169 protein-coding genes and 1 riboswitch (1 of these 170 only partly in view) are annotated in these 201,038 nt (G+C 68.2%); of the genes, 60 read left to right on the top strand and 109 right to left on the bottom strand.

Going from position 1 to position 201,038, the window contains the following annotated elements; translation table 11 throughout:
* A partial coding sequence (locus ON34_RS04785) for a YbaB/EbfC family nucleoid-associated protein (protein WP_245547883.1) occupies window positions 1–344 on the top strand: 344 nt, incomplete at its 5' end.
* 26 nt (window positions 345–370) lie between these two features.
* A complete protein-coding gene (locus ON34_RS04780; RefSeq protein WP_040774680.1) occupies window positions 371–1,621 on the top strand; it encodes a SatS C-terminal domain-containing protein in 1,251 nt (416 codons plus the stop codon).
* Here ON34_RS04780 and ON34_RS04775 read toward each other — a convergent pair whose 3' ends face one another.
* The 4 genes from ON34_RS04775 to ON34_RS04760 all read right to left on the bottom strand — a co-directional run bounded on the left by ON34_RS04775 (window position 1,622) and on the right by ON34_RS04760 (window position 5,915).
* A complete protein-coding gene (locus ON34_RS04775) occupies window positions 1,622–2,569 on the bottom strand; it encodes a hypothetical protein (RefSeq protein ID WP_245547886.1) in 948 nt (315 codons plus the stop codon).
* A gap of 108 nt (window positions 2,570–2,677) precedes the next feature.
* The gene (locus ON34_RS04770) at window positions 2,678–3,775 is read right to left on the bottom strand and encodes an adenosine deaminase (RefSeq protein ID WP_040774678.1); all 1,098 of its coding nucleotides are present in this window, start codon (window positions 3,773–3,775) and stop codon (window positions 2,678–2,680) included.
* Between the two features lie 364 nt (window positions 3,776–4,139).
* Window positions 4,140–5,429, bottom strand: coding sequence for a thymidine phosphorylase (locus tag ON34_RS04765; RefSeq protein WP_051022149.1), 1,290 nt, complete (start codon window positions 5,427–5,429; stop codon window positions 4,140–4,142).
* A gap of 66 nt (window positions 5,430–5,495) precedes the next feature.
* A complete protein-coding gene (locus ON34_RS04760; RefSeq protein ID WP_040774676.1) occupies window positions 5,496–5,915 on the bottom strand; it encodes a cytidine deaminase in 420 nt (139 codons plus the stop codon).
* A 276-nt stretch (window positions 5,916–6,191) separates the two neighbouring features.
* Here ON34_RS04760 and sdhC point away from each other — a divergent pair, with 276 nt between their 5' ends.
* Genes sdhC through ON34_RS04740 form a run of 4 tightly spaced genes read left to right on the top strand, consistent with a single transcriptional unit; the run spans window position 6,192 to window position 9,582 of the window.
* Entirely contained in the window at window positions 6,192–6,590 is a 399-nt protein-coding gene (gene sdhC, locus ON34_RS04755; RefSeq protein ID WP_083889142.1) for a succinate dehydrogenase, cytochrome b556 subunit, read from the top strand.
* A gap of 2 nt (window positions 6,591–6,592) precedes the next feature.
* Window positions 6,593–7,024, top strand: coding sequence for a succinate dehydrogenase hydrophobic membrane anchor subunit (locus tag ON34_RS04750; RefSeq protein WP_040774674.1), 432 nt, complete (start codon window positions 6,593–6,595; stop codon window positions 7,022–7,024).
* Between the two features lie 15 nt (window positions 7,025–7,039).
* A complete protein-coding gene (gene sdhA / locus ON34_RS04745) occupies window positions 7,040–8,809 on the top strand; it encodes a succinate dehydrogenase flavoprotein subunit (RefSeq protein WP_040774673.1) in 1,770 nt (589 codons plus the stop codon).
* Window positions 8,809–9,582, top strand: coding sequence for a succinate dehydrogenase iron-sulfur subunit (locus ON34_RS04740; RefSeq protein WP_040774671.1), 774 nt, complete (start codon window positions 8,809–8,811; stop codon window positions 9,580–9,582). Before sdhA ends, ON34_RS04740 begins: the two co-directional genes overlap by 1 nt.
* Before the next feature lie 62 nt (window positions 9,583–9,644).
* Here ON34_RS04740 and radC read toward each other — a convergent pair whose 3' ends face one another.
* Window positions 9,645–10,322, bottom strand: a complete 678-nt coding sequence (gene radC, locus ON34_RS04735) for a RadC family protein (RefSeq protein ID WP_040774670.1) — start codon at window positions 10,320–10,322, stop codon at window positions 9,645–9,647.
* A 164-nt stretch (window positions 10,323–10,486) separates the two neighbouring features.
* Between radC and ON34_RS04730 the strand changes: the two genes are divergently transcribed.
* Window positions 10,487–10,783 carry a DUF6881 domain-containing protein gene (locus tag ON34_RS04730; protein ID WP_040774669.1) on the top strand — a complete coding sequence of 99 codons (297 nt, stop codon included), beginning with the start codon at window positions 10,487–10,489 and terminating at the stop codon, window positions 10,781–10,783.
* A 35-nt stretch (window positions 10,784–10,818) separates the two neighbouring features.
* Here ON34_RS04730 and ON34_RS04725 read toward each other — a convergent pair whose 3' ends face one another.
* On the bottom strand, window positions 10,819–11,022 hold the full coding sequence (locus tag ON34_RS04725; protein ID WP_040774668.1) for a type II toxin-antitoxin system VapB family antitoxin: 204 nt from the start codon (window positions 11,020–11,022) through the stop codon (window positions 10,819–10,821).
* 107 nt (window positions 11,023–11,129) lie between these two features.
* Between ON34_RS04725 and ON34_RS04720 the strand changes: the two genes are divergently transcribed.
* Both ON34_RS04720 and ON34_RS04715 read left to right on the top strand, forming a co-directional pair.
* Window positions 11,130–11,660, top strand: coding sequence for a DUF4396 domain-containing protein (locus tag ON34_RS04720; RefSeq protein WP_040774666.1), 531 nt, complete (start codon window positions 11,130–11,132; stop codon window positions 11,658–11,660).
* A 121-nt stretch (window positions 11,661–11,781) separates the two neighbouring features.
* Window positions 11,782–12,675: a phenylalanine 4-monooxygenase gene (locus ON34_RS04715; protein ID WP_040774664.1), complete on the top strand. Its 894-nt coding sequence runs from the start codon at window positions 11,782–11,784 to the stop codon at window positions 12,673–12,675.
* A gap of 36 nt (window positions 12,676–12,711) precedes the next feature.
* On the opposite strand, the gene ON34_RS04710 is transcribed toward ON34_RS04715, so the two are convergent.
* Window positions 12,712–13,317, bottom strand: coding sequence for a TetR family transcriptional regulator (locus ON34_RS04710; protein ID WP_040774662.1), 606 nt, complete (start codon window positions 13,315–13,317; stop codon window positions 12,712–12,714).
* Window positions 13,307–14,821 (bottom strand): MFS transporter, encoded by a 1,515-nt coding sequence (locus ON34_RS04705; RefSeq protein ID WP_040774661.1) that lies wholly within the window; start codon window positions 14,819–14,821, stop codon window positions 13,307–13,309. The genes ON34_RS04710 and ON34_RS04705 overlap by 11 nt, the downstream gene beginning before the upstream one ends.
* 130 nt (window positions 14,822–14,951) lie before the next feature.
* Between ON34_RS04705 and ON34_RS04700 the strand changes: the two genes are divergently transcribed.
* The gene (locus ON34_RS04700; protein ID WP_040774659.1) at window positions 14,952–16,247 is read left to right on the top strand and encodes a D-alanyl-D-alanine carboxypeptidase family protein; all 1,296 of its coding nucleotides are present in this window, start codon (window positions 14,952–14,954) and stop codon (window positions 16,245–16,247) included.
* A 38-nt stretch (window positions 16,248–16,285) separates the two neighbouring features.
* On the opposite strand, the gene yhjD is transcribed toward ON34_RS04700, so the two are convergent.
* The 3 genes from yhjD to ON34_RS04685 form a co-directional block, all read right to left on the bottom strand.
* Window positions 16,286–17,317: an inner membrane protein YhjD gene (gene yhjD / locus ON34_RS04695; RefSeq protein WP_040774657.1), complete on the bottom strand. Its 1,032-nt coding sequence runs from the start codon at window positions 17,315–17,317 to the stop codon at window positions 16,286–16,288.
* A gap of 76 nt (window positions 17,318–17,393) precedes the next feature.
* Window positions 17,394–18,425, bottom strand: a complete 1,032-nt coding sequence (gene trpS, locus ON34_RS04690; protein ID WP_040774655.1) for a tryptophan--tRNA ligase — start codon at window positions 18,423–18,425, stop codon at window positions 17,394–17,396.
* Between the two features lie 22 nt (window positions 18,426–18,447).
* A complete protein-coding gene (locus tag ON34_RS04685; RefSeq protein ID WP_040774653.1) occupies window positions 18,448–19,380 on the bottom strand; it encodes an oxygenase MpaB family protein in 933 nt (310 codons plus the stop codon).
* Window positions 19,381–19,524: 144 nt separating this feature from the next.
* Here ON34_RS04685 and ON34_RS04680 point away from each other — a divergent pair, with 144 nt between their 5' ends.
* Window positions 19,525–20,178: a TetR/AcrR family transcriptional regulator gene (locus ON34_RS04680; RefSeq protein ID WP_040774651.1), complete on the top strand. Its 654-nt coding sequence runs from the start codon at window positions 19,525–19,527 to the stop codon at window positions 20,176–20,178.
* A gap of 10 nt (window positions 20,179–20,188) precedes the next feature.
* Here the strand turns inward: ON34_RS04680 and ON34_RS04675 are convergent, their stop codons facing one another.
* The 3 genes from ON34_RS04675 to ON34_RS04665 are packed head-to-tail and all read right to left on the bottom strand — an operon-like array spanning window position 20,189 to window position 21,938.
* A complete protein-coding gene (locus ON34_RS04675; RefSeq protein WP_040774649.1) occupies window positions 20,189–20,683 on the bottom strand; it encodes a barstar family protein in 495 nt (164 codons plus the stop codon).
* Entirely contained in the window at window positions 20,683–21,165 is a 483-nt protein-coding gene (locus tag ON34_RS04670) for a guanyl-specific ribonuclease (protein ID WP_040774647.1), read from the bottom strand. The genes ON34_RS04675 and ON34_RS04670 overlap by 1 nt, the downstream gene beginning before the upstream one ends.
* Window positions 21,162–21,938 carry an exodeoxyribonuclease III gene (locus tag ON34_RS04665; RefSeq protein ID WP_083889141.1) on the bottom strand — a complete coding sequence of 259 codons (777 nt, stop codon included), beginning with the start codon at window positions 21,936–21,938 and terminating at the stop codon, window positions 21,162–21,164. The genes ON34_RS04670 and ON34_RS04665 overlap by 4 nt, the downstream gene beginning before the upstream one ends.
* Before the next feature lie 25 nt (window positions 21,939–21,963).
* On the opposite strand from ON34_RS04665, the gene ephH reads away from it, so the two are divergent.
* Complete coding sequence (gene ephH / locus ON34_RS04660; protein ID WP_083889140.1) at window positions 21,964–22,923, top strand: epoxide hydrolase EphH; 960 nt, start codon at window positions 21,964–21,966, stop codon at window positions 22,921–22,923.
* 34 nt (window positions 22,924–22,957) lie between these two features.
* On the opposite strand, the gene ON34_RS04655 is transcribed toward ephH, so the two are convergent.
* The 5 genes from ON34_RS04655 to ON34_RS04635 all read right to left on the bottom strand — a co-directional run bounded on the left by ON34_RS04655 (window position 22,958) and on the right by ON34_RS04635 (window position 27,809).
* Window positions 22,958–24,211, bottom strand: coding sequence for an acyl-CoA dehydrogenase family protein (locus tag ON34_RS04655; protein WP_040774645.1), 1,254 nt, complete (start codon window positions 24,209–24,211; stop codon window positions 22,958–22,960).
* Between the two features lie 27 nt (window positions 24,212–24,238).
* Window positions 24,239–25,114 carry an SDR family oxidoreductase gene (locus ON34_RS04650; protein ID WP_040774643.1) on the bottom strand — a complete coding sequence of 292 codons (876 nt, stop codon included), beginning with the start codon at window positions 25,112–25,114 and terminating at the stop codon, window positions 24,239–24,241.
* Window positions 25,115–25,169: 55 nt separating this feature from the next.
* Window positions 25,170–26,048: a MaoC/PaaZ C-terminal domain-containing protein gene (locus ON34_RS04645; RefSeq protein WP_040774642.1), complete on the bottom strand. Its 879-nt coding sequence runs from the start codon at window positions 26,046–26,048 to the stop codon at window positions 25,170–25,172.
* 70 nt (window positions 26,049–26,118) lie between these two features.
* A complete protein-coding gene (locus ON34_RS04640) occupies window positions 26,119–26,553 on the bottom strand; it encodes a type II toxin-antitoxin system Rv0910 family toxin (RefSeq protein ID WP_040774640.1) in 435 nt (144 codons plus the stop codon).
* Window positions 26,554–26,591: 38 nt separating this feature from the next.
* The gene (locus ON34_RS04635) at window positions 26,592–27,809 is read right to left on the bottom strand and encodes a lipid-transfer protein (RefSeq protein ID WP_040774638.1); all 1,218 of its coding nucleotides are present in this window, start codon (window positions 27,807–27,809) and stop codon (window positions 26,592–26,594) included.
* A gap of 506 nt (window positions 27,810–28,315) precedes the next feature.
* On the opposite strand from ON34_RS04635, the gene ON34_RS04630 reads away from it, so the two are divergent.
* On the top strand, window positions 28,316–28,897 hold the full coding sequence (locus tag ON34_RS04630) for a TetR/AcrR family transcriptional regulator (protein WP_169333846.1): 582 nt from the start codon (window positions 28,316–28,318) through the stop codon (window positions 28,895–28,897).
* Window positions 28,898–29,129: 232 nt separating this feature from the next.
* Window positions 29,130–30,092 (top strand): serine/threonine-protein kinase, encoded by a 963-nt coding sequence (locus ON34_RS04625; RefSeq protein ID WP_157172173.1) that lies wholly within the window; start codon window positions 29,130–29,132, stop codon window positions 30,090–30,092.
* Between the two features lie 56 nt (window positions 30,093–30,148).
* Here ON34_RS04625 and ON34_RS38015 read toward each other — a convergent pair whose 3' ends face one another.
* Window positions 30,149–30,469 carry a hypothetical protein gene (locus ON34_RS38015; protein ID WP_281032434.1) on the bottom strand — a complete coding sequence of 107 codons (321 nt, stop codon included), beginning with the start codon at window positions 30,467–30,469 and terminating at the stop codon, window positions 30,149–30,151.
* Between the two features lie 174 nt (window positions 30,470–30,643).
* Entirely contained in the window at window positions 30,644–31,660 is a 1,017-nt protein-coding gene (locus ON34_RS04620) for a GlxA family transcriptional regulator (RefSeq protein WP_051022147.1), read from the bottom strand.
* Window positions 31,661–31,785: 125 nt separating this feature from the next.
* Between ON34_RS04620 and ON34_RS04615 the strand changes: the two genes are divergently transcribed.
* A complete protein-coding gene (locus ON34_RS04615; protein ID WP_040774634.1) occupies window positions 31,786–32,679 on the top strand; it encodes an NAD(P)-dependent oxidoreductase in 894 nt (297 codons plus the stop codon).
* 275 nt (window positions 32,680–32,954) lie between these two features.
* Here the strand turns inward: ON34_RS04615 and ON34_RS04610 are convergent, their stop codons facing one another.
* Entirely contained in the window at window positions 32,955–34,172 is a 1,218-nt protein-coding gene (locus tag ON34_RS04610) for an NADP-dependent isocitrate dehydrogenase (protein WP_040774632.1), read from the bottom strand.
* A gap of 350 nt (window positions 34,173–34,522) precedes the next feature.
* Window positions 34,523–36,022, bottom strand: coding sequence for an MFS transporter (locus tag ON34_RS04605; protein ID WP_040774630.1), 1,500 nt, complete (start codon window positions 36,020–36,022; stop codon window positions 34,523–34,525).
* Window positions 36,023–36,149: 127 nt separating this feature from the next.
* On the opposite strand from ON34_RS04605, the gene ON34_RS04600 reads away from it, so the two are divergent.
* From ON34_RS04600 to metX, 3 genes are all read left to right on the top strand, one after another.
* Complete coding sequence (locus ON34_RS04600; protein WP_051022146.1) at window positions 36,150–36,854, top strand: TetR family transcriptional regulator; 705 nt, start codon at window positions 36,150–36,152, stop codon at window positions 36,852–36,854.
* A gap of 52 nt (window positions 36,855–36,906) precedes the next feature.
* Window positions 36,907–37,017: riboswitch (SAM riboswitch) on the top strand.
* A 77-nt stretch (window positions 37,018–37,094) separates the two neighbouring features.
* Window positions 37,095–37,421 (top strand): hypothetical protein, encoded by a 327-nt coding sequence (locus ON34_RS38280; RefSeq protein WP_040774629.1) that lies wholly within the window; start codon window positions 37,095–37,097, stop codon window positions 37,419–37,421.
* Entirely contained in the window at window positions 37,418–38,575 is a 1,158-nt protein-coding gene (gene metX, locus ON34_RS04590; RefSeq protein WP_040774730.1) for a homoserine O-acetyltransferase MetX, read from the top strand. The genes ON34_RS38280 and metX overlap by 4 nt, the downstream gene beginning before the upstream one ends.
* A 35-nt stretch (window positions 38,576–38,610) precedes the next feature.
* Here the strand turns inward: metX and ON34_RS04585 are convergent, their stop codons facing one another.
* Complete coding sequence (locus ON34_RS04585) at window positions 38,611–38,847, bottom strand: DUF3017 domain-containing protein (RefSeq protein WP_083889149.1); 237 nt, start codon at window positions 38,845–38,847, stop codon at window positions 38,611–38,613.
* A 266-nt stretch (window positions 38,848–39,113) separates the two neighbouring features.
* Here ON34_RS04585 and ON34_RS04580 point away from each other — a divergent pair, with 266 nt between their 5' ends.
* Window positions 39,114–39,578, top strand: a complete 465-nt coding sequence (locus ON34_RS04580) for a tRNA (cytidine(34)-2'-O)-methyltransferase (protein WP_040774628.1) — start codon at window positions 39,114–39,116, stop codon at window positions 39,576–39,578.
* 19 nt (window positions 39,579–39,597) lie between these two features.
* On the opposite strand, the gene ON34_RS04575 is transcribed toward ON34_RS04580, so the two are convergent.
* Genes ON34_RS04575 through ON34_RS04560 form a run of 4 tightly spaced genes read right to left on the bottom strand, consistent with a single transcriptional unit; the run spans window position 39,598 to window position 44,678 of the window.
* Window positions 39,598–39,828, bottom strand: a complete 231-nt coding sequence (locus ON34_RS04575; RefSeq protein ID WP_040774726.1) for a DUF167 domain-containing protein — start codon at window positions 39,826–39,828, stop codon at window positions 39,598–39,600.
* On the bottom strand, window positions 39,785–40,783 hold the full coding sequence (locus ON34_RS04570; protein ID WP_051022145.1) for a DUF4349 domain-containing protein: 999 nt from the start codon (window positions 40,781–40,783) through the stop codon (window positions 39,785–39,787). Before ON34_RS04570 ends, ON34_RS04575 begins: the two co-directional genes overlap by 44 nt.
* Window positions 40,784–40,813: 30 nt before the next feature.
* Entirely contained in the window at window positions 40,814–44,167 is a 3,354-nt protein-coding gene (locus tag ON34_RS04565; protein ID WP_040774627.1) for an error-prone DNA polymerase, read from the bottom strand.
* 55 nt (window positions 44,168–44,222) lie between these two features.
* Window positions 44,223–44,678 (bottom strand): hypothetical protein, encoded by a 456-nt coding sequence (locus ON34_RS04560; RefSeq protein WP_040774625.1) that lies wholly within the window; start codon window positions 44,676–44,678, stop codon window positions 44,223–44,225.
* A 200-nt stretch (window positions 44,679–44,878) separates the two neighbouring features.
* Here ON34_RS04560 and ON34_RS04555 point away from each other — a divergent pair, with 200 nt between their 5' ends.
* Window positions 44,879–45,850: an SDR family NAD(P)-dependent oxidoreductase gene (locus ON34_RS04555; protein ID WP_040774623.1), complete on the top strand. Its 972-nt coding sequence runs from the start codon at window positions 44,879–44,881 to the stop codon at window positions 45,848–45,850.
* Between the two features lie 40 nt (window positions 45,851–45,890).
* Here ON34_RS04555 and ON34_RS04550 read toward each other — a convergent pair whose 3' ends face one another.
* The 3 genes from ON34_RS04550 to ON34_RS04545 are packed head-to-tail and all read right to left on the bottom strand — an operon-like array spanning window position 45,891 to window position 47,768.
* Entirely contained in the window at window positions 45,891–46,796 is a 906-nt protein-coding gene (locus ON34_RS04550; RefSeq protein ID WP_040774621.1) for a ferredoxin family protein, read from the bottom strand.
* Complete coding sequence (locus ON34_RS35780; RefSeq protein WP_157172172.1) at window positions 46,793–46,957, bottom strand: hypothetical protein; 165 nt, start codon at window positions 46,955–46,957, stop codon at window positions 46,793–46,795. The genes ON34_RS04550 and ON34_RS35780 overlap by 4 nt, the downstream gene beginning before the upstream one ends.
* A 55-nt stretch (window positions 46,958–47,012) precedes the next feature.
* Window positions 47,013–47,768 (bottom strand): alpha/beta fold hydrolase, encoded by a 756-nt coding sequence (locus tag ON34_RS04545; RefSeq protein ID WP_051022144.1) that lies wholly within the window; start codon window positions 47,766–47,768, stop codon window positions 47,013–47,015.
* Window positions 47,769–47,923: 155 nt separating this feature from the next.
* Between ON34_RS04545 and ON34_RS04540 the strand changes: the two genes are divergently transcribed.
* Window positions 47,924–48,622 (top strand): class I SAM-dependent DNA methyltransferase, encoded by a 699-nt coding sequence (locus ON34_RS04540; RefSeq protein WP_040774619.1) that lies wholly within the window; start codon window positions 47,924–47,926, stop codon window positions 48,620–48,622.
* A 72-nt stretch (window positions 48,623–48,694) separates the two neighbouring features.
* Window positions 48,695–49,567: an LLM class F420-dependent oxidoreductase gene (locus tag ON34_RS04535; protein ID WP_040774617.1), complete on the top strand. Its 873-nt coding sequence runs from the start codon at window positions 48,695–48,697 to the stop codon at window positions 49,565–49,567.
* A gap of 5 nt (window positions 49,568–49,572) precedes the next feature.
* On the opposite strand, the gene ON34_RS04530 is transcribed toward ON34_RS04535, so the two are convergent.
* The 4 genes from ON34_RS04530 to sigJ all read right to left on the bottom strand — a co-directional run bounded on the left by ON34_RS04530 (window position 49,573) and on the right by sigJ (window position 54,740).
* Window positions 49,573–51,183, bottom strand: a complete 1,611-nt coding sequence (locus ON34_RS04530; protein WP_051022143.1) for a DNA polymerase Y family protein — start codon at window positions 51,181–51,183, stop codon at window positions 49,573–49,575.
* Window positions 51,184–51,322: 139 nt separating this feature from the next.
* Window positions 51,323–52,105 carry a DnaE2-dependent mutagenesis accessory factor ImuA' gene (gene imuA' / locus ON34_RS04525; RefSeq protein ID WP_040774613.1) on the bottom strand — a complete coding sequence of 261 codons (783 nt, stop codon included), beginning with the start codon at window positions 52,103–52,105 and terminating at the stop codon, window positions 51,323–51,325.
* Window positions 52,106–52,528: 423 nt separating this feature from the next.
* The gene (locus ON34_RS04520) at window positions 52,529–53,713 is read right to left on the bottom strand and encodes an NAD(P)/FAD-dependent oxidoreductase (RefSeq protein ID WP_040774611.1); all 1,185 of its coding nucleotides are present in this window, start codon (window positions 53,711–53,713) and stop codon (window positions 52,529–52,531) included.
* A gap of 82 nt (window positions 53,714–53,795) precedes the next feature.
* The gene (sigJ, locus tag ON34_RS04515; protein WP_040774610.1) at window positions 53,796–54,740 is read right to left on the bottom strand and encodes an RNA polymerase sigma factor SigJ; all 945 of its coding nucleotides are present in this window, start codon (window positions 54,738–54,740) and stop codon (window positions 53,796–53,798) included.
* A 96-nt stretch (window positions 54,741–54,836) separates the two neighbouring features.
* Here sigJ and ON34_RS04510 point away from each other — a divergent pair, with 96 nt between their 5' ends.
* Window positions 54,837–55,958: a serine/threonine-protein kinase gene (locus ON34_RS04510; protein ID WP_040774609.1), complete on the top strand. Its 1,122-nt coding sequence runs from the start codon at window positions 54,837–54,839 to the stop codon at window positions 55,956–55,958.
* Window positions 55,959–56,168: 210 nt separating this feature from the next.
* Here the strand turns inward: ON34_RS04510 and ON34_RS04505 are convergent, their stop codons facing one another.
* A complete protein-coding gene (locus tag ON34_RS04505) occupies window positions 56,169–56,813 on the bottom strand; it encodes a response regulator (RefSeq protein ID WP_040774607.1) in 645 nt (214 codons plus the stop codon).
* Window positions 56,814–56,896: 83 nt separating this feature from the next.
* Window positions 56,897–58,279 carry an ATP-binding protein gene (locus tag ON34_RS04500; RefSeq protein WP_083889146.1) on the bottom strand — a complete coding sequence of 461 codons (1,383 nt, stop codon included), beginning with the start codon at window positions 58,277–58,279 and terminating at the stop codon, window positions 56,897–56,899.
* A 489-nt stretch (window positions 58,280–58,768) separates the two neighbouring features.
* Between ON34_RS04500 and ON34_RS04495 the strand changes: the two genes are divergently transcribed.
* From ON34_RS04495 to ON34_RS35775, 3 genes are read left to right on the top strand one after another with little or no spacing between them, the layout of a single operon-like run.
* Window positions 58,769–60,511 (top strand): PspC domain-containing protein, encoded by a 1,743-nt coding sequence (locus ON34_RS04495; protein ID WP_373291857.1) that lies wholly within the window; start codon window positions 58,769–58,771, stop codon window positions 60,509–60,511.
* Complete coding sequence (locus tag ON34_RS04490) at window positions 60,504–60,719, top strand: hypothetical protein (RefSeq protein ID WP_051022142.1); 216 nt, start codon at window positions 60,504–60,506, stop codon at window positions 60,717–60,719. Before ON34_RS04495 ends, ON34_RS04490 begins: the two co-directional genes overlap by 8 nt.
* 48 nt (window positions 60,720–60,767) lie before the next feature.
* Window positions 60,768–60,917: a hypothetical protein gene (locus ON34_RS35775; protein ID WP_157172171.1), complete on the top strand. Its 150-nt coding sequence runs from the start codon at window positions 60,768–60,770 to the stop codon at window positions 60,915–60,917.
* A 15-nt stretch (window positions 60,918–60,932) separates the two neighbouring features.
* Here ON34_RS35775 and guaA read toward each other — a convergent pair whose 3' ends face one another.
* On the bottom strand, window positions 60,933–62,507 hold the full coding sequence (gene guaA / locus ON34_RS04485) for a glutamine-hydrolyzing GMP synthase (RefSeq protein ID WP_040774601.1): 1,575 nt from the start codon (window positions 62,505–62,507) through the stop codon (window positions 60,933–60,935).
* Window positions 62,508–62,626: 119 nt separating this feature from the next.
* Here guaA and ON34_RS04480 point away from each other — a divergent pair, with 119 nt between their 5' ends.
* A complete protein-coding gene (locus ON34_RS04480; RefSeq protein ID WP_040774599.1) occupies window positions 62,627–63,445 on the top strand; it encodes an alpha/beta fold hydrolase in 819 nt (272 codons plus the stop codon).
* Between the two features lie 80 nt (window positions 63,446–63,525).
* Here ON34_RS04480 and ON34_RS04475 read toward each other — a convergent pair whose 3' ends face one another.
* Together ON34_RS04475 and guaB are read right to left on the bottom strand one after the other, a co-directional pair.
* Window positions 63,526–64,689, bottom strand: a complete 1,164-nt coding sequence (locus ON34_RS04475; RefSeq protein ID WP_040774597.1) for a GuaB3 family IMP dehydrogenase-related protein — start codon at window positions 64,687–64,689, stop codon at window positions 63,526–63,528.
* A gap of 390 nt (window positions 64,690–65,079) precedes the next feature.
* A complete protein-coding gene (gene guaB / locus ON34_RS04470; RefSeq protein ID WP_174371999.1) occupies window positions 65,080–66,624 on the bottom strand; it encodes an IMP dehydrogenase in 1,545 nt (514 codons plus the stop codon).
* 223 nt (window positions 66,625–66,847) lie between these two features.
* Between guaB and ON34_RS04465 the strand changes: the two genes are divergently transcribed.
* Complete coding sequence (locus tag ON34_RS04465) at window positions 66,848–67,261, top strand: DUF5319 domain-containing protein (RefSeq protein WP_011207424.1); 414 nt, start codon at window positions 66,848–66,850, stop codon at window positions 67,259–67,261.
* A gap of 197 nt (window positions 67,262–67,458) precedes the next feature.
* On the opposite strand, the gene ON34_RS04460 is transcribed toward ON34_RS04465, so the two are convergent.
* The 3 genes from ON34_RS04460 to ON34_RS04450 all read right to left on the bottom strand — a co-directional run bounded on the left by ON34_RS04460 (window position 67,459) and on the right by ON34_RS04450 (window position 70,181).
* Window positions 67,459–68,607 (bottom strand): anti-sigma-D factor RsdA, encoded by a 1,149-nt coding sequence (locus ON34_RS04460; RefSeq protein WP_051022141.1) that lies wholly within the window; start codon window positions 68,605–68,607, stop codon window positions 67,459–67,461.
* Window positions 68,600–69,178, bottom strand: a complete 579-nt coding sequence (locus tag ON34_RS04455) for a sigma-70 family RNA polymerase sigma factor (protein WP_040774594.1) — start codon at window positions 69,176–69,178, stop codon at window positions 68,600–68,602. Before ON34_RS04455 ends, ON34_RS04460 begins: the two co-directional genes overlap by 8 nt.
* A gap of 133 nt (window positions 69,179–69,311) precedes the next feature.
* The gene (locus tag ON34_RS04450) at window positions 69,312–70,181 is read right to left on the bottom strand and encodes a hypothetical protein (protein ID WP_051022140.1); all 870 of its coding nucleotides are present in this window, start codon (window positions 70,179–70,181) and stop codon (window positions 69,312–69,314) included.
* Between the two features lie 629 nt (window positions 70,182–70,810).
* On the opposite strand from ON34_RS04450, the gene ON34_RS04445 reads away from it, so the two are divergent.
* The 3 genes from ON34_RS04445 to ON34_RS04435 all read left to right on the top strand — a co-directional run bounded on the left by ON34_RS04445 (window position 70,811) and on the right by ON34_RS04435 (window position 72,356).
* Window positions 70,811–71,104 carry a WhiB family transcriptional regulator gene (locus ON34_RS04445; RefSeq protein ID WP_039796164.1) on the top strand — a complete coding sequence of 98 codons (294 nt, stop codon included), beginning with the start codon at window positions 70,811–70,813 and terminating at the stop codon, window positions 71,102–71,104.
* A 423-nt stretch (window positions 71,105–71,527) separates the two neighbouring features.
* Window positions 71,528–72,103 carry a sigma-70 family RNA polymerase sigma factor gene (locus ON34_RS04440; protein ID WP_040774592.1) on the top strand — a complete coding sequence of 192 codons (576 nt, stop codon included), beginning with the start codon at window positions 71,528–71,530 and terminating at the stop codon, window positions 72,101–72,103.
* Window position 72,104: 1 nt separating this feature from the next.
* Entirely contained in the window at window positions 72,105–72,356 is a 252-nt protein-coding gene (locus ON34_RS04435) for an RskA family anti-sigma factor (RefSeq protein WP_040774590.1), read from the top strand.
* Between the two features lie 227 nt (window positions 72,357–72,583).
* On the opposite strand, the gene groL is transcribed toward ON34_RS04435, so the two are convergent.
* Both groL and groES read right to left on the bottom strand, forming a co-directional pair.
* Entirely contained in the window at window positions 72,584–74,194 is a 1,611-nt protein-coding gene (groL, locus tag ON34_RS04430) for a chaperonin GroEL (protein ID WP_040774588.1), read from the bottom strand.
* Window positions 74,195–74,331: 137 nt separating this feature from the next.
* Window positions 74,332–74,631, bottom strand: a complete 300-nt coding sequence (groES, locus tag ON34_RS04425) for a co-chaperone GroES (RefSeq protein ID WP_014981824.1) — start codon at window positions 74,629–74,631, stop codon at window positions 74,332–74,334.
* Window positions 74,632–75,216: 585 nt separating this feature from the next.
* Here groES and ON34_RS04420 point away from each other — a divergent pair.
* Window positions 75,217–76,758 (top strand): DUF7159 family protein, encoded by a 1,542-nt coding sequence (locus tag ON34_RS04420; RefSeq protein WP_040774585.1) that lies wholly within the window; start codon window positions 75,217–75,219, stop codon window positions 76,756–76,758.
* A gap of 238 nt (window positions 76,759–76,996) precedes the next feature.
* Here the strand turns inward: ON34_RS04420 and tsaD are convergent, their stop codons facing one another.
* The 7 genes from tsaD to ON34_RS04385 form a co-directional block, all read right to left on the bottom strand.
* Entirely contained in the window at window positions 76,997–78,058 is a 1,062-nt protein-coding gene (tsaD, locus tag ON34_RS04415) for a tRNA (adenosine(37)-N6)-threonylcarbamoyltransferase complex transferase subunit TsaD (RefSeq protein WP_040774583.1), read from the bottom strand.
* Window positions 78,055–78,561, bottom strand: a complete 507-nt coding sequence (gene rimI, locus ON34_RS04410) for a ribosomal protein S18-alanine N-acetyltransferase (RefSeq protein WP_040774582.1) — start codon at window positions 78,559–78,561, stop codon at window positions 78,055–78,057. Before rimI ends, tsaD begins: the two co-directional genes overlap by 4 nt.
* Before the next feature lie 2 nt (window positions 78,562–78,563).
* The gene (tsaB, locus tag ON34_RS04405; protein ID WP_040774580.1) at window positions 78,564–79,256 is read right to left on the bottom strand and encodes a tRNA (adenosine(37)-N6)-threonylcarbamoyltransferase complex dimerization subunit type 1 TsaB; all 693 of its coding nucleotides are present in this window, start codon (window positions 79,254–79,256) and stop codon (window positions 78,564–78,566) included.
* Between the two features lie 54 nt (window positions 79,257–79,310).
* Window positions 79,311–79,763: a tRNA (adenosine(37)-N6)-threonylcarbamoyltransferase complex ATPase subunit type 1 TsaE gene (tsaE, locus tag ON34_RS04400; RefSeq protein WP_040774578.1), complete on the bottom strand. Its 453-nt coding sequence runs from the start codon at window positions 79,761–79,763 to the stop codon at window positions 79,311–79,313.
* The gene (locus ON34_RS04395; protein ID WP_051022152.1) at window positions 79,756–80,844 is read right to left on the bottom strand and encodes an alpha/beta fold hydrolase; all 1,089 of its coding nucleotides are present in this window, start codon (window positions 80,842–80,844) and stop codon (window positions 79,756–79,758) included. The genes tsaE and ON34_RS04395 overlap by 8 nt, the downstream gene beginning before the upstream one ends.
* Window positions 80,841–82,076, bottom strand: a complete 1,236-nt coding sequence (gene alr, locus ON34_RS04390; protein WP_083889138.1) for an alanine racemase — start codon at window positions 82,074–82,076, stop codon at window positions 80,841–80,843. The genes ON34_RS04395 and alr overlap by 4 nt, the downstream gene beginning before the upstream one ends.
* A gap of 379 nt (window positions 82,077–82,455) precedes the next feature.
* Window positions 82,456–83,901 carry an NAD(P)H-hydrate dehydratase gene (locus tag ON34_RS04385; protein ID WP_040774576.1) on the bottom strand — a complete coding sequence of 482 codons (1,446 nt, stop codon included), beginning with the start codon at window positions 83,899–83,901 and terminating at the stop codon, window positions 82,456–82,458.
* A 42-nt stretch (window positions 83,902–83,943) separates the two neighbouring features.
* Between ON34_RS04385 and ON34_RS04380 the strand changes: the two genes are divergently transcribed.
* Window positions 83,944–84,369: a cupredoxin domain-containing protein gene (locus ON34_RS04380; RefSeq protein WP_040774574.1), complete on the top strand. Its 426-nt coding sequence runs from the start codon at window positions 83,944–83,946 to the stop codon at window positions 84,367–84,369.
* Between the two features lie 66 nt (window positions 84,370–84,435).
* Here ON34_RS04380 and ON34_RS04375 read toward each other — a convergent pair whose 3' ends face one another.
* Window positions 84,436–84,918: a MarR family winged helix-turn-helix transcriptional regulator gene (locus ON34_RS04375; RefSeq protein WP_040774571.1), complete on the bottom strand. Its 483-nt coding sequence runs from the start codon at window positions 84,916–84,918 to the stop codon at window positions 84,436–84,438.
* Between the two features lie 136 nt (window positions 84,919–85,054).
* On the opposite strand from ON34_RS04375, the gene ON34_RS04370 reads away from it, so the two are divergent.
* A complete protein-coding gene (locus tag ON34_RS04370) occupies window positions 85,055–86,239 on the top strand; it encodes an MFS transporter (protein WP_051022151.1) in 1,185 nt (394 codons plus the stop codon).
* A gap of 99 nt (window positions 86,240–86,338) precedes the next feature.
* On the opposite strand, the gene glmS is transcribed toward ON34_RS04370, so the two are convergent.
* Window positions 86,339–88,222: a glutamine--fructose-6-phosphate transaminase (isomerizing) gene (gene glmS / locus ON34_RS04365; protein WP_040774569.1), complete on the bottom strand. Its 1,884-nt coding sequence runs from the start codon at window positions 88,220–88,222 to the stop codon at window positions 86,339–86,341.
* A gap of 36 nt (window positions 88,223–88,258) precedes the next feature.
* On the opposite strand from glmS, the gene ON34_RS04360 reads away from it, so the two are divergent.
* On the top strand, window positions 88,259–89,116 hold the full coding sequence (locus tag ON34_RS04360; RefSeq protein ID WP_040774566.1) for a poly(ethylene terephthalate) hydrolase family protein: 858 nt from the start codon (window positions 88,259–88,261) through the stop codon (window positions 89,114–89,116).
* 10 nt (window positions 89,117–89,126) lie between these two features.
* Here ON34_RS04360 and ON34_RS04355 read toward each other — a convergent pair whose 3' ends face one another.
* The 5 genes from ON34_RS04355 to ON34_RS04335 all read right to left on the bottom strand — a co-directional run bounded on the left by ON34_RS04355 (window position 89,127) and on the right by ON34_RS04335 (window position 92,606).
* Window positions 89,127–89,477, bottom strand: a complete 351-nt coding sequence (locus tag ON34_RS04355; protein ID WP_040774564.1) for a hypothetical protein — start codon at window positions 89,475–89,477, stop codon at window positions 89,127–89,129.
* A 49-nt stretch (window positions 89,478–89,526) separates the two neighbouring features.
* The gene (locus ON34_RS04350) at window positions 89,527–91,155 is read right to left on the bottom strand and encodes a hypothetical protein (protein ID WP_040774562.1); all 1,629 of its coding nucleotides are present in this window, start codon (window positions 91,153–91,155) and stop codon (window positions 89,527–89,529) included.
* A 57-nt stretch (window positions 91,156–91,212) separates the two neighbouring features.
* On the bottom strand, window positions 91,213–91,524 hold the full coding sequence (locus ON34_RS04345; RefSeq protein WP_157172170.1) for a hypothetical protein: 312 nt from the start codon (window positions 91,522–91,524) through the stop codon (window positions 91,213–91,215).
* A 429-nt stretch (window positions 91,525–91,953) separates the two neighbouring features.
* Window positions 91,954–92,256: a DUF6802 family protein gene (locus ON34_RS04340; protein ID WP_040774558.1), complete on the bottom strand. Its 303-nt coding sequence runs from the start codon at window positions 92,254–92,256 to the stop codon at window positions 91,954–91,956.
* A gap of 158 nt (window positions 92,257–92,414) precedes the next feature.
* A complete protein-coding gene (locus tag ON34_RS04335) occupies window positions 92,415–92,606 on the bottom strand; it encodes a PspC domain-containing protein (protein WP_040774556.1) in 192 nt (63 codons plus the stop codon).
* A 146-nt stretch (window positions 92,607–92,752) separates the two neighbouring features.
* On the opposite strand from ON34_RS04335, the gene ON34_RS04330 reads away from it, so the two are divergent.
* Window positions 92,753–94,408 carry an ABC-F family ATP-binding cassette domain-containing protein gene (locus tag ON34_RS04330; protein WP_040774709.1) on the top strand — a complete coding sequence of 552 codons (1,656 nt, stop codon included), beginning with the start codon at window positions 92,753–92,755 and terminating at the stop codon, window positions 94,406–94,408.
* Between the two features lie 296 nt (window positions 94,409–94,704).
* On the opposite strand, the gene glmM is transcribed toward ON34_RS04330, so the two are convergent.
* From glmM to ON34_RS04305, 5 genes are all read right to left on the bottom strand, one after another.
* Entirely contained in the window at window positions 94,705–96,081 is a 1,377-nt protein-coding gene (gene glmM / locus ON34_RS04325) for a phosphoglucosamine mutase (RefSeq protein ID WP_040774553.1), read from the bottom strand.
* A 285-nt stretch (window positions 96,082–96,366) separates the two neighbouring features.
* Window positions 96,367–96,873 carry a 30S ribosomal protein S9 gene (gene rpsI, locus ON34_RS04320; protein ID WP_040774550.1) on the bottom strand — a complete coding sequence of 169 codons (507 nt, stop codon included), beginning with the start codon at window positions 96,871–96,873 and terminating at the stop codon, window positions 96,367–96,369.
* Entirely contained in the window at window positions 96,870–97,313 is a 444-nt protein-coding gene (gene rplM / locus ON34_RS04315) for a 50S ribosomal protein L13 (RefSeq protein ID WP_040774548.1), read from the bottom strand. Before rplM ends, rpsI begins: the two co-directional genes overlap by 4 nt.
* A gap of 178 nt (window positions 97,314–97,491) precedes the next feature.
* Window positions 97,492–99,228, bottom strand: coding sequence for a hypothetical protein (locus ON34_RS33315; RefSeq protein ID WP_051022138.1), 1,737 nt, complete (start codon window positions 99,226–99,228; stop codon window positions 97,492–97,494).
* A gap of 100 nt (window positions 99,229–99,328) precedes the next feature.
* Window positions 99,329–101,812: an FHA domain-containing protein gene (locus ON34_RS04305; protein ID WP_040774546.1), complete on the bottom strand. Its 2,484-nt coding sequence runs from the start codon at window positions 101,810–101,812 to the stop codon at window positions 99,329–99,331.
* Window positions 101,813–101,918: 106 nt separating this feature from the next.
* On the opposite strand from ON34_RS04305, the gene ON34_RS04300 reads away from it, so the two are divergent.
* Window positions 101,919–103,364 carry a neutral zinc metallopeptidase gene (locus ON34_RS04300; RefSeq protein ID WP_051022137.1) on the top strand — a complete coding sequence of 482 codons (1,446 nt, stop codon included), beginning with the start codon at window positions 101,919–101,921 and terminating at the stop codon, window positions 103,362–103,364.
* A gap of 55 nt (window positions 103,365–103,419) precedes the next feature.
* Here the strand turns inward: ON34_RS04300 and ON34_RS04295 are convergent, their stop codons facing one another.
* Entirely contained in the window at window positions 103,420–104,742 is a 1,323-nt protein-coding gene (locus tag ON34_RS04295; protein ID WP_040774543.1) for an FHA domain-containing protein, read from the bottom strand.
* Between the two features lie 146 nt (window positions 104,743–104,888).
* Here ON34_RS04295 and ON34_RS04290 point away from each other — a divergent pair, with 146 nt between their 5' ends.
* From ON34_RS04290 to ON34_RS04265, 7 genes are all read left to right on the top strand, one after another.
* On the top strand, window positions 104,889–106,094 hold the full coding sequence (locus ON34_RS04290; RefSeq protein ID WP_040774540.1) for a DUF7373 family lipoprotein: 1,206 nt from the start codon (window positions 104,889–104,891) through the stop codon (window positions 106,092–106,094).
* A 151-nt stretch (window positions 106,095–106,245) separates the two neighbouring features.
* The gene (locus tag ON34_RS04285; protein ID WP_245547881.1) at window positions 106,246–107,409 is read left to right on the top strand and encodes a DUF7373 family lipoprotein; all 1,164 of its coding nucleotides are present in this window, start codon (window positions 106,246–106,248) and stop codon (window positions 107,407–107,409) included.
* Window positions 107,406–108,635, top strand: coding sequence for a DUF7373 family lipoprotein (locus tag ON34_RS04280; protein ID WP_040774534.1), 1,230 nt, complete (start codon window positions 107,406–107,408; stop codon window positions 108,633–108,635). Before ON34_RS04285 ends, ON34_RS04280 begins: the two co-directional genes overlap by 4 nt.
* A gap of 86 nt (window positions 108,636–108,721) precedes the next feature.
* On the top strand, window positions 108,722–110,263 hold the full coding sequence (locus tag ON34_RS04275; RefSeq protein WP_040774531.1) for a serine/threonine-protein kinase: 1,542 nt from the start codon (window positions 108,722–108,724) through the stop codon (window positions 110,261–110,263).
* Between the two features lie 83 nt (window positions 110,264–110,346).
* Window positions 110,347–111,000, top strand: coding sequence for a DUF7373 family lipoprotein (locus ON34_RS38755; protein ID WP_444543826.1), 654 nt, complete (start codon window positions 110,347–110,349; stop codon window positions 110,998–111,000).
* Entirely contained in the window at window positions 110,901–111,218 is a 318-nt protein-coding gene (locus tag ON34_RS04270) for a WXG100 family type VII secretion target (RefSeq protein ID WP_040774529.1), read from the top strand. Before ON34_RS38755 ends, ON34_RS04270 begins: the two co-directional genes overlap by 100 nt.
* A 36-nt stretch (window positions 111,219–111,254) precedes the next feature.
* Window positions 111,255–111,557 (top strand): WXG100 family type VII secretion target, encoded by a 303-nt coding sequence (locus ON34_RS04265; protein ID WP_040774528.1) that lies wholly within the window; start codon window positions 111,255–111,257, stop codon window positions 111,555–111,557.
* A 92-nt stretch (window positions 111,558–111,649) separates the two neighbouring features.
* On the opposite strand, the gene ON34_RS04260 is transcribed toward ON34_RS04265, so the two are convergent.
* Complete coding sequence (locus tag ON34_RS04260) at window positions 111,650–113,092, bottom strand: type VII secretion-associated protein (RefSeq protein ID WP_157172169.1); 1,443 nt, start codon at window positions 113,090–113,092, stop codon at window positions 111,650–111,652.
* On the bottom strand, window positions 113,092–117,126 hold the full coding sequence (locus ON34_RS04255; protein ID WP_040774705.1) for a type VII secretion protein EccC: 4,035 nt from the start codon (window positions 117,124–117,126) through the stop codon (window positions 113,092–113,094). Before ON34_RS04255 ends, ON34_RS04260 begins: the two co-directional genes overlap by 1 nt.
* A gap of 171 nt (window positions 117,127–117,297) precedes the next feature.
* Here ON34_RS04255 and eccD (ON34_RS04250) point away from each other — a divergent pair, with 171 nt between their 5' ends.
* From eccD (ON34_RS04250) to ON34_RS04240, 3 genes are all read left to right on the top strand, one after another.
* A complete protein-coding gene (gene eccD, locus ON34_RS04250) occupies window positions 117,298–118,764 on the top strand; it encodes a type VII secretion integral membrane protein EccD (RefSeq protein ID WP_040774526.1) in 1,467 nt (488 codons plus the stop codon).
* Window positions 118,761–120,170 (top strand): type VII secretion-associated serine protease mycosin, encoded by a 1,410-nt coding sequence (gene mycP / locus ON34_RS04245; RefSeq protein ID WP_169333845.1) that lies wholly within the window; start codon window positions 118,761–118,763, stop codon window positions 120,168–120,170. The genes eccD (ON34_RS04250) and mycP (ON34_RS04245) overlap by 4 nt, the downstream gene beginning before the upstream one ends.
* A gap of 222 nt (window positions 120,171–120,392) precedes the next feature.
* Window positions 120,393–121,229, top strand: coding sequence for a potassium channel family protein (locus ON34_RS04240; RefSeq protein WP_083889137.1), 837 nt, complete (start codon window positions 120,393–120,395; stop codon window positions 121,227–121,229).
* 58 nt (window positions 121,230–121,287) lie between these two features.
* Here the strand turns inward: ON34_RS04240 and ON34_RS04235 are convergent, their stop codons facing one another.
* The 9 genes from ON34_RS04235 to ON34_RS04200 form a co-directional block, all read right to left on the bottom strand.
* A complete protein-coding gene (locus ON34_RS04235) occupies window positions 121,288–121,578 on the bottom strand; it encodes a hypothetical protein (protein WP_157172168.1) in 291 nt (96 codons plus the stop codon).
* Window positions 121,579–121,839: 261 nt separating this feature from the next.
* Window positions 121,840–122,661, bottom strand: coding sequence for an ESX secretion-associated protein EspG (locus tag ON34_RS04230; RefSeq protein WP_083889136.1), 822 nt, complete (start codon window positions 122,659–122,661; stop codon window positions 121,840–121,842).
* Window positions 122,658–123,941 carry a hypothetical protein gene (locus ON34_RS38010; RefSeq protein ID WP_051022134.1) on the bottom strand — a complete coding sequence of 428 codons (1,284 nt, stop codon included), beginning with the start codon at window positions 123,939–123,941 and terminating at the stop codon, window positions 122,658–122,660. The genes ON34_RS04230 and ON34_RS38010 overlap by 4 nt, the downstream gene beginning before the upstream one ends.
* 15 nt (window positions 123,942–123,956) lie before the next feature.
* Window positions 123,957–124,334, bottom strand: a complete 378-nt coding sequence (locus ON34_RS04220) for a hypothetical protein (protein ID WP_040774524.1) — start codon at window positions 124,332–124,334, stop codon at window positions 123,957–123,959.
* An 18-nt stretch (window positions 124,335–124,352) separates the two neighbouring features.
* Entirely contained in the window at window positions 124,353–124,868 is a 516-nt protein-coding gene (locus tag ON34_RS38435; protein WP_373291858.1) for a DUF3558 domain-containing protein, read from the bottom strand.
* A 222-nt stretch (window positions 124,869–125,090) separates the two neighbouring features.
* Entirely contained in the window at window positions 125,091–126,497 is a 1,407-nt protein-coding gene (locus tag ON34_RS04215; protein WP_083889134.1) for a helix-turn-helix domain-containing protein, read from the bottom strand.
* A gap of 758 nt (window positions 126,498–127,255) precedes the next feature.
* Window positions 127,256–128,575, bottom strand: coding sequence for a hypothetical protein (locus ON34_RS04210; RefSeq protein ID WP_051022133.1), 1,320 nt, complete (start codon window positions 128,573–128,575; stop codon window positions 127,256–127,258).
* 5 nt (window positions 128,576–128,580) lie between these two features.
* On the bottom strand, window positions 128,581–128,880 hold the full coding sequence (locus ON34_RS04205; protein WP_040774521.1) for a WXG100 family type VII secretion target: 300 nt from the start codon (window positions 128,878–128,880) through the stop codon (window positions 128,581–128,583).
* Window positions 128,877–129,215, bottom strand: a complete 339-nt coding sequence (locus ON34_RS04200) for an ESX-1 secretion-associated protein (RefSeq protein ID WP_040774520.1) — start codon at window positions 129,213–129,215, stop codon at window positions 128,877–128,879. The genes ON34_RS04205 and ON34_RS04200 overlap by 4 nt, the downstream gene beginning before the upstream one ends.
* Before the next feature lie 351 nt (window positions 129,216–129,566).
* On the opposite strand from ON34_RS04200, the gene ON34_RS04195 reads away from it, so the two are divergent.
* Window positions 129,567–129,929, top strand: a complete 363-nt coding sequence (locus ON34_RS04195; RefSeq protein WP_051022132.1) for a hypothetical protein — start codon at window positions 129,567–129,569, stop codon at window positions 129,927–129,929.
* Window positions 129,929–130,231 (top strand): hypothetical protein, encoded by a 303-nt coding sequence (locus tag ON34_RS04190; RefSeq protein WP_040774519.1) that lies wholly within the window; start codon window positions 129,929–129,931, stop codon window positions 130,229–130,231. Before ON34_RS04195 ends, ON34_RS04190 begins: the two co-directional genes overlap by 1 nt.
* Window positions 130,232–130,311: 80 nt before the next feature.
* Here ON34_RS04190 and eccB (ON34_RS04185) read toward each other — a convergent pair whose 3' ends face one another.
* Window positions 130,312–131,802, bottom strand: a complete 1,491-nt coding sequence (gene eccB, locus ON34_RS04185; protein ID WP_040774695.1) for a type VII secretion protein EccB — start codon at window positions 131,800–131,802, stop codon at window positions 130,312–130,314.
* A gap of 112 nt (window positions 131,803–131,914) precedes the next feature.
* Here eccB (ON34_RS04185) and eccE (ON34_RS04180) point away from each other — a divergent pair, with 112 nt between their 5' ends.
* The gene (eccE, locus tag ON34_RS04180; protein ID WP_051022131.1) at window positions 131,915–133,558 is read left to right on the top strand and encodes a type VII secretion protein EccE; all 1,644 of its coding nucleotides are present in this window, start codon (window positions 131,915–131,917) and stop codon (window positions 133,556–133,558) included.
* 4 nt (window positions 133,559–133,562) lie between these two features.
* Here eccE (ON34_RS04180) and ON34_RS04175 read toward each other — a convergent pair whose 3' ends face one another.
* Entirely contained in the window at window positions 133,563–134,123 is a 561-nt protein-coding gene (locus tag ON34_RS04175) for an NADPH-dependent FMN reductase (RefSeq protein ID WP_040774518.1), read from the bottom strand.
* Between the two features lie 137 nt (window positions 134,124–134,260).
* Between ON34_RS04175 and ON34_RS04170 the strand changes: the two genes are divergently transcribed.
* A complete protein-coding gene (locus ON34_RS04170) occupies window positions 134,261–135,283 on the top strand; it encodes a GAF domain-containing protein (protein ID WP_051022130.1) in 1,023 nt (340 codons plus the stop codon).
* Between the two features lie 400 nt (window positions 135,284–135,683).
* Here ON34_RS04170 and ON34_RS04165 read toward each other — a convergent pair whose 3' ends face one another.
* The gene (locus ON34_RS04165) at window positions 135,684–136,679 is read right to left on the bottom strand and encodes an NAD-dependent epimerase/dehydratase family protein (RefSeq protein ID WP_040774517.1); all 996 of its coding nucleotides are present in this window, start codon (window positions 136,677–136,679) and stop codon (window positions 135,684–135,686) included.
* A 5-nt stretch (window positions 136,680–136,684) separates the two neighbouring features.
* Window positions 136,685–137,494: an S-methyl-5'-thioadenosine phosphorylase gene (locus ON34_RS04160; protein ID WP_040774515.1), complete on the bottom strand. Its 810-nt coding sequence runs from the start codon at window positions 137,492–137,494 to the stop codon at window positions 136,685–136,687.
* Between the two features lie 197 nt (window positions 137,495–137,691).
* On the opposite strand from ON34_RS04160, the gene ON34_RS04155 reads away from it, so the two are divergent.
* On the top strand, window positions 137,692–138,015 hold the full coding sequence (locus ON34_RS04155) for a metal-sensitive transcriptional regulator (protein ID WP_040774513.1): 324 nt from the start codon (window positions 137,692–137,694) through the stop codon (window positions 138,013–138,015).
* Window positions 138,016–138,021: 6 nt separating this feature from the next.
* Here the strand turns inward: ON34_RS04155 and ON34_RS04150 are convergent, their stop codons facing one another.
* The 5 genes from ON34_RS04150 to ON34_RS04130 form a co-directional block, all read right to left on the bottom strand.
* A complete protein-coding gene (locus tag ON34_RS04150; RefSeq protein ID WP_040774512.1) occupies window positions 138,022–139,056 on the bottom strand; it encodes a TAXI family TRAP transporter solute-binding subunit in 1,035 nt (344 codons plus the stop codon).
* Window positions 139,053–140,474, bottom strand: a complete 1,422-nt coding sequence (locus ON34_RS04145) for a sensor histidine kinase (protein ID WP_040774510.1) — start codon at window positions 140,472–140,474, stop codon at window positions 139,053–139,055. Before ON34_RS04145 ends, ON34_RS04150 begins: the two co-directional genes overlap by 4 nt.
* 29 nt (window positions 140,475–140,503) lie before the next feature.
* Entirely contained in the window at window positions 140,504–141,163 is a 660-nt protein-coding gene (locus ON34_RS04140) for a response regulator transcription factor (RefSeq protein ID WP_040774690.1), read from the bottom strand.
* Between the two features lie 46 nt (window positions 141,164–141,209).
* Window positions 141,210–142,610 (bottom strand): MFS transporter, encoded by a 1,401-nt coding sequence (locus tag ON34_RS04135; RefSeq protein WP_040774508.1) that lies wholly within the window; start codon window positions 142,608–142,610, stop codon window positions 141,210–141,212.
* 178 nt (window positions 142,611–142,788) lie between these two features.
* Window positions 142,789–143,622 (bottom strand): LLM class F420-dependent oxidoreductase, encoded by an 834-nt coding sequence (locus ON34_RS04130; RefSeq protein ID WP_040774689.1) that lies wholly within the window; start codon window positions 143,620–143,622, stop codon window positions 142,789–142,791.
* A gap of 173 nt (window positions 143,623–143,795) precedes the next feature.
* Between ON34_RS04130 and ON34_RS04125 the strand changes: the two genes are divergently transcribed.
* A complete protein-coding gene (locus tag ON34_RS04125; protein ID WP_083889144.1) occupies window positions 143,796–144,275 on the top strand; it encodes an Hsp20/alpha crystallin family protein in 480 nt (159 codons plus the stop codon).
* A 45-nt stretch (window positions 144,276–144,320) separates the two neighbouring features.
* Here ON34_RS04125 and truA read toward each other — a convergent pair whose 3' ends face one another.
* From truA to infA, 8 genes are all read right to left on the bottom strand, one after another.
* The gene (truA, locus tag ON34_RS04120) at window positions 144,321–145,151 is read right to left on the bottom strand and encodes a tRNA pseudouridine(38-40) synthase TruA (protein WP_040774688.1); all 831 of its coding nucleotides are present in this window, start codon (window positions 145,149–145,151) and stop codon (window positions 144,321–144,323) included.
* Window positions 145,152–145,457: 306 nt separating this feature from the next.
* Complete coding sequence (gene rplQ, locus ON34_RS04115) at window positions 145,458–145,964, bottom strand: 50S ribosomal protein L17 (RefSeq protein WP_040774503.1); 507 nt, start codon at window positions 145,962–145,964, stop codon at window positions 145,458–145,460.
* A 50-nt stretch (window positions 145,965–146,014) separates the two neighbouring features.
* Window positions 146,015–147,073 (bottom strand): DNA-directed RNA polymerase subunit alpha, encoded by a 1,059-nt coding sequence (locus tag ON34_RS04110; RefSeq protein ID WP_039796155.1) that lies wholly within the window; start codon window positions 147,071–147,073, stop codon window positions 146,015–146,017.
* 149 nt (window positions 147,074–147,222) lie between these two features.
* Complete coding sequence (rpsD, locus tag ON34_RS04105; protein ID WP_040774500.1) at window positions 147,223–147,828, bottom strand: 30S ribosomal protein S4; 606 nt, start codon at window positions 147,826–147,828, stop codon at window positions 147,223–147,225.
* Between the two features lie 20 nt (window positions 147,829–147,848).
* Window positions 147,849–148,262, bottom strand: coding sequence for a 30S ribosomal protein S11 (gene rpsK / locus ON34_RS04100; protein ID WP_039795647.1), 414 nt, complete (start codon window positions 148,260–148,262; stop codon window positions 147,849–147,851).
* Between the two features lie 9 nt (window positions 148,263–148,271).
* Window positions 148,272–148,643 carry a 30S ribosomal protein S13 gene (gene rpsM, locus ON34_RS04095; RefSeq protein WP_039795645.1) on the bottom strand — a complete coding sequence of 124 codons (372 nt, stop codon included), beginning with the start codon at window positions 148,641–148,643 and terminating at the stop codon, window positions 148,272–148,274.
* 247 nt (window positions 148,644–148,890) lie between these two features.
* Window positions 148,891–149,004: a 50S ribosomal protein L36 gene (gene rpmJ, locus ON34_RS04090; protein WP_011207363.1), complete on the bottom strand. Its 114-nt coding sequence runs from the start codon at window positions 149,002–149,004 to the stop codon at window positions 148,891–148,893.
* A gap of 112 nt (window positions 149,005–149,116) precedes the next feature.
* The gene (gene infA / locus ON34_RS04085) at window positions 149,117–149,338 is read right to left on the bottom strand and encodes a translation initiation factor IF-1 (RefSeq protein ID WP_003418601.1); all 222 of its coding nucleotides are present in this window, start codon (window positions 149,336–149,338) and stop codon (window positions 149,117–149,119) included.
* Window positions 149,339–150,021: 683 nt separating this feature from the next.
* Here infA and ON34_RS37370 point away from each other — a divergent pair.
* The gene (locus tag ON34_RS37370) at window positions 150,022–153,804 is read left to right on the top strand and encodes a MinD/ParA family ATP-binding protein (protein WP_245547878.1); all 3,783 of its coding nucleotides are present in this window, start codon (window positions 150,022–150,024) and stop codon (window positions 153,802–153,804) included.
* Window positions 153,805–153,841: 37 nt separating this feature from the next.
* Here the strand turns inward: ON34_RS37370 and ON34_RS04075 are convergent, their stop codons facing one another.
* The gene (locus tag ON34_RS04075; RefSeq protein WP_245547877.1) at window positions 153,842–154,273 is read right to left on the bottom strand and encodes a DUF4254 domain-containing protein; all 432 of its coding nucleotides are present in this window, start codon (window positions 154,271–154,273) and stop codon (window positions 153,842–153,844) included.
* Between the two features lie 239 nt (window positions 154,274–154,512).
* Between ON34_RS04075 and ON34_RS04070 the strand changes: the two genes are divergently transcribed.
* Window positions 154,513–155,316 (top strand): GntR family transcriptional regulator, encoded by an 804-nt coding sequence (locus ON34_RS04070; RefSeq protein WP_040774484.1) that lies wholly within the window; start codon window positions 154,513–154,515, stop codon window positions 155,314–155,316.
* Window positions 155,317–155,319: 3 nt separating this feature from the next.
* Window positions 155,320–155,925, top strand: coding sequence for a GNAT family N-acetyltransferase (locus tag ON34_RS04065; protein WP_083889133.1), 606 nt, complete (start codon window positions 155,320–155,322; stop codon window positions 155,923–155,925).
* Between the two features lie 12 nt (window positions 155,926–155,937).
* On the opposite strand, the gene ON34_RS04060 is transcribed toward ON34_RS04065, so the two are convergent.
* Genes ON34_RS04060 through eccD (ON34_RS04050) form a run of 3 tightly spaced genes read right to left on the bottom strand, consistent with a single transcriptional unit; the run spans window position 155,938 to window position 162,936 of the window.
* The gene (locus ON34_RS04060) at window positions 155,938–160,038 is read right to left on the bottom strand and encodes a type VII secretion protein EccC (RefSeq protein WP_040774481.1); all 4,101 of its coding nucleotides are present in this window, start codon (window positions 160,036–160,038) and stop codon (window positions 155,938–155,940) included.
* A 2-nt stretch (window positions 160,039–160,040) separates the two neighbouring features.
* Window positions 160,041–161,444, bottom strand: coding sequence for a type VII secretion-associated serine protease mycosin (mycP, locus tag ON34_RS04055; protein WP_040774479.1), 1,404 nt, complete (start codon window positions 161,442–161,444; stop codon window positions 160,041–160,043).
* Window positions 161,445–161,463: 19 nt separating this feature from the next.
* Window positions 161,464–162,936, bottom strand: coding sequence for a type VII secretion integral membrane protein EccD (gene eccD, locus ON34_RS04050; RefSeq protein ID WP_040774477.1), 1,473 nt, complete (start codon window positions 162,934–162,936; stop codon window positions 161,464–161,466).
* A gap of 121 nt (window positions 162,937–163,057) precedes the next feature.
* Between eccD (ON34_RS04050) and eccA the strand changes: the two genes are divergently transcribed.
* The gene (gene eccA, locus ON34_RS04045) at window positions 163,058–164,878 is read left to right on the top strand and encodes a type VII secretion AAA-ATPase EccA (RefSeq protein ID WP_040774475.1); all 1,821 of its coding nucleotides are present in this window, start codon (window positions 163,058–163,060) and stop codon (window positions 164,876–164,878) included.
* Window positions 164,879–164,915: 37 nt separating this feature from the next.
* On the opposite strand, the gene eccB (ON34_RS04040) is transcribed toward eccA, so the two are convergent.
* Window positions 164,916–166,367, bottom strand: coding sequence for a type VII secretion protein EccB (eccB, locus tag ON34_RS04040; protein ID WP_040774474.1), 1,452 nt, complete (start codon window positions 166,365–166,367; stop codon window positions 164,916–164,918).
* A 96-nt stretch (window positions 166,368–166,463) separates the two neighbouring features.
* On the opposite strand from eccB (ON34_RS04040), the gene eccE (ON34_RS04035) reads away from it, so the two are divergent.
* A complete protein-coding gene (eccE, locus tag ON34_RS04035; protein WP_040774473.1) occupies window positions 166,464–168,188 on the top strand; it encodes a type VII secretion protein EccE in 1,725 nt (574 codons plus the stop codon).
* 81 nt (window positions 168,189–168,269) lie between these two features.
* On the opposite strand, the gene ON34_RS04030 is transcribed toward eccE (ON34_RS04035), so the two are convergent.
* From ON34_RS04030 to ON34_RS03985, 10 genes are all read right to left on the bottom strand, one after another.
* Entirely contained in the window at window positions 168,270–168,554 is a 285-nt protein-coding gene (locus ON34_RS04030; RefSeq protein ID WP_040774472.1) for a hypothetical protein, read from the bottom strand.
* A gap of 35 nt (window positions 168,555–168,589) precedes the next feature.
* Window positions 168,590–168,886: a WXG100 family type VII secretion target gene (locus ON34_RS04025; protein ID WP_040774471.1), complete on the bottom strand. Its 297-nt coding sequence runs from the start codon at window positions 168,884–168,886 to the stop codon at window positions 168,590–168,592.
* Between the two features lie 82 nt (window positions 168,887–168,968).
* Window positions 168,969–169,760 carry an ESX secretion-associated protein EspG gene (locus ON34_RS04020; RefSeq protein WP_040774470.1) on the bottom strand — a complete coding sequence of 264 codons (792 nt, stop codon included), beginning with the start codon at window positions 169,758–169,760 and terminating at the stop codon, window positions 168,969–168,971.
* A 25-nt stretch (window positions 169,761–169,785) separates the two neighbouring features.
* Window positions 169,786–170,760 (bottom strand): PPE domain-containing protein, encoded by a 975-nt coding sequence (locus ON34_RS04015; protein ID WP_040774468.1) that lies wholly within the window; start codon window positions 170,758–170,760, stop codon window positions 169,786–169,788.
* A 15-nt stretch (window positions 170,761–170,775) separates the two neighbouring features.
* Window positions 170,776–171,069 (bottom strand): PE family protein, encoded by a 294-nt coding sequence (locus ON34_RS04010; protein ID WP_040774466.1) that lies wholly within the window; start codon window positions 171,067–171,069, stop codon window positions 170,776–170,778.
* Window positions 171,070–171,081: 12 nt separating this feature from the next.
* Window positions 171,082–171,285, bottom strand: a complete 204-nt coding sequence (locus tag ON34_RS37365; protein WP_245547876.1) for a hypothetical protein — start codon at window positions 171,283–171,285, stop codon at window positions 171,082–171,084.
* Window positions 171,286–171,416: 131 nt separating this feature from the next.
* Window positions 171,417–172,352 carry a hypothetical protein gene (locus tag ON34_RS04000; protein ID WP_040774462.1) on the bottom strand — a complete coding sequence of 312 codons (936 nt, stop codon included), beginning with the start codon at window positions 172,350–172,352 and terminating at the stop codon, window positions 171,417–171,419.
* Entirely contained in the window at window positions 172,349–172,666 is a 318-nt protein-coding gene (locus tag ON34_RS03995) for a type VII secretion target (protein WP_040774460.1), read from the bottom strand. Before ON34_RS03995 ends, ON34_RS04000 begins: the two co-directional genes overlap by 4 nt.
* A gap of 125 nt (window positions 172,667–172,791) precedes the next feature.
* Window positions 172,792–173,097: a YbaB/EbfC family nucleoid-associated protein gene (locus ON34_RS03990; protein ID WP_040774458.1), complete on the bottom strand. Its 306-nt coding sequence runs from the start codon at window positions 173,095–173,097 to the stop codon at window positions 172,792–172,794.
* A 13-nt stretch (window positions 173,098–173,110) separates the two neighbouring features.
* Window positions 173,111–173,437 (bottom strand): hypothetical protein, encoded by a 327-nt coding sequence (locus ON34_RS03985; RefSeq protein ID WP_245547875.1) that lies wholly within the window; start codon window positions 173,435–173,437, stop codon window positions 173,111–173,113.
* 225 nt (window positions 173,438–173,662) lie between these two features.
* On the opposite strand from ON34_RS03985, the gene ON34_RS03980 reads away from it, so the two are divergent.
* Window positions 173,663–175,567, top strand: a complete 1,905-nt coding sequence (locus tag ON34_RS03980) for a hypothetical protein (protein ID WP_157172166.1) — start codon at window positions 173,663–173,665, stop codon at window positions 175,565–175,567.
* Window positions 175,564–176,349: an ESX secretion-associated protein EspG gene (locus ON34_RS03975; protein WP_040774452.1), complete on the top strand. Its 786-nt coding sequence runs from the start codon at window positions 175,564–175,566 to the stop codon at window positions 176,347–176,349. The genes ON34_RS03980 and ON34_RS03975 overlap by 4 nt, the downstream gene beginning before the upstream one ends.
* 213 nt (window positions 176,350–176,562) lie before the next feature.
* Here ON34_RS03975 and ON34_RS03970 read toward each other — a convergent pair whose 3' ends face one another.
* A protein-coding gene (locus ON34_RS03970) for an MFS transporter (protein WP_040774450.1) crosses the window boundary here: on the bottom strand, window positions 176,563–201,038 show its 3' end. It continues 57,085 nt past the right edge of the window; the window shows 24,476 of its 81,561 coding nt (coding positions 57,086–81,561); the start codon falls outside the window, past its right edge — the gene reads right to left on this strand; the stop codon is at window positions 176,563–176,565.

The raw sequence follows: 201,038 nt of genomic DNA, 5'->3' as shown, positions 1-201,038 counted from the left end.
GCGCTGAGATGGACGCCCTGGTCGCGTCGGCGACCCAGAAGCTGGAGGCGCTGGAGGCGGCGCTGTACGGGCTTAAGCAGGTGCGTGGTCGGTTCACCAGCGAAGACGGTGCGGTGAGCGTCGAGGTGAACAGCGATGGCGCGCTAGTGGGTCTGACGCTGGCGGAATCGGTCACGTCGCTGCCGCCCGCCGAGGTCGGACAGTTGATCGTCTGGGCGTGCCGGCAGGCCGCCGAGGACGCCGGCGCACAGCGGTCCAAGGTCGTTGCGACACTGAACGAGTCGTTCGTACCGGCCGGGCAGCCGCCCGGAGCGGCGAATGGGGGCGGGCCGGATAGTGCCTGACGCGGAAGGTCGATAGGCTTCCGCACATGGCTTCTGGAGACATCGTCCCGATCGAGCTCGGCCTGACCGACGGCGATCTCGTCACCCTGTGGGCACCGCGCTGGCGAGACGGTGACGACGAGTGGGAGGCGTTCCTCGGGCACGAGGACGCCCTCTACGGTTTCGAGTCCGTTGCGGAGCTGGCCGCGTTCATCCGCACCAACTCCGACAACGACCTCGTCGACCATCCGGCATGGAAGGTCGTCGCGGGTCTGTCGGCCGTCGAACTGGAGCCGGAGGAGAACTTCACCTTCGATCTGGTCGCGGTGCCCGAGCTGGCCGCGGGCGAGCCCGACGTGGACACCGTCGCCGAGTTGGAGGACACCCTCGGCATGGTGCGCAACATCGGCGAGGTCTGCGAACTGGAGACGGTGACCAAGTTCTTCGGATCGCATCCGGTGCTCGGCGCGCTGCCCGGTGGGGTGAGCGCGTTCGTCGGCCGCGACGGCGAGGAGCTGTGGGACCAGATCGGCGCGGCCATCGCCAAGGGCTGGGACGACGTCTTGGACGCCATCGACTCCGTCGTGCAGACCCCCGAGGTCGACGCCGAGGCGGTCGCGGTGGCCGAGGCCGAGCTGCTGGCCGCCGAGGAGAACGTGGTCGACGCCGACGACGCGGCCGACAGCGACGAGGAGGAGTTCGAGCCCGTCGACCTCGACGACGAGGAAGAGGACGACGAGGAGGAGGACGAGTCGTTCTGGCACGAGGTCGGCATCGACCCGATCAAGATTGTCACCTCCGAGGGCAGCTTCTTCACGCTGCGCTGCTACCTGGACGACGAACCGATCTTCCTCGGCGCCAAGGGCGCGATCACGGTGTTCGGCTCCGAGCGCGCGCTGGCCCGGTACCTCGCCGACGACCACGAGCACGACCTGGCCCGGGTGAGCACCTTCGCCGACGTGCAGACCGCGGCGGTGGACGGCTCGCTGGAGGTCGAGGTCACCGACGAGAACGTGTACGTGCTGCCCGGCCTGTCCGAAGACTTGGCGGAGGGTCCGGAGGCGGTCGACATCGAACAGCTCGACTTGGCGGTCGAGCTGTTCACCGACGCCGCCGACTACGCCGACGACGACACCGTCGAGCGGGCGCTCGCGCAATCGACCCCGCTCGGCTGGTACGTCTCCTACCTGCTGAATCCCGATCCGACCCGGTTGGCGCCCAACCCGCCGTTCACCGCCGAGGCGCAGGCGTGGCGGGAGCTGGAACGCAACCTGGAGTCCCGGCTCGACAAGCAGTAACTAGGTCAACCGGATCCAGACCTGCTCGGCCTGGCCGAGCAGGCGTCGGTCGCCGCCGTAGACGGCGGTCGAGGCGAAGCATTTGCGGCCCTGCGCGCCGTGGTACTGGCCCACGACGACGCAGTGCTCACCGACCTCGGGCAGGTCGTGCACGGTGGCGGTCATCGAGCCGAGCAGGGCGGGACGGTCGAGCATGCCGGGCAGCGACCAGCCGCCGGGGCAGTCCAGCGCGGCCCAGATCAGCGGCGGCTCCAGCGGCACGGTGTCGTCGGGTACCCACGACGCGGCTACCCGGTCCTCATCCACCCGGCCGGGTTCGATGCGCAGCCCATCCGCGCGACCGCGGCCGCAGACGAAGCAGGACGCGAACATCTCGATGCTCGTATAGGTGTCCGAGGCCGCGACCGCTTCGGCGAACGGAACCGGACGCGGCGCGTCCCGCTCGAGTTCGCCGCTGATCGACTCCGCGATGAGCGTGTCACCGTCGAAGAGCCGTCCGCCGCGCACGTCGAGCGGCGTCTCCAGCGGTGGCGGGCTGCGCAGGATCACGGTCACGGTCGCCTCGTCGCGCTGCCCGGCGAGCAAACCGGCCACGTAGCCACCGTTGCCGGAGTCGGGCGGACCGTTGAACCGGCGGGGGATGCGCAATGTCGCCACGGTTCCCACGCTAGCGAACCGGTCGTCGACCTCCCGGAGGAGCTCCGCATCGATTCGATCGCATTCGTGTGCGACGGAGCCCGGCGCGTCGGCATCCCCGCCGAGAACCACGAGTCTTCGCTGCCCTGCTACCTCCATCGCCTCGACGTCACCGTGCAGCGCGGCGCGCTCGGCGTCGGCCTCGGCGATCGCGGCGGCCCTGGCCTCGCGGCGCCGCCGTTGTGCGCCTCGCGGGAGCGGGCCGCCCCCGAACGGCGGAACCGGCGCTGTTCGGGGGCGACGATCAGCCACGAAGCCGGTGCAACACCTGGCCGTGGAGCAAGCCGTTGGGCGTTTGCGGACCATGGAGGAACCCGCCGCGATCCGCAACCTGGAGACCGAGCTCGTTGGGGCGGCGGCCTAGCCGATCAGCACCGCGTATCCGGGCTTGATGATGTCGTCTATGATCCGCAGCCGCTCGGGGAACGGGATGAACGCCGATTTCATGGCGTTGATGGTGAACCGTTCCAGATCGCTCCAGCCGTAACCGAAGGTCTCGACCAGCTTGAGCATCTCCTCGCTCATGCTGGTGTCGCTCATCAGCCGGTTGTCGGTGTTGACCGTGACGCGGAAGCGCAGCCGGGCCAGCAGGTCGAAGGGGTGCTTGTCCAGCGAGGGCACGGCGCCGGTCTGCACGTTCGACGAGGGACACAGCTCCAGCGGAATGCGCATGTCCCGGACGTAGTTGGCGACCGGCCCGAGCCGCGCGTCCTCGATCGCGCCGGGCACGCTGATGTCGTCGGTGATCCGGACGCCGTGACCGAGCCGGTCGCAGCCGCAGAACGCCAGCGCCTCGTGGATGGACGGCAGACCGAACGCCTCCCCCGCGTGGATGGTGAAATGCGCGCTGTTGGCGCGCATGTATTCGAACGCGTCGAGATGCCTGCTCGGCGGGAAGCCCGCCTCCGCGCCCGCGATGTCGAAACCGCCGACGCCGCGATCGCGGAAGCGCACCGCGAGCTCGGCGATCTCCCGCGAGCGCGCGGCATGCCGCATCGCGGTGAGCAGGCAGGTCACCACGATGGTGTGGCCCTGCTCGGCGGCGGCCGCCTCGCCCTCCCGGAAACCGGCGAGGGTGTGTTCGACCACCTCGTCCAGGGTGAGCCCGCGCTCCAAGTGCTGTTCGGGGGCGAAGCGCACCTCCGCGTACACCACGCCGTCGGCGGCCAGGTCCTCGGCGCATTCGCGGGCGACCCGGCGCAGGCCCTCGGGGGTCTGCATCACGGCGACCGTGTGGTCGAAGGTCTCCAGGTAACGTTCCAGCGACCCGCTGTCGGCCGCGTCCCGGAACCAGGCCGCGAGCGACGCCTCATCGGTGGCCGGTAGGTCGTCGTAACCGCTGTGCGCGGCCAGCTCGAGCACCGTGGCGGGCCGTAGACCACCGTCGAGGTGATCGTGCAGCAGCGCTTTCGGCGCCTGGCGGATCGAGGCAAGGGTCAGAGGCATCGGTCCAGTCATGTATCGACGGTAGCCGCAGCACGCCGAAACGGCAGCCGACTTCGGCCGTGGCAACCATCTCGTTGCGCACCGGATGCGGGCCGGTCCACAACGCGACACCAGCCGGACCGACACCGCGCCCGTGCCCCTGCGGGATGGCACCCACTCCCGACGCCATCGGCTCGGCAGTTGCCACCCCGCAAATGGGGTCCTGCGCCTTCCGCGATCAGCCGGATCGAACCACGCACGGCGGCTGCGGCGGCATCAACGCGAACGGGCGCACGTCCGTGCGCCGACGGACCCGAGCGGTTGCTTACTCGGCGTCCCATCGTGCAACGAAGCTGGGCGTCGGCGCGGCTGAGGCAGCCACAGACCCCTCAGTACCTCAGGCAACGATGCGATCGAAGATCAATTTCGCGGGTGTGAACACGGGCGCGGTGTCGATGGTGACGGACTCGCGCAGGGCCGCAGCGGCACCCGCGAAGGCCTCCGGCGTGTCGGTGTGCATCGTGAGCAGCGGCTGTCCCGCGGTGACCGTGTCGCCCGGTTTGGCGTGCATTTCGACCCCGGCGCCGAACTGCACCGGATCGCCCTGACGAGCGCGGCCCGCGCCCAACCGCCAGGCGGCGATGCCGACGCCCATCGCGTCGAGCCTGGTCAGCACGCCGTCGGCGTCGGCGCGGATGGTCTCGGTGTGCGCGGCGACGGGCAGCGGCGCGTCCGGGTCGCCACCCTGGGCGCGGATCATCGCGCGCCACTGGTCCATCGCCCGGCCGTCGGCCAGCACGTCGGCGGGGTCGACGTCGAGCCCGGCCAGCGCGACCATCTCGCGGGCCAGCGTGAGGGTCAGTTCCACCACGTCGGCGGGTCCGCCGCCCGCGAGCACCTCCACCGATTCCGCGACCTCCATGGCATTGCCCGCGGTGCGGCCGAGCGGGGTGTCCATGGCGGTGAGCAGCGCCACCGTCCGCACGCCCGCGTCGGCGCCCAGCGCGACCATGGCGCTGGCCAGTTCGCGCGCCCCCTCGAGTGTCTTCAGGAAGGCGCCGGAGCCGACCTTGACGTCCAGCACCAGCGCCGCGGTGCCCTCGGCGATCTTCTTGCTCATGATCGAGCTGGCGATCAGCGGGATCGATTCGACGGTGCCGGTGACGTCGCGCAGCGCGTAGAGCCGTTTGTCCGCGGGCGCGAGGTCCGCGCCCGCCGCGCACACCACCGCGCCGACGCCGGGATCGGCCAGAAGCTCGCGCATGCGCGACACCGGCACGTCCGCCCGCCAGCCGGGGATGGATTCCAGCTTGTCCAGGGTGCCTCCGGTGTGGCCGAGCCCGCGCCCGGACAGCTGCGGCACCGCCGCGCCGCACGCGGCCACCAGCGGCGCCAACGGCAGCGTGATCTTGTCGCCGACCCCGCCGGTCGAGTGCTTGTCCACGGTCGGTCGCGGCAGGTCGGTGAGGTCCATGCGCTGTCCGGAGGCGATCATCGCGGCGGTCCACCTGGCCGTCTCGCGCCGCGTCATCCCGCGCCAGACAATCGCCATGGCCAGCGCCGACATCTGCTCGTCGGCCACCGCGCCGCGGGTGAACCCGTCGATCACCCAGTCGATCTGCGCGTCGGACAGTTCCCCGCCGTCGCGCTTGGTCCTGATGATCGAAACCGCGTCCAGTGCCGTCACATCGTCAGTCTGGCATGCGCGGCTCGCACCGCTGTTCCTGTCGGTGGCATGCGCCGGTCTCGCGCATCATGCGTTCGAGGTGGGGTGGACCTGACCGGCGTCCAGGTCGTCGGGGCCGAAGGCATCCGGGAGGAGCCTGCGCAGCGGAACCGCTCCCGCCTTGTGATCGACCAACAGGTCGGCTCCGCCGTGCTCGTAGAGCAATTGGCGGCAGCGCCCGCAGGGCATCAGGATTTCGCCGCGAGAATCGGTCACCGAGACCGCCAGAAGCCGACCCCCGCCCCCCGAAATCAAGTTACCGATGAGTACACATTCGGCGCACAGGGCCAAACCATATGAGACATTCTCCACATTGCAACCGCTCACAATTCGGCCATCGGAACTGAGAGCCGCCGCGCCGACCGGAAACCGCGAGTAGGGTGCATAGGCATTCCGCATAACTTGAATCGCATTGTCGCGCAACAGATTCCAGTCGATTTCCGACATGGCGAACCCCTCTCGAACCGAGCCGAAGATGGCCGCGCGAGGGCCAGGACAGAACCCCGCGCATGTCGAGAAAGGTAAACCTAACCCGATCGTTTGTCGCGCAACGCACGGCACGCCGAATTAGTTCCGGGATTGCCGGGGGATTAGAGTCCAGAACAGATCGGTTCAGGTTCCCCGCGACGGGCCGGAGTACAGCCACCTGGGCATTCGCCCCCAACGCCGCCGGCGTCGGACCTGCAACCGGGTCCATCAACGACGTTGGAGGCACCGCACTCTATGACCACGATTGAAGCTCCGGCCCAGCCGAAGCGGAAGACGCTGTACCGAGGCGACCCCGGAATGTGGTCGTGGGCGCTGCACCGGATCACCGGCGTCACCATCTTCTTCTTCCTCTTCGTCCACGTGCTGGACACCGCCCTGGTGCGCGTCAGCCCGGAGACCTACAACGAGGCGATCGAGACCTACAAGACGCCCATCGTCGCGTTGATGGAGATGGGCCTGGTCGCGGTCGTGCTGTTCCACGCGCTCAACGGCGTCCGCGTGATCCTGGTCGACTTCTGGTCCAAGGGCCCGAAGTACCAGCGCCTGATGCTCTGGATCGTCCTCGCGGCGTGGTTCCTGCTGGCGGTTCCCGCGATCGGGCGCCAGTTCTTCTACCTGTTCACGGAGCACTGACAATGACCGCACCCGTTCTCGGCAAGTCGTACGACCGCCCGGCCAGCCTGGATCTGCCCCGCTCGCCGCGTGCCCGCTCGACGAACAACTTCGAGAAGTACGCCTGGCTGTTCATGCGCTTCTCCGGCCTGCTGCTGATCGTGCTGGTGCTCGGGCACATGGCGATCATGCTGCTGCTCGACGGCGGCGTGAAGCGGCTCAACTTCGCCTTCGTCGCCGGTCGCTGGTCCAGCCCGTTCTGGCAGTTCTGGGACCTGACCATGCTGTGGCTGGCCCAGCTGCACGGCGGCAACGGTCTGCGCACCGTCATCGACGACTACTCCCGCAAGGACTCGACCCGGTTCTGGCTCAAGACCCTGCTGGCCATCTCGATGATCCTGATCATGGGCGTGGGCACCTACGTCATCTTCACCTTCGACCCCAACATCAGTTAGGAACAGGCCCCCTCGATGAGTGAATCTCGACCGATTCAGGAGCACCGCTACGACGTCGTGATCGTCGGCGCGGGTGGCGCGGGTATGCGCGCCGCGATCGAGGCCGGCCCGCGTGTTCGGACGGCGGTGCTGACCAAGCTGTACCCGACCCGCAGCCACACCGGCGCGGCGCAGGGCGGCATGTGCGCCGCGCTGGCCAACGTCGAAGAGGACAACTGGGAGTGGCACACCTTCGACACCGTCAAGGGTGGTGACTACCTGGTCGACCAGGACGCCGCGGAGATCATGGCCAAGGAGGCCATCGACGCGGTGCTCGACCTGGAGAAGATGGGCCTGCCGTTCAACCGCACGCCCGAAGGCAAGATCGACCAGCGGCGCTTCGGCGGCCACACCCGCGATCACGGCAAGGCTCCGGTCCGCCGCGCGTGCTACGCCGCCGACCGCACCGGCCACATGATCCTGCAGACGCTGTACCAGAACTGCGTCAAGCACGACGTGGAGTTCTTCAACGAGTTCTACGTGCTGGACCTGGTGCTCACCGAGACCGATCGCGGTCCGGTCGCCACCGGCGTGGTCGCCTACGAGCTGGCCACCGGCGACCTGCACGTCTTCCACGCGAAGTCGATCGTGTTCGCCACCGGCGGCTCCGGCCGGATGTACAAGACCACCTCGAACGCGCACACGCTGACCGGCGACGGCATGGCGATCGTGTTCCGCAAGGGTCTGCCGCTGGAGGACATGGAGTTCCACCAGTTCCACCCGACAGGTCTGGCCGGGCTCGGCATCCTGATCTCCGAGGCCGTCCGCGGTGAAGGCGGCATCCTGCGCAACGCCGACGGCGAACGCTTCATGGAGCGCTACGCGCCCACCATCAAGGACCTCGCGCCGCGCGACATCGTCGCCCGCTCGATGGTGCTCGAGGTGCTGGAGGGCCGCGGCGCCGGACCGAACAAGGACTACGTCTACATCGACGTGACCCACCTCGGCGAGGACGTGCTCGAGGAGAAGCTGCCCGACATCACCGAGTTCTCCCGCACCTACCTCGGCGTTGACCCGGTGAAGGAACTGGTGCCGGTGTTCCCGACCTGTCACTACGTGATGGGCGGCATCCCGACCCGCATCCGCGGTGAGGTGCTGCGGAACAACACCGACGTGGTCCCGGGCCTGTACGCCGCGGGCGAGTGCGCGTGCGTCTCGGTGCACGGCGCCAACCGGCTCGGCACCAACTCGCTGCTGGACATCAACGTGTTCGGCCGCCGCGCCGGTATCGCCGCCGCGGAGTACGCGCAGCGCAGCGAGTTCGTCGAGATGCCGGAGAACCCGGCGCAGATGGTGCAGGACTGGCTGGCCCAGCTGCTGAGCGAGCACGGCGACGAGCGGGTGGCCGACATCCGCACCGAGCTGCAGCGGTCGATGGACAACAACGCCTCGGTGTTCCGCACCGAGGACACGCTCAAGCAGGCGCTCACCGATATCCACGCGCTCAAGGAGCGGTACGCGCGGATCAGCGTGCAGGACAAGGGCAAGCGCTACAACAGCGACCTGCTCGAGGCCGTGGAGCTCGGCTTCCTGCTCGAGCTCGCCGAGGTCACCGTGGTCGGCGCGCTCAACCGCAAGGAATCGCGCGGCGGCCACGCCCGCGAGGACTACCCGGACCGCGACGACGTGAACTTCATGCGGCACACGATGGCCTACAAGGAAGGCTCGGATCTCCTCTCGGACATCCGCCTGGACTTCAAGCCGGTGGTGCAGACCCGTTACGAGCCGATGGAGCGTAAGTACTGATGACTGCTGTTGCCGAAGCACCCTCTTCGCAGAAGCCCGCTCCGGTCCCGGAGGGCTCGGTGATGATCACCGTCAAGGTGGCCCGGTTCAACCCGGAGGACGACAAGGGCGCGCACTGGGAGTCCTTCCAGGTGCCGGTCCTGCCGACCGACCGCTTCCTGAACGTGCTGATCTACATCAAGTCCTACCTGGACGGCACACTCACCTTCCGCCGCTCCTGCGCGCACGGCGTCTGCGGTTCGGACGCCATGCGGATCAACGGTGTCAACCGGCTGGCCTGCAAGGTGCTGATGAAGGACATGCTGCCCAAGGGCGGCAAGTCGATCACCGTCACCGTCGAGCCGATCCGCGGCCTGCCCGTGGAGAAGGACCTCGTGGTGGACATGGAGCCGTTCTTCGACGCGTTCCGCGCGGTGAAGCCCTACCTGATCACCACAGGTAACGAGCCCACCCGCGAGCGCATCCAGAGCCAGGCCGACCGCGCCCGGTTCGACGACACCACCAAGTGCATCCTGTGCGCCTGCTGCACCACCTCCTGCCCCGTGTACTGGAGCGACGGCAGCTACTTCGGCCCGGCCGCGATCGTGAACGCCCACCGCTTCATCTTCGACAGCCGCGACGAAGGCGCCCGCGAACGCCTCGACATCCTCAACGACGTCGAAGGCGTCTGGCGCTGCCGCACCACCTTCAACTGCACCGACGCCTGCCCCCGCGGCATCGAAGTCACCAAGGCCATCCAAGAAGTCAAACGAGCCCTGCTCTTCACCCGCTGACCCAGGCACCGAACGACGAAGGCCGCCCGATCTTTTCGATCGAGGCGGCCTTCGCCATTCCGTCACCGCATCGGATACCCCGGGGCGCTGGCCCATTTCTCGCCTGCGATCACGACGTGGTCGAGGAAGCGGAGGCCTACGGTGTGGGCGGCTTCGGTGAGGATGGTGGTGGCGTGGCGGTCGTCGGGGCTGGGCGTGGGGTCGCCGGAGGGGTGGTTGTGGACAACGGCGAAGGCGCGGCCGTCGTGGCGCAGGACGGTGTTCAGGATTTCCCGGACCGGGACTGCGACCTGGTCGACGGCGCCTTCGGCGACGAACACCTTGTGGCGCAAACGGTTCCGCGTGTCGCATACCAGCACGAGCAGGCGCTCCACGCGGATGCCGGTGAACTGCGGACGGGCCGCTGCGGCCACGTCTGCGGCGCTGGTCAGCCGGAACGAGGAGTCCGTGCCGCCGCGTGCGCGGGCCCCGAGGTGGAACGCGGCGATGATCGCGGCCGCCTTCGCCACACCGATCCCGGCCCGCCGCGACAACTCCTCCGGACGCGCGGACGCCAACCCGGGCAGCCCGTCGTGCTCGACCAGCAATTCCGCGGCCAGATCCAGCGCGCTCGCGCCGCGCCTGCCGTGCCGCAGCAGCAGCGCGAGCAATTCCGCGTCGCTGAGCGCCTGCGGTCCGAGCGCCAGCAACCGCTCGCGCGGCCGCTGCGCGACGGGCACATCGACAAGAGAGACCGCCATGACTCTACCTCTCGGTCCGGCCAACAGTGCCCGGGATTCTGCCAGCCACCACCGACACCTCGCGCGGAACCGATGTCCAGCGGCATGCGCCAGAGCAGGACAACCCATATGCTGGGAGGCGGTTCGGTAGCCAAGTCGGTCCGTGAGCTGGGAGTTGATGGGCGATGTGGTACCTGAAGGCGCAATGGCATCACGACTTCGACGACGAGCCGGTGGAGATGTTGAGCGAGATCGCCGACGACGGCTTCGAGGTGCGCAAGGTCGAGATCTTCTCCGACGGCCACATGGATTGGGCCGATGCCGGTCGCGGCACCGGCACGACCGCGATCAGCCAGATGCCGATTCCCACGGTGGACGAGATCGACGCCCAGGTGGAATATTCCGCCGTCGAGGTCGATTCTCGCGAGTTCGAGACCGTCTGGCTGCGCGCCCTCGAGGAGACCGGTCCCGGCAAGCGTTAGAGTGCTCCGGACCGGCGCGCGCTCAGGCCGGGCCCCTAGCGCTCGGCAGCCGCGGCCTCTGGCTCGGGCAGGGCGAAGAGTGCCTTCGCGGCGAGCTTCTCCAGGTGATGCAACTGCCGCTCGTGCACGACGATTCGGCGCAGGGCCTCGTTGATGGTGGCATCACTCGTCGCCGTGCCCATGATGGCGGCGGCCGCGGCGAGTAAATTCTGGTCGAGATCGATCCGCACGGATTTCATGCGTCCTCCTTCGTACATTCGCCATCTTGCGGCATGACGCCCGCTCATGTCTGGCAAATCGCCAACTCGGGGTTTCCGTAGTACCCTACGGGGGTACAGTGCCAGTCATGGAACACAGGCACGACCCCTCCTCCGACCACGCCTCGCACGCACACGCGACGCACACCGCCGAGCAGCACACCACGGAACACCTCTCGGCTACCTGGCGCATGGCGGTCATGGCGACATTGCACTGCCTCACCGGCTGTGCTATCGGCGAGATACTCGGCATGGTGATCGGCACCGCGCTGGGCTGGAACAACGCCGCGACCGTGGTCCTGGCGATCGTGCTGGCGTTCCTGTTCGGTTACGCCTTCACCATGCGCGGCGTGCTGCGCGCCGGACTGCCACTGGCCGCGGCCGTGAGCACCGCCCTCGCCGCCGACACCGTGTCGATCACCGTCATGGAGATCGTGGACAACGCGGTGATCCTCGCCGTCCCCGGCGCGATGGACGCCCACCTGGACAGCGCGCTGTTCTGGGTCACCCTGGCCTTCTCCTTCGCGGTGGCGTTCGCGGTGACCACCCCGGTGAACAAATGGATGATCGGACGCGGCAGGGGCCACGCGGTGGTGCATTCGCTGCACGGAGGGCACTGATCAGCACGCGGCGCAGCGTTTACTGCCGACATCGCCAGGAAGAATCCCGTCCAACTGGACAATTTGCCCAGCTGGACGGGCTTTTGTTGTCGACTGCGGCCAGCGGTGCTTGCATCGAAGTATGTTCAACGAGGCTCAGCTGTACTCGCCGGTCACCCGCACCGGCGACGACGTGACAGTGCACCTGAGCGACGAGCACCCCGGCGTGCACGATCCCGAGTACCGGGCCCGGCGCAACGCCATCGCCGCGCTGGCACTGGACTACGCGCCGGGAAAGCCGCTCCCCCACATCGACTACACCGACGAGGAACAGCAGGTCTGGCGGATCGTGTCGGCCGAACTAGCCCGCAAACATCGCACCTACGCCAGCGCGGAGGTGCTCGCGGCGGCCGAGGCGCTCGCCCTGCCGACCGATCACATCCCGCAGCTGGACGAGGTGTCCGCGGCACTCGCACCGCTGACCGGGTTCCGCTACGTCCCGGCCGCGGGCCTGGTGCCGCTGCGCGAGTTCTTCGGCTCCTTCGCCGACCGGATCTTCCATTCCACCCAGTACATCCGGCATCACTCCGCGCCGCTGTACACGCCGGAGCCGGACGCCATCCACGAGATCATCGGGCACGCCAACCAGATCGCCAGCCCGCGCTTCGCGGCTATCTACGCCGAGGTCGGCGCGGCGGTCGCCAGGCTGAGCACCGAGCACGCGTTGAAGTTCCTCGCCGACGTCTTCTGGTTCTCGATGGAATTCGGCGTCGTCCGGGAACAGGGTGAGGTCCGGTGCTATGGCGCGGGCCTGCTGTCGTCCTACGGCGAGATCGAGGAGTTCCGGCACGCCGAGCTGCGCCCGCTCGACATCGCTCAGATGGGTACCGCGGTCTACGACATCACCCACTACCAGCCGATTCTCTACTGCGCGGAATCGATCGCCGAGATCGAGGACGTGATCGGCGGCTTCTTCGCGACCATGGACGACGACACACCCGATCGATTGCGACACGCCAGCCCCGCCGGGGCGTAGAACCTGCGGCACACGAGCCGGGCCGGGTCGAAGCCGTCAGGCCTGCGGCCCGAGCGGCATGCCCGCGTCCAGGAAGTCCAATGTGCGGGTGATGTTCTCGATGTTCAACGGCGTGACCGTCGCCATGGCCAGGGCCGCGCCCGCCATCGCGCCGGCCGCCACCCGCACCTCGAAATCGTCGGCGGGCCTGCCGACGTGATCGGCCAGCAAGCTCGCGAGGAGATCGATGCTGCGGATGATCTCCCAGCCGATGGCCGACCGCAGCTCCGGCACGTGATAGAGCAGCGCTTGCCGTTCCTGCTCGAACGCCAGATCGGCGGCGGGCAGACCGGCGAAGACCTCGAGCACCGCGTTGCGCAAGGCGGTGAACGGCGAGATGTCGCGCGGCTGCCGTCGCAGCGACTCGATCATCAGCGGATCGAGGTCGTCGGCGAGCACCAGCTGTTCCTTGGTCGGGAAGTAGCGGAAGAAGGTGCTCGGCGAGACGTCGGCGGCCGCGGCGATCTGCTCGATCGTCGTCTCGTTGTAGCCCTGCTCGCGGAACAGCCGGAACGCCTCCATGCGAATCGTCCGGCGGGTCCGTTCCTTCTTCCGCTCGCGCAGACCCTGCGCCGTCCCGTTCGCGGGTAGCTCAACCGACATGAATCGATTCTGCCGCACCCGGCTCCGGCGCCTGACCGGCTTGCCGAGTGCGCACGAACGCCACGGCCAGCGCCCCCGCCAGCAGGCACAATGCGGCGCAAGCCCACAGCATCGCGCTCATGCCGCCGACGAACGCGCTCTGCACGTGGTGCAGCATCGCCGGATCGCCCGACTTATGCGCTACCGCGACTCCCGCGTTGACACCGTCGGAAATCGGGTCGCGATTCAGTGCGCCGAGTTCCGAACGGTAGCGAGTGGACAGCACCGTACCCAGCACCGCGACGCCGATGGTGCCCGCGGCTTGGCGCAGCGCCTGCAGCAGCGCGGAGCCCGACCCGGAGCGCTCCGCGGTCAGCTCGCCCATCGCCACGCCCATGGCCGCGGGCATCACCAGGCCCATGCCGGCGCCGAGCAGCGTCAGCCACACCGCGGTGAAGCCGTAGCCGCTGTCCACGGTGGTCAGCGCGCCGAGCGCCAGCGAGCCGCCGAGCAACGCGAAACCGGCGGAGATCACCACGCGGATGCCCAGTTTCGGCAGGACCCGGTCGACCAGCCTGCTGCCGACCAGCAACCCGCCGATCAGCGGAAGCAACCGCAGCCCGCTGCCGAGCGCATCCACGCCGAGCACCGCCTGGAAGTACTGCGGCACGGTGAAGAACATGCCGAACATGGCGAAGTTCACCACGATGGAAAACGCCGTGCCCCAGCGGAATCCGTCGGCGGCGAACAAGCCGAGATCGACCAGCGGATAGACGGTTCTGCGCTGCCAGGCCAGGAAAGCGCCGAGCAGCAGCACACCGCCCGCGACGATCGCCCAGGCGGGGCCGTCGCCCCAGCCCTCCTCGCCGATCCGGATGAAGCCGTAGGTGAGCCCCAGCATGCCAGCGGCCGACAGCACGATGCCGGGCAGATCCATGCGGAAGCTGTGCGGACTGCGCGATTCCGGCACCAGCGCCGCGACGGCGAGCGCGCCGATCACCACCATCGGCACATTGATCAGGAACACCGAACCCCACCAGAAGTTGCGCAGCAACCATCCGCCCACGATCGGGCCGAGCGGAAGCCCGATCGCCGTCGAGGTGATCCAGATGGTCAGCGCACGCTGCCGTTCCGCTTGGTCGGGAAACATGTCGGGCAACACCGACATCGACAGCGGAATCATCGCCGCCGCCGCGATCCCGAGCACGACGCGCGCCGCGATGAGCTGCCCGGGCGAGGTGGCCACGGCGCACGCGATCGACGCGATCCCGAACAGCACCAGCGCGGCCAGCAGGAACTTCTTGCGACCGTAGCGGTCGCCGAGCGCGCCCGCGGGCAGCATCACCGCGGCCAGCGCCAGCGTGTACGCACTGCTGAACCATTGCAGCGCGGCGGTATTCGCGTTCAGGTCGACGGCCAGCGTGGGCAGGGCCACGGTCAGCACGGTGACGTCGAGCCCGATGGTCAGCATCGCGACCGCCAGCGCGCCGAGTGCGAGCCAGCGGCGGCTCGAGTCGATCTTCATAACACCTCCAGAAAAGAAAGCTACATCTTTTTGATAGTAACTCTCAGTTGGGAGCAGGTGTCAATAATTGTCGGTCAGCGGGCGCCATATGTGCGGCTGACCGGCGGAACCCTCGCTAGGCTCACTGCCGATGAAGATCACGGAGTTCCGTCGCCGCGCCGGGTTCTACGCGGGCGCCGTGCTGGCCGTCGTGGCGATCGGGGCGACGGCCGTGCCCTCGCTCGCCGCGCCGACCACCAGCACGCCGTTCACCACGCCGAATACCGACGGCTGCCCACAGAAGACGCTGCCGCCCCCGCCGATCGATGCGTCCGAGGTGCCCGAGCCAGGGCAGCCGACACCGGCTCCCCTGCCGATCCCGTCGCCTCCGATCGGCGGCGCCCGGCTCGGCGAGTGCGGAGTCGTGTTACCGAGATCCGGCCCGTCCGCGCCGCAGGACATTTCGGCGACGGCCTGGCTGGTGGCGGATCTGGACACCGGCGAGGTGATCGCGGCGAAGGACCCGCACGGGCGGTATCGGCCCGCCAGCACGATCAAGGTGCTGCTCGCCACGCTGGCGCTGCGGACACTGGATCTGAACAAGGTGGTGGTCGGGACCCGCGCCGACGCCGATGTGGACGGCACCAGGGTCGGCATCGGTCCCGGCGGTCGCTACACCAACCGCCAGCTCATGCAGGCGCTGATCATGGCCTCCGGCAACGACGCGGCGCACGCCATCGCCGCGCAACTGGGCGGCAACGAGGCCACCGTCGCGAAGATGAACGAGCTGGCGAAATCGTTGCGCGCCATGGACACTCGCGCCGCCACACCGTCCGGCCTGGACGGCCCCGGCATGAGCATCTCGGCTTACGACCTGGCCGTGCTGTTCCGCGAAGCCATGACCATCCCGCTGTTCGCCGAGCTGATCCACACCGAGCAGGCCGATTTCCCCGGTTACCCGGCCGACCCCCAGGTTCCCGGCGATACCGACCGACCCGGGTATCCGATCGGCAACGACAACCAGCTGCTCTACAACTACGAGGGCGCCCTCGGCGGCAAGACCGGCTTCACCGACGACGCGCGCCAGACGTTCGTCGCCGCCGCCCAGCGCGACGGCCGCAGACTCGTCGTCACCCTGCTGCAGGCCGAGGTGCGGCCGTTGCGCCCGTGGGAGCAGGCGGCCAGGCTGCTCGACTACGGCTTCGCGCTGCCCAGCGGGGCGTCGGTCGGCAACCTGCCCGGCGCGGTGGTACCCCAGAGAAACGCGGTACCCCAGCGTGAACAGAGCGAAGTCGCCCTTGCCGCGCCACCCGCGTCGGGAACCCCTTCCGCCATGCCTCTTGCCGAAGAGCGCCGCGTCGATACCAGGACCGTACTCATCGCGGGCGGAGTCGTTCTGATGCTCGCCCTACTGGCCGGGGCACGCCGAGCCAATCGACGACGCTGATCAGCCCGGCGCGCAAGACAACTCGGCCCGCCTACCGGTCACCGACGGCCGGGAAACCGGCGCAATCCCGAAAGAGCAAGGGCCGCAAGGGCACCCGCGCCGAAGAAAGCGGCGCCCACCCCCACCGAGACATCGCGCGCGCTGGTTCGTGGCGCGATCACCGCGGGTGGAGGCGGGGGGATCTCGGCTTCCGGCTCGTTCTCGGCGGCGGTGGCGGCCCAGGCGGTGGCGAACAGGACGATGCGGTAGGTGACGTAGGTAAACACCATCAGACCGATGATCGAGCCGAACGTGGCGCCCGCCGGGCTGCTCAGCACCGATCGCAGGTAGATCGAGGCGACGATCTTGAACACCTCGAACGCCAGCGCGGCCAGCGCCGCCGCCTTGGCCGCGCTGGCCAGCGTGACGGGTTCGCGCGGCAGCCTGGCGATGACCCAGGCGAACACCGCCCAGGAGGCCAGGAACCCGAGCAGCGTCGACAGCAGCGTCAGCACCACCCCGGCGCCGGGGAGATCGGCGAGACCGAGGTTGGTGAGCAGCCGCCTACCGAGGGCGCTGGACGCGAGCGCCGACAACCCCAGGGAGACCACGAAGGCGAGACCGAGACCGACCAGCGCGCCGAGATCGGAGAGCTTGGTCACCAGCCAGTTGCCGTCCGGGCTTTTCTGATCCCACTGCTCGGTGAGCGCGGCCCGCAGGTTCGCCATCCAGCCGAGGCCGGTGTAGACGCCGACGAGCAGACCGAGCGCGCCGACCGTGCGCCGCGACTCGACCGCCTTGTCGACCAGGTCGTTGACCTGATCGCCGAACGAGCCCGGGATGTTCTCGACGATGTTGGCTCGCAACTCGCCGAGCAGCTCCGGATTGCTGGACAGGACAACGCCCGCGACCGAGAACGCGATCATCAGCAGCGGAAACAGCGACAGCACAGTGAAGTACGTGATACCGGCCGCGTAATAGTCGCCCCGTTGTCGCTGATAGCGCCCCGCCGCGCGAACCAGATGATCCAGCCACGGCCTCGTCTGAATCCGCTGTTCGATCCCGGCTTTGATGTTGTCGATCACCTGCACACTGCGCCCCTTCGAACGAGAGACAGACCTCACACGAAGCCTAATGGGCGCAGCCGAGCGCAGGCCGAGGAAGCGCCTACCGACCCACCAAGCCGACCCGGTCGTATACCTGCGCGAGGGTGTTTCCGGCGATCTCCCGGGCACGCTCGGCTCCGGCGGCCAGGATGCGGTCGAGTTCGCCCTGGTCCGACAGGTACTCCTGCACCTTCGCCCGCAATGGCGTGACGAATTCCACCAGCGCGTCGGCGACCTCGGACTTGAGCTCGCCGTAGCCCTTGCCCTCGAAGTCCTTCTCCAGCGTGACGATCGGCGTCGCGGTCAGCGAACTCAGGATCACGAGCAGGTTGCTCACCCCCGGCTTGCGTTCGGGGTCGTAGCGGATCTCGCGTTCGGTGTCGGTGACCGCCGATTTCACCTTCTTCGCGGTGATCTTCGGGTCATCGAGCAGGTTGATCAGGCCCGCGTCGGTGGAAGCCGACTTGCTCATCTTCGCGGTCGGGTCCTGCAGGTCGTAGATCTTCGCCGTGCCCTTGACGATGTGCGCCTCCGGCACCACGAACGTCTTCTTGAACCGAGTGTTGAAGCGCTGGGCCAGGTTCCGGGTCAGCTCCAGATGCTGGCGCTGATCCTCGCCGACCGGAACCTGATGGGCGCGATAGAGCAGGATGTCGGCGGCCATCAGCACCGGGTAGGTGAACAGGCCGACGGTCGCGTTCTCCGCGCCCTGCTTCACCGACTTGTCCTTGAACTGGGTCATCCGGCTGGCCTCGCCGAAGCCGGTGATACAGCTGAGCACCCAGGCCAGCTCGGCGTGCTCGGGGACCTGGCTCTGCACGAACAGGGTGGACTTCTTCGGGTCGATGCCGAGCGCGAGCAGCTGCGCGGCGGCTGCCTTGGTGCGCGCCTTCAGCTCCTTGGGATCCTGCGGCACCGTGATCGCGTGCATGTTCGGGATGAAATACAGCGCGTCGTAGTCGTCCTGCATGGTCACCCAGTACTGCAGCGCGCCAAGATAGTTCCCGAGATGGAACGAGGAGCTGGTCGGCTGGATCCCGGACAGAACCCGCTGCTTGCGTTCGGCGGCCGGGGTGGGCGCAGGACTGGACATACCCCCGATCTTCGCATGCGGCTCAAGCCGAATTTCGCTGCACCCAGTTGCGCGGATCGATCCCGGGCATGCTCGGCCGCCCACTGCTGACCAGTTCGCGCTCCCGTTTGGAGAGCAACTTGTAGACCGGCGCGCTCGGCCCCGCCAGCGTGCCGCGCAGCACCGGCGGCACCAGCGGAACCGAGACGTGCGCGGTGCGGACCCCCCGCGACAGCGCCTGGTAGGCGACCTCCTCGGCCACACCCCAGCGCATCCCGTACATCCGCCGGATCCGCGGCGGCAGACTGCCCTGGACCAGCAGGTAGAACGCGGAGGTGACCTGGTGCAACGGCACACCCTGCGCGTAGGGCACCCGCTGACCGGCCAGGTAGGAGCCGACCAGCCGCGCCTCGTCGGTGAGGAACAGCTCGTCGGAGGCGAGGTAGCCGTCGAAGTAGGCGCGGAACTCCTGGTAGCTGCCCGGCGCCGCGTCCGCGGGCATGCCGAACAGCTCGGCCCAGCGCACGTAGTCCTGGTAGAGGCCCTCGCGCTCGCCGTCGGTCATGGTGCGCACCAGCAGGTCGTACATCACCTCGGCCGAGTCGACGGTGAACGCCATGGTCATGAACATCAGGTGTGGGTCGAGCGCGGAATACCGGGTGCCCGCCGGGTGCCGGGCGCCCGCGTCCTCCGGCAGCGCGCCGCGCACCTCGAGGTGCTTCTTCCTGGTGAACGCCAGCGCGCGGTCGGCCTCGGCCTTGCTGCCGAGGAACACCGCCTCGAACAGGTGCCCGGTCAGCGCGAGCCGGGTGTAGGGCGTCATCCGATGCTCGGTGTTCTCCGCGGTGCCGACGTAGAGCAGCGGATGCACCGCGCCGACGACCAGGGCGCGCAAGCCGTAGGTGAGCCCCACCGCGCGCTTGCTCATCACCCGCCGAATCATCGAGTGATCGCTGAAGTAGCCGGGCTCGGACATCGCCGCCTCCTCGTCGAGAGCATCTGGCAATAGCATCCACCAGAATTACAATTCTGGCAAGAGACTCTGCCAGAATTGGCCGGACGCGAACACAAGGCGGCGGCGAACCCGCGGCGCCGCAGGCGCTGCAAATAGACTCAGCTTGTGACTGCGCAACGAACGTACGGGGGGATTTCCGCACAGGAGCGCCGGGCGCAGCGGCGTGCGGCGTTGCTGGAGGCGGCGCTGGAGATCATCGGCACCGAGGGCCTGGAGAAACTGACCGTCTCGGGGCTGTGCGCGCGGGCCGGGTTGAACGAGCGGTACTACTACGAGAACTTCGACAGCCGCGATGCCGTACTCGCCGCCCTGATCGACACGATCGCCGAGGAACTGGCCGACGCCATCCTCGCGGCCGTGCGCGCCGCCCCGGACGGACCCGTCCGCCCGCCGGACACCCGCGCGACCGCGCACGCCGCGATCACCGCGGGCGTGCACCTGCTCACCGACGACCCACGCAAGGCGAAGGTCGCCCTGATCGCGGGCATGGCGACGCCGGAGCTGCGCGCCCGCACCACCGAAACAGTGCGCGTGTTCGCGCGGATGGTAGCCGCGGAGGGCATCGACTTCTACCGAATCAGCGCCGCCGCCCCGGACCCGGCGATCGACTTCCGCGCCATGTATCTGGTCGGGGGGCTGGTGCAGACGCTGACCGCCTGGCTCCACGGCGATCTGGACCTGACCCGCGACGAACTGATCGAGCACACCGTCGACGTGTTCGTCCTGCTCGGGGAGGATCTGGCCAGCAAGCTGCGGTGAGCGCCGGGCGTCACATGCGCAGCGCCACGTCCTGGAGGTCCGGCGCGTCACCTTGCAGGACGACCCGGAAGAGCACGTCGCGCCGCGACCAGTAGGCCGCGCAGTCGCGCATCGCCTCGGCGAACCAGTCGCGTTCGACCAGCTCGTCGGCGAGCAGCCCCGCCGAGTCGCGCACCACGGCAACGTATCCGGCCGCTTCGCCGATGAAGTCGTCCAGGTCGCGCAGGCATTCGTCGAACGCGTCCTTGTTCTCGCCGAAGTAGTACGGGAACTGGAACGCGGCGGCGAACTCGTCGAAAACCCGCGCCGTGGTCGGCATCTTCATGCCGCGTACCTCGCGCACCAGATACCCGGACGGCGCCCGGTCGCGCACCGCGCTGAACTCGGCGGCGTCGAGCGCGAGGGTTCCGAATGTGACGCCGGGCGGGGCGAGCGCGGGGCTGGGCGGTGCTTCGTCCGCGTCGGGACGGGCAAGGAACTGCGACAGCGTGACGGACTTTGTCATCAGCGCATCCTCGTGAAGGTCTTGTAGTGGTCGCCGGTGTACCAGGCCGAGCCGTCGCTGCCGGTGACGATGCGTTCGGCGTCGCGGGATCGGCCGGGCTGCTTCGGGTTGACGTCCCATTCCCGGTAGGTGATCGGCTTGCCCGCGGCGTCGGTGGCGGGCAGATCGCCGCCGCGGTTCATCCAGCGTTCGCCGCCCTTGGTGCCGGGGGCGTTCGCCGAGTCGGGCCAGCGGCCCGCGTCGATCTCCCGCAGCGTGGCGTAGGCGCGCTCCGGTACCCCGGCCGCCTGGGTGACCGGTGACGCGCTGTCCGCGCCGCGCGGTGCGGTGGCGGGCGCGGCCACGGTGGTGGTCGCACGGCCGACCGGGGTGGAGCTGGTGACTTCGGTGCCGCCGCGCAGGGCGAGCGCCGCGACGATCAGCGCGAGCGCGACCGCCCCGATGACACCGAGCCCGCGAATCACCTTCGGCGAGAGGTTCATCGATACTGCACCGTGACGGGCGCGTGGTCGGACCAGCGCTGATCGTAGGTGGCCGCGCGTTCCACGACCGCCGCTTTGGCGCGGGTGGCCAGGTCCCCTCGGGCCAAGTGGTAATCGATGCGCCACCCGCTGTCGTTGTCGAACGCGCGACCGCGGTAGGACCACCAGCTGTACGGGCCGTCCACGCCGGGATGCAGGCCGCGCACCACGTCGACGTAACCCGCGGCCAGCAGCTCATCGATCCAGGCGCGCTCCCGCGGCAGGAACCCGGCCGACTTCAGGTTGCCCTTCCAGTTCTTCAGATCGCGCTCGGTGTGCGCGATGTTCCAGTCTCCCGCCACCACGAAATCTCCGGTCCGCGCGGTCAGGTAGGCGCCGAGCTCGGCCATGAAGCGGTACTTCTCGTCCTGCCGCACGGTGCCCGCGTCGCCGGAGTGCACGTACACACTCGCCACCGTGATGTCGTCGAACTCGGCCTCCAGGTAGCGGCCCGCGGCCCCGAACTCACCGCTGCCGAAGCCGATTCGCACGGCACGCGGTGCGCGCCGGGACAGGATGCCGACACCCGCCCGCCCCTTGGCCTGCGGCTCGGCGTGCGACAGCTGCCATCCCGCGTCGAGCGCGGGCGCGAGCGCGGCCCTGACCTGCTCGTCGGTGGCGCGCGTTTCCTGCACGCAGACGACGTCGGCCTCGGTGGCCGCGAGCCAGGCGAGCAGGCCCTTGCCCGCGGCCGCGCGGACACCGTTCACGTTCACTGTCGAGATGTAGGGCACTCCTCGACCGTACAATGCTGGTCTGATGAAGTCCCCGGACACCGCCGTCCAGGAAGGGGTGAAGACGATGTCGTCCGACGCCTCCAAGTCCTCCTCCGCCGCCGATCGCCCCGGCACCCCCGCGCGAAACGCCGCCACGCGCGGCTCCGCGAAGGCGAACCCGCTCCAGCCGATCAAGGCGCTGCACGTCGGTTCCGGCGACCCGCTGCTGTTGCTGCACGGATTCATGATGTCGCCGCACTGCTGGGAGCAGACCGCGGCCCGGCTGGCAACGCACTGCGAGGTGTTCGCGCCCGCGTTCGCGGGTCACTGGGGCGGCGCGCCCCTGGACGGACGGTCCGTCGACGTGCGGTCCCTCGCCGACCAGGTCTGCGATCAGCTCGACGAATTGGGCTGGCGCACCTGCCATATCGCGGGCAACTCGCTCGGCGGCTGGGTCGGCGTCGAACTCGCCCGCCGCGGACGCGCCCGCACGCTCACACTGATCGCGCCAGCGGGCGGCTGGCACGGGCCTTCGCTGACCCAGCTGCGGATCAGCCTGAAATTCCTCTCCATGGTTCCGCTCATCGAAATCGGCAAGCTACTGGGCGGATTCGCGGCCGGTAATCCACTCGCCCAGCGCATCGCCCTGCTCGCGCTGAGCAAGCACGCGTCCGCGGTGTCGCGGCGCGATGCCGCCGCGGCGATCACGGCCGCGCTGAACTGCCCGGTCATGCTTCCGATGATCATCAGCGCGCTGCGTGCGCCGGGCCAGGACGACCTGTCCACGCTGCGCACGCCGGTCCGGCTGCTGCTGTCGGAGTACGACCGGGTCATCCCCAACCGCGTCTACGCCCGCCGCTACCTGAAGGAACTGCCCGAATCGGCCGACCGCATCCTGGTCAACGGCGTCGGCCACGTGCCCATGCTGGAAGCTCCCGACCGCATCGCCACCCTCATCGCCGAGCACGTCTACGCCAGCCGCAACCGCCTGCGCGCGGTGTGAGTTGTGTTCGCGGTGACCCGCACCCGTCCGGAGATCACTGAGCGAGCAGGCCCTTGGCGATGTGGGTCACCTGGATCTCGTTGCTGCCCGCGTAGATCATCAGCGACTTGGCGTCGCGGGCGAGCTGCTCCACACGGTATTCGGTCATGTAGCCGTTGCCGCCGAACAGCTGCACCGCCTCCATGGCGACCTCGGTGGCCGCCTCGGAGGCGTACAGCTTCATCGCGGACGCTTCGGCGAGCGTCGGCGGCTTGCCCGCCCGGCCGCGCTCGAGCGTGTTGAACACCATGTTCTGCACGTTGATCCGCGCGACCTCCATTTTCGCCAGCTTCAGTTGGACCAGCTGGAACCGCCCGATCTCCTGACCCCAGAGCTTGCGGCTCTTGGCGTACTCCACGCACAGCCGGTGGCATTCGTTGATGATGCCCAGCGCCATGAACGCGACGCCGATGCGCTCGGCGGTGAAACTGGAGCGGGCGCTCTCCCTGCCGTCGCCGCCCTTGTGCTCCTCGGTCTCGCCGAGCAGCCGGTCCCGGCCGACGCGCACGTTGTCGAAAAACAGTTCACCGGTCGGTGAAGCGTGCAACCCCATCTTCTTGAACGGCTTGCCTTGGGTGAGGCCGGGCATGCCCTTGTCGAGTACGAAGGTGAGCACCTTGCGTTCGCGCCTGTCCCCGCCCGCCCCGTCGTCGAGCTTCGCGTAGACGATCATCACGTCGGCGTAGGGGCCGTTGGTAATGAAGGTCTTCTGACCGTTGAGCAGGTAGTCCTCGCCGTCGCGCTTGACGTAGGTCTTCATCCCGCCGAACGCGTCCGAGCCGGAATCCGGCTCGGTGATCGCCCACGCGGCCACCTTCCGCATGGTGACGACGTCCTCCAGCCAGCGCTGCTTCTGCGCCAGCGTGCCGCGCGACATGATGGTGGTCGCGCCGAGACCGATGCTCACCCCCAGCGCGGTCACCAGGCCCATGCACACCCCGGACAGCTCGCTGATCAGCACCGCCATCAGCGATTCCTGTCCGGCGAACGGGCTGGTCTTCGCCTTCTTCTCCGGCTTCGGCTCCCCCGCGGCGGCCGCCGCCTCTCGTTCCCGCTGCTTGGCCAGCATCTTCTGCACGGCCTCGCCACCCATGACGTCGATGCCGAACTCACTGAACAGCTTGCGGATGATCGGGTAGGGCGGCACTTCACCGCTGTCGAGCGCGTCCAGGTTGGGGCGGATCTCCTTGTCGATGAACGCCCGCACGGCATCGCGGATCAGCAGATCGGTTTCGGACCATTCGAACATCGTCGTTCTCCTCACGTTCCGCCGAGGTCAGGGCAGCCGGGCGGCGATGTCGTCGATCAGCCACGGGCCCTCGGTCTCGATGGTCTTTACATCGTGCCAACCGGCCAGCTCGGAGATCGCACCGCCCTGCACCGCGAACACCTTGCCGGTGATCGGGCAGGATTCCGCGGCCAGGTAGGCGACCAGCGGGGCGATATTGGCCGGGCTGAAGGCGTCGAAGCCGTCGGCGGCGGCCTCCGCTTCGGCCGCCATCATCTCGCCCATGCCGGGGGTGGCCAGGGTGAGCCGGGTGCGGGCGATCGGCGCGATCGCGTTGACCCGCACGCCGTAGCGCGCCAGCTCGTCGGCGGCGACCAGGGTCAGCGCGGCGATCCCCGCCTTGGCCGCGCCGTAGTTCGCCTGGCCCGGGTTCGGGATGGTCGTGCCGGAGGCGGAAGCGGTGTTGATCACGGCGGCCGTGGGCTGGTTGCCCGCCTTGGACTGCTGCTTCCAGTAGGCGGCGGCATGGTGCAGCACGGCGGCGTGGCCCTTGAGATGCACGGCGATCACGGCGTCCCACTGCGCCTCGGTCATGCCCGCGATGAAGGCGTCACGCAGGATGCCCGCGTTGTTCACGACCACGTCGAGCCCGCCGAACTCCGAAACAGCTTGGGCGACAAGCTTTTGCGCGCCATCCCAGGTGGCTATGTCGTCGGTGTTGGCCACCGCTGTGCCACCCTCCGCGACGATCTCGCGCACCACCTCCTGAGCGGGCCCGGAGTCGACGCCCTCGCCCGAATTGCTGCCGCCGAGATCGTTGACGACCACCGCGGCGCCTTCCTTCGCGAACAGCAGCGCGTGCTCGCGGCCGATGCCGCGGCCCGCTCCGGTGATGACGGCGACCCGTCCGGCCAGTGCGCCCATGTGTTGTCTCCTGAAGTCGTGGTGAATCCGGCGATGGGATAGGTGCGGCGGCGGGTCAGTCGGCGATCTCGGCCAGACCGTCGCTGAGCACGACATCGCCGCCGCGCACCGTCTCGAACGCGTAGCTGGTCACGCCGTCGGCCGAACCGGCCGTCCAGATGCGGGTCTCCAGGTCGTCGCCGGGAAAGACCAGCTTGGCGAAGCGCACCGCGAACCGCTTCAGCCGGTGCACGTCCGATCCCGCGGCCTCGGTGAGCACCGCCCACGACGCGAACGCCATGGTGCACAGCCCGTGCGCGATGATGCCGGGCAGCCCGGCGTCCTTGGCGACCTGCTCGTCCAGATGCAGCGGCACCGGATCGCCGGACGCCGGTGCGTAACGGAAGGTCTGGTCATGGTCGACGTGCTGCGCCACGACGGCGATCGGCTCCTGACCGCGCAACCGTTCGTCGAACTTGTGGGACGGAGCGGCTTCGCCGACCGTCTTGCCCGCGTCGATATTGCGGAAGAACGCGGTCAGGTACTGATCGTTGACCGGTTCGCCGGTGTCGGTGCGGCATTCGATGCGAATGGTGATGGTCGTGCCGTTGGAGCGGCTGGTGTAGCCGACCGCCTTGGCGCGCGACACCAGCCGGTCACCCGGCCGGATCGCGCGATGGAAGCGAAAGTCCTGCTCCCCGTGCACGACCCGGCCGAAGATGTCCATCGGCGCGACGTCGATCACCGGCATCATCATGGCCTCGAAGACCGGGACGATGGCGAAGACCGGTGGGGCGACCGCACCCGCGAGATGCGCCGCGATCGGATCGTTCGTCGCCGCGGCGTACTGCGCGACGCGCTCGGCGGTGACCTCGAACCGCTCGTCGTCGCACCAGGTTTCCAAGCCCGTGTCGTCGAACTCGACCACGCGTGCGGCTGTGGAGTCGGCGGTCACGCCCTCTCCTTTCCGGCATGCGCGTGGCCCTCCATGGTCACGCTCCGCCGCCGTCTTCGGGCCTGACCACTCACGCCGACGCCAAGGCGTCGAGTTGTTCCAGCGATCGGTCGAGCTGTTTGATGCCGTCCTTCTCCACCGCCTTGCCCAGCGCGCCCTTGATCAGCGCGCCCTCGAAATCGCCGGACACCAGGATCGTGCTGCCGTCGCCGTTGGGCTGGATGTCGAAGGTGAACTCGGTCTTCACGCCCGCCATGCCGGTGCCGCCCAGGGTCAGCCTGTGCGGCGCGGCCACCGAGACGATGGTCCACTCCAGCTTGTTCGCCATGCCCAGCATGACGATCTTGGCGACCAGTTTCGCGCCCTCGGTCAGCACGGCGGGCGGCTCCTCCATGAACCGCTCATGGATGGTGAACCACTTGTCCCAGGTCTGCGGGTCGGAGACGACCGCCCACAGCGCCTCGGGTGTGGCGTTGACGTCCTTGGTGGCTTCGATGTGTCCCATGGTTCTGTTCCTCGAATTCGTCTGCGGCCGATCCGCATTCAGCGCACGGCGCGCTGGTAGGCGGTGACGACGGCGGCGCCGCCGAGGCCGATGTTGTGTTGCAGGGCGGCGGTGACGTCGTCCACCTGGCGCTTGCCCGCGGCGCCCCGTAGCTGCCAGGTCAACTCGGCGCACTGCGCCAGACCGGTCGCGCCGAGCGGATGGCCCTTGGAGATCAAGCCGCCGGACGGGTTCACCACCCATTTGCCGCCGTATGTCGTCTGGTTGTCGTCGATCAACTGCCCGGCCTCGCCCTCGCCGCACAGGCCGAGCGCTTCGTAGAGCAGCAGTTCGTTGGCGGAGAAGCAGTCGTGCAGCTCGATGACCTGGAAGTCCTCCGGGCCGAGCCCCGACTGCCGGTAGACCTTCCGCGCCGCCTGGACGTTCATGTCGTAGCCGATGATGTTCTTGGCGGTGTCGTCGAAGGTCGAGGCGAAATCGGTGGTCATCGCCTGGCCGACGATCTCCACCGCCTGCCCGGCGAGGTCCTGGGCGTCCACGAAATCCTCGCTCGCCAGGATCACGGCGCCGGACCCGTCGGAGGTCGGCGAGCATTGCAGTTTGGTGAGCGGGTCGTAGATCATCCGGGACGCGAGGATGTCCTCGAGCGTGTACTCGTCCTGGAACTGCGAGTACGGGTTGTTCACCGAGTGCTTGTGGTTCTTGTAGCCGATCTTCGCGAAGTGCTCGGCAGTGGTGCCGTACTGCTTCATGTGCTCGCGGCCCGCCGCGCCGAACATCCACGGCGCCACCGGGAACAGCACCTCGGAGATCTCCGCGAGCGCCATGATGTGCTTGGCCATCGGTTGCTCGCGATCGTCCCAGGTGGACCCGAGCGAACCGGGTTGCATCTTCTCGAAGCCCAGCGCCAGCGTGCATTCGGCCAGGCCACCCCGGATCGCCTGCGCCGCGAGGTACAGCGCCGTGGAGCCGGTGGAGCAGTTGTTGTTGACGTTGACCACCGGAATGCCGGTCATGCCGAGTTCGTAGACGGCGCGCTGCCCGGAGGTGGATTCGCCGTAGACGTACCCGACGTAGGCCTGTTCCACCAGGTCGTAGGCGATGCCCGCGTCCGCGAGCGCCTTGGTGCCCGATTCCCTGGCCATGTCCGGGTAGTCCCAGGCCCGCGTGGTGCCGTCGGCTTCCTCCACTTGGCGGCGGCCCGGCTTCTCGAACTTCGTCATGCCGACGCCGACGACGTAGACCTTGTTCGTCATCGAACTCCTCAGGTTGTGCGTGCACCGCTGGGCGGGAACGAGCAGGAAACAAACATACATAACTGTATGTAACTGAGCAAGAGTTGGCTGCATGGTTACCGATAGAACGCAGATAACCAGCGGATTGCATTTCTTTCCGGACATACAGTTGGATGCGTATGTGCCGCCACCACCCCCGGCTGAGTTGAACTAGGCCGCCAGGGCTGCACGCTGGCAAGTTGCACGCGCGATCGACCGCCAGGGACCACTCGAACGCGCACAGACGGGGCCGCGGAGGACGGATCGCACTTCGGCCGCGCAACCATCAGATGTCCGGTCCCGCAGCGGACCGCCCCCGCAGCCGCCCTCCGATGATCGGCTTCGGTGAGCCTGTGGGACCACCACCGTCCGTCGTCATCCCGCGCGACCGGAACATACAACACTGTATGTAAGTGTAAGATCGGCGGGTGGCCAGGAGCGTAGTCGTGAAGCAGCAGCGCCGAACGCAGGAGCAGCGCAGCACCGAGATGCGCACCCGGTTGCTGGACGCGACCGTGGACTGCCTGGTCGAGTACGGCTACGCGGGGACAACGACGCCGCGGGTAGCCGAACGAGCCGGGGTGACCCGCGGGGCCCAAGTGCATCACTTCGGCTCCAAAACCGATCTGGTAGTGGCCGCGATCAGTCATCTCGCGCAGCTGCGCGCCGAGACGGCCATGCGGGAGATGTCCCGGGTGGAAACCGGCGACGATCCGGTGGCGGCAGCGCTGGAGTTCCTGTGGGACCTGCACCAAGGGCCGCTGTTCATCGCGACCGTCGAACTGTGGGTTGCCGGGCGAACCGATCCGGTGCTGGCCGCGGCGATGGAGAAGGTGGAGCCGTTCGTCAACAACGCCGTCCTGATGGCGGTCGCCCGTTTCGTGCCGGACGACGTGCGCCGCAAGGAGGCGCGCGACTTCATCTACACGGCCATGGACGCACTGCGCGGCATCCTGATCTCCAATTTCATCGACCCGGATACCGAACGCGCCCTTCGCCGTTGGCGCCGCGCCTCGGCGCACCTGCAGGAGATCGCCAGCCGCGCGCTCGCCGTCCGTCGCGCCGAATAGGCCGCTCGTCCTGCGCCGGACATCGGGAACACCACGTAGTGTCCCCGTCAAGGATCCAGTGCCGCACCGGCAGTGGGACGCCCGTTCTCGGCATCCTCCGCGGTGCCGAGCAAACGCACCCGTGCAGCATGCGAGCCGAGCGTTGTGCCGGTAGCGGCCGGTTCTCGGGCACTCCCACGCCAGGGAGGGCGGGTAACCCGCCATGGCGGACCGCGCTGACTATGGTGAGGCGGTGGCACTCGAGCCAGGTGAGCAGTTCGCGGGATTCGTTGTGCAGGCCCGGCTCGGCCATGGCGGCAGCAGCGAGGTGTATCTGGCCGAGGATCCGGAACGGTCGCGGCCTGTCTCGCTGAAGATTCTGGGGCCGGACGACAGCCGGTCACCGGAGGCGCGTGCGCGATTTCTGCACGAGTTCGACATCCTGTCCGCGCTGCGGCATCCGAACATCGTGCGGATGTACGCACATGGGGAAACCGACGGCAGGCTGTGGTCGGCGCGCGAGTATGTGGCGGGCACGACGGGGGCGAGGTTGGTGCGAATGCCGCACCAGCACCCCGATCTGCGGCGAGTGCTGCACGTGCTGACCCGTATCGCGGCCGGACTGGATTTCGCACACGCAAACGACGTGGTCCATCTCGACGTCAAACCGGCGAACGTGCTGGTCGGCGCGGATGAGCCCGCCACGGTGAAGATCTCGGACTTCGATCAGGGCCGCTGGCTGCATCGGCCCGAACCACCCCTGGCCACCAACGGTTTCGTCGTCGTATCGGTGCCGTATGCCGCGCCGGAACTGCTGCGGGCGGGCACGGTGTCCCCGGCGACGGACCAGTACGCGCTGGCCTGCTCGGCCATCGAGCTGCTCACCGGCCGCCCGCCGTTCCCCCGCGCGAACCTCATGGCCACCGCGGAGGCCCACCTACACGACCCACCGCCCGAAATCTCCGAACGCCAGCATTGGATCCCACCCGAGGTCGACGTGATCCTGCACCGTTCGCTCGCGAAAGACCCCGCTGCCCGCTACGACTCGTGCACCGAACCCATCCGCCTGCTCACCGAGGCTCTCCACGACATCGATCCCCGCCCCTTCGCCCCCTTGCTGAACCGCCTGAAAGTGGCATCGCATCGGTTGAACGCCACCTTCAGACGAAAGGAAGGCGAGACGGAGAAGACGCAGGCGAAGTCCGGCACGCAATAGATCGAACTCGACGCCTACAACAGTTGCCGCCGTACTTCGTCGGGCTATGCGTCGCCTCAGCGCGCGGCCCAGACCGTCGCGGTGAGCAGCAGCACGCCCTTCGCGGCCAGGACGGCGCCGACCAGGGAAAGGGCGGTGTAGCCGAAGCCCGCGGCGATCACCAGGCCGCCGAGCCAGGCACCCGCGGCGTTGGCGATGTTCAGGGCGGCGTGGTCGAGGGCGTCGGCGACGGCCGTTCGGCCGGGTTTGCAGGCCAGGGGTAAACGTGGAGCCGACCAGGAATGCGCCGATGACCCCGGTGCAGGGCTTATGCGCGGCGCACGGTCGCCACACCGATCACCGCGACCACCATGAGCGCCAGCCGAGACGCCGCCCAAGCCAGGCAGCTGCGGGAACGCCGACAACGTTGGCGGCGCTCAACCCCAGCATAACCGCAGCAACCGCCTCAGCTCGCTGCCCCACCGGCGCCAGCGTCGCGGCGGCCAGCGAGGCGAGTGGCACACGACGGAGAGGTCTTCTCGGTCGACGCCGCAGCCATGTGCCACTCGTGGTCACGTGCCTGGGGGCTGTGCCGAGCCGAGGGCTGGTTCGCGCTGTTGGAAGGTGCGGCGGTATTGCGCTGGTGTCACGCCGATTATGGCCGCGAAGTGGCGGCGGAGGTTGGCAGCGGTGCCGAGGCCGGACATTCGGCTGATCCGCTCGATGCCGTAATCGGTGGATTCCAACAGGGATTGGGCGTGGGCGAGGCGCCGGCCGAGGAGCCACTGCATCGGGGTCACGCCGGTGGCGCGTTGCAGGCGGCGGTGGAACGTGCGCTGGCTCATGTTCGCCTTCGCGGCGAGGGTTTCGACGGTGAGGGGTTCGTCGAGGTGGGCGACGGCCCATTGCAGTACGGGGCCGAGGTCGTCCTCGGCACGTGCGGGCACGGTGAGGTCGACGAATTGCGCTTGTCCGCCGGAGCGGTGCGGCGGGATCACCATGCGGCGTGCCAACCGGTTGGCCACGGCGGCGCCGAGATCGCGGCGGACCAGGTGCAGGCAGAGGTCGAGTGCGGCGGTCATGCCCGCGCTGGTGAGGATGTCCTCGTCGTCGACGTAGAGCACCGAGCCGTCCACCTCGATGTCCGGATAGCGCTTGGCCAGCAGCGGCGCATGCTCCCAATGCGCGGTGACGCGGCGGCCGTTCAGTATTCCGGCCGCGGCGAGCGCGAAGGTTCCGTCGCAGAGGGCCACCATGCGGGCTCCCCGACGATGGGCTTCGACCAAGGCGTCCAACAGTTCCCGTGGCAGTTCACGTTCGGCGGTGACGCAGTCGTGCGCGACGGACGGGACGATCACCGTGTCGGCCTCCAGCAGTTCGGTCAGCCCGTATTCCGGGCGGAGGAACGCTCCGAAGCCCATCGGTTGCGTCTCCGGTTCCGGTGTCACCGAGCACACCCGCAGGTCGTACCACGGGTCGGCCAGATCGGGCTGCGGCGTGCCGAAGATCGAGACCACCACGCCCAGCTCGTAGAGATCCCAAGGATGCAGGGCCCCAGGGGCAATCGCCATCGCGACTCGACCGGTCATCGCCCGAGTATGGCAGGAATCGTTCGGTTATGGGCAGTCCTGCCACTCACCGTGTCCGCTCTTCGGCACTGAGACTGGTCTGCGGGCGCCCCACACCCGAACTTCACGTATCGACGGAGGAATCCATGAACGACAACCGGACACCGGTGACCGTGCTCGGCCTGGGGCGCATCGGCGCGGCGATCGCCCAGATCTTCCTGCGCAACGGCCACCCGACGACCGTGTGGAACCGGTCCGCGGACAAGGGAGTCGGACTCGAAGAGCTCGGCGCCACACGAGCGGCATCTCCCGCCGAGGCGATCGCGGCGGGAAGGCTCGTCGTGGTGGCGTTGGCCGACACCGAAGCGACGGCCACCCTGCTCGGGTCGGTACCCGGTGAACTGGACGGGCGCACTGTCTTGAATGTCGCGACCGGCCGCCCGGACCAGGCGCGCGACCTGGTCAGCGCGATCGAGGCGCGGGACGGCCGCTTTCTCGACGGCGCCATCCTCGGGGTTCCGCAGACTCTCGGCACATCCGGCACTCTGCTGATATACAGCGGCTCCCCCACCGCGCACGCCGAGCACGCCACCACCATCGCCGAGCTCGGGAACGCGAAGTACCTCGGAGCGGACGCGGGCCTGGCGGGTTTGCACGACATGGCGGTGCTCGCGGGCATGTACGGCATGTTCGCCGGGTTCTTCCAGGCCGTCGCGATGGTCGGCAGCGAGGATTTCGCGGCGGGCGAGTTCACCGACGGCTTCCTGGTTCCGTGGTTCCGCTCTCTGCTGGACATGCTGCCGGTGCTCGCCGCGGAGATCGACTCCCGCCAGTTCCCGGTCAACTTCTCCGACCTGGCGGTCAACCGCGCGGGTCTGGCCAACATCCTGACCGCCAGCCGCAAGCAAGGCGTGGCGACCGATCTGCTCGATCCCCTGCTCCGGCTGTTCGAGGCGGAGGTCGAACGCGGCAACGGAACGGCCAGCTTCACGCGTGCCGTCGCGGGCCTGCTCGATGAGACGGCGGTCCCCGCGAGCTGATCGGCGAACCAGTGAGCCACTCGCGGGCGAAAACAGTCCGGGCACCCGTTCCACCAGAAGGTGGGGCGGGTGCCCGGATCAACACCGATGCTCCGCATCACACATGGAGCCGCGGCGTTCGCATCAGTCTGCCCAAGCGACAGTTGATTTCGCTCGAACATGGGTAACTCGTCGGGCACGCCCAGACCTCAGCCGCGCAGTCACCGGCGGCCCGGAGCGAACACCTCGCGGCACCGACGACCGGCAGAAGACGCGGAGAGGCGGGGGAGCGGAGCTCAGCGCAACGCGCGAGCCAGGTTGGCGTCCAGTGCGCTGAGGAATTCCTCGGTGGTCAGGTAGCCCTGGTCCCCGCCGACGAGCAGGGCGAGGTCCTTGGTCATCTGGCCGCCCTCGACGGTCTTGATGACGACGTCCTCCAGGGTCTGCGCGAAGCCGATGACCTCCGGGGTGTTGTCCAGCTTGCCGCGGTGCTCGAGGCCACGGGTCCAGGCGAAGATCGACGCGATCGGGTTGGTCGAGGTGGGCTTGCCCTGCTGGTGCTGGCGGTAGTGCCGGGTGACCGTGCCGTGCGCGGCCTCGGCCTCACAGGTCTTGCCGTCCGGGGTGAGCAGCACCGAGGTCATCAGGCCGAGCGAACCGAAGCCCTGGGCCACGGTGTCGGACTGCACGTCGCCGTCGTAGTTCTTGCAGGCCCAGACGTAGCCGCCCTCCCACTTCATGGAGGAGGCGACCATGTCGTCGATGAGGCGGTGCTCGTAGGTCAGGCCCGCGGCGTCGAACTGGCTCTTGAACTCGGCGTCGAAGATGTCCTGGAAGGTGTCCTTGAACATGCCGTCGTAGGCCTTCAGGATGGTGTTCTTCGTCGACATGTACACCGGGTAGTTCTGCTGCAGGCCGTAGTTGAACGACGCCCGCGCGAAATCCTCGATGGACTTGCGGAAGTTGTACATGCCCATGACCACGCCGCCGTCCTCGGGCATCTTCACGACCTCGTGCACGATCGGCTCGCTGCCGTCGTCCGGGGTGAAGGTGAGGGTGACGGTGCCGCCCTGGAAGACCTTGAAGTCGGTGGCGCGGTACTGGTCGCCGAAGGCGTGACGGCCGATGATGATCGGCTTGGTCCAGCCGGGCACCAGCCGCGGGACGTTCGAGATGATGATCGGGGCACGGAAGATGGTGCCACCCAGGATGTTACGGATGGTTCCGTTGGGCGAGCGCCACATCTTCTTCAGGCCGAATTCCTTGACCCGCGCCTCGTCCGGCGTGATGGTGGCGCACTTCACGCCGACGCCGTGCTGCTTGATGGCGTTCGCGGCGTCGATGGTGACCTGGTCGTCTGTCTTGTCCCGGTACTCGATGCCGAGGTCGTAGTACTCCAGGTTCACATCGAGATAGGGGTGGATCAGCTTGTCCTTGATGAACTGCCAGATGATCCGGGTCATCTCGTCGCCGTCGAGTTCTACGACGGTGCCTTCAACCTTGATCTTGGACATGGATCTTCGTGTCCTCCTAGGATGGTGCCCTCATTGCACGGCCAGGCGAACACGCTTGTGAGCGGACCCCAGCTGTTCCAACAGACAACGTATATGGTCCCGCGTTGTCCGCGAGACATGTGGTGCAAACAAGACAAGCGTACTGCTGCCGAAGTCCTCACCGCACGGGCAGCCCCCTGAGTGAGACGCACCACGTCAGCTACCGATCGGTAGCTCGGCGCCTCCGCAGAGCCACGGAACCGCCGTGCCCCATGATCCGCCTTCCGTTCCGGCGCGGCAACCGGCCCCGGCCGGAAAACGGCGAGGTCCGCGCACCGCTGAAGCGATGCGCGGACCTTTCCCGCGGAGGATCAGACCGCGACCGGAATCCGGGCGCCGTCCTCGGAGCCTTCGATCAGGTTCTCCGGCCGGTCCCGGATCATCAGCGCGATGATCGGAACCGCCGCGAGGAAGAACCCGGCGCCGACGTAGAAGGCCACGTCGTAGCTGTGGATCGCGGCGCGGGCGGCCAGGTGGTCGATGCCCGGGTTGTCCTGCGCGAAGGTCTTGGCGACCTGCACCGAGATGGTGGTCAGCAGCGCCGTGCCGACCGCGCCGCCGACCTGCTGCGCGGCGTTCAGCAGCGCGGAGGCCACGCCCGAGTCCTCTTCCTCCACCTGGTGCAGCGCGACGGTCTGCATGCCGACGAACAGCGGGCCCATGCCGAGCGCGATGAGCACCTGCGCGGGCAGCACGCCGGCGACGTAGCTGTCACCGAAGCTCAGCTGGGCCAGCAGCAGCAAGCCGATGACACCAAGCACCGCACCGGCCACCATCAGCGGACGCGGGCCGAGCTTGGGCAGCAGAGCGCTGGTGACGCCCGCGGAGATCGCGATGCCCGCCGGGAAGGGCAGGAACGCGAAGCCCGCCTTCAGGGCGGAGTAGCCCAGCGTGATCTGGAAGTAGTAGCTCAGGAACAGGAACATCGCGAACATGGCGATCGGGATGAGCAGCGCGGCCAGGAACGCGCCACCGCGGTTGATCTCTCCGGGGATGTGCAGCGGCAGCAGCGGGTTCGCCGAGCGCCGTTCGATCGCGACGAAGGCCACGAGCAGGGCCAAGCCCGCGATCAGCAGCGCCAGGGTGCTGCCCGCCAGCCAGCCGTCGTCGGCGGCGCGGCTGAATCCGTACACGATGGCGATCAGGCCGAGCGTCACCGTGACGGCACCGGGCACGTCATAGCCTCCGGTGCGCGGCGCAGGCACGTCCTTCACCACCCAGGCCAGTGCCCCGACCAACGCGAGCAGCGCGATCGGCGTATTGACCAGCAGGCACCACCGCCACGACGCGTACTCGGTGAGCGCGCCGCCCGCGATCAGGCCGAGCGCCGCGCCGCCCGCGGAAATGCCCGCGAACACGCCGAAGGCGGTGGCCCGCTCACCCGGCTCGGTGAACGTCACCGACAGCAGGGAGAGCGCGGCGGGCGCGAGCAGCGCCGCGAACGCGCCCTGCAGCGCGCGCCCAGCGAACAGCTCCGCGCCGTTCTGGGCGAGACCGGCCAGGGCCGAGGCTCCCGCGAAGCCGATCAGGCCGATGATGAAGATCCGGCGTCGCCCGAGGTAGTCGGCCAGTCGGCCGCCCAGCAGCAGCAGGCCGCCGAAGATCAGCGTGTAGGCGGTGAGCATCCATTGCCGGTTGCCGTCGCTGATCTCGAGATCACGCTGCGCGAACGGCAGCGAAATGGTCACGATGGTGGCGTCCAGTACCACCATGAGCTGGGCCAACGCGATTACCGCCAGCGCGAGCCAGCGCGCTGAACCGCCCTGTCTTCCCGGCGCGTCCACCGCCGTCGCAGTTTCCGTCACTGTCATCTCCTCGTCCTTCGATGTGCCGGATCATCCTGTCATCGAGCGACATTTGTCGTCAAGAGAAAAATGTCGTATCACGACATTTGACTGTTCCGGACAGGAAATCGGCGGGTTGCGTTAGCATGAGGAAATGCTCGAGTCATCAGCGCCGATGGGCGTGAGCGCAGCCGAGGGCAGCCCACCCCCAACCCCAGGGCTGCGCGAACGCAAGAAGCAGCAGACCAGGTTGCGCATCATCGAAGTCGCGCTCGACCTGTGCGACGCGCAGGGCTTCGACGCGACCACGATCGAGCAGATCGCCAACGCCGCGGACGTCTCGCCGCGCACCATCAATCGCTATTTCGACAGCAAAGAGGCCATCGTGCTCGGCCCCGTGCAGGACTTCGGGATCGCCGTGGCCGAGACGCTGCGCGGGCTGCCCCGCACCGGCAACGAACTGGCCGCGTTGCGCGAGGCATTCCTGCAGGTCGTCGACCAGGCCACCGAAGCGGGCGACACCAGCCCGATCTCGTTCCGGCGATACCAGCAAATGCGGCGGATCCTCCGTGGCAGCCCTTCGGTCAGCGCACGGAGCCTCGAGCACGCCGACGACAAGAACGCCGCGATCGCGGCCGTGCTCGCCGAGCGCCTCGGCACCGAGCCGGACGCCCGCGCCGTGCGCCTCATCCTGGGTACCTGGCAGCTGATCGGCACCGTCGGCATGGAGTGCACCGGTGAGCTGTTCGACGACGAGGACGTGGCGACCGCGTCCAGGGCGGGACGCGACGCGCTCACCGAGACCTTCGACGAGTTCGTTCGCGTCTGCTGCGTGGCGCCCAACGGCGCCGACCAGTGAGTTCGACGAGGGATTTCGACCGCTGAGCGCGCGCCGGTTATGATGCCCGGCAGGTCATGAGCACCAGCGCCAAGCCCCGGCTCGCTGGTCGGCAACCCTCCAGCAGCGGTGGGGTGCTCCGGGTGATGACCTGGCTCCCGAGAGCCGGGAGCAAGCGCGCATCAGGAGGTCGCCGGTATGTGTTATTGGTCACACCGTTAACCCCTGCTGTACCGGCGAACACCTCTTTTGGAGCAAACCATGAGTGAATCGACCGCGTCCGTGGCCGAGACCACACCGGCGGAGTGGTCCTCGGTGACCGCCCAGGTCCACGGGGGCTTCGAGAGCGGCACCGGCGCACCGATGACCGCGGGCCCGTCCTCCGCGCCCTGGTCCCTGAGCGGGACGAAGTCGGTGCGCAGGACGTTCGCCGCCGGATCGGACCGGTACGCCCGCGTGGCTACCATCGGCGATGTGCGTTCTCTCGTGATTCATCCCGCGTCGATGACGCATCCCCTCCGCCTCGCGGCGGGCGCCGAGCACATGCGCGCCGATCTGTGCGCCCGTTTCGCGGCGGCTGCGACGTGACCGTGGGTACCGAATCGAGCGCCCGCCCGTCCACCGCCACCCTGCCGTCCCCGGACGGCGAGCTCGGCATCATCCCCATCGGGGACGTCCAGTTGGAGAGTGGCGCGGTCATTCCGGACGTGCGCCTCGCGGTGCAGCGCTGGGGTGAGCTCTCCCCGCAACTGGACAATGTCGTGCTGGTCGAACACGCGCTCACCGGCGACTCGCACGTCGTCGGCAGGCCGGACGCCCTCCATCCGCTGCCCGGCTGGTGGGACGGCATGGTCGGGCCTGGCGCGCCGCTGGATACCGACGAATGGTGTGTGATCGCGACCAACGTGCTCGGGGGCTGTAAGGGCAGCACCGGGCCGTCCAGCTCGGCTCCGGACGGAAAGCCTTGGGGCGCCCGGTTTCCGGAGATCTCGATCCGTGATCAGGTGACCGCGGAAGCGGCGCTGTTCGACCTGCTCGGCATCGACCGGCTCGCCGCCGTCGTCGGCGGGTCGATGGGCGGCATGCGTGTGCTGGAGTGGATGGTGGGCGCGCCCGAGCGGGTCGCCGCCGCATTGGTGCTCGCCGTCGGCGCACGCGCCACCGCCGACCAGATCGGCACCCAGACCACGCAGATCGCGGCGATCAAGGCCGACCCCGACTGGCAGGGCGGCGACTACCACGACACCGGCCGCGCCCCGATGACGGGCATGGCCATCGCCCGGCGGATCGCGCACCTGACCTACCGCACCGAGTTCGAGCTCGACCACCGGTTCGAGAACAAGCCGCAGGGCGATGAGGACCCGTGGCACGGCGGCCGCTACGCGGTGCAGAGCTACCTGGACCATCAAGCCGAGAAGCTGTGCAAACGCTTCGATCCGGCCACCTACGTGCTGCTGACCGAGGCGATGAACCGCCACGACGTCGGCCGCGGCCGCGGCGGCGTCGAGGCCGCGCTCGCCGCGACGCCGGTGCCGTGCGTGGTCGGCGGCGTCGACTCCGACCGACTGTATCCGCTGCGGACCCAGCAGGAGCTCGCCGATCTGCTGCCGGGCTGCGACGGGCTGGAGGTCGTGCACTCCCGCGACGGGCACGACGGGTTCCTCACCGAGGCGCCGGCGGTGTCGAAGCTGCTGACCGAGACCATGCGGCTCGCCCGCGCGGGTATCCGACCAGAACGCTGAACAAGCCTCTGCCGCAGCGGGTTTCGCGCTGACCGCTAGCCGAGATTGATGGTGGCCGCGAGGAACACGATGCTCGAGCCGAGCAGTGCCAGCGCGCCCACGTCGAAAGGCTTGCCGCGCACCGCGAGCAGACCCACCCGCTCGGTCGGCAGGCACAGCCGGAACGCCGCGGCCAGCAACGTCGCCCCACCGAAGAAGAAAGCCCCGCGCCGCCACCGATCGGACGCGACGAAGACCACCGCCACCGCGATCACCAGCGTGACGACCACCATCGGCAGATGGCAGCGCAAGAACTCCGCACCCACACTGCGGCGCCCGGCCCGCACCTGCGCGGAAGGCGTATCGGCATCGGTCACGCCCCGATTCTTGCAGACGACAGTGCGTAGCCCTACGCGATGGTGGCGTCACTCCCCCTAGATGCCATGACGGACGTCGTCACCGTCGACGTGCTCGGTAAGCCGAGCACGGGCAGTTTCGGCTGAGCCAGCGCCGGTAGACCCGGCGACCCAGCGGCGGGGGCGCCTGATTGACTGGGGCGGTGTTCCATCTGATGTTCCACGAGCCGTGCATTCCGCCGAATACCGGCAACGCGATCCGGTTGGCCGCGGGGACCGGGTGTCATCTGCATCTGATCGAGCCGTTGGGGTTCGATTTGTCCGAGCCGAAGTTGCGCAGGGCCGGGTTGGACTACCACGATCTGGCGTCGGTGACGGTGCACGCGAATCTGGCGGCGGCGTGGGAGGCGCTGCGCCCGGAGCGGGTCTACGCGTTCACCACGCACGCCACCACCCGGTTCACCGACGTGGCGTACCGCGAGAACGACGTGTTGCTGTTCGGAACCGAACCGACCGGGCTGCCGGAGGCGGTGCTGTCGGATCCGCACATCACCGACCGGCTGCGTATCCCGATGCTGCCCGGCCGCCGCTCGATGAACCTCTCCAACGCGGCGGCGGTCACGGTGTACGAAGCCTGGCGTCAACTCGGGTTTCCCGGCGGGGTCTAGGGGCGGCACGCCGACTCGGTCAGTTGTCGATCTCGAACCGTTTGAAGCGGGAGGTCGCGCCCGCCGCGAGACGGACGGCGGACTTGGGCACGCCGTAGTGCTCGGCGAGGAGTTCGATGGCCGCTTTGTTGGCTTTGCCCTCGACGGCGGGGGCCCGCACGTACAGGTGCAGGCTGCCGTCGTCGAGGGTTTCCACCAGCGGACCCTTACGGCTGTTCGGCTTGATCGTCGCCCGTACTACTGTCGGCACCCTTGCCTCCCGCGCTGGTTTCCACGCCTGGCGCGGCAGCGGCGCCGGTCGAGGGCTCCTCGGGAGCCGGTGCCGATTCTTCCCCACTCGGCGCGGCCTTCCCGCGCCGCACCAGTCGCACGACCGCCCACAGCACGGCGGCCAGCACCGCGAGGAAGCCGAGCCACGGAATCGCCTTGCCGCTGAACACGACCGCGTCCTGCAACCAGTCCACCAGCGACTTCCAGCCGGAGACGATGCCGTCCCAGAAGCTGTCGGCGTCGTCGTCGGACTTCTTCTCGTCGGTGGTGATGTCGATGGTCAGCGTGGACAACGCGACCTGGTCGTCCAAGCGCCGTTTCTGCGCGGTGAGACTGTCCAGCTCACCCTGGCGGCCCGACAGCGCCTGCTCGGCGGCGATCAGGTCGGACGTGGTGGTCGCGCCCGCGATGAGCGCGCGCAGCCGGTCGACCGAAGCCTGCAACGCCTTGATCCTGGCGTCCAGGTCCTCCCACTGCATGGTGACGTCGTCACGGTTGGTGCTGACCCGAGTGACCCGGCCGACGCCGCCGAGTCCGGCGATGAACGCGTCGGTCTTGTCGGCGGGCAGCCGGACGACGAGCGTGGCGCTCGGCTCGGAGTCGTCGGTGCCGGGCTGTTCGGTGCGGCTGTCGACCCGCCCGCCCGCCTCGCGCACCCGATCGGTGATCGCGCCCGCCGCGGCGATCGGTGCGTCGGCGGTGATCTCGACACTCCCGGTGACGACTTCTTTGCGCGCGGTCAGCGGTTCGCCGCCGGAGTTCTCCCGCTTCGGCGGCGCCTGCTCCCGGAACCCGGGAGGCACGATCGCGGGGGCGGGACCGGTGGCGATCGATGACGATCGGTCCAGGCCGGGTGCCGCTTCGTCGTCGTCGCCGCAGCCGACGAGCAAAGTCAACCCCAGCACGCCGACGCACAGCACAGCAAGCTTCCTCATGCCTGGCACAGTAGCCGTTTGCGCTAGCGCTCAACGGAAGTCGCGCGACTTGGATCCCATCCGCAGATCCAGGTGTTGCAGGTGTTCGGCGACGACGCTCACCGCGCCCTCGGCATTCTGCACCCGGCCACGGATGAGCAGGGCCGTCGCGCCCTGGGCGAGGCGGCGGTAACGGCTCCACAGGCCTACCGAGCAGACCACGTTCACCATGCCGGTCTCGTCCTCCAGGTTGAGGAACGTGACGCCCTCCGCGGTGGCTGGACGCTGCCGGTGCGTCACCGCGCCGCCCACCAGAACGCGCGAGCCGTCGGGCACGTCGAGCAGACCGGAAGCCGGGATCACACCGAGGGCGTCCAGCCGCGGGCGCAGGAACCGGGTCGGATAGCTGCTCGGGGACACGCCCGTGGCCCACACGTCGGCGGCGGCCATTTCCAGATCGCTCATCCCGGGCAGGGCGGGCGCGGTGGTGGCCGCGCCGGTTCCGGGCAGACGGTCCGGACGCTCGCCCGCGGCGGCGCCCGCCGCCCACAACGCTTCGCGACGGGTGACGCCGAGACTGCCGAGCGCCCCCGCGGTGGCGAGCGATTCCGCTTGGGCGACAGTGAGTTCCACCCGCCCGGCCAGATCGAGGAAAGAAGTGTAAGGTCGCTCGCCCCTGGCGGCGACGATGCGTTCGGCGAGGTCGTCGCCGATCTGGCGGACCGCCGCCAGACCGAGACGCACCTCGGTGCCCTCCGCCTCGAGCGTGGGTTCGGCGCGGCTGGCGTTGACGTCGGGACCGTGCACCGCGACGCCGTGCCTGCGCGCGTCGGCGACCAGCGACTGCGGGGAGTAGAAGCCCATCGGCTGGGCGCGCAGCAAGCCCGCCAGGAACGCGGCGGGATGGTGCAGTTTGAACCAGGCCGAATAGAACACGATCGAGGCGAAGCTCTGCGAATGACTTTCCGGGAACCCGAAATTCGCGAAAGCGTAGAGCTTCTCGTAGATCCGGTCGGCGACCTCGCCGGTGATGCCGTGCCGCTCGCGCATGCCCCGGTAGAGCCGTTCCCTGAGCCGCTCCATCCGTTCCGGGGAGCGTTTGGACCCCATGGCGCGGCGCAGCTGATCGGCCTCGACGGCGGTGAATCCGGCGACGTCGACGGCCACCTGCATGAGCTGCTCCTGGAACAGCGGCACCCCGAGCGTGCGTTCCAGCGCATTCTTCAGTGCCGGATGGTCGTAGACGACGTCTTCCGCCCCGTTGCGCCTGCGGATATAGGGATGCACCGAACCGCCCTGGATGGGACCGGGACGGATCAGTGCCACCTCGACCACGAGGTCATAGAAGCTGCGAGGTCTCAGCCGGGGCAGCGTGGCCATCTGCGCCCGCGACTCGACCTGGAAGACGCCCACCGAATCCGCGCGCGAGAGCATCTCGTAGACCGCGGGCTCGGCCAGATCGAGTTCGTGCAACTGGACGGTCTCGCCTTTGTGCTCGCGCACCAGGTCGATCATGTAGTGCAGCGCGGAGAGCATGCCGAGGCCGAGCAGGTCGAACTTCACCAGGTCGATGGCGGCGCAATCGTCCTTGTCCCACTGCAGGACGCTGCGGCCGGGCATGCGCGCCCACTCCACCGGGCAGACGTCGGCGATCGGCCGGTCGCAGATCACCATGCCGCCGGAATGGATGCCGAGATGCCGCGGCAACCCCTCGATGTCGTCGGCCAGCTCGAGCACTTCGGCGGGGATGTCGGTGTTCGTCTCCGCGCCGACGCCGGTCCAGCGGCTCACCTGCTTGCTCCACGCGTCCTGCTGGCCCGGCGAGAACCCCAGCGCCCGTGCGGCGTCGCGCACCGCGGACTTGCCGCGATAGGTGATCACGTTGGCCACCTGCGCGGCGTACTCGCGGCCGTACTTGCGGTAGACGTGCTGGATTGCCTCTTCGCGGCGATCGGATTCGATGTCGACGTCGATATCCGGCGGGCCGTCGCGCTCCGGGGAGAGAAAACGCTCGAACAGCAGCTGATTGCGCACTGGGTCGACATTGGTGATGCCGATCGCGTAGCAGACCGCGGAGTTGGCCGCCGAACCGCGGCCCTGGCAGAGGATGCCGTTGTCCTTGCAGAAGCTGACGATGTCGTGCACCACCAGGAAGTAGCCGGGGAACCGCAAGGCGTTGATCACCGCGAGTTCATGCTCGATCTGCCGGTACGCCTGTGGGCTCTGCTCCGGAGTCCCATAACGCTCCGCCGCGCCGGTCATGGTGAGTTCGCGCAGCCAGGACTGCTCGTCGTGGCCGGCGGGCACGTCGAACGGCGGCAGTTTCGGGGCGATCAGCTTCAGGTCGAAAGCGCATTCCCTGGCCAACGCCGCCGCGTTCGCCACCGCCTGCGGACAGTCGGCGAACAATCGCGCCATCTCCGCCCCGGACCGCAGATGCGCGCCGCCCGCGGGGGCCAGCCAGCCCGCGATCTCGTCCAGGCTCTGCCTGGCTCGGATCGCCGCGAGCGCCATGGCGCGGCGGCGCTGGCTCGGCGCGGCGAAATGCGCGCCCGTGGTGGCGAGCACGGGCAGGTCCAGACGCTCGGCGAGGGCGATAAGGCGGGCGTTGCGCTCGTCGTCCTCGGGGACGCCGTGGTGGGTGAGTTCCACGCTCACCCGATCGGCGCCGAAGCGGTCGGTCAGCTCGCGCAATGCGGCCTCCGCGTGCTCGAGACGCGTGTTGCCCATGCGCAAGTCGAGTTCCAGAGCCTGGCGGAGGTGTCCCTTTCGGCAGCCGGTGAGGATGTGCCAGTGCCCATCCGACGCGGCGGTGAGCGTGTCCAAGTCGTAGCGCAGGATGCCCTTCTCCCCCGCGGCCAGGTGCGCGGCGGCGATCTCCCGGGAGAGCCTGCGGTAACCCTCCTGGCCACGGGCCAGGACCAGCAGGTGCGGCCCGGCCGGGTCCGGCGCACCCGTGCGCGGCGCCGAATCGGGGGCGGCGGCGTGCCCGCGTTCGGCGCCGGGGACGCGCGCGTCGGCTGGCACACCGAGCGACAGTTCGGCACCGAAGACCGTGGGCATACCCCATTCCTTGGCGGCCTCGGCGAAGCGGACGGTGCCGTAGAAGCCGTCGTGGTCGGTGAGCGCGATCGCCTCCAAGCCGAGCCGCACCGCCTCCTCCACCAGCTCCTCCGGATGACTCGCCCCGTCCAGGAAGCTGTAGGCCGAATGCGCGTGCAGCTCCGCGTACGGCACCGACGGTGCGCCGTCGCGCCGCACCGGCTCGGGCCGGTACTCCGCGCGTTTGCGCGACCACGCCGGGCTGTCGCCGCCGTCGCCCGGGTACACCGCGTCCGGACTCGGCCGTCCGGACAGCACCCGCTCCATCTCCGCCCAGCTCGGCGGACCGTTGCCCCACCCCACGACACCACCTCCTTTTCTCGAACATACATTCGAAGAATGAAGATGTACAGCCTGGTCAGGGACTTGCGAGACGTGCGACGGAACCGGCGGCCAAAGCGTCCTCGATCCGACGCAGACGCCCACGGATGAGCGCGCCGTAGGCGTCGGAGGCGAGGACGTCGAGATGCCCGCGGGCGATGGCCAGCTGCATCCTCGCCACGTCGAACTCGCCGACTCGGCGATGACTGTCGGCCAGATTCAGATACAGCGAAGGAAGGAAGCCGCGCAGGCCTTCGTCGAGCGGCACGCCCGGCGCGAACACCGCGGCCAGCGCGCGCTGATCCCAGCGCAGCGCCTCGGCGGCCTCCTCGTGGAGGTCGGCGAGATGATGGGCGATCACGCAGCGGTGCAACGCCTCCGCGTGTTCACCGAGTTCGTTCCAGAGCTTTTCCAACGCCTGCCGCCCCGCCGCCGGGTCCACGCCCCCGAGCCGCACCGCGGCGAACACCTCCGCCATCCGATCGTCCGACATGCGCCGAGTATCGCACATATGTTCGAACGTTTCGAGCGTTGTTCGAACCGTTTCGCACACCCGAATCCCCCGTGACCGAACGGCCGATCGACCTGCCGCGCGGCGCGAGTAGACGATGCGAAACGTGACCGCGATCACTTGGCAGGGAACTTACTTCAGAGTAAGTTCAACCCCATCACGACCCTGCAAAGGAGCAGTGCATGACCGACGCAGAGACCGCCGACCTGCGCGGACAGGTCCGCCACCGGCGCCGCAATCGCGATCTCACCGGACGGCATGTCCTCATCACCGGCGCGTCGTCCGGAATCGGACGGGCGGCGGCCCTGGCCGTCGCGGACAAGGGCGCGACGGTGCTGTTGCTCGCGCGCCGCGGCGACGAACTCGCCGCCGTGGTCGACGAGATCCGAGCCGTCGGCGGCTCGGCCTACGGATATCCCTGCGATGTGACCGATGCCGACTCCGTGGACCAGGTGGTCGAAACCGTGCTGGACGAGCACGGCCACGTCGACATGCTGGTGAACAACGCCGGACGCTCCATCCGCCGCGCCATCCACCGCTCCACCGACCGGCTGCACGACTTCGAACGCACCATGGCGGTCAACTACTTCGGCGCGCTGCGGTTGACGCTGGCGCTGCTGCCGCAGATGCGGGAACGCAAGTTCGGGCACATCGTCAATATCAGCAGCGCGGGCGTGCAGGTGGCCACGCCGCGGTTCTCGGCGTATCTGGCCAGCAAGGCGGCGCTGGACAAGTTCACCGAGGTGGCCGCGATCGAGACGATGGCCGACGGCGTCACGTTCACCACCATCCACATGCCGCTGGTACGCACGCCGATGATCGCTCCGAGCGGCGACCAGGGTCCGGCCGAGTCTCCGGAGTGGGCGGCCGCCACCATCGTGCGCGCGCTGACCGAACGCCCCAAGCGCATCGACGTGCCGCTGGGCACCATCGCCGAGTACGGCGCCCTGCTCACCCCGAAGCTCCGCGACCGCATCCTGCATCGCTACTACCGCGCCCTGCCCGATTCTCCCGCCGCCAAGGGCGAGCAGACCGAACCCGAGCAGCAGCAGGCGGAACCCGCCCCTGCGCCGCGGCCCCGGTCAGCCGCACGCCGCGTCACCGGCACCGCCTTGCGGCGCGCTGCCCGCTGGGTACCCGGCACGTATTGGTGACATGGCGCCGCGGGGAACGATCGCGCCGCCACGGTGAAGGTCAGGGGGTAAGCGGTTGGATGTCGTCCGCGATCAGCGCCGTCACCGCTTTCGGGGCGGCGTTGCAGCTGGCCTGCCGGGGAGCAAGAGCCCGAGTGCGGACGGTGACGCGCCAGCGACGGCCGTCGCGATGGGTGACGACCGCGGCACCCGCGACAGTGGCTTCGGCCGAGCCCGGCTCGGGCTCGACGGTGAGATCGTCCACGCGAGCGGAAACGCGTTCGCGCACGGCGATTTCGGCGACCTGCTCGACCGGCCGATAGCAGCTGCGGCCGCGCAGGCCGGTCATCGAGACCGCGCCACGACGGGCCGCCTCCACCACCTCCGCGGCCCCCTCGGCGTCGAGGCGACCATAGGTCAGGCCATGGGGTAGGAGCACCAACGCAGGCGCGAACCGGTGCCCGCCGGTATGCGAACACTCCCACGCCTGGCCCGGATATCGCTTGGCCAGGTCCGCGGCGATGGGGCGGCCGAGGAGCGCGCAGCACTGGTCGCGCTTGCCGTGGGCGCACACCAGGACGACCGGACCGCGCACGGGCACACCCATTCCCGGCGCCGGACCGTTCAGCAGCTGGAGGTCGAGGTCGAGCAGCTGGGTCAGGTCGGTGATCTCGAGCCGCTCGCACCATGGCTCCGCTCGGTGCGAGCCAGCCAGCAGAACCGTTCGGGTGCCGCTGAATTCCCTGCGTCCGGGGCGCCGGATCAGCGTCGGCCGGACGTGCGCCGCCGCGGTGCGAGCCGCCAGCTCCGCGGTGATCTCCGGCCCGAGCACTTCGTCGCCGAGCACGTCCCGGCCCCACGGGCCCGGGTGCTCCACACACAGCCAACCGGTGACGTGGGTCGCGGTACCCGGCAACGGAACATCGACCGCCGCGGCCGAGCAGGCCATGCCCTCGAAGTCGCTCATCGGCATCCGGCGCGGCCCGCGAACATCTGGCGTGGCGCGAGGTCGAGGGACGTTACGCCCGTCGTTTCCGACGCGAATCCGCGGCTGAGCAGCGAGCCGACGCTCAGCCGGGCACGGAAGGGCTGTTCACCGGAGAACAGCGGACGGTCGTACGCGAACATTCCCTCACTCTAGGATCCGGACGCCGCGCACCCCCGGGTAGGGCACGGAGAACGCTCAGCCCGCCAGGAACGGCCGGACGGCCGCCGCGAACTCCCGGTAACGATCCCGGTGGATGCTGTGGCCGCAGGTGAACGTGGTCACCGTGCAGTCCGGGATGCTGGTCCGCAGAACCTCCAGCTTCGCCGGATCGACCATGCCGCCGGGACCGCCGCACAGCACCAGCGTTGGCGCGGTGATGTCGGAGAGCCGGTCCCACCACTCCGGGTTGGGCTTGCGGAACTGTTCCAGCGCGGTCTTCGTCATCGACCGGTCGAACGCGAGCACCGCGCGCGGGTGCCGGACCAGACTGGAGGTGGCGTGCCACAACTCGGGCACGGTGGGAAAGCGCCGGGTCAGGCGCAGTTCCTCGGCGCCGGACTGCAACGGAAGCGGGCATTCCTCGATGACCAGCCTGCGCGCCAGCTCCGGCCGCTCCTGCGCGACGCACGACACCGCGTAGCCGCCGAGCGAATGCCCGACCAAATCCACCGCGGGCAGCGCCAATTCGTCGCAGAGCCGCAGCAGATCGGCGCCGAAGTCGTCGAACCGGTAGGAATCGGTATGCGAGCTACGGCCGTGTCCACGGAGATCGGGGATGATCACGCGCCGCCCGGATTGCACCAGAAGCCGCGCGAACCGGTCCCAGGTGTGTCCGTCACCGCCCATGCCGTGCACCAGCAGCACGGGAATGTCGCTCACCGCGCCGATGCCCGAATCCCGATAGGCGATCCGCACGTCTCCGAATGCCACTTGGCCTACCGTCAGATCCACGACCAACGAGAATACTGGCCGTCATGCGGCGGCCCGCCCGGTGTCGCGTGGATCACTCGAAGTGACCACAGTGCAGCGCTGACCGGGGGACCGCCTGTTCGAAGCGGCGCGCAAATGCCTGGCGCGGCGGGCGAACTCGGGGGAATACTCGCCGCATGCCCTCCTTCGCCGATTTCGACCGCCGTAACTATCGCACCGTCGACGTGACCACCGGCTACGACGGATGGGCCCCGACCTACGAGCAAACGGTGCTCGACGAGATGGATCTCGCCCTATTGGGCCGACTGCGACTGGATTTCAGCGGCGTGCGGCGCGCGGCCGACCTGGGTTGCGGCTCCGGGCGAACCGGAAGCTGGCTGCGGGAACGTGGGATCACGCATATCGACGGAGTCGATGTGAGCCAGGGAATGCTGACATTGGCCGCCGAACGCGGAGCGCACACCACGCTGACCCGAGCGGACGTGCGGGCCACCGGACTACCGGATGGCGCCTACGACCTGGTGATCGCCTCGTTGGTCGACGAGCACCTGCCGGAATTGGCGCCGTTCTACGCCGAAGCCCGACGGCTCGCCGCACCTGGCGCCCGATTCGTATCGGTCAGCTACCACCCGCAATTCATCATGGTGACCGGAATGCCGACCCACTACACCGGCGTCTCCGGTGAGCCGGTCGCGATCGACACGCACCTGCACCTGATCAGCGAGCACCTATCCGCGGGTCTGGCCGCGGGTTGGGTCCTGAGCGAGGTCGCCGAAGCGCTGGTCGACGACGCGTGGCTGGCCCGCAAGCCGAAATGGGCGCATCTGCGCGGACATCCGTTCACGATGGCGACGGTCTGGTCGCGCCCGAAGTGAGCTTGACCTGGAGCGCACTCCAGCACTTAGTGTTCGCTGGCACAGGGTTGTCCAGTACAAGGGAATCGCTTCATGGAGCTCGGTTTTCATCTACCCGTGTTCGACATCGACGGCGGGACCACCGCCATCGCCGGTGAGCTGGCCAGGGTAGGCGCGGCGGCGGAGGAGTCCGGCGCCACCTGGTTGTCGTTCATGGACCACTACTTCCAAATTCCACCGACCGGCCTGCCGGCCGAGGCCAACATGCTGGAGGGCTACACCACGCTCGGCTACATGGCCGCGCATACCTCCCGCATAAACCTCGGCCTGCTCGTCACCGGCGTGACCTACCGGCACCCCGGCCTGCTCGCCAAGATCGTCACCACACTCGACGTCCTCTCGGGCGGCCGGGCGGTGCTCGGCATCGGCGCCGCGTGGTTCGAACGGGAGCACCGCGGACTCGGCGTGCCGTTCCCGCCGGTCGCCGAGCGGTTCGAGCGGCTGGAGGAGACGCTGCGCATCTGCCGCCAGATGTGGGACCCGCACGACAACGGAGCGTTCGACGGCAGGTACTACCAGCTGGCCGAGACGCTCTGCTCGCCGCAGCCGATCAATCGGCCCAAGGTACTCATCGGCGGTGGCGGGGAGCGCAAGACGCTGCGGCTGGTGGCGCAGTATGCCGATGCCTGCAACCTCTTCGGTTCACCCGCGGAGGTCGAGCACAAGCTCGACGTATTGCGACGGCATTGCGACGACGTGGGCCGGGACTACGACCAGATCCGTAAGACGATTCTCGCGAACGACCCGCGGCCGAGCCCGGACACCCGCGACGAGTTCGTCCGGCGGATGGCGGACTACGCGAAGCTCGGCGTGCACACCGTGATCGTCATGCCGACCACCGGCTCGCCGGCCGCTTGGATCGACGGCATGGCACCGGCTGTCCGGCAGCTCGCGGAGCTCGGCTAGCACGCTCAGTCGTAAAGTCCTTCCACGCGCCAGGTTTCGGCGTGGTAGACCAGCAGGAGCACGCGGCTGTCCGCCGGGGCGCCGTCGAGTTGGACCTGGGCGCGGGCGGTGCATCCGGCGTCGTCGGAATCCGGCGCCCACCACCGTTCGTCCACCGGCCACGGCCCCGCCCAGCCGGTCAGCCGCCACTGTTTACTGCCCCAGCGCAGCAGTGCGGGGTCGGCGTCGAACATGGCGCGGTCGGTGACCTTGACGAGAGCGCCGTCGGCGGCCTCCAATCGCACCGGCGGACGATTCAGCAGGATCACGGCGGGGGCGGGCTCGGGCAGTCGACCCGGCCAGGGCTGTGCGGGGTCGGTCGCGGGGAGGAGTTCGTCACCCAGCGCGACCATGGTGATGCGCTCGGCGGGTCCGCGTCCGCCGCTGAGCACGCCCACCCGCACCGCTTCCCCGCCGAGCAGGCCCTGCACCCGCACCAGCGCGCGGCGGGCGCGCTCGTCCTCCTCGCCGACCCCGCCCCACAGCCCGAGTTGCAGCGCGCCCGCCGCGACCACCTCGACGGGTTCCAGCCGCAACACGATGATCGGCGCGGTGGGCCGCGCGCCGTCGCGCCGGGTGAGCCAACCGTCCAGCTGCCAGCGCACCCGGTCCGCCGTGCCCTCCGGTGTCAACGGCTCGGCGCACCGCCAGATCCGCGAAAGCCGCTCTCCCGCCTCGGTTTCGGCGAACACCGAGAGCCTGGTGCAGGCCAGCCCGGCGTCCGCGAGCGCGGTGTGCAGCCGGGTGGCGAGCAGACGACCGGCGAAAGCGGCGGCGTCGACCCGCTCGATCGGCGGGTCGCAGCGGTACTCCACCACCAGATCCGGTGGTGGCCGCCGCGCGGACGGTGGACGCTCGGGTTCGGCCCTGGCACAGCGATGCGCGAGCACGGCGTCGGCGCCGAACCGGGAGGCGACGTCCGAGGCGGAGAGCGCGGCGAAGTCACCGATTCGCCGTAAACCCAAGCGGTGCAACAGGTCGACCAGGTCGGCGCGCTCGGGTGCGGCCAGGCTCGGCTCGATCGCGAGCTCGCCCACCGGCAGCGGCGCGAGGAACCGCGCGCCCGCGCCCGCGGGCACGATCGCGGCACGGCGGGCGGCGATCACCGCCGTTGACAGCTCATCGGCGATCCCGACCTGCGCCTCCGGCCCGGCCACGGCCACCGCGTCGACCAGACGCTCGGCCGCGGTCTCCTCGGAGCCGAAGAACCGTGCCGCGCCGCGTGCGGCGAGCACGAGCAATCCGGGTCGCAGCACCTCCACGCCGGGCATCGTCGCGGCCACCGCGGCGACCACCGGCTCGAACAATCGCGCGTCCCGATCCGGATCATCCTGCGCGAGAAAGAGCTCGGGACACCGCGCCTGCGCCTCCCTGCGCCGCAGCCCGCGGCGCACCCCCTCGGTTCGCGCGATCGCCGAACACGCCACCACCCGGTTGGCGAACAGCACCGCCACCGGCCGCGTCGCCGGAAGTCCCGCCATCGCCGCCGCGGCGACCGCGGGCCAATCCGGACACCACAGGGCGAGCACCCGCTTCGACCCCCGCCGAGTCACGGTGCGGCACCGCCTTCGTCCCATGGAGCACTGTGGGTGGGCGCCGCGGCGGCATCTCCCCACGACTTCCGACGACTACCGAGCCCTCGAAGCCGCGCGGACCCGGCCAAGCTCGGAGGAGCATCCCGCGGTGATGCGGCAATCCGATCGGTCACTCGCTCGGTCACGACACGGCTTCCTGCGTGTCGATGGCTTCGACTGTCTGCGTGGCCTTGTCGCGCAGCACCCATTCGACGCGTCCCGCGTTCGGGCACAGATCCAGCCGTCCACGCCGGGGCGATCCTGTCTTGCCGCGCACCTCGACCGTCAAGCCGAGCGACCGCAGTCGTCCGCGCCCGCGGCCGAGACCGGCGTAACCCGCGATGCGGGCGTCGAGGTGGAGGGACGCGCCCGGCCAGCGGCCGTCGGCCACCACGAGGGTGGCGCCTTTGGCGCGGGCGCGGGCCGCGATCACCCTGCCGCGGGCGGGCGGAACGGCGCCGCCGCCGAGCCCGAGCACGACCAGGTCCAGCCCGTCGAGCAGGACTGCGGCGACCTCCACCGGGTCGGGGCCGGGATCGGCGATCACGGCGAGCCGCCGCAGCTGCGCCCCCATCTCCACCGCGGCGAGCAACCCGAGCCGGGGCATTCCGACCACCGCGGCATGCCCGCCGTCCTCGGTCACCGCGGCGAGCAACCCGGCCAGCAGCGAACTCGCTCCCGAGTACGCCACCACAGATCCCTTGACCAAGCCACCATCGGGCAACAATGGCGCGAGCGCGGCGGGCACCGGCAACGCCTCGGTGCGCCGCCCGGCGTCCGACCGGCCGTGCGCGGCCGCGACCGATTCACCGTGCCCAGGTACCGCTGCTATGCGTCTGCGCAGTTCAGCCAGTGAAGGAGGGCTCTCCCACCCACGGCCGCGCGACAGCGCACCCCCCTCCTGCGATATCGCATCCGAACCCATCCCAACCACCTACTTCCACGATGGACCCGAGGCGAAGCATGCGGGGCAACCCGCACGATTCGAGCAGCAGCACCGATTCAGCTATCGATCTGTCTCGAATATACGTTCGATACCGACCCAGTAGAAACCGACCCCCAGGTTTCGTCAAGGACCGTGTCCGTGTCGCCCCAAGACCGGGTGCGGCAGCCACTACGAATTCGGTGGCATCCGACCTGCGTGGGATGGAGGTCAGAACCGACAGTGACCCGGCCGCGCGTAGTCGGCCGGGTCACTGATCAGCATCTGTTCGAGCAGGTCTGAATTCGTCTCGCTGGCCGGATCAGCGTCCCACCTGCGAGATCTCGGACAGTCCCGACCACGGCGATACGGTGAGCGGGCCGTGTCGGCTCGTCCTGTCCGGCACGGCCCATCCGGGGTGCGGTGTCACGCGGTGATCGCCGGGGTCGACTCGGCGACGGTGATGTGACGGCGGCGGGACGGGAGCATCGATGTCGGGTGCGAGATGCTCCAGGCCGCGCTCTTGCAGATCACCTCTTTGAGCCGCGCGGCCGCTGTGCCGGTGAGCGCGGAAGGCTTGGGCTGATCGTCGGGGGTCACCCACTGCACGATCGCGTCGCGGCGGCCGAGGCTGATGCACTGGCCGGTGTAGCCGATCGAATTGCGGGGAACCTCGCGGCCGGTCAGGCGTGCGGCGATGGCGTCGGCCGCCTGGTATGCCGTCGGGACTCCCGAGGCGCAGGACATGCGCAGCGGACTGCCGCTCGCCCCGGGGGCGAGTGCGGCATCGCCGATGGCGTACACGTCGGGGTGCGAGACCGACCGCATCGTCTCGTCGACGACGATCTGCCCGGTCCGCGAAACCGCCAGGGTCGTGGCCGCGGCGATGGGATGCACGGCGAAACCGGCCGTCCACACGGTGACCTGGGCCGGGATGGCGCGGCCGTCCGCGGTGACCGCGCCGGTCGGCTGCACGCGGGCGATGTCGGTGTGCTCGTGCACGGTGATGCCGAGCCGGTCGAACGCTTTGCGCAGATGCCGCTGGGCCTTCTCGCTCAGCCAGTCGCCGAGGCCGCCGCGAGCGGCGAGGGCGACCGCGAGGTCCGGTCGGGCTTCGGCGATCTCGGTGGCCGCTTCGATACCGGTGAGACCACCACCGACGACCAGTACGGTCGCCCCCGCGCCCAGGCTCGCCAGACGCTCGCGCACCCGCAGCGCGGACTGCCTGCCTGCGATGCCGTAGGCGTGCTCGGCCACACCGGGCACACCGCAGTCAGCGGCGGCGCTGCCGAGGGCGTAAACGAGAGTGTCGTAGGCGATCTCGCGGGAGCCATCGGCGGCGACGATGCCGACGGTCTTGCGGTCGGCATCGACCGCGGTCACCCGCGCCAGTTGCACACGAACGCCCGTGCCCGCGAAAACGTCGGTCAGCATGCGGCGCTTCAGGTCCTGACCAGTCGCGAGCTGGTGCATGCGGACCCGCTCGACGAACTCGGGATCGGCGTTGACGAGGGTGATCTCGGTGTCGGCCGGGTGCAGCCGCTTGGCCAGGCGACCGGCGGCGTTGGCTCCGGCGTATCCGGCCCCGAGGACGACGATGCGGTGGGTCATGGTCTCACTCCTGTCTGGGTGGTGTTCGCTTCCTGAACCGGACAGCGGCCCGAACCCTGACAGAAATGAAGTGTGATCCAGGTCACCAGTTTTCGACGAGAGGCTCTTCGTGCTCGGACATCGCCCAGTGGCGCGTGGCGCGTTCGAGCTTGCTCGGATTGCCCTGGGTGTGGACGGCCGCGATGCCCTCGGTCGTCACCTCGAGGGAGATGACACCGACGACCCGATCGCCGACCACGATCACCAGCGCGGGCACGCCATTGGCCACCGCGGCGAACAGGGCGGCGCGACCGCCGATCATGTCCCACTTGGCCGCGGTGGGCTCGAACAGGCGGCGCAGGAACCGCGCCACCCGCAGCGCGCCCGTAACCGGCTCCGGCAGAGAGAAAACCACGCCGCCACCGTCGCCCGCGCTGATCGCATCGTCGGCCAGCAGCCGCACCAGCGAGTCGGTCTTGCCGCTCAGCGCGGCCGCGAGGAACTCCTCGACGATCTTGCGGGCGGCGGCCTCATCGACCTCCACGCGGGCCCGGTCGCTGGCCAGGTGCTGCTTGGCGCGCCGGTAGATCTGCTGGCAGTTCGACTCGGTGAGCTCGAGGATTCCGGCGATCTCGCCGTGCGAGTAACCGAATGCCTCGCGCAGCACGTACACGACGCGTTCCTTGGCCGACAGCCGCTCCATCAGGGTGAGCATCGCGATCGAGACCGATTCGCGCTGCTCGACGGTGTCGACCGGACCGAGCATCCGGTCCCCGGCGAAGACCGGCTCGGGCAGCCACTGGCCCACATAGGCCTCCCGCCGGGCCCGTGCCGAGGTGAGCTGGTTGAGGCAGATGTTCGTGAGCACCTTCGTCAGCCACGCCTCGGGCGTCTCGACGAACTCGCGGTCGGCGGCCTGCCAACGCAGGAACGTATCCTGCACCGCGTCCTCGGCGTCGCTCGCCGAACCCAGCAGCCGGTACGCGATCGCCTCCAAACGTGCCCTCGAGTTCTGAAACACCTCGACATCGCGCATACCGACCGACATGGTTGGAAGTCAACCACGAAAATCGCCGTTGACCGGCCGTCCCGGGCGCGGGCATGAATCAGGCCAGCTAGCCGTATTTTCCGCTACCCTGCACCCGTGACCGAACGCGCTCGTCCTACTGTCGGCCCTCAGTATCTCGTCGCAGGCCGCTACCGTCTCCAGTCGAAGCTGGGTGGCGGCGGCATGGGCGCGGTATGGCTGGCACACGACCGGCTGCTCGACCGGGATGTCGCGATCAAACAGGTCCTCACCACGGCCGGACTCGACGAGGCGGAGGCCAACGCGGTCCGCAACCAGATCATGCACGAGGGCCGGGTCGCCGCGAAACTCTCGCACGATCACGCGATCGCCGTGTACGACGTGGTGCTCGAGGCCGGTGAACCCTGGCTGGTGATGGAGCACCTCCCCTCGCGCAGCGTCGCCAAGGCGCTCGCGCTGGTCGACACGCTGCCGCCGATCGAGGTCGCGCAGATCGGCGCGCAGGTCGCCGACGCGCTCGCCGCCGCGCACGCGGTGGGCATCGTGCACCGGGACATCAAGCCGGGCAACATCCTTGTCGCCGATCGCGGTCCCGGTGTCGGCATGGCGAAACTCAGCGACTTCGGCATCTCCCGCGGCGCGGGCGAGGTGTCCGACGAACCGGACGGCGTGATCACCGGCACCCCCTCCTACCTGCCTCCGGAAGTGGCGCGCGGCGCGGAGCCGACCAAGGCCAGCGACGTGTTCTCGCTCGGCGCCACGCTCTACACCGCGATCGAGGGCCAGCCGCCGTTCGGTTTCCACGAGGACAGCGACGTCATCGTGCAGCGCGCCGCCATGGCGCAGATCATCCCGCCGAGCCGCAGCGGCGTGCTCACCCAGGCGCTGCTGCACATGATGGAGCCCGCCCCGCAGCGTCGCCCGACCATGGCCGAGGCGCGGGACGAAATCCTCACCGCCGCTTTCGGTCCCGGCACCGGGCCGTACATCATCGGGGCACCCGTCCGCACCGAGGACGGAACCATCCCGGCCTGGGCGGCGCGCAATTCGGCGTCGGGCATCCGCAGCCCGCACTCCACGCCGCTGCCTCGCCCGCACCGCAACCACGCCGGGGCGACCGCCGCCACGCCGGTTCAGCGCGCCAGAACTTCCCAGCCGAGCAGCGCCCCGCTGGCCATCGCCGTCGGCTTGCTCATCGGTCTGATCATCATCATCGCGATCATCGTCGCCGTCCTCTGACGTCCCCGCACGCCCGGGCGGCACCGTCGATCCGATCCCCGGAGCCGATGGCGCCGCGCGGCGACCGGACCGCTGGGCGAGTTCGGGCAGGGAATTCACACGATCGGTGGCGCAGTCAGACGAAGGGCGCACCGGGCCTCGCGCCGGACCGCAAGCAGCAGCGTAGCTGCTCTTCACCCGTGCAGACGCGCACGGTCTGGCGAAGAGCGGTCAGTCGATACGGCGGCGATGCGCCCAGCGGGTCAGGGCGTTGCGGTTGGATTGCTGGGTTTTCCGCAGCACATTGGAGGCGTGGGTCTCCACCGTCTTGACCGAGATGAACAGGGATTCGGCGATCTCCCGGTAGGTGTAGCCGCGGGCGAGCAGGCGCAGCACCTCCAGTTCGCGCGGGGTCAGCGAGTCCAGTTCGGGGTCCAGCGGCGGCTCGGGCACCGGGGACTTTCCGGTGAACGAGTCCAGCACGAATCCGGCCAGCCGCGGACTGAACACCGCGTCGCCGCCCGCCACCCGGCGGATGCCGTCGGCCAGTTCGGAGCCCGAAATCGTCTTCGTCACATACCCTCTGGCCCCGGCCCGGATCACCGCGATCACGTCCTCGGCGGCGTCGGACACGCTCAGCGCCAGACACACCGGCCCCGGCGCGATGCCCGACAGCACCGCGACCCCGCCACCATCGGGCATGTGCACGTCGAGTAGGACGACGTCCGGGCGCGCCGCATTGATCCCGGCGACCGCCTCGGCCACGCCACCGGCCTCGCCGACCACCTCCATGTCGGCCTCCCGGCTCAACTCCGCGCGCACCCCCGACCGGAAAACCGCGTGATCATCGACGAGAAAGACTCGCGTAAGCGCCACTCGCCCGCCTCTCCGTGTATTCAGGCCGTACCAGTCGGGCTTGTCCAGTTTGCCTTGCCACCCTAGCCATTCGTGCGAGCTCCTCACCTTCCGGGGCGCACCGGCTGCTCAGGCATCGGCGCCGGTTCAGGCATGGCTGCGGCGACCGACGAATCCTGGGATGCGGCGGTGGCATTCGCATCGCAATCCTGGCCACCGGAATCGCTGCGCGGCATGATGATCCGCACCTCCGTGCCGCGGCCGGGGGCGGACATGATCTCCACCTGACCGCCGCGGCGCTCGATCCGGCCGCGGATGGATTTGGCCAGGCCCCGGCGATCCTCGGGCACCGACGCCAGGTCGAATCCGTCGCCGCGGTCGCGGACGAAGACACTCACCTGGTGCGGCTCGGTCTCGGCGAACAGGTCGATCTCCGGGACACCCGCGTGCTTCGCGGCGTTGACCAGCGCTTCCCGCGTCGCGCCCAGCAGCGCGGTGAAATGTTCCTTGGGCAAACCGGCCCCGGAGCCGTCGACGTCCATCGACACGTCTCCCACGGTCACCGGCGCCACCTTCACCCCGTGCTGGTCCTCCACCTCGCCCGCGATGGTGCGCAGAGCCGCGGCCAGACTCGACTGGGCCGGACCGGAATCCTCGAACAGCCATTTGCGCAGTTCCCGCTCCTGGCTGCGGGCCAGCCGCACCACCTCCTGCGGGTCGTCGGCCTGCCGCTGGATCAGGGCGAGCGTCTGGAGCACGGAATCGTGCAGATGGGAGGCGATCTCCTCGCGTTCCTCGTTGCGGATGCGCGCGGAGCGCTCGGCGTTCAGCGCGCGCATCATGCGCAGCCACAGCGGAACCGTCAGCAACCCCGCGCCGATCAGCGTGACCCCGACGGCGAGCAACGCGGACCCGAGCGAACTCAGATCGATCCTGGCCAGCACCACCACACCGAGGCCGACCACGATCAGCGTCGCCCCGGCGACGACGCGCGACCAGGTCACCACCGACGGCCGCGCGGGCAGCCCGAGCAACGAGCGCGGGCCGTCGACGTCGTACTCCCGCCACACCAGCGCCGCGCCGATCGCGACCACGACGATCGGCGCGATCACCTTGGCCGCCGTGCCACTGAACACCCACGACACGGCGACCGCGAGCCCGAGCCCGAGCAGGGCGAGCCCGATCGCCTGCCGCCGCTCCGCGCCGGAGGGCTTCACCTGGTCGGAGCCACCCGGCGTGAAGATCCACAGCAACCCGTACGCGAAGATCCCGGCCCCCGCCAGTGCGGACAGCAACACGAACGCCATCCGCACCTTGAACACGTCGACACCGAGGTGATCGGCCAGACCACCCGCCACCCCGCCGACGATCCGTCCTCCCGATCGGCGCACCATCCGCGCCTGCGGCGGCTCGGGGACCAACGCGGGCGCGGGACCGCGGGCAGCGTCGAACCCCCGAGTGTCGAACGCGGGAACAGACGGGTACATGTCTTCGATACTGGCACGACCACCGGACGGCCAGCCATCGGGAATCACCCTGATCTCGCCCATGGTGACCGCTTCGATCAGGCCCTGAAGCTGGTCGTAGCCGGTCCGCCGCCCGTCCCCGGTAGCGCGCCGTTCCAGGGCGTTCGCCGTCTGCCCGCGAGGAATCCGCCGAGAAGTAGGCCACGGATTCAGGAGACGTCGACTGTTCGATCGGTCGATCCAGATCTTCTGAACAGCCCTGGTAGCAGCGCGGACCAGCACACGGACAGCAGCGGTGGTCATGCCCGCACGGGCTTGTGCCAGAGTATTGCTGAGTCGACGCAGCGCAGATAGAAGCGGCCATGAGGCCGAAAAACCCGGGTCATATTCAAAAATTCGCCTTATAACCAGCTGGTTGCTCGATCAGGCGATCGGTCCAAAGTGTTCCGGATATTTTTTCAGGGTTCCCCCCGATGTGCCGACGCACGGATCGGGCTCACCATGGGAAACATGACGAAAACCAGCTTCGGCGATCAGGTCCAGCAGATATGGCAGACGCGGCCGGTGCGGTTGCCGCGGCAGGGCCCGATCGCGGGTGTCGCGGCGGGATTCGCCCGCCGCTACGACATCGACCCGGTGCTGGTGCGCGTCGCGTTCGTGGTCTCGACGATCTTCGGCGGCGCGGGCCTCGTGCTCTATCTGCTGGCGTGGCTGCTGCTGAGCGCCGCGGGCGATCAGGCGTCGGCGGCCGAGTCGCTGGTCGGCAAAGGACACAGCTCGCAGTCGCAGACCAAGAGCATCGTGTTGATCGTGGCGCTGGCCATCGCGGTCAGCACGATGGGTCCGGTCGGCGTCGGTCTCGGCGGGTCCGGCCTGATCAGCCTGGCGCTGATGTTGGCGGGCTGGTGGATGCTGCACCTGCGCACGCCGACGCCGCCGCCGGGCACCACCGAAGCGTTCGGCGGGTTCGCGCCGAACGGCGGGATCACCGCCACCGGCTATCCCGGCGCGGTCTTCCCGCAGGGAGCGCCTCGGACCGTCGGCGACATGTACGTACCGCCGAACACCATGTACACGCCCTACACCAAACTCCCGGATTCGTATGTGCCGGAAACGCCGGTCCGAGCATATGGCGATGCCGAGACGGTTCCGCTGGACAAGGGAGTGGCCGACCAGCAGGGCGATGCGGAGACCGTGGTGCTCGACAAGTCCGCCGCGAGCCCACCGGCCGATCAGGCCGGGCCCACCGAATCGGAGACCTCGCCGACCGGACCGGGCTCATCCGGTAGCACGGAGACCAGCGACCGAGCCGACCTGCCCGCGTCCACCGGTGACGGCTCCGCGCCGGGCGAATCCGTGGAGAACACCGAAGGCGGGCGCGGTACGTCACCCGACGGCAGCCGGAACCCATCCCTTGGCCATCAACCCGAACCGGCCCCGCCAGCTGGGAACATGACGCCCCAGCTCGAAACAGAGCAGGTCGGCGCGTCACCCACCGATAGCCCCATCTCGCTCGGCAAGGACTTCACCGCGACCGGCAGGAACCGTCCCGCGGCGGCGCACCCCGCGATCATCGGGGGCGCAACGCCTCCGTCCTGGGATCCGCTCGGCGTCGCCCCGCTGGCCTGGGACCTGCCGGAACCCGCCCCCGTCCGCACCGCCGTGGCGGCACCGCCCAAGCGTCCGCGTTCGCGGCTGACCCCGGTGGTGATCGGTCTGGCCATCTTGGCGGCGGCCGGGGCGGGCGCCGCGGCGGCCTCGGGTGTGGAGTGGATGACGCCGGGCCGGATCGGCGCGACGGCGCTGGCGGTGATCGGTCTGGGCTTGGTGCTCGGCGCGTTCCTGCGCCGCGGCTACGGCCTGCTGGTGCTCACCGCGCCGCTGGCCGGATTCGTGCTGCTCGCCTCGGTCGTCGGCCCGATCGAGTTCGACCGCGGCGCGATGGGCGACCACATCTGGACGCCCGCCTCCGCCGCCGACCTGGCGCCGCAGTACAAGGTGACCATGGGCTCCGGCACGCTGGACCTGCGTTCGCTGAAATTGACCGAGAACCGCGCCGTTGACATCGACGCCCACATGGCCGAAGTCCGCGTGCTGCTGCCCGAGGACCTGACCGTCCGCACCCGCTGCACGACGTCCATGGCCGAAGCCATCTGCGACGACGGCCTCAGCGGGCCGAACCCGCCCGGCGCGCCGGTGCTCGATCTCAACGTCGATGTCCGATTCGGAAACGTGGAGGTGCGCCGTGGCTGAGCACGACGAGAACACCAGCGAATCCCGCCGCGGCCCGGCCGTCTCCCTGCTCATCGCCGGACTGCTGGCCCTCGCGGTGAGCGTGTGGGGCTTCATCGGTCCCGCGTCCCTGCCCGCGGCCAGCATGCTCCCGATCGGTTGGATCGTGGTGCTCGCCGCGATCGTCATCGGCATCGTGCTGGTGATCTCCCCGCGTAAACGATCGTGACCATCCAGCCGCCGCGCAGCGCCCATTGTTCTTGCCCGAGGAGAACTGATGAAGCCCGACGAGAAGGCCGCTCAGGCCGAAGCCACCGCAAGACCCGCGCCACCGGACCCGCGCGGCAGACCGCAGCTGTTCACCACGAACGGAACGCTCTTGGGCCATGTGGTCCTGCACAGTGCCACGTGGCACCGGCCGCGCTGACCGATTCGATCGGAGTTACTCCCACTCGATGGTGCCCGGCGGCTTGCTGGTTACGTCGAGGACTACGCGGTTGACTTCCGGCACCTCGTTGGTGATCCGGGTGGAGATGCGTTCGAGCACGTCGTAGGGCAGACGGGTCCAGTCGGCGGTCATCGCGTCCTCGCTGGAGACCGGGCGCAGCACGATGGGGTGGCCGTAGGTGCGGCCGTCGCCCTGCACGCCGACGCTGCGGACGTCGGCCAGCAGCACGACGGGGCACTGCCAGATCTGGCGGTCCAGGCCCGCCGCCGTGAGCTCCTCGCGGGCGATGGCGTCGGCTCGGCGCAGCGTGTCCAGGCGATCCGCGGTGACCTCACCGACGATCCGGATGGCGAGACCAGGGCCGGGGAACGGTTGACGGGCAACGATTTCCTCCGGCAGGCCCAGCTCGCGGCCCACCGCGCGAACCTCGTCCTTGAACAGCAACCGCAGCGGCTCGACCAGTTCGAACTCCAGGTCCTCCGGCAGCCCGCCGACATTGTGGTGGCTCTTGATGTTCGCGGTGCCGCTGCCGCCGCCGGACTCCACGACGTCCGGATACAGCGTGCCCTGCACCAGGAACTCGACCTTCGGCGCCGCGCCGTCCGCGTCGCCGTGCTCGAGCACCACCTCGCCCACCGCGTCCTCGAAGGACCGGATGAACTCCCGTCCGATGATCTTGCGCTTCTCCTCGGGATCGGTGACGCCCTTCAGCTCGCCGAGGAACTTGTCCACCGCGTCGACGGTCACCAGCTTGGCGCCGGTCGCGGCGACGAAATCCTGCTGCACCTGCTCGCGCTCCCCCGCCCTCAGCAGGCCGTGGTCGACGAAGACGCAGGTCAACCGGTCGCCGATGGCACGCTGCACCAATGCGGCGGCGACCGCGCTGTCCACCCCGCCGGACAACCCGCAGATCGCGTGCCCGTCACCGACCTGCTCGCGCACCGACGCGATCAGCGACTCGGCGATGTTCGCCGGGGTCCACGTGGACGGGATACCGGCGAGCTCGTGCAGGAACCGGCTCAGCACCTGCTGACCGTGCGGCGAGTGCAGCACCTCGGGGTGGTATTGCACGCCGGCCAAGCGGCGCGCGCGGTCCTCGAACGCGGCGACCGGGGCGCCCGCGGTGGTGCCGGTGACCTCGAAGCCCTCCGGCGCGTCGGTGACCGCGTCGCCGTGGCTCATCCAGACCGGTTGGAGGGCGGGCAGACCGCCGTGCAGCAAACCTCCGTCGATACTGAGCTCGGTGCGGCCGTACTCACGCGTGCCGGTGTGCGCGACCGTGCCGCCCAGCGCCTGCGCCATCGCCTGGAAGCCGTAGCAGATGCCGAAGACCGGCAGTCCCAGCTCGAACAGCCGTGGGTCCAGCTGCGGCGCGCCCTCGGCGTACACACTGGACGGGCCACCGGAGAGGATCACCGCCAGCGGTTGCTTCTCGGCGATCTCCTCCACCGTCGTGGTGTGCGGAACCACCTCCGAGTACACGCTCGACTCGCGAACCCGCCGTGCGATCAGCTGCGCGTACTGGGCTCCGAAGTCCACGACGAGGACCGGTCTCTGGGTTTGTGCCACCCACCCAGTTTAGTGAGCGGCGAAACGAGCGAATCATCGGCACAGCGTCCTCGCCTACCGCCGAGTCGACCGGCCGAATCGTCCCGCGCACCTCCGCCCCGCTGGTTATCCTTCTGCTCGTGCCCTTCGCCCGCGCGATCGATGCCGACATTCACTACGAGGACAGCGGCGGGGACGGCCCGGTGGTACTGCTGGCGCACGAGTTCTTCATGGACCGCACCATGTTCGCCGCCCAAACGGCCGCGCTCGCACCGGAATTCCGGATCGTCTCCTGGGACGCACGCGGCCACGGCCGCACCAGGGACGAGGGCCTACCGTTCACCTACTGGACCGCCGCGCGCGACGCGCTGACCGTGCTCGATCACCTCGGCGCCGAACAGGCCGTGGTCGGCGGCACCGCGCAGGGCGGCTTCACCGCGCTGCGCACCGCACTGATCGCGCCGGAACGGGTCTCCGCGCTGATCCTGATCAGCACCGAAGCGCACGGCCCCACGCCCGAGCAGTCCACCGCCACGCAGAAGTTCCTCCAACAGTGGTACGACGACGGCTCCCGCGAACGGGCCGCGCGGCAACTGGCCTCCTGGCTGATCGGCGACGACGAGTGGTACCGCACGATCTGGACCCAGCGCTGGCTGGTGCGCGACCGGCGCGGCATCGAGGCCGCCGCTGGCTGTCTGCTGAGCCGGGATTCGGTGCTGGACCGGCTCCGCGAAATCGCCTGTCCCGCCTTGGTGATTCACCCCACCGACAGCGGCATGGACCGCGAGCGCGCCCGGCAACTGGCGCGCGGCTTGTCCGGCGCCACCTTCGTCGAGATCGCGAACGCCCGGCTGGCGGTGACGATGACCCACCCAGAGCCGGTCAACCACGCGATTCAGCAATTCCTGCGCACCAGGACGAAGCCGACCCGTAGAACGAAACCGACCCGGGTGCGCTGAGCCGATTCACGCCGCCCAGCCCTGTGGGGTGCGAGTCTTACGAGCACCGTTCGCCGCAGGCGCTGCACATCGAACACAGCTCAGGCACGCACGCTGAGACCGACCTTCTGGAATTCCTTCAGATCCGAGTAACCGGCCTTGGCCATCGAACGCCGCAGGCCCCCAACGAGATTCAGCGACCCGAACGGATCGTCCGACGGACCGTAGAGCACGCGCTCCAGGCTCGGGCGCACGCTCCCGCCCTCCGGCTCGCCACCGAGATCCCACGGATCGTCGACGTGCAACAGCGAACCGCGCGGCACCGAGGGATGCGCGGCGGCCGACGGCCAGTACCAGCCACGGCCCGGCGCCTCCGCGGCCGCGGCGAGCGGCACCCCGAGCATCGCGGCATCCGCCCCGCACGCGATCGCCTTGGCCAGCTGGCCGGAGGTCGCGATGTCCCCGTCGGCGATGACGTGCACGTAGCGGCCGCCGGTCTCGTCCAGGTAGTCCCGGCGGGCCGCGGCGGCATCGGCGATCGCGGTCGCCATCGGCACACCGATGCCGAGCACCTCGCCGGTGGTGGTCGCACCGGGGTAGGAGCCGTAACCGACGATCACGCCTGCCGCGCCGGTGCGCATCAGGTGCAGCGCGGTGCGGTGGTCGCTCACGCCGCCCGCGACCACCGGCACGTCCAGCTCGGCGATGAAGGTCTTGAGGTTCAGCGGTTCACCGTCGCCGACATGCTCGGCGGAGATGATCGTGCCGTGCACCACCAGCAGGTCGATGCCAGCCTGCACCAGCGCCGGGGTGAGGGTGCGCGCGTTCTGCGGGCTCACCCGCACCGCGACCGTGACACCGGCCGCACGAACCTGCGCGACCGCCGCGGCGAGCAGGTCCGGCTGCATCGGCGCGGCGTGCAATTCCTGGAGCAACGCCACGGCGCGCTCGTAGCCGCCCTTGCCGACGAGTTCGAGCAACTGGTCGATCTTCGCCGAGACGTCCGCGTGCCGGGCCCACAGGCCCTCGCCGTTGATCACGCCGAGCCCGCCGAGGCGGCCCAACTCGATGGCGAACTCCGGCGACACCAGCGCGTCGGTCGGATGCGCGAGGCACGGGATCTCGAAGCGGTAGGCGTCCAGCTGCCAGGACAGCGAGACCTGCTTCGACGAGCGGGTCCGGCGCGAGGGGACGATGTCGACGTCGTCCAGCTCGTAGGTACGCCGGGCGGTCCGGCCCATGCCGATCTCCACCATGTCGCGCACGGGAATTCTCCTTAGTTTTTTGCGGCGCTCTGTCTGATTTGCAGCGCCTGCGGCGCTGCGTGTTCGCGGCCCCGGGAAGTCTCGCGTCCGAGCGACCGAGACTCGCGCCTGCGGCGCATGCGCTTCGGTCACTCGGACGCGAGACGGGCCGCGAACGGTGCTCGTAAGACTCGCACCCGACAGGGCTGGGAGGCCTGAATCGGCCTGTATTTTGTTTTGCCAGCACCTGCGGCGCTCGTAAGACTCGCGCCTCCAGTCGTTACCAGTGGTAGGTGGGCAGCGCAGGTCGCTCCGCACCACCCTGCCACACAGCTTGCTCGTCGCCGATTGCTTGTCGAGCAAGCTCAATCATGCACGGACCGGTTGGTCTTGTACATGAACAAGGCCGGGCTAGCCGCGGCCGGTGTAGTTAGGGGCCTCGACGGTCATGGTGATGTCGTGCGGGTGGCTCTCCTTCAGACCCGCCGCGGTGATCTGCACGAACTGCGCCTCCTGCAGATCCGCGATCGACTGCGAACCGGTGTAGCCCATGGCGGCGCGCAGCCCGCCGACCAGCTGGTGGATGACCTGGTTGACCGGCCCGCGGAACGGCACCCTGCCCTCGATGCCCTCCGGCACCAGCTTGTCCTCGGCGAGCACATCATCCTGGAAGTAACGGTCCTTGGAGAACGACTTGGCCTGCCCGCGGCCCTGCATGGCGCCCAGCGAGCCCATGCCGCGGTAGCTCTTGAACTGCTTGCCGCCGACCAGGATCAGTTCACCCGGCGATTCGGCGGTGCCCGCGAGCAACGAGCCCAGCATCACGGTGGACGCGCCCGCGGCGATGGCCTTGGCGATATCGCCGGAGAACTGGATGCCGCCGTCGGCGATCACCGGGACACCCGCGGGCTTGCACGCCGCGACCGCCTCCAGGATCGCGGTGATCTGCGGCGCGCCGACACCGGCCACGACGCGGGTGGTGCAGATGGAGCCGGGGCCGACACCCACCTTCACCGCGTCCGCGCCCGCGTCGACCAAGGCCGCGGCGCCCGCCCGGGTGGCCACGTTGCCGCCGACCACCTGGATGCGGTCGCCGACCTCGGTCTTGACCTTGGTCACCATCTGCAGCACCTGGGCCTGATGGCCGTGCGCGGTGTCCACTATGAGCACGTCGACACCCGCGTCGGCCAGCGTCATGGCGCGCGACCAGGCGTCCTCGCCGACGCCGACCGCGGCGCCCACCAGCAGACGGCCGTCGCGGTCCTTGGTGGCGTTCGGGTACTGATCGGTCTTGACGAAGTCCTTGACGGTGATGAGTCCGCGCAGCCGTCCGTTGCCGTCGACGATCGGGAGCTTCTCCACCTTGTGCCTGCGCAGCAGGCCGAGCGCGGCCTCGGCGGTCACGCCCTCCTGGGCGGTGATCAGCGGGGCCTTGGTCATCACGTCGGCGACCCGGCGGTTCTGGTCCACCTCGAAACGCATGTCGCGATTGGTGATGATGCCCACAAGCGCGCCGGTCTCGTCCACCACGGGAAGCCCGGAGATGCGGAACCTGGCGCACATCGCGTCGACCTCGGCGAGGGTGTCGGTCGGGCGGCAGGTGACCGGGTCGGTGACCATGCCGGCCTCGGACCGCTTGACCGTCTCCACCTGGGCGGCCTGGTCGGCTGTCGAAAGGTTGCGGTGCAACACGCCCATGCCGCCCGCGCGGGCCATGGCGATGGCCATCCGCGCCTCGGTCACCGTGTCCATGGCCGAGCTGACCAGCGGGGTGCGCAGCCGGATCTCCCTGGTCAGCAGGCTGGAAGTCTCCACGGAACTGGGGATCAGATCCGATGCGGCGGGCAGCAGCAGCACATCGTCGAACGTGAGGCCGAGCATGGCGATCTTGTTCGGATCGTCGCCACCCGTAGGAGGGCGGACTGCGATTCGTTCGCCCGATACGGGATTACTCATTCGGATCGACCCCTCCTGGACGTCGATAGCGACCGACACCGGACGGAGCGGCGTCGGGACGGCTGATGGGATGGACGGTGGCGTGGGCGGCGGTGCGGTGGACCCGCCGTAGCCTTGCTCCATGGTATCGGTCCGGTGAACTCGCCGACGAAGTGAGGCCACCACCGAAACTGGCGGGCCGCATCGCTGGCGCAGACGGCCCTGTTCTGCGTACCGTGGGGATGTGCGCGACCATCTACCACCTGGCTTGCCGCCGGATCCATTCGCCGGAGACCCCTCCGACCCGTCCGCCGCGCTCGATGCCATCGAGCCCGGCGAGCCGCTGGATCCCCACGAGCGCCTTGCGGTCGAGGAGGATCTCGCCGACCTCGCGGTATACGAGGCACTGCTGGCCCATCGCGGTATCCGCGGACTCGTGGTCAGCTGCGAAGACTGCAGGCAGGACCACTACCACGACTGGGACATGTTGCGCGCCAACCTGTTGCAGTTGCTGGTCGACGGCACGGTCCGCCCGCACGAGCCCGCCTACGACCCGACGCCGGAGGCGTATGTCACCTGGGACTACTGCCGTGGCTACGCGGACGCCTCGATGAACGAGGCCTTCCACGGCGACGGGTTCGACGGATTCGACAGCTGAGACAGCCCTCCCACCGACGAACGCGGCCCGTTCGAGGCTCGCGTATCCGATGCTTGCCACTGTGATTTTCGACGCACACGATCACGGCGGTAGGCGGACGGCGCGCCGTCGGCAGACCGACACGCCGACAGCGCGACAGACAGAAAGCCGACCGCCGGACAGCGATCGGTTCATGTCTTTTTCGAGGTTCCTTCTGTTCAGCGACCGGGTTGTGTGAACGTACCGGGGCTGAGGGGGACGCCGGGCACGACGACAGTCGGTGGCGTGTAGTTGTCCTGGGGCGGCACCCGCGTGGCGGGAGGCTGCGGCTGCTGCGGCGCGGTCGGAGGACCCCCGGTGTCCGCCGTGGGTTCCGCGGTGGGCGGCTTCACGTCCACTGTCGGCGCGGTCGGCGGCTGCTGGGGCGGCGTGGTGGGTTCCACGGTCGCCTGCGGCGGCGTGGTCGCCGCGGGCGGCGGGGTGGTCACCGGCGGGACGGTAGTGGGTGCGCCGCCGCCGTTCGGTGTGGTCGCATCCGTCGGTTGCGTCGGCTTGCCGGACTGCTCCGTCGGCTGCTGCAGGATCGTCGTGCCGGGGCCGCCGGTCGCCGGATTGGGCCGCGTGGTCGCGCTGTTGCCCGGGGTCGCGCGCGGGTCGGTGGTCTTCGGCGCCGTCGACTCGAGCTGGTCGGCCAGCTCCGGCGAGTACTTGCGCAGCTCGACGAGCAAACGCTGCCACTCGGTCATCAGCTCGCTGCGCTTCTCCGGATCGCTGACCTGCTCGGCGGTCTCCCTGGCCCGCTCCAGACGCTCCTTGGCCTGCGTCGGGTTCTGCGAGACCAGCGCCGACGCCTGGGTCAAGTCGCTGTCGGCCCGCTGCACCACGGTGGTCTGGGCCTGTTCACTGAACACGACCTCCTTGACCCGCCACAGCGGATCGCCCGGCTCAGCGTTGTAGGAGAACGCGGTCATGCCCCCGATGACCAGGGCCAGTGCCGCCGCGGTGCCCATGATCGGGCGAAGCAGCCGTAGCCGCCCACCGGCGTGTGCTCCGATGCGAGCCTGCCGCGCGCCGATCTCCTGGTTGACCGCGGCCACGATCGCATCCAGATCCGGCTCCGCCGGCATCGGCGGGGCGATCAGCTCCGCGCGCCAATCCGCGAGCAGCGTCGCGAGCTGATACTCCTCGGCGCTGTCGGTGTGCACCGGACCATCGCTGGCGATGGCGTCGATCAGAGCATCGTCGCGGCGTACCGCGGCGATGTCGACCGGGCCGGTGTCACCGGACGCCTCGGCGTAGGGACCGCTGTTCCGCGATCCAAGCCGCGCCTTCCAGTCACCCCGACCGCGCTCGCCATCCCTAGCCATACATTTCACCTGCCCTCGCCACTTGTGACTTGAGTTTCGCGAGTGCCCTGTGTTGGGCGACCCGTATCGCACCCGCCGTACTGCCCACGGCGACTGCGGTTTCTTCCGCTGACAAACCCATGACCAGGCGCAGGATCAAGATCTCTCGATGCTTCTCGGGAAGCGTCGCGAGCAGACGGTTCATCTGCCTGCTCGTCTCGGACTCGAGAGCTCGTTGTTCCGGTCCCTGGTCGGTGGATATGACATCTGGTACTTCGGCCATCGCCTCCGCCTTGTTACGGGCGGCATTGCGATGCGCGTCGGCGACCTTGTGCGAAGCGATCCCGTACACGAAGGCCATGAAGGGCCTGCCCTGGTCTTGATACCTGGGCAAGGCGGTCATCACAGCCAGGCAAACCTCCTGCGCAACGTCGTCCGCGGAGAGCTGCCCACGCTCCGCGGCTCCGATCCGCGCGCGGCAGTAGCGCACCACCAGCGGGCGGATCATCCCGAGTACCTGAGCTAAAGCGGATCTGTCGCCCTGCGCAGCGGCAGTGACGGCGAGGTCCAACTCTTCGCCCGTGTGCGTCATCGTCAGAGATATTCCTGGCGTTACAAGTGGCACGGTCCGGTGACGACCAGTGCTTCCACCGAAGGGGCGGAACGGATCTAACAATAGCGACCCGTTGGCGCGAACTTGGCAACACGGTGCTCTCCGTGATCATCTACCAGCTACCGAGGGGGCGCAGCGTCCCGCCGCGGCGAGCGACGATCGCCGCGCACGCCTCCGCTTCCGCCGCCGCGCCGTCGACACCCAGCCCGGCACGGAGCATGGCGCAGGCCCACCGCAGCGGAAGCAGATCGTGCGCGCGGCACTGTTCGGCCACCTCCGCGCTCAACGCGACCGATCGCTCGCGCGTGTCTCCCGCCGCGGCGACCAGCAGGCGTGACTTGATCCGGTGCCGCACCGAGGGCGCGCGCTCGGCGAGCTCCAGCGCGGCCGCCGCGTGCTCGGCCGCGGAGGCGGAATCGCCTGCGGCCAAAGCCGTTTCCGCGGACACCCAGTGCAGCCGGATCGCGGGACGCCAGCTGGTCCCGTGCCGATCGGCCGCCGCCGCGCTGCGCCGCAGCAGCCGATGGGCGAGCGCGAGCCGTCCGGTGCCGAGCGCGTCGGCGGCGAGTCCGGTGAGTGCGTCGCATATGGCGTCGGCGCGGCCGGGACGGTAGTGGGCGTCGGCGACGCTCTGCGGCGCGACGGCTTCGGTCGCGGCATCGGTCGCGAGAATCAGGGCGGCGGCCCGTCCGTCCAGAGCCGAGGCACGCTGGTGCCAGCCGAGCTGGCGCAGAAATGACCCTTCGGTACTTCCCGCCAGTGAGAGGAGCACCGGGTCGGCGCTGTGGTTGCATACTCTGCGCAATTCGACCCTGGCCGCGGCGTAGCGTCCCTGGCCACCGAGAACCACCGCGCGGTACCACCAGCCGAGCGCGTCCGAGGCGGGCGGCAACTCGGTGGCGGGACGGCCGGGATCGGCTCCGAAGGCGGCCTCGGCGAGGATGGTGAGACGAGGATCTTCGAGCGGAGCTGGCGCGAACACGGGCGCACTCTATCCCCTGGCCGACCAGGGCCCGGCGCGGGGAAAGATCCGCAGCAGCCCGCTGGCAACCTCCCGGCATTTCCGCCGTGGAGGCCATGTTGCCATTAGGTAAATCTCGCTCCGGCAATCGCCGAGCGCCCACCCCGGGAATTCATGCGTGTTTCGTGTAATTAACCTGGCCGCCCCGTTTCCGCCATCTCCGATCTGCACGACGCGAACGCCCCGGACGGCCGGGGTGATCGCCGCCATACGGCCGACACCGGCCATCGGAGCGCCGTCCGATCAGCAAAATGGCTTCTACCTGCGCAAACCCGACTTGACCCGGTGCATGGCCAAGCCACGGACCACCGGCCAACCGAACAGTATCGCCGGAACCAATGCGAAAAGTAAACAGTCCGGAGGTTAAATTTGGCAGCGCGAGATTTGGAAAACTACTGCGCCGAACTATTGACGGAATTTCGCGGCTGGACCTAACGTAGCTCATCGCCACGGACGGCGCCGCGCGAAATTGCAGCGACCGCGAAGGGCGAGCCCAAGGGCCACCCTCGCCGACACGGCGCCGTGGCCCACAACTGTTGCAGAACAACTGCTCGACAATGCTGACGAGCTCGCACCACGAGGAGTTCACCATGCCCATGCCGACCCACCTTCCGGGACCCAACGCCGATGTCTGGGATTGGCAGATGCGGGGGTCTTGCCGCGGGCAGGACTCCGCGGTGTTCTTCCATCCCGATGGCGAACGTGGCCGGGCCCGCACCGCGCGCGAGATGCGCGCCAAGGAGATCTGCCGTACCTGCCCGGTGCTCATGCAGTGCCGCGCCCATGCGCTGAAAGTCAGCGAGCCCTATGGCATCTGGGGCGGCATGTCGGAAACCGAGCGCGAGATGCACGCGCGGCGCAACCGCCGCCGCATGGCCGTCTGAGCCGAATCCCCTCCCATCCGCCCGCCGTCGGGCGTCGAATGCCTAGCAAACAACGGGCCACTACAACAAGCTCCGGCCGAGCCGCGCACGCACCACGGCGATCGGTTCGGCTCGGGAATCGGCGCGTGGGTTCCGATCGGTCACCATCGATCGGCCGGCCGCCGTGGCGCACGGTCGAGAGCCGTGCGGCCGGTTGATCCGGGGTGTTGCGGGCACGATCAGCGTGTTTCTTCCGAGATGTCCGGCGTGTCGCGGTTTTTCCCGCAGCCGCTGGCCTACCGTCAGTTCGCGGGTACCCCACCGGAAGGGAGATCATAGCGACGCGCTACGGTAGTGACCGATGACACAGAATGGAGCGTTGTGACAACGCGGCCGCCAGCCGCAGAGGGCGACTCGTTCCGAAGAGAAGCCTTCCCACCCACGGTGGATTCTGCGGTTACGGCACGCGCAGCCGAAAGTATCGAGCTCGCCGCCCTTTTGCATCGATGCGGCCACGCCGACCAGGAAGCATTCGCCGAGTTGTACGACCGGACGTGTGCGCGCGTCTTCGGTCTGGTGCTGCGGGTGCTTCATGATCCGGGATACGCGGAGGAGACCACCCAGGAGGTCTATCTGCAGATCTGGCGGATGGCAGCGAGTTTCGACCCGGCGAAGGGCTCGGCGGTCACGTGGTTGATGACGCTCGCGCATCGGCGCGCCGTCGACCGGGTCCGCGCCGAGCAGGCCCACACCCAACGCGAAGTCGCCTATGGGATTCGGGTTCTGGGCAACGAATTCGACGAGGTCACCGAAGAGGTGGAGCGCAGGTTCGAGCAACAGGCCGTGCTGGCCGGTCTCGCCACCCTGACGGAGACCCAGCGGGAAGCCATCTCGCTCGCCTACTACGGCGGGCGAACCTATGCCGAGGTGGCCACCTACCTCGACGTAGGGTTACCTACGGTGAAGTCCCGGATCCGGGACGGATTGACACGACTGAAAAGAAGTTTGGGGGTGACGTGAGATGAACGAACGCCAGATCGATCTCGCGCACGCCGTCGCGCTCGGATCGATCGCCGACGAAGACCGTCACGAAGTGCAGGAACTGCTCGACAGCGAGGACCCCGTGCTACGCGCGGAGTTCGCCGAACAGGTGAGAATTACCAAGAAGGCTCTTTCCGCTTTCGCCGCAGCCGCGGCGGTCACCCCGCCGCCGTCGCTGCGTGCTCGCTTACTCGCAGCCATCTCCGCGCAGCAGCCACCGGTCGCCAGCTGAAGCTCCCCCGCCTCTCCGCGTCTTCAGGCCGTACTAGTCGGTAGCACGGGATTCACGTTCAGGTCCTGCGTTGGGTGCCACTCATGTTCTGGGCGTGCCCGGTGAGTTACCCATGTGCTCACGAAATCAGTTGTGCTGTTTCGTGAGCGCATGGAGTAAAGCGACGAAAGGCCCTCGAACCGCGTGGTTCGAGGGCCTTTCCTCTGGTTTGCTCGAGCAGTGTCCGCTCAGTGCGCGTGGCCGTGGTGGCCGTGGTTGTTCTGTTCCTCGGCGGGCTTGTCGACCACGGCGCTCTCGGTGGTGAGCACCATGCGCGCGACCGATGCCGCGTTCACGACGGCCGAGCGGGTCACCTTCACCGGGTCGACGACACCGTCGGTGAGCAGGTCGCCGTAGCTGAGGGTGGCGGCGTTGAAGCCCTCCTTGCCCTCGGCCACCTTGCTGACCACTACGGCGCCGTCCAGGCCCGCGTTGGTGGCGATCCAGTACAGCGGCGCCCGCAGCGCGGTGCGCACCACCTCGACGCCGACCGCCTCGTCACCGGACAACGAGTCGCGCAGTTCGACCAGCTTGCCGCTCGCCTGCACCAGAGCGGTGCCGCCACCGGGCACGATGCCCTCCTCGACGGCGGCCTTGGCGGCGCTCACCGCGTCCTCGACGCGGTACTTGCGCTCCTTGAGCGCGGTCTCGGTGGCCGCGCCGACCTTGATCACCGCGACGCCACCGGCCAGCTTGGCCAGCCGCTCCTCGAGCTTCTCGCGATCCCAGTCGGAATCGGTGGCCTCGATCTCGCGGCGCAGCTGCGCGACCCGGCCCTCGATGTCCGCCGCGGAACCGGCGCCGTCGATGATGGTGGTGTCGTCCTTGGTGACGACGACGCGACGCGCCTTGCCGAGCACGTCGAGGCCCGCCTCGCGCAGCGAGATGCCCAGGTCGGGGTTCACCACGGTGCCACCGGTGACCACGGCCAGGTCGTCGAGGAACGCCTTGCGGCGATCACCGAAGAACGGCGCCTTCACCGCGACCGCCTTGATCGTCTTGCGGATCGCGTTGACCACCAGGGTGGACAGCGCCTCGCCCTCGACGTCCTCGGCGATGATCAGCACCGGCTTGCCGCTCTCGGCGATCTTCTCCAGCAGCGGCAGGAAGTCCGGCAGCGAGCTGATCTTCTCGCGGTGCAGCAGGACGAACGCGTCCTCGAGGACGGCCTCCTGGCTGTCGGCGTCGGTGACGAAGTACGGCGAGAGGTAGCCCTTGTCGAACTGCACGCCCTCGGTGACGACGAGCTCGGTCTGCAGCGTGGAGGACTCCTCGACGGTGACGACGCCGTCCTTGCCGACCGTGGTCAGCGCCTTGCCGACCATCTCGCCGATCTCCTCGTCGCGCGAGGAGACCGTCGCGACCTGCGCGATGGCCTGCTCGCCGGAGACCGGGGTGGCCAGCGCGAGCAGCGCCTCGGAGACCGCGTCGGCGGCCTTGGCGATGCCGGAGCCGACCGCGATCGGATTCGCGCCGGCGGCAACGTTCTTGAGTCCGGCGCGGACCAGCGCCTGGGCCAGCACGGTCGCGGTGGTCGTACCGTCGCCCGCGACGTCGTTGGTCTTGGTGGCGACGCTCTTGACCAGCTGCGCGCCGAGGTTCTCGAACGGGTCGTCCAGCTCGATGTCGCGCGCGATGGTGACGCCGTCGTTCGTCACGGTCGGGCCGCCGAAGGCCTTCGCGAGTACGACGTGGCGCCCGCGCGGGCCGAGGGTGACCTTCACCGCGTCGGCGAGCTTGTCGACACCGCGTTCCAGAGCCCGACGAGCCTTCTCGTCGAACTCGATCTGCTTTGCCATGTGTTCTGCTCCTTGGGTTCGCGGCGCTGCGGGTGGTCTATGGAAACCACGCCAGGCAATACGCCGAAGGCGCTAGCAACGCACTCCGCCCCGGGTCACGAAAGACACCGGGGCGGAACGCATGCGTGCCTGATCGGCTACTTGGTGACGACGGCCAGCACGTCGCGCGCCGACAGGATGAGGTACTCCTCGCCCTGGTACTTGATCTCGGTGCCGCCGTACTTGCTGTAGATGACGGTGTCACCCTCCTTGACGTCGACCGGGATGCGGTCGCCCTTGTCGGTGACGCGTCCCTCGCCGACGGCGATGACGGTGCCCTCCTGCGGCTTCTCCTTCGCCGTGTCGGGGATGACCAGGCCGGAGGCCGTCGTCGTCTCGGCCTCGTTGGCCTGGACGAGGATCTTGTCCTCGAGCGGCTTGATGTTCACGCTCGCCACGTTGAGCCCTCCACTTTCAGGGGATGTCGGTCGCCCGGAACTGTTGTTCCGGACTCATCGGTTCGGTCACGGTGCTGACCCTGGGCATAGCCCCGTCGTCGCGGGTGCCGGGACCCCTGCTCAGTAGTCAAGCTGCTGGCACAAGCACTACACACAGTGCCGACTAGCACTCTATACATGAGAGTGCCAGCGCTCAAGGCTGGGCGGTGCCAACATCGCGCGGCGCGCCCATAGTGCTCGCGGCTTGGCGATTAGTTCGGGAAAACAGTAACGTTCGGATAACGGATTGTGACACTATGGACGACGGTCGCTGTCCGGCCTTGTCGTTCGTCACCAACCGGCGACGCCGAGACCACGCAGGGGTACCACGGCGGCACCGGAACACACAGCGCCACAGCACCATCGTCGCACCACCAGCTTCACCAGAGAGCAACCCACAGTGATCCATGGCCGGTCCCCGCGACCTCACCCGGACGAGGGCCGGTTCGATTCCCGGTCCGGGTCGCACGTCATCCATACGGCGGTCCGGCAGTTCATTCGCGATGGTCGGCCACACCACGACCATCCGCTCGAAGGGAGGTGAACATGCGAACGTCCCTCGGCATCTCGGCGGGGACCGAGGTCGTGTGCTCGGCGCTGGTCGCCACCGCGTCCAACGGCGCACAGAGCTTCGACTACCGCGTCGTCTCCGCCGACGCGGCCCATTCCGATCTCGGTGACCTGGTGGCGTCTTCGATCGAACTGATGACCACCCAGCTGCCGACCACCCAGCCGCCGCGCGACATCGTCCCGCCGCTCGGTGGTCGCTTCGCCGGTGTGCCACGCGATTTGGAGTCCATGACCAGGCGTCCGCCCACCAGCGTCGCGGTCGCCTACCGCACCAAGGAGCAGGCGCAGGTCATCCGCTCGGCCACCGGGAAACAGCGTGATCTGCGACTCATCCCGGAGGGCACCGCCGCGCTGACCTATCTGCGGTACACGGGTCTGCTCGACCGGTACGAGACGGTAGCCATCGTGGATCTGGGCGCGTCCGGGCTCAGCGTCACCGTCGCCGACCTCACCGACGACTCCCTGCTCCGCTCCGATCGCACCGCGGCCGTCAGCGGCAAGGTCATCGACGACCTGATCTACCACCACTTGGTGGACCTGCACTTCGCCCGGCGCGGCACCCGCCCGAACCGCGGCATGCTGACCAACCGTGGCCGCGCGGCCAAGGAGCATCTGTCCGTCGCGCCCGCGGTCACCATCGACCATGTCGCCGGTCGCCCGCTGAAGCTGACCAGGGCCGACTTCGAAGAGTTGATCGCCGACCTGCTGCGCGACCTGACGGCGTTCGTCACCGCCGCCTTCACTCGCGCGCCGCGGCAACCGGAGGCGGTCGCGGTGATCGGCGGCGGCGCGAACATTCCCGCGGTGCTCGACCGGTTGACCGCGGCCCTGGACGTGCCGGTGCTCACGGTGCCCGACCCGGAGGCGGTGACCGCGAAAGGCGCCGCCCTGGTCGCGGATTCGGTGCAGCCGTCGGTGTTCCCGGTGGCGCTCGGCGGCGACGCGACCGCGGGGACGTTCACCAAGGTGTTCGGCACGCTGGCCGGGGCGATCGTGGTCGTCGGCCTGATCGTCGGCTACGGCGTGAAGACGTTCGCCCCGACCTCGGACGACGAGGTCTCCCCCGCGGGGACCACGAGCAGCGCCTCCCACCTGCCGACGCCGATGCCCGGCCCGCCGCCGACTCCGGCGAGCACCACCAATGGCGGCGACCAGGACAGCACCGCCCGGCCCACCACCAGCATCGCGCCGACCACCGCAGGAGGGGCGGGCAGCACCGGAGTGCCGTCGATCACGCCGACCCAGCCCACCCTGCGTCCCGACCCGAACCTGCCGCCGATCCCGTTCCCGGAACTGCTCGGCCCGATGTACGGCAATCGGACTGTGCCGCTGGGCGCTTCGTCCGATGCGGAGCCGAGCGGGAACGAGGGCACGACGCTCGGCACCGCCGCGATCGATACGAATTCGGTACCGCCCCAAGCGCCCGCGCGCTCGCGCCTACCGCTTGTGCCGCGAGTGAACTCGGGGTCGGCGGCCGATCCGGAGTTCGTCCCGGAGCTGCTCACCATGCCGAACTGACCTGGCATTTCCGGACTCGCTGTTGGTTTCGAGCCGGGGCTGCCGGATGGCAAGTCACGGCCACGCGAGAAAGCCGAATCGCCGTACCGACGTACCGGATCGCAAGAGGCGTGCGGCGGCATCCTGAAGCATCCGGCACCGCCTGCACGCAGCAGCGGCCGACCGAAGCGGCACCCAACGTACGAAATCCCGCGTCGCCCAACTGGAACGGCCCGAGTCGTCGCCAGAGCCGGGGAGCCTAACGACCCGGAGCGGCGGAGGAGACGAGGCTGACCGACACCGGCAGGCCCGGGTCGGTGGCGACCGTCAGCGGAGACGGTGCGGCGCCACCAGCGATCACATGTGCGCCGAGCGCCGCGATCATCACTCCGTTGTCCGTGCACAACCGGGGCTTGGGCACGCGCAGCGTCAAACCGGCGGCGGCGCAACGCTCCTCGGCCATCGAACGGATCCGCGAGTTGGCCGTCGCGCCGCCGCCGAGCACCAGCGTGCCGACGCCGACGTCCTCGGCCGCGCGCACCGCCTTCATGGTGAGCACGTCCGCGACCGCCTCCTGGAACGACGCCGCGATATCGGGGATGGGCAGATCGTCGGCGGCGATGCCATCGCGCTGCGCCGCCTCCACGTAGCGGGCCACCGCGGTCTTGAGGCCGGAGAAGGAGAAGTCGTAACGCGGGTCACGCGGTCCGGTCATGCCCCGGGGGAACGTGATGGCGTGCGGGTCACCGGTCGCCGCGGCGGCGTCCAGTGCGGGACCGCCGGGAAAGCCGAGTCCGAGCAGGCGCGCCACCTTGTCGAATGCCTCCCCCGCGGCGTCGTCGACCGTGCTGCCCAGCTCCACGATCGGCTCGGCCAGATCCGTGACGTGCAACAGATGGGTGTGCCCGCCGGAGACCAGCAGCGCGACGCACGGCGGCATCGGCCCGTGCTCCAAGGTGTCCACCGCGACGTGCCCGCCGAGATGGTTCAATGCGTAGAACGGCACATCCCACGCCGCCGCATACGCTTTCGCCGCCGCGACGCCGACCAACAGCGCACCGGCCAGGCCCGGTCCGATGGTCACCGCCAGCGCGTCCGGCTTCGCGATGCCCGCGGCCGACAGCGCGCGGCGCATCGCGGGCACGATCGCCTCCAGGTGTGCGCGCGAGGCGATTTCGGGGACGACGCCGCCGAAGCGCGCGTGCTGGTCGACGCTGGAGGCGACCTCGTCGGCGAGCAGTTCGCATGTGCCGTCGGCATTCCTGCGGACGATGCCGACACCGGTTTCGTCGCAGGAGCTTTCGATACCCATGATGATCACGAGAGCACCTCGTCCGGTGTACGCCACTCCCGCTCCGCGCCGGTCAGCGCGGGGCGGCGCATCGTGTACGCGTCGGCGCCGCTGGGGTGGTAGTAGTTCTTGCGCAATCCGATGATGTGGAAGCCGTGCTTGGCGTAGAGCGCGATCGCGGGCGCGTTGTCGGTGCGGACCTCCAGGAACACCGGGCCACCGCGCCTGCCTGCCTCGGCGAGCAGCGCCTCCAGCAGCAGCGTGCCGATGCCAGCGCGATGGCAGCGCGGGTCGACGCCGATGGTGTGCACCTCGGCCTCGGGGTGTTCGGCGTCACCCAGCAGGGCGATGCCCGCGTAGCCGACCATTCGCCCGTCGTCGTCGCGCGCGGTGATGTAGCGGTTGTGCGGCCCGGCCAGCTCGGACTGGAACGCCACCGCGGCCCACGGGTCGTCTTCCGGGAACAGCAATTGCTCCAGCTCGACGCAGCGCGCGATGTCGGCGGGCACCATCGGTTCGATTCGTACAGCCACCCTCACGCCCCCGTCCGGTCGAGCTTGCGATAGGCGTTCTCGACGGCGTCCGGCCTGCGTAGGTACAGCGGTACCAGCGGCTCCGGCACGGTCCGGGCGAGCAACTCGGCCGCCGCGACGCGCACCAGTCCGGCGGGCGAGGGTGTCTCCGCCGGGAGCACGGGAAGGTCGAAGAAGTCGACGTGCGAAGCGGATCCGGCGATGGCCGTGGCCGGTCCCGAGTCCAGATCGGCGGGCTTGCATACCTCGGGCCCCTCGACGCGCGCGCCTTCTCGATAGCGCGCCCAGTACACCTCGCGCCGACGCGCGTCGGTCACCACGAGCAGCTCGCCGGTCGGCGGCAGCTCCGCCGCGGCGTCGGCCGCGATCGCGTCCAGGCTGCACACCCCGTACACCGGGATGCCCAGCGCGTCACCGAACGCGGCCGCCGTCGCCATGCCCACGCGCAGGCCCGTGAACGGGCCGGGACCGACGCCGACGACGATCGCGGCGATATCGGTCCTGGAACGACCTGCCTCGGTGAGGCATTCGAGAATCTGCGGGGTGAGCACCTCGGCATGGGCGCGGGGATCGACCCGCACCCGGGAGGCGATGGTGCGCGCCTGGACGGGGCCGGCCGCGTCGGCGCCCTGAGCCAGGTCCACCAGTCCCGCTGTAACGGCGGGTGTCGCGGTGTCGACGGCGAGTACAAGCATGATTGGCCTAACGATACCGGGTGGTAGGCGCCACCGATGCGAGCTACCTGGTAGCTAACCCACCCATTCCCAGATCGCGGTGCGCACATCCGAATCCGGCTCGCGCGCCAACAGCACGCGCAGATGCCGCTCCGTGAGGTGCTCCACCACTCCGCGTCCCCACTCCACCACGACCACCGCCTGATGCAGATCGGTGTCCAGGTCCAGGGCGTCGAGCTCGTCCAGGTCGCCGCCGAGCCGATAGGCGTCCACGTGCACCATCGGCACCGCCGGCGCGCCCGCACGGTGCCCGGCCGGGTGCTGACGGGCGATGATGAACGTCGGCGAGCTGACCCGGCCCCGCACGCCGAGCCCTTCGGCGATGCCGCGGGTCAGCGCGGTCTTGCCCGCGCCGAGCGGGCCGTCCAGCACCACCAGGTCGCCGGCGCGCAGGTCCGCGGCCAGTTCGCGGCCGAGGGCCTCGGTGTCGGCGACCGTGGGCAGCACCCGTTGTCGCGGCTCAGCCACCGGCCACCTCCGAGGCGTCGCCGAGCATCGGTTCGATGGCGCCGGCGCGCACCAGCAACCGGTCGAGGGCGGCATTGACGATGTCCGGGTACTGCATGTGCGGCATGTGCGCGGCGCCATCCAGCCGGATCAGCTCACTGCCGGGCAATGCCGCGGCCAGCGCACGGGAATTGCGGAACGGGATCACCAGATCGTGGCCGCCGCCGAGCACCAAGGCCGGTGTGTCGGCCAGCGCGGGCAACGCCGCCGACTCGTCGTGCAGTTCGATGGCATGCAGGAACTTGACGATGGTTTCCACCGGCGTCCGATCGATCATCAGCGTCGTCAAGCGCGACAGGGTCGGGCTCACCGGGCCGTGGAACGAGCTGACGTGCAGGATCGGCGTGATCACGTGGCGCGCGGAGACGCGGCCCGCCTGCACCAGCGCGGGCGAGGCGTGCACGGCCAGCCGGAACCCGTCGATCGCGGGATTGCGCAGCAGCTGGCCTATCCCCGTCTCGGTGACCTCCGCGGCCGTCGTCGAGAGCAGCGCGATCCCGATCACCCTGTCGGCGAACAACTCCGGGAATCGTGCGGCCGCCGCGAGAATCGCCATTCCGCCCAGCGAATGCCCGACCAGCACCACCGGTCCGGTCGGCGTGGTGGCCGTCAGCACGGCGGCGAGATCACGCCCGAGTTGGGCGACGGTGCAGCTCGCGGTGCTCGGCGTACCGGAACGGCCGTGCCCGCGCAGATCGCAGAACACCATGCGGACCTGTGCGCCCCAGAGCTTTTCCAAGTCGCGGCGCTGGAAGTGGAAGGAATGCATGCTGTTGCAGAAGCCGTGCAGGAAGATCACCGTGACGGGCGCGTCGTCCGGGCCGCAGGTCCGGGTGGCCAGCGGCACGCCGTCGTCGGCGAGCACCGTGCCCGCGCGGTCCCCATCGAGCAGCGCGAAGTCCTCGTCGCGGTAGTCGTCGCCACGGGCGGGCCACAGCACACGCGCACCGGCACGACGCAGAGCGTGCGCTCCCGCCAGCGCGCCGACCACACCGAGGGTGGCCAGCCCGCCGCGCAGCGGGGTCACCCGGAAGCGGCTCACCGTGCCCCGCCGATGTAGCGCCGGGTGACCCGGCCGCGCGGCGAGCACACCACTTCGTAGTGAATGGTGCCGAGCAGATCCGCCCAATCCTGGGCGTGCGGTTGCGTTCCGAACAGAACCGCGGTGTCGCCCTCCTGGACGCCCGCCGCGTTGTCACCGAGATCGACGACGAACTGGTCCATGCACACCCGGCCGACGTTGCGGCGCCGGGCGCCGCCCAGCCAGACGTCGAACCGTCCGCTCAACGGGCGGAACACGCCATCGGCGTAGCCCGCGGGGATCAGCGCGACGGTGGTGTCGCGCGGCGCGATCCACTGGTGCCCGTACGAGACGCCCTCCCCCGCCGCGACCCGCTTGACCAGAACGACCCTGGCCTGGAAGGTCATCGCCGGACGCAGGCCGAAGTCGTCATCGGGTATCGGGGACAGGCCGTACATGGCGATGCCGGGGCGGACCAGGTCGAAGGCGAGATCGGGGCGGGTCAAGGTGGCGGCCGAGTTGGCGATGTGCACCAGCTCGGGTTCCAGGCCGTACTCCTTGGCCGCGGCGATCGCTTCCAGGAACCGGGCGCGTTGCACGTCGTTGTTGGGATGTTCCGGTTCGTCGGCGTGCGCGAGATGCGAGAAGATCGCGCGCAACCGCACCACCCGCTCGTCGACCAGAGCGCGCAGCGGCGCCAGGACCTGCGGGTATTCGACCGGCAGGACGCCGTTGCGGTTGAGTCCGGTGTCCACCTTCACGCTGACCGTCGCGGTGCGTCCGGTCTCGCGGGCCGCGGCCTCGACCGCCCGCAGATGCGCCGGCGAGGACACGCCGATCTCGATATCGGCGGCCACCGCGGCCGCGAAGTCCGCGTCCGCGTTGTTGAGCCAGCACAGAATGGGCGCGGTGATGCCAGCGGCGCGCAGCTGCACCGCCTCGGCCACCGTCGTGACACCCAGCTCGGCCGCCCCCGCCGCCAGTGCCGTCCTGGCCACCTCGACCGCGCCGTGGTTGTAGCCGTCGGCCTTCACCACCGCCATCACCCCGGCGTCCCCCGCGTGTTCCCGCAGGATCCGGACGTTATGGGCGATGGCATCCAGGTCGATGACCGTTTCCACTTGCGCACTCACGGCAGTGCTCTTCCGCCTCTCCGCGTCTTCAGGCCGTACCAGTTGGGTGGCGCGGGATTTGCGTACAGGTCCTGCGTTGGGTGCCGCTTCAGTTCTGGGCGTGCCCGGTGAGTTACCCATGTGCTCCCGAAACCAGTTGTTGCGTTGGCCTCGGTCAGTCTATTGGCGCGCACGGTTGCGGACGCGGCCGGTCGGCCAGCACGACTCAACTTACGGTGGGCACCGATCAGGCCAGCGCGATCGGCGCGGAGCGTGGCATACCCGTTTCGGCCCGCTTCGACGGGGTGAGCAGCTTCGAAGACATGCTCCCTTCGCTCGCCGAACTCGCCGCACGGCGGCACGGCCCTTATTCGTCGGCCAGCGAGCGCTCGATGCTCGTGAACCGCATTCTGCGGATGCGCCTAGACCCGCACCGTACAGGCCGTGGCGAATGCGCCTGGACCGGGCGGCAGGCTTCGCCTCAGCACCGGCCTCGCATTGCTCACCGAAGCACAGCCGGTCAGAACGGGTGGGCGAGGCGGCGGAGGACGCCGATCGCGGGGCGGACGTGGGCCGAGAGCAGGCTGGCCGAGATGGGGGCTCCGGCGGGGGCGGCGTCGAGGGCGGCGAGGTTCGCGGCCAGGGCGTGCACGCGCGCGGCCGCGGCGGCGGACCAGGCGGGGTCGCGGCCGGCCGCGAGCAGCGCGCCGATGATGCCGGAGAGCACGTCGCCCGCTCCGGCGGTCGCCGCCCAGGAACCGCCCGCGTCGTTGACCAGGACGGGGCGATCCGGTGCGGCGACCAGCGTGGCCCGGCCCTTCAACAGCACGGTGACCTGCCAGGAGTCGGCGAGTTCCCGGACGGCGGCCACCCGGTCCGCGCCGACCTCCCGGCCGGTGAGGCGGGCGAACTCGCCCGCGTGCGGGGTCAGGACGGTGGGGGCGGTGCGGTCGCGCACCAGCCACGGTTCGGAGGCCAGCAAGGTCAGGCCGTCGGCGTCGACGACGACCGGAAGATCGGTGGAGAGGATCTCGATGAGGCGCTTCCTGGCGTCGGCGTCGGTCCCGGCGCCGGGACCGAAGACCCAGGACTGGACACGTCCGGCGGCGGCGACCGTCCGCGTGGCGATCACTTCCGGGAAGTGGTCGAGCACCTCGGCCGCACCGGTTCCGGCATACCGCACCATGCCCGAGGTCGCGGCGACGGCGGCGCCCGCGCACAGCACCGCGGCGCCCGGATACGTCGCGCTGCCCGCGCACACGCCGGTGACACCCTGGGTGTATTTGTCGTCGGCCGGGCCGGGGACCGGCCACGCGGCGCCGATCGAGACGGGTTCCAGCGCCGCGAGGTTCGGTTCGGGCAGGCGTAATCCGATGGGAACCAGCTCGATTCGGCCGCACTGTGCCGCGGCGAGCGCGTGCACCGGTTTATAGGCGCCGAAGGCGACCGTGACATCCGCGCGGACGGCGGCGCCTTCGATCGCGCCGGTATCGGGGTCGACGCCGCTGGGCAGGTCGGCGGCGACGATCGGAGCGTCCAGCGCGGCGACGATTTCCGCCGCGCGCGGACGCAACGCGCCGTGACCGGAGATGCCCACGATGCCGTCGATCACCAGGTCCGGGTCGCCGACATGATCGGCGATTCGCCCGCCCGCCTTGCGCAGCGCGGCAAGCCCTTTCGCGTGCGCGCGTTCCGGATTCAACAGCACCGCGATCACCGCGACACCGCGGCGGCGCAGCTGCGCACCGGCCCAGAGCGCGTCGCCGCCGTTGTCGCCGGACCCGACCAGCACGGTCACCGCGCGTCCCGCGATACCGCCGGTGCGCTCCCGCAGTTCGCCAGCGACCACGGTGGCCAGGCCGTGCGCGGCGCGACGCATCGGCACGCCCTCCGGCACCCTGGTGAACAGCTCGGCCTCCGCCGCACGCACCTCCTCGACGGTGAAATAGCCCCGCTGCGTGGACATCGCCGCTCCCTCCGTCGGTGTGGCCTACTACGCTTGGCCATCATGCCAAGTGCCCGCCGCCGCACCAGGACCATCCAGGTGGTCACGGGAATCGCCATGACCGGCGCGCTGCTGCTGACCGGATGCGGCGGCGAATCCGGCTCGGCCGCCACGACGACGAGGAAACCGGCCCGCCCGACGACCACCACCGCGCAGCAGACCGGCGAGCGCAAGCCCGCCGCCGCCGTCGCGGTCGACGACATGAAATTCTCTCCCGCCGAGGTCACCATCAAGGCGGGCGACACGGTCACCTGGAAATTCGACGACAAGGTCCCGCACTCCGTGCAGGGCATCGGCGACAAGGCGATGGGCATCAACAGCCCCATTTTCGACAAGGGCGAGTGGAGCTACACCTTCACCACCCCGGGGACATACCGCTACCTCTGCTCGCTGCATCCCGAGATGCGCGGGACGGTCACCGTCGAGTAGCGCGGACGGACCCGGCGATCGGAGCACGCCTGTCAGCAGACGATCTCAGGCAGGCCGTCGAGTCCATCACACCGGGCGGTAGTCGCGGGTGCGGGCGCCGCGGGTGTTCAGCGCTTCGACGGCGGCGACGAGTGGAGCGAGCTCCGGGTCGGCGGCGGCTTGGCCGAGTGCGCCGGCGAGGGCGTCGTCGTGCGTGGGCCGGGCCTGCGCGAGGAGGTCGAGGCCCGCCGGGGTCACGTCGGTGTAGATGCCGCGGCGATCATCGGGGCACAGATAGCGCTGGAGCAGGCCACGGTCTTCGAGCCGGGAGACCAGACGGGTGGTGGCGCTCTGACTCAGCACCACGGCGTCGGCGACCTGATTCATCCGCAGGTGGCCACCGGGCCCGTCGTGCTGGCGGCTCAGGACGACCAGCAGCGAATACTCGCGAACGCTCAGGTCGTGGCCGGATTGCAGCGCCCTTTCGATGTGCGCCTCGATCCGATCGTGTAGCAGCGACAGTGCGTACCAACCATCGGCCAGGCCGGTCAGGGCGGCATCCGCGGTCATGGCGTTCCTTCGGCATCGGGGGATCCTCCGTCCAGGATAGCCATGCGTCACAATAGCCCGCGCTTGCAATTATATTGCGTCTGCAATTATTGTGGTCGCTGGTAAAAATCCCACGCAAATCATGTGGAGGCTCCCCGTGCCGCTCGCACTGCTAGCCCTGACCCTCGGAGCATTCGCCATCGGGACGACGGAGTTCGTCGTGGTCGGCTTGCTGCCCGAGGTCGCCGACACCTACGCGGTGTCCATCCCCACCGCGGGCCTGCTGGTCAGCGGGTACGCGCTCGGCGTCGTCGCGGGTGCGCCGCTGATGACCGCGCTCGGCACCCGCGTGTCGCGCAAGCGCATGCTGCTGGGCACGCTGACGCTGCTGGTCCTCGGCAACGTCTTGTCCGCGGTCGCACCGACCTTCGGCCTGATGCTCACCGGACGGATCGTGGCGTCGCTCGCGCACGGCGCGTTCTTCGGCATCGGCGCGGTCGTCGCGGGCACCCTGGCCAGCGCCGACCGGCGGGCCGGAGCGATCGCGATCATGTTCACCGGGCTCACCGTCGCCACCATGGTCGGCGTGCCGCTGGGCACCCTGCTCGGCCAGCACTTCGGCTGGCGGCTGACCTTCCTGTTCGTCGCGCTCGTCGGCCTGATCGGCCTGGTTGGCGTCGGAGCGCTGGTTCCGCGGCAGCCCGCGCCCGCCGACGCGAGGCTGCGCACCGAACTCGCTGTCTTCCGCAACCCGCAGGTCCTGCTGGCCATGGCGATGACGGTGCTCGGCTTCGGTGGCGTGTTCGCCGCGATCACCTATCTGGCCCCGATGATGACCGAGGTCACCGGCTACGCGGACAGCTCGGTCACCTGGCTGCTCGTGCTCTTCGGCCTGGGGTTCTTCGCGGGCAACCTGATCGGCGGCAAGTTCGCCGACCGGCACCTGATGCCGATGCTGTACCTCACCCTCGGCGGGCTCGCGATCGTTCTCGCGCTGTTCACCGTCACCGCGCACAACAAGGTCGCCGCCGCGATCACCGTCGTGCTGATCGGCGCACTCGGCTTCGCCACCGTCCCGCCGCTGCAGAAACGCGTCCTCGATCAGGCGGCGGGCGCGCCGACCCTGGCCTCGGCCGTCAATATCGGAGCGTTCAACCTCGGCAATGCCGTCTCCGCGTGGCTGGGCGGGCTGGTCATCGCCGCCGGGCTCGGATACACCTCGCCCAACTGGGTCGGCGTCGCCTTGGTCTTGGTGGCGCTCGGCCTCGCAGTTCTCTCCGGCTACCTGGAGCGCCGCACCCCGACTATCCAGGCCGAGCCTCTGGTCCCAGCGCACGCATAGGGACTCCGATTCGATGCACCGGCGGTGGCCGCTACGTTGCCGCGATAGCGTCCGGAGGATGACGAGCAGCCGCGCACGGAAAGGTGCGCGGCTGCCGGTCTATTCCACGGTGACGGACTTCGCCAGGTTGCGGGGCTTGTCGACGTCGTAGCCCCGGGTCTGCGCCACCTCGGCGGCGAAGATCTGCAGCGGCACCGTCGACAGCAGTGGCTGGAACAAGGTTGGCGCGCTCGGGATCTCGATGAGGTCGTCGGCGAACGGACGGACCGTGTCGTCGCCTTCCTCCGCGATCACGATGGTGCGCGCGCCGCGGGCCTGGATCTCCCGGATATTGCTCAGCAGCTTCGAGTGCAGCACCGCCCGGCCCTTCGGGGACGGCATCACCACGATCACCGGAAGCCCGTCCTCGATCAGCGCGATCGGACCGTGCTTGAGCTCGCCCGCCGCAAAACCCTCGGCGTGCATGTAGGCCAGCTCCTTGAGTTTGAGCGCGCCCTCCAGCGCCACCGGGTACCCGACGTGACGGCCGAGGAACAGCACCGTCGGCACATGCGCGAGCTCGCGCGCGATGGCCCGCACCTGCGGCGCCGTCTGCAGCACCCGCTCCACCAGCCGCGGCATCGCCTCGAGTTCGGCGAACTCGCGCGCGACCTCGTCCGGGTACTTGGTGCCGCGCGCCTGCGCCAAAGCGAGCCCGACCAGGTAATTCGCGGTCACCTGGGCCAGGAACGCCTTGGTGGAGGCGACGCCGATCTCCGGCCCGGCCCTGGTGTAGAGCACCGCGTCGGACTCGCGCGGAATCTGCGCGCCGTTGGTGTTGCAGATCGCGAGGACGCGCGCCTTCTGCTCCTTGGCGTGGCGCACCGCCTCCAGCGTGTCGGCGGTCTCACCGGACTGGGAGATCGCCACCACCAGCGTGGAGCGGTCCAGAACGGGATCGCGGTAGCGGAACTCGCTGGCCAGCTCGACCTCGACCGGCAGCCGGGTCCAGTGTTCGATGGCGTATTTGGCCAGCAGACCGGAGTGATAGGCGCTGCCGCACGCGACGACGAACACCTTGTCGAAATCACGCAGCTCTTGGTCGGCCAGACGCTGCTCGTCCAGCACGATCCGGCCCGCGCCGTCCTGATCGGTGCTGAAATGCCCCATCAGCGTGTCGGCGACGGCGGCGGGCTGCTCCTCGATCTCCTTGAGCATGAAGTAGTCGTGACCGCCCTTCTCGGCGGCGGCCAGATCCCAGTCGATGGTGAACGGGCGCGTGCGCGAACCGGCGTCCTCGCCCGCGAAGTCGGTCACCCGGTAGCTGTCCAGGGTGATCACCACGGCTTGGTCCTGGCCGAGTTCGACCGCCTCCCGGGTGTGCTCGATGAACGCCGTGACGTCCGAGGCGATGAACATCTCGCCCTTGCCGACGCCGACCACCAGCGGTGTCGAGCGACGGGCGGCCACGATCATGCCCGGATGGTCGGCATGCGTGAAGACCAGGGTGAACGCACCCTCCAGGCGGCGCAGTACGGCCAGCGCGCTGGCCGCGAAGTCACCAGCGGTCGGGCCCTCGGCATACGCGCGGGCGACGAGATGCACGGCGACCTCGGTGTCGGTGTCGCTGCGCAACTCGACCCCGGCATCTTCCAGCTCACGACGCAGCGGAGCGAAGTTCTCGATGATGCCGTTGTGCACCACGGCGACCTTGCCGCTGAGGTCGCGATGCGGGTGCGCGTTGCGGTCGGTCGGCGCGCCGTGCGTGGCCCAGCGGGTGTGCCCGATGCCGGTGGTACCGGCGAAACGGTCGATCCCGTTTTCGGACAGTTCGGCCTCCAAATTGGCCAGCCGACCGGCCTTGCGTTCCACCGCCAGGGCGCCGGCGCCGTCCAGGATCGCCACGCCCGCGGAGTCGTAGCCGCGATATTCCATGCGGCGCAACGCGTCAACGACGACGCCGAGCGCGTCTCGGTATCCGACGTACCCCACGATTCCGCACATGGCTCACCACACTACTTATCGGATAACGTTCACGTCGTGTCGGCGTCTGTGAAATCGCTACTGAGCACCCTGACCAGCCGCGGCCCGCACCGTGTGCTGCGCGGCAACCTGGCCATCGCCGGGCAGCCGGGAGTGGTGTTCACTCCCGAGGCGGGTCGCAATCTCCCTGCCGTCGCCTTCGGCCACGGCTGGCTGACCGGCGCCGGACACTACCGCGGCCTGCTGGAACACCTCGCTTCCTGGGGCATCGTGGCCGCCGCCCCGGACACCGAGCGCGGGCCGATTCCGTCACATCTGGGACTGGCCGCCGATTTGCTCACCACGCTCGACATCTGCACCGGCGTGCGGCTCGGAGACGGGGAGATCAGCGTGCATCCCGAGCGCCTCGCCCTGGCCGGACACGGCATGGGCGCCGGCGCCGCCGTCATCGCCGCCGCCCAGCGCAGGGTCGCCACCGTCGCGGCCCTGTTCCCCGCGCCGACGGCCCCGTCCGCCGAAGACATCGCACCGAAGCTCGACCTGCCCACGCTGATCTTGGCGGGTGCGACAGACATCACCTCGGTCAGCTCCAACGCCATCCCACTGGCCACGGCATGGGACGGCCCCGCGATCCTGCGCGTCATCGACAAGGCCTCGCACAACGGCATCATCGAGGGCCGCCGCGTCCTCGCCGCGGTGGGTGCGGGCAAGCACGAACCCAAGGCGGCCCGCCTCACCCGCGCGCTGCTGGCCGGTTACCTGCTCGCGACGCTGGCGGGCGACAAGACCTACCGACCCTTCGCCGAGCCCGAGGAAGCGATTCCGCACACCACGGTCATCGACCCCCGAGCACCCCACGAAGAGGAGCCGCCGAAGCTGAAGGTGGGCCAGCTGGTGGGGCTCCTGCGGCGCTGATCACCGCGGCTCAGATCAGCCAGCTCTTGCGCTGGTAGAACTTCGCCTCTTCGTCCTCCTCGTCGACCGGCGTGACCGTCTGATTCGCTTTGCGAGCGGCCATCGATCGCGCGATCGCCTCCCGCTGCTCGCGTGCCTCGGCCTCCAGCCGCTCTTTCTCCTCGGCCTCGGCGCGGGCCCGCTCCAGCTCGGCGGCATGCTCGGCCCAGAACCGGCCCATGTCGGCCGCCAGACTGTCGGCGAATACGCGGCCCCGCGCCGCGGTCTGCTCGTTGATCTCCTGGATCTCGTCGATCAGCAGCGCCATCCTGCGCTGGTTCTCTTCGGCGAGTCGCCTCGCCTCCTCGGCGTAGTTCACCATGCGGCCTCTCCTCGCTCATCCTGCGCGGTCACGCTCCCGGTGACGGGGATCACAGCGGTCCCGCCTCGGCCAGTTCCGCGCCGCTGTCGAAGGGAGCCGCCGGTGCGGGTTCGCCCTGCTCCGGTTTCGTTTCGCTGTGCTCCGGTATGGGCGTCGGCCAATGCTCGCCGTCTTCTTCGCGTCGTGTGGTCGGCGGAGTTCCGGAGGGCACACCTGGCTGGCCGGTGCTCGGTTCGGGGGCGGGTGTGGCGTCGACCGGCTTGTCCTTGTCCGGCGTTTCGGGAGCCGGGGTGTCGGTGGGAGGCACGGGCTCTTTCGGCTCGGTCATCGAGATGACCGGCATGCCATGCTCGTCCAGCTCGAGTTCGAACTCCTGTCGCTTGCCCGCCTCGTCGGACAGGACCAGTCTCACCTGGCCGTCCGGGCCCATCTCGAACGTCACATGCTTTCCGGCGATATCGAACTCGGCCTTCGGCTTGCCGTCGTTGTCGGCGTTCTTCGGATCGACGCTCTCTTTCAGCTTTTCGATCGCGTCGTCGATTCCGCTCTTGATGGTTCCGCTCAGCGCGGAGATGCCCTGCTGGACCGTTTGGGTGAGACCGGACACCAATGGCGACAGTCCCCCGGCCACCTGGCTGATCGCGGCCAGGCCATCCAGTCCCGGCAGCCTGGGAGCAAGAGGTGCCGGGGTCGTCGGCGTGGTCGGCGTTGTCGGCGTGGTGCTCGCCGGTACTGTGCTCGGTGTAGTGCTCGCCGGAACGGTGGAGGGCGACGGCGTGCCGGGAGGGCCCGGCGGCGCCGAAGGAGTGGGCTGGTTCTGGTTGCCCGGCTTGTCCTGGGACGGCTTCGTCGGCCCCTCCGGGCGCGGGTAGGCGCGGTCCGACACCGCCGCCAGCGCGTTGGCCAGGTTCTGGTACTGCTGCTCGAAGTGATCGTCGGTCTGTTTGCAGGCGTCGATGTAGCGCGTCAGCTTGGCATCGAAGTCCCGTTTGAAGGGGTCGCGCAGCCAATCGTCGACGGTATTGCGAATCTTTTCGCCGAGCGGGGTGTCCAGCCGGACCTTTCCCCCGACTTGTCCGGATAAATCGAGTGCGGGGAAGATCCGATAGAGGTCTCTTGCCTGCTTGCTGTTGATCCACTCGCGCGCCTTGTGCACGTCGACGATGACTTTCACATCTTCCGGAGTCTTGCCGTCGATCTTCACGACCCTGCTGCCCTTGCCCGAGTCCTCCAGCAGCCCGATTACCATATCGGCTTTCCAGCCGACCGACTGACGCAGCGAGTTCGCCATCGGCTCGATCACCTTCCACGCATCACGCGTGTGCTGCCGGTCCTCGTCGGCAAGGACGGACTGCTTGGTGAGCATGTCGAGCGCGACGTCGGCCGCCGCTCCCTGCCACAGCGCGGGCAGGCGGCCGGTGTAGCCGCGTTGCGCGTCCCACTGGCTATCCACCTCGGCCAGCGCGGCTTTCAGCGCTTCCCCCGCCTGCTCCAGCTTCTCCACCCGCGTGCCGCGTTGCTCGTCGTACATCGCCAGCAACGTGTTCAGATCGCCGCGGCCGCCGTTGTTGTCGAACGCCGCCTCGTACAGCGGCATGAATTGGATCCAGTACTGCAGCCCGTAGCTGCCTTCGTCCAGAATGGCGTCGATCGCCTTACCCTGCCAGGAAACGGTCATGATTCCGGCTCCTCGAATATCTGGCGTTCAGTGGAAAACGTGTCGGCACCGGCGATCTCATGTCTTGGGTGTCTCCGCCGCACGCTGCTGGTCGGTATCCGAGTACGCCACGACCGCAGCACCCAGCGCGTCAGCGGTGGCGGTCGTGGCATCGCTCCAGTTCTTCAGCCACGCGCTGATCCGCTGCAACCCTTGATGCACCGCGATGCCCTGCTGCGCGTAGTTGCGCCCAGCATCTCCACCGTCACCGAACATATGCTCGGCAACCCGTTTGGACTGATCTCGAACGGCGTTCGCCGATCGCCGATAGTCATCGCCCAGCGCACCGAGCTCCCCCGTCCGAACCCCGACCATCTCCGACCCGCCCACGATCCCCTCCGTCCTCGTAGTCTCGACTCGCCGCGCCGAATCCCCTTCGCGCCGATTGCCGCCATACTTCCTTCGACGCAACCCACCGACATTCGGTTCCCCCGAATCGGAGTCGATATCGGTAGAAACCTACTGTCCGCACCGAGCGGCCACAACCAGGTCGGGTCGCGGTGGATAGCTGACGGTGACCCACCAACCAGGAATCGGTGAAATGCTCAGCGCCGCAATTGTTTCCACTCGACCAGCTGCCCGGCAACACCGGGCCGCCAACACGGCCGCGTCGAGCTGTTCCAGCGCGGCGAGCACTCCCGATTGCCTGGCTCGGAGCCCGCACTGTCCGGAGGGTCAGCGCGCGCACCAGTCCGCTCGCCATCGATCGCTACTGCGGCTATCGAGCGATCAACGCCGAAATCACAACTGCGAGTTGTGCTAGCCGATCCTGCCCTTGTCGGTGCGGACCCATTCGGAGGTGCCGTCGGGGTGGCGGTGGAATTCCCAAGCGGCGTAGTCGCCGTCTTTTTCCACCACCGTGACGTGGTCGGCGAAGCCGTCGTGGTCGTAGTCGGTCCAGACCTGCATCGCCTCGTCGCCGGTGGTGGTGATGGTGTCGAGAGTGCCGTCACCGTCGATGTCCTGGGTGGGGTGGTGCAGTTCGACCGCGCCCAATCCGTTCAGTGACGAGGACGCGTCGATCCCGGGTATGTCCAGACCCGGGAATTCCGAGGTGATCATTGCAACTCCTCAGCGGGACTCGTGCGATGGTGCGGTGCCGCACCAGCGGCATTGCTCCATCCTGACACCCGCGCGCGCTCGACGCATCCCTGTGCGCGCATCCGGCGCGGCCTTCCGGCTCACAGACGACGCGCGATCCACCGGCGCGGCCCTCCGGCTCACTGCTTCGGCATCAGCAGCCACAGCACCAGGTAGATGACGAACTGCGGCCCCGGCAGCAGGCACGAAACCACGAACAGCAGCCGGACGACGTTGGCGTTCCAGCCGAGGTACTCGGCGATGCCGCCGCAGACGCCTGCGATCCACTTGTCCCGGGTGGAGCGGGCGAAACGACGGGTGGGGGCGGTCATGGTGTTCCCTCTCTGGCGATGATCGCTACGACCTCCACTGTGCCCGCCTCCGCACCCCGTGGCATCGGTACGACGACCGATACCAACCCTGATTTCTCCCGGGGCCGACCTCAGGGTGCAACCCCGAGCACGGCAGACTCTTGCTGGTGAGCACCACTCTGCATGCCCGCGGCCTGTCGGCCGGTCACGGCGCGCGCACGCTGTTCGCCGACCTCGATCTGACCCTGGCGCCGGGTGACGTCATCGGCTTGGTCGGCGTGAACGGCGCGGGCAAGTCGACGCTGCTGCGGATGCTCGCCGATCGGCACACGCCGACGGGCAGCATCACGCTCAGTCCGCCGGACGCGACGGTGGGCTATCTGGCCCAAGAGGCGCAGCGGGTGCCCGGCGAGACCGTGCTCGAGTTCCTCGGCCGGCGAACGGGAGTCACCGCGGCGCAGCAAGCGATGGACGCGGCGGCCGAGCACCTCGCCGAAGGCGGCCCCGACGAGTACTCGCCCGCGCTGGAGCGCTGGCTCGCCCTCGGTGGCGCCGACCTGGACCAGCGTGCCCATGAGGTGGCCGCCGACCTCGGCCTCGCCGACAGCCTCCCGAATGGCCTGGACACTCCGATGACCGGCTTGTCCGGCGGCCAGGCCGCGCGGGCCGGACTGGCCTCGGTCCTGCTGTCCCGCTTCGACATCCTGCTGCTGGACGAGCCGACCAACGATCTGGACCTGGACGGCCTGGCGCGCTTGGAGCAGTTCGTCGCCGGTGTCCGGGTTCCGCTGATGGTGATCAGCCACGATCGAGAGTTCTTGGCGCGCACGGTGAATCGCGTCGTGGAGCTGGATCTGGCCCAGCAGCAGGTCGGGCTGTACGACGGCGGCTACGAGGCGTATTTGATGGAGCGGGAGATCGCTCGGCAGCACGCGCGCGAGGCTTACGAGGAGTACGCCGACACCAAGGCGGGCCTGGAAGCACGCGCGCAGATGCAGCGCAACTGGCTCGAACACGGCGTCCGCACCGCACGCCGCAAGGCGCGCGACCCCAGGAAGCTGGATTCGGACAAGGCGGGCCGCAAGATGCGCGCCGAAGCCACCGAGAAGCAAGCGGCCAAGGCCAGGCAGACCCAGCGCCGCATCGAGCGGCTCGAGGTGGTGGAGGAGCCACGCAAGGAGTGGGAGTTGCGGATGAGCATCGCCGCCGCCCCGCGCAGTGGCTCGGTGGTCGCCACCCTGTCCGAAGCGACCGTCACCCGTGGCGATTTCACGCTCGGCCCGATCAGCACCCAGATCGACTGGGCCGACCGCATCGTGCTCACCGGGGCGAACGGCTCCGGAAAGTCCACCCTCTTGGCCGTGCTGCTGGGACGGATCCAGCCGGACGGCGGAACCGCGAGCCTCGGGTCCGGCGTCGCGATCGGCGAGGTCGATCAGGCGCGCGGACTGTTCCGCGGAACCGCGGCACTGGCCGAGACCTTCGGCGCCGAACTGCCGGACCGGCCGGAAGCGGAGCTGCGCACACTGTTGGCCAAATTCGGCCTGCGCGGTACGCACGTGCTGCGTCCCTGCGACACGCTCTCGCCGGGCGAACGCACCCGCGCCGCCCTCGCGCTGCTGCAAGCCCGCGGCGTCAACCTGCTCGTGCTGGACGAGCCGACCAACCACTTGGACCTGCCCGCCATCGAACAGTTGGAGCAGGCCGTCGAATCCTTCACCGGCACACTGCTGCTCGTCACGCACGACCGCCGCATGCTCGACACCGTCCGCGCGACACGCCGCTGGCACATGAGCGCGGGCGTCCTCACCGAAAGGATCTGATCGCGTCTAGTGCCGAGAACCAAGATACGCCGCGCAAAAATGCGGCACGGCTCCGGAACCTCCAGCAGAAGACGGCGGACATAGAAGGCGGGCAATCAACGCCGCTTCTCTCCGCAGAACGCGGCCACGTCGGCCCAACTCCCGTTTTCGAGCGCAGCGAGACCGAGCATTGCCCGTTCGCGGCCCGGCTCGCGTCCGAGCGGCCGCCGCGTCCGCGACGAAGTCGCCAGCGGCGGTCGCTCGGACGCGAGCCACAGAGGGGCCGCGAACACGCAGCGCCACAGGCGCTGCCAAAACTACACAGCCGCGACGCGCTTGGCGAGATCGTCCGCCAGCTGCCGCGCCTGCGCCAGGTCGGTGGCCTCCACCATGACCCGCACGAGTTCCTCGGTGCCGCTGGGACGCAATAGGACTCGGCCGGAGTCGCCGAGCAACCGCTCCGCCTCCTGCACCGCCGCCCGCACCTCGGGTGCGCGCGCGACCAGCGATTTGTCGCCCACCGGCACGTTCACCAGGACCTGCGGCACGGTGTGCAGCACGCTCGCCAGATCGGCCAGGGTGCGCCCGGTCCGCGCCATCCGGGCCATCAGGCGCAAGCCGGTCAGGATGCCGTCGCCGGTGGTGCCGTAGCGCGGGAAGACCACGTGTCCCGACTGCTCGCCGCCGAGGGTGAACCCGCCGCGCCGCAACTCCTCCAGCACGTAGCGGTCGCCGACGGCGGTGGTGCGCACGGTGATTCCGGCCGCCCGCATGGCGATGTGCAGGCCCAGGTTGCTCATCACCGTGGCGACGAGGGTGTCGTGGGCCAGTTCCCCCGCCTCGTGCATGGCCAGGGCCAGAATCGCCAGAATGGCGTCGCCGTCGACGACGGCGCCGTCGGCGTCGACGGCCAGGCAGCGGTCGGCGTCGCCGTCGTGTGCGAGACCCAGATCGGCGCCGTGCTCCAGCACCGCGGCCCGGACCTGGTCGAGATGGGTGGAGCCGCAGCCGTCGTTGATGTTCAGCCCATCGGGCTCGGCGTTGATGGCGATGACGGTCGCGCCCGCCTCGCGATAGGCGGCGGGTCCGACCTCCGCGGCGGCGCCGTGCGCGCAGTCGACCACGACGGTCAGTCCGGACAAATCCTGTCCGGTCGCTTCCACCAGGTGCTCGACGTAGCGCTCATGGGTGCCCGCGAGGCTGTATTGGTCCGGGATGACCAGGCCCTGATCGCGTGCGCCCGCCGCGTTGCGGACTCGGCCGATGCCCGCGCCGGTCGGGCGGAACGGGGTGTCCGCGGCGATCAGCGCCTCGATCCGGTCCTCGATCGCGTCGTCGAGTTTGTGCCCGCCAGCGGCGAAGATCTTGATCCCGTTGTCGGGCATGGGGTTGTGCGAGGCGGAGATCATCACGCCCAGACACGCGTCGTACAAACCGGTGAGGTAGGCGACGGCCGGGGTCGGCAACACCCCCACCGAGAGCACGTCCACCCCCGCCGCGGTCAGCCCCGCCGTCACGGCGGCCTCCAGCATCTCGCCGCTGGCCCGCGGGTCGCGTCCGACCACCGCGAGCGCGCGATTCTTGCCGCGACTGAGGATCTGCGCGGCCGCGCCGGAAACGCGCAGCGCGAGCTCCGGACTCAGCGACTCGTTGGCAAGCCCGCGGACTCCGTCGGTGCCGAACAAACGTCCCATTCCTCGCCCCTACATCGGTGGATCCGCGATGCGAGCGACGGCCCGGGAGACGGCAAATTGTGTCACCACGTGGGGCACCGCGAACACCGCGAGTTCATACAGCACGAGAGCAGGCGACCAGCTGTTCGCTGGGAGCCTGCTCTCGTACAGCTGCCGCGTCGACCGTACCGTATGGACGCGGCGAAAGCGGCGCCCTCGACCGGTTGCGCGGGCTTCGCTTTCTGTCCACGTCCACGGCATCCGGTGCCGCGGGGGCGCCGGATGCCGTGGTCGACGCTGCCGAAATCAGCGCTTCGAGTACTGCGGCGCCTTGCGCGCCTTCTTCAGGCCGTACTTCTTGCGCTCGGTGGCGCGCGGGTCACGGGTCAGGAAGCCGGCCCGCTTCAGGGCGGGACGATCCTCCGGGGTGACCTCGATCAACGCGCGGGCGATGGCCAGCCGCAGGGCGCCTGCCTGGCCGGACGGGCCGCCGCCGACCAGGCGGGCGTGCACGTCGAAGGACTCGGTGCGCTCGACGGTCACCAGCGGCGACTTGACCAGCTGCTGGTGCACCTTGTTCGGGAAGTAGTCCTCGATGGTGCGGCCGTTGAGCACGAAGTTGCCGGTGCCGGGCAGCAGGCGCACGCGGACGACGGCCTCCTTGCGGCGGCCGACGGTCTGCACCGGGCGGTCGATCACGACCGGCGAGTACGACGGCGAGACCTCGGTCTCCTCGTAGCCCGCGCCGTCCTCGACGGCCTCGGCGTCGAACTCCTCGGCGTAGTCCTCGTTGAATTCCTCGGGAGCGGTCACTGGGCCACCTGCTTGATCTCGAACGGAATGGGCTGCTGGGCGGCGTGCGGATGCGTCGGGCCCGCGTAGACCTTCAGCTTGCTCGCGATCGCGTTGCCGAGCTTGTTCTTCGGGATCATGCCCTTGACGGCCTTCTCGACGAGCCGATCGGGCCGGGTCTCCAACACCTGACCGACGGTCCGCGACTTGAGGCCGCCCGGGTGCCCGGAGTGGTGGTGGATCAGCTTGTCCTGCCGCTTGTTGCCGCTGATGGCGACCTTGTCGGCGTTGATGATGATGACGAAATCGCCACCATCGACGTTCGGAGCGTAGGTCGGCTTCGTCTTGCCACGCAGCAGATTCGCTGCCTGGACGGCGAGACGGCCGAGCACTACGTCAGTGGCGTCGATGACGTACCACTGACGGGTCACGTCACCCGCCTTGGGGCTGTACGTAGGCACAGTGCTTCCCTGTCTGTCGTCGGTGTTGCCAGCCCGGCGTGTGGTCGAGGTGATCCCGGCGGCCGGTGGAGACCCGGGACTCGGCGGACGACCGGCACGATTCATCAGGAGATCGGCCGGGCGTTCCACACACCAACGGGCCACGATACCAGCGGGGTAGCGCCGGAAAGAAATCGCGTCAGATCTCGATCGGCGGGCCGAGGTCGATGGCGCCGGGCGGCCCCGGGACCAGGTAGCGCAGGGTATCGATGCCCGGCCGCCCGCAGTCCGGGTCGCCGCCGTGGTCTTCGGACAGGTTGCCCTTGGTGGTGGCGATCCCCGGCTTCGGCTGGTTGATGGCGTAGGGCGTGAGCGGGCATGCGATCGGCTCCGCCTCGCCCCGCGCCGCCACCTCGTCCAGGCGGGTGACCGAGCCCGCGTCGAAACCTGCCGGGCGCGCGGTCAGCTCGGCCTGATCCGTCCCGGCCGGAAGCGCGACCACGGCCAGCGCCACCGCACCGACGACGGTGTTGGCGCCGAACAGATTGCCCTTCATCTTGTTCCAGATCTTGCCCTTGCGGCGCTGCTCCTCGGCGTCATCGGCGTCGGATGGCTGCCACGAACCGTGGCCCGGTTGCTCCTGCGCGCCGTGGTACGGCTGCTGCGCGCCCTGCTGATCAGGGGCTCCCTGATACGGCGGCCGCGGCCCGAGCGGCGGCACCGGGCCACCGGGCGGCGGCCCGGCGAACTCGCCCTGCGGACGTCCGGGCGCGCTGCCGCGCTGATCGTCCGGCGCGCTCGGTGGCCGGGTGAACCGGCTGCCGAGTTCGGCGAGGTTCGGCGGGAGACCGCGCGGCGCCTCGTCGGGCTGGGTGGGATATCCCGGACCGTATTGGACGCCCGGCACCGGCCGGGACGACCCCTGCCCAGGACCGTGCTGGCCGGGGGCCGGTTGCTGCTGCGTCTCCGGCCGTGGCATGGCCTCCGCCTGCCGCTGGGCGTATTCGGCCTGCTGGCGGGGGTCCGCCGGACGCTGCGGGACGGGAGCGGGTTCGGCGACGGGTCGGCCCGGCGGCTCCGGTTCGGCGGCCTCGGTGTCGCTCACCAGCAGATGGACGGCGCCGAGCACCAGCGCGTGCATGGGATGGTCGGCCACGTGCAAGCGGTGCCCGAGATGGTTCTGGAAAGCCAGGCGCAACGCGTCGTTGAAACGCACGTTGCCCGACAGCAGGACCGTGGAGGTGTCCGCGCCGATCGAGCGGGCGGCCGCCATCGCCTCGATCACGACGTTGTCCGCCGACCGGGCATCGCGCATGGCCTCCGCGTCGACCGGGACCTCGACCGACTCGGTGGGCTGCTCGTCGTCGCCGTGCACCGCGACCACCAGCATGGTGCGGCCGTCGGAGTACACGCCCGTCGCGCCGATGCCGTTCGGCCTGGCCCGGTCCGGCGGCCGCACCAGCCCGAGCGCGCGGATGTAACCCGACAGCGCCACGCTCTCCGGCAGCGGCTCGACGATGACGTCGAGCTGTTCCACCATCGAGGCGTAGATCTCGACCTTCTCGTCCGGCCAGCCGTCCGGGAAGGGCAGCGCCACCAGGTCCGGTTTGCCGCGCAAGTGTTTGCCGATCTCCGCGAGCGGGTTGTACATCCGCGCGCGGAACACCAGCTCGGCGGGCCACGTCGCGCCCGCGACCACGATCTGCGGATAACCCAGGATGTCGCGCACGTCGGCGATCGCCATCCCCAGATCGGGCCGGTTGCGCTCCACACCCGGCGTATGCAGCCGGCCCGACGAATCCGCAAGCAAATACGCCGGCGGCGTCCACACACCCTCCACCTGCACCGGGCGGATCGGAACGCCACCGCCGCCCGCCGCAACGGACACCACATCCCAGCCGAGATGCACTGCCCCTACTCGCACCGTCACAGGCATTAGTCTGCCCGGTTCGCGGCCGAGATGCTCGCCGTTGCGGCCCGCCCCCGGTCGTCGCCGTTTTCCCGCGCGGGCGCGACCGCGAGCCGTGCGGAAGGCCTCACGCCGCCGACTTCTTCAGTCGCAACCGGCGCCACGTGACGATCGCGAGCACCAGGGTGATCAACAGCAGCACGCCGATGTCCAGCGCCCAGATCTCCGGCTTGTGCTGCCAGAGCGTGTCGGGCTGCGCGCTGAGGAACAACTCGCGGATGTTCACCGTCGACGCGCCCGCGGCGTAACCCCAGCGGGCCGGGAACAACCAGGACACCTGCTCGAGCACCACCCGGCCGGTGACCGGGATCAGACCGCCCGCCATGACGAACTGGCACATGACGGCCACCACCAGCAGCGGCATCACCTGCTCGTTCGACTTCGCCAGCGACGAGAGCAGCAGGCCGACGACCACGCAGCACACCGCGGTCAGCGCGATGTCGATGTACAGCTCCGCGCTGCCGAGTGCCAGCACCGTGCCCTCGCCCGGCCGCTTCTTGCCCGCGAGCACGATGCCGACCAGCACCGCCGACTGCAGCAGCGCGGTGAAGCTGAACACGGCGATCTTCGCCATCAGATACGCCGAAGGAAGCAGTCCGACCGCGCGTTCCCGCTGGAAGATGGTCCGTTCGCCGACCAAGTCGCGGACGGTGAGCGCGGAGCCCATCAAGCAGGCGCTGAGAATCAGCACCACCAGCAACTGCTGGCTCTCGCCGCCGCCTTCGGGCACGAACGTGCCGTCGGGCAGCGCCTTCAGCGCGCCACGCTGGAAGCCGTTCTTGCCTGGCACCACCAACGCCAGCGGGCCGAGGATGAACGGCAGGGCGACCAGGAACGCCAGGTAGCCGCGGTCGGCCAGGATCAGCCGGATCTGCCTGCGCGCCAGGGTCGAGAACTGTTTGCCGCGACTGGACTGCGGTGGACTGCCCGCGGGTCCGTACGGCTGCGGTGGCGGAGGGGGCGGCGGCGCGAACGCCTGCCGGGAGCGGTAGGCCGCGAACGCCTGATCCGGATTGGCCGCCACATTGGCGAAGATCTCCGCCCAATCGCTGGTGCCGAGCGCCGCGCCGACACCGGCGGGGTTGCCGCAGTAGGCGGTCTTGCCGCCGGGCGCGAGCAGCAGCACCTGATCGCACATGTCCAGGTGCGCCACCGAGTGGGTCACCACGATCACCACGCGGCCCGCGTCGGCGAGCTCGCGCAGCATCACCATGACCTGCCGGTCCAGCGCCGGGTCCAGGCCCGACGTGGGTTCGTCCAGGATGAGCAGCGACGGACCGGTCAGCAGCTCCAGCGCCACCGAGGCGCGTTTGCGCTGACCGCCGGAGAGCCGGTCGACCCTGGTGTCGGCGTGCTCGGTGAGCGAAAGCTCTTGCAGCACCCCGTCGATCACCTTCTGCCGGTCTTCCTTGCTGTTGTCGCGGGGCAGCCGCAGCTCGGCCGCGAAACCGAGCGCCTGGCGCACGGTGAGCTGGCGGTGCAGCACGTCGTCCTGCGGCACCATGCCGATGCGGGAGCGCAGCGCCTCGTACTCGGCGTGCAGGTCGCGGCCCTCGAAGGTGACCACGCCGCCCGACGGCCGGGTGGTGCCCGCGATCAGCCGCGACAGCGTCGACTTGCCCGCGCCGGACGGACCGATCAGCGCGGTCAGCGTCCCGCGGCTGGCCGACATGTTCACGTCGACCAGCAGTTGCTTGTTGCCCTCGACGGTGAATCCGACACCGTGCACCGCCAGTCCCTGCTCGGCGACCGGCTTCTGCCGGTGCACCAGGGCGCCCTGCTGGACGACGAAGTCGACGTTGCCGATGGTGATGATGTCGCGTTCGCGCAGCACCGCCCGCTGCTGCCGGTGCCCGTTGACGAACGTGCCGTTCGCCGAACCGAGGTCCTCGATGGTCAGTCCCTCGGCGGAGGCGACGAGGCGGGCGTGCTTGCGGGAGGCCAGCGGATCGTTGACGACGATCTGGTTGTCGGTGGTGCGGCCGATGCCGAGACCGGTCGGGGGAATCCGGTCCGCGCGGGCGACCGGCGCCGTGGCGGCCCTGGCCCGGACCGGCGGCATGTTCGACGTGTCGGCCCTGGTCGTCATGTTGACGTTCAGCACGGGCGCGGGCGCGTCCTGCGGCGGCGGATAGTGCGGGCGCTGAAACTGTTGCGCGAGTGGCCGAACCTGCGGCGGCGGTCCCGGCGTCGGCACCGGTTGCGGCGGACGCATCGAAGGCCGTTGCGGTGGTTGCGGGTTGGCGGGCAGCAGGTGTAGCAGCGGGCCGCTGATCGCGTCACCCAGCCGGACCTGGGTCGGCCGGTCGATCGACACCGGCTGCGTCACCCTCCTGGCGTCGACGAACACGCCGTTGGTGCTCCTGTTGTCGGTCAACACCCAGGCACTGCCCTGCCAGGACAGCGTCGCGTGCACGCGGGAGACGAGCGGGCTGTCGACGAACAGCGTCACTTCCGGCGCGCGGCCCATGGTGACCTGCTGGCTCGAATCGAATACTCGTTCGTTTCCATCATGGCGCACGGTGATGGTCTGCGCCCCCGGTGAAGACATGCAGCGGATACTATTCCATCACCCGGACATCGGCGGTGCCCCCGACGCGCCTTTGCCCCGATCCGGCGACCGATGTGAACGTGCTACCGGCCGACTAGGGGGAGCCATGCCGACAGCCAAAGCGACCGCGCTCGTTACGGCGCTGCTCAGCGTTCTGGTGCTGGTCGGGGGCTGTACGCGATTCGTGGACGGCCACGCCGTCTCCATCTACGACGATCCGTTCAAGGTCGCCGGACTGCCCACCACGAGCGGGCCGAGCGGACCGCGCGCTGGTGTCCCGGACAGCGCGCTGACCGCGACCAACGGCGACCGCGGCCCGATGGACACCCTCGCGCTCAACGCTGTCGACGACATCCAGACCTACTGGCGCGGTGAGTTCGGCAAGGAATTCCAAGGCGAGTTCAAGCCGGTCGAGAAGCTGGTTTCCTGGAGCGCGAAGTCCGGACGCAGCGAGGCGATCGAGTTCTGCAAGGAGAACACCTACCGTCTGGTGAACGCGGCCTACTGCCGATTGGACAATTCCATCGGCTGGGATCGCGCCGTCCTGCTTCCCACCATGGAGGAGACCTTCGGGAAGATGGCCGTGGTGATGGTGCTCGCGCACGAGTACGGGCACGCGGTGCAGACCATGGCCAAGATCGTCGGACCGAAGGACCCGGTGATCGTCAAGGAGCAGCAGGCCGATTGCTTCGCGGGCGCGTTCATGCGCCACGTCGCCGAGGGCAAGGCGAAACACTTCACCATCAACACCTCCGACGGCCTCAACTCGGTGCTCGCCGCCACCGTGGCCATCCGCGACTCCGACCCCGACGACCCGGAGAGCGTGCACGGCTCCGCCTTCGAACGGGTCACCGCGGTACAGATCGGATTCACCGATGGGCCGCGCGCCTGCAAGGGCATCGACGAAGACGAGATCGACCAGCGCCGCGCCAACCTGCCACAGAGTTTCAGCGGCGACGAAGGGCGCGGCGAGTTCCCCGTGACGAAGGAAGCCCTGGTCGAGCTCACCAAGGCGCTCAAAGCGATTCTGCCGGTCGACGACGAGCCGACTTACGACTACTCCCGGGCGACGATCGATTGCCGCGACGGCGTTGTCACCGAACCGGTCACGTATTGCCCGGCGCAGAACACGATCGCCACGGACATACCCGGCCTCGCCGAGCGGGGTACCTCCAATTCCGACGAGGACGACCCGCTACCCCTCAAGGTGACCGGCGACTACAACGGCTACGTCGTGTTCATCTCCCGATATACCCTGGCCGTCCAGCAGAGCCGCGGCCAGAGTCTCTTCGGCGCCAAAACCGCGCTTCGCGCTGCCTGCCTGTCCGGAGTGGTCACCGGCAAGCTCGCCGAATCCGGGCGGCCGGTCAGTCAGGGCGACATCAAGCTCGCCGCGGGCGATCTGGACGAGGCGGTCTCGGGTCTACTCACCGACGGCTTGGCCGCCAGCGATGCCGAGGGCAAGACCGTGCCGAGCGGCTTCTCCCGGGTCGAGGCTTTCCGCGCGGGAGTCCTGAACGGCGAAAGCATTTGTGCGGCGCGCTATTCCTGATCCGCAATGGCTGGGCTCTGACCCCGGATGGTTCGCGCGAACGCACAGCGCGCGATCAGCGGCCGAAGGGTGGCGGCGCGGCGAGTTCGAAGCGCAGCACCCGGTTGCCGAGCATGATCTCGGCGCCGGGGACGAGCACCATGGACTGGTGCGCCGCCAGGCGCATCCAGTCCCGGTAGCCGGGCAGGCGGGTGCGGGTGCCGTTGGTGGAGCCCCGATCCACCACGGTGACATCCCAATTCACCAGGCGGATCTCGGCGTGCGCACGGGACATGCCGCCGGAAGAGTCGTCGACGCGCAGCGGTACCAGGCCGCGCTCGGCCGCCGCGGAATGCTCCGGGTCGCGGCCGATCACCGCGTCCGCGGCCAGCATGTAGGTCATGCCGTCGTCGAGGATCAGCATGCCCAGCGGCGGGCGTACCACCTCGATCAGCGGCTGCGTCTGGTCCACCGGCATTCCGCACACGGTGCAGAACGCGGCGCGCGGGTCGGTGGGATGCGCACGCGCGCATTTGAATCCCATGACCTTGACGGTGAGCGCCGTGGCCCGCGCGGTCGCCTCCAGACGACGCTGTAGTTCCGGGTCCGGACGCGGCGCGGGGTTGGTGCCGCCCAATTGCGTCGGCGCCTGGTGCGGGTCGATCGGCGCCTGCTCGGACTCGCCGTCGCGCATTGTGGTGGACGGCGCCGACCGGTCGTGCGCATGTGGTTGGGCCTGCTGCCGGTCGGACTCGGCGGGCGGCTCGTGTTCGATGCGCGCGGTCGGCAGCGGTGGCGCTTCGGGGCGGCGATGCGCGCCTTCCGGGCGGGCTGCCCGGCCGTGCGCCGGGATCCGGACGCGCGCGCCGTCGGACCACACGATCGCACCACCGGCCTGCGCGACACCCTCGACCAGCCAGCCGATGCCGCGCTCCGGCGGCAGATCCGGGATGCGGCCCTTCGCGTCGTCGACGAACAAGGCCACCGCACGCGCGGGGACGTTCGCGACCCGGTCCACGGTGAATGCCGCGTCGCTGCCGCGATACCGCTCGATCGAACCGTCATCGGCCAGCACGGCGGTGATCGCGCCGTGCAGGAAGATCGCCACGCCGCCGTTCTCGGCGGTGGACAGGATGCCGAAGTCGATCGGTTCGCCAGGGCTGATCCGCTCGGCATGTTTCATGAGCCAGCGCGTCGCCTGCCGCGCCACCACGGCGCCCGGCCCGTCCGGCTCCCGATCGGTGGCCTCGCGTACCAGTTCGGCCAGTGCTTCGAGTGCGACGACGGCGGGCGAATCGTGGGTCGGCCTGCCCGGCTTACGGTGCGCGACGACGATGACCGCGCCGGCGACCCTGGCCACCGCATGGCTGCCTCCGACGACCTCGACCTGCCGATCCATCACCGGAATCGGCCTCTACCGGGGATGCGGTGCAGGGTCGTCGCCACACCGACAAGGGTATTGCAATACGGACACCATCGGTCCCCCTGCCCGGCGTCCGTCGGGTAACTTCAGTGTCAGCAACGGGAGGAACGAGGGGCCCTGAGATGGTTCGGACGCAACGCATCGCGCTCACCGCGTCATGTCTCGCATTGGCAGGATTGCTGACCGGCTGCGCGGGCGTGCGGGGCACCCCCACCGCCGGGGAAATCGACGTGCGAATGCTGGAAGTCGGCACCTATCCCGTCGACCGCCACGCGTACGACCAGGAGTCCGGCGGCAAAGGGGCGCTGCTGGAAGGCATGCGGATGTCCGACGCGGTGGTCCCGACCGTGCGCATCGATCCGTCCCTGAAGATCGGGCGCGGCAGCACCGTCGTCGCGGACGGCGAGCAGGCGCTCGACTTCGTGGCCAAGGTGTCCAAGCCGGTCTTCGACAATCGCAAGCTGGTCGTCGGGTATGCCGTCAGCGGCGCCGACCGCCCTGATCCGGCGGGGCAGCACAACCCGGGCCCCGAAGCCACGGCGGTCACCGATGTCGTGTTCCGCTTCCCCGACGAGGCCACCGCGAAGCTCGCCGCCCGGGAGCTCGAGGACGTCGACATCGCCGTGTCGCCGGACAACCGCAAATTGCCGTCCAGCAAATTTCCCGACGCCTTCATCCACTGGCGCCCTGGCGTTCCCACCGTCGGCACCTTCATGGCCTACAAGGAATTCGTCATCTCCTTGTTCATCCAGCGGCCGAGGGCCGACGGCGACGACCTGGTGAAATGGGTCGACAAGACCCTCGCCGCCCAGGTGCAGCAGCTGGACAAGTTCACCCCCACCCCGGTCGCCCGACTCGACACCCTGAAGGTCGACCCCGACGGCCTGCTGGCTCGCGTCGCGGTCGCCGACCGCGCCAACCGCACCCCCGACCCGGCGACCTTCGCCGTGTACGGCGGCTTGCACACCGTCCACCGCGCCGACGACGAGGACGCGCACTTGCGCCTGATCGAGGACGCGGGCGTTGACCGCACCGCCGTCGCCGACGACAGCTATGTCGCCCGCACCCGCGACGCGGACGCCGCGCAGAAGCTGGTCACCGGCCTGCTGGAAAGCGAAGGCGGGCACTATGACCCGCTCGGCGCTCCCAGGGACGTTCCCGGCGCCAAGTGTCTCCAGCTCAACGGCAAGGGCGATCCGGAACGGGAGTACAAGTACCGCTGCTACGTCGCCTACAAGCGTTACGTCGGGGTCGTCACCAGTGATAAGGAACCGGACGTGCGACAGAAGGTCGCCGCGGAGTACGCGCTGCTGGCGAACAGTTTCTGAGCACGCGGCGGTGACGGTCGTCACCCGTGCGATCGGCGGATCGCACGGCGGGGTGAAGTAGCATTCCGCCGCAACCACCGCAGTCAGGGGAGGGAAGTCAGTGCAGCCCGGCGTGATATCGAGATCGACCCGAACCGCCTGTGCCCTGATCGTGGCCGCTGTCGTGGCCGCGGGCACCGGCGCGTGCGGCGGCTCGGAGGCCGGTACCGAGCAGTCGTCGCCTCCGGTCGACCTGGCCCAGCTGGACGTGGGCAACTACGCGACCGAGCCGCGCGCGCTGGGGACGGTGAAGAATCCCGAGCAGGCGCGCATGGTCGAGGCGGAGCGGCTGGCGAACTTCGTTCCCGCGCCTTCGGACATCGACCCGGCGTTCGTCCACGCGAACCCGTCCATCTCGAAGATCTTCATCGAGCCCAAGAACGCGCTCGGGCGGATCATGGATGTCTCCCGGTTCGCCGAGGCCGCACCGGATTTCGTCGCGGGATTCCTCAGCAACGCGGGCAGCGCGCCGGACAACCGCGGCACCGACCTGGTGAACGCCGTCCTGATCTTCCCCGACGAACAGAAGGCGGCCGCGGCGGCGGCCGCGCTGGAGCGGGTCGACTTCGAGGCCAATCAGCGGAACACGCCGGTGCAGATACCGAAGTACCCTGCCGCGCACGCGCACTGGCAGCCGCAGGAGCAATCGATCGGATCCTGGTTCGCCACCGGAAAATTCGTCGTCTACACCTGGGTGTACGACTACCTGAAGATCTTCCTGGAGAAGGTGGATCTTTCCGAGCTCCTCAGCCTGGTCGAGAAGAGCCTCGACACCGTGGTCGCGTCGATCAACCGGTTCACCCCGACACCGGTCGACCAGCTGATGACGTTGCCGATCGACATGGACGGCATGCTGAATCGCGCCCTTCCACGGCCACGGGAAGACTCCTGGATCGACCCGCCCGGCGCGTACACCGGCCAGGGCGCCCTGCACTTCAGCACCGATCCGGCCGAGGATCGCAGGCAGATCGAAGCGGCGGGAGTGGATCGGTTCGCGACCGACGGCACCGATCTGTTCCGGGCGCGCGACGCGGCCGCGGCACGGCGATTGCGGGAGGAGCGTGGCGGCCTCACCAAGAAGTTCCGCGGCTCCGAGTCACCGAAAGGTCTGCCCGTCGCCCAGTGCAAGGAGTACATCGGCAACAAGACCGTCGCCGTCCGGTTCTACTGTTCGGTGTCCTACGACCGCTACGCGGCCTTCGCCTGGTCGCATCAGCTGCTCGACGCGCAGCAACGAATCTCCGCCCAGTACGCGTTGTTGGTGAATGCCGCATGAGATCGATCCGCACCGTCTCGGCCGTGCTCGTCTGCGTCGTCTCCGCCGCGATCCTCGCCGCCTGTGGTTCCACGATGACGGGCACCGCACGGCCCGGTGAAATCGACATCCGCGAGCTGGACACCGGCAATTACCCCACCGAGCCCCCGAACGCGCACGACGACGACTATCTGCCGCAGTTCATCCACATGAACAAGATCGCCGCGATGCGGCTCGCCGATCACGTCGTCTCCGCCTACGACATCGACCCCCGGCTCAAGTACGGCTGGTCGTCATCGAGCGTCAGCAGCGGGGTCCTGCCCGACGAACTCGGCCGACCGGAGGACATGAAGCCGATCGCGCAGCGCAACCGAATGATGTTCGGATTCCGGACCAACGGCTCGGATCAGAACATCAGCATGTTCGCCTCGGGATGGCCGACCAAACCGCGGGCCAACTCGACAACCGTCAGCACGGTCGTCATGCAATTCCCCGATCCGGATCGCGCCCGGCAAGCCGCGGTCGAGTTCCACGACGCCGATTTCGGCGCGTACCGCGACCGGAACGAGCCGGTCGCGCTGCCCAAGTACCCGCACGCACGCGCGCATTGGCGTCCCGGCTCGCCCTTCCTGCGCGCGGTGCTCGCACACGGGCCGTACCTGGTGGCCTTCCTCGTGTCGGTCAACGCGCCGGACCGGGACGCTTTGATCGCGCTGACGGAGAAGGCGTACGACACCCAGCTTCCGCTGCTCGACCAGTTGCCACCGCTGACCGAGGAGCAGATGCTGCGGCTGCCCTGGGATCCGGACCATCTGCTGAGCCGCACACTGAACCCGAACAAGGTTCAGACCCCGAGTTTCGACGCGACGCAAGCGCTGTTCGGTCTGCGCGGGATCATGCATTACGCCGAAGACCGGAACTACGCGAAAGAACGTTTCACGGCGATGGGCGCCGAGAAATTCGCAATGTCCAATGGCACACTCGTGATTCGCACATCCGGCCCGGAGGCGGCGCGCCGGGTCGCCGCGGAACGCATGACGCCGACGTTCACGGCCGGGACGGCCGAGCCGCCTCCGCATCTGCCCGACTCGGCATGCGTGGAGAACAAGTCCGGGCTATTCGACGACAAACGATTCACCTGCGTCGTGGCGTACAAAGAATATGTCGGATTCGTCTCCGGAAATCAGCTGCTCGACGCCCAGCAGCGGGCGGCCGCACAGTATTCCCTTTTCGCGAACAGCCGATAATGCCGCAGTTTCGGCACGACCCGAGTCCACTATGCTGCTGCGTGGCGAACGCAGTGGCCCCGCGTCGAGTCAGGAGATCGTGAAAGATGGCGATGAGCCCCGGGACCATCGTCGGCGGATACCGCATCCTGCGCGTGCTCGGTGCGGGCGGTATGGGCACCGTGTATCTGGCCAAGCATCCCAGCCTGCCGCGGACCGACGCGCTGAAGGTGCTCGGCGGTGAACTCAGCCGCGACTACGAGTTCCGCACCCGCTTCGAGCGGGAGGCCAATCTCGCCGCCGGACTCGACCACCCGAATATCGTCTCGGTGTACAACCGCGGTGAAGAACACGGCCAGTTGTGGATCGCCATGCAGTACGTGGACGGCACCGACGCCGCCGCCGAACTCGCCCGCGACCCGCATGCGATGAATCCGCTTCGCGCACTGCGCATCACGACCGAGGTCGGCAAAGGCCTCGATTACGCGCACCGTAAAGGCCTGCTGCACCGCGACGTCAAACCGGCCAATTTCCTGCTCTCCTCGCCCGCGGACGGCGAAGAAGAACGCGTCCTGCTCACCGATTTCGGCGTCGCCAAATCCAACGACGACACCACCGAACTCACCCAGACCGGCAGTTTCGTCGCCACCATCGCCTACGCCCCGCCCGAGCAGCTCACCGGCAGCCCGCTCGACCACCGCGCCGACGTCTACAGCCTCGCGTGCTCGTTCTTCAAACTGCTCACCGGCCGGAATCCCTACCCGGGAACGCAACCCGCGCTGGTGATGATGGGTCACCTGCACGAGCCGCCGCCGTCGGCCACCGCGGTCAACCCGGGCCTGCCCCCGGCCATCGACCACGTCTTCGCGCGCGCCATGGCGAAGAACCCGGCCGAACGCTTCAACAGCTGCCGTGAATTCACCGACGCGGCCGCGAGCGCCCTCACCCCCGGCTACAACCCGACCGCCACCAACACCTCCCCGACCTACCCGGTTCAGGTTTTCGACCCACGGCCCGCGACCGACCCACGCGTGGCCGCCGCACGAGTCGACGCCGCGTCGACCCCGCCATCGCCCAGCCGTAAGCCCCTGCTCATGGCGGGTATCGGCGTCGTCATCGTCGCCCTCGCCGCGGGAATCGGCATCTGGGCGCTGAACCGGGGCGAGTCCGCCCCCGCCGTCGTCGCGACGAGCAGCACGGCCGCGCCCAGCTCGCTGTCGCCGATGGAACAGGCACGCGCGAACAATCCGGTGTTCCGGGGCAAGACCATCACGATGGTGGACGTACCGCGCGGCACGCAGGTCTCGATCTTCCTAGGCGGCACCCCGCAGGCCAAGTTCTTGGAAGAACTCGGGTTCGTCTACAACCTGAACTACGCCAAGCAGGGCGACGAGGCGTCGCCGCGGGAACTGACGTCCACCGCGAAACTGGAGGTCGCGCCGGACGGTTACGTGCTGGCCGTACGCAGCGACGAAAAGGCGGGCGGCGGTGGTCTGCTCGGTCTCCCCTATCAGGTCGCGGGCACCCGCGCCACGGTGATCCCGCTGGACGATCCCGCTGCCGTGGCCGCCGTACGGAATTGGAGTCAGTCCTCCGAGCAGACATTGCTCGAGCGGCTGCTTCCAGTGCTGCGCAACCGGGTCAAGTAACCGCTCGCAACGGTATGCCATTCAGCACGATCAGGGATGCCGCCTGGTCGATGTCGTGGGTGCGTGCATCGTGACGCCACAATGTGGCCGCTGGGAGCCCTGACGCCGAACGCATCCGATTCCGACGGCGAACAGCGTCAGCGACTTCGTGTGCGCGCTACCGCCAGTACGTCGGCTATGTCCGGGGAACTCAGCTACCGGACGCTCAGCAGCGTGCGGCGGCGCACTGCGCACTGCTGGCAAACGCGCGACAGCTCTTCGCTTCGGGGCTAACGTGTTTCGTCGCATGTGAACTGCAATCTGCTGGTAGCGGCGGACATAGGGGTTCGGTAAGGTGTACCCAGCCAGCCCACTCGCCGATCATTACAGCAGCGAGCAGGGGGAAGGAGGGGAGCCGAGCGCTGGCGTTACCAAGTCATGCAGACCCGGTCGCACCGTGGTCTTCCGCGCGGGCCCGCGGGTGGCCGCCGAAACCATGGACGAGCCGGACGATGACGCAGGGCACTGATCTCGCGGGGCGATGCCGAACTTTTTCCGAGTCGGATGGAACCGATCAGACCCACACCGCGTCCAACCAGATGTACAGGCCAACTGAGGCTTCCGCCGTTGGCCGAGACGGGAACCGAAAGGAGCCGAAATGGCAGGACAGCTCGAAGCGAGCGAAGAGGCGATCACGAAGTTTGTGGACAACTGCCGGCAGCGGCACCAGGATCTGCAGACCGCGATCACCGCACTGAACAACAAGTCGGACCAGACCACCGCCACCTGGAGCGGTGCGGCGCGTCAGGCGTTCGACACGTTCATGGACAGCTACTTCGCCCAGGCTCGGAAGCTGAGCGACCAGCTGGATCAGACCTCGGACAAGCTCGCCCACGCTGGACGGAAGTTCGCGGATCAGGACCAGCAGTTCGCCCAGCAGGTGGCCGCGCAGGCCTCCAGCCTGGACCTTCCCTGATTCCGCCGCTGAACCACAGACAACAAGGAGCTCCTCATGGTAGCGAACGATCCCGGACGGATTGCCTCTAACTTCGGCGAGGTCGACGCGGGCGCCCAGGCCATCGTGGCCGAGGCGCGCAACGTCATGTCCATGCTCGAAGACTTCCACAAGCAGGTCACCGACTTCGTGACGAACTACTGGAAGGGTGACGCGAACGACGCGTTCGCGTCGCTGCAGGCGCAGTGGAACACCAACATCACCCAGCTCAACACCACGCTCGAAAGCGCGGGCCGGTTGGTCAGCAGCGGCAACTCCGACCTGCAGGCCACCGACACCAGCCTGGCGGGCCTCTTCTGAGATCCCGTCTCGGCCGATTCGAGCCCCCGGTACTCGTACCGGGGGCTCGAATCATATGAACACGTCGGTGGCGACGCATCGCCACTGACGAATCACGGAATGACGCGCACCGAGTCACCGAAATTCGCGCACTGGGTCTCCAACTGAGCCCAGCCGTCTCCGGCGTACTGGCAACCGATACTGACCTGAATTCCGTACTCCAGCAGGACATGCCAGCGGACAGTCGATCCGTCACCGGGACGTTCCGAGTACGCCAGGCCGGAACGGCCGCCGAACACGACATCACGTTTGAGATCGGTCAGCACGCCGGACGGGCGTTGCGCGATCTGCGCCTCCAGCTTCGCGGCGACCTGTTCATAACCGGAACCCGCGGCAAGCGGCGTCTGCACCACCGTAATACGTTGCTTGGCAGCGTCTTCCGGCACCAAATCGATGCGTGACCGCCCACTGTCCGGTGCCGAGGCGACGCGCCACCCTGCCGGAACGCGAAATCGAAGGCGGCCGAAGGTCTCTGGCTCGGCAGCTGACGTGCTTTCGGCGGACGGAACCGCGGCGCTGGTCGGCGTCGCACTCACGCTCGGCGCGGCCGTCGTAGCCTCGTCCTCGCGGTTCACCAGGATCACCGCGGCGACCACCACGAGCGCGACGACTACCAGGGCGGCGATCCCCGCGAGCGCGACGCCCGTCCTGCGATACCCCGGTTGCTGGGCCGCGGCACGCTCCCGAAGCGGTTGCATCCACTCGGTAGGCGAGGGCGCGGCCGGTGCCGCCTCTCGCGTGCTCGGCTCGGTGTGGCGGCCACGCACGAGATCGGCTCCCGCGACCGGACGCAGCTCGACCGCGGTTCCTACGGCCTGCTCGATCGCGGCACCGAGGAGGTCGAGTTTCGCGGAATCGGCGACGCCGACCACCTGGGCAAGGTCGACCGGCCGACCGTCCAGCAGCCGGTCGATGAGAGCGCGGAACACAACGAATCCCGGTGATTCCGCGGTGATTTCCGCGAGCGCGAGGGAGGGTTCGTACTCGCACGACTCGATGTGGATGCCGCGATGACTTCGCAGGACGGTGGAGGCGGTGGTGGTCAGCAAGCCGAACTCCAGCACCAGCGTGCGCTGGCTGTGGCTGGTGCCCTCGTCCGCAGCGACCGCGCGCACCGCGATGTCCTCGAACACCACATCCGCTGCGCAGCGGCGCGCCGCCTGGTCGAGCACACTTCGGCGTTTGGCGCCCCACTCGGTCGGGCAGATCAGCGTGATCCGCTGGCACGGGGTGGTGACCCGCAGGTTGTCCAGCACGCTGGCGAAGACGGCGCCCATCGCGTCCACCACCGACGGGGTGCGCGGCGGCAGGGCGATGGCGTCGGCGGGGATGAACTGGACCGCCGAGCCGACCTGGGTGGGCGGCGTCAGCGGCTGCCCAACGACCAGATCGAAACCATTGCTGCCCAGCACGATCGAGGGCGGCAGGTCCCAGTGCGTGGTAGCGCCACGCGCCCAGAGGCGCGCTTCCGTGATGACCAGCTCGACTTCGGACATCAGGGCGACGGCATCCACGCCGTCTGGACCAGGCCCTCGGTATTCCGGGTGACATAGGTGCCGCGTCCGGCAGGCATCGGGCTCGGGCGCTTGGTGCCCATCAGCACGCCCTCGTCCTTGCTGCAGCTCAGGATCAGACCGGCCGAACCCAGATCCCGCATCCTGGCCAACGTCGCCTCGAACATCGCCCGGCTGGCGCCACCGGAGCGGCGGGCGATGATCACGTGGAAACCGAGGTCGCGGGCGTGTGGCAGGTGTTCCAGCAGCGCCTGGACCGGGTTGCCCGCGGAGGTGGCGACCAAGTCGTAGTCGTCGACGATGACGTACAGTTCCGGCCCGCTCCACCAGGAGCGATCGCGGAGCTGCTGCGGCGTGACGTCCGGGCCGGGGGTGCGCTGGTTGACGTAGGCGGCGAGATCGTTCATGTTCTGGGTGAACTGCGGCGCCGTCGAGCCGTAACCGGCGAGATAGCCCTCCGGAACCAGGCCGAGCATGGAGCGCCGGTAGTCGCCGAGAATGAAGCGGGCTTGGTCGGGGGTGTTGGACGCGGCGATGCCCTCGATCAGCGAGCGCAGCAGCGTGGTCTTCCCCGATTCGGTGTCGCCGATGATGATGAAGTGCGGGCTTTCGACGAAGTCGATGTAGACCGGGGCCAGCTCGGACTCGTTGATGCCGAAGGGGATTCGCAGGCACTTGGCGTTCGGGTCGACCTGCGCGGGCCAGTCGCCCGCCAGGTACAGCAGTTGCTCACGCGGCAGTTGCTCGGGCAGCATGCGGACCTGCGGGGCGGGGCGGCCCGGCGTGAGCCTGGCGATGGTGGCGACCGCGTCGCCGACCGCTTGGCCCAGGTTGTTCGGGTCGGCGCTGCCGTCGATGCGCGGCAGGCCGGTCAGCATGTGCAGGCACTCCGGCGTCATACCGCGGCCCGGGCGGCCCTGCGGGACCAGCGAGGCGAACTTGCGGCCGAGGTCGGAGTCCATCGGATCGCCGAGACGCAGCTCGATCCTGGTGCCGATCTGGTCCTTGAGCGCCGGACGCGCTTCCGCCCAGCGGTTCAGCGCGATGACCACGTGCACGCCGTAGGACAGGCCCTGCACCGCGAGGTTCATGATGGTCTGCTCGAGCATCTCGAAGTCCTGGCGGATCGAGCCGAAGCCGTCGATCACCAGGAACACGTCGCCGAACGGGTCCTCGTGCGCGCCGGCGGCCGCCGGGCTGCTGGACGGGTCCACCGCGCGCAGCCTGCGGAACTCGGTCATCGATTCGATGCCCAGCTGGCGGAAGCGCAGTTCGCGCTGGCGGACGATGGTGGTCATCTCGGCGATCGTGCGCCGGACCTGATCCTCGTCCAAGCGGCTGGCGACCGAGCCGACGTGCGGCAGACCCTGCAGGCTGGCCAGGGTGCCGCCACCGAAGTCGAGGCAGTAGAACTGCACCTGCTCGGCTGTGTGGGTCAACGACATCGCCATGATCATGGTGCGCAGCGCGGTCGACTTGCCGGACTGCGGGCCACCGACGACGGCAACGTTGCCGCGGGCGCCGGACAGGTCGACGATCATCGGGTCACGGCGCTGATCGTAGGGCCGGTCCACGATGCCGATCGGGGCCCGCAGCGTGGCCACCGGAGAGTAGTCGCCGGTGATGACCGAGCGCGGGATGAGCTGGTCGAGCGTGGGAGCCTCGTCCAGCGGCGGCAGCCAGATCTCGTGCGCTGGGCGGCCGTGGCCGCGGATCCGGGAGACCAGCATGTTCAGGTTGGACAGCTGCTCGCCGTCCTCGTCCTGCTGCTCGGGTTCCGAACTGGGCTCGGGCGGCAGCGGAACGCGGTCCGCGGGACGGAAGCCGACCTGCGTCGCGGTGAATGGCCTGGCCCGGACGTCGATTTCGCCGGACTGGGTGGCGATGGACATATCGCGCTGTGAGCCGCCGCCGACGTAAGGGCCGGAGACATAGGACGCCTGGAAGCGCTGGATCTCCCCGGAGTCCGATTTGAGGTAGCCGCCGCCGGGGCTGTTCGGCAGGTTGTAGGCGTCCGGGACGCCGAGCACCTGGCGGGATTCGTTGGCGGAGAACGTCTTCAGCCCGATCCGATAGGACAGGTGGGCTTCCAGGCCCTTGAGCTTGCCCTCTTCGAGGCGCTGGGAGGCGAGCAGCAGATGCACGTGCAGCGAGCGGCCGAGGCGGCCGATCATGACGAACAGCTCGGCGAAATCAGGGTGCTGGCTGAGCAGTTCGGAGAACTCGTCCAGCACCACGAACAGGGCGGGCAGCGGGTCCAAATCGGCGCCAGCGGCCCTGGCCTTCTCGTATTCGGAGACGTTGGCGAAGTTTCCCGCCGCACGCAGCACTTCCTGGCGACGGTTCATCTCACCGGCCAGGGCGTCCTTCATGCGGTCGACGAGATCGGCCTCTTCCTCCAGGTTGGTGATGACGGCGGCGACGTGCGGCACGCCGTCGAGGCCGAGGAACGTAGCGCCACCTTTGAAGTCGACCAGCACCAGGTTCAGCTGGTCCGGCGAGTGGGTGGCGAGCAGGCTCAGTACCAGGGTGCGCAGGAACTCCGATTTACCGGAACCGGTGGCGCCGATGCACAGACCGTGCGGGCCCATGCCGTTCTCGGCGGCTTCCTTGATGTCCAGTTCCACCGGAAGGCCGTCGGCGCCGACACCGAACGGAACGCGCAGCCGTTCCCGGCCGTAGCGCGGGCGCCAGGCGTGCTCGGGGTTGAACGTGCCGATGTCGCCGAGGCCCATCAGCTGCGCCCAGGTCGAGATGACTTCGGAGTCACCGGTTTCCACGTCGCTGCTGCGCTGGGTCGCCGCACGGTAGGGCGCGAGCCTGCGCGCCACCTGCTGGGCCTGCTGCGGGCTGATCCGGTCGATCAGCGCGAAGCGCTCCTGGTTGCCGGTCGCGCCGCGGCCGACGCACTCGCCGTTCTCCACGATCATCTTGATGCCGCGGGACACCGCGAGGCGCGGCGCGTAGCCGCACAGGTCGATGATGGTGACGCCCTCGTAGCCGGATTCCCGCAGCTGATCGTCCTCGGCCTCGAGCAGGCCACCGTCGACCACGATCACGATGTGCACCATGTTCGGGTTGGCGGGCTGGTTGCGCGAGTAGCGAACCCGGTTGCCGAGCAACGGCTGTAGCCCCGCCATGGCCTCCCGGATGGAGCCATAGAACATGCGCTGGCTGCCGATACCGTCCTGCGCGTCCGGATGCTGGGTGTGCGGGAGCCACTTGGTCCACTCCCACTCCCGCGCGGTGTCGGGCCCGCAGACGATCGCGACGAGCACCTGGTCGGGCGCCTGGAACATGCACAGCTGCACCAACATCGCACGGGTCATGTCCCGGGCCTCGCCGCGGTCGCCGTCCAGCGCGATGGTGGCGAAACCCTTGACCGCGATCGCGGTCGGCAGATCGGGCACGGTCGAGTGGGCCCGCACGAAGCGGCGCAGGGACACGGCCGCGATCGGCTCGAGCTCCTCGACCGGACCGGTCTCGGGGGCGACCAGCCGGGTGGCCAGGCGCTGACCGCCGACGCCGATGCGGGCGTGGCAGAAGTCCTTGTCCCCCGCGCGGCGTTCCCACATGCGGCTGGTGCCCGCGAGCATCCAGATCAACTCCGGCTCAGGATGACTCCATTCGACGGAAGCCCGCTGCTGGCGCGCGGTCTCGTCGACGTCCTTGCGGACCTGGTCGAGATAGCGCAGGTAGTCCTTGCGATCCTCGTTGGCCTCCGCGGCCTTCTGTCCCTTGCCGCCGCCCTGACCGGCGAACATGCCGACCATGGAGAACAGCATCATGATCGGGAACATCATGCTCATCGGATTCGACGCGATGCCGCCGCCCTGGGTGAAGAGCAGGGCCATCATGCCGACCATGCCGATCACCATCACGACCGGCATCAGCTTCAGCAGCAGGTTTCCCGGTGTGACCCGGGGGATTTCGGGCGGCGGCTGCAGGGTGACCTCGCCACCGGGCGATCGAGGCATCTCGCGGCGCGCACGGCGCTGGAAGCGGACAGTGCTCATCGACGAGAATCCCCCTTCGGCCACGCTGTGATTCGGCCTCAGTGTAGAGGCCACAGCCGACATGTCGTACAGTTCGACCAGCATTCTGCTGCCCGGACCGTGGGTTCGCAAGCTCGCCCCCGGCCCGCGGCGTCGCGGAATCACGAGGTAGCAGACCGAGTTGGGGGAAGCTTGACGCACGCGCGACTTGACCACATCGACGAAGAATCCTCGCGCGGGATCGTCCGCGCTCCCGATCTCGCCCGTGTGACGATTCTGGCCAAGCACACCCAGGTCGACATGGCCATCCCGGTGGACGTGCCGGTCGCGCTGGTGATTCCGAGCGTCGTCGACATGGTCGCCCAGCACAGCCGCACCAACGAGTTCGACAACGAGGGCGAGCGTTTCGAGCCCGCGGAGTGGGTGCTCGCCCGCATCGGCCATCCGCCGTTCTCCAACTCGCTCAGCCTCGGCGAGCACGGCGTCCGCGACGGCGAGCTGCTGATGCTGGAGAGTGCCTCGCACACCGCGCCGACGCCGCTGTTCGACGACATCATGTACAACGTCGCGATCGCCGACGCCGACCATTACCGCAGCTGGACCCCGCGGGTCGCGCGGATCACCGGCTCGGTGCTCGCCGCGATCACCATGATCGTCGGCTGCCTCGGCTTGCTGCTGTCCCCCGACTCGCTGCCGATCGGGGTGGGCGGCTCGGTCGCGCTGGTCGTCGCGATCCTGCTCGTGGTGGCGGCGATGGTGCTGAGCAGGATGTACGGCGACACCGGCACCGCGCTGGTGCTCGGCGGCTGCGCGTTGCCCGCCGCGTTCAGCGCGGGCATGCTCTACGTGCCGGATCACTATGGCTGGGCGCACATTCTGCTCGGCTCGGTCTTGGCGGGCGCGACGGCGATCCTGGCCTGGCGGGTCACCGGCGTCGGTCTGGCGTTGTTCATCGGCGCGGCCACCCTCGCGGCGTACGCGGTGCCCGCCGCGCTGGTCGGCCTGCTCACCGACCAGCCGGAACGCGCGATCGGCGCGGGCGCGGCTGCGCTCGGGCTCGGCGGTCTCTCGCTGGCGCCGCGGGTGTCCATGCTGCTCGCGAAACTGCCGCTGCCGCCGGTTCCTTCACCTGGCACGCCGATCGATCCGACCGAGGACGATCCGGACGATCACCGCGCGCTGCCGACCATGGACGTACTGCGGGCGAAGTCGGAACGAGCCCGCATGTATCTCGCCGGTCTGGTCGCCGCGACCACGCTGGTCACCGCCGTCGGCGCGCTGGCGGCCACCGATCCGACCGCCGACGACCCGTACTGGCAGGGCGTCGCGCTCGCGCTGGTCTGCGCGGCGGTTCTGATGTTCCGCAGTCGCACGTACGCGGGCGCGGAGCAGGCCGTCGTGCTCATCGCGGGCGGCGCGGCGATCGCGCTGATCATGTTGGCGGGCGCGGGATTCGCGATGGACCAGCCGCTGGCGGTGTTCGGCGCGGCGATGATCGCGCTGGTCGCGGCGCTGATTCTCGGCATCATCGTCCCGAACCAGTCGGCCACGCCGCCGATGCGCCGCGGCGTCGAACTGCTCGAGTACGCGTTCGTGGCGGCCGTGCTGCCCCTGGTGTTCTGGGTGGCCGACCTCTACTCCCTCGTCCGCGGGCTGTGAACCGCGTACTTCGCACCGGCGCTGCCGCGGCGGTGCTGTCGCTGAGCGTGTCATTCGGAGTGGGCGCGGGCCAGGGCATCGCCTACGCCGATCGACCGGCGCCGGTCGATCCCGGCCAACTGCCGTCGGGTGATCCGGCTCGGCCGTTGGACAAAACCGAGCGCCCGGCCAACGCGCCGTGCTACTCCACCCAGCAGGGCGGCGACGGCCCTGCCGTTCCCATTCCCCAGCGTTCGCTCAATCTGCCGCACGCGTGGGAGTTCTCCCGAGGCGAAGGTCAGCTCGTCGCGGTGATCGACACGGGGGTCGCCTCGCATCCGCGCCTGCCCGATCTGGAAGCGGGCGGCGACTACGTCGCGGACGGCGGCGACGGGATCAGCGAGGACTGCGACGCCCACGGCACGGTGGTCGCGGGCATTATCGCCGCGAAACCCATAGCGGGGCAGGGATTCTCCGGCGTAGCACCAGAGGCGCGGATTCTCTCGATCCGCCAGACCAGCGCGTTGTACGAGGTCCCCGGCCAACAGGACAAGAGACCGGAGGACCCACCGAAGGGCTACGGCAGGATCGAATCGCTCGCCTCCGCGATCCGGCGGGCCGCCGACCGGCGCGCTTCGGTCATCAACATCTCGCTGGTCTCCTGCGTGCCCAGCGGCCAGAGCTTCAACGACGGCCCGGTCGGCGCCGCCGTGCGTTACGCGGCCCTGGAAATGGACGCCGTCGTCGTGGTCGCGGCGGGCAACACCGATGGGAAGTGCAAGCCGAGCAACCCAGGCATCGACCCGCTGAAGCCGGACGGCGATCCGTGGAACAACCTGACCACCAACGTCACGCCCGCACGCTACGACGATTACGTCCTGACCGTCGGATCGATCGACCAGAACGGCGCACCGTCGAGTTTCACCGTGCCGGGGCCATGGCTCGGCGTGGCCGCGCCCGGCGAGGACATCGTCTCGCTCGACCCGCGCGGAACCGGCACCATCACCGGGAAATACGAGAACCAGAGCCTGGCACCGCTCAAGGGAACCAGCTTCGCGGCGCCTTATGTGTCCGGGGTGGTCGCATTGGTCCGCGCGCGCTTTCCCGAGCTCAGCGCCCTCGACGTGATCAAACGTATCCAGGCCACCGCGCACGCCCCGGCCGAAGGGTGGAACCCGTACGTGGGCTATGGCGCGATCGACCCGGTCGCCGCGCTGACGGCGGAAGTGCCCAGAACACTGCCGCCCAAGCGCCCGGCGGCGGCTCTGAGTGTGCAACTGCCGGTCCCCCTGCCGCCTCCGCCGCCGGACCATCGCGCCCGCAACGTGGCGTTGATCGGCAGCGGCAGCGTCGCGGCACTGCTGGTCCTGGGCATGCTCGCGTCGTTCCCGATCCGCCGCCGATTCGGTGTCACCGAGGACGAGTGACAATTCCCGACCCCGACACGGCCGGACACGACAAACCGACCCGGGCAGGTGAGGGGTGATCCCGGTCTGGTGCTCGGCCGTGTCGCCTCGTTTCCCATCCGGCGCCTAGCTGTAACTGCGACGGGCACCGCATTCGGGCGAACGGCACACAGATGACAGGTAGCGTGCACGTGTTGCAGTGCGGTAACTGAATACCGCATCAGATCGACACAGGTAGCTGCCATGTCCCCTTTAACGTCCGAATCCACCGCCACGCCCCAGAGCGAATCCGGCGTGGAAGTGTCTGCCGACCCGCCCGCGATCACCCGCAGGCAGGCATGGGAGCGCGCGACGAATGCGCCGATGATCATGCTGGCGGTGTGCTTCGTGGGCGTCTACGCCTGGTATGTGCTCGACACCGGCGCGTCACACGAACTGGATGCCTGGCTCACCCGTGTCGACGTGGCGATCTGGGTGGTTTTCGCGGCGGACTTCGCGATCCGGCTGTGGTTGTCCACGAATCGCTGGCGTTTCGTCCGCACCCATCCGCTGGAGTTGCTGATCGTGCTGCTGCCGCCGTTCCGCCCGGTGCGACTGGTCCGGGCGGCGCTGCTGCTGATCGACACGGTGAACCGCAGAACCGTGACCCGCGCCCGCATGGCGGTGTTCGTCGCCACCAGCTCGGCGCTCGTGATCCTGCTGTGCAGCCTGGCATTCTTCGATGCCGAGTACGGCGTCGAAGACAGCAAGATCGATAGCTTCGGCGACGCGCTGTGGTGGGCGATGGTCTCGGTGACGACCGTCGGCTACGGGGACATCTATCCGGTGACGACCGAGGGACGCTTCGCCTCGCTGATCCTGATGACCTTCGGCATCGGCCTGATCAGCTTCGCCATCGGCACCACCACCAGCTGGGTGATGGACCAGCTGAGGTCCGTCGAGAAGTCCGCCGAACGTGCCGATATCGAGATCGGCATCCTCGCCGAGGAGGTCCGTGCGCTGCGCGCCGAGATCGCCTCGCTCACCAGGCCGACCGCCGACACCGCGGCGACTCCTGAGTGCCCGTCGAACTACTCCTGACACGCTGACGCGCAATCACAGTCAGTCGCTCCGAACTGTCCCATACTGTGGCTCGGGCTTATTCGGGTGCGTACAACTCGGGCTTGAACAGCGCCTTTGCGCCGTCGCGGGTATAGAGTTTCCGTTGCAGGGAGCGAAGGATCGTGATCGCTTCGGCGTCGCGCATCGGGCTGACCAGTTGGAATTCCACGCCCGCGCCGAACAGGTCGCTGCCGAAGGCCAGTTCGCTCAGGAACAGCACCCTCGCGGTCTCGACCTCGGTCAACATCGCGCCGTCGCGGACGGCACGACGGAGCCTGGCGGCCTCGTCATTGAACCGGTCGCGATCGGCAAAACCCAGTGCGCGCACCGGAATCGGTGCGCTTGTCGATACTCCGACCCAGCTGGCCAAGGCCGAGTCCACGAAGTCGTGTTCCCTGGGCGTCAACTTCGACATATCGAATTCCAACGGTATCTCTCCTGATCTCGTAGTCACCGATTAGCGCCAGGTTTCCGGGAGGCAGTCATGGTTCGCCCAGAACGGTGCCCCGACCGAGGAAGTTCAGTAGGCATGGGAGCACCACAGATATGTACGGAAATTCCATCTGGCGCGAGGGAATCTCTCGATCTGTCAGGTATAGCTGTAGTTGGGGTCGTTGTCTTCGCGGTATGCGTTGACCGTGGTGTCGATCAGGTGCCGCAGGCAGGTGTTCAGTGCGGTGGTGTCGGCGGGTTCGGCGCGGATCTCGTGGGCGTTGTGGCGCACCAGGTATCGGCCGTCCGGGAAGTCCATGACGTGCAGGTCGCGGGCGGCGGAGGGGCGATTGTCCCAGGCCGGGCCGGGGTGGACGGCGATGTGGACGACGGTGCCGCGGAGGCGTTCGAAGAATTGTCGCGCCTGTTCGCGGGGTGATCGTGGGGCGTCGTCGTGGAATGCGGTGAACGGGCGATTCTCGTCGGCGAGGTCGTGCCGGGATACCTGCAGGGCGGAGCCGGTGCCACGTGCGGTGTGCGGTAGCGCGGCGAGCACATGGCGGGCCACGTCGTCGGCATCGATGAGCGACATGTTGACGCGCCCACCGGAATTCGCGCTCGCCGTCGGCTCCTGGGTGAGCAGCACGGCATGCCGGTAGTGCACGGCGACGTGCACCCGGATCCGGTGCCGAGGGTCGCCGCCGTGCAGCAGGTCCGTCGATCCGGTTGCCGCACCAGCGAATCCGGCGGCCTCGATGCGGGCTTCCGGTTCATCGAGCAGCCGCAGCGCGGTGTAGATGTCCTCGTCCATCCGTTGGACGAGGTCGGCCGCCTCCGCCTTCCATGCCTCCACGTAGGCATCGACGGTGTCGTGACCGGACTGCTGTTGCAACGGGTACGGCAACACATCCCGGTCGATACCGCGCCACAGCACCGCAAAACCCAGGGCGCTGAACGTCCACTGCCGCATAATGCTCATCCGCCGAGCACCGGAGGCACTGCCTTGGGCCGGTGCGCCTCGTCCAGGCCGGTCAACTCCTCACCGTTTTCCTGCGTCACCAGGGCTTCGCTGATCTTCGACTTGTGCTCCTTCTCCTCGTCGCGTCGCCCGCGGGCACCCGGCGGCATCATGCCGGGGACTCCGCCCATTCCCGCTGCGCCAGGCCTCCCGGTTCCGGGCCGACCCGCGCCCGGTGCGACCGGAGTGCCCGGCGCACCGGGCACCGACTTTCCGGGACCACCGGGTGGAGCACCGGACGGTGATCCTGGCCCGCCGGGGCCGCCCGGGACGGAGCTGGACGGATTGCCCGGCTGGGTGCTCGACGGCGTCGTCGCGGCGGGGTCGATACCCGCGGGGACGGTCGGGTTCGCCTTCGACGGATCGAAACCCGGTGTGGACGAGGGATCCACTCCTGCCGGGGTCGTGTCAGTCGGATTCTCGCTCGTCGCCTGGTCCTGCGGGTTCGACGCCTGATCGGAGGCCGGGTTGTTCGGAGTCTGGCTGCCCGGCACGCCCGGCTGGCCAGAAGTGCCCGGCGGTGTCCATGATGTGTTCGTGCCCGGATCGTTCACCGGATTGTGCGGGCGTGGTGCCAGCGGAACCTGGGTATCGCTTTCCTTCACGGCCGGATAGAAGACGTTGTTGATCACGTGGGCATTCGCGGCGGTGGTGACGTCGCGGCGGTGATCGTTCAACTTCCACGTCGGACCAGGCACCCAGCTGGCCACATCGCTCGTCCAGGTCGGCTGATAATCCGGCTGCACCGCCGGTTTGGTGATCTCCACCGCCGACCGCACCAGCTTCACCTTCTCCGCCACGATCTGCGCGGAAGCCACCAACTGCTGGGATTCGTCGGCGTACTTGCGGATGCCCTCGGCCGCCTTGTTCCCGGCACCGCCCTGCCACTTCTCGGCGATCGCCTGAAGAATCGCCGGGCCGAACTCCTTTTGGCTGTCCTGAAGCTTGTTCCGCAGGCCCTCCCACATCTGGTGCACGCCGGTGATCGCAGTTTGATCCATCTTCTGCACGCGCTCGTAGATGTCGTCCAGACTCTCGGGATTCTTGTACGAATCCGCCGGAACCTTCGAGGACTGGAACTGGATACCGGAACCGCCGTTGAGAATTTCACCGATCCGATTCCGCGCCGCGATCGCATCAGGACTCTGATCACCATTGGCGTTCGCGTACGAATCCGGCGGACCACTCTTCGACTGCTCCCGCAACGCGATGATGACGGCCGCCAGCGCCGGAATACTCACAACCACTCCCCCCGATCAGTTCACTTGGACATTCGCCAGAGCCTGCGCGTTGATGCGCTCCTGCTCTACCAACCGGTCAACAGACACCTTGATCGTATCCCGGATCAACTCCAGGACGGTGATGTGCTCGGCCAGAGCAGAGTCGAAGTCGCCCTCACCGCCGATTGCCTTGGCACCCAACATCTTCGCGAGCTCGTCGGCGCAGGGGAAGTCGCCGAGACCGGTGACCTTGTCCATGTTGCGGAGCAACCTGCGGCACTTGTTGAGTACGCCAATCCGATCCTCTACTGCCTTCAGGCAGTCACGAGAGACGGAGTCGTCGAGATACAAATGACCAGCCTTCGCCTCGTCGGCAAGATACCGCCACAACGTGACATCTTCGTTCACTGCCATTTGTTTCTCCCCTTCAAGTCACTCGGGAAATAACGGTACCAAAACGTCAGCGGCAGCGAGCGCCCGATCGCATGGCACCTCCTTAGAGCTGGGTGACAGGTTATAGAAAGAAATTCCGTGTGCACCCTGACTCGACGGGAATAGCAGGTCGCATGTCTCATTCTTCCGATCCTTGGATCGGTGATATCGCCACCCGTCACGGCCTTTCACAGAGATCGCGACGAAGTCGACGTTTCCCTCCTTCTTCTTGAAATCGTCGACAGTAAAGATGGAGGAGTCGACCGTCAAGGAGTAGTCGCTTCGTGCTGAAGGACTCCAGCTGCACATCTTCCATCCCTCCGTCTCGACCCCTCCGACGCCGGACTCACGTGTCGATGGATCAACCTCCAGACTGCGCAACGTCTGATCACTGATCTGCGTACACGGATCCCACAGCGCCGCAGTAGCGGCCTTCTTGTCGATACTCGTGCTCGGGGTCGCCGCATCATCGGCAGACTGCGCGCACCCGGTAAGCGCTAGCGCTCCCGCCAGCATCACGGCCGCTCCTGTCCGTCCTCCCACCAGCGCCTCCCATCCCACCGTCACAAGTCATCCGAAGTCTATGACGCACCGACTGCCGATCCGGTTCCACCAGATACGTGGTTGATCAGTAATTGACCGAAACCTATTGCGCTGGCGCAGAACTGAACATCTGGCCCAGCCGAGCCATGCTCGGTGCCGGTCCTCGCTCTGCTTACATTTCGGAACCCAGTGGGCCTACGTCGACCGGCCGGATCCGCCGTGCCCTGTAGCTGAACCACACAACGCGTCGAATCGGTGGCGGAAGCGTTCGGCATCGTCTCCTCGCAATCGCGAGGCACCGACTCGCACCGGTCGAAGCTCTTCTACCAAGCGCGGAGAGTTGACCGGGCCTTCCAGCAGCGACAAGGCCGTGTGCCCCTCGGTGATTGCCGTGTTGAGATCACCGAGGCCAGCAAGCGACGCCGCGAAGTACGCACGGTATGACGCCTCGTCCCGGGGCAGCATTGTTTCTCCACTGCTGATCGCCTCGCGATAGATGGTTGCCGCCCGACTGTGCTGCCCCAGGTAGGACCGGCCTCTGGCCTCGATGGATCGGATCTCGGCCGGAGTGACGAAGTGCAACCAGATCGGGTCATCGGGATCATCCAGACCACGGTCCACTTCCCGCCAGGCGCGGATCATGGCCTGTTCGAACTCGCGGCTCTCGCCAACTGCCGCATGCGCTACCGCTTCTCGTGCTACCCGCAGCGCATTCAAACGCGCTGAAGGGATGCGGCGTGCAAGTTCGCTCGCACGCTGCGCCAGATGTACCGGCTCACGGCTCGTCGGACGTTTCGTGGCGAGAAATGACATGTTCGCGATGGCGTCCTCCAGAAGATCTTCTTTACCGGTTTGTTCGGCGAGAACAACTGCCTCCGAGTAGAAACGCCTCGCAACGTCAACACGCCCGCTGTCTTCGGTGACCCAGCCTGCGAAACCGGCCAGCCGACAGGCCGCATCGATCAGCTCCGCACCCAAGCGGGAGCCGTATTCACCGTGGTCGACCAGGCGACGAACCAGACGGTACTGCTGAATTACGGAGTCTGCGATCCTGCCGCCGCTGTATACGTTGTCGTGCTCCCACAGCTGCTGAGTCACCTTGCGCAGGTAGGCGATGTGCCCGGTCCCGACGCGTATCGGATCCGACCACGGCAGGTCGGCTGCCGCTCCCGTTGCCGCCACCGCGACCGTCGCTGTCTGGACGAATTGTCTGCGATCCACGTCATCGACTCCTTCGCCGCCCCCGCCTTCGATGGTCCCCGCGTCGACGTCACCGAGCAAGAGGGGCAGCAGCGCAGACCGTGGTATGCCCAGCGCGTCAGCCGCCCGAATCAGCTCCCGCACATCGAAAATCGTGCCGACCTCACCCCGCTCGACCCGCCCGGCATGGGTGCGATCCCAGTGCAACAACTCCCCGAAATCGACCTGGGACAACCCCATCTGCTTACGGACGAGAGCCAGCGCCGGTCCCGGCTTGCCCGCGGCGAGCAACTGCCCGAACCTCGGTGAGTCCCACACAGCAGTGAAAGGTGAATCGGTCACATCCAGCCCCCTACCTGAAGCGATACGCAATACCCGAAACTCTATGCCGGCCAACGCCATCCCGGCAGCAAACAACGGATTTCACGCAATCGATGCCTGACGCCAGTTCTCCTCCTGGCGACAGCCGATGCTGCTGAACACCCAATGCCGCATACTCATTCGCCCAACGCCCGAAGGCACCATCTTCACCCGATGCCCCATCCAAACCGGCCCGCCACGCGCCCGCGACACCAGGACTTTGCCGATATCGTCCGGCTCGAGCATTGCCCACAGGTCTTCAGCCCAGATGACGGTGGCCGCTCATCCGGATAGCGTACATCGTTGACTGATTACATGGACTTTACGAATCACGGTTCACGGACCGTATGGGATAGCCGGGATCTTCTCCGATCCCCGAAATGCTCCACATCGTCTGATCGCCTGAATATACGACAGTAGGCTTGTCAGAACGCTTCCGGTACGTGAACAGATTCCATCCGTTGCGGAACCCAAGTCGTAGGTCACCGGATTTGAACGCTACAGCCGACAAAATCTCTGACGTGATGATCTGCTCAACGAAGGATCGATCCCAATCGGTGATCAGTCTCCTGTCGGGATCATCAGGCGCCAAGGATCGAGGCGAGAGCTCGGCTCGGTAATCTATAATGATCCGATCCGATGAGTCGAGAACGAGTTCGATGTCCTGTGAGCGCCACTCGACACGTACGGCGCGTTTTCCCCGCAACGGCCGCAGTATCCATCGATCGTCGAGTTCTCGAATCTCCCGATTCCATCGTTCATTCAGTGCCCTGATCTCTTGATTTACTGCAGCAGACTCGTCATTCTCCATCTTCGTCGCCACCTTCGTCGTCATACTGGCGCGGCAGGTAGTCCCGGATGTTGCCAATACTTTCTTCGGACGCCTGCCCGCCCGGCAGTTTCACGTATACATCTCCCGATTCGAGGTCTACCACAACGTCTGGATTGTTATTCCTGCCGTTGGCTCGAATCTCTTTGGCATCTTTCTTCAACTCATGTATCGCATCATTGACGTCTCCCCTGGGGACGCCGAACTGCTTGGCGATCTTCTTGGGATCCGTCGTAAGCGTAGCGGTGGCGAATGGCCCATCGGCGGCGCCGCCGTTGATGTTGTCCGCGTACTCGTCCTCGAAGAGTTTGAAGGGGAGCGACGCGATGGTGACGAGGGCGCTTTCGAAGCTGAAATCGGGGACGGCGTCGAATGCCTTGACCGCCACCGCGGCCCCGGCGGCAGCGGTGGCCAAGCCGATCACCCGGATGAGACGGCTACCCGTGTACACGGTGCGGATGACATTGATGGCGTTGCCGACGACTGCCGTCACACCTCCTGCGGCAGCGACGGCGCTGGCGCCGAAGCTGAACGCGGCCAGGACCACGCCAGCAACCACAGTGGCCGCGATCGTGGCCTCTGCGGCATGGACCGCGGATTGTAGTTCGGTGCGCATCGAATGTAGCGAGGACTGATACTCGCCGACGGGTGCCGTGATAGCCAGCGACGCCTGAGCGATCCCATCGGTGCCGCGTTTCAGCACATTCAGGTGACCCAAGATGTCCTGCGCATTGTCGTCATCGACGGCCTCGAAGAGGGCGATGATGCTTCCTACTCGCGAGGAGGCCTCGGTCAGTGCGGTGTGACTGGAAAATGCTTTCCAAGCGTCGTGGGCTTTCCCAAGGTTCTCGGTATGACCGTTGGGGAGTTTGCCGAACTCCTTGATTACTTCGTTGAGCAGCTCGGCGAGTGTGGACTCGATACCTGCACCGTTGTCCCCGATGGAGCTGACGGGCATTGCCATGCCCGAGTCGTACAGCGGCTCGGATGGTGTGGGGCGTGGTGGTGGCGGGTTGGATTTGTTGGAGATGCCGTAGTTGTAGCCGTTGGCGGCGAGGACGTCGCCATATCGGGTGAGCGCATTCGCCAACGTCGCCGTCGAACGCACAAGATCTCGAGCGCGCTTGTCATACGATTCTCCCCAGTCTTTACAGCCCGGAGAGTCACCGGCCATTTTCGCGCAATCGTGCACCAAGGTCCGGTGTAGCGGCCCGAGCGCGAGGGCGATGTCGTTGGCGAGTTTGTGGCACTTGTCGGCGGCGTCGTAGTACGCCTGCCAGTCGACTCGCATCCCGGTTACCCTCCCCGTAGCATCTGCCGGTTGAATGCGACAGCGGTGGTATACCGCCCGTGCGCGTCCCGGGCAGCCATGCTCATGTCGCGGATACCCTCGGCGAATTCCCTTGCACCGATGGCCCATTGGCGGTGCGCGTCGGCATACGCCTGGGCAGCAACACTTTCCCAGCCGCTGCCCTGCAGGGTCGCGACTTTGCCGTCGATTTCGTCGAGGTGGTCGGCGATGAATCCGGCAAGACCGGACAGGCGGGCGACGATCTGGTCGAGGTGGTCGAGGTCGACGGAGAACTGCGAGCTCATGGCAGATCCAGGCTGGAGGTGTTCAGGGCGGTGGCGGTGTTCTCGTCGCGGGCCTGGTAGGTGTCGGCGGTGACACCGAGCTTTTCGGCCATGCCGGTCAGCGCGGTGATGATCTGGACGCCGCCGTCACGGACTTCGGTCCACCCTTGGCCGAATTCAGCTGCCAGATCACCAGTCCAGGAACCATTGACCAGCGAATCCACGTCCTTGGCAGCGGAATCCAGCGCCGAGCGCAGGGCTTCGGCCACGTCGTAGACGTACTGGCCTACCTCGCGCACCTTCTCCGGCACAACCGACAAGCTCGGACCAGGTCCCGGACTCCCCCCGTCGCTCATACGCCGGAGAGTACCGGGAATCAGATGAAGGCGTCCACACCTGATCGATGAATATTCCTGAGATTCAGCGGCTTTCGATCATCAGACCACGATGCCTTGCGTGTCACCCGGATATGCAAACCCCGGCACTCCGCTCTTGGCACCACAACTCGTGGCGCAAACAGCAGAAATCGCGCAATCGTGCCGGTCAGCCGACACTGTCGCCGCACCGTCTGCGGCGGCCGACGCTATCGATGGTCCGGCGCCGGGCCGATGCCATCTCTTGGGCACATCGACCGCACAAGGTTACGCTCAATGCGCGTAAGCCCGCGGCGCCGGACGGTCAATTCCCGTCGACGTGAAGGACACCGCATGACACGGCCACGCATCGCACCCCAGCCGCACACCGCACAGGTCCGCCCCAAGGCGCTGGGTTACCTACGAGACGACGTGAGTGGGCAGGCGTGGCAGCGAGACGAGCAGGCGATCCTGTCACTGGCTACCAGGCTCGGCTACGACCTGGGGCGGACCGTGCGCATGAGCCCCGATATCGACGACCCGATGCACCGGCTGCTGATCGTCGTGCGCCGCCTCGATATCGCCGCGGTGATCACGCCGACCCTCGAACACATCGGCGGCCCCGGCCGCATCTGCCGAGCCTGTTCCCTGATCACCATCACCCCGGAATACGACTGGGCACTCGCCTACAAACCATCCGACGGAAGTGGGCGGTAGTGCCCGCAGAACTCGCAGTCGTATTGATCGTCACAGCCGCCGTCGCCGGACTACTCATCCTGCTGTTCTGGTTTCTGCCCTGGCTGATCGACAACGCATCCCGGTTGCCCGACCACACCGGCGAAATCCGGGAACGCGTAGGACCCCACGCCGCACCGCGCAGGCCGTACCCGGTGGACGAAGCCCACTGGGTGACGCAGGACCACATGGACTGCGACGCCCGCACTTGCGCCGCCAAAGCCGCAGCCATCGAAGTGCTCATCGATGCCGGGCACATGAAACCAGCGAGGTACTTCCGGTGAACCCCACAGTCCCCGCCGATCTCCTCGACCGCTGGCGCACGCGATCATGCGGGAACCCCTCGGCACCGCTGGCGGATCGACTACTTCGCTGAGGCGACCGGCTGCTTGGCGGGTGCGGAATCCGGGGCGACGCCGTCGTGGGCGACCATGGCCGCGTCACGGCCCATCGTCGGTCCGCTGGCAAGCAAGCCGACGATCGGCCACGGCGCCGGTTCGGGTTTGACACCGGATTCGGCGTCCATGCCGAGCGCCTTCGCAGCCTCATTGTCCTTGATGCCGAAGCGAACACCGGTGTCGGCCACGTAGAACATGCTGTCCTTGCGCCTGCTGTCCGGTTCGATGCCGGTGGTCTGGACGAACGCGCCCGAACCAGGACGGAAGTACACGGAGTCGACGTTGTCGCCCTTGCCGTCGGCCTGCGCGAGCGGAACCAGCTTGGCGTCGCTGGACATCGGCAGATCGCTACCGTCGATGAACGACAGCTCCGCCCGCACCGCGACATCGGTGTTGCCCGCCACGCCCGGAATCGGTTTCCACGACAAGCAGCTCACCGGGCGCGCCTTGGGCTGGATGATCGTCGGCGCGGTCTCGGGGTAGGTATCGACGTTCAATGCCCTCGACTCCGGCGCGTTGGTCTTGTCGAAAGATTCGATGGCGGTGCCGTGGTCGGGGTTGCGCTGCGAGCCACGGATCACTTCGGCGGTGAACGGACTGATGGCCTGCAGACCGTCGCGCAGCAGGACGTAATTCTGATTGGCTTTGCCATCGAGCTGGACGACTGTGCCGATCTTCAAGCCGTTGATCGAATACCCGTACGGTTGCCCCCCTGGATCGGTGATCTTGGGCGGGATGATCGGATCCACCTCGGGAATCGCGTTGAGCAGGCCCTCGCTGATCGGCCGTGGGGTCATCCCCCGAATGTTCAGCGGTCCGGTCACGAACGGGTCGTTCATGTCGACACGGGCGCGGGTCTTGTTCCAGACCAGATAAACCGCGTCCTTGCCCTTCACCAGCAGCGCCTTGTCCTTGCCCATCGGCGCGGCCTTGTCACCCAGCTCCAGATCGCCGATCAGCACCGAGCTGCTGCGCTCGTCGCTGCCGTCGGTCTTCAGCGAGTCGCACACCGTCCAGACCCGGCCCTTGCCCTCCTTGTCGAAGTGCAGCGAGCCGGGAGCGCCTGGGATGCCGATCAATTGGCCGCGCGGCTTCTTGCCCAGCTCCGATTCCTTCACGATCGCGGGCTTGGCCGCCTCGCCCGCGGCCAGCCGCGCCGAGGCCAAGTTGAGGGCCGGGTGCACCACGTCGTCGAGCACCACGTAGACGGCGCCGGAATCCTTGCCGATCAGGATCTTGTTGTCGCCGATCTTGTCCTGCGGGCGCAGCAACGCCAGCACGCCGCAACCGGCCAGCACGACACACGCCAGGATCAGACCGGCCGCATACGCGCGGGATTGGGAACGCATGGGGTCGTGCAGCATTCGCACGTCCCGGCGCACCAAGGCGTGCTCCATCCGCCGGACCAGAAAGCGGTAGCCGCTCACCTGCCAGCGTGTGGTGGGTTTTGAAGGCATTATTCCTCCCCCGAACAGTGCTCGCGTTCGCCGAACACAGTACAGTTCCCGAGGACTCTTGTTCAGCTCGGCCACGACAAATCGGCCGACACCGGGTACATGGGGGACGATGATGGCGGAACCGGCCGGCGCGGGACCACGACCGCTGCTCGGGCGCATCTCGATGCAGAACCTGCTGATCGCGCAGATCATCGGATTGATCGCCGGAACGGTCGCGCTGCTCGCCGGTCTGCCGGGACTGCCCGCGCTCGGCGTGGCGGTGGTCGTGACGGCGATCCCGCTCATCCCCGTCGCCAAACGTACCCTGCTGGACTGGATCACCACCTGGTGGCGCTATCTCACCCACCGCGAGTACGAGATCGGCGACACGATCGACTACCGCGGCACGGACGGACGTTCGCTCGGCCTGTTCTGGGACGGCAGCCGGGTGGTGACGGTGGTCGAGGTGCTGCCCCCGCCGGGCGGCCTGACCAGGATCGGCCGCACCACGGTGCACGCCTCGCACCTGCTTCCGCTGCCCGAGCTGGCGAAATGCCTGAACCAGCACGACATCCTGCTCAGCGGCATCGACATCATCAGCCACGGGCACCGCAGCCGCTCCGGCACGCCCGCGGGCCCGATCTACGAATCGCTGCTCGGCCCGCTGCCCGCCACAGCGCACCGCACGGTGTGGCTTGCGATCAGCTTCGACGCCGTGGCCTGCCCGGAGGCCACGGCCCGGCGCGGCGGCGGGGCCGAGGGCGCCTCGCGTGCGGTCACCATCGCCACCCAGCGCATCATGCGCACGCTCGAGGACGCCGACTGCAACGCCCGCATCCTGACCGCGCCCGAGATCCGCAAGGCGGTCCTGCAGATCACCGGCGGTTACGACCCGCGGACCCTCGAACACCGCTGGCGCTACGCCGAAATCGGCAACAACGTGAACATCGGCAGCGGCGTCGACCCCAAGCGACTCAGCTCCGACCTGCTCGCCCAGCTGTGGGTGCCGCCGTCGCGCGGTACCACGGTGGCGGTGCGGCTGCGCCCGGGCAGTTCGGCCGAGTCGGTGAACATCGGCGCCGCGTGGCGACTGACCGCGCGGGAGCTGCCGGAGCGCGCGGAGTTGCCGGGCATGGTCTCGATGAACGGACGCCACCGCGATGGACTGCTCGCCCATCTGCCGATCGCCATCCCCGATCTGGACGACACCGTTCCGATGATCGAGTACCCCATCGACGTGCTCGACGTGCTGCACCTGCCTTCCTCCGGCTGCGGCCAGCTGATCGGCTCGGACGACGAGGGAAACGGCGTCGCGGTCCGTATCGTCGGCGCGGGCATCTCGACGGTGTACGTCGCGGGCGAGCTGTACTTGGCGCAGCAGCTGGTGTTTCGGGCGCTCGCGGTCGGCGAGCGGATCCTCATCCGCACCGACCGGGCGCAGGCGTGGGAGAACCTGGTCACGACGATCGGCAATCCCGAGCGGCTGACCATCGCGGTCGAAACTCACCAGTCCGATGCGGGATTCACCGCCACGGTGGTGGACGGCGTACTCGCACCCGCGCCGCACGCGGGCGTCACCACCATCTATGTGACGGGTGATCCGATGGGCTGGCCCGGCACCCGCCCCGACCTGTCCATTCACCAGCCCGGGGCGATCGGCAACCACGTGATCCTGCGCACCGGCACCGCACAGGTCGACCTGACGCTGGTGTCGATCCCGCGCGAGGCCACCTATATCGGTCAGCCGCGCGGCCGCCGTGCCGTGCCCGCCATGTAACGAGCTAGCCGGGATACGGGTCGGCGGCCCGCGCGGCCCGCAAAGTGCGCGCCCACCAGGCCAATTGGCGCAGCATCCGTGCGGCGGCGTCGATCGCGGCGCCGTCGCTGGTCTCGCCCGCGTCGTCGAATCGCTTCTTGGCCTGATGGAAACTGACCGTCTCGCGAATCGAGACCATGTGAATCTCGGCGACGACCTGACGCAGCTGCTCCACCGCGCGCAACCCGCCGGAAAGGCCGCCATAGGAGACGAAAGCGATGGGTTTGGCGCGCCATTCGTGTTTGGCGGTGTCGAACGCGGTCTTCAGCGAGGCCGGGTAGCCGTGGTTGTATTCGGAGGTGACCACCACGAAAGCGTCCGCCGCGCGCAGTCGAGCACGGTAGGCCACGGTCTGCTCGGTCTCGGTGAGATCGGTCGGCAGCGGAGTGTGCGCCAGATCGATGACGCCCGTCTCGAATTCGGCATGGGCGCGCAGCGTGCGCAGAAACCAGTCGGCGACCACCGGAGCGAACCGCTCCGGACGCACGCTGGCCACGATGACCTCGAGCCGCAACGGGGTGTCCACCGCGCGAGCCTAACCCCGCAGCGTCGGCCCATGACCACCGGCGCGCTCGGTCGGCCGCGCGACCGGTTTTCGACCACATTTCACTGGCTATCCGCCTGGCTGTGGCAGTAGGGTTCGATCAGGGGTGAGGGGGGAGCATGATCATCGGACACTGGCTGCTGATCGAAACACTCGGCCCGGTCGGCACCTGGTCGCTGCTGGCGGCCGGGTCCGCGCCGCGGGCCTGGAAGTCATATCGGCGCGCGGTTCCGCCGCGCCTGCAACGGTTCGTTACCGCGGCTCACCACTCCGGCGCCGCGGTGGACCACCAGCTGCCGCCATCGCGCCATGCCTGGTCGAGACGGCGCATCCGTGCGCAGCCGCTGCTCGGTCCGGGTGCGCGGGTGCACGCGGTCCGGTTGTGGGTGGGCAGCGGCGCTCCGCCGCCGCCGGTCGGCGTGACCACCTTCAGCATCGACGGGCGCGCGAGGCGGGTCGAGGTGGTCCGGGACGAATCCGGCCCGCACTGCGAGCACGATCCGGCGGTGTGGTTCGGCGCGGAAGTCTTCCAGACGATGGAGCGCTTCGACGGCGCACTCGAATTCGCCGCCACCATGGCGCGCGCGGAACCCGGCGTCCGCTGGCTCGACACCGCCACCATGCGTTCGGCGGACGGCCCGCGCACCCTGCTGCTGGCCGCGCGCAATCCGGACCAGGACCGTCAGCACTGGGTCGGCGTCGCCGTCGATGTCACCGAAGACGTTGCCCCGCAGGCGCGCTCGCTGGAGTCGGTGGCGTTGGACCTGCTGCGCGGCCCGCGGTCGAATCGGTACCTGGCCATTGTCGATCTGGCGCAGGTCCGGCTGATCCGCTGGGTCACCGAGCCGGTGCCCGGCGTGCGCTGGGGTGGCCCGACGGACGAACGTACCGTGCCGCATCCACAGGACCGTCCGCGCATTCTGGCCGCGCGCGCCGACCTCCGCGCGGGCAGGCAGCGCGTCCGGCTGGACGGGGTCCGGCTGGCGGGCAGGGACGGCGACTGGATCGTCGCCGATCTGGAAGCCGTGCCGCTGCCCCATCGTGCGCCCAGCGCGCACGCACCGGAATTCGCCGTGGTTCAGGTGACGATGCGCCGCCCGAGCGATGGTGATGGTCCAGACGACCACGCACCGCCCAAGTGACGGTCCAGGCGACGACGCATTGCCCGAGCGGCGGTCGAGATGACGGCGCTCCGCCGGGGCGGCGGTCCGGGCGACCACGCACCATCCGAGTGACGGTCCAGGCGACCATGCATTCCCGAACGGCGGGCGAGATCACGGCGCTCCGCCTGGGCGGCGGTCCCGTCGACCACGCACCATCCAAGTGACGGTCCAGGCGACGACGCATTGCCCGAGCGGCGGGGCGAGGTCACGGCGCTCTGCCTAGGCGGCGGTCCGGGCGACCACGCACCATCCGAGTGACGGTCCAGGCGACGACGCATTGTCCAAGCGGCGGGCGAGGTGACGATGCTCCGCCGGGGCGGCGGTGCGGATGACGGCCCGAGTTCGGTCCCGAAGAGCATGCGCCCGTTCGGTGAGATGATCAGTCGGGAGTCGCCGCGAATTCGGCAAGGCCCTGGGCGGGTGCCACCGCGGCCGTGAAATCCAGCATGCGCCTGGCCCGTTCCGGGTCGGCGACGAGATGCCGGGCGTCACCGATGTGGTACTGACCGGTCACCAGCGGCGCGGGCCCGCCGTGGGCGCGGGCCATGATCGAGGCCACTTCCCAGAGCGTGATCGGCCGCCCCGACGCGATGTTCAGCGCGACGAAACCAGGCAGCGCGCGCTCGACCGCCGCGACCGTGGCCGCGACGGCGTCGCGCACGTCGACGAAATCCCGGACCTGACCGCCGTCCTCGAAGACGTGTGGCGCGCGCCCCTGCGCCAGTTCGGCGCGCAGCCGCGCGACCAATCCCGAACGAGCTCCCGCGCCGTAGACGTTGTGCATCCGCAGCGCCGTGACCGCGCCGCCGGTCGCCAAACCCCAGGCCAGCGCGTAGTTCTCCTGGGCGACCTTGCTGGCGCCGTAGGCGCCGCGCGGACGCAGCGGCGCGTCCTCCCCGACCGGCTCCCAGGTCAGCAGCTCGCCGGTGCGCGGAGCGCGATGGTCGAACATGCCGCGATCGAGATCCGCCCTGCGACGCAGGTTCGGGAAGAACGGCCCGCTCTGCGCACCGCGATAGCGGCCCTCACCGTAGACGCTGACCGACGAGGCGAGCACCAGCCGAGCCACCCGCGCTCGCTCCATCGCTTCGAGCAGCACGGCGGTGCCGAGATCGTTGTGCGAAGCGAAGTCGGCGGCCGTACCCGTGGTGACCGCCGCGAAATGACAGACGACATCCACTCCGTCCAGCAGCGGCGCGAGCGCCTCCGCATCGCGCACGTCCACCCGCGAAACATCTTCCGGCGGCCGCGCGTCCGCGCCGTGCACCCGGTCGAGCAGCAGGTCCGCCGCGACCACCTCGTGTTCCGCGGCGACCAGCGCGCGGAGCAGGTGTCCGCCGAGGAAACCGGCCGCGCCGGTGACCAGCACCCGCATCGGCCTCAGGGCAATTCGAACGGTAGCGACACGCCCGCGTGTACACGGCAGCGCTCGCAGGTGTCGGCGCCGTCGACCGCGGCCACCGCACGGCGGATGAGCTCCTTGAAGGGGGTGAGGTTGCGCTTGAACTCGACGAAGACGTCGACGGCGTGCACGCCCTCACCCTCTTCCAGGCCCGCGTCCAGATCGGTCACCAGCGCGACGGCGGCGTAGCACATCTCGAGTTCGCGGGCGAGCACGGCTTCCGGGTGACCGGTCATGTTCACCAGCTCCCAGCCCTGTGCGGCGAACCACCGGCTCTCCGCGCGCGTGGAGAACCGCGGTCCCTCCACCACCACCATGGTGGCCGCGTGCATCATGTGCAGCGCGTCGGACTGGGCCTTGATGGCGGCGGCGCGCAGTTCCTCGCAGTACGGATCGGCGAACGAGACGTGGATGCCGCCGCCTTCGAAGTAGGTCTGCGGGCGACCGGAGGTCCGGTCCACCAGCTGGTCCGGCACCACGACCGTGCCGGGACCCCAGTCCGCGCGCAGGCTGCCGACCGCGCACGGCGCCAAGATCCGGCGCACGCCCAGCGAACGCAGCGCCCACAGGTTGGCCCGGTACGGCAGCGTATGCGGGGCGAATTCGTGATTCTTGCCGTGCCGCGGGAGGAAGGCCACCGGCCTGCCCTCCACCTCCCCGACCGCGATCGGAGCGCTCGGCGCGCCGTAGGGCGTCTCGACCTCGACGGTGGTGGCCTCGTTGTCGAAGAAATCGTAGAAGCCGCTGCCGCCGATGACGGCGAGCGCGGGCCGGGGGTGCGAACTCATACCGCAATTGTCTCGTCCCGCCGCTGCCGTCGCGCGACGGGATCGCCCTCGGCTCGCGACCGTGGCGGTATCGGATCGGTCACCGCAGTACCCACCAGGCGATCGGCCTGTCCCGACGACCTGACAAATCCAGCGCGAACCTGTACCCTAGGGGGGTATTATCCGGTTCAGGACCGGCAGGCAGCGAGGAGACACCGGTGGCAGCTACCCCCCACGACCACGCGGCGACCGAGCACGCGCCGCACGGCTACATCACCGCCAAGGACGATTACCTCAAGCGGCTGCGCCGCATCGAGGGGCAGGCGCGCGGCCTGCAGCGGATGGTCGAGGAGGAGAAGTACTGCATCGACATCCTCACTCAGGTATCGGCCATGACGAAGGCCCTCCAGGCGGTGGCGATGGGCCTGCTCGAGGACCACATCAGCCATTGCGTGGTGGACGCCGCTGTCGCGGGCGGTCCGGAGGCGGAAGCCAAGATCAAGGAAGCCACCGACGCCATCGCGCGCCTCGTCCGTTCCTGACGCCGTTCACCCGTGCCAGCGGCGATAGACCGCGGCCGCGCCGGGATGCAGCGGGATCGAACCGCTACTGATCAGCGATCGGCCGTCGAGGAACTGGGTGCCCGCCGCCACGGTGGGCACCAGGGCGTCGGCGTGCCACACCAGCAGTTCCACGATCGATGCGGCCACCTCTTCCGGCATGGTGGTGGTGGCGAGCAGCAGGTTCGCCACGCCGATGGTGTGCACCGCCGCGCCGCCCGGATAGGCGTCGGCGGGGATCGCGACGCGGTCGTAGACCGGACCGAACCGCTCCCGCATCGGCGCGGCCAGCTCGCCCATGTCCACCAGCCGCATCCGGCTCGGCACCGCGAGCAGGGTGGTCGGCACCCCACCCGCCCACAGCAGTGCGTCCGCCTCGCCGCCCGTCAGCGCGGCCACCGCCTCGGCCAGTGGGCGATGCGAAATCGCCACGTCGACGGCGGGATCCAGGCCCGCGACCCGCAGAATCCGTTCACCGGTGAGTGCAGCGCCTGATCCTTCCGCGCCCAGACTCACCCGAGACCCGCGCAGCTCCGCGACCGAACCGATCGGGCTGTCGGAGCGCACGACCAGCTGCAGGTAGTTCTCGTACACCCGCCCCAATGCACACAGCGTCGCGGAGCGACTCGTTGAGGGGTGGTGGTCGGGCGACGGGTGGGCCAGCGTCGCGGAGCGACTCGGTGAGGGGTGGTCGGACGGCGGTTGGGCTAGCGAATCGGTGGTGTCGCGCACCGAGTCCGCGAGCGCCAGCGCGGCATCCACCTCGCCTCGGGCGAGCAGTGCCAGATTGTCCTGCGAACCGGACGTGGTGACCCGCTCGATGCGCACATCCCCGTTCTCCGCGGCGGCGGCGCCGAGCAACCCGGCGAAAGCGTGATAGAAACCGCCGACCTCACCGGACGCGAGCCGGACAGTGGCGCCGCCACCACTCCGACCGCAGCCCGCGACGCCCGCCGCGACGGCCAGCGCGAGAAAACCGCGCCTGCCGATGCCGCGCCGCGCACCGGATTCCCGACTGGTCATCGCACCTCCGCCGCGGGCAATCGGACACCGACCGCGAGACCATGCGGATGCACCGCCTCGACCGTGAGCGTGCCGCCGCGCGCCTGCGCCAGCGCCGCGGCGATCGGCAAACCGAGCCCGGAGCCACCGGCGCCGGCGGAGGAGCCGCGGAAGAAACGGGTGGTGAGCTTGTCGATCTCGTCGGCCCGCACACCGGGGCCGTCGTCGCGGACGCTGACCGCGACCCAGCCCGGCTCCGCGACGACGCTCAGCTCGGTGTGCGTGCCCGGTCCCGCGTAGCGCGTCGCGTTGCTCAGCGGCACGTCCAGGATCTGCGCGAGCACATCGGCGGGGACCGCGACCTCCGCATGCGCGGGTGCGGACGCGACGCGCAACCGCTGCCCCGCCGCCTCGAACGCCGAGCACCATGCGTCGAAGCGGTCGGCGACCACCTGGACGGCGTCGCACTGGTTGTCGGCCTCGGCGGCGCGCGTGACGTCGAACGCCGCGGGCGTTTCCGCGACGGCGAGGCTGAGCAGCCCGTCGAGCAGCGCGGTCAGGCGATCGACTTCGGCGCCCGCGCCGCGGAAGGTGCCCGCCGCGCTCGCGGGGATCGCTGGGGCCAAGGAATCGAGCCGGATGGTCAACGCGGCCAGCGGGTTGCGCATCGCATGTGCGGTGTCGGCGACGAGCTGGCGCTGCGCGTCGGCCGAATCGGCGACGGCGCGGGCCATCGCGTCGAAGGACTCCGCGACCGCCCGCATCTCCGGCGGCCCGCCGTACCTGCCCGCGATCGACACCGGCGCGACGCTGTCCGCACGCGGTTTCGGCAGCGTCGCGGTCAACTCCGCGACCGCGCGCGACAGTGCCGACAGCGGCCGCAGCACCCAGCGGCTCAGCGTCACCGCGAGCAGCATGAACAGCGCCATCGCCACCACGCCGCCCAGCACGATCACCGCCCAGGCCCGCGCGATGTCGCCGCGAGCGCGCGCCGTGGACGCTTCGATCACCACGGCGCCGTTCACCTGCACTCCGGTGCCGACCGGCCGCGCGACGAGCATGGTCGGAGCGCCCCACGGCGTCAGCTTGTCCACCGTGTGCGGACGCTGATTACGGCGCGCGGCCGCCACCGCCGCGACGATGCCGGGATCGGTCACGTCCGCCCCCGCGTTGACCGTCGTCGCGCCCCTGGCGTCGACGACCAGCACGTTCTCGCCGTACAGCTCGTGATAGCGCAGCACCTCGTCGGCCAGCGCGCGGGTGTCCCCGGCGGTGACGGCGTCGTCGGCGAGGGTGGCGAAGCGGTCGGCGTCCCCGGAGCGGGCCAGCACCAGCTGCTGGGTGCGGCTGGTCGCGATGGTCAGCGACAGCGGCACCGCGAACGCCAGCACCGCGATGGCCGCGAACACCGTCAGCGCGACGAGCAAGCGACGCCGCACGACCTACCTCCGGCCCGCGGGCAGTGCGGTCACTGCCCCCACCGATATCCGTAACCGCGGATCGTGGTGATCAGTCCCGGCCGATTCAGCTTCGCCCGCAAGCCGGTCATGTGCACGTCCAGCGAACGCGACACCGCGACGAAGGCGTCACCCCAGATGCGGTCCATCAGCTGCTGACGGCTCACCGCGGCGCCCGGCCGTTCCACCAGCGCCTCGACCAACTCGAATTCCTTCTGGGTCAACGGCACCGGCTCACCGGCCACCTCGACCACCCGGGCGCCGAGGTCGACCCGCACGTCACCGGTGACCACCACCGATCGCTCCTGCCGCGCCGCGGCCGCGGCCCGCCGCGTCACCGTCTCCAGCCGCGCGACCAGCTCCGCGATCCGCGGCGGCTTCACCAGATAGTCGTCGGCGCCGCCGCGCAGGCCGCGCACGATCGAGCGTTCGTCGCTGCGCGCGGTCAGGATCAGCACCGGCACCGAGCTCACCTCGCGCAGTCTGCGCAGCACCTGCAGGCCGTCGCCGTCGGGCAGGCCGAGGTCGAGGATGACCGCGTCGTACTCGCGATGCGCGATCAGCAGATCCGCGCCGCGGCGCTTGCGTTCGGCGCGGTAACCGCGGGCGATCAGCGCTTCGACCAGCGCGTCTCCCACGCCGTCGTCGTCCTCGACCACCGCAAGCCGCACGCGCCGATCCTCCCACAGCGGGCGGATCGGCGCGTGTGCCGGGCGGTCAGTCACGCACGGTGACCAACGGTCGTCCCGGCTCGGCCACCGCGCCGCCGGACCCGGTATCGGCGTCCGCGGTGGGCTCGCCCGCGTCGATCGTCGACGAGGTCGAGGTCTCCCGCATGAAGTAGTAGGTGACCAGGGAGACAGCGATGCACCCCGCCACGTACCAGAAGTACAGCGACTCGTGGCCCGCCTTCTTCAGCGCCAGCGCGATCGTCTCCGCGGTGCCGCCGAAGATCGCGACGGTCAGCGCGTAGGGCAGCCCCACCCCGAGCGCGCGGATCCTGGTCGGGAACAGCTCGGCCTTCACGATCGCGTTGATCGAGGTGTATCCCGTGATGATGACCAGAGCCGCCATCATCAGACCCCACGCGGCGACCGGATTGGTGGTCCGCGCGAGCACGGTCATGATCGGCACGGTCAGCACGGTGCCCGACACGCCGAAGAAGATCAGCAGCTTGCGCCGCCCCACCCGGTCCGACAGGGCACCGGCCAACGGCTGCAGCACCACGAAGACCAGCAACGCGATGAAGTTGATCCACGCCACGGTCGACTTGGAGATGCCGGAGGTGTTGATCATGAACTTCTGCATGTAGGTCGTGTAGGTGTAGAACGCGACCGTTCCGCCCAGCGTCAGCCCGATCACGAGCAGACATTCCCGCGGGTAGCGCAGCAGGATGCGCAGCGAACCGCGCGAGTTGCGCCCCGGGGAAGCCTCCGCGGCCTGCGCCGGCGTCTGCCCGGATGCGGCGCGGAACTGCTCGGACTCGTCCATGCCGCGCCGCAGCCACATCACGATCAGCGCACCGGCAGCGCCGATCACGAAGGGAATCCGCCAGCCCCAGTCGTTCATCTGGGCCGCGTCGAGGAACTGCTGCAACACGATCTGCACGCCCAGCGCGACGAGCTGTCCGGCCACCAGCGTCACGTACTGGAAGCTGGAGTAGAACCCGCGCCTGCCCGCCGAGGCCACCTCGGACAGGTACGTCGCGCTGGTGGCGTACTCGCCGCCGACCGACAGACCCTGGAGCAACCGGGCGACCAGCAGCAGCGCCGGGGCGGCCAGGCCGATGCTCTGATAGCCGGGCGTCACCGCGATCAGCAGGGAACCGGCCGCCATCACGGTCACCGAGAGGGTCAGCGCCGATCGGCGCCCGAACCGGTCCGCGTAACGGCCCAGCGCCCACCCGCCGATCGGGCGCATCAGGAAGCCGACCGCGAAGACGGCGGCGGTGGACAGCAACTGCGCTGTCGGGTCGTCCTTGGGGAAGAACGTCTTCGCGAAGTACACGCTGAACGCGGCGTAGACATACCAGTCGTACCACTCGACGAGGTTGCCGATGGAACCGCGCAAAACATTCGCGACCACTCGGCGCTCGCCCACGGGCTGTGTCGTAGTCACAAGATCTCCTTCTTTCGACGCCCCATCGCGTCGTCGAGATCAGTGTGTCGGCAGTCACAAGAACCGCGGAATGGCTCTCGATCGTTCCTAACACTCCCTTAGGACGATCGCCGCGAGGCGGGAGAAAAGGTCCGGCCCTCGGCGGATGCCGAGGGCCGGAGGAGACTCGAATCGACGCTCAGGATCGCGCGGTGAGCAGCGGTGCGAGGGTGCGCAGCGCGGCGAGGTAGTTGTCGCCGAGGATCTGCACCGCGACGTGGTCGGCGCCGGCGTCCAGATGTTCCGACAGCCGGGCGACGATCCGCTCCGGCGTGCCGTGCGCGATGACGGCGTCGAACAGCCGGTCGCTGGGCGGGGTGGTGAGATCGGCGTCGGTGAAACCGAATCGGCGCAGGTTCGACACGTAGTTGGTCAGGCCAAGATAGAACCCGACGGTCTCGTCGGCGACGGTGTGCGCCGTACGAGCGTCGTCGGTCAGCACCACCTTGTGCTCGGTCGCCAGCAACGCGTCCGGGCCGACGATCTCGCGCGCCTTCGCCGTGTGCGCCGACGGCACGAAGTACGGCAGCGGGCCCGCGGACCGCTCGGCGGCCAGTTTCAGCACGCGCGGCCCGAGTGCCGCCACCGCGCGACGCTCGGCGGGCACACCCGCCGCGTCCAGTTCGTCGAGGTACTCCACCAGCGCGTCGTAGGGCTTGCGGTACTCACCGGTGTGCTCGGGGTGGCCCGCACCGATGCCGAGCAGGAACCGGCCGGGGAACCGCGCCTCGATCCGATGGAAGGAGTCGGCCGCTTCCTTCGCCGACACTGCCCAGATATTCACGATGCTGCTTGCCACGGTGATCGTTTCGGTCGCCTCCAGCAGCGGTTCGACCACCGCCAGATCCGCCGGCGGCGAGGCTCCCAACCACAGCGTGCCGTAACCCAGCTGCTCCAACTCCCGCGCGTCCTGCGGGCTGAACCCGTTGTACGCGCGCCACACTCCGACCCGTCCGAGACTCTCGAATGCCATGTCCGGAGCCAACACTGGTCCGCGGACGGCTATTCCGGGTCGGTGGACGACGCGCCACTTCGCCCCAACAGGACGAAGCGAGCTCGACAGGAGCGAGCTACCGTGAAAATTGCACAGCTATCGGCGCCCGCCGCCGTGGCAGGCGTCACCACTAGGAAATGGAGGTGATCGCTGTGATCAGATTCGATCCATTCCATGACATCGACACCGTCGCCCGCCAGTTGCTCGGCGAAACAACCGGAACGGCTCGCGCACCGCGATTCATGCCGATGGATCTTTTCAAAGCGGGAGATCACTACGTGTTGAACGCGGACCTGCCCGGGGTCGACCCCGGCTCGATCGATGTCAGTGTCGACAGCGGCACGCTCACCCTCCGCGCGCAGCGCACCGTTCCGAGTGAGGAAGGCGTCCAGTGGATCGCCTCCGAGCGCTTCGCGGGCACCTTCATGCGTCAGCTGTCCCTCGGCGAGAACGTGGACGCCGACCGGATCAGCGCGACCTACAACAACGGTGTGCTGTCGGTGACGATCCCCATCGCCGAGCGCGCCAAGCCGCGCCGCATCTCGATCTCCGGGGCGTCCCAGGAACCGAGGACGATCGAAGCATCGACGCAGTCCCAGCAGTCGCCGCAACCTGGGCAAGCCTCGAAGTGACCGCCGCGCTACCCGCACCCGCGCATGGGTGCGGGTAGTCCTTTGTCAATCGCCGCAGCAACCCGCGTCCGGGACCGGGACCGACCGCATCTCACGCGTCTGCGCGTTGCGGGCGGCCAGCTCACCGTCCGCGGGATAGTCGACGCCGATCAGACTCAGGCCGTGGGCGGGAGCGACGGTGACCGCGCTGGACCGCTCCGTCTGGCGCAACAGCTCGCTCACCCATTGCGGACCGCGGCGCCTCTCGCCGACCGCGAGCACCGCGCCGACCAGGCTACGAACCATCGACCAGCAGAACGCGTCGGCGCTGACGTAGGCGAGCAGCAGCTCACCCTCCCGCACCCAGTCGAACCGCTGCAGCTCGCGGACCGTCGTCGCGCCGTCCCTGCGGCGGCAGAACGCGGCGAAATCATGCAGACCCAGCAGTTCTCGCGACGCAGCGCGCATGGCCGCCAAGTCGACGCCCGACCGGCACGCGACCACGCTGCGCGCCTGCAACGGCTCCGCGCCGTACGGTGCGGTGGTCAATCGGTAGACGTAGTGGCGGCGGACGGCGGAGAACCGGGCGTCGAACTCCGGCGGGACCAGCCGCGCCTGCCTGATCCGCACATCCTTCGGGAGGAACCGCGCCATCCGGTGCACCAGCTTGTCCGCGTCCAGGTCGCCGGACGTGTCGAAATGCGCGACCTGTCCCTCGGCGTGCACGCCCGCGTCCGTGCGCCCCGCCACGGTCAGCTGGATCGGCTCACGGAACACCTTGCTCAGCGAGTCCTCCAAGACCCCCTGCACGGTGCGCAGGCCCGGCTGTCGCGCCCATCCGAGGAAATCGGTGCCATCGTAGGAGATGTCCAGCCGAACCCGCGCCGTCGATCGCATGGCATCCTGTGCCGCTGCGGCCGCATCCGGCGTTCGCCCTGCGTCGAACAGCGCCGACCCGGGAGCCGATTCCGACGGCACGATCGAATCCACCGTATCCGCCACGCTCACGACCTCCCCTCACCGACGCTCAGCTCCGTCGTGCGCGACCGGACGCTGTGCCGTCGGTTCACTCGCTGACGCTCGCCCACAACGATCTCCTCGACAACACGAACAAGCCCGCCGACCCGGGAACGGGTGGGCGGGCTCGTTCGAGAACTCCGACGGGATGTCGGAGACCACCCCGCACAACGCGCGGGGAGGATCTCAGGCGTCCTTCTTGTACTCGGCCACCCCGTCGCCAACCGAAGCAACGGCCTCGTCGACCTTCTCCTCGACGACCTCGGCGGCCGGAGCCTCCTCGGTCTTCTTCGACGCGGCGACGCGGCGAGCGCGATCGGCCTCGTTGGTCACGGTCTTCTCCCGGACCAGCTCGATGATCGCCATCGGCGCGTTGTCACCCTTGCGCGGCAGCGTCTTGGTGATGCGGGTGTAGCCACCCTCGCGCCCCTCGAACGACGGGCCGATCTGCTCGAAGAGCGAGTGCACGACGTCCTTGTTGCGGATCACCTTGAGCACCTCGCGACGGTCGGCCAGCGTGCCGGCCTTCGCCTTGGTGATCAGCTTCTCCGCGTACGGGCGCACGGCCTTGGCCTTGGCCTCGGTGGTGGTGATCCGGCCGTGCTCGAAGAGCGCCGTGGCCAGATTGGCGAAGATCGCCTTCTGGTGCGTCGCCGACCCGCCGAAGCGGGCACCCTTCTTGGGCTTGGGCATTGTGTGGTTCTCCTTGTGAGAGGCCGGTCCGGGGAGCCTACCCCGACGGCCTAGAGCTGTTCGGTTTCGGCGTAGTCCTGCTCGCCGCCATCGGTGTCACTGAACGTGCCGCTGTCGCTCCACGTCCCGGTGCTCGCGTCGTAGCCGACCACGCTGGACGGATCGAACGACGCCGGGCTGTCCTTCAGCGAGAGGCCGAGCGCGTGCAGCTTGACCTTGACCTCGTCGATGGACTTCTGGCCGAAGTTGCGAATGTCCAGCAGATCCGACTCGGTGCGGGCGACCAGCTCGCCCACCGTGTGCACACCCTCGCGCTTGAGGCAGTTGTAGGACCGGACGGTGAGGTCCAGGTCTTCGATCGGCAGACCGAACGAGGCGATGTGGTCCGCCTCGGCCGGCGAGGGGCCGATCTCGATGCCTTCGGCTTCGACGTTCAGCTCGCGGGCCAGGCCGAAGAGCTCGACCAGGGTCTTGCCCGCCGAGGCGAGCGCGTCCCGCGCGCTGATGGAGTTCTTGGTCTCCACGTCCAGGATGAGCCGGTCGAAGTCGGTGCGCTGCTCGACACGGGTGGCCTCGACCTTGTAGGTCACCTTGAGCACCGGCGAGTAGATCGAGTCCACCGGGATCCGGCCGATTTCCGCGCCGGACGCCTTGTTCTGCACGGCGGGGACGTAACCGCGACCGCGCTCGACGACGAGCTCGATCTCCAGCTTGCCCTTGTCGTTCAGGGTGGCGATGTGCATGTCCGGGTTGTGCACCACGACGCCGCTGGGCGGGACGATGTCACCGGCGGTGACGGTGCCAGGGCCCTGCTTGCGCACGTACATCGTGACCGGCTCGTCCTCCTCCGAGGACACGACCAGGCCCTTGAGGTTCAGGATGATGTCGGTGACATCCTCCTTCACCCCGGGAACGGTGGTGAACTCGTGCAGGACGCCGTCGATGCGGATGCTCGTGACCGCGGCCCCCGGAATCGAGGACAGCAGGGTACGCCGCAGCGAGTTGCCGAGGGTGTAACCGAAGCCCGGCTCGAGCGGTTCGATGGTGAACTTCGAGCGATTCTCGGCGACGACCTCTTCGGTCAGCGTCGGACGCTGTGAAATCAGCATTAGGATCATCCTCCTTTTTGGGCGCCCGCTATTTGACGCCTCGTCTCAGGGGTTGTGCGTGATCGCCCGATATCCGGGTGATCACGCACCAGCAGCACGGTGCTGTGCGCGTATGCCGCCCCGGGTATCCAGGGCGGCTCGCCGAGCGGCTACTTGGAGTAGTACTCGACGATCAGCTGTTCCTGCAGCGGCACATCGATCTGGGCGCGCTCCGGCAGCTGATGGACCAGGATCCGCAGCCGGCCCGGGATCACCTGCAGCCAGCCCGGAACCGGGCGCTCGCCGAGGGTCTCCCGCGCCACCTGGAACGGCAGCGTGCCGAGCGACTTCTCCTTGACATCGATGATGTCGTACTGGGTCACCTGGAAGCTGGGAACGTCGACCTTCTTGTTGTTCACCAGGAAGTGACCGTGGCTGACCAGCTGGCGGGCCTGCCTGCGGGTGCGGGCCAGACCGGCGCGGTACACCACGTTGTCCAGGCGGGTCTCGAGCAGGCGAAGCAGGTTGTCACCGGTCTTGCCCTTGAGGCGGTTGGCCTCCTCGTAGTACCGGCGGAACTGCTTCTCCATGACGCCGTAGGAGAAGCGGGCCTTCTGCTTCTCCTGCAGCTGGAGCAGGTACTCGCTCTCCTTGATCCGCGCGCGGCCGTGCTGGCCGGGCGGGTAGGGGCGACGCTCGAACGCCTGGTCGCCTCCGACGAGGTCGACACGCAGACGACGCGACTTGCGGGTGATAGGGCCTGTGTAACGAGCCATTGTTCGCTGTTCCTTTCCCGCTAGACGCGACGCCGCTTGGGCGGACGGCAGCCGTTGTGCGGCTGCGGGGTGACATCGGAGATCGTGCCCACCTCGAGGCCGGCGGCCTGCAGCGAGCGGATCGCGGTCTCGCGGCCCGAACCCGGGCCCTTCACGAACACGTCGACCTTCTTCACACCGTGTTCCTGCGCCTTGCGGGCGGCGTTCTCGGCGGCGAGCTGCGCGGCGAACGGGGTCGACTTGCGCGAGCCCTTGAAGCCGACGTGACCGGACGACGCCCAGGAGATGACGTTGCCGTTCGGGTCGGTGATCGACACGATCGTGTTGTTGAACGTGCTCTTGATGTGCGCGTTGCCGTGCGGGACGTTCTTCTTGTCCCGGCGACGCGACTTCTGGGTCTTCTTCGGGCCCGCGGCCCGACTCTTCGGAGGCATCGGTTATCCCTACTTCTTCTTGCCGGCGACGGTGCGCTTCGGGCCCTTGCGGGTGCGCGCGTTGGTCTTGGTGCGCTGGCCACGCACGGGCAGGCCACGACGGTGGCGCAGGCCCTGGTAGCAGCCGATCTCGATCTTGCGGCGAATATCGGCCTGCACCTCGCGGCGCAGGTCACCCTCGACCTTGAACTCGGAAGCCTCGATGTAGTCACGCAGCTTCGTGAGATCGTCGTCGCTGAGGTCCTTCGAACGCAGGTCCGGGCTGACGCCGGTGGCCTCGAGGATCTCCTTGGAGCGGGTACGGCCAATGCCGAAAATGTAGGTCAGTGCGATCTCCATGCGCTTCTCGCGCGGGAGGTCGACGCCCATGAGACGTGCCATCTGGCAGTTTCCTTAATCGTTGCGGAGGTCTGCTCCCTGTCCGTCCCCTCGTCTTGTGGGGCACCGGCCTCCGAACCGGTGGTAGGCACGCACGCCCCAGGGCGAACCCTGAATTTCCGCAGCGTGCGGCTGGTGCTGGGAGTTCTTCTGTGCCAATCCGAACTGCGGTTCGGTGCTTGGCTGGTGTCGCGTCGAGCGGCGCCGTCGGCAAGCCTCGGGCGTGGTGCGAGGTCGCCCTCGCCTCCGCTCAGCCCTGACGCTGCTTGTGGCGCAGGTTGTCGCAGATCACCATGACCCGGCCGTGGCGGCGGATCACCTTGCACTTCTCGCAGATCTTCTTGACGCTCGGCTGAACCTTCACGTCCGTCCAATCTGTTGTGGTTCACACGGGTGTGAACACAGTTTTTCCCCAGTCGGCGACTGGGGAAGTCTCTTTTTCGTCGACCGTCACGTGAGCAGGGACGCCCACTCGATCACTTGTAGCGGTATACGATCCGGCCACGCGACAGGTCGTAGGGCGAGAGCTCGACGACCACACGGTCCTCGGGGAGGATGCGAATGTAGTGCTGCCGCATCTTCCCGCTGATGTGCGCGAGAACCTTGTGCCCGTTCTCGAGCTCGATCCGGAACATCGCATTGGGCAGCGGTTCGACAACTCGACCCTCGACCTCGATGGCCCCGTCCTTTTTCGCCATATCCTCCGCGATCCCGGTTACGCTCAACCTGGTTTGTCTGCCTGACGTCTGCTTGTATGGACCGACCGCTCGCACACAAACAGGCGGCGCATGGGTGCACCGCCGCTCCAGCTTACCGATCAGTTCCGGATCGAGCAAAAATGCCTCCCTGTATACCCCCGTCGCCAGGGGTTTCGCAGCCACCTTCCCACCCATGGCGAGGGTCGGGTCCGGTACCGCGACGGTGGCATGTTGTCGCGTAAACTGGCCGCTGTCCAGGTATTTGGGTCGAATCGAGCAGATCGAGGGGGACGCATGAGCGAGCGCAGCGAGCGAACGATGTACACAGCCGCCCGCGCTCGCGCCGGAGCCGAGCGCCAGCGAGGCGCAGGCATGACCGCGCGACGCGAGCCAGCTATGAGCACAGTGCCCGTCGTCATGGCCGAGCCCAGCGCCAGCGAGGTGGCGTCGTGAACCAGCGTAGCGAGCGTGCCGGGAACACAGCGCCCGCGATCCCGGCCGAGCGGAACGCCCGTGAGGTGGCGTCGTGAGCGAGCGTCAGCGAGTGCACCGAGGAGATAGCGCGCCCTCGCGCACGACGGAACCGAGCGCCGACGAGGCGGAGGCGTGAGCGTGCGTAGCGAGCGAGCCGGGAACACAGCGCCCACGATCCCGCCCGAGCCGAACGCTAGCGAGGCGAAGTCGTGACTCGTAACAACAACGACCTGCCCATGCTGCCGCCGTGGCTGTCCGAGAGCGACGTCGCACAGTCCGGCTACGAAGCACCGGTACAGAACCTCCCGCACGACGAGCTCATCGAGGAAACGCCCAGCCGCAGACGCGGCCGGTTCCGGAACCGGGCACCCGAAGCGGAACGCCCGGAAGCCGCCCGCCCGGACAAGCGCCGCAAAGGCTGGCGCCGCGACAAGCAGGAACCCTCCGATGAGGGAGTGCAGCAGAGCGCGCCGCCCTCCGCGCCAGGACCGGACGGGCCTGCGCCGGGTCCGCTACCGCACGACTCGTGGCAGCAAAGCGCCTATGAGCAGGCGCCGCCGCGTGCGAACGGCGCGTGGGGCGCCCCGCACCAGCCCGCCGACGCCGCCCCGCAGCCGCTGCCCACCCGCAATCCTTCGCAGCCCTCGCCCGGGTTCCAGCCGCTGGGCAGCCGAGCCGGCGAAACGCCGGTGCCGAACGACTGGTCGGCGCCGCAGCAGGCAGGCAGGCCGGATCTGCCGCCGCCACCGCTGCCGGACCCGCCGCGGCAACCGAACGACGAGCGCCCCGCCCCGCCCCGCGAGCACCCCGGACCGTCGACGGACGGGGGCGCCAGCGAACGGACCACCGGACCGGATCGGCCTCCACTCGGCCCGCAACCGAGCCAGTGGCCGTCCACCGGCAATCCCCGGCTCGACGCCGCCCTCTCCGCAGTGCTGCCGAATCACTGGCCGGCCACGCCGCCGACCAATCAGATGCCCACGCCACCGAACGACAGCCGTCCGGTCGCACCGCCCACGGGCACCGCCCAGACCGGCGCGGAGCCACACATCGGGCCGGGCAACCAGCATCCGGCGACGCCACCGACCAACCAGATGCCCACGCCACCGAACGACAGCCGTCCGGTCGCACCGCCCACGGGCACCGCCCAGACCGGCGCGGAGCCACACATCGGGCCGGGCAACCAGCATCCGGCGACGCCGCCGACTGGTCCGAACCAGGCGTGGCCGACCAGCACCCACCCGGCAGCGGCCACCGGTGACCAGTCGGCACCGCCACAAGGCGGACGTCCCGGCATACCGCAGACCAGTGCGGACAACGACGCGTGGCAGGCGGGAAGCGGAACTTCGACCAGCGCGGATCCCATGGCCCGGCAGGATCGGAGTGAACCGGCACCGCCGACCGGCGAGCAGCACGCGGCATCAGCCTGGACCATCCCTCCGGTGCCGTATACCGGCGGAGCCCCCGTCGGGCCACCGGCCGATGAGCATTCCGCCCTGCGGACCGGATACGGCCCGGCGCCCACCGGCGAAAACGCGCCTGCCGCTGATGACCGGGCACACCCGACGGGTGATCAGTCCGCGACGCCGCCGGTCGGTGCGCGTCCCGCAACGCCGACAGCTCAGGCCGCGCCGTCTTCGTCCGCGTCCACCGGTGGTCTCGCCACGACGGGTTCGGATGGTCCGCCACCGTGGCTCGCCGCACCACCGCCCGAGCAGACGGCTGCTTCGACGACGGACGCGCCGCGCCGCCTCCCGCCGCTGCCCGATCCGCCCGCGCCGCACGAGCGCCCGCAGAGTGGTGCGCCCGGCGAACCGGAAACGCCGCCACCGCACGAGGAGCGGCTGTCCGCACCCGACCGAGGCGCTCCGCCGCCCTGGCTCGGTCCCAGCGCACCCACGCAGGCGGGCCGACCCGGTCTTCCGCCCGCGCCGAACGAGACCGAGGCCGATCAGGCAGGGGCCCTGACGTCCGCCGACAGCCCCCCATCGGACCACGCACCCGAACCCCGGGTGCGCGCCGATCGCCGACCGGCCTCGAACCTGTCGCCCGCGGACCGCACCGGAACCGAACCGGCTTCGTCGGCTTCGCCGTCCGCTTCCGGTCCGCACGCCGTGCACGGCGGGATCGGTTCCGTGCCAACGGCACCCGAAACCGCGTCGGCGACCGCCAGCCAATCGAGCACCGCACCGCAAGGCACCGCACCACACGGCACCGTGCCCCAAAGCGCCGCACCACACGGCCCTGCACCGCAAAGCGCCGCACCACACGGCACCGCACCACACGGCACCGCACCGCAAAGCGCCGCGCCGCAAGGCATGCCGCCGCAAGGCACAGCACCCCAAGGCACGGCCTCGCAAGGCACAGCGCCCCAAGGCACGGCGTCGACCAGCGAGGTGATCGGGCAGCCGAAAACAGCGGCGAATCCGCTGAGCCCGCAACGGGATCTGGGTGCCGCGGCCTCAGGCTGGACGAGTGCCGCGGAAGTCGGCGCCGCTTCGGCACGGCCGGTCGGCGGACGGCACCGGCTGCCCACCGAGACGAGCGAGCTGCCGGTCCCCCAGACTCCGGTCGAACAGGCGCCACGTTTCGATCAGCAACCGGTAGCCCAGCGGCAGACCGATACGACCCACGGCCAAGCGGGCAACCTCGCGCCGGGTTCGCACGCTCCGGCTGACTTCGCCAGCGAACATTCCGGCTACGCACCGCAGTCCGGTGCTGGCCAGGCACCGGTTGCGCCGCAGCAGGCTCCTACCGACCACTGGCGCGACACCACCCACCCCGGCACCGGACCGGCCGAATCGACCGGGCAGCCTGCCCCGTTCACGGGTGGGCAGGCACCGGTCGGCGAGCCAGCCGACCAATGGCGCCAGGTCGCCGAGCAGAACCCCGCACCGGGCAGCCAGGCGGCGCCCTATTCCGCGCCGCCCGCACAGCACCAGCACCCCCGAATCCAGGACGACGGACAAGCCGCACAGGCGGATGGCGGGCAATGGGGCACTCCGCAGCGCTACGCGCAGCCCCCTGCCCAGCAGCCGAACGCGCAGCAGGGCACGCCGTTCCAGCAGCCGTCGCTGGACAACGTGCCGTTGCGGCGGGCCAAGCGGGCGCCGGGATCCGGATGGCGCAAGGCCGTGCATCACGTGTCCGGCGGCGCGATCAACCCGGGCATGTCGGCCGAAGAGCGCAGACTCCAGGAACTGGTCGCGCGGATCAGGCAGCCGGTCCGCGGCGATTACCGCATCGCGGTGCTCTCGCTCAAGGGCGGTGTCGGAAAGACCACCACCACAATGGGTCTCGGATCGATCTTCGCGTCGATCCGCGGCGACCGGGTGATCGCGGTGGACGCCAACCCGGACTTCGGCACGCTGTCGCAGCGGGTGCCGCTGCAGACTCGCTCGACCGTGCGCGATCTGCTGCTCGACCCATCGATCCAGCGGTATTCGGACGTGCGCAGACACACCTCGCAAGGCACCAGCCGACTGGAAGTGCTTGCCAGCGAACGAGATCCGGCCGCATCGGAGGCGTTCAGCGACGAGGAATACCGCGCGGTGGCCAGCATCCTGCAACGGTTCTACAACATCATCCTCACCGACTGCGGCACCGGGCTGATGCATTCGGCGATGACCGGGGTTCTCGACCTGGCGCATTCGCTGGTGCTGATCTCCTCGGCGGCGATCGATGGCGCCCGCAGCGCCGCCGCCACACTGGACTGGCTATCGCTGCACGGTCACGATCACCTGGTGCGCAACGCGGTGGTAGTGATCAACCTGCCACGCGAGGGATCACCGAATGTCGGCATCCAGCAGCTGCGCGAGTACTTCCTCTCGCGTTGCCGCGCGGTGCATATCATCCCGTACGACCAGCACCTGTCCGAAGGCGCCGAGATCGATCTGCACCGGCTGCACAAGCAGACCAAGCGGGCCTACGTCGAGCTGGCCGCGACCGTCGCCGACGATTTCGCCACCGATCGCCGCCGCTACCACCCTTGACGCCGGCCGGAGCCGACCCGGCCGGCGTCGAGTCGGCTCACCACTCGGGCAGACGCCGCCGGCCCGCCATGACGTCGCGCACCAGATCGTCGTAGGCGTCGGCGAGTTCGGCGAGATGATGCCACGCGTTGTGCAACAGATCGTCGTGCGCGTCCAACGTCATCAACGCGTGGTGTGCCCGCACCGAGGACTCGGCGAGGCGGTCGATCACCGCGCCCACCGTCTCGGTGTGCAAGGTGGCGCCGAGCCGATGCTGCGGCACGTTGCGCACCACCCAGTCGTCGATCGCCATCACCAACTCGATTCTGCGACGCTCGATTTCGCGGATCACCGCGACGGAGGTGTCCACCGAACCGCCCCGACCGACGAGCCGGCGTTCATGCAGTACCGCCAGGTCACGGGCGAACCAGAGCAGCGGACCGCCGACCACGCGGTGGCCGCGACACGCCCGAACTAGTAGATCGGACATAGGAAGTAGTCCCGGTGCCGAAGAACGCACCGAAGGATCGACACACCGTGATGTGCCGGGAAGGGCCATTACGACCGTTGTATCCGAACCTGCCACGTTGCCTCGCCGTCATCGCCGCACAACACCGGATCAGGACGTTCATTACAATAAACCTCTGAAGTCGCCTGTCAAGCGTTACCCGGCCGTAGGGAGTCACGGAGAGTACACTTCGTTACCTGCACGACCAACCGAGGAGCAAGATGGCGGACGGTCCGACGTATCACCGGATCGCAGACCTCCTCCGCGAGGAGATCCGCGCAGCCAAGTGGAAGCCGGGCGATCGACTGCCCAGTCATTCCGAGCTTGCCGATCAAATGCAGGTCTCGATTACCACCGCCCGCAACGCCATCCAGGTATTGGTGACCGAAAACCTCGTCTATACAGCTACTTCCCGCGGAACCATCGTTCGAAACCAGGAAGTGCTGGAATCGGTGGTCACCGACCATATCCGCCCCGACCGGCCGAAGACCGAGCACGACATCTTCGAGGAGATCGCGCGGGCGGCGAACCGGGAGCCGTCGAAGGAGTTCAGCGCGAAGATGGAGCCGGCTAGCCGCGAGGTGGCGTCCTGGCTCGGCGTAGCACCGGACTCCTGGGTACTGGCCAGGACGGTGGTGCAGTACTTGGACCATGAGCCCTGGTCCTGGGAGGTCAGCTTCTATCCCCGAGATCTGGCCGAGGCCACCGGAATCGACTCCCCGCACGATATTCCGGAAGGCACCACTCGCCGCCTCGCCGACCGAGGCCACGCGGAGACCGCGCACCGCGACACTCTGGTCGCCCGGCCCGCCACCGCCGAGGAAGCCGTGGTGCTCGGCGTAGCCCCGGGCACCGTCCTGCTCGACCACCTGCGGATCGGCGCCACCCACGAAAGAGTCACTCGCGCCACCCGTCATCGCTCGCTCGCCACCGGCAACCGCCTGGCCTACGAACTCGGCGACAGCGAAGGCACGGCTGTCATCCGGGCCACGCTCGCCAGGTCGCACAAGCTCGGTCCGGCGTAAACCATGACCATCGTGCTCCGCCAAGCGACGCTCGGCGATCTCGGCCTGATCTGCCGCCTGCGTGTCCAGCGCACGGCGTGGCTCACCGCGCGCGGCTCCGACCAGTGGACGGTCGCCGGACGCGGCCTGCCCATCGAGATCTTCGCTCGCGCGGTCGGCCGGTCACTGGACGCGGGCGAGACGTGGATCGCCGAGATCGCCGGCGAACCGGCGGGCACCATCACGGTCAACGACCGCGCCGATACCGGGCTGTGGTCGCCGTGGGAACTCGACGACGCGGTGATCGTCCACTTCATGATCGTCGACCTGCGCTTCGCCGGCCAGCACGTGGGCCACCACTTGCTCGCCCACGCGGGAACGCTTGCCCGCCAAAAGCAGCGCGAGTGGGTCCGGCTTGATTGCTGGACCACCAATACCTGCCTGCACGACTACTACCGCTCGGCGGGATTCCGGCTGGTCCGCATCGCAGGGCCGCCGACGCAGGGACCCTCCCGCGCGTTGTTCGAGCGCAGGGCCGACAGCTGGGACCAAGCGCTGCCCGTGCCGGTCTCCGCCATCGGCCGTCCGGACTATTCGGTCACACTGGGACCGCCGCGACCGAACAACTGACCAGCCCGCGGTTTACAGCGGTGGCAGGTAGGCGATCTGGATCATCTCCGGTTCCCTGCTGCGCGAGATGAGGGTGCCCCGGCCCGGTGGAAGCTTGGTCGAACGGACGTCGCCGAGGAACTTGCCCTCGTCCTTGGGCGCGCTCATCAGCAGCGCGTCGACCGAGATCTCCTTCATCCGGCCGAGCACCTTGTCGTACAGTGCCCGCGAGGCGCCGCCGGAGCGCCGGGTGACGATGAGGTGCATGCCGATGTCGCGCGCCTGGGGGAGGAATTCCAGCAGCGGTTCCAACGGGTTCTGGCCGACGGCGACCATGTCGTAGTCGTCGACGACGATGTAGATCTCCGGCCCGCTCCACCAACTGCGCTCCCGCAGCTGCTTCGGCGTGATGTCCGAGCCCGGAATGCGCTTGGCGAGATAGCCCGCGACTTCTTTGATCATCCCGACCGAGGTCTGCGACGAGGTCGAATAGCCCGCCAGTTGGTCGCCTTCGAGCACACCGAGCATGGTGCGCCGGTAGTCGATGAGGATCACCCTGGCCTGGTCGGCGGTCGAGTTCTCCGCGATGCCGAGCACGATGTTGCGCAGCAGGGTGGTCTTGCCGCATTCCACGTCGGCGAAGGCCATGAAATGCGGCTGGGCACCGAAATCGAGGACCAGCGGCTGCAATTCGGACTCGCCGAGGCCGACGACGACGCGGGTCGGCCCTTGTTCGATACCACGCGCACGCGCGGCGGCGAGGACCTGTTCGCGCGGAATCTCCATGGGCAGCATCCGCACCTCGGGGGCGCGCCTGCCGCCGTAGAGCTCGTTGAGCTGCTGTTTGGCGGCGCCGACACCGTCGGGCATGGTCCGCGGGTCGGAGTCGGAATCCAGCCGCGGCAACGCGATCAGCATGTGCAGCCGGTCGGGCGTCAGGCCGCGGCCGGGACGCCCCACCGGGACGAGCACCGCGGTGCGCCGGTCCATCTCGGAATCCGCGGGGTCGCCGAGGCGCAACTCCAGCCGGGTGCCGATCAGATCCTTGACGGCGGGCCGGATCTCCGCCCAGCGATTGGCCGAGACCATGAGGTGGATGCCGTAGGACAGACCCTGCGCGGCCAACGCGTTGAACGCCGGTTCCAGCACGTCGAATTCCGCGCGAATGGTGGGCCAGCCGTCGACGACCAGGAACACGTCGCCGAACAGGTCCTCCGACAGCGGGTCGGCGGCGCGCTCGGCCTCGGTCATCATGGCCAGTTCGGCCTTGCGCCTGCGGAACTCATGGATCGACTCGATGCCCAGTTCGCGGAAGCGTTCCTCGCGCTGGTGCAGCAGCGTGGTCATCTCGGCGATGGTGCGCCGCACCCGGTCGACCTCGAGCCGGCTGGCGACCGATCCGACGTGCGGCAGGTCGGCCAAGCCCGCCAGGGTGCCGCCACCGAAGTCCAAACAGTAGAACTGCACCTGCTCGGGCGTGTGCGTGGCCGCCGCGGCCATGATGACAGTACGCAGGGTGGTCGACTTGCCGGACTGCGGACCGCCGACCACGGCCAGATTGCCCTGTCCACCCGACAGATCGATGACCAGCACGTCGCGACGCTGCTCGTAGGGCTTGTCGATGACGCCGATCGGCAGCCACAGCTGACCGTGCCGGTTCACCGGGGACTTCCAGTCCGGGTCGGGCAGCAGCATGTCCACCGAGGGAGATTCGTCCAGCGGCGGCAGCCAGACCTCGTGCGCGGGCCTGCCGTGACCGGTCAGGCGTCCGACCACCACTTGCAGCAAGGTCGCAGGCACCGCCTCGACCGGCCGGGCAACCTCGACCGGTTCCTCCGCTAGGTCGAGTTCGCCGGGCGGGGGCGGCAGCTCGAGCGATCCAGGAGGCGGGGGCAGCTCAGGAAGCCTCTGCGGGGTGGCGCTTTCGGCGCGGGTGGCCTGCTCCCGCTCCTCCACCGTGCTCGCCGTGAACACCACCGGTGATTGTCCGCCGACCGCGCGGCCGTCCACCTGCTGGCTGCCACGCGGCGAAACATAGGGCCCGGACACGTAGGCCGCGTTGAACCGCAGCGGGTCGTCCGCGTCGCTCTTGAGGTAGGCCGAACCGGGCACGCTCGGCAGGTGATAGGCGTCGGTGATACCGAGCACCGCACGGGATTCGTTGGCCGAGAAGGTGCGCAGACCGATGCGATAGGACAGGTGACTGTCCAGCCCGCGCAGCTTGTTCTCCTCCAAGCGCTGCGAGGCGAGCAGCAGATGCACCCGCAACGAGCGGCCGAGGCGGCCGATCATCACGAACAGGTCGGCGAAATCCGGCTTCTGCGAGAGCAGTTCGGAAAACTCGTCGACGACGACGAACAGCGCGGGCAGCGGATCGAGCTGAGCCCCTGCGGCCCGCGCCTTCTCGTACTCGGTGACGTTGGCGAAATTGCCCGCTGAGCGGAGCAGTTCCTGGCGCCGGTTCATCTCGCCGGACAGGGCGTCCTTCATACGGTCGACCATCGAGAGTTCTTCCTCGAGGTTGGTGATCACCGCGGCGACGTGCGGCAGCGATTCCAGGCCGAGGAAGGTCGCGCCGCCTTTGAAGTCGACCAGCACGAGGTTGAGCAGGTCCGGCGAATGGGTGGTGACCAGCGAGAGCACCAGGGTGCGCAGGAACTCGGATTTGCCCGAACCCGTCGCGCCGATGCACAACCCGTGCGGGCCCATGCCGTTCTCGGCGGCCTCCTTGATGTCGATCTCCACCGGCGTGCCATCCGGGGTGACGCCGATCGGCACACGTAGTCGCTCCCGGTCACTGCGCGGGCGCCACACCACGGCCGGGTCGATCTGGGCCGCGTCGGGCACCTTCAGCAGCGCCATCAGGCCCGGGACCGCACGGGTCTCGTCACCGAGGCTGACGATCTGCGCCGCGGTCGCCACTCGGAAGCGGGCCAAGTCGCGCGCCAGCGCGGTAGCCTCGGCGATGCTCACCGAGTCCGCGGTCGCGAACCGTTCGGTGCCCGCAGCGGATTTCGCGGCCACCCAGCCGTCGGCGACGACCAGTTGCAGGCCGCGGCGAACGGCCAGGCCGGACTGCGGCGCGGTCAGGTCGAGCACGGTGACCGAGTCCAGGCCCGCGTCGCTGACGATCCGCTCGGTGCCGCTGACGAAGCCGTCGTCGATGATGACAAGGAGATGGACGCGGCCTGCGGTCGGCTGCGCGTTGCGCATGAACCGGCCGCGTTCGAGCAGCTCGGCGGCCATGGCGGTTTCGAGTTCGCTCAGCGACTGATACATCATGCGCGCTGATCCGATACCGTCACGATCGACCGGATGCTGCAAGTGCGGCAGCCATTTCGCCCAGGACCAATTCGGGCCGTCGGGGTCCGCGCAGATGATGGCGACGGCCGTGTGGTCGGGCCCGTGGAACGCGGTGAACTCCATCAGCATCGACCGCGCCAGCATGCGCGTCTGTGCCGGGGCGCCCTCGATATTGATCGCGGGGAACGCGCGCAGCGAGATCGCGGTCGGCAGGTTGTGCACCACCGAATGGGTGCGCACGAAACGACGCAGCGCCACCGTCGACACCGGCTCCAGATCCTCCAGCGGGCCGGTTTCCGGCCTGGCCAGCTTGGTCGCCAACCGGTGACTGCCGACGCCGACGCGCACGTGCCCGAAATCCGGGTCGTTGGGGCGGCGCTCCCACATGCGCCGGGTTCCGACCAGCGACTGGAGGTCGGCCGGATCCGGATGGCTCCACAGCAGCGCGTCCAGCTGCGCGCGCCCGGTCTTGCGGACGTCCTTGCGCACCTGGTCCAGGTATCGGAAGTAGTCCTTGCGTTCCTCGTTGAGTTCGGCGGCCTTCTTCGGGCCACCGCCGCCGCGAAATCCGGCCATCATGCCGACCATCGACATGATCATCATCATCGGGAACATCATCATGAACGGATTGGCCAGCAGGCTGCGGCCCAGCATGACCATCATCGCGATCATGCCGACGACCGCGACGACCATCACGACCGGCATGAGCTTCAACAGCAGGCCGGTCGGTATCGGACGGGGGATCTCCGGCGGCGCGGTCAGCGCCACCTCGCCACCCGGCGCCCGGGGCGGCGCGATACGCGGTCGGCGCACGAATCCTTCGGTAGCCATGTCTACTGTCCTTCTCCGGTCTCGGCCGGGTCGAGCCGGCCCTGCGCTCGGCGGAACGGGATGGATACCACGTATCCGATGCCGAGCAGAGCGAGCAGCGCAATGGTGCCGATGGTGGCGACGCGGCGCGGTGTCGCGTCGACATACGGGGGCGGCGGAGGCGGCGGAATCGCCCGCGCCACATCGGCTCCCGCGTTCACCGGGCGTTCGGGCAATTGCGCGGTCAGCGCGGCAAGCGGGTCGATCAGGCCGTACCCGATCCGGTCGTCGCGTCCGGAGCCGGGTTGCTGAGCCGTGCGGGTGATCCGGTCGATCACCTGCTGCGCCGACAGTTCGGGGAACCTGGCGCGCACCAGCGCGGCCAGTCCGGACACGTACGCACTGGAAAAGCTCGTCCCGTCAATGGCTCCGACACCCTCGCTGGTCTGCACCGAGTCGACCAGACCTGCGCCGCCCGGCTTGCTGTCCAGTGAGACGATATTGCGTCCCGGCGCGGCGACCCCCACCCACGGACCGTGGATCGAGAACGGCGAGGGCGTGCCGTCGGCTTCCACCGAGGCGACCGCGAGCACGTGGGGCGCGAACCACGCGGGGCTCACCGCGGTCTGCACCGCGCCCCATCCGGTGCCTTCGTTCTGGACACCACATGACCCGCCCTGCTGGATATTCCCCGCGGCAGCCACTACGACCACATTTCGTTCGTAGGCAGCTTTCACTGCCGCACCGAGCGCGGCGTCGGCCGAGTCCGTGCCGACAGGCGAACAGGCGACCTCGGAAATATTGATCACGGTGGCGCCCATGTCCACCGCACGCATGACCGCGGCGGCCAGCGTCAGCACGTTGCCGTACCCCGCGCTGGCGATCTTTCCCGGGACGTCCGAACGGGTACGGTCCTTGGCCTCGTAAGCCAGACTCAACTGCCGAATGGCCAGAATCTCGGCGTCCGGGGCGACGCCGGAGAACGCATCGTCCGGGCTGGGCCGCGCGGCGATCAACCCGGCAACGAGGGTCCCGTGGCCGTCGCAGTCGACGGTGCCGTCGGAGTCGGAGACGAAATCGCCGCCTGGTTGCAGCGCGGGCAGCCGCGGATGCCGGTTCACGCCGGTGTCGATCACCGCGACCTTCTGCCCGGCGCCACGGCTGAACTCCCAGGCCGCTGGCAAGTCCAGAATCCGTTGCGGCAGTGGCACATCCCGCGGCGGGCCGGCACCTAGCAGCGGCTCGGCACACACCGAGCGCTGTTCGGTCTCGTCCGGCGGACCGCCCCTCGCATTCACCGCGATCGCGGCGCCCAGCGCGCCGTCATCGATGGCAGGCGGTCCGATCGCGACGGCCCGGGCGGGCTGCGCGAGGCAACTGAGTCCGAGCATCAGCACCACACTGGCCAGCCGTAGCGGAACGCTCATCGCCACAACCACTCCACGATCACAGATTTCTTGCCGCTGAATACAAGTCCAGGACCCATAGCACCAGCGGGACCACCGTCACGATCAGCAGATATTCGAAGATCTCACCGGCTCGCCTTGCCACCGGCGACATCTCGGTGTGTGGCGCGATGACACCGAAGCCGACCATCGCCGTCGCGACCGCGAGCAGAATTCCCGCGATCGGCACCAACCACGACGGATGCCCCACCCCGACGGCGATGCCGACCGCGACCAGCGTGGCCGCGCCGCCGGCGATCAGCGTGGCCGCCTGGACCAGGTCCGCGAACGCCCGGCCGCGCAAGCACAGGATCAGCCCGACGACGACGGCCAGCGCGATGCCATGCCAGCGCGCCTGCCCCAACGGGTCGACAGCGAGCACCGCGCCCACCGCGGCGGCGAGCGAACTGCCCAGCAACATGCCGGATTGGTACTGGTTGGCGGCTTTTGCGCGCAGTTCGAGACCGACCGCGGACGGTAGGGCCGTAGCGCCGATCGCGCCGATGTCCGCGATGGTGGGACGCGGCTCGTGATCGGCCGGGTCGATCGCACCGCCCGCGGTGGGCACCGGCGGCACGGGCAGACGCGCGGCCGCGACCGCCAGCCGCGGCGCCATCGTGATCATGATCAGCGCCGCGACCAGAACACCCGCCGCGATCTTCGGCGTCCCGACCTCCCACACCATCCGCACCAGCGCGGCGAAACCGGCGAACAGCGCGGTGGTGACGGCCGCCGCGCACAGCAACGCGCCTACACCGGTGCTGCTGTAGACGATGATGGCCACGACCAGTGCGGTGGCCGAGGCGAGCAGCAGGTGTGGACTGCCCATCTCGTTGGGGACGAAGAACGCCGCGGCGGCGAAGAACAGCGCGATCGCATCCAGCGACAGCAGCGTCGCGGTGACCGTGGCCTGGTATTTCCGCACGCCGATCACTGCGGCAACCACAGCGGCCGATCCGACGCCAGCGGGCAGGAATCCGATCGCGAAGCTCGCGCCGTCGTCCTTGGCCGCAGCCAGCAGACCGAGCGCGGCGAGCACACCGACCAGCGCAGCGATCAGGCCCATCCAACGGGCCGCCACCGCCGACCAGCTCTGGAACGCCTCCGCCGTCAACCGGGACACCGCGTCGATCACGTCGTCGAACAGGGCGGGCGCTTCCTTCGCCGTTACCGATCGCAAGACCAGCAGCTCGCCGTCGAAGACCTCGGCGTCGGTCAGCGTCTGGTTGGGCGGAATCGGATCGCGGCCGATCCTGGCGAGGGTCCAGTGTTCGGTGCGCAGTGGAGCGCCCTCGTCGTGCTCGGTGAGATCTGGAGTACGGGACTCGATCAGCTCGACCACATCGGTGATGAAAGCGGCGATCGGAATGGTGGCCGGCAGCCCCAGATCCAGCTGGGTGTTGCCGCCGATCACCGAGACCCGGCACAGTTCCGGATCAGCGGCAGCCAAGCCGCTGGTCGACGACTCGGTCACTAGCTTGAAGTCTCCCTGGATCGACTATGTCCTGCATGGCAACGCACTCAATCTATACCGCTGTCTCCCGGTATGCTGAGCGAGAACTGGCAAATACCGTAAGCTTTGGGGACTAACCTGCATGACCGGCAACCGCCAAGCACAACGCGCCTTCGACGCCGGCGTCTTGTCATTGGGTCTCAGTATCGACGGGCAGGAATCCACTCGGGACCTGGACTATGCCAAGCTCGCATTCACCAGGGCAACCGAATGGGATCCCGGTATGTGCGATGCGTGGCTCGGCCGCGCCGCCGCGGGCGAGGTCACCCGCGAGGTTCTGTTCAATCTCTATAAGACCAGCTCGACCACCCTTTTTCGGGAACAGCGCAGGCTCGGTCTGCAGCCGAGGGAACTCGCGGGCCGATTCGTGATCGGCCAGTTCATCGACTATCCACTGGCCAGCTACACCGAAATCTGGCTCGCCCAGGCCGCGCAGCTGATCAGCGACGGCGACTACGACGAGGCCGAGCGTGTGCTCGACGAGCTGGCCGCGTATCGCAAAGCCCAGCTCTCCCAGCCCGACAAGGAGCTCGACGATCGCATCTGCGCGTATGTGCGCGCGGTGCTGCACTATCAGACCCAGCGGTGGCCCGATGTGATGACCGTGCTGGCCGGGTCCGCGGAGTGGGATGATCCGTATATGGCGGCCGCCGCGCACGTCATGGTCGGCACCGCCTGTGCGCAGCTCGGGCTCTTCGGCGAGGCGATCCGCCGGATGGAGCAGGCCGAACAGGGGCCGATCCCCGCCGCGGCCACCACCGCCCGGTTCTGCCGCGGGCTGTGCCTGCGCGAAACAGGCAACGAGGACGAGGCACAGGCGCTGTTCGAGAAGGTGTTCTCCGAAGCACCGGATTTCGAGGCCAACACCCTGGCGATGCGGGACCGCAAATACCGCATCACGGTGACCACGAAGGAACAGATCGACGCACGCACCAACCGCTGGGATCCGGCCTCGGGCCCCTCGGCCGAGCAGCTCGGGCGTGAGGAACGCGACGACAAAGCCAAGCAGATCCTCGAGGCGGCGCGCGCCGAACTCGATGCGCAGATCGGCCTCGCCGCCGTGAAGACTCAGGTGGCCAAGCTGCAGGCGACCGCACAGCTGGCCAAGATCCGCGCCCAGAAGGGCATGGCCAGCGTGCCGCGCGGTCAGCATCTGGCCTTCACCGGCCCGCCGGGTACCGGTAAAACCACCATCGCCAGGGTGGTTGCCAAGATCTACTGCGGGCTCGGGCTGTTGAAGACCGACCGTCTCGTGGAGGCCAAACGCGCCGACTTCGTCGGCCAGCACCTCGGCAGCACCGCGATCAAGACGTCCAAGCTGATCGACAGCGCAATGGACGGCGTGCTTTTCATCGACGAGGCCTACACGCTCATCCAGACCGGCCTGCAGGGCGGCGACGCATTCGGTCGCGAAGCGGTGGACACGCTGCTGGCCAGGATGGAAGATGACCGGGACCGGCTCGTGGTCATCATCGCCGGCTACGACGGCGAGATCGATCGTCTGCTCGCCGCCAACGACGGTCTGGCCTCCAGGTTCGCCAAGCGGGTGAAGTTCGACTCCTACACCCCGACCGAGCTCGGCGAGATCGGTCAGTTCATCGCGCGGAAACGGGATTCCGAGGTCTCTGAGGAGGCGCTCGCGCTGCTGGTGGCGGCCTGTGCCGAGCTGTACGAGAAGGAGAGCACCGACCAGAGCGGCCAGCCGCGCCGCGGCATCGACGTGGCGGGCAACGGCCGCTTCATCAGGAACGTGATCGAGGCCGCCGAAGAGGAGCGGGAATTCCGGCTGGCCAGCGACGAATCCCTGGACCTGACCACCTTGGACGAGTCGGTGCTCATGCGCATCGAAGCCGAAGACATGCGCAACGCACTCACGAATGTCCTCAGCACAATAGGCCGTTAGCTGTGTTGCGGTGTGCCGATTCGGGCGGGCGGCTGGGCTAACCGCCGGTCGGCAGCGTGTCGTGGCTCATGAGCGCGTCCTTGGGCGAGAGCGTCGGGCCCGGCACCAGCTGGCCGACGATCGGCCACGGGGCCAGCCGCGGCTTGGATTCCAGGCCGAGCACCGCGGCGGTCTCGACGTCCGGGACACCGTAGCGAACACCGTTATCGCCCACGTAGAACAACGTGCCGCGCCGGGCGCTATCCGGATCGATGCCGGTGACCTGGACGTATTCGCCGGTGCTCGGTGGAATGAAGGCCGCGTCCACCCGATTCCCCGCCCCGTCCGCCGTGGCCAACTCGACCGGCTTGGCCGAAGCGGCCAGTGGCAGCTTACGGCCGGCCAGGATGGACACCGTCGCCGCCGGATCGTCGGCGCCTCTGGACCAGGACATGCATCCGACCGGAGCGTCCTCGGCCGCTAGGATCTTCGGCGTCTCCCGCGGAAAGTGGTCAACTGGAAGCCGGTCGAGCACCGGGACACCGATGAGCCGGTCCGGCGGCACCGTGGTGATCTCGCTCATGCCTTGGGAGTTCGTGTTCCGGATGACCTGCGCGGCGAACGGCGACACGCGCTGCACACCGTCCGCGAGCACCACATAGAGCTCTTCGGAGTCCACCCCGCGCACCCGCACCACGGCGCCGACCGGCACGCCGGACAGCTTGCCCGGTCCGGCCTCGCCGACCCGCTCGATCTGCGGCGGCGCAAGGGCGGCAACCTGGGTCGCGGCGTTCAACAGGCCGGTGCTGATCGGCCGCGGCTGGTAGGCGCGCAGATTCAGCGACTGGGCCATGACCGAATCCCGCGTATCGACCTCCGCACGGTTGCCGTCGAACAACAGGAAGGTCTTGCCCTCCCTGGACACCAACAGCGCCTCACCGGCGCCGAGTGGCCGGGCAACGCTGTCCGCGGCGGTTTCCAGACCGCCCGCGATCACCGTGGTCGTCGCCCCGGGCGAGCGGGCCGCACTGCCCGCAGCGGATAGCTGCACCGCATCGCACAGTGTCCAGATCGACCGTTGCCCGGCGGAGGACCCGGGCAGGGACGCCGGCGCGCCGGGGATGCCGAGCAGCGGGCCGCGCGGCAATGCGGCCAACTTGGATTCCTTGACCGAGGTCGGCGCCTCACTGCTCTGAGTGATCAGCCGCGCCGAGGCCAGATTCAGCACCGGATGGAGGGTGTCGCCGACGACCGCGTAGAGGGCGCCGCTCTCCTTGGCCATCACGATCTTCGCGTCGTCGACCGAGCCCTGCGGTCGCAGGAACGCCAGGATCGCGGCGCCCGCCACGACCAGCATGCCCAGCACCGCGCCGACGACCAGGGAACGGGACTGCGAGCGCATCGGATCGTGCAGCATCCGCACGTCCCGGCGCACCAGTGCGTGTTCATAGCGGCGCAACAGGAATCGATAGCCGTTGACTTGGGCACGCGTGGTCAACTGTGTCGGCACGAATCCTCCGAAACGGGACGCGGGTGGATCTGGGTGCGACAAGGTCGCGCGGCTCTACAGTAGCGAAGCCGTGGATGTTCGGTCCATGATGAGCCCATGGCGTCAACAACGGCCGACCAGGCCGCAGAGGTTTCGGCTCTGTCGCTGCACTCACGACAATTCTGGTTGTACCGGATGTTTCCGCTTCGCCTGGTACTTCCCGTCCTGCTGCTGGCCATCACGGTTGCGCTGGTGGCGGTGGTGTTCGATGCGCCGACCTATGCCGCGGTCGCGGGCGGCGCGCTGATCGTGCTGATCGGGTTGGTGCCGCGGCGCGGAAAATGCCTCGCGGCGTTCCTCGCCCAAGAATTCGCTTTCCGGTGGCATGCGTTTCGCCATCGTTCGACAGCGGTCAGCCATGCGCCGTTCGACGTGCCGCTGCCCGACGGGGGCAGCTACGGCATGCGCTGGGACGGTTCCCGCGTGATCACCATGCTGCGGATCGATGCGCAGCCGCGCAGCGTCACGCTGCTCAGCCCGAGCGGCCTGAACACCGGCGAAATGGTTCCGCTCCCCGAGATCGCGCGCTGCCTGCACCAATTCGACATCGGACTGGACTCGATCGACGTCATCAGCACCGGCTCGCGCACGTCCGACGCGGGCCAGGTGGCCCGGCTCTACGAGCAGATCCTCGGACCGCTGCCCGCCGTCGCGCACCGCACAGTGTGGGTCGTGCTGCGGCTGGACCCGCTGGCCAACGCGCCCGCGGTGGACCGGCGCGGCGGCGGCTCCGCGGGAACACTACGGTCGGCGATCGTGGCCACCCGGCGGGTCGCGAACCGCCTTGCTGCGCGCAACCTCACCGTGTCGGTATTGTCGGCCGCCGAGATCACCGCGGCGGTGCACGAATTGACCCGCGGCGCCGCCCTCGATCGACTCACCGAGACCCAGCACAGCGTCGAGCACGACGGCATCCACTCCGCCACCTACCGGATGGCGCCGGAGGCACTCGGTCCACGCGGGCTCGCCGAGGTCTGGGCGACGCCGAGCTTGGCGACCACAGTGACATTGCGCCTGCGGCAGGCAGAGGGCGCCACCACGCGACCCCAGGACACCGGGCCCGCCACTATTTCGGTGACCGCCACGGTTCGTTTCGATTCGCGCGACCGGCCCGTAGCAGTGAAAATCCCCGGCCTGCTGCCCATGTCGGGCAAACACCGCCGCGCCTTGCTCGAAAACCTGCCGATCGCCACCCAGGGTCCGGAATTGCCGATCGACAGCTACTTCGGCACACCGGAGTCCGTGGCCGATCTGGTCACCCCGATCACCGGCTGCGGGCAGGTGGTCGGCGCCGACTCCTCCGGCCAGGGTGTGGCACTGCCGCTGGTCGGCCAGTATGTGCGGCGGGTCGAGATCATCGGTGCGCTGCTCATCGCCAAGCAGGTGATCCTGCGGGCAATCGCGTTGGGCGCCACCGTGGTCGTGCACACCAACCGGCACGAGGCGTGGCGCTCGATGGTGGCGCACGTCGACGCACCGCAGTCGCTGTCGCTGGCGTCCTGGTCGGCAGGCTCCCAGCAGGCGAGTTCGTACCGGTCGGCCACAGTGTTCGTCTACGACGGCATTCCGCCGTCCACGCACCATTCCGACGCAACCGTTATGGTGCTGCGGTCACACCGGGATGGCAGTTACAACTTCGATGCCGAAGTCACGTTGATCGAGGATCCCGAAACCGCGAATCTGGTTACCGTGCGGACCGCGACCGGGACCACCACCGTCTACATGGTCGCCACCCCCGCAGAGATGAACTACCTCGGCACGCCGGTGGCGCTGTCGTACTAACTGCCCAGCACCGATTCGCGGACCGTCGAGCGGCCCGATCGCTTTACCGCGAACGGGCCGCTCGTAGTTCAGCGATGTGGCTCAGGCGAAGCTCTGGTACACCTTCAGGTCGGCATGCTGGGCGTTGCCGAGCGCGCGGTCGACCGCGTCGCGCAGGGCCTCCAGTTTGTCGGCCGTGTCGCTGAACTCGTTCTTCCAAGCCGTGTGCGCGACGGCGAAACCCTGAGCAGACTCGTTGTCCTCCCATGCCACGTTGATCAGCTTCGAAGCCGCGGCCTCCAAATTGGAGATCTGGGTCTGCAAGTTCTTGTAGTGACCGTCGAGCTGCTCGATCAGCGGAACCAGGTATTTGGGGTCGTAAAGCATGTCGGATCCTTTCGAATGAGATGGTCGGCGCCGCGCTAGACCAGATTGGTGAACGAGTCGACGTTCTCGGCGTCGATGTTGGTCTTCGTCTGCCCACCCTCGAAGATCTTCGAGGTCATGTCGTCCAGCTTGTTGTTCAAGCGGCCGCCTTCGTCCTGCCACGCCTCGGCGGCCTTGCCACACGCGCTGTTGGCGTCGCCCTGCCAGCCCGGCTTTGCGGCCTCGATGTCGAGGCCGATGTTGCTGATCGTCTTCTTGATCTCCCCGACCGCTGTCATGAATTCGTTCACCACATCGGCGGCGGCGGCATCGTCGAGACTTACCTTGCTCATTTCTTGACCTTTCTTCGTCTGTCGTTATGCATGTTGGTTGACGTTGCCCGGATTTCGCACACAGCTCTCGACGACGCGCGAGCTAGGGCATCCACCTTCCTCCGGGCAGGGATTCGATCAGCGCCGAAATCGCCTGCGCGATCCGGTGATCGGAGCCCGGTGTGAAGGTGGACCAGACCCGCAGGTCCGCAGCGGCGCCGGGGCTCGCCGCGATACGACCCCGTGCGGTGTCGTAGACGGCTACCGCCCCGGACGATCGGAAGCTCGCCCCGTCCTCGTGGACGTAGGCGACGATCTCGGCGTGTGCGTGGCAGCTGGACATGGCGAGACCGAATTCGATCGCGTCCCGCTCGTCGACTATGCCGAGCCCATACAACGCCTGGGTGAATTCACTCGATGAGGTTGCGCTGTCGAGGCGTTCGCGCAGTTCGTCCGCCGGTGCGCTGAAGCTGGCGATCTCGGCGGGCGGGCACGCGCCGAGCGCGGCGAGCACCGGGCGCGCAAGCGTGGCGCCGTCGTCGTCGGCCCAGTCCGTGCGGATTTCGAAGGTGTCGCCGGTCCGGACGGCCACCGCGTGCTCGCTGCCCCGGCGTGCCAAGCAGACACGCACCGGACCCTTTTCGCTATAGATGCGAGCCACCAGCTCGCGCTCGGGCTGGGCCAGGGTCCGCAACGCGGCGGCGAGTTCGGGGGCGAGTTCGTCGTAACGGTCGACGAGGCCGGACGAGCGCAAGCCGGAGAGGGCCTGCCGCTGCGCTTCCTGCCATGCCTCGGCCGAATCATGCTGGGGGCCGACACCGAGTATCAGGGGTAGTGTCTGTACGCCGAGCAGGCCGGACGCGACGAGCAGGCCGTCGTTGGTCATCGTCGGCATGTCGCTCTCCTGCCACGCGGGGCAATCATGACGATGCCTCGGTCGGCGCCGATTCCGGTCGCGCCTGCTCGGGTGCCGCGCCGAGCACCGGCGGAGCAGCGTCGAAACCCGCCTCGATCTGCAGGCCCTCGCCGGGCCGCGGTGCGGCGGCCGCTGCGGCGCGCATGGTGCGTTCCGTTTCGCCCGCGCCCATGCCGGGAGCCATCGCGCCCGGCATCATCCGGCTCGCCGTGTTGTCGGTGACGACCGGAGCCGGTTCCACCGGAACGACTTCCGGCGCTGCGACCGCTTGCGATACCGTCTGCGCGTGGTAGGCCGTCTTCGCCCGCGGCATCGATAGCCCGCTCAGGTTCGGCATGCCACCGAAGCGAGGGACCATGGGAGCGGCCGTTGCCGCCGTCGTCTGGGCTGCGGCTGTCTCGGCTTCCAGCGCGGCGGCCGTCGCGATCACCGGCGGATGCTGTTGTTGCCACGGCATGGCCAGCGGGGTCGCGGCCGCCTCGTAGCTTTGCATGACGCGAGCGGCGTTGGCCTTGGCCATATCCTGCTCGGAATCAACCTGGGCGGCGGCCGCAACCAGTGGTGCGCCGAGCGCGGCTCCCGCCTGCTCGATTCCGCGCTTCGCCGCTTCCAGGGCGGCGATCTCGGCGACGTGCGGCATCGCCATGCGCGCCACCTCGTGTGCGACGGCCTGCGCGCCTGCCTTGGCAGCGTTCTGGCTCGCCGCCGCCGCGGCGTCGACCAGCCAGTCACGCAGCTTTGTGATGCGCTCGAGCACGGCTTCGCTCTCGCCGGACCGCCACGATTCGCGGATTTTCGCCACGATCTGTTCGTACTCGACCACGGCCGCACCGAAACTCGCGGCCAGCTTCGCCCATGCCTTGCTTGCGTCGGCCATCGGCGCCGCGCCGGGTCCCGTGGTCAGATCCCGCGCCAATTGTTCGGTTGGCCTGGCCTGCCAGACCACACCGGTGAACCCGATTACCGGTGGTTCGACCATACGCGCCGCCCCGTGTCAGCTCGCCCCGAAACCGGCGGCATTGTCGTCCTCCATCCGCACCAGCACATCGGTGTGGGAGCGCAACGCGGCGGCCAGCTTTCGGATCTCGAGCACGCCCGCAGACGCGGCCTCGTCATAAGAGGACGCGACCCCACGCAACGTCTCCGCGGCACGGCCGGACACTTCGTCCAAGCCTGCCGGTTCGACGGCGAGCGCGGGCAGGCTCTGGCGCAGGTCGCTGTCCAGACGCGCCGCGAGGGCATCCAGGTCGGCGGCGGACTTGCGGGCCTGGGTCGGATCGAATTCCATGACGTCCTCCTGTCAGAGGGTGAGCGACTTGTCCGGTGGCTCGGAGTCCAGTGGTTCGGAGATGTGGTCGGCGGCGCCGACCACCGGCACCGAGGCACCCTCGATCTCGCCGACAACCTCATTTCCGTGCTGCCCGGTGACCAGCATGCCGCGCATGCCTTCGGTCGACTGCTCGCCCCCACGGGCCATGCCCGCAGCGCCCGCGGCGCCTGCCATCGGCATCATGCTCGGGGCGGCACTCATGCCACGCGCGGCCGAAGCGGACGTGGTCGACACAGTTTCGGCCGCAGGCACACTCGCTGCCGCAGCGCCGAGCGGTCCGGCCGCGCGCACGCCCGACCACGAGCTCAACTGGCGCGCGGGGGCCCCGCCGCACCGCCGGGACCTGCCCCGATCGGGCCAGCGCCGGCGCCGGCCACCTCGTCACCGGCCTTCAGTGGGTTCCGGTCCTTTTCGCCGTCCGCGATCGACTTCGGCACGTTGAACGCGGTCTGCGCGGCCTGCAGTGCCTGCCCACCGGTGGTCGCCAGCTGCGTCAGCGGCCCCACCAGCTGCATGATCTGCGAAACCGTCTGCATCGGGTCCACGTTCTTCGGCGCGTTGGTGACCGGCACCTTCTGCCCGGTCTGCGTCATCGCCGCGCTGTGCACGGTGAGTTCGCCGCGAGTCTTGGCGACGACAGCCGTTGCTTCGGCAAGTGTTTCGGTGGTCAGCGCGACCACGAACAGCTGGCCGCCCGGCGTCCCGAGGAACGGCGCCGAGGCAGCGAGCGAGGTCATGAATTTCGCGATGATCGCCGCCATCATGGTCGCGCCTTGGAACACCGATCCCGCAGCCGCCGTGACACCCGCGGAGGTCGCCGCGCTCTGGCTCCCGACCGCCGCGCCGTCGGTCGCCGCCTGCCCGGCCTTCTCCGCTGCCGCGGTTGCGCCCATGCCCTGCCACAGCTGCATCACCATTTGCATTGCCGTGGTGCCGAGCGACACCGCGGTCTGCACCACGGAGGAGACTTGGGAAAACACCTGCGCCGGATCGAGCTGCGGCACGGCGGGCAACTGCCCCGTGCCGAAGCTGCTCGCCACATCGGTCAGCGGCTTGGCCAGTAAGGAGAGGTCGATCACCGGAAGCGGAGGAAACTCGGGCAGCGGCGGAAGACCCGAGATCTCCGGCAGCGGCGGCAATCCCATGTCCTTCAGGACATCGTTGACCGGCCGGTCGAGCATGGGACCCGCCGCGCTCTGGCGTAGCAGGTTCAGGACGGACTCGTCGAGCGGTGCGGTCATAACGACTTGGTTACCGTCCCGAAGTCGTTGGCCGAGGCGTCATCGGTCAGGTCGTAGGTAGCGGCGCTCTCGTGCGCCGCCACCGCGGTCATCGCGTGCACATGCGCCAGTTCCGCCACCGACATCATATTGTTGGCCTGCGCAACGGCGAAGGCGGCCAGGAAATCCTGTCCGATCAGCCCGAACACCGGAATGGCCGCGGCGATGGTGGCCGCCTGATTCGCCGCGCCTGCTACCGCGACATCAACAGCCATGGCCGCCGAAGCCTCTCCATACCGGCGGATGGCATCAGAAGCTACAACAATCTCGTTCATCGGGAACCTCCGCTGCCGGTAGACGATTGGTCCGGTCCGCCCAATGTACCTGATCGCCAGATGCGCAGCTCAGCGCCGAATTCCCCAGCACTGGCAAGTCGCCGACGCCCCCTGCGAACCTCCGGCTATCTGTCCTCGGCGGCTTCTTCATTGAAGCCGGTCACCAGTGCGCCACGTTCGGCAAACGCGCGGTGAGCCGCCGCAGCCGCTGTGCTCACCAAGATCTGCTCGAACTCGGCGGGTGACAGTTCGGCAATTCTGTTGGACAGTTGGAGATCCACCAGCGCGCCGTTGCCGTCGACCACGGCCGTGACAGCGCCGTCGGTCGAGGTCTCGCGCACCCGGACCGCGGCCATCCGGTCGGCCAGGTCGCGCAGCCGCTCGAGCTGGCGGTGTACTCGCGCCTCCAGCGCGTCCATTGCCTCGTTCATCCGACTGCCTCGTTCACACCGACCTCAGCCAGCTCTGCGGCTCGACCTCGTACTCGGCCTCGTCCACCAGTTCTTGGCGTGCAACATCTTCCGGCTTGGGCAAACCGGTCAATGCCAGAACATCGCTGGTCAGCCCGGCCTGCACCAATTCAGCCCTGCGGGCTAGCCCGGCACGGTTCGCCGATTGTTTGCACAGCCTGAGAATTTCGCCCGCCAACGCCTCGGGATCCCGCCGCAACTCCGCACGCTCGATCGTGATACCGACCGGCAGTCCCTGTTCGGTGGTCGCAACCGAGATCGAACCACTCTTGGACGCTGCTTTCCACATGGCATCCCTCATCCGCTCGTCTTATCAGAAGTGTACGACCCCTACCAACCAGATATCGCCGGCCGATCCGGCGGCGGAGCACGCCGCGCGGACCGAACCGCGAAAGGCCTGGCTCATCTCGATCACGCGGTAGCTGCACGCTGACCGTGGCTTGCCCGTATCAGGGACATGGGTAACGATTGATGGCGGGCAACCGTGACGGTCCCGGTGGTGCCGAGATAGTCAGGAGTACGACGCGTGACACAGAAAGATAACGATCTCCCCACCGGACCTCCCGCGCCGGAACCGTTGCCGATGCCCAACAATCCGTGGCCCGAGCTCAAGAAGCGGGCGGACCAGGCGAAGGATCCGCTGAAGTTCGAGCAGCAGGCCGCCGTGGACCTGGCGACCGCCACGGCGAACACCATCACCAACATGAGGTTGATGCGTCGGAACGCCGAGACGGTCATCAATTTGACCGACTTCGCGCCTCCACCCCTGGTGTCCGGTGCTGCTCTCGCGAAGAAGTTTTCCGGCCGAGGTGAAGAAATGCGGCGGATCATCGAGGCACACTTGGACATCCTCCAGGACATGATGGACACCATCATCGCCGCGGGCAAGAATTACGACGCCGGTGAGCAGGACAACGAGGCGTTGTTCGACAACATCTCGCCGACCTTCAAAGCGCCAGTTTTTCCCGGCGATTCCAAGACGCCGAGGTTCGACTGGAAGAGCGAGAAGAGCTTCAAGGACGGACATCCGGTCATCGGGGACGTCCCGAAAAGCTTGCGGAGCCGTGCCATCGAATTCTTGCCGTCGAGTATCTGGGCCGAGAGCAAGAAGCAGAGTTGGCACACACTGTACAGCCTGGGCCAGCACATCAAGAACAACTATGTTGCCGAAATATTAGCCGACGCGGCCGGAGAATGGGACTTCATGGGCCGGAAGGTTCAGGAGTACTTTTCCGAATTGCTCAACCGCGTGGACTCGGTCACCGCCGAGCAGTGGACAGGAACCGGCGCGGCGACTGCGGTGGCCGCCATCAAGAATTACGCCGACGGCATCAAGCCATTACAGGAAAGCCTGTTCCAGGTCCGCGACATCATCCGGTATACCGCCCGCTGGCTGGACGCACAGGCCGGAGCCACACCGACGGAGGCGACCAATCCGGCGGAGAAGGACCCGAAGGCCGACGATTGGCTCCCGTATTACCAGAACATGTTCGGTGACATTTACGTCAAGGGCATGGAGCAGTCGGCCACGCACGTGCCGAACCTTGTCTATCCCGCCGCGTCATTCAAGGGCGTTCCCCCACTCCCCGGGACCAAACCCGCCGGTGGCGGGAAGGGCAAGCCCGAGAGCGGTAGCGGCACTCAAACCGGCCCCGGCCCCGGCGTTACCAGGCCCGGTCCCGGTCCCGGTCCCGGTTACAGCCTCGCCAGCAGTCCGGGACCAGGTCCCGGATACGCCCAGACGCAGGAGTCGCAGCGCCAGGAGCGACTGCAGCGTCAAGCGGACGTAGCCGCGCGCAAACAGCAGCAGGAGGCGCTCGCGTTCCAACGGGAGCAGCAGGCGGACGCCAGGCGACAGCAGGCGGAGGCGGCCAAGTACCAACGGCAGCAGCAGGCAGAGGCCAAGCGGCAGCAGGAGCAGCAGGCCGCCGACCAAGCCGCCCAACAGAGTCAGCAAGCGATGCAGCAGGCCATGCAAGCCGGCCAGCAGGCGGTGCAGCAGGCGGCGCAGGCCGCGCAGCAAGCCGCGCAGGAGGCCGCGCAGAAGGAGCTTGCGAGCAAACAACTCGCGGGACTGCCGGGTCTTCCAGGGCTGGACCCCGCGACCGGCCTGCCCAAGGGTGCGGCCGGCCCGGGACCAGGCCCAGGACTGGCGAGTTCCCCGCTGGCCAAGGACCTGGTCCAAGCGTCCAAGCTGTTTCCACGCGCGGACGCCGCGGTCACGGCCGCAGGTACGGCGGCAGGCCGGGCAGGCATGGCGCCCATGGCCGGTACGCCGGGCTCGCCTGGCTCGCCGGGTGCGGCGGGCCGCGGCGCCGGCGGCGAGGCGGGCAACCAGCACAAGCGGCTGGCCGGGCTCCAGTCGTCCGAGCACTTGGAGGAGGCGCTCGGTGACGCGCCGCGCGTGGTCAAACCCGTGGTCGAGAAATGAACCGCACCTGGCGATTCACCGATCTCGAGTTCGACGCCCTGTGGTCTCGGGCCCGGGCCGACTCGTTGCCTCGGCCGTTCGCGACGGTCACCGATATTCCCTATGAGGAGGACTACCAGCGCGAATTGCACCGGATCCGAGAGCAATGGCGGTTCACCGGCGACCCCGCCTTCGACCAGATATGCGCTGACGTGGTCGAACCGGACCTCAGCCTGATTGTGCGAGGCATCGACGGTCAGGATTCGCAAAACCCGAAGGGCAGCATTCGAAAGCTCGCGGTCCGCCGGAAAGATCGCGGCTATCTGTTGACCCAGCTGCCGGGCAGAACCGTCGAGCACAGCGGCGGTTTCACGGTGACCGAATGCGATCCACTGTCGCTGGCCTCCGTCGTGGTGGCCGAACTGCCGGATGTCGGGGCGGGCAAGCGCGGCCGCGTCACCTTGCCCATGCCGAAGGAAGACAGCGAGATGGACCACAGCTACGGCGCGTCGGAGCTGTGGGACTCCTTCGAAGACACCAACCAGCAGGCTGCCGAATGGTTTCAGAGCGCAGTGCCGACTACGCTTGGGGCTATCGGCGTCTGCCAGGGCATCTCGGTGTACGGCCCGCGTGGACGGGTGAGCCGCTGGCTCGAATGGCGGGACCTACCTGACGACGGCAGATATGTGATCGGGGCAGACCTCCCGCCGGTCGCCGAACCAGCGGACGCCAAACGCTTCACCGCCATGATCAACGCAGAGATAGCCACCGTGATCCGTGTCATCAAGGATGAGCGAAGGTAGTCGCGAAACCGGGCCTAGCCATCGGCTCGCGGTCGCCTGACTTGCGCCGGATCGATCTCGGCTCCAGAAGCTTCCCGTCGTCGCGGTGCGCTGTCCGGGCGCGGGTCGCGATCACGATGACCGAACATACGCACAGATGGTGGCCGGGACAGCGGTGCACCACCGCGTGCCTCCGGAGCCGGAGCGGTCAGCGCTGGTGCGACGCCGGTCGGATCACGGAGCGTCCTCCGCCGATGCGGAGTTCCTTCCTGGCTCCGGGTACGTGAACTCTGCCGCAAGGTATGCCGCACCTCGTATCGCCTTTCCCACCCAACCGGCGAGGCCGCCGAAGACAGAGTTCGCGATGTTCAGCAGCTGCTGCCCGGATTCCCCGGGAAGAAGGCCGGCGACGCCCTCGACGATGTCCTTCGCGGTGCCCAATACCAGCTCAGGGGCTTCCCGGAAAACGGTGCTGAGCAGGTAGCGGTCGACGACCGCCATCATGTATTCCTCGGCCTCCCGATTGGCCATCATCGACCAGATGAAGGCACTGAGATACCGCGCCCGCAGATAGTCGTGCTTCTGGGCTTCGAGCGCTCGGCAGCCCGGGAAGTGCAGCGCCGACCACAGGTCGTTCTTCAGGTGCTCGACCCAGAACGCGTACTCCTCGTCCGTGAGCACCTCTTTCATCAGGGCGTAGTCGCTTTTTGTCTCCTTTTCCTTCTTTTCGTTCGGGTCGTGGTCGCTGCCGGCCTCGTTGCTGTCGTCGTCGCTGTCGCCCTCGTTGCTGTCGGCCTCGTCGCTGTCGGCCTGGTTGCTGTCGGCCTGGTTGATGTCGTCGTCGTCCAGCAGCGGCCTGCCCGAGAAATACTGCATATCGCCGAACAGAATCGACACCAGTTGCGGAAGCTCATCGAGCGAGCTGGCGCGCAGGAAATTCGCCAACCGGGTGAGCCGATTCTTGAGATCCGGCGTACTCGGCAGCTGCGCCTCGCCCTTCGGCACGGTCCGGAACTTCCAGATGGTGATCTTCTCACCGGTACGGGTCGTCTTCTGCTGCTTGAAAAGCAGCGAATCCAAGTCGACCTTGCCCTGATGCACCAGCTGATCGACCGACAATCCGGTCGCGACAAGCAAAGCGAGTGTCGCATAGATAGGAGCGCGCTTGATAATCCGGCCAAGCTCCAGGAGGTCCTTGTCGGTGAGTTCCACAGAGCGCAGCTTCTCGGTATCCGCGGAGAACAGCGCATCGAACCATTCCCCTCGATTGCTGACCCAGTCAGGACCGAACGGCTGCCCGGGCTTCGGACGGGGCAAGTGCCGGATGTACCAATAGGCCTCGGGGTCGATGGCGAGCAACTCCTCGATGGCGGCGTCTACCCGCGCCCAGTATTCGGGCCCGCCCGGCGCGGGGTGGTCGGCCCGCGGGTTCGGGGGTGTGTTGTCTACGGGCGGCTCGGTCCATACGGGCGCGTGGACGGGTTGAGCATCCGACTGAGGATCGGGCCGGTCCTGCAGACGACTTTTGTCTTGCCGTGGTGTCCGGCCGACCTTGTTGCTGTGTAGTTCGGGAGGCAGCGCACATCCGTCCCGCTCCCATCCGTGGTGGAAGCCCAAGATGCCTCTCGACGCTCGGGGTACCCATCCGTGGAAATGGAATTCATCGATCCGGCCGGGCGGCCGATCGAGATCGACTCGAAGTTCGCCTAGATGGCCAGATCCGGGGTGCGGTCTCCCGTTCGATCGTGCGGTGGCTCGCGGTCGCCCGAGTTGCGCCGTATCGATCTCGGCGACGGCATCGTCCGGTGTTTCGGTCGGGTTCGGTTCGAGTGGGTCGATGGCTTCGGGAGGACGAGCTCCCTGTTTCCGGCCTGCCGTGCGCGCTTCCGGCCGCTCCCCGTCGTGCGCGGGACGTGCCGTCCCAGTCATGCCGTCGGTCGGACCCGACGCGGCGGCTCGGGGAGCGCGGGCGCGGCCCGGAAGCCGGAAATCGAAGTGATCGATGACTTTCCACACGTGACGCACCGTGGCCACGCTCACCGTGGGAACTCTCTCTCCGCGTTCGCGTCGGATCACCTGGTAGGCCACGGCCCGGCTCACACCCGCGATATCGGCCAATTCCAGCATGGTAACCGGTGCACGAGCCGGAAGATATCGCGCGCGAAGTTCGTCGGGCAACTGCCAGATCAGTCGTCCGACAGCCCGGCGCTCGGCCTCGGTGACCTTTCTCGCCGTGGCACCGCCCCATTCGTACGCGACCTGGGCCCGAGACATGCCCTGGAGGAATCGCAATTGCAGACACTGCTTTTCGTTACCGTCGGGCAGTTCATCGATAGCGGTCCGCAATACCCCGGCGCGGTGGGCCGCTACGATCACCGATGGCGCGTCCGGCCCGATATCGGCTGGATCCGGGGCGACGACCTTCTCCGCCAGCCGGTGTACCGCGGCGCGCTCCCGGTCGGCGATCATGTCCTCGTCCACGTTCAGCACCGCCGCCGCCTCTGCGGGCGACATCGCCACCCCGCATCTGGTCAACAGCAAGATACGCACATCCCGACCCACCAGATCTACAGCACGTTCCAGGGCCGCCCGGTCCGCCGCGACCAACACGGCCACCGCCTCCGGTGCGCCCACGTCACCCGCCAGCGCCGTCAGCCGCCGCCGGAACGATTCGAACCCCACCCGCTCACCCGCCGCGGCACGCCGATTCGGGATCAGGTAGCCCAGTCGATCGGACTCGTCGAGCACCCGCAGCACGGTGCCCGCCGCAACCGCGTGATGGAAAATACCGCGCAGGATCTCCGAAACCCGGAATCGATGCACCCCTGCCGCTTCCGCAACCACGCTCTGCGAAAAGCGAGCCTCCGAAACACCACCCGACGGTTCGGCTTCCGATTCCGCGCCGGACCGGGGCACCGCGGCACGGGGCGAACGAGATGTCGTCGCCGTGTCCCCCTGCTCGAACCGAGCCGCCGATGCCCGTCGGCGATCGATCATCACCTCCCCGAAAGCCCTGCCCAACAACGTCCCCACGTCGCCGGATCCACCTGAGGCCGCCATTCGACGCGCGGCCAGGGCGAGCACGTCCTCGACCACCGCCGCCGCCACTCTCGGATCGGAGACCGTACGGGCCACCCGCGCACGCACCTGCGCACCGAACCCCTCGCGCAACCGAGCCACCACTGCGGGATCGGGATCCGGCAGCCGTCCGATCGGGTCGCGATCACGGTGACCGAACATCTTCTCCAGCGGCAACGGATCGAACCCGGCGCTACCTTCGACCTCCACCAACTCACCGCCGTAAGCCACCGCCGCCCACACACCGGTCACCTCCGGACGCTGCCGCCCCCACACATGGGTCGACTCCTCATCACCATCCACCACCACAACCCGGCCATCACCCCGGTGGATCAGCACTACGGCGTGACCCATACCCCGGCCCTCGTACTCCTCGAACACCACCGCCGTCGCACCCACACCCCGCGCGATCAACTCCCGAGCCACCGCATCCCGATCAGCAAAACCCACCGGACGCCGCCCCCGCAACGCATCCACAACCCCCTGCCCCGACACCCCTTCCGGCCCAGGCTCACCCAACCGCGACCAATCCACCAAATCCGCACCCTGAACTTCGGTCAACTGATGCAACGCCCGCGGCACACAATCGTTGCCATACCCGGCACGCACGGGCGGTGGCACGGAAAGCATGTTGGCGGTCGTGGGCAAGTCCGCCGGAGTGACCAGCGGTCCCCGTGTCGATGGGTCGGTCGGCGTGCTTGGTGATTCCCTGCCGTCAGGGGACGCCGCTCGAGATTGCTGATTCGTCTCCGGAGCGGCATTCTCCCCGGTGGCCTCGGGGACAGCCAATCCGAACGCGGTGGGATGATCCGGCATCGACCCCTTCGGGGAGTTCGCCCGCGGCGCAGCAATTTCGGAATCCTGACCATTCGCGGGTTTCGGCTGGCGCGGCTCCTCAGCGTGTATGGGTCCGGTCAGTTCGATCCGCTCGGCTGCCCCGTGCGCTGCTGTCCTCGAATCTTGACTGGGCCCGGCGTGATTTCGGAATGCTTGCTCGCCGACGGCGATCAGCCGTTGTCGGGTGTCCTCGTCGCACAAGGCGCCGTGGACGCCGTTCCAGTAGGCGGCGGCCGGGCTGAGACCGAGGCGTGCGGCCAGAGCGTATTCCTTGGTGGGATCAGTGCCCATCAGTGCAGGGTCATCGGTGCTGATCGTGCAGCGCACGCCGGCATCCAGGAACCACGGCAGTGGATGGTCGTCGAGGTTTTTGACCGCGCCGGTCAGCAGGTTGGAGGTGAGAGCAAGATCGAGCACGATTTCTTTCTCGACGAGCGCCTCCACTATCGCCTCGTCCATCGGTGTCAAGCGGCGGCCTGGTACCTTCAAACTCACGCCATGCCGAATCCGGGCCGGTTTCCACCGAAGGAGCGCCGCGGCGATCGCCGTGGAATCTCCGACCTCGCCCAGATGGGGCACTATTCCCAATCCGTATTCTTCTCTGGCGATTGTGAATGCTCGATCGTATCGCGTGAGAGTCTCGCGGCTCAGAATTTCGTTTCCACCAATACTCAAACCGACTACGTAGCGGTGGCGGTATCCGCCGGCCCACCGCACACATTCCTCGGCCTGTTCCGCTGTCACTCCCCATACCAGGCTGGGAGTCATTCGAATGATCACACCATGCTGCGCCTCCGCCGATACGATCCCGGCATAAATGCCCTCGAACATCTCGTCGTAATGGACACCATCCAAGGCACGCCCGATCGGGGAGAAATCGATCTCGGCATACACCACGCCGTGCGCCTTCACCGCGGCGGCATATTCGACGACAATCTGCTGGAAATCCTCGGCCGTCCGCAGCACACCGGTCACCAAGCGCCACATTTGGAGGAAGCTGGGAAAATCGGTGAACCGATGCATTGCGGCCCACGCCTCGACGCTGTCGATCCGCACACCATTGTGGCTCAGCTCGATGCCGTTGCGGCGAGCGATTTCCCATGAGACCTCCGGCGCGACCGTGCCTTCGATATGCTCATGCGGCATGATCTTCGGCGCCTCCTTCAGTGGGACCACTGCCGGATCACCAAGATCGGCCACACGATCCCGCTCATCCGCCACCACCGGCGCATCAGACCCGCTATCACCCACCGCTGGAACCGGTGGCGGCACAGTCCCATCCATGACTGCCTGTGGCGAATCACCACGATTATCCGGTTCGCGGGGCGGCTGTGCCTGCGATGTCGCTGCGGTCGTTGCGTCCTCGCCGTGGGTGCTGAGCTTGTGGCGGGCGCGGCGACGATGGTCCTCCACGGTGTGCGGCGAGATTCCCAGCCGCTGCCCGATGGCCTGGTTCGACAGGCCTTGCGCCGTCAAATCGAGCACTTGGGCCTCGCGGCGGGAGAGCGTGCCTTGCGCAGTTGGCCTCCGCGCAGGCGCGGTCGGCTCGGTCGGTGCCGATTCGACGCGCTGGGTAGCGTGGTCCGGCGCGACATCGGGCCGAGTCTCGTTCTTCCCGTACGCGGTCACCGGACCACGCACGACCGACTGTGGTTCTGCTGTGCTTCGAATACTCGAGCCGGTGGCGCCGATGATGCCCCAGCGCCGCGCCGAATCCACTATCTCGGTCCGGTCACCGGTGCGGAACTCGCGTGCAATGGCGGCCTTGCGTGCTTTCACCTGACCTTCGGAGATTTCGAGAGCCTCCGCGATCTCCCGGTACGTCATGTCCTCAGCGAGCAGGCGAAGAACGTCGAGCTGGGCATTGGTCAACCTATGCGGCAGCGGTAGGCCTGCACCCGGATTTTCGCGAGCTGGCCGGAGTGGGAACCCTTCCTGCAACCGGCACAGCACGTCGACCAGCAACTCGGTCGCGCCATCGATGCGGCCGAATGCGGCGGCCGTCCGCTCTGCGTCCTCGAGGCGCTGTCCGCTCCGAAATCCCTCGCCGGCGAGATCCGCCGTATCCGGCGAATGGGGTGTCGCCGGCACCGGCGCGATGCTTGCACCGTGCTTGGCGGCGATACGCTTTGCCATCCGTCGGACGGCACCACGTACCAAGAGCTCTATCGTGTCCTCGTCGAGCCCGAGTGCCTCCGCCATCTCCGCGGGTTGCCGCCGTTGCACAAGCATGCCGATCACGATGCGCCGCTGTTGGGACCCGAGTCGGTTGACTTCGTCGACCAGCTCGTGCAGAGGTGCTTCGACCAAGGCTCGGGTCAGCACGTCGAACCTGCTGCGCTCAGCTTCCTCGATAGCTGCCAACAAGCGCCTGGCGGCATCGTTGGCCAGCTTCGTGACCTCCTTTGCGTCCCAGCGCAGCGCCTGTGCCACCGCGGCAACGGTTTGCCCGGATTGCAGCTCCCGCAGAAGATCGCGCTGGGCGCTGGTGAGTGTGCGGAGGGCATCCGATATCTGCTGTGGAGTCGCCTCGTCCAGCTGCTGGTGCGGACTGCGCGGCTCGACGCCCGCGGCCAGGGTGGTGCACAGTGCGTTACGGAACTCGGCGAGATCGACGTGCGGGGTTACCGCCCGCAGTTGCGTGTCCGCAACATCGGACGGCTGGAGCGTCTCGCCGATCTCTGGTTCAGTCGGCGCGGGTGCCCGGGACTCGGACCCTACGACCGGTCGCGGCCTGGCACGTCTCGCGATGTCGTCGGGGCTCGGATCGGTACCCGGTGTGTCGGGTACTGCTGGTTCGTCCGGCTCTTCCGGAGTATTCGTGCTGGGTGGGCCTTGGATTTTGTGCTGGCGGTGTTCTCGGGTGGGCCCGTCGGTGTCCGGTTGGGGGCTGGGGCGCAGGCGGCCTTTGGCGTCCTTGGTGAAGTTGAGGACAAAGACGTCTGAGATTTCGGGGAAGGACTGTTTCCATTGTTCGCGGGTGCGAACGCGGGGTGTGTATCGCTTGGAGCGTTGTTCGTCGGGTGTGGTGGTGCGTGGTTGGGGGATGTTGGTGTCGAAGATGAGGGTGGTGCCGTCGACGGTGGTGACGGTCAAGCCGTGGGCGACTTCGCCGTCGTCGATGACGATGACGGCGGTGTCGATGTCGTTGTCGGGATCTTCGACGGCGGCGAAGATGTGGGCGAGGGGATCGGCGTTGGGGGTGCTGGAGGCTGGTATGGGGATTTTGGCGAAGTCGGCGTGGAGGCTGTCTACGAGTTCTGCCCAGGTATCGGCCTTTTCGTCGGGGATGGTCGCGTGGTCGTAACCGATGGCCCAGGTGGCGCGGACGGTTTGGACCAGGCATTTACGGACGTGCTCGGGAACGTCCGATTCAGCACCGGCTGGCTTGGTGGCACCGACACCAGTAGCCTCCCGGTCCGCGTGTGCCATCATGCGACCGGCTTTGGCGTATTCCCGTACTACTCGGCCCGCGATGGTGACGAACCATGCACCTACAGCGCGGCCCTCTGCCAGCCTGCGGATACGACGACCCGAGCGCGCGCGGTCGAAGGCGACGTCGGTGATCCGCTCGGCCAGTTCTCGATCTCCGACCGCCGACAGCACACTCGAAAAGACCCGATGCCGGTACCGCTGACGTAGCGCCTCGAATGCTTCCGCGTCACCCTCCTGGGCCGCGCGCACCCACTCCAATACGTCCGTATCCGCGTGCCGCTCAACCAGATCCGGGTCGAGTTCCGCAGCCAACGTGTGCGCGGTTTGGTACAGCAGGGTGTGCACCGCCGGCTGGGTGCGCTCCCGCATCTTCGCAATCTCGGGCACAGTGTGGCCCTCGACGAAGAACAGCTCGAAATGCTCCCGCTGAGTGTCGGTGAGCCCAGGCAGGTACGGCTCCAACACTTTCGGGTGGAGTGTCTGCAGTTTCTCGATCAACGCCACCGCCGCGCGGTCGGTCAACAACACCCCACCGGACAGCAGCACCGCCAGATCCAGGGCGATCCGATGCTGCTGGACCCGAATCGCGCCCTGGCTGCGGCCCAGCATGTCGGCCACCTCGGACACCGTCAGATTCCGTCGGAACAACAAAGTGGCGGTTTCCTGGTCCGCAGCACGCAGATTCGGGATACACCGTGCCACATCATCCGGATGCGCCGCCCGCACCGCCTGCAGTTCCTCGCCGCGCCGGTGATAGTCGGCGGGCCCACCGTCATGCACGGTCGGAATAAGCAGCGGCGCAACGCCGTCCACGACCACACCGTCACCGGCCACAACCCCTGAACGCCCCATCCGCCAGCCCAACCGGTCGGCCACCGCCCGTATTCGCCGCGCTGTGTCTGCCCCAGCGCCGCCACGGTCGGCCAACACCCGCTTGACCGTCGCCTCACTTACGCCCGCTTCGCGGGCCACGTCTTCCAACGTCACATGCCGCAACGCGCCAGGGCGCGCGTAGTGCTCCCACAGCTCGGACGGCAGCTCCTCGGCCAAGACCTGTGCGATGCTGTGCAACCGCCGCCCTACCGTGGTGGTGCCGCGGCCTTTCGTCTCCGCGATCGCGGCGAGAGTGTTGCCCTCCACGAAGAACAGGTCGAAGTACTCCCGCTGAGCTGCGGTGAGTTTCGACAGATGTGGCTGCACCAGCTCGCGACGGCGATCCCACGCCGCCTCGACCATCAGCAACGTCGCGGTGTCGTCCTTGCCCCGCAACTTCACCAACTTCGCGGCCAGACGTCCCCTATTCTCCGCCACATCGCCCTCGGCCCGATTTGCCTCCGCTGCGACGACGGCGACCGACAACCGCCGCACGAACAACAACGTCGCCAGTTCCCGATCGGCCGCGTCGAGCCCGCCGATACACCGAATCAACTGCCGGCGACGCATCCGCCGCACGGACACCACATTCCAATCGCCCCGAGGACGTTCACGCGCCGTCTCATCCGCGTGTTCCGGCTCCGTCGCCACAGCCAGCTCGTCACCCGCGCGATCCCGCTCATCAGCCGCGTGCTCATCCGCGACATCCCGCTCGCCGGCCACACGATCCCGCTCATCCGCGACATCCCGCTCGTCGACCGCACGATCCCGCTCATCCGCGACATCCCGCTCGTCGACCGCACGATCCCGCTCATCCGCGACATCCCGCTCGTCGACCGCACGATCCCGCTCATCCGCGACATCCCGCTCGTCGACCGCACGATCCCGCTCATCCGCGACATCCCGCTCGTCGACCGCACGATCCCGCTCGACCGGCACAATCGACGCATCGGGCCCGCTATCAGCCACTGCCGGAACTGATTGCGGCACGGTCCTGTCCACCACTACGCCGCTATCGGGCAACACCCCCGAACGCCCGGGACGCCGCCGCAACCCGTCCGCCTGGCGTACCCGCCCGGCCTTGTCCACCCGGGGACCGCCGCTGAGCCGTTCGGCCAAGTGGGGAACGAGCGTGCGTAGACGCAGACCGACAGCCTCTCGGGTGACGTTCTGGGTCTCGGCGATTTCGGACACCGAATGGCCGAGAAACCACCGGACAAAAGTATCCCGCCGCAAAGGCGACAACTGCTCGACAAGCAGGCACAACTCGTCCAAACGCTCGTCACGCGCCGCTCGAAGAACCGCTACCGCAGGCGCGAGCGTCCCCTCGGACTTGGCGAGGACCACACCACCACCAGCGAGCAACTCGGCCAACGCTTCCCCACTCGCCGCAAACCCATCCGGATCGTCATCGGCCTGGTCCCCACCGAGGTCCGCATCCAACTTCACGGCCAACTCGCGCAGCACAACCGGCACCAACTTCCGGACCGCATCCGCGTCGACACCCATCACCGCGGCCGCCGCCTCGATCGACACACCGGAGCCATCCCCAGGCCCCCGCCGATCCCCCCCGAACAACAACCTCAGCACCCGACGCCGACGATCGGGCAAGGCAGCCACGGCATTCCGGAAATCCCGATCACTCGCCCGAACCAACACATCCCGCACCGCCCCCTGCGCCGCGCCCTCGACCGCGCGGCGGAACCGCACATGCCGCACAAACTTCGCCTGATCCGACAACACATCATCGGTGAGCGAGATGACCCACCGGGCTACATCCTCGACCTCACCGAGCTCACCGATACGGGCTTCCGCGCGACGGAACACCTCCGCAACCAACTCGGCGGCGACCTTCGGATTCCCCACCACAGCCATCCGCTCCGCCACCCGCGCCTCGAAACCGTCGCGCAACTGATCGAGGGAGACGGACGAATCCGCTTTCCACCCGGACATCCCGGCCACCCCGGCTGTCGGGCGGGCGGCTGCCAATTCGCCGGATGTAGTGGTCGCCGAACCATTTTCGCTAGGTTCCTGTGGGGCGACGCCTCCCCCCGGCCTGGATATCAGCCCGCTGGCAGTTGGCTCACCAGGTGGTCGCGGTTGCGGTTCGCTGGGGTCCGGATGCCGACCGGGGTCGCCCATGAGCGTCCGCCGGTAGTAGGTGTATAGGAGCGCAATTTCGAATGCTTTTTGCCGGTTGTCCGCCCCATTGTCATGCCCGCCCACAGGGCTTTCGTAGAACCAGACCTCATGACCCAGTTCTTCGAGCCGTGCCGCCATTTTCCGTGCGTGGCCGGGATTTGTGCGGTGGTCGCCTGTGGAAGTCAGCAACAGGATCGGTGGATACTCCCGGTCGGAGTCGATCTCGTGATAGGGGGAGATGATGTAGGGGGCCTCGTCGGGGTTGTCGGGATCGCCGTACTCGCTGGTCCAGGATGCGCCTGACCCCAGCAGGTGGTAACGAAGCATGTCCTGGAGCGGTTTGATCGCCGCGAGGGAGCCGTAGTACTCCGGGTAGCGGGTGAGCATCGTGCCCATCAACAGGCCGCCGTTGCTCGCACCGTTCCCGCCCAGCTGTGCGTGTGTCGTGATACCACGTGCGACAAGATCCTGGGCTATCGCGGCGAAATCCTGGGATACCTTGTACCGGTTGCCCTTGACGACATCGGTGTGCCACTTCGGTCCCTTCTCAGCGCCACCCCGAGTGATGGCCCGCACATAGATTCCGCCGAGTTCGAGCCAGGCAATGCCGATTTCACCGCTGTAGACGGGAGTCAGCGATATTCCGAATCCCCCGTAACCGTACTGAATGGTTGGGCCGGTGACACCACGCTTGCGAGTGACAAAATAGAGAACTTCGGTGCCGTCCTCAGAGGTGGCGAAGAATAGCTCACTAGTAATATCGGTGGTGTCGAAGTGTGCGGGCTGTTGTTCGACCAACGTCACCTCGCCGTCGACCGTCCCGGCCAGAATACTGGGGGGCGTCGTGAATCCGCTGGTAGAGAGCAGGAAATCGTCATCGGCCGCCAGTGGGTCCAAGCCGGTCACCTCGGTAGTCGCCATCTTCGGAATGTTTCCGAGGGATCGGTGAGTCCAGCCGTCGGCGGTGGGGGTGAGAACTTCGATCTTGGTCTGGACATCGGACAGCAAGGTCAGCAGAAGGTGGTTTTCGGTCCATCCGTAGTCGTGCAGGACAGTATGGTCGTCGGGGGTGAAAAGCACCTCGAAATCACGGTCACCGGCTAGGAATGCATCGAAATCCGCAGCTAGTAGGGAGCCGGACGGATATTCTTGCCCGCCAACGGCCCACGGGCTCTTCAGCTCGACCAGCACGTGATTCTTGTGCCAGGTGACCTCGGCATCGGACGGGACATCGAGCAGCTGCTTCGAACCGTCCGAGTGCACTACGTAGATTTCATGGTTGTAGAAATCCGTATGCCGTCTCACCTGATGCGGTTTCGTACCGGCCGGGAGGGACCTGGAGGATCTGGCGCTGAGTGCCCGCGGGTTGTCCCCGACCCGCACGCTCACATCGCCGACATCCCCTTCGAGCAGGGTTTCCGCCTCATCCAGCGGCGTCCCTCGCCGCCAGCGTTTGATAATGCGTGGATAGCCTGACCGGGTGACCGAATCCGGTCCGAACTCAGTCGCTACATGGAGGGTGTTCTCATCGATCCATTCGAACTGGTTCCACATGGCCTCCGGAAGTTCGAATCCGCCTTCCTCGGGGGCGATGAATCGCTTTTCCTGGATGTCGAATTCACGAACTATGTGACGGTCTCCACCGCCGTCGGACAGGCTGATCAACACTCGGCGCTGCCCGTCGTGCAACACCTTGGCCAGGGTCCACACCCATTTCTTGTCCTCGGCCTCGGCCAGCGCGTCCAGATCTAGGAGTATCTCCCATGCCGGGGCGCCGTTGCGGTAATCTTCGACCTTGGTGCGCCGCCATATCCCTTGCGGATGCTCGGCATCGCGGCGGAAATCGTAGAACCAATCACCATAGCGATCCGGATGAGCGACGCTGTCCTGATTCTCGAGCATTTCGAAGATCCGCTGCTGCAATGCGGCGAATTCCGGATCGGATGCGAATTCCGCGACTGTGCGCTCGTTGTGCGCGCGCACCCAAGCCATCTGACGCTCGCCATGGATCTCCTCGAGCCACAGATACGGATCGTCGTGCCCCTCGGTATCCGCGACAGGCGGCTCCGGCTGCTCGCCCCCTTCGGCGGCCGATTCCGGTTCGCGCCCGAACATCCTGCCAACCGGCAACGGCGCGAGCCCCTCCTCGCCAAGGCCGGCCACGATCCTGCGGTACTCGGCCACCACCGCCCACACACCAGTCGGAACCGGGCGAGGGCCACACCAGTCCTGGAACTCCCGCTCCCGGTCGCCCTCACGAACCACAACCCGACCATCGCCCTTGTGCACCAACAACACCGCATGCCCCATGCCGGTGTCGTCATACACCTCGAACAACACCGCCGCGGCATTCACACCACGCCCAACCAACTCCTGAACAACCGCATCACGATCGGCGAAACCCGCGGGACGATGCCCCCCCAACGCCTGCGCAATCCGCCCACCGGACACACCATCCAGCCCCACCTCACCCAACACCGACCAATCCACCAAGCCGACGCCGGCCACCAACTCCAACGCCCCGAACGCCACCGGCACACAATCATTGCCATGCCTAGGACGGCCATGCGGCGCCGACACAACCTGCTCTGCCACACCACCGGCCTTGTCGCTGGGTGGTCCGGTGATGGGGCGAGGGTGGAACAGAGTGGGTTCGTGATGGTCCGGTCTTCCGAGGCTCTCCTGGTCGGCAGGAGGGCCCTGAATCTTGTGCGGGTGTCGAATGTGCCGATATTTGGGTAGTGGCCGGTGGACAGGGGTGGGGGTGCCGTTGTTGTTGGAGTAGTAGGCGGCGAAGACTTTTTTGACGTTGTGGTATTTGGGTTCCCATTTGTTTTCGGCGTTTTCGTCGCCGTCGTAGTTTCGTACGTGAGGGATGTCGTTGTCGGGCCCGTCGTCGTTGTCGGGGTCGTCGATGAGGGTGTCGAAGACCAGGACCTCGCCTTCGATATTGACGAAGGTGTAAGGGTGTGCGTTCTTGCCATCGTCGACGACCACAACGGCCATGTCGATGCCGTTTCCCTCGGCGCGGACGGCTTTGGCAGTGGCGGTGAAGCGCGGGTCGCCGTCGTACTCGATCGGTCGGAGTTGGGTTCCGAGGGCGGCTTCGACGGGTTTCCAGTTCTTGCGGGAATCCCATTGCGGGTCGGTGTCGTCGGGTTCGGGTGAGCTGTCGTGGCTGAATGCCAGGGCTCGATACACGCGAGCGAGTTGGATAGCACAGTTTTTGATGACGGCGGGCTCGAGGGTGGGCGTATCCGGATCCGTATGCGCGGTTGAACCGTCACCGGCCGGTCCCGGATCGTTTTTTCGACCGCGCGTGAAATACGAGAGTGCGGTCGAGGCCAGCGCTGCGGCGGCGAAGATGCTCGCGTTTGTCCATCCTGCCGCGGGACCACCGACCGTCGACACCACGTAACCGCCGAGTGCGCCGCCGAGTATTCCGCCTGCACTGTGCACGATGGCGCCTGCTGACAGTGCTCCACCGATGGCCTCTTGGGGAACTACCTCTGCTTGGTACTCGAAGTACTTCTTGTTGTTGAGCATGACGGCCGAACCAACGGCAGCCGAGGTCGGCCAAATGATCCACGGGTTTGTTGTGGTCGCGTACTCGGCCATGAGCGCCGCCCACGTTGCCATCGTGACCGGATGCATCCATTTCAGGTTGATCCGGTCGACCAGCCGCTTCGGCGATAGCGCCGCCAGCAGGACTCCTGTGCTACTCGCTGACATGAGTAGTCCCGCCGTGGTCGCCGAATAGTCCTCGGTGTTGACGATGTTCGCGAAATGTACACCGCTGGCCATGGCCCCTACGCCCCACGGGAACAGCAGTCCGACATTACCGCGCAGGTAGGGGTCCTGCCACATCGCGCGGGCACCATCGAGCAGGCGGGCCCGCGCGGATGGCTCCGGTGTTACCGGGGGGAGTTTGCCCAGCATCCGCAGATTCACCGCAAAGGACGCTGCGTTGGCAAAGAACGGGAGCGCCGACGAGACGCGTCCCAACATCGGGACAACGAACCTGCCGACTGTTCCGGACGCCTGACGCTCCAGCAGCGACAGTGTTATCGCGGCCTTCTTCTGCTCCTCCGTCGTGGCCAGCTCTCGACCGTAGACGGTCGTGGCGGTCCCGCCGATGGTGTCGGTGACCGCCACGACGACCGCGGATCCGATGACGGCTTCCAGAGCGCCCGGCAAACCGGCGAGGATCCATCCTCCGGCGATACCTGATGCCGCCAGCCCGGCCGCGGATGCGATTCGTATCGTGCGGCGGTTCTCGTATCGATCCGCGATATGTCCGGCTGGGAATTGCGCGAGCAGCGCGGCCAGTTGGGTAGCGGATGTCGTTATGCCGGTCAACTGGGAGCTGCCCATCTGATCGACCAGCAGCGGGACGTAACTGGCCAAGCCGACGCCGCCGATGGTGGAGATGGTCGAGCCGGTGTACAGCCGGGCAAGCTCCTTGTTCTTGGGCTTGGTCTTGTTGCGAATCCATTGCAAAAATCCGGATTTCGATGACGGGGCAGACCGGTCGGCGGCCAGGCTCGGATCGGTCCCTGGTGTGTCGGGTACTGCTGGTTCGTCCGGGTCTTCAGGGGTGTTCGTGCTGGGTGGGCCTTGGATTTTGTGCTGGCGGTGTTCTTGGGTGGGCCCCTCGGTGTCTGGTTGAGGGCTGCGGCGCATCGCCCCACGTCCACCGAAAGCGCCGCTTTCCCGGCCATCCGCGCCGGTGCCGTGCGTAATCGCGCCATCGACGACCACTTGCGGCACACGGCGACCGAATCCACCGAACGGGTTGGCCACAGCGGCACCGAGACCGTCCGCATTCGCTCGAGCCGGGCGGAACGCATGCGCGTTGCGGCTCATGTCCTGCGCGAAAGGGCGGTGCTCGCTGCCGCGGTTGGCCGGGGCGTCGCCCGACTCCACCTCCGCATCGGACGGCTGTGCATCCGTCCACAGGCCATGTCCGCGGGCAGAACCCGGTTCGATATCCGCCGCCGACCCATCACCCACTGCGGCGGTATCGGGTTCGCTTCGGGGACGGTCTATCAGGACAACGGTGACATTGCGGTGTTCACCCGCTTCGATGGTGTGCCGGACGACCGCCCTCGACGCGCCGAGCAGGCTGCCCGAGGATTCCTCCAGCTTCTGCCGGACGATGTCGGCAATCTTTTGTTCGACAGTGTCCGCGCTCGACTCGTCCTCGGAATGGATCTTCACAGCGCCGCCCGAGAACAGCGCCACAATTCCTCCGCCGGTCAGGTTGTTGTGGACCTCGGGCTCCGGCTCCCACCCTTCGAGGCCGTTACCCAGATAGCGGGTGAAAGTCGATGGAGTTTTGACCCCCGAGCGCTTCAGGTCCGCCACCGTCGTGCCGCGTTGCTTCGCCAATTTCGCGAGATACCAGTCATCCTCGGCCAGCGGGATAGCAGGTCCGCCGTCACGGGGGATCCAGTACGCGACAGAATCGCCGACCACTACCGTGAGAATCTGGGTCGGAGTTACCAGCGCCAGCACCATCGTGCATGCGGGAGGAATATTGGCGTCGGGATATTTCTCCGACACCAGGGCGCGCACGGCACGGTTAGCGGCAGCGGCCGCCATCTTCGCGGTATTCGTAGCATCCGGCGTACCGCCGGCCCGGACACGAGCCTCCTCCTGACGCAGAACAGCAGCAGCGGCATCAGCAGCTACCTCCGCGGCTTCTGCACTGTGTCTCGTCGCGGACACGCCGTCGTCGACCACTCCCAAGGTCCACTGCTCGCCGCCGATATCCGCCGAAGTGATCGCGAAGAAGTCTTGGTTCACGCTGTGAGACCGATCGGGCTGCCCACCTCGGTCGGTCACGCCGGCAGCCGAGATCAAATCGACTTCGTAATGATCCCGCCATCTGGGGGAACCCACCGGCAGCCACGGATGCTCTGGGTCCACACCGCGATCGAACAGGCCCTGAAGCGCCCTATCGATGAATGCGGCCTCGTCGGTATCGTCCGGTTCCGACGGCAACGCGTCGAATATGGGCCACGATCGCAGCTGGTTGTGGCTAGGACGTCTCGTCGGGTCCGCGCTGCCAGGATCCGCCACCGGGTCGGCACCGATGGCCACACCTTCCATCACCTGATACGTCCAGGCTGGAACGGACCACAAGAAGGGGTCGGGGTTTTGCTCTCGAATCTTTTGCTCTCGATGCCGACGTAGCCACGGAATGATACGGACAGCATCTTCGAGTTCGTTCACGTAGATGACGATGCTGTCGTTCATCCACTCGACCGGCCCGGAAATTTTTGCGCTTTCGACACCGGGAAAGCGGTCCGGTTGGTCGACGATCTGGTGCACGATATCGCGCATCAACGCAGGTGCCTCGTCCGGGTGGGCATGAATGTAGACGCGGAAGTTGTGCCCCTTCGCACCGGCGCGGTAGTAACGGACGAAATTGATGGCGCCGGAGATGCCGATCCACTGGTCGACATTCTCGAGGGTGAAGTCCGAGGGCCCACTCAGAGGGGTGTCCGCGATGGCAACCTTTGGCCCACGCCGATTTGCGAGAATATCGGCAAGTGCGCGGATGTGGGACTCGGGGTTGGTAACCCAGCGCGGCTCGGTCTCGTTCGGTGCAATCAGGAGGTTGCGAACATCACGATAGGATCCGAGGGATGCAGGATCGGTCCGGAATACCCGGAATACATGCTTCAGAAGTTCGTGCAGACTATCCCGAGACCGGTCCGGAGGATTGACTCCATTCCTTTGACAGGAGAGGGTTCGCAATGCTTCGATCACATCGAATGGCGTGCCGGGACCCAAATTCTGCCGGAGTTGCGCGGGGTTCCGCGGCTCGTCGAATATCTCCGGGAAATGCGCAACGGCATCCTCGATGATCCTGGTGTACTGCTCTGGCTCGGCCGGCGCGGCGGGCACTACCGCACGGGAACCGGGCCCGCTGCCGGGCTGGGCCGGCCGCAACGCGTCTGCGAGGGCGCGGACCCGGTCGTCGGCGGTCCGGTAACGTTCGACAGCTTCGACTGCCCGTCGCTCTACTTCCTGGATGCTGTCGGGGACCTGCGTGATCAGCCGAGTTGCGTGGTCGGCGCTGACCAATGCTGCCAACCACTCCGCGACGGCGTGGAAATGGTGCACCAGCAACCGAAGTCGATCCGGCGTGACGATGGTACCTGGGTGGTCGAGCACGGCGCGCAACTCGTCGAGCCAGCCGACCATGTCGCGCAGCCTCTGGTAGCGCGCCTCGTCCTCGGCCGATGACACCTCGAGCCGAGCCACTGCCGCGGCATCACCATCGGCCACTGCGGCATCGAGTTCCGCCCGTGCGGTATCACGTTCCGCTTCAGCGGCGTCACGTTCCGCAGCGACACCTTCGCGCACCGACGCCAACCGTTCGAGATCGACAGCGTTTAGCAAGACTGCGACGGCAGAGTCCTCGGCTGTCGGAGGACGCGGCTCTGCATTCGACGGGTCTGCGTCCGAGCGGGCGCCGACCCACTCCGGGATGCTCACACCCGGGTCGATCCGCGGGCCGGTTGCTGAATCCACCGGATCCACCGGCCGCTTGCCCTCGCCGAAGACGATGCCTGCGAAGCCGACCGCGCCTACCGGTGGTTTCCAGTCCGCGAACGCGACGTCGCTCTCCTCGTCGCCGATCGCCTCGTACACCCGCACCAGACCCGTGTCCGGGTCCTTGTAGACCACGAACAGATGCCCACCCCGATCCCCAGCGAAGTTGGCCGCGCCGAACACTGTGTGCCCCTTGCCGGCCAACGCCGCCATCTGCGAAACCAGCCGGAACCCCTGCCAGTTGCCGCCGGTGGCCTGAGCGATCTCGACACCCGACATCCCCCTGGCACGAACTTTCCAGGTCAGCCTCGGGGCTTCTACCAGAAGGCCCAGCTTGTCCCGACCGAAACGCAAGCCCATCGGGCCACAAGTGCGCGGCACTCGCCGCGGATCGGATACCGCCGGCCGCGGCACAGCCGCATCCGGCACCTCGGATGTCGACGCGGCCGAACCGCGGCCGAAGCCGAGCCGGATCACGGCGTGCCGAATTCGTTGTCCAGCAATGCGATACAGATCACTCCAACTCGCAGCGGTCCGCATATCGGTGTCCATCGCACCCTGGCCGCCGTCGAATCCGCGGTGGCTGGCCTCGGCCAGCGGGTGCGGCATTCCTTGTCCCTGCACCACGAGTGCGGAGCGGTTCAAGACCACCCAGTAGTCGGAGCGATCCTTCTGTATGCCGCCAAGGGTCATGTAGGCGTCGTACCCCCGGACCGCGGCGAACCGGCCCAGGTCCGACAGCACATCCAACCGTGCCTGTACCAGCGCCAGTTCGGCTTCGACCTCGGAAGTCTGTGGTTGCGCTTCCAGTCGCGACCGCTCGTTCCGGAGTGCGTCCAGAACCGCTTTTTGTTCGAGGCCCAGGTCCCGAGCGTGGATCACCCGGGCACCCGGCCGCAGCGCCATCCGGATCACGCCGTCCGGCTTGCCCTTTGCATAGTCGAGTGCAGTGGCTTCGCGGTTCGACACGTAGATTCCGTTGCCAGAGGTGATCCCTTCCACCGGCTTGCCGGCAAAATACCGGCCCGACTCGAATTCTTCGACTTGTGTCGGATCGGTGACGCCCCGGAAGAACTCTCGACCACCCGCGGCCACCACTGCGTCGACGCCGGTCGGGTCTTTCACCGTCGGCAGCTCGGCGAATCCCTGCAACCGGGCTATTTCCGTCAACCCGGGATCGAACGGAAGGTCGGGGCGCAACATCGCGGCGACCGCACCATAGTTCAGATCGGCCAGCAGGTCGCGGCCCCGCGCCACGTGCTCGGGCAATGGCGCCGCCACAGAAGGATGGAAGATGCTCGGCATTACGGCGAAACGCGTACCCAAATACACCGTTTCGTGCCCGCTGAGATACACCCGCTGGCCGGGTTCGACCGGGACGAGACCGAGCTTGTAGGGGACGAGTGCGGTGCCGCCCGGCGTCCCGAGGTCTTCGAGCCAGACACGTCCGTCCGGCTCCACCCCAAAGGTGACATGCTCGGGCGCCATATCCTGGAATGGGTTCGGAAACGGGCCTTCGTGCTCGATGTCGCCGCGCCCGAACGTCACCGGCCTACCAGGCGTCAACTCGATCCTGTTGTTGCCCAGCCACATCACCACCATGTCGTCGGTCCGCGCGGCTTCGGCGCCGACCGGGTCCGGCACGACCACGACAGTGATGTCGTCGGCCTCCCCTTCGGCATCTGCCCGGTTGACCAGCTCGGCCGCGATCGCGCCCCGGTCACCGGCATGACGGCCGACGGCCTCGCCGAGTACCTGGGGGCCGGACATCGTCTTCACCGCGCCGTCGGTGACCGTCACCGTGAAACCGCCGCGCGGCACCGTGATCGTGCCGTCCTCGGCTATCACGGGCGCGTCGATGTCATCCGACACCCGAACAGTCGTGATGTATTCCCCCGGTTCGATCTGTTCGCCCGGCCCCACCGGGATTCGGCCCTCCCGTCCGAGGGCGTACTCGATGGCGTGCCGGTAACCCTCCAGCCACGGGTTCCGTTCGAGCGCCTGGCGCTCGGTCAGTCCGTTTTCCTTCGCGAACATCCGGATGGACGAGTGGTCGTCGGTCAACCAGATCGCATGCCGACCGTCGGCGGACACCCAGCCCACTCGACTGTCCCCGACCCACCCGACGGTCAACCGATCCGGTTCCGTGACCACGACCGCGACCGTGCACTGGGGCTTGTCCTCGTGGTCGGCGTACTCCGGCCGCCGCCCCAGAGCCTGCACCTTCAACTGGACATGGTGCAGCGCGTCCCGCAGCACCGCCTCTCGGGTGAGCTCGGGCCCGAACCGCGCCCGTGGCCAATGCTCTTCCAGGTACGCGCCGAGCTCGGCCGCCGCCTCCTGTGCCGCGCGGTGGCCGTCCGGCGCCCCACCCACCCCGTCGAACACCGCGGCGGCCACAACCGGATTCCCGTCGCGGGTGAACTCCACGACCACCATCGCGTCCTCATTGCGGTCGTGGGACGCGCCCCTCTTGCTGACCCCGGCGGCCGAGGGGGTTTCCCCGACCAACCGCTGCGCCCGCTCGGGTTCGGTGAGCTCCTCAACCGGCCGACCATCCTGGTCGCGCAGCCCGCGTTTCGGCCCGAAGGCAGCGTTGGCCTCCGATCCCGCTCCCGACTTCCCGGCCGGACCACCGGGCAGACCGCCGATGGGCACCGCCGGGGCGGAGTGGCCGAGGACCTCGGCGCGGTCGCGGTCCTCGTCGAACTCGACCTCCGGCCGACCGTCGATGCCGATGACGATGCCGTGCACCTGGGTGATTTCCCACTCGCTTCGCTCGGCGAGCCACTGCCGGATACCCCGTTTACTGGACCAGGTCTTTTTCCTTCCGTTGATCTTCTCGGTGATCACCACTTTACCGTCGGCGGTGCGCTCGATCGAGAAGGCATGTGCGCCCGCATTCCCGAACACCATTGCCCCCGCGATGAATCCGGCCTCGCGATCCTCGACCCTTCGCAGCGCCTCACGCAGGCCGTCGGCGCCGGAGCCGAAACCGTTCTCATGCCAGTCCGCGCCCAGCGCCCGCGCCAGCTCGTCTTCGCGGACACCGTTGAGCTTGACCTGCGGGCTGTCCACGAGCGCGGGCGCATCCGGCACGCTGCCGGTCAATCGCTTGACGAACTCTCGCCCCGAATTCGCCACAATCGGCGCACAGTTCATCAGCCCGCGTAGCTTTTCCGGCATTCCAACGGTCGCCGATCGCCGATAGGCCGTGCTCTCCGCTACGGCAACAGCCACGCCGGTGCTGCGCTGGATAACTCGCTGGGGCTTCCGGTCCGCGGGCGCGGTCTCCAGCAGTTCGGCCAACTCGGTGATTGCCCGCTGCCGCAGTCTCCGGATCGCGGCGAGATTCCCACCCAGTACGCCCGCGATCTCCGTATCAGACCAGCCCAGCAGGAACCGTATGACCGTGGTCGCCTTGTCCGGCGAGAGCAGGGCAAGGCATTGCCGGAAGTCATCGACTGCATTGTTCAACGCTTCGATGACCTTCGGGCCGGCCGCACCGCGCGGCTTCCACACCCACAACCCGGCGATGCGGTCAGCGAAGTACGCCGCCGCATCGGCCTGGTGGGTACGAACCTCACTCTCGGTCAGCTTCAGCGCAGCGGCCGTTTCGGCGACCGACAACCCTTGGAAGATTCGCCGCTCGATGACCTGACTTCGCTTGTCGTGATTCAGCATTTGCATGGCGTCCCGCAACCGCGCCTCGTGGACCTGCCCCAGCGACTGAAGCATGGTCCACGCCTCGTCCGCGGTGACCCACCCGATCTTGGGCTCTACACCGAAGAGTTCGATCGCCCGGCGCACCGCAAGGTGTTGCAACCTTGTGACCGGTCTTGCCCGCATCTCGAACAACTCCCGGATGCCGCGATGTCGCAGCCGCCGGGTCCAAGAGGGATCGTAAGCCAGCTCCGCCGCGACATCCTTGTCCGACTGCCCCCGCAGATACCGGTCGATCACGGTCCGCTCGTCCGAGGGGAGCCGCTGGAGGATGCGACGGATGCCGTCGGCGTCCTCGCGCAACGCCGACACCAGACGTATGTCGTCAACGTTGGTGGGCGTGCGGAACCCGGCGATCCCGGCTGCCAGACTCGCCAGTGCGCGGGCCTCCTGAACCTCGACCCGATGTTGTGTAATACCCAGCTCGGCAGCCGTCTCGGCGACCGACCGACCCGCCCGGACCCGCCGCCGGATGACCTTGCGTGCCTCGCCGTCCGGGACCATCTGCAAGGCACGTCCCAGCATTACCCGGTCGACCTGCTGCAACGCCATGATCAGGTGCCGTGCCTCGTCGGGAGTAAGCCACACGGCCTCGGGATCGGCGCCGAGTAGTGCAGCGGACTCGCGGACAGCGTGATCTCGCAACGTCGCAATCACGGCTGCGGCAGGGTCCGCTGCGAAGGCAGTACTGTCGGCATCCCGTGCCGCCGCAATTAATTCGGCGACCCGCAGACCAGCGGTTTCCGCTGCGGGACGAGCGCTGAGCAGTTCGACCGCTCGACGGATCCCAGCCGCCCGCGCCATCCTTATCTCGGTGAGGTCGCCGCCGGTCTCGGCGGCGACCTGTTGCGGCGTCCGCGCCTGCAGGAAGAACTCCAGACCGGCACGTTCCTCGTTTGTCAACGATTCCAATGAACTCCAGAACACCTCGGAGTCGTCGAGGTGCGCTTTCACGACAATCGCTGCCGCGCCGAGCAACCCGGGTAACATCCGCCGATCCCGCCACAGGACGGCCAACTCGGGATGCTTTGCCGCGGTCACAGCCTCGGCCAGGGCGGTCACCGTGCGATGTTCCCTGGCGCGGTATACGTCCACCGGCTGGCGCATTTCCGCGGCGACGTCCTCAGCCGATTCCCCATGACGGAACCGCCGTAGCAGCAACCGCTGCTCGTGTGGTTCGAGTTGCCGGAATGCGTTGTTCAGCTCCGGCTCACTCGCCGCGGCCAGTTCGGTGGCTTCCAGGCTGCCCGATCGTCCAGGGATCGCGTGGAAGACAGTAAGAATCCCGTGCCGCATCTTCTGCGCCGCAGTCTCGCGCAGCCACGAGGGCCTGCCATCGGACTGGCCGACGGCCATATCGGACCGGCGCTCGGCCTTATCCGGCTTCGCGGAGCCCCGGACATCTCCAGCGAGCTCCGGCTCATCCAGCGTCGCCGACCCCGGCGGCGACCGGTCACGTGGCAAGTGACCGATCGGTCCGTCCGGAGCGACCTGCGCGACATCCACCAGCCGGTCGTCTTCGACGAACCGGATGAGTGGTTCCCCGTTGCGGTCGAAGGCGATTCCGGCTACCTGGGACACGCCCATCCGCTCGCGCTCGGACAGCCACACTTCGACATCCGCACCGCGCCACTCATGGTCGACACGGTCGACGCGCTCCCGTACCACGACTTCGCCGCCGGCGTCCATCTCCACCTGGAACGCATGCCATCCGGCCCGCCCGAATCCCATTGCGCCGGCGACAGCTCCACCTTCGTTGACGCCGCCGCGCTGGACGTATTCAACGACCTCACGCAGCGTGCCGAAACCCTGCCAATCACCACCCAACGCCCCGGCGAAGCTCCGCTCGCCCACGCCGTACAGGTCGATCAGCGGGCTGTCCACCATCCCTGGGACCGCCCGGTCACCGTTGGACACCCGCGCCACGAACTCGGCCATCTGCTGCACCACAAACGGGGCACAGTTCATCGGGCCGCCCCGTAGCGCGGCAGGCACCGTAGTGGGCCAGTTGTAGGTGGCACCGCCGTCGATATCCATCAGCGTCGGATTCGCCAGGGCGGCAACCATTGCCGCTTGGAGGCGGTCGCGGTCGGTCCGCACGGCTTCGCGCTCAACGAAGATGCTGAGCATGTCGTCCAGCACCACGAACCGCTGCGCCACCGCGCGGACGTGCGGGTGCTCGGCGAGAATACGGTCAGAGGGATCGGTCAGCAGCTTTCGCACCCGCGCCAGCCCGAGTTCCGCCCGCGGTATCCGGAGCCATCGCGACAGTCGCATCTGCTCCTGGTCCCGCATGCCGACCAATTCCGTCAGCGTGGTATCCCAATACACCCATGCCAGGGCTCGGTTACCCAGCGTCTTGAGCAGTCCATCGTTCTCCTGAACCCGAGCCTGTTGACGCCGAAGGTCCAGAGCGTGGTCATTGAGCCGACGCAGGCGCTCCAGCAGACGCTTATATTGTCGATGCTGCTGCTGGCGTCCGCTGGCGACCTCGAGCAGGTCGGTAAGCCCCTGGTAGCGCTGCTCGGCCGTGGCTCGGTCCTCCGCCGACGCCCCGTCCAGTTCTGCACGCGCCTGTACCTGCGCGGCGCGCAACCGCTTCAGGACCTCTTTCTGCGGCCCCGGACGCAGGTGCTCGATATCCTGCGGGAATCGCAGCACATGTTCGTCGTGCAGCGCGAAGTACCGTTCCTTCGACACCGTGGTCTGGATGTATGCCCGCCGATGCGCGGCTTCCAGGGCGCGCACCTCTCGGATCACCATCGTCGTGACGAGGACCTGATGGACTTTCTCGATCAGCGGGTCGAGACTGCGTAGTTTCTTCAGATCATCGAGGGCCGCGTGATCGTCCGGCAACTCGGAGATGAGCTTGCTCAGCCGCTCCTGCGCCAGGTCTGCGGGTGACAGGTCGAGACGTGCCGCCAATTCCGTACGCAGTTGGGCACTCGTGTCACGCAGTCGACCCAACACCCCACTATCGAGCCCAAACGGATCGACATCGAATTCTTTGAAGTTCTGGAAGTGCAGCGAGTCGAGTTGATCCGCATGCTGTGCCA

It is taken from the genome of Nocardia pneumoniae NBRC 100136 (assembly GCF_000308755.1).
Lineage (GTDB): Bacteria > Actinomycetota > Actinomycetes > Mycobacteriales > Mycobacteriaceae > Nocardia > Nocardia pneumoniae.
This window is presented reverse-complemented; position numbering and strand designations above follow the sequence as displayed.

What these genes read in the sequence shown, in the direction of transcription:
- eccE (WP_040774473.1), top strand. Translation starts at nt 166,464, where the DNA reads ATGGCGTCAACAACGGCCGACCAGGCCGCAGAGGTTTCGGCTCTGTCG.
- ON34_RS04710 (WP_040774662.1), bottom strand. Translation starts at nt 13,317, where the DNA reads ATGTCGGTTGAGCTACCCGCGAACGGGACGGCGCAGGGTCTGCGCGAG.
- ON34_RS04290 (WP_040774540.1), top strand. Translation starts at nt 104,889, where the DNA reads ATGGTTCGGACGCAACGCATCGCGCTCACCGCGTCATGTCTCGCATTG.
- ON34_RS04570 (WP_051022145.1), bottom strand. Translation starts at nt 40,783, where the DNA reads ATGAGGAAGCTTGCTGTGCTGTGCGTCGGCGTGCTGGGGTTGACTTTG.
- ON34_RS04375 (WP_040774571.1), bottom strand. Translation starts at nt 84,918, where the DNA reads ATGACCGCGGATGCCGCCCTGACCGGCCTGGCCGATGGTTGGTACGCA.
- ON34_RS04650 (WP_040774643.1), bottom strand. Translation starts at nt 25,114, where the DNA reads ATGGGCGCACTGGCCGGACGGGTCGCCGTCATCACCGGAGCGGGCCGC.
- rpsK (WP_039795647.1), bottom strand. Translation starts at nt 148,262, where the DNA reads ATGCCTCCGAAGAGTCGGGCCGCGGGCCCGAAGAAGACCCAGAAGTCG.
- ON34_RS04750 (WP_040774674.1), top strand. Translation starts at nt 6,593, where the DNA reads ATGACCGCACCCGTTCTCGGCAAGTCGTACGACCGCCCGGCCAGCCTG.
- groL (WP_040774588.1), bottom strand. Translation starts at nt 74,194, where the DNA reads ATGGCAAAGCAGATCGAGTTCGACGAGAAGGCTCGTCGGGCTCTGGAA.
- ON34_RS04420 (WP_040774585.1), top strand. Translation starts at nt 75,217, where the DNA reads ATGCGAACGTCCCTCGGCATCTCGGCGGGGACCGAGGTCGTGTGCTCG.
- truA (WP_040774688.1), bottom strand. Translation starts at nt 145,151, where the DNA reads ATGCGATCGACGGCGCGGGTTCGGCTGGACATCTCCTACGATGGCACC.
- ON34_RS04560 (WP_040774625.1), bottom strand. Translation starts at nt 44,678, where the DNA reads ATGTCGGACGATCGGATGGCGGAGGTGTTCGCCGCGGTGCGGCTCGGG.
- ON34_RS04630 (WP_169333846.1), top strand. Translation starts at nt 28,316, where the DNA reads ATGCGCACCCGGTTGCTGGACGCGACCGTGGACTGCCTGGTCGAGTAC.
- ON34_RS04620 (WP_051022147.1), bottom strand. Translation starts at nt 31,660, where the DNA reads ATGACCGGTCGAGTCGCGATGGCGATTGCCCCTGGGGCCCTGCATCCT.
- ON34_RS04305 (WP_040774546.1), bottom strand. Translation starts at nt 101,812, where the DNA reads ATGTCTTCACCGGGGGCGCAGACCATCACCGTGCGCCATGATGGAAAC.
- ON34_RS04685 (WP_040774653.1), bottom strand. Translation starts at nt 19,380, where the DNA reads ATGTCCGAGCCCGGCTACTTCAGCGATCACTCGATGATTCGGCGGGTG.
- ON34_RS04065 (WP_083889133.1), top strand. Translation starts at nt 155,320, where the DNA reads ATGACCATCGTGCTCCGCCAAGCGACGCTCGGCGATCTCGGCCTGATC.
- ON34_RS04230 (WP_083889136.1), bottom strand. Translation starts at nt 122,661, where the DNA reads ATGAGCATTATGCGGCAGTGGACGTTCAGCGCCCTGGGTTTTGCGGTG.
- ON34_RS04380 (WP_040774574.1), top strand. Translation starts at nt 83,944, where the DNA reads ATGCCAAGTGCCCGCCGCCGCACCAGGACCATCCAGGTGGTCACGGGA.
- ON34_RS04355 (WP_040774564.1), bottom strand. Translation starts at nt 89,477, where the DNA reads ATGGTGAACTACGCCGAGGAGGCGAGGCGACTCGCCGAAGAGAACCAG.
- ON34_RS04220 (WP_040774524.1), bottom strand. Translation starts at nt 124,334, where the DNA reads ATGGCAGTGAACGAAGATGTCACGTTGTGGCGGTATCTTGCCGACGAG.
- ON34_RS04445 (WP_039796164.1), top strand. Translation starts at nt 70,811, where the DNA reads ATGCCCATGCCGACCCACCTTCCGGGACCCAACGCCGATGTCTGGGAT.
- ON34_RS04280 (WP_040774534.1), top strand. Translation starts at nt 107,406, where the DNA reads ATGAGATCGATCCGCACCGTCTCGGCCGTGCTCGTCTGCGTCGTCTCC.
- ON34_RS04530 (WP_051022143.1), bottom strand. Translation starts at nt 51,183, where the DNA reads ATGGGACGAAGGCGGTGCCGCACCGTGACTCGGCGGGGGTCGAAGCGG.
- ON34_RS04435 (WP_040774590.1), top strand. Translation starts at nt 72,105, where the DNA reads ATGAACGAACGCCAGATCGATCTCGCGCACGCCGTCGCGCTCGGATCG.
- ON34_RS04555 (WP_040774623.1), top strand. Translation starts at nt 44,879, where the DNA reads ATGACCGACGCAGAGACCGCCGACCTGCGCGGACAGGTCCGCCACCGG.
- ON34_RS04495 (WP_373291857.1), top strand. Translation starts at nt 58,769, where the DNA reads ATGACGAAAACCAGCTTCGGCGATCAGGTCCAGCAGATATGGCAGACG.
- ON34_RS04215 (WP_083889134.1), bottom strand. Translation starts at nt 126,497, where the DNA reads ATGGCGTTGGCCGGCATAGAGTTTCGGGTATTGCGTATCGCTTCAGGT.
- ON34_RS04025 (WP_040774471.1), bottom strand. Translation starts at nt 168,886, where the DNA reads ATGAGCAAGGTAAGTCTCGACGATGCCGCCGCCGCCGATGTGGTGAAC.
- ON34_RS04150 (WP_040774512.1), bottom strand. Translation starts at nt 139,056, where the DNA reads ATGACCAGTCGGGAATCCGGTGCGCGGCGCGGCATCGGCAGGCGCGGT.
- ON34_RS04295 (WP_040774543.1), bottom strand. Translation starts at nt 104,742, where the DNA reads ATGGATCGGCAGGTCGAGGTCGTCGGAGGCAGCCATGCGGTGGCCAGG.
- trpS (WP_040774655.1), bottom strand. Translation starts at nt 18,425, where the DNA reads ATGTCCAGTCCTGCGCCCACCCCGGCCGCCGAACGCAAGCAGCGGGTT.
- ON34_RS04715 (WP_040774664.1), top strand. Translation starts at nt 11,782, where the DNA reads ATGTTCAACGAGGCTCAGCTGTACTCGCCGGTCACCCGCACCGGCGAC.
- tsaB (WP_040774580.1), bottom strand. Translation starts at nt 79,256, where the DNA reads ATGCTTGTACTCGCCGTCGACACCGCGACACCCGCCGTTACAGCGGGA.
- ON34_RS37365 (WP_245547876.1), bottom strand. Translation starts at nt 171,285, where the DNA reads ATGGCAGGCGCCGCGGGCGCTGCGGGCATGGCCCGTGGGGGCGAGCAG.
- ON34_RS35780 (WP_157172172.1), bottom strand. Translation starts at nt 46,957, where the DNA reads ATGTTCGCGTACGACCGTCCGCTGTTCTCCGGTGAACAGCCCTTCCGT.
- ON34_RS04720 (WP_040774666.1), top strand. Translation starts at nt 11,130, where the DNA reads ATGGAACACAGGCACGACCCCTCCTCCGACCACGCCTCGCACGCACAC.
- ON34_RS04725 (WP_040774668.1), bottom strand. Translation starts at nt 11,022, where the DNA reads ATGAAATCCGTGCGGATCGATCTCGACCAGAATTTACTCGCCGCGGCC.
- ON34_RS04540 (WP_040774619.1), top strand. Translation starts at nt 47,924, where the DNA reads ATGCCCTCCTTCGCCGATTTCGACCGCCGTAACTATCGCACCGTCGAC.
- ON34_RS04610 (WP_040774632.1), bottom strand. Translation starts at nt 34,172, where the DNA reads ATGTCCAAGATCAAGGTTGAAGGCACCGTCGTAGAACTCGACGGCGAC.
- ON34_RS04770 (WP_040774678.1), bottom strand. Translation starts at nt 3,775, where the DNA reads ATGACTGGACCGATGCCTCTGACCCTTGCCTCGATCCGCCAGGCGCCG.
- ON34_RS04655 (WP_040774645.1), bottom strand. Translation starts at nt 24,211, where the DNA reads ATGTTCGAATGGTCCGAAACCGATCTGCTGATCCGCGATGCCGTGCGG.
- rplQ (WP_040774503.1), bottom strand. Translation starts at nt 145,964, where the DNA reads ATGCCCAAGCCCAAGAAGGGTGCCCGCTTCGGCGGGTCGGCGACGCAC.
- ON34_RS04195 (WP_051022132.1), top strand. Translation starts at nt 129,567, where the DNA reads ATGACACGGCCACGCATCGCACCCCAGCCGCACACCGCACAGGTCCGC.
- eccB (WP_040774695.1), bottom strand. Translation starts at nt 131,802, where the DNA reads ATGCCTTCAAAACCCACCACACGCTGGCAGGTGAGCGGCTACCGCTTT.
- ON34_RS04015 (WP_040774468.1), bottom strand. Translation starts at nt 170,760, where the DNA reads ATGGTCGAACCACCGGTAATCGGGTTCACCGGTGTGGTCTGGCAGGCC.
- ON34_RS04075 (WP_245547877.1), bottom strand. Translation starts at nt 154,273, where the DNA reads ATGTCCGATCTACTAGTTCGGGCGTGTCGCGGCCACCGCGTGGTCGGC.
- radC (WP_040774670.1), bottom strand. Translation starts at nt 10,322, where the DNA reads ATGGCGGTCTCTCTTGTCGATGTGCCCGTCGCGCAGCGGCCGCGCGAG.
- rpsM (WP_039795645.1), bottom strand. Translation starts at nt 148,643, where the DNA reads ATGGCACGTCTCATGGGCGTCGACCTCCCGCGCGAGAAGCGCATGGAG.
- ON34_RS04270 (WP_040774529.1), top strand. Translation starts at nt 110,901, where the DNA reads ATGGCAGGACAGCTCGAAGCGAGCGAAGAGGCGATCACGAAGTTTGTG.
- ON34_RS04265 (WP_040774528.1), top strand. Translation starts at nt 111,255, where the DNA reads ATGGTAGCGAACGATCCCGGACGGATTGCCTCTAACTTCGGCGAGGTC.
- ON34_RS04240 (WP_083889137.1), top strand. Translation starts at nt 120,393, where the DNA reads ATGTCCCCTTTAACGTCCGAATCCACCGCCACGCCCCAGAGCGAATCC.
- ON34_RS03995 (WP_040774460.1), bottom strand. Translation starts at nt 172,666, where the DNA reads ATGAACGAGATTGTTGTAGCTTCTGATGCCATCCGCCGGTATGGAGAG.
- ON34_RS04460 (WP_051022141.1), bottom strand. Translation starts at nt 68,607, where the DNA reads ATGGCTAGGGATGGCGAGCGCGGTCGGGGTGACTGGAAGGCGCGGCTT.
- glmM (WP_040774553.1), bottom strand. Translation starts at nt 96,081, where the DNA reads ATGGGACGTTTGTTCGGCACCGACGGAGTCCGCGGGCTTGCCAACGAG.
- ON34_RS04600 (WP_051022146.1), top strand. Translation starts at nt 36,150, where the DNA reads ATGCTCGAGTCATCAGCGCCGATGGGCGTGAGCGCAGCCGAGGGCAGC.
- ON34_RS04500 (WP_083889146.1), bottom strand. Translation starts at nt 58,279, where the DNA reads ATGTACCCGTCTGTTCCCGCGTTCGACACTCGGGGGTTCGACGCTGCC.
- ON34_RS04170 (WP_051022130.1), top strand. Translation starts at nt 134,261, where the DNA reads ATGATCATCGGACACTGGCTGCTGATCGAAACACTCGGCCCGGTCGGC.
- ON34_RS04705 (WP_040774661.1), bottom strand. Translation starts at nt 14,821, where the DNA reads ATGAAGATCGACTCGAGCCGCCGCTGGCTCGCACTCGGCGCGCTGGCG.
- ON34_RS04350 (WP_040774562.1), bottom strand. Translation starts at nt 91,155, where the DNA reads ATGACCGTTTCCTGGCAGGGTAAGGCGATCGACGCCATTCTGGACGAA.
- ON34_RS04165 (WP_040774517.1), bottom strand. Translation starts at nt 136,679, where the DNA reads ATGCGGGTGCTGGTCACCGGCGCGGCCGGTTTCCTCGGCGGACACCTG.
- eccA (WP_040774475.1), top strand. Translation starts at nt 163,058, where the DNA reads ATGACCGGCAACCGCCAAGCACAACGCGCCTTCGACGCCGGCGTCTTG.
- infA (WP_003418601.1), bottom strand. Translation starts at nt 149,338, where the DNA reads ATGGCGAAAAAGGACGGGGCCATCGAGGTCGAGGGTCGAGTTGTCGAA.
- ON34_RS04700 (WP_040774659.1), top strand. Translation starts at nt 14,952, where the DNA reads ATGAAGATCACGGAGTTCCGTCGCCGCGCCGGGTTCTACGCGGGCGCC.
- ON34_RS04210 (WP_051022133.1), bottom strand. Translation starts at nt 128,575, where the DNA reads ATGCGAGTCGACTGGCAGGCGTACTACGACGCCGCCGACAAGTGCCAC.
- ON34_RS04670 (WP_040774647.1), bottom strand. Translation starts at nt 21,165, where the DNA reads ATGAACCTCTCGCCGAAGGTGATTCGCGGGCTCGGTGTCATCGGGGCG.
- ON34_RS35775 (WP_157172171.1), top strand. Translation starts at nt 60,768, where the DNA reads ATGAAGCCCGACGAGAAGGCCGCTCAGGCCGAAGCCACCGCAAGACCC.
- ON34_RS04255 (WP_040774705.1), bottom strand. Translation starts at nt 117,126, where the DNA reads ATGAGCACTGTCCGCTTCCAGCGCCGTGCGCGCCGCGAGATGCCTCGA.
- guaB (WP_174371999.1), bottom strand. Translation starts at nt 66,624, where the DNA reads ATGAGTAATCCCGTATCGGGCGAACGAATCGCAGTCCGCCCTCCTACG.
- ON34_RS33315 (WP_051022138.1), bottom strand. Translation starts at nt 99,228, where the DNA reads ATGCCTGTGACGGTGCGAGTAGGGGCAGTGCATCTCGGCTGGGATGTG.
- ON34_RS04300 (WP_051022137.1), top strand. Translation starts at nt 101,919, where the DNA reads ATGCCGACAGCCAAAGCGACCGCGCTCGTTACGGCGCTGCTCAGCGTT.
- imuA' (WP_040774613.1), bottom strand. Translation starts at nt 52,105, where the DNA reads ATGGGTTCGGATGCGATATCGCAGGAGGGGGGTGCGCTGTCGCGCGGC.
- ON34_RS04385 (WP_040774576.1), bottom strand. Translation starts at nt 83,901, where the DNA reads ATGTCCACGCAGCGGGGCTATTTCACCGTCGAGGAGGTGCGTGCGGCG.
- ON34_RS04205 (WP_040774521.1), bottom strand. Translation starts at nt 128,880, where the DNA reads ATGAGCTCGCAGTTCTCCGTCGACCTCGACCACCTCGACCAGATCGTC.
- ON34_RS04130 (WP_040774689.1), bottom strand. Translation starts at nt 143,622, where the DNA reads ATGGCATTCGAGAGTCTCGGACGGGTCGGAGTGTGGCGCGCGTACAAC.
- ON34_RS04010 (WP_040774466.1), bottom strand. Translation starts at nt 171,069, where the DNA reads ATGGAATTCGATCCGACCCAGGCCCGCAAGTCCGCCGCCGACCTGGAT.
- ON34_RS04585 (WP_083889149.1), bottom strand. Translation starts at nt 38,847, where the DNA reads ATGGTGGTCGTCACGCTGGTGATCGCGGTGGCGGTGGTCTTCGTCGCG.
- glmS (WP_040774569.1), bottom strand. Translation starts at nt 88,222, where the DNA reads ATGTGCGGAATCGTGGGGTACGTCGGATACCGAGACGCGCTCGGCGTC.
- ON34_RS04110 (WP_039796155.1), bottom strand. Translation starts at nt 147,073, where the DNA reads ATGCTGATTTCACAGCGTCCGACGCTGACCGAAGAGGTCGTCGCCGAG.
- ON34_RS04550 (WP_040774621.1), bottom strand. Translation starts at nt 46,796, where the DNA reads ATGAGCGACTTCGAGGGCATGGCCTGCTCGGCCGCGGCGGTCGATGTT.
- ON34_RS04520 (WP_040774611.1), bottom strand. Translation starts at nt 53,713, where the DNA reads ATGACCCACCGCATCGTCGTCCTCGGGGCCGGATACGCCGGAGCCAAC.
- ON34_RS04030 (WP_040774472.1), bottom strand. Translation starts at nt 168,554, where the DNA reads ATGCTTTACGACCCCAAATACCTGGTTCCGCTGATCGAGCAGCTCGAC.
- sdhA (WP_040774673.1), top strand. Translation starts at nt 7,040, where the DNA reads ATGAGTGAATCTCGACCGATTCAGGAGCACCGCTACGACGTCGTGATC.
- ON34_RS04730 (WP_040774669.1), top strand. Translation starts at nt 10,487, where the DNA reads ATGTGGTACCTGAAGGCGCAATGGCATCACGACTTCGACGACGAGCCG.
- rpsD (WP_040774500.1), bottom strand. Translation starts at nt 147,828, where the DNA reads ATGGCTCGTTACACAGGCCCTATCACCCGCAAGTCGCGTCGTCTGCGT.
- ON34_RS03975 (WP_040774452.1), top strand. Translation starts at nt 175,564, where the DNA reads ATGAACCGCACCTGGCGATTCACCGATCTCGAGTTCGACGCCCTGTGG.
- sigJ (WP_040774610.1), bottom strand. Translation starts at nt 54,740, where the DNA reads ATGTCGGTCGGTATGCGCGATGTCGAGGTGTTTCAGAACTCGAGGGCA.
- ON34_RS04635 (WP_040774638.1), bottom strand. Translation starts at nt 27,809, where the DNA reads ATGACGAACAAGGTCTACGTCGTCGGCGTCGGCATGACGAAGTTCGAG.
- alr (WP_083889138.1), bottom strand. Translation starts at nt 82,076, where the DNA reads ATGGGTAACTCACCGGGCACGCCCAGAACTGAAGCGGCACCCAACGCA.
- ON34_RS04535 (WP_040774617.1), top strand. Translation starts at nt 48,695, where the DNA reads ATGGAGCTCGGTTTTCATCTACCCGTGTTCGACATCGACGGCGGGACC.
- ON34_RS03985 (WP_245547875.1), bottom strand. Translation starts at nt 173,437, where the DNA reads ATGAGGGATGCCATGTGGAAAGCAGCGTCCAAGAGTGGTTCGATCTCG.
- ephH (WP_083889140.1), top strand. Translation starts at nt 21,964, where the DNA reads ATGAAGTCCCCGGACACCGCCGTCCAGGAAGGGGTGAAGACGATGTCG.
- ON34_RS04070 (WP_040774484.1), top strand. Translation starts at nt 154,513, where the DNA reads ATGGCGGACGGTCCGACGTATCACCGGATCGCAGACCTCCTCCGCGAG.
- ON34_RS03990 (WP_040774458.1), bottom strand. Translation starts at nt 173,097, where the DNA reads ATGAACGAGGCAATGGACGCGCTGGAGGCGCGAGTACACCGCCAGCTC.
- ON34_RS04760 (WP_040774676.1), bottom strand. Translation starts at nt 5,915, where the DNA reads ATGTCGGAAATCGACTGGAATCTGTTGCGCGACAATGCGATTCAAGTT.
- ON34_RS04275 (WP_040774531.1), top strand. Translation starts at nt 108,722, where the DNA reads ATGGCGATGAGCCCCGGGACCATCGTCGGCGGATACCGCATCCTGCGC.
- ON34_RS04340 (WP_040774558.1), bottom strand. Translation starts at nt 92,256, where the DNA reads ATGATCACCTCGGAATTCCCGGGTCTGGACATACCCGGGATCGACGCG.
- ON34_RS04780 (WP_040774680.1), top strand. Translation starts at nt 371, where the DNA reads ATGGCTTCTGGAGACATCGTCCCGATCGAGCTCGGCCTGACCGACGGC.
- ON34_RS04605 (WP_040774630.1), bottom strand. Translation starts at nt 36,022, where the DNA reads ATGACAGTGACGGAAACTGCGACGGCGGTGGACGCGCCGGGAAGACAG.
- ON34_RS38435 (WP_373291858.1), bottom strand. Translation starts at nt 124,868, where the DNA reads ATGCTGGCGGGAGCGCTAGCGCTTACCGGGTGCGCGCAGTCTGCCGAT.
- ON34_RS04740 (WP_040774671.1), top strand. Translation starts at nt 8,809, where the DNA reads ATGACTGCTGTTGCCGAAGCACCCTCTTCGCAGAAGCCCGCTCCGGTC.
- ON34_RS04060 (WP_040774481.1), bottom strand. Translation starts at nt 160,038, where the DNA reads ATGGCTACCGAAGGATTCGTGCGCCGACCGCGTATCGCGCCGCCCCGG.
- ON34_RS04160 (WP_040774515.1), bottom strand. Translation starts at nt 137,494, where the DNA reads ATGAGTTCGCACCCCCGGCCCGCGCTCGCCGTCATCGGCGGCAGCGGC.
- ON34_RS04335 (WP_040774556.1), bottom strand. Translation starts at nt 92,606, where the DNA reads ATGACCGCCCCCACCCGTCGTTTCGCCCGCTCCACCCGGGACAAGTGG.
- ON34_RS04260 (WP_157172169.1), bottom strand. Translation starts at nt 113,092, where the DNA reads ATGTCCGAAGTCGAGCTGGTCATCACGGAAGCGCGCCTCTGGGCGCGT.
- ON34_RS04200 (WP_040774520.1), bottom strand. Translation starts at nt 129,215, where the DNA reads ATGAGCGACGGGGGGAGTCCGGGACCTGGTCCGAGCTTGTCGGTTGTG.
- eccE (WP_051022131.1), top strand. Translation starts at nt 131,915, where the DNA reads ATGGCGGAACCGGCCGGCGCGGGACCACGACCGCTGCTCGGGCGCATC.
- ON34_RS04640 (WP_040774640.1), bottom strand. Translation starts at nt 26,553, where the DNA reads ATGGGACACATCGAAGCCACCAAGGACGTCAACGCCACACCCGAGGCG.
- ON34_RS04615 (WP_040774634.1), top strand. Translation starts at nt 31,786, where the DNA reads ATGAACGACAACCGGACACCGGTGACCGTGCTCGGCCTGGGGCGCATC.
- ON34_RS38280 (WP_040774629.1), top strand. Translation starts at nt 37,095, where the DNA reads ATGAGTGAATCGACCGCGTCCGTGGCCGAGACCACACCGGCGGAGTGG.
- sdhC (WP_083889142.1), top strand. Translation starts at nt 6,192, where the DNA reads ATGACCACGATTGAAGCTCCGGCCCAGCCGAAGCGGAAGACGCTGTAC.
- mycP (WP_040774479.1), bottom strand. Translation starts at nt 161,444, where the DNA reads ATGAGCGTTCCGCTACGGCTGGCCAGTGTGGTGCTGATGCTCGGACTC.
- ON34_RS04020 (WP_040774470.1), bottom strand. Translation starts at nt 169,760, where the DNA reads ATGCCGACGATGACCAACGACGGCCTGCTCGTCGCGTCCGGCCTGCTC.
- ON34_RS04000 (WP_040774462.1), bottom strand. Translation starts at nt 172,352, where the DNA reads ATGACCGCACCGCTCGACGAGTCCGTCCTGAACCTGCTACGCCAGAGC.
- ON34_RS04675 (WP_040774649.1), bottom strand. Translation starts at nt 20,683, where the DNA reads ATGACAAAGTCCGTCACGCTGTCGCAGTTCCTTGCCCGTCCCGACGCG.
- ON34_RS04455 (WP_040774594.1), bottom strand. Translation starts at nt 69,178, where the DNA reads ATGACGCACACGGGCGAAGAGTTGGACCTCGCCGTCACTGCCGCTGCG.